Origin of the sequence: Reyranella sp. (genome assembly GCF_965279625.1) — a bacterium.
GTDB lineage: Bacteria > Pseudomonadota > Alphaproteobacteria > Reyranellales > Reyranellaceae > Reyranella.
Genome location: NZ_OZ257251.1, coordinates 1,571,823 through 1,797,313 on the forward strand (window position 1 = coordinate 1,571,823; position 225,491 = coordinate 1,797,313).

Consider the following 225,491-nt stretch of genomic DNA (forward strand, 5'->3'; position numbering starts at 1 on the left):
CCAGCGACAGCGTCATCGACACGATGGTGAAGCCCACTTCCTTGGAGCCCTTGAAGGCGGCGTCCAACGGCTTCTCGCCCGCCTCGATGTGGCGGACGATGTTCTCCAGCATGACGATCGCATCGTCGACCACGAAGCCGACCGCCAGGGTCAGCGCCAGCAGCGAGATGTTGTCGATCGAATGGCCGCACAGATACATGCCGGCAAAGGTGCCGATCACCGAGATCGGCAGCGCGATGGCCGGGATGATGGTCGCGCGGACGCTGCGCAGGAAGAAATAGATGGCGATGATGACCAGGATGCCGGCCAGAACGAGCGTGAACTCGACATCCTCGATGGCCTCCCGGATCGAGACAGAGCGGTCGTTCAGGATGCTGATCTCGACGCCGCTGATCATCTCCGCCTGGATAGCGGGCAGCATGGCCTTGACGCGATTGACCACCTCGACGGTGTTGGCGTCGGGCTGGCGGTAGACCGCCAGCAGGATGGCGCGCGTGCCGTCGAGCCAGCTCGCGACCTTGTCGTTCTCGACGCCGTCGATGGCGGTCGCCACGTCGGACAGGCGGACGGGGGCGCCGTTCTGCCAGCTCACGACGATCGGCATGTAGTCGGCCGCCTTGTTGATCGGACCGGTTGCGTCGAGGATCGAGCTCTGGCGGGAATCGGCGATGGCGCCGATCGGCTTGCTCGAATTGGCCGCGACGATGGCGTTCTGCAGCTCCTGCAAGGTCAGGCCGCGCACCGCGAGCTGGTCGAGGTCGGCGCGCACGCGCACGGCGTATTTCTGCGTGCCGAAGATCAGCACCTGGGCGATGCCCGGCAGGGTGGAGATGCGCGGCAGGATCGCGCGGTTGGCGAAGGCATCGACGTCGGACAGACGGACCTGGCTCGACTTCAGCGCCAGGAACATGATCGGGAAGTCGGCCGGGTTGACCTTGCGGAAGCTGGGCGGCGTCGGCAGCTCGACCGGCAGGCGGCGCATCGCCGAGGAGATCGCCGACTGAACGTCGAGCGCAGCGCCGTCGATGCTGCGGTTGAGGTCGAACTGGAGGACGATCGCGGTGTTGCCGAGCGACGAGGTCGAGGTCATCGACGTGACGCCGGCGATGGTCGCGAACTGGCGCTCGAGGATCGAGGCGACCGAGGCCGCCATCGTCTCGGGGCTGGCGCCCGGGAGCTGGGCCTGGACCTGGATGGTGGGGAAGTCGACGCGGGGGACGGCGGCGACGGGAAGCTGCTTGAAGCCGAAGATGCCCGCGATGACGATCATCGCCATCAGCAGGATGGTCATGACCGGACGGCGAATGCAGAGAGCCGAAAGTGACATATCCGCTCTCCGTCCGGGTTAGCCGCGGGGCTTCGAAGCGGCGGCGGCAGGCGCCGTGGGCGAGGCCGGCGCGGGCGCCGTCGGCGGCCGGATAATGACCGGCGCACCGCTGACCAGACGAAGCTGGCCGTCGATCACGACCGATTCACCGTCCTCGAGGCCGGTGCCGATCACAGATACGCCACCCTGCGTGCGCTTGATCACGACCGGGCGGACATCGGCGACGCCGTCTTTCACGACGAACACGTAGGGCCCCTGCGGCCCGAGCTGGACCGCCGCGGCCGAGACCGAGATCGCTTCCGGCTCGACGCCCAGGATGACCTCGACCTTGACGAACTGGCCGGGCCACAGGCCCTCGTTGCCATTGTCGATGCGCGCCTTGGCGGTGACGGTGCCGGTGTTGGGATCGACCGTGTTCTCGATGAACGCCATCGTGCCGGACTGGCGCTTGTCGTTCACGATCGCGTCGACGCGGGCCGGACCCTTGGCCATGGCGGCGCGGAGGTCGGGCAGCAGGACCTGCGGGATCGCGAAGCTGACGAAGATCGGATTGACCTGGTTGATGACGGCCAGCGTGGCGGTGGCGGTGTTGTCGGCGACGCGCACGACGGTACCGGCCTTGCTGCTGATCGAGCCGATGCGACCCGACACGGGCGCCCGGATTTCGGTGTAGCTGAGCTGGGTCAGCGTCGCCTGGCGGTTGGCCTCGTCGGATTCGAGCTGGGCTTCCAGCGACTTCAGATTGGTCGCGCTGGTATCGCGCTGCACGGCCGTGCCGGCGCCCTTGCTCAAGAGCCCGTCGGCGCGCTCATTGTCGCGCTTGGCCTGCTCGATCTGCGCCTTGGTCTTGCGGATCTGCGCCTCGAGCATGCCGAGCTGGGCCTTGAGGGTGCGGTTGTCGAGTTCGAAAAGCAGGTCGCCCTCCTTGACCAGGGCGCCCTCCTCGACGTTGACCTTCATGATCTGGCTGTCCATCCGCGGCTTGATCTGGATGGAGGCGATGGCCTGGACCGTGCCGACCGCCTCGATCACCACCGACATCGGCTTCTTGCCGATCGTGGTGACGACGACCGGGACGCCAGCTCCGGGGTTGGCGCGGCCGCGACGTCCCTGCGGCTGGGCGCCGGCAGCGGGACTGGCCTGGTTTTCGGCGGCCTTGGCTTCCTTGCCCATACCGAGATGCGGCCCGACCTGGCGCATGACGTCATCGCGATAGACGTAGGCTGCCCCGCCGATCGCAATGATCGAGGCGAAGACCGCCGCACGGACGATTCCCATTCCTTAGTCTCCCAAGACCCCAAGCCCCGCCGGGATTATAAGGCTCCCGTGTCCCGGCGGACAGCCGGAACGGCCACTCTAGCGGGGAAATTTGATGCAAAAAACCCGCCACAATCGGGCGGGTTTTTCGTTTCTTTCGGGAGTCGGCAGATTACCGGCTGTAATACTCGACGACCAGCGAGGGCTCCATCTGGACCGGGTACGGCACGTCCGCGAGCTTCGGCCCGCGCACGTAGGTGCCCTTCATGTCCTTGTGGTCGGCCGTCACGTATTCTGGAACGTCGCGCTCGGCGGTCTGCGTCGCCTCGAGGACCCGCTCCATCTGGCTGGCCTTGGAGGTCAGCTCGATGACGTCGTTGTCCTTCACCTGGTACGACGCGATGTTCACGCGGCGGCCGTTGACCTTGACGTGGCCGTGGCTGACGAGCTGGCGCGAGGCGAAGACGGTGATGGCGAACTTCATGCGGTAGATCACCGCGTCCAGGCGGCGCTCCAGCAGCTCGACCAGGTTCTCGCCGGTGTCGCCCTTGCGACGGACGGCTTCGGCGTAATAGCGGCGGAGCTGACGCTCGCTGACCGAGCCGTAGTAGCCCTTGAGGCGCTGCTTCGCCATGAGCTGGAGGCGGTAGTCGGTCGGCTTGGTGCGACCCTGGCCGTGCTGGCCGGGACCGTATTCACGCTTGTTGAGCGGGCTCTTGGGACGGCCCCACAGGTTCACCCTGAGGCGGCGGTCGATCTTGTACTTCGAATTTGCGCGCTTGCTCACGCTGCACTCCGTCATTATGCGCCCCGCTTCGCGGGTACGCCGTGTTGTCCGGATAGGCCTTGGTCCGACACGTAAGTCGGGGCGGGAGGAGAGCCCGAACGGCTCTCAACCACGTTCTCCGGAAGAAGCGGGGAACATACTGGCCGCTTCCGGCCAGTCAAGCAGGCGTTAATCCTGCAATATCAGATACTTAGATCTCCACCAGAACGATTTCATGGGTCACGGCGGCGGATTTCTTTACCATAGCGGTGGCCGAACAGTACTTTTCGTCGGACAGGCTGACCGCCCGCTCGACCAGCGCCTTGTTCAGCTTCCGCCCGCGCACCGTGTAGACCAGCTTCACCGAGGTGTAGACCTTGGGATGCTCTTCGGCCCGCTCGGCGACCAGCGAGACCTCGACGCCCTCGATGTCCTGACGCTGCTTCTTCAGCATCGAGACCACGTCGATGGCGGTGCAGCCGCCCATGCCCATCAGCAGGACCTCCATCGGCCGCGACGCGAGGTTGCGGCCGCCGATGTCGGGGGCGCCGTCCATGGTGATCGTGTGACCGCTGCCGCCTTCGGCGACCAGCAGCGCGCCGTCGACCCAGGAGATCTTGGCGGTGGTGGACATGGCTATTCCTCGTGCTGTTTCTTGGACAGGAACTTGATGACGCCGTGGAAGGTGCGGGCCTCCTGCTCGGTCATCTCGGCGCGCTGCAGCAGCGCCCGCAGATTGAGCACCATGGACGGCCGCATCTCCTTGTTCCGCAGGAAGCCCGACTGGTCGAGCGCACGCTCGAGATGGTCGAACAGGCTCTGCAGTTCCTCCTTGGTCGCGGGCCGGGTCGCATGGTCGGCCAGACGCACGGACGGCGTCGTATCCGCGGCGGCGGTCCATTCGTAGGCCACCAGCAGCACGGCCTGCGCCATGTTCAGCGAGGAGAATTGCGGATTGAGCGGGATCGAGAGGGCGGTGTCGGCATGCACCATGTCGTCGTTCTCGAGACCGGTCCGCTCGGGCCCGAACATGATGCCGACGCCTTCGCCCCGCCCGATCCAGCCGCGCATCTCGGACGCGGCCTGGCGCGGCGTCAGGATGCGCTGCACCAGCTCGCGGTTGCGCGCCGTGGTGGCGACCACATGCTCGAGGTCGGCGACTGCCTCGCCCACACTTTCGAACACCTCGGCCTTCTCCAGCACGATGTCGGCCCCCGAGGCGGCGCGCTGCGCCCGCTCGTTGGGCCAGCCATCGCGCGGCGCGACCAGCCTGAGCGTCGACAGGCCGCAATTCAGCATGGCGCGCGCGGCCATGCCGATATTCTCTCCAAGTTGCGGGCGTACGAGGATGACCGCCGGTGTGACGGCGGCGACGTCGCGGCCCTTCGATGCGCGTCCCATGCCGCCGTATAACGTGGTTAGCGGCCGCCGATAAGGGCCGGGCGTCGCATCAGGAAGAGCAGCGGGATCAGCACCAGCGAGCAGATCATCATGATGCGGAAGTCATTGAGGTAGCCGATCAGCGCGGCCTGGCGGGTGATCTCGCCGTCCCAGAGCGCCAGCTGCGTCGGGTCGAGACTGACCCCGGTGGGATTCATCGGCCAGCCCGGATGATAGGGCGTGAACTTCTCGACCATGTCGGCGCGGTTCTGCTGGGTGTTGCTGGCCAGCATCGAGACCAGCACGGCGATGCCGATGCTGGCGCCCAGGTTGCGCAGCAGCGCGTTCACCGCCGCCCCCTCGGTGCGCAGGCGCTGCGGCAGGGTGGCGAAAGTGAGAACGGTGAGCGGCGGAAATACCAGACCGAGCCCGAAGCCCAGCAGGATGCCGTTCCAGACGATGCGGCCCTCGCTGACATTGAGATTGAACAGCGTCATGTCGTAGAGCGACACCGCCGCCAGCGCGAAGCCGGTACCGATCAGCAGGCGCGCATCCATGCGGCCGATCAGGCGCGACACCATCATCATCGCCACCATCATCCCGGCGCCGCGCGGCGCCAGCACCACGCCGGTCGTGAACACCGGATAGCCCATGAGCTGCTGCAGGAACGGCGGCATCAGCGTCGCCGTCACGATCAGCACGAGGCCCGCGAGCGCCGTGAAGCAGAGCCCGACCGTGAGGTTGCGATCGCGGAACAGCTCGCGCGACAGGAACGGCTGCCGGTCGGTCAACATGTGGATCACGAACATGGCAAAGGCGACGGCCGCGACCAGCGTCTCGCCGATGATCTCGACCGAGTCGAACCAGTCGAGCATATGGCCGCGGTCGAGCATGAGCTGGAAGGAGCCGATGGCGACTGCCAGCAGGGTGAAGCCCATCAGGTCGAAGCGCCGCGGCGCGCCGTGCACGTTGTCGCGCACGAGGGCCAGGATACCGACGGCGCATAGGACGCCGACCGGCAGGTTGACGTAGAACACCCAGCGCCAGGAGAATTCGTCGGTCAGCCAGCCGCCCAGCGACGGTCCGGCGATCGGGCCCAGCATCGTGCCGACGCCCCACATGGCCATCGCCTTGCCCTGCTCCTCGCGCGGATAGGTATCCATCATGATGGCCTGCGACACCGGCACCAGGGCCGCGCCGAAGCCGCCCTGCAGGGCGCGGAACAGGACGAGCTGGTCGAGCGTCTGGGCGGCGCCGCACATCATCGACACGATGGTGAAGCCGATCACGCAGGTCGCCAGCGTCCGGCGCAGCCCGAAGCGCATGGCGCAGAAGCCGGCCAGCGGCGTCAGGATGGCGGAGGCCACGATATAAGAGGTGACGACCCAGGAGACCTGCTCCTGCGTCGCCGAGAGAGAGCCCTGGATCGACGGCAGCGCCACGTTGGCGATGGTGCCGTCGAGCGCGTGCATGATGGTGGCGGCCATCACCGTGAAGGTGATCAGGCGGCGGCGGCGCAGGACCGCCGGGTCGACGGCCGGCGCCATAGGCTAGGGCTTCGGCGAAGCGGGCGCGCCCGAGAGTCCGAGCGATTTGGACCAGCCCGCCCACAGGCTGGCCAGAGAGCGCGTGTGACCGGTTTCGACCGAAACGGTCGTGCTCATGCCGACGCGAAGCGGCGGGTCGCCCTCGCGGCAGGCGACCGAGAGGCGGACGGGAATGCGCTGGACCACCTTCACCCAGTTGCCGGTGGCGTTCTGCGGCGGCAGCACGGCGAACTCCGCGCCGGTCGACTGCGAGATGCTCGACACCGTGCCCCAGCATTCGGAGTCGGGATAGGTGTCGACATGGATCAGCACCTTCTGGCCCGCCCGCACGCGCGTGAGCTCGGTCTCCTTGAAGTTGGCCTCGATCCAGAGATCGCTGTCGGCCACGATCACCATCACCGGCACGCCCGCGGTGGCATAGCTGCCCGGCACCGGACGCTTGCTGACGATACCGTCGATCGGCGATTCGATCGTGGTGCGGCGGAGCTGCAGCAGCGCCTCCTCGCGCATCGCCATCATCTGGCGCACGCGCGGATGGTCGTCGGCGCGAATCTTGGGATCGCCCGCCAGAGCCGCCTCGATGCGCAGCAGATCTTCCTGGGCCGCCGAGATGCGCTGGCGCGCGATCTCGAGGCCCATGCGGGCCTCCTCGAGCTTGGCGGTGGAGGCGACCTTCTTCTCGGCGAGTTCCGACTGCCGGTCGAACTCGGCCTGGGCGAAGGTCTGCTGGCTGAGCGCCGCCTTGATCTCCTCGCGCTTGGTCCGCCATTGGGCGCGCAGGCCGCGGATTTCAGCGCGTACGGTCTCGGTCTCGGCTTCGATGCGGGTCAGCGCATGACGGTAGGACTGATCGTCGAGCCGGAACAGGAGCTGGCCGCGCGAGACCTTCTCGTTCTCGTGCACCGGCACGTCGACGATGAGGCCGGAAAGCTGGGTCGCGATCTGGGCGCGGTCGCCTTTCACATAGGCGTTGTCGGTGGTGACGCTGCCGCCCGACGATAGCCAGACGAACAGCGTGGCGGCCAGCACGATCGCCGGCAGCGCCCACATGAAGGCACGCGCGAGCACGCGGACGCCCAGCCGCGGACGGCGCAGGGCAGCCGCCGCGATGGGCGGTGTCTGGGTGTCCAGATGCTCTCCGTCTCGCACGCTTATATGGTCTGCCCCGCTCTACCGCAGGTCAACCGGCAGGTGCGGCATGGCTGCTACGCCGGCTGCGCCGGAGGTGCTGCTACGCGGGCTGCGCCGGAGGTGCTGCTACGCCGGCTGCGCCGGCCGGGCTCCATCGCGGAAGAGCTTGTAGGTCAGGGCGTCGTGGAGTGCGTTGTAGGAAGCGTCGACGATGTTGGGCGACACGCCGATCGTGCTCCAGCGTCGGCCCTTCGCATCCGCACTCTCGATCATGACGCGCGTCGTTGCCGCCGTACCGCCTGCCGAATCGAGGATGCGGACCTTGAAGTCGACCAGCCGCATGTCCTCGAGCTCCGGATAGACTGGCACGAGTGCCTTTCGCAGCGCAGCATCGAGCGCGTTCACGGGGCCGTTGCCTTCGCCCACCTCCATCGCGCGGCGGCCGGCGATGTCGAGCTTCACCGTCGCCTCCGAGAGCGCCACGGTCTGGCCGCGCGCATTGACCCGCCGCTCCGCCAGCACGCGGAAGCTCTGCAGAGCGAAGTAGTCGGGCACGGTCTGTAACTCGTGCCGCGCCAGCAGCTCGAAGCTCGCGTCCGCGCCGTCATAGGCATAGCCCTCGGACTCACGGTCCTTCACGATCTCGAGCAGGCGCGCGACGCCCGGATGCTTGGGATCGACTTCGAGGCCGATCTGGCGGAAGCGGGCCATGATGTTGGACCGGCCGGCCTGGTCGCTGACGACGATGATGCGCTGATTGCCGACGACTTCCGGGTCGACATGCTCGTAGGTCTTGGGGTCCTTCTCGACGGCCGATACATGCAGCCCGCCTTTGTGGGCGAAGGCGCGCGTGCCGACATAGGCCGCGCTGCGGTTGGCCGGCATGTTCAGCCGGTCATCGAGCAGGCGCGACAGGTGCGTGAGCCGCTGCAGCGCCCCGTCCTTCAGCCCGGTGTCGAAGCCCATCTTCAGCACGAGATTGGGGATCAGCGCGATCATGTTGGCATTGCCGCAGCGCTCGCCCAGCCCGTTGATCGTGCCCTGGACCTGGCGGACGCCGGCGCGTACCGCAGCCAGCGAATTGGCCACGGCGTTCTCGGTGTCGTTATGCGTGTGGATGCCGAGCCGGTCGCCCGGGATCTTCTTGGTGACCTCGCCCACGATGCGCTCGATCTCGTGCGGCAGGGTTCCGCCGTTGGTGTCGCAGAGCACCATCCAGCGCGCGCCCGCCTTCTCGGCGGCGGCGAGGCAGGCCATGGCATAATCGGGATTGGCCTTGTAGCCATCGAAGAAATGCTCGGCGTCGAACATCGTCTCTTCCATGCGCGTCTTCGCATAGGCGAGCGAGTCGGAGATCATCTCGAGATATTCGCCACGATCGACCTCGAGGGCGACATCGACATGGAAGTCCCAGGTCTTGCCGACCATGCAAACGTTGCGCGCCTTGGTCTGCAGGATCGCGGCCAGGCCGGGATCGTTGGCGGCGCTGCGGCCAGCCCGGCGGGTCATGCCGAAGGCCACGAACTTGGCGTTCTGGAACTCCGGCGGATCGGCGAAGAACCGGTCGTCGGTGGGATTGGCGCCCGGCCAGCCACCTTCAATATAGTCGATGCCCAACCGGTCGAGCTCGCGCGCGATCGCGGCCTTGTCGGCCACGGTGAAATCGACGCCTTGCGTCTGGGCCCCGTCCCGCAGGGTGGTATCGAAGAGATAGACTCGGTTGGATGACGTCATGACTCGGCCTTTTCGGAGGGCCGGGACCATACGCCTAACCAGGCCGGCGCGACACCTGTCAAAGGACGCGGTAGATTCCTGGCAATCGACGTATGCCGCAATGATCACTGCGGTCAGAAGACGACCGAAGCTGGAAGGAAAAGCCTTATGACCACCGCCACCACGATCACCGAACTGCGCACGACGCTCCTGCAGGTGCCATGGCGGTCGTCGCCGCCGGCCGCCGGCATCCTGGCGCCGGGGCCGCGCGAGATCTTCGTGCTGGAGATCGAGACGCAGGGTGGACTGATCGGCATGAGCTATCTGATGCCGCTGCATGGCGGGCTGCACACGCTGGACGCCTGCATGAAGGAGTTGGTCGCGCCCTATGTGATCGGCCGCGACGCCACCGAGATCGAAGGCATCTGGCAGACCCTCTACAAGAACAATTTCTGGCTGGGCCGCATGGGCGTCACCCTGGTCGCCCAGAGCGCGGTCGACATGGCGCTGTGGGACATCGTGGGCAAGCGCGCCAGCCTGCCGCTGTTCCGCCTGTGGGGCGCCGCGCGCACCAAGATCCCGGCCTACGGGTCGGGCTGCTTCCGAGGCCTCGGCCGCGACGGCATGATCCGGCGCGCCAAGGAATTCACCGCCCAGGGGCTGAAGGCCATCAAGATGCAGGTCGCCCACATCCGGCCGTGGCGCGAGGACGTCGAGAACGTGAAGGCGATGCGCGAGGCGATGGGCGACGGCATCGAGATCATGATCGACGTCAACATGGGTTGGGATGCCGACACCGCCATCCAGGCCGGCCACCGCATCGACGAGTTCGATCCCTACTGGCTGGAGGAGCCGGTCGTGGCAGAGGACTTCGCGGGCTACCGCCGCATCGCCGCTGCGCTGAAGACGCGCGTGGTCGGTGGCGAGAGTCACTTCATGCGGAACGACCTCAGACCCTTCTTCGAGCATCCGGGCACGCCGATCCTGCAGCCCGACCCGATGCGCGGTGGCTACTCGGAACTGCGCAAGATCGCGTCGATGGCCGAGCCCTACGGCATTCGCCTGGCGCCGCACCTGTTCCACGAGCAGATGGTCCATGTGCTCGCCTCGATCCCCAATGCCAGCTACCTCGAATATATGGACTGGAACGACGATCTCTGGATCGAGCCGGTCCTGCCCGCCCAGGACGGCACCATGTCGCCGCCGGAGCGGCCCGGTCACGGGCTGTCGTTCCGGCCGGAGATCCTGAAGGACCATCGCATCGGCGGTCAGCGCCTCACGGGATAAGCAGGCGCCGGCTCCGGCTCCGGCACCGGCACGCTTGGCGGATTAGGCCAATGAAGGGACGCTGAGGCGACGTGGGCGCTCGCGCCTGCGGCGCCGCCAGCCGAAATGACTGACGGAAAGGGTGCAGGCGTCCTGCCGCAGGCAAGTCGGTATCGATGCAGATGACGTATCGCCCGAACCGTTGTTACGCATCGATTATTGCCCGATCACCGGTGTCCCACGAGACGTTCACGTCCCGTCAGCCCGGACGATCGGAGTCACCATGAAATCAGTTGTCATTACCGCGTTGCTCTTCGGCATGACGGGGTCGGCCGTTTACGCCCAGGATGCACCCATCGAATTCCGCATGGCCGCCTCCGACGCGAATCTGGCGGGCTGCCGCAGTCTCGACGCCCAGCTTTCGCGCGTTCACTCGGTCACTCTCCAGGGCGACAAGGCCCTGCTCAAGCTGGCAGGCGGCATTAGCGATACGCTCAAGCAGACGAGCCCCGGCGTCTACACGAGCGTCTTCACCCTCTCGGGCGTGCGCCTCGATGTCGTTGCTGACGCCTCCAGATCGCCGAGGACACTGGTCGTCACCGAAAAGAATCGCGGCTGCCGCTGGGACGCCACCACGAAGTAGGTCCAACTCGGAAGAAGCAAAACCAGAAGCCGGTGCCGAAGCGCGTCGTCCTTCGCCTTGATCGGGACAAACACAGCGCCTATTTGAGTGTCCCGACAGCTGAAACGGATGCACTCGCAATGGATTTCCACCTGACCGCAACGCCCGCTCGCCTTGCCATCAGGGGACTCCATTTGCATGCCTTCCATCACGCTTACCGGCCTCACCGCGACCACGCCTGACGGCCGCGCCCTCTTCTCGAATCTGGATCTGAGTTTCGACGGCGGCCGCACCGGCCTCGTCGGCCGCAACGGCGTCGGCAAGTCGACGCTGCTCGGGATCATCGCCGGCATGCTTGCGCCGCAGGCGGGAACGGTATCGACCACCGGTACGCTGGGCGTCCTGCGGCAGAACGTGCAGGTCTCTGCCGACGAGACACTGGCCGACCTGATCGGCGTCACGGGCGCACTCGACGTGCTGCGCCGTGCCGAGGAAGGCCGCGCCACCGCCGACGAGCTGGCTTCGGCCGACTGGACGATCGAAACGCGTATCGCATCGGCGCTCCGTCGCGTCGAGCTCGACGCCGAGCCATCGACGTTGCTGTCGGCGCTTTCCGGCGGGCAGCGCACGCGCGCCGCCCTGTGCGCACTGGTCCTGGCCGAGCCGGACTTCATCCTGCTGGACGAGCCCACCAATAATCTCGATCGCGCGGGGCGCGCGTCCGTGATCGAGCTGCTATCGACATGGCGGGCGAGCGCGATCGTCGTCAGCCATGACCGCGCGCTGCTCGAGACGATGGACGCTATCGTCGAAATGACCTCGCTGGGCGTCGCCCGCTACGGCGGCAACTGGAGTCACTATCGCGAGCGCAAGGCGCTGGAGCTCGCCGCCGCACGGCACGACCTCGACGACGCCGAACGCCGGGTGGCCGAAGTGACGCGCTCGGCGCAGGCGACAGCAGAGAGCAAGGCGCGCAAGGACGGCGCTGGCCAGCGCAAGCGGGCCAAGGGCGACATGCCACGCATCCTGGCCGGTGCGCGCCAGAACCGCGCCGAGGGCACCTCGGGCGACAATGCACGTGTCGCCGAGCGGCGACGCACGCAGGCGCTAGACGATGCCGCCGCGGCGCGCCAACGCATCGAGGTCCTGCAGCCTTTGTCGATGACCTTGCCGTCGACCGGCCTGCCGGCCGGCAAGCTCGTGCTGCGTCTCGACGCCGTGAGCGCCGGCTACGGCATGGCGCGCCCGATTATCGACGGCCTGTCGTTCACCCTCACCGGCCCGGAGCGCGTGGCGATCACCGGACCGAACGGTTCAGGCAAGACGACGCTGCTCGCGCTCGTCACAGGCAAGCTCGCCGCCCGTTCTGGCAACGTGCGGATGACGACGGACTTCGCGATGCTCGACCAGCAGGTGAGCCTGCTCGATCCGTCGCTGTCGATCCGCGACAACTTCCTCGGCCTCAATCCAGGCGCCGACGAGAATGCCTGCCGCTCAGCCCTCGCCCGCTTCATCTTCCGCGCCGATGCCGCGTTGCAGATCGTATCGACGCTGAGCGGCGGCCAGATGCTGCGCGCCGGCCTCGCCTGCGTGCTGGGCGGAATCAGGCCGCCCCCGCTCCTGATTCTCGACGAGCCAACCAACCATCTCGACATCGCGTCGATCGAAGCGATCGAGGCCGGCCTGCGTGCCTATGACGGTGCGCTGCTGGTGGTGAGCCATGACGAGGCGTTCCTTGAGGCGATCGGCATTACACGCCGGCTGGAGCTTTCCCCTTCGCCGGAACCTCGTCCTCGTTAGACACCGGGAGAAACGCACTGCCGGATGAAACGCCGGCTCACCTGCTCGTAGATCGTGTCTCCGGTTCGCGTCGCCAGCAGTGCGGCCCGCGCGTCGGACACGACGATCGTCGCGCGGCCCGACGTGCCTCCGCAGGTCAGGCGCTTGGCGACCGGCGCCGAGGATGTCCCGCCGACACCGCGCAGCGGCTCCAGGAGGTCGTAGATTCTGGGCGTGTCGGGGGCCGGCGGCGAGCCGCAGATCTCGTGATCGGTCGACATCCAGAGATGGACGCTTCCGGCCGGTCCGCAGGTGATCTCCTCGACGACCTCGCTGTCGCGAAATCCCACTGTCAGGCGATCGGCGCAGAGCTGGTAGACCAGCACGTTCATGCCGCCCTCGCCACCGTCGAGGACGCCGCTCTCGCAGTCCGCCGCGAGCGCCGCTCCGCCGCCCTGCACCGTCGCCGACGCGGCGAGCAGGACAACGAAGAGGGCGCGGGTCCTGGGCATCCGCTTGCTTAGTTGCTCTCTTCGCCGCCAGGAGCCGCCGCCGTTTCGCGGGCCCGATCCGTTTCCGCGATCTGCTCCTTGAAGCGTTCGAGATCCTTGCCGGCGAGCCGCGTGCGCTGTGCGGTGCGCGCCATGGTGAGCGGATCGATGGGCCGGCCCCCGCGATGCAACTCGAAGTGCAGGTGGGGCCCGGTCGAGAGGCCGGTGCTGCCGACATAACCGATCACCTGGCCCTGGCGCACGCGGGCGCTGCGCTTCACGCCCGGCGCGATGCGCGACATGTGCGCGTAGCCGGTGGCGAGGCCCCCGTCGTGGCCGATCTTGACCCAGTTGCCATAGCCGCCGAACCGCCCGGCCTCGATCACGTGTCCTGAACCGGCAGCGAGGATCGGCGTGCCCGGCGGTGCGGCGAAGTCGATGCCCGCATGCAGCCGCGTGAACCGCAGGACCGGATGCTGGCGCAGGCCGAAGCGGGAGGAGATACGGCTCATGTTCAGCGGCGTGCGCAACAGCGCCTTGACCACGCTTTCGCCCTCGCGATTGTAGAAGAACTCTTCGCCGTCCTGCGGGTCGAACCGGTAGATGCTGTAGGTTTCGGCCCCACCGCCCGTGGTGATCTCGGCCCACAGCACGCGCCCGTCATCCGCGGGCCTGCCATCGCTGGTCCAGGAACGCTCGACCAGCACGTCGAACCGGTCGCCGGGCTTGATGTCGTGCTGGAAGTTAACGTCCCACGAGAAGGCGCGAAGCATCTCCGCCAGAGGTCCGTGCGGCACGCCGGCCGCTTCCGCGCTGCCAATCACCGATCCATCGACCTCGCCCGATGCGCGCATGAGCCTGGGCGCGACCTCGAAGACCTCCTCCTCCAGGCTGTAGCTGCCGTCATCGTCGCGCTCGACGTTGAACGCACGCTGCGGCTCGGGGCGGATCGACAGCCCGACCAGGACCGTCGCCTTCTCTTCATGGAGCTGCCGGAGCTTCACGATCAGAGCCTGACCGATCGGTAGCCGATCCAGACGCACGCGAGCGGCGAGGACCGCGACGATCTCGGCCACGTCGGCAGCCTCGATGCCCAGCCGCGCGAGAACACGGGCGACGGTATCGCCCTTCTGCAATTCGATCGCCGCTTCGACATGCGGTGGTGCGAAATCCGGCGGCGCTGGATCCGCCAGCTCGGGACCGGGAAGGACCGTCGCGATGTCGGTCACCGGCACTTCCGGCGCTTCCGGCGCAGCCATCAGCGCCACCGGCGTTCCCGATTCAGGGTAGAGGTCGAGTTCGCCGGCCACACGTTGCGAGGTCTTCTTCGCGGGCAACGCCAGCAGGCTGACCATCGCCAGGACGACCAGACTGCCGAAACACATTCCGACGGTCTTCCAAGGGCGGCCCGCCGAGGCGGCGGGGCGAATCTGCTCATAGGGGCGCTGTGCCATGAAAGCCTGCGGATGGGGCATTCCGGGGAGGTCCTCTGGGGACTGGGTTGGGAAGAAGCAGGACGCTGAGCTCGCGTCGGCGCGGGCGGAGAGTTGGTCGGAATGTTGGCAGCAATGTGGTTCCGCGTCGTCGCGACGCGGTGCTGTGCGATACCTGACACAGTGAAGACCATCGCCTTCGCGCGCAGCCGAGCGCCTTTGTTTTGGCGATATCGCACATCATCTGTCGCGGCATGGTGGAAGCGTTGCAGGCGTGGCTTTCCGACGGGACGCATCTCGCCTTTCTGGCCGGTGGCATCGTCCTGCTCTATCTGGCGCGCGACGCGGCCCACCGCCTGCTGCGTGCAGCCTTCCTTCTGGCCGCGCACACGCTTCGTCTCGTCGAGCGCTGGATCGGCTTCGGCGCCTCCTCGGCGAATGCGCGATACGAGAGGCTGACGGCGGGCATGAAGGAAGCGGAACTGCAGCCGCGCCTGCCGGCCGAAATCCGCGACGTCCATCGCCTCGTCGATCGCCAGCGCCCGGACGATCCCAAGGCGCAGGCCGCGCTCGAGCGCCTCGAGGCGAATGTCGCCGAACATCGGCAGGTGATCGAATCCTATGGCCTCCTGCTTCACGCCCGTCAGGCTTCGCCGGCGCCGCCCCGCGAGGTGAAGCTCGGCCATTCGACCGGCATCGGCTTCGTCTTCGCGATCGTGCTGATCCTGGCCGTGGGAATCGCGGGATGGCTCAACTTCGCGCTTCTCGAAAGGCCGATGGCCGAGGTGGTGGGCGATTCCTATCGCCTCATGGGCGTGCCGATCTACCGGCTGGCGGCCCTGGCGATCATCGTGCTCGAGGTCGCCGTCGGCATCGTGCTGCTGGAGGCGCTGGGCGTGACGACCATGTTCCCCCAGTTCGAACGGCTGGAACAGAAGAAGGGGCAACGGCTCGCCATCATCGTCGTCATGACTACGGCGCTGGTGGTGCTGGCGCTGATCGAGGCGGCGCTCGCCCTCACCCGCGACGAGATCTCCCGGCTCGAACGCGAACTGCTGGGGACCCTGGCCGGCACGGCGCCCTCCGAAGCCGGCGAAGCCGCCGGCGCCATGGCGCGCTATGCGCAAGCGGCGTTCGGCCTGATCATACCCTTTGCCCTCGCCTTCCTGGGATTCGCCATCGAAGCGCTGATCCGCAACGGTCGCGTCGTGCTCCAGCTCCTGGTGGGCTTCATCCTCGAGTCCCTGTCCTTCGCGGTGCGCCTGCTGCGCTTTCTCGTCGAAGGGCTGCTCGCCGTGGCGCTTGCCGCCTACGACCTGGTGATCTTCCTGCCGCTCGTGGTCGAGCGGCTTGTGCGGGCTCTGCTCTCCTCCCGCACGGTGCGCTCCTCATGACAGACTTCGGCCGCCGCTTCTTCAACGCCGGCCTGTTGGCCACGGCGACGGCCGGGTCCACCCTGGCTCTCGCCGCCTGCGAGGAGCGCAGCGCCACCGCCTCCGCGGTCTATGGCCTGCTCGACGTGTCGAAGAGCTACTTCCGCGAGGTCGATAAGGCGCTGCGCACTTTGCGCGTCACGATGGGCTTCATGCGGGCGCATGACAGTTTCGCGGTCGCGGAGATCGGGGCCTGCAGCTTCACCGACGACGCGGTCCTGCTGAGCTTCACCGCGCCCGACCGGCCGACCGAACGCCAGCGCCTCGTTGGCGCCTACGGGCAGAAGCTCGCGGACTATGGCAGCCGCGCGAAGCCGGCGGGTTACACCGACATACGCGGCGCCCTGCTGCAGGCCGCGCAGCATCTGGCAGCGCGACAGGCGGCCACGCGCACCATCGTGCTGTTCTCCGACCTCGAAGAAGACCTGCCGCCCACCTGTCGTCGCGATCCGGCACTGCCTGCCACCCTCCGCGACATGGACGTGATCGCGACCAACGTGACCCGCCTCCCCGACGACAATCGCGATCCCGCGCGCTACGCCCGCCGACTGGAGGGGTGGCGGCAGCTCGTGGAAGCTGCCGGCGCCCGCTGGAAGGTCGCGCCCGATCCGGCCGAGGTTACGTCGCTGTTCAGGGATAGCTAGACGAGACGCTTGAGCGTGGCCTCCGCGAAGCGTTCGGCCGAGGGCGGGTCGACGTCTAGGGCCAGCGCTGGCTCCAGCACCTCGACCTCGATCACGATCACCACGCCGTCGCGCACGACGCCGTCGACCCGGGCATAGAGCGGCATCTCGGGCAGGGTCGCGAGGCAGGCGGCGCCCTGGTGTCTAACCTCGGGCGGCGGCGCTTCGGCGGTGCGGGTCGGCTTATAGCGCGAGTTGGTGCGAAACTCGCCGGGCGGCGGCCGCTTGCGGATGGCGTGGCTGAAGACGCCGTCGAAATAGACCAGCGAGAGCTCGCCCTCGGCAATTTCCGGCAGGAACTCCTGCACCACGACGCCCGCCTGGCGCGCCTCGTCGGCAAGGCCCGCGATCTGCCCGGCCAGGGTCGCGCGCTCAAGCAACTCGACCGAATGGCCCGACGCGCCGCTGGCCGGCTTGACGACGGCCTGCGACCAGCCGGTTTCCCCGAAGACCCGGCCGATCGCCGACACCTCGCAGGGCACGACGAAGCTTCGCGGCACGCGCACGCCCGACGCCGCGAGCTTTTCCACGTAGTCCTTGCGCAGGTTCCAGCGCACCAGATCGAGGGAATTGAACAGCCGCGTCGAAGCGGCCATCGCCTCGGTCCATGCCCTGAAGTCATCGAGCGCGCGGTAATAGCCCCAGGTCGAGCGCAGCACGACGGCATCGGCGCCGGCGAACGCCTCGCGCGGCCCGTCCCACGGCGCGCCCGTGACGCGGCACCCGCGCCGCTCCAGCGCGTCGGCGTAGAGCCGGTCGGATGGGGTGATGGCGGAGTCATCGGCGGCGGTGGCGAGAACGATGTGCGGGCTCATGCCGCTTCATAGCCAAGCAGCCGGCGCGCGTCTTGCTAGGATGGATCCATGCCGCCGCCCTTCACCGTCACCTTCTCCGCCGGCGACGCCGGTCCCTGGCGCATCGAGCGTCTGTCGGCCGTTTCCGGTCCCGGCCTGGCCGCCGCGACGCATCTCGCCCCGACGGACATCCCCGGCGCCGCGTGGCGGCTGCGCGGTGTCGTCAGCCATCCACGCTATTCGACGGCGGCCGAACTGAAGGAACTGGCCGGCGTGCAGGCCGGGCTCGGCCGCAGCGAGGCCACATGCGCGGCGCTGATCCCGATCCGCAAGTCCGAAGCCTGGTGGTCGATGGCCCAGGACGAGCGCCGGGCGATCTTCGAGGACAGATCGCGCCACATCGCCCTGTCGATGAAGTACCTGCCGGCGGTGGCGCGCCGCCTCCACCACGCCCGCGACCTCGGCGAGCCCTTCGACTTCCTCACCTGGTTCGAGTTCGCGCCCGAGCACGAGGCGGCGTTCGACGCCCTCCTGGTCGAACTGCGCGCGAGCGAGGAATGGAAGTACGTGGAGCGCGAGGTGGAAATTCGACTGATCCGAACGGGCTGAGCGCGAACGATCTGCTATTTGCAGACGTTCCGGAGCGCCTGCCATTCGGCCGGCGTGAAGGGCAGCTTGCCGTTCGGCGGCCGCTTGGTCGCAGCGATGCGCTCCTGCGTCGGCGGATGGCTCGACCAGATGCCGGCGGCGCTGGCGGCATCGTCGGGTTTCTCCTTCATCATCTTCTCGAAGAACGTCGAGACGCCATCGGCGCGGAGGCCACGTTGCTCGAGCAGGTGCACGCCGGTCTCGTCGGCCTCCCGCTCGAAGGCGCGGCCGTTGCGCATGGCCAGCAATGTGGTGCCGCCGCTGCCGACCGTGGTCAAGACATCGGAGTAACCGCCGGTCAGCAGCTTGATCAGCATGTCGATGCCGAAGGCACGGATCACACCCTTGGTCGGATGAAAATGCACGACATGGCCAATTTCGTGCGCCAGCACGCCCGCGACCTGCGTGCTGCTCGCGTCGTCGATCAGCGCCGAATAGAAAACGAGTATCCCGCCCGGCAGGGTGAAAGCGTTGACCAACTTACCCTTCACCACGTGTACCGTGACCTCGTGCGGGTAGCCTGCTTCCTTTGCCAGATCGTTGGCCAGGCGGTTGATCGCGGCGAGGCCCGCGTTGCCGGTGCAGACTTCCTCATCGGCCGTGATCTCGTCGAGCACCGTCTCGCCCAGCTTCACCTGCCACGAGTAAGGCATCAGCGGTGCGGCATAGCCGGTGCCGTACTCGACCACGCTCCAGAACAGGCCGACCAGCGCGACGATCGCCAGCGAATAGGCGCCGAGGCGCGGCACGACCTTCACGGGTTCGAGCGCCAGCGGCTTCAGCGCGGGCACCAGCGAGACGAGCTGCGCCCGCCAGGCTGGATCCTCGACCACCAGACGCGCCTCGCTGCCGCGCAGCGCCAGCGGCGGCACGGCCTCATGGTGCGAATCGCCCAGCACGGACACGTCGGCGACCGGCCAGCGCGCCACGAGGCCGGAGTCTTCCGAACGGGAGATGAGCAGTTCCTGGCTGGTGACCTTCAAGGTCACTTCCTGCACGTCGGCGGTGACGCCGTCATAATAGCGGGCCGCCATCGTCAGACCCCGCTCACGTCGAACATGTCGAGCAGGCCCTCGCCATAGGTCGGGCCGAGATCGGTCGGCTGCCGGATTTCGCTGCCCTCGGGCGCGCCGTAGATCCAGAGTTGGCCTGCGATCAGCTTCATCGTGCGGTGCATCACCCACGGCCATCCGATGCCCAGGGTCAGCAGCACGATCAGGTAGTTAAGAACCAGGAACCCCCACATCTGCCAGGTCGAGATGGCGGTGGCGAACAGCACGTTGCCGGCGCGGGAGTGGGTCACGAGGTAGCGCATCAGATAGGCCTGCCACCAGCAGCGCAGCGGCAGGATGAGCAGGCCGAACAGGATATAGGCACCGAAGGCGATGAGCAGCACCACGGCCACGGTGCGCAGGCTGGGATGGGCGAACAGCTTCAGGAAGTCGTCGGCGGAGAAACCCAGACCCTCGAGCGTGCCGCCGACCGCCATGAAGGTGACGACGGCCGCGGCGACCCAGGCCACGATGTTCAGGAAATAGTAGCCGAGATAGCGGCCGTAAATGTCGCCCGCGCGGCCCGCGAAGGCGAAGCCCTGGGTGCCGACCCGCGTGTTGACGATGCGCGGGCGTGCCAGGTTCACCGACACGACGGGCGTCAGCAGGTAGCCCGTCATGGCATTGGCGAATTGCAGGAAGGTCGCGATGGCGCCGTAGGCCCAGGCCGAGCCCGCCATGCCGCAGCGGATGCCGCGCCAGCGCGTGCGCGAGAGCTTGTAGCGCAGACCGGCATAGTGGCCGACATAGGCCAAGGGAAAGCCGATCAGCACGACCGACAGCGAGAACAGGTCGAACAGCCCGAAAGTGGCGAACGGCTTCTGGTGGAAGACGTACAGCCACACCAGGTACATGAGGCCGGACCAGGCGGCGACCAGCAGCAGCGCCAGCAGGAAGCCGATCAGCAGCTCCCGGCCGCGGCCGCGATACTCGAACCGGTCGCCCAGCACCGAGAGATGGTTCCAGACATAGCGCCGGATACGGGTGCGGCCCCAGAAGCGCGACCAACCCAGAGTCACCAGCATCATCGCGAGATGGCGCAGGTAGATGGCGTAGAGTTCGCCCAGCCGCCCATCATAGACCGGCCGGCTGGGGGTCATATCGTGACTCCAGGGCGTACCGGGGACGGCTGTGGGGCTGGAGGGTCCCGGCGGCGTCTGGCCAGCCGTCTGACCCCAAGGGGAAGACGCGTCGCTCAAATCCCCTCTTTTCCCTTCCGCCGCGTTGCAAAATCTTCGATGCTGCGACGCAGCATGATCTGGTGTACCCAAGTCTACGTCAACAGCACTGCGAATCGCCACACATGACAATCCCGAACCGCGACAAGCCCTGGCTCATTCGCACCTATGCCGGCCACTCCACGGCCGAGAAGTCGAACGAGCTGTACCGCACCAACCTCGCGCGCGGCCAGACCGGCCTCAGCGTCGCCTTCGATCTGCCGACGCAGACCGGCTACGACAGCGACCATGTGCTGGCCAAGGGCGAGGTCGGCAAGGTGGGCGTGCCGATTTCGCATCTCGGCGACATGCGCACCCTGTTCGACGGCATCCCGCTCGACCGGATGAACACGTCGATGACCATCAACGCGCCGGCCGCCTGGCTGCTCTCGCTGTACATCGCGACCGCCGAGGCGCAGGGCGTCGACCGGTCGAAGCTGCAGGGCACGACCCAGAACGACATCATCAAGGAATATCTCTCGCGCGGGACCTACATCTTCCCGCCCGAGCCGTCGCTGAGACTGACGGCCGACACGATCGGCTTCACCTATCGCGAGGTTCCCAAGTGGAACCCGATGAACGTCTGCAGCTATCACCTGCAGGAGGCCGGCGCGACGCCGGTGCAGGAGCTGGCCTTCGCGCTGGTCAACGCCATCGCCGTGCTCGACGCGGTCAAGGCCCGCGGCCAGGTGCCCGACGCCGACTTCCCCAAGGTGGTGGGCCGCATCTCCTTCTTCGTGAATGCCGGCATCCGCTTCATCACCGAGATGTGCAAGATGCGGGCGTTCGCGGAGATGTGGGAAGACATCACGCTCAACCGCTATGGCATCGCCGATCCCAAGCAGCGCCTGTTCCGCTACGGCGTGCAGGTGAACTCGCTCGGCCTCACCGAGCAGCAGCCCGAGAACAACGTCTATCGCATCCTGCTCGAGATGCTGGCCGTGGTGATGAGCAAGAACGCCCGCGCCCGCTCGGTGCAGCTCCCCGCCTGGAACGAGGCGCTCGGCCTGCCGCGGCCCTGGGACCAGCAATGGTCGCTGCGCCTGCAGCAGATCGTGGCCTTCGAGACCGACCTGCTCGAATACGGCGACATCTTCGACGGCAGCAAGGAGATCGCGGCCCGCGTCGAGGCGCTGAAGCAGGAGGCGCTGGCCGAGATGGGCCGCATCGCCGACATGGGCGGCGCCGTGGCAGCCATCGAGGCCGCCTACATGAAGCAGCGCCTGGTCGAATCCAACCTGAAGCGGCTCGCCGCCATCGAATCGGGCGAGCAGACCGTGGTCGGCGTCAACGCCTACACCGAGGGCGCACCCTCGCCGCTCGGCGGTGGCCAGGAGTCGATCATGACGGTCGACGATTCGGTCGAGCGCGGCCAGATCGAGCGGCTGAACGCCTGGCGGGCGACGCGTGACGGTGCGGCGGTGAAGGCTGCGCTCGCCGAGCTGGTCGCCGCGACCAAGGAAGATCGCAACGTCATGCCGGCGTCGATCGACTGCGCCAAGGCCGGCGTCACCACCGGCGAATGGACCGAGGCGCTGCGCGGCGTGTTCGGCGAATATCGCGCTCCCACCGGCGTGGCGCGCGCCGCGGGCGTCACCGACGGCCGCCTCGAAGTAACGCGCCGCGAGGTCGATGCCGTCTCGCGCCGCCTCGGCCGCCGCATCAAGATGCTGGTCGGCAAGCCCGGCCTCGACGGCCATTCCAACGGCGCCGAGCAGATCGCCGTGCGCGCCCGCGACTGCGGCATGGAAGTCGTCTACGAGGGCATCCGCCTCACGCCCGAGCGCATCGTCAACGCCGCGCTCGAGGAGAGCGTGCACGTCGTGGGTCTGTCGATCCTGTCCGGGGGCCACGTCTCGCTGGTCGGCGACGTGCTGAAGGGAATGCGCGAAGCCGGCATCGGCGACGTGCCGGTCGTGGTCGGCGGCATCATCCCGCCCGCCGACGCCGAAGCCCTGATCGCCGCCGGCGTGTCGCGCGTCTACACGCCCAAGGACTTCGACCTCACGCAGATCATGCGCGACGTGGTGGCCGTGGTCGACAAGGCGTGGAAGGAAGCGGCGTAAAAATAGCGCGTCGTCCTCGTCTTAGCAAAAACGGCTAGCCTTTAGACGCTTCGCAAGGAGCGCGCGGGCCCGGATGGCCATCCGGGCCCGCGCGGCCGGTCGTCGGATCGACGTCGTCTGATCCCTTTGGGGGATGAGCTCAGCAAGATCGCGGCCGGCCTCTTCACCCGATCCGGATGGTTGCCCGAACTCCAGGTTCGAAGACGAGGCAGGATGGACGAAGATGAGCGATGTTAGCATGGTCGTAGCCGGGATCGACATCGGCAAGGCGCGGCTGGACGTGGCGCTGCACGGCGCGGCAGACCGCATGGCGTTCGACAACAGTGCGGCCGGCCATCACCAGCTGATCCAATGGCTCCGCGCGGCGCAGGTCGTGCGGGTCGGTCTGGAATCCACCGGTTCGTACTCGCAGGAAGTGACTGGCACGTTGCGCGAGGCCGGCTTCGAAGTAGCGGTATTGCAGCCCCTACAGGTCCGGGCGTTCGCGCAATACCGCCTGCGCCGGGCCAAGAGTGACCCACTGGATGCGGCGCTGATCGCCACCTGCGCGGCGTTGCTCGACAAGGTGCACGAGGCTTCGGATGCGCGGCTGGTTCCCCTTGCCGAGCATCTGCGGCTGATCGAGCAGCTGGAGGACGACGTGGTGCGGGCCAAGACGCGCCTGGAGGCCGCGCATCTGGCGCATGTGCGCCGCTTCCTGCGCCGGGAGGTCGAGCGGCTGGAACGGCGCGAGGCGGCAGAGCGGATCCTGCTGATGAAGAGCATCGCCGCCGAGCCTGACCTGCTGGCCCGGCTGCAACTGATCCAGAGCGTCGACGGGGTCGGCGAGCGCACCGCGCTCAGCCTGCTGCTGCTGCTGCCCGAACTCGGGCGTCTCGAGCGTGAACCGATTGTCTCCCTGGCGGGGCTGGCTCCCTTCGTGCGGCAGTCGGGCAAATGGAGAGGCCAGAGCCGCATCGGCGGCGGCCGCGATCGGGTGCGTCGCGCGCTCTATGCCGCCAGCCTCGCGGCAGCCTTCCGCTGGAATCCGTCCATCAAGGCGCTGTATCAACGCCTGAAGACCGCCGGCAAACCCCATCGTAAGATCATGATCGCCTGTGCGCGCAAGATGCTCATCCAGGTCAACGCCGTCGTCGCCCGCGGCACCCCGTGGATCTCATCTCGCCGCGTCCCCGCATAGTGCATTCTTAATGGTTGCTGAGCGAAGCGCCCCCTCGGAAGACCTCGGGGCAGGCTCCGTCGCGCAGTCGAAGGACCTCTTTTCGTTTCGAGACACCACGCGTCGGAAAAGAGGCCCTTCGACTGCGCCGCTCTTCGAGCGGCTTCGCTCAGGGCGACGGATTTCCTAGCGCCGTACCGAACGCCGCCGCATCAGGACCACGCCGACGTCGGCGAATTTGCCGCGCAACGGCGCTTCGGGCTTGTGGACCGTGATCCGCACCGCGTCGATCGGCCGGAAGCGCCGCAGCAGCTCCTCCACGATGGCAAGCGCCAGCGCCTCGATCAGGGACATGTGCGGACCGCCGACGACCTCGACAATCGTGTCGAGGATCGCGCCGTAGCAAACGGCCCGCCGGTAGTCGTCGCTGCGCGCGTAGTCATCGGCCTCAAGCCAGACCTCGGCGTCGATGACGAAGCGCTGCGGCCGCGTCCTCTCCTCCGGAAGCACGCCGTGGCACGCGCTGACTTCGATGCCACGGAGGAAGATGCAGTCGCCGGAGAGCGACATGAGCCTCAGGCCGTCGCGCGCAGTCTCTTCGCGGCCTCGACCATGTTGACCAGCGCGGGTTTCACCTCTTCCCAGCGGCGGGTCTTCAGGCCGCAGTCGGGATTGACCCAGATCTGGTCGGGCGACAGCCGCTCCCTCGCCTTGACGAGCAGCGCCGCCATCTCCTCGACCGGCGGCAGCCGCGGCGCATGGATGTCGTACACGCCCGGTCCGATCTCGTTGGGATAGCGGTAGCTCGTGAAGGCCTCGAGCAACTCCATCTTCGAGCGCGCCGTCTCGATCGAGATGACGTCGGCGTCCATGGCGCCGATCGAGTCGATGATGTCGTTGAACTCCGAGTAACACATGTGCGTGTGGATCTGCGTCCGGTCCCCCACTCCCGAGGCCGAGAGACGGAAGCACTCGACCGCCCAGTCGAGATAGGCCTTCCACTCGGCCTTGCGCAGCGGCAGGCCCTCGCGGATGGCGGGCTCGTCGATCTGGATCACGCGGATGCCAGCGGCTTCGAGATCGACGACTTCGTCGCGCAGGGCCAGCGCGATCTGCCGGCAGGTCTCCGAGCGGGGGATGTCGTCGCGCACGAACGACCATTGCAGCATCGTCACCGGGCCGGTCAGCATGCCCTTCATCGGCTTCTTCGTCAGGGACTGGGCATAGCTCGACCACTCGACCGTCATGGGTTCCGGGCGTGAAACATCACCGAAGATGATCGGCGGCCGGACATAGCGCGAGCCGTAGCTCTGCACCCAGCCGTGCCGAGTGAAGGCGTAGCCCGCGAGTTGTTCGCCGAAATACTGCACCATGTCGTTTCGCTCGAACTCGCCATGAACCAGCACGTCGATGCCGATCTCCTCCTGCCAGCGCACGGCGGTCTCGGTCTCCCGTCGCAGGTACTCCTGGTACTCGGTGTCGCCGAGAGCGCCCTTGGCATGAGCCGAGCGCGCCTTGCGCACACCCTCGGTCTGCGGAAAGGAGCCGATGGTCGTCGTCGGGAAGGCCGGCAGGTCGAGTTGCTGGCGCTGCAGCACGCGCCGCTCCCCGAACCCGCCCGGCCGGCGGGCCATGGCAGGCGTGACCGCGGCCAGGCGCATCCGCACGGCCGGATCGTGGATCTTGGTAGAGACCCGGCGCGCCCCGGCAGCCCAGCTCGACGCCACCAGCGCGTCCTGGACGGCGTCGCGGCCTTCGTTGAGCGCACGGCCCAGGATCGCGAGCTCGTCGACTTTCTGGGCAGCGAAGGCCAGCCAGTTCCTGAGATCGTCGTCCATGCCCTCTTCCTGCGCGAGGTCGACCGGCACATGCAGCAGCGAAGAGGACGGCGCGAGAATGATCCTGTCGGCGCCTCGCTGCCTGATCGCCGCTTCGCTCCGGGCCAGCAGCGGCTCGAGATCGGCGCGCCACACGTTGCGCCCGTCGATCAGGCCGAGCGACAGGACGAGGTCCTTCGGCGCAGCATCGAGCACGGGGGCAAGCTGCTCGGGGGCGCGCACCAGGTCGATGTGCAGGCCCGCGACCGGCAGCTTCACGGCGACGCCCAGATTGTCGCCCAGTGCGCCGAAATAGGTCGCAAGCATCAGCTTCAGGCCCGGCACCTCGGAGGCAAGGGTGGCGTAGGTCGTTTCGAAGGCCGTCCGAGTCGCGTCGTCGATGTCGAGGACGAGCGCGGGTTCGTCGATCTGCACCCAGTCGGCGCCAGCGCTGTGGAGCCTGTGCAGGACTTCGACATAGACCGGCAGGAGGTTGCGCAGCAGGGCCAGCGGATGGAGCGACGGGTCCTTGCTCTTGCCCAGCAGCAGGTAGGTGACGGGCCCGACCAGAACCGGGCGCGTATGGATGCCGAGTCTCTTCGCTTCGAGGAACTCGTCGACCGGCTTGGTCGAACCCAGGCTGAAGGTCTGGCCGCGACCGAACTCGGGCACCATGTAGTGATAGTTCGTATCGAACCACTTGGTCATTTCCAGCGCGGGCAGGCCGTGCGCAGCCGATCGATGACCGTGGGCGGCGCAGGCATCACCGGCCTTGCCGTGGCTGCCGCGCGCCATGGCGAAACAGGTCTCGAGCGGCACGGGGCCGCCCTTCCAGCCGTAGATCTCCGGAATCGCGCCGACCATCACGCTGGTGTCGAGCACGTGGTCATAGAGGGAAAAGTCGTTGCTCGGGATGTGATCGACGCCCGCCGCCTTCTGGCGCGACCAGGCAGCGGCCCGCAGCGACGCGGCGCTCTCCAGCAAGGCCGCCTCCGTCGTCTTGCCGGACCAGTGGCTTTCCAGCGCCTGCTTCAGCTCGCGGCGGGGACCGATACGGGGGAATCCAAGCGTGCTGACGAGGACGGACATTCGATTACTCCTTTTGGGGGTGGGCAAGCGCGGTCAGCGGCTCGCGTCGAGCGCGTTGCGGCCGTGCGCGGAAGGAAGGACGGTCTGGACGATCGAGGCGTCGAGCGCCTCGTAAGCCGCGAGGTCGATGGCGGCGTAGAGTTCGGCGCGGGTCTGCATGTCGCCCAGGGCCGCCTGCGTGCCGCCGTCGCGCCGGAGGACGGCGTACAGCCGCTCCTGCGCCTTGTTGGCGACGCGCAACGAGGACACCGGCCATATGACCATGGCGTAGCCCATCGCTTCGAACTCGGCCGCCGTGAAGAACGGCGTGCGGCCGAACTCCGTCATGTTCGCGAGCAGCTTCACGCCCGGCAGCGCCCTGGCAAAGTCGCGGCACATGTCGGCCGTGGTCAGCGCCTCGGGAAAGATCGCGTCGGCGCCGGCCTGGATGTAGAGCTTGGCCCGCGCAACGGCGCCCTCCATGCCTTCGCTGGCATGGGCGTCGGTGCGCGCGATCACCTGGAGATGCCGCCGGGCCTTGGCCGCCGCCGCGACCTTGGCCGCCATGTCGTGCGCGCTGACGAGCTTCTTGTCGTTGAGGTGGCCGCACTTCTTGGGCAGCACCTGGTCCTCGATATGGACCGCCGCGGCGCCCGCCTCCTCGAACGCCCGCACCATGTGCATCACGTTCAACGCCTCGCCGTAGCCCGTGTCGCCGTCGACCAGCAGAGGCAGCCCGCTCGATCGCGCGATCTGGCGGATGAAGAAGCACACGTCCTCGACCGTGAGGATGCCGAGATCCGGCAATCCCATCGACGCGGTCATGGCCGCCCCCGAGAGATAGAGCGCCTCGAACCCGGCGGCCTTGGCCTGCAGCGCGGCCATGCCGTTATGGGCGCCGGGCATCCGCAGGATCGCGGGGCGGTCGAGCAGAGTGCGAAAGCGGCTGCCCGCCGGTTCGGACGGCAGGTCCTTGGCAACGAGATACGGCATGGCGTTCAGGCCGCGCGCGCAGGCGCTTGCTTGCCGCGCTGGAGCAGCGGCACGAAGGCACGGTTCTCCGGTCCCGTATAGTGCGCCGCCGGGCGGATGATCTTGTTGTCGATGCGTTGTTCGATGATGTGCGCGCACCAGCCCGAGGTCCGCGCGATCACGAACAGCGGCGTGAACATCGCCGTCGGCACACCCATCAGGTGATAGGAGACGGCGCTGAACCAGTCGAGGTTGGCGAACATCTTCTTGGTCTCGCCCATCACCGCTTCGATGCGGTCGGCGATGTCGTACATGCGGCTGGTGCCGGCCTCGTCGCCGAGCTGCCGGGCGACCCGCTTGATCACCTCGTTGCGCGGATCGGCGATCGTATAGACCGGATGCCCGAAGCCGATCACGACCTCCCTCGCCGCCACGCGCCGCCGGATATCCGCCTCGGCCGCGTCGGGATCCTCGTAGCGTTGCTGGATCTCGAAGGCGACCTCGTTGGCGCCGCCATGCTTGGGGCCCCGCAGCGCGCCGATCGCACCGGTCACTGCGGAGTAGACATCAGCGCCCGTGCCGGCGATCGAGCGCGCGGTGAAGGTCGACGCATTGAACTCGTGCTCGGCGTAGAGGATCAGCGACGTGTCCATGGCCCGGACATGGCTCGCACTCGGCGCCTGGCCGTGAAGCAGGTGCAGGAAGTGCGCGGCGATGCCGTCGTCGTCGGTCTCGACGTCTATGCTGCGGCCGTTGTGGGCGTAGTGGTGCCAGTAGAGCAGCATCGAACCCAGGGACGCCATCAGCCGGTCGGCGATGTCGCGGGCCCCGGGATGATTGTGGTCGGCCGCCTCCGGCAATACGCAGCCCAGGGCCGACACGCCCGAGCGCATCACGTCCATTGGATGAGCCGCCGCGGGGATCGCTTCGAGCGTGCGCTTCACCGCCGCCGGCAGGCCGCGCAGCGACCGCAGCTTGGTCTTGTAGGATGCGAGCTGGACCTCGGTCGGCAGGGTGCCGTGCACGAGCAAGTGCGCGATCTCCTCGAAGGTGCAGCGCTCGGCGATGTCGAGAATGTCGTAGCCGCGATAATGCAGGTCGTTGCCGCTGCGGCCGACGGTGCAGAGCGCGGTCGAGCCCGCTTCGACACCGGACAGGGCGACGGACTTCTTGGGGCCTGGCTTGGCCGGCGTGGGATTGGACATTGTGGCCTCCTTATTCGCTGGCTTCGAAGAGACCGCGTGCGGTCGGCGCGGCGAGATGGTCGGGACTGACGACGAAGTTGAGCTGGCAGAGCTCGTCGGCTTTCAGTTCAGGCAGCCGCTCGACCGCCTGCAGAAATCGCTTCTGCTCGGCCTCGGCCACGATGCCTTCGGCCAGGGTGCGGAACTTCGTGACATAGTCGGGTCGACGCCACGGATGGGCACCCAGCGGATGGGCGTCGGCGACCGCGATCTCGTCGGCAATCACGCGGCCATCGTCGAGCGTCACCTGCACATGGCCGCCGAACGCCTTCCGCGCCGGATCGGTTGAGTGATAGCGCTCGGTCCACTCGGGACCTTCAACGGTGCTGATCCTGCGCCACAGCGCCACCGTGTCGGGCCGTTGCGCGCGCTCGGGCGCGTAGGAGCGCTCATGGTGCCAGCCGCCGTCCTGCAGGGCGACGGCGAAGATGTACATGATCGAGTGGTCGAGCGTTTCGCGGCTGGCCGTCGGGTCCATCTTCTGCGGATCGTTGGCGCCGGTGCCGATCACATGGTGCGTGTGATGACTGGTGCGGATGACGATGCTGCGGACCTTCGAGAGATCGCCGATCTTCGGACCCATGCGCCGCGCCAGATCGATGAGCGCCTGGCTCTGGTATTCGGCCGAGTGCTCCTTGGTGTAGGTGTCGAGGATCGCGCGCTTGGCCTCGCCCCTCTCGGGCAGTGGCACGAAGTATTCCGCCTTCGGACCGCCGAGCAGCCAGGCGATGAAGCCGTCCTCGCCCTCGTAGGCCGGCGACGGCGCGCCCTCGCCGCGCATCGCGCGATCTACGGCCTCGACCGCCATCTTGCCCGCGAAGGCCGGCGCATAGGCCTTCCAGCTCGAAATCTCGCCCTTGCGCGACTGGCGCGTCGTCGTCGTCACATGCAGCGCCTGCTGAACGGCCTGATAGACGATCTCCACCGGCAGGCCGAGTGCCGCGCCGATACCGGCGGCGGCCGACGGTCCAAGATGGGCGATGTGATCGATCTTGTGCTCGTGCAGGCAGATGCCCTTTACGAGGTCGACCTGGATCTCGTAGGCGGCGGCCAGGCCGCGCACGAGCGCCGCACCGTCGAGGCCACAATGCTGGGCGACGGCGAGCACCGGCGGGATGTTGTCGCCGGGGTGCGAATAGTCCGCCGCCAGGAACGTGTCGTGATAGTCGAGTTCGCGCACCGCCACACCGTTGGCCCAGGCGGCCCACTCCGGCGAAACGCGGCGCGACGGGAAGCTCGACACGCCGAACAGGGCGGCGCCCGGCTTGCCGGTATGGGCCCTGGCCTGCGCCCGCGCACTCACGATCGGCGGACGGTTGAGCGACGCCGCGGCGACCGCCGCATTGTCGATGATGCGGCTGCCGATCATCTCGACCACCTCATCCGCGATCGGCACCGGATCGACCGCGACCTCGGCGATCTTCCAGGCAAGCTGCCGTTCGCGCGGCAGGCTTTCGGCGGACTTGTAGGTGCGGACGCTGTGGAGCTTCACGAAGCGGCTTCCTCTGTCGAAGAGTGATCGGGGACTGGCGTCGCGACCGGACCCGCTGGAAACGCGGTGGGCCGGCCTTGCAATCGAGCTGGATGTCCGCAATATCTGCAAGATGAAGGGCCGCGGATATTGCTGAATTTGCGATCTTTTGCGGACGTCTGAGCGCTGACTTGCAAACCTTGCAAACACGACACGAGGCAGAATGCGCAAGACATTCATGGGGGTGCGGCTGCGGGCGCTGCGCGAGGAACGCCGCATGACGCAGGCGGCCCTTGCCGACGCGCTCGGCCTGTCGACCAGCTACCTCAGCCAGCTCGAGAAGAACCAGCGGCCGCTCACCGTGCCGGTGCTGCTCAAGATCAATTCGGTGTTCGGCATCGACGTGCAGCTCTTCTCGGACAATGACGAGGCGCGGCTGATCTCGGATCTGCGCGACGCGCTGTCCGAGGCCCAGCCCGGTGAAACCGTGCCATTGGCGGAGATCCGCGAACTGGCGGCCGGCATGCCCGCGATCGGACAGGCGCTGGTCAATCTCCACCGCCGCTACCGCAGCGAAGCAGAACGCGCCGACGCGATGGCCACGCGCCTCGGCGATGAGCGACCGGAGTCACAATCGATGCCGATGCCCTTCGAGCAGGTGCGCGACTTCTTCTATGCGCGACACAATCACGTCGCCGAACTCGATGACGCGGCCGAGCGCCTCTACGAAGCGGCCGGGCTTTCCGTCGGCAATTTCAACGCCGGGCTGATCGACTACATGGCGCGCCGCCACGGTGTGCGGATCGCCCGCGACTCCGGCGATGAGCCTTCGGGCGTCCAGCGCCGCTACGACAAGGCAGCGCGCGTGCTGCACCTGTCGGCGCATCTGCGACCGGGCCAGCAGGCCTTCCAGATGGCGACCCAGCTCGCCTTCCTGGAAGTCGACGAGCTGCTGCGCCGTCTGGTCGACGAGGCCGCCTTCGAGGGGAACGAGGCGAAGGCCCTCGCCCGCATCGGTCTCGCCAACTATTTCGCCGGTGCGCTGTTGCTGCCCTACGGTCCGTTTCTGCAGGCCGCCGAGACGGTGCGCTACGACATCGAACGGCTGGGTCGCTGGTTCGGCGTCGGCTACGAGACGATCTGCCACCGGCTCAGTACGCTGCAGCGTCCCTCGGCGCGCGGCGTGCCGTTCTTCTTCGTGAGGGTCGACCGGGCCGGCAACATCTCCAAGCGCCAGTCGGCGACCGACTTCCACTTTTCGCGCGTCGGCGGCTCATGCCCGCTATGGAACGTGCACGAGGCCTTCGCCCATCCCGGCCGCATCCTGACGCAGCTCGCGCAGATGCCCGACGGTCGCACCTATCTCTGGATCGCCCGCACGGTGCAACGCGGCCATGGCGAGTACGGCGCTCCCGGCAAGAGTTTCTCGATCGGCCTGGGCTGCGACCTGCGCCATGCCGCGCGCCTCGTCTACTCCAAGGGGCTCGATCTCGGTGATGCCGCCAGTGCCACGCCCATCGGCGCCGGCTGTCGCGTGTGCGAGCGGCCGTCCTGCCCGCAGCGCGCCTTTCCGCCGATCGGCCGCGCCCTGACGATCGACGAGAACCGCAGCCGCTTCGCGCCCTACCCGGCTGCCTAACGAAAAGCCTAGGCGTGAATGTGGTCGTGGCCGCCGCCACCGCGCCCGCCGTGGCTGTGGCGCTTGGTGTCGAGTTCCGCCGGCACGAGATGGAGCTGGCCATGGCGCACGCCGCGCTGGCTCACCGTCTCGTCGGCCATCGCCCGCACCGCCTTGACCGGGCCTCGCAGCACCGACACTTCCAGGCAGGAATCGTGATCGAGATGGACATGCAAGGTGGCCACCTGCAGATCATGATGCTTGTGCTGGGCCTGGGTCAGGCGCCGCCCGAGATCGCGCGTCTCGTGGTCGTAGACATAGGCGAGCGTCGCGATGCAGAAGCCCTCCTCCTTGCCCGCGGGACCGGCATCGAGCGCCTCGCGCGCCGCCGCGTCGCGCAGAATGTCGCGCAACGCCTCGGAGCGGCTGGCATAGCGGTGCTTCTTCATATGGCGATCGAGCGTCGCCAGGAGATCGTCGTCGACCGACAGGGTGACCCGCTGCATCTCACAAACCTCCGCTTCGCGACCTGTCGCACCGGAGGGGATGATATCAGGCAGGCTTCCCACGATGCACCAACAGACGTTCGAGCCCGAGCAGCAGCAGGACCGAAGCGCCGAAGATCGGCAGCAGGAGACACATCGCGGCCGCGGTGGCGATCAGCGCCCGCGGCCAGCGCAGTGCGACCTTTCGCGGAACGCCCAGGCTGCCCCGCGGCCGGCGCATCCACCACGAGGCGACACCGGAGACGGTGAGCCAGACGAGCGACAGGGCGAAGGCCGTGTTCATCCAGAGATTCCACAGGCCGAAGTCGCCCTGGTGGACATGGATGCCGAAGCCCACCATCCGCGGGATCACCGGCTGGTCGGCGCGCAACGCATCGCGCGTCACCTCGCCCGTCTTCGGGTTGCCCAGGATCACGCGGTCGGCGGAGGGCGGACCGTTGCGGTTGCTGACGTAGAGCGGCGCGCCCGGCCACGGCGCCAGTCGCACGCTGAGCGCCTGGCTGATGCCGCGGGCCCGCGCCTCGGTGACGAGATCGTCGATCGGCTTCTGCGCCGCCTCCATCTGTCGCGCCGAGGCGCCGCCCGGCGAGAAGCCGGCGGTGCCCTTCTGATTGAGCGCCGTCTGGACTCTCGACAGGACTTCGCCACCCCAGAAGGCAGTCCAGGGCAGGGCGCTGATCAGGAAGAAAAGGAACACGGCGGAGAAGAGGACGGCGACGATGGCATGCAGGTCGCGCACCGCCATGCGCGCGCCCCGGTCGAAGCGCGGCCGCAGGGCGGCGAGGAAGCCGCGCTGTCGCGGCCACCAGAGATAGAGGCCCGAGAGGATCATGAAGATCGCCCAGCCATCCGCCAGTTCGAGCAGCCAGCTCCCCGGCTTGCCCAGCGGCCAACCGCCATGCAGGGCTTTGGTCAAACCCGGCAGCCACTGGCTTCCCGTCAGCGAGCCCAGCACCCGCCCACTATAGGGGTCGACGAAGATCGGATACGGCAGTCCGCTCTCGTTCAGCAGCATGACCTGGGTGCTGCGGCGCGGATCGTCGGACAGGATGATCTCCTGCACCGGCGGCCCGCCCCGCTCCGTCATCGCGCCATGGTCATGGGCACCGCCGCCGCCATGGCCGTGCCCGCCGGTCACCTTGGCCGAGAATTCCTTGGGCGCGGCCTCCAGCGCCGCGGCGAGCTGCACGCTGGGCGGCAGCGGCGTCGTGCCCGGCTGGACGAAACGCAGTTCGGGGTGGGCCTGGTCCATCCACCATTCGGACCAGAGATAGATCGTGCCCGTCGTGCTCTGCCAGAGCACGAACGGGATCACGAGGAGCGCCGCCAGCAGATGCCAGCGCCAGAGCCTCACATACAGGCGGCCGGCGGGCTGCTCCGCCGAGGGACCGGCGGAAGCGATGCGCTTCGCCCCACCCGCAACATGGTCAGACATGGTTCCTCACTCGGGCATTGCGAGATGAAACAGACGATCGAGACGACACTTCAGCGCGCCGGTTCGCTGACGAAGGCGATCTTGGAGAGGCCGCCCTTGGAGGCGTCGGCCAGGGTCTCGGAGACGTAGCGGTAGGGCACGGTGGCGTCGGCGCGGAGATAGACTTCCGGCTGCGGCCGCTTGCGGCCGGCCTCGACGAACTTCTCCATCGCCTCCTCGCGCGTCACCCGCTCGCCGCCCCAGAACAGCGAGCCCTGGGCGTCGATCGCAAACTCGATCTTCTCCGGCTTCTGCAGGTCGGCGTTGGCCGTCGCCTTGGGCAGGTCGAGCTTCACCACGTTGGTGAGCAGCGGCGCCGTCACGATGAAGATGACCAGCAGCACCAGCACCACGTCGATCAGCGGCACCATGTTGATCTCGGCCATCGGCTGGGACGAGGTCTTGCGTTCGAAACTTCCGAATGCCATTGCCCGTCTCCCTCAGGTCACGGCCGCGAGCGGAACGCCCGGCTTGCGGCCGGCCTGCAGGGCGCGGCCCATCGACAGGAAGGTCAGCAGCTCGAAGGCGAAGGCATCGAGCTTGGCCGTCAGCACGCGGTTGGAGCGGGTCAGCCAGTTGTAGCCCATCACCGCCGGCAGGGCGACCGCGAGGCCGATGCCGGTCATGATCAGCGCCTCGCCCACCGGGCCCGCCACCTTGTCGAGCATGCCGGAGCCCGACATGCCGATCGCCACCAGCGCGTGATAGACGCCCCACACCGTGCCGAACAGGCCCACGAACGGCGCCGTGGCGCCGATCGTCGCCAACATGGTGAGGCCGTTCTCCAGCGAGGTCGTCTCCTCGTCGAGCACCTTCTTGATCGTGCGGGTCAGGAACTCGGTCTCGCTGCCCGCCTCCTCAAGCTTGGCCGCGCCGAACCTGGCGTGATGGGCCTGGGCATGCAGCGAATGCGCCGTCAGATGGCCGAACGGCTCGCGCACCCCGTGGACGCTGAGCTCGTTCTGCACCTGCTCGAGCGAGGTGGCGCTCCAGAAGAAATTCAGGAACCTGCGGCTGCGCCCCTGCCGGATGACCTGCCCGATGCCCTTGTAGATGATCAGGTACCAGGAGATCGCCGACATCACCGCCAGCACGCCCAGCAGGATCTTGGCGACGATGTCCGCCTGCGCGATGAAATGGCCGAAGCCCAGGGCCGTTGTGTCGCCCATGCGATACTCTCCTACTGCAACACGAATTTGATCGGAACGTGGACCAGGACCGCCTGCGCCAGGCCACCTTCCACATAGGGTCGGAACTGCGCCGCGCGGACGGCACTCAGCGCCGCCTGGTCGAGATCGGCATGGCCCGAGGAGGACACCAGCGACACCTGGGCCGGCCGGCCGGTCACGTCGACCAGCACGCGGATCGTCGCCGTGCCCTGATCGCCCGCCCGCCGCGCGCGCGCCGGATAGGCCGGATTGGGTTGCACCAGCCAGCCGAGCTGCGAGGCCTGCACGGTGCGCGGCGCCGCTGGCGCCGCGGGCGCGGCCTGCTGCGGGCCCGCCTCGACCGGAGCCGCCGGACGCGCCGGCTGCGGCTTGCGCTGCACCGGCTTCGGCTCGGGCGGCTTGGGTTTGGGCTCGACCTTTTCCGGCGGTTTGAATTCGGGCGGCGGCGGTTCGTCGGGTGGTGGCAGCTCGACCTTGGCCAGCGGGAACTCCGGCGGCGGCAGGTCGGGCGGCGGCGGCTCGACGATGGTCGCCAGCTTCGGCGGCGGCGGCTTCAGCTCGACCGGCGGCGGCGGTTCGGAGTCCTCGATCTCGGGCTGCGCCGGCTCCGCCGCCGGCACCATACGCACTTCCATCGGCGCGATGTCACCCACCACCAGCTTCACCGGCTCGACCTGCGTCAGCGCCCAGCCTCCTCCCACATGGAAGAAGATCACCAGCGCGAGAATCCCCCGTCGCGCCGCTGTCGACAGCGGCTCCGCGAGTTCGCCGGGTGATGCTGAACGGTCGAGCCGCACGACGGGCACCTATCGCATCTGGTGCCCGGTGCCGGCAGCGCCTACGGCCTCGACCTTGAAGTCCACGTCGATGCTTCCCGCCTTCTCGAAGACGAGCGTCACGGGAACCTTGGCGTCCTTCACGAGAGGAGCCTTCAGCTCCATGAACATGATGTGGAAGCCGCCGGGCTTCAGCGTCACCGTCGCCCCCGGCGGGATCTCGAGGCCATTTGCGAGCTCGCGCATGCGCATGACCTGCCCGTCCATCTTCATCTCGTGAATCTCGACCTTGAGAGATGCCGGGCTGCGGGCGGCAATGAGGCGGTCGGCCGTCGTGCCCTTGTTGGTGATCGTCACGAAGCCGCCGCCGCTCTTGGCGGTGGCCGCAGTGGCGCGGGTCCAAGGCGTCGCGATCTCCAGCGAACCCAGCTTGTAGTCCTGAGCCGATGCCGGAGCTGCCCAGGGCAGAACCAGCAGTGTGCAGATCGCAATTCGACGTCCAATCATGTGAATTCTCCTTTTGATGAGTTTGTGTACGAAGTGGCGGCGGATCGCTCTCCCGCCGCCACAAGAAGATCCGTGTCGGGGCCTTCGTTCAGGTCGTCGGCCGACTCAGAATCGCGCCTGGATTCCGGCGTAGACCGACGCTCCGCTGCCCGGGTTGTAGAGCTGGCTGGCCGCGTTGGCGGTGTTGGTCACACCGACATTCGACACGTACATCTGGTTCGTGAGGTTGCGGGCATCGACGAAGAATTCGAGCCCCTTGTAACCCGTGTATCCGGCCTTTACGCCGAGCAACGCATAAGGCGACGTCATGAAGGCGGGATTGTTGACGTTGTCGACGTAGTAGCCCTGCGGCACCCACTCAACGTTGGGACTGACATAGAAGCCGCCCGGCGTGGCGTAGCGCGCCTCCGCCTGGATGTAATAGGGCGGCGCTCCCGGCAGCTGGTTGTTGCCGTAGGTCGGATTGTTGTCGAAGCGGTAGTCGCCGACGGTCAGCGCCATGCGGCCTGTCAGCCGATCACCCTTTTCGCCCTGCCAGGCCGTGCCGTTCAACCCGAGTTCTATGCCCTGATGGATCGCGTTCGGGATGTTGATGGCGATGGCCGAACCGCCGAAGCCCGGCACGACGAGCAGCTGCAGCTCGTTCTTCACCCAGGACCGGTAGATGGAAAGATCCCAGCCGAACTGGCCACCGATCGTGCCGCGCGTGCCGATTTCCGCGGTCCAGGAGGTCTGCGGTGCGAGCGGTGCGAAACCGGGCGCGACGCTCGGGTTCAGTTCCGCCCAAGCCGGCGGTTCCGAGGCCCGCGAGACGTTTGCAAAGAACTGCAGGCCCGGGCGCGGCTCCCAGAGGGCGCCGATCTTCGGGTTTACTTCGAAATAGGCAGCCGATCCGGAGTCGTTGCCGTTTACCAGGTAGTTGTCGATCAGCACTCGGGTCTGCCAGTTGAGCTGCAGGCCGGTGACGACCGAGACTTCGGGGGTCACGTAGAACCAGTTCTCGCCGTAGACCTCGATGCTGGTCGAGTTCTCGGTGTTGTCGTTGGTCAAGGCGCCGGGCACGCCGAAGCTGTTGGCGAACTGCTTGTTGCGGTTGGTCCCGGCGAAGTAGTTCACGCCAAGGACGAAGTCGTTGCGGTGCCCCGCCACCGAGCGGCTGCCCTTGTACTGGCCCGTCACCCCCCAATCGAGAAGGTTGTTGTCGATCACCGCGAAGGTGAGCGGATGGAACAGGTACTTCGACTTCACGAAGCCCTGCAGGGTGAGCGCGTCCTCGCCGATGTCGATGACGGTGGTGTTGGCGAAGCGGAACGAATCGATGTCGCGCCGGGTATTCTGCAGCACGTTGGCGAGCGGGCCCTGCTGCGGGTCGGTCAGGTATTGCTGCTGGGTCAGCGAGCCGGGAATCTGGTTCCGGATCTGGTTGCCCGACAGGAAGAAGCGCGTCTCAGCGTTCGAGCCGATCTGCGCGCCGACATTGCCATTCACTCTCTGCAGGCTCTGGTTGGTCTGCTGACGAAAGCCGTTGCCGCTCAGGTTGGTGAAGGACAGCCAGGCATCCCACGGTCCCTCGCTGAAGCCGGCCGCGGCCTGCTCGCCGAAGGTCTGGTAGCTGCCGCCGTAGAAGCGCGCGGCGTAGCCCGGGTTGCTGCGGCCGGTGGGCGAAACGAAGTTGATCGCACCACCCAGGGTCGCGGCGCCGTAGCGCAGCGCATTGGCGCCCTTGTAGACCTCGATATACTGCTGGGCGAGCGGATCGATCTCCTGGAAATCCCCGCTGCCGTCGGCCTGGTTGATGGGCGATCCGTCCTGCAGGAGACGGATGCCGCGCAGGTGGAAGTTGCGCGACAGGCCGGACCCGCGGATGACGAGTTTGGAATCCTCCTGGCCATACTTGCTCTGCGCCCAGACGCCGGGCGTGTATTCGAGCATGTCCTTCATGGTGGTGGCACGACCGTCGAGATAGCGCGTCGCCGGCACGACCTCGACGCCGCCGGGCGTCTTGTTGATCTGCTCCTCCGCCTGTTTGGCAGACGGCACGGTGAGCGACGCAGTGGGCGCGGTGACGGTAATCGCCGGCATGGTGGGCGCCTGGCTCTGTGCCAATTCTTCGGCGCGAAGGATCGAGGGCACGAAGGCGAGCCCTATGGAGGCGACAACGGTCGCCCGAAGAGTCGAAGACATGATGCTTCCTTGAATGACTGACGTGAAACAGCGCGCACGCCACGGGCGTGCGCGGTGCAGGACGGAAGGTCAGACGTTCGGAAGCGGAGGAGCTCGGGGCTGGTTGGGCCCGTCGCGGATGGCGCCGGTCGAGGGATGATGATGCGCCGTGTGGACATACGCAGCCGCTTCGGTGACCTCGATCTCGATCGAGGCGCCCGATGGCAGCGCTTGCGCCGGTGCGTGCGCGAGGCCGAAGCAGCAATCGTGGACCCTGGCGTTCGCCCGTCCCTGCGACTCGCCCTCACCCGTGTCGGCATTGGGCTGGCACAGGGCTCCCCACATCGCGGTGGCGGCCTCGAGGCCGCCCATGCGCAGCATGACCGCGTGGGAGAGAGGCTGGAAGATGGCGAGCGTGACCGCGAACAGCGCCACCGTCAGCGCCATCGAGCGCAAACGTGATATTGGCTGCATTGCGGTCATGCTGCAGTTTAGCCGGGTTGTCCGGTGTCGCTCAAGCTGCTTGGCCGACAAGTGCCTGCGTCATCACAGCCTCCCGAACCTGGCGAATGCGGCGCGGCCCGCCTTCTCGGCTTCGGCGACGAAATCGATGAACATGCCTTCGATCATCGCCCTGACTTCTGCAGGGGCGCTTTCGGGCGTGCCTGCCGAATAGGGAGGTTTGGGATCGTACTCCGCCATGAGCTGGACGCCCTCGGCATACTGTCGATCCCGCAGATGCCCCACGAGAGTGAGGCCGAAATCGATGCCCGCCGTCACGCCCCCGCCCGTGATCCTGTTGCGATCGACCACGACCCTTTCGCCTGCGAGGCTGGCGCCGAAGATCGGCAGGATCCCTCTGGTTGCCCAATGCGACGTCGCCCTGTATCCGGCGAGCAGCCCGGCCGCCCCCAGGAGCAGCGAACCGGTGCAAACCGACGTGACGTACTTCGCCCGGCTGCCGCGGTCCTTCAGGAAGAGCATTGTCGCGTCGTCCGCCATCGCCGCGAGCGTACCGGTGGAACCACCCGGCACGCAGATGATGTCGAGGTCGCTCGGACATTCATCGAAGGTCATGGAAGGCATCACGGAAAGACCGGTGTCGCATTGCACCGGATCGCGCGTCCTGGCGACGAGATGCACCTTTGCGCCCATCAGGCTCGTCAGCATGTGATGCGGACCGACCATGTCGAGTGCCGTGAATTGCGGATAGATCAGGAAGGCGATCTGCTCCGATCCCATCCAATGGGCGGGCATGGACGACATGTCGTGAGGCGACCCGTTTGCGGCTCCGGGCGACGGCTCACCGCCGCCCGTCTGTTGCGCCAGGAGATCGCTGGGCGAATGAGCGACCGCCGCGGCAACGGCGGCCGCGGCGGAGAATTGACGGCGTGTCAAAGACATGGCGAGCCTCCCGTCAGAACTTGAAGGCCAGTTGGCCATAGACCGAGAGCGGCGCTCCCGGTGCAACCTGTCCACCGAGCCAGCTGTACGGAACGAAATACTGGTTGTTCGTCAGGTTCTTGGCCGAAAGAACGGCACGGAACTTCTCGTTCTCGTACCCGATCTTCGCATCGACCGTATAATAGCCGGCGGTCTGCCAGAGATTGGTCGCATCCACGTACTGGTTCGAGGCCGCATAGACGCCGGCGCCCAGGCTGAACCCCGGCGCGACGCTCTCGTCGAACTGGTAGTTCAGCCAGAAGCGACCCGAATGCTCCGGGACGAAGGGCAGCCGGTAGCCCGCCGGAATGCCGGCTCCGGCGGGGTCGGCGAAGAAGGCACTCGTGTAACCGTAGCTCGCCAGCACGCTCCAGTTGCGATTGGGCTGGTAGAGGAAGTCGGCTTCGAAGCCGCGCGAAGTCTGCTGGGTGAGGGCGGCGGAAACGGCGGTCAGCCGGACCGGGACGTTCGTGCGCTCGATCTGGAAGAGCGCCACCGTCCCGGTGAGGGTATCGTTGATGTTGAGCTTCACGCCAGCCTCGTACTGCGTGGAAAACTCGGGCGCCGGCTGGGCGAATGTCTGCGAGAACGGCACCCACTTCATACCCTGGGAATAGCTGCCGTACAGCGATAGCCCCTTGACCAGATCGACGACAATTCCGGCGCGGGGAAGCAGCCGGGTCGCCTGGGTCACGCGCGTCACCATGGCGCCGCTCGCAAACTCGTTATAGGTCATGTCGATCGACGCCAGACGGGCCCCGGCCAGAACATGGAAGCGCTCGTTGATCGTTGACTGCAGCTGCGCGTAGAAGCCCGTCGTCAAGTAGGTGTTGTTGAAGTTGAAGAACGAAGCACCTTCTCCCTTTCCCGGCACAGGGAAGGTATAGGGCGTCGTGAACGACGGATTCTGCAGGTTGGCGAGGGAGGGCGTGCAGCCGAACCCGATCAGAAAGCAGACGTTGCCATTCGTGTCGACGTTCATGTACCCCCAGTCGCGGACGCGGCTGAAGTCGCCACCGATCAGCAGCGTGTTCTTCGTCGACTCCGTCGCGAACTTCGCCTGAACCGTCGGGTTGATGCTGATCTCCTGCTGCTGGTCGTACACCTCGATGTTGTTGACATCGAAGGTCGACGGCGGAAACAACGGCGTGCCCCCGGTTCCCGTGGCGTCGAGGAAGGCGCTTTGGGAGTTCTGCTGCATCTCCGAGGCGCTCCACCGCGCCTTGACGTTGACCGACCAGACATCGTCGATGCGATGATCCAATGTTCCGGTCACGCCATACAACTTCGAGTAGCTCGGCATGATATTGGGATTGCCGAAATACAGGTTGCGGTTGACGGTGTAGTCTCCCGTGACCGTGCCGCTGACCGGCAGGCCGGGATAAGCCTGCTGGTAGGCCTGCGACACAAAACCCTGGAGCGTCAGGGTCGTGTCCGTCTTGTTGGTCAGCGTAAGCGTCGGATTGACGCTGAAGCGGCGGGAATTCAGAACGTCGATGTAGCTACTGCTCCCGGTATACTCGGAGGTGAAGCGGAACAGCACCGTCTTCTCGTCGTTCAGGGGTTGGTTCACGTCGATGTAGGGGTTGGCGTACCAGTAGCTGCCGAACGTCGTGCCCACCTGATACTTTGCCGTGTCGGTCGGCATCTTCGAGACGACGTTGAGCACGCCGCCGACCGGCGCACCGGCGCCGCCGCCATAGACGACGGCGCTGGGGCCCTTCAGGATCTCGACGCGCTCGACATTCACCAGCCCATCGCGGTCGCCCGCGCTGAACAGGTTGCCGGCAAAGCCGTCGGTCCAGAGTTCCGCGCCGAAACCCCTGATCCTCACCGGTGTCTGCTCGACATTGCCAATCATCCGTGTGTCGACGGGCTGCACGTTGCTGGCGTTCCGCACCGCGTCGCTGAGCGTTATCGAGAGCTGGCTGTCGATCAGGGACCGCGTAATGACGTTGATGTTCTGGGGCAGCTGCTCGATGGGGGTCGAGGTCCTGGTGGAAGACTTGGCCGTCAGAGCGCGAAATCCCTGGACCGGGCCGGCCGTCGTATTCTCCACGGGAATGCCGTTTCCCTGAACAAGCACGGGCGGAAATTCGACGGGCGTCCCCGAAGGCTTGTCGCTCGTCTGCGCAAGCGCCGGCATCGCGAGGATCATCAGTCCGGGAGCAAGAAGAGGACGGGCCGAGAGGCAGCGTCTCAGATAGCGGCGCATCGCGCTACGGGGCATGGGAGTTCACCTTGGATCGAATGGATGGATGAGCCCGCGCGGGCTTGCGCCTGCGGCTCGCGAGCATGATCGGAGTGGCTGGGTGGGTGACTGCCGAACAGACGGCAGGCCTCACCGGGACGATCATCGATCGCCCTGAGAATCGCCGGCATGGGCACTCACTCGAATGGCTGACGCGATGCATCACGCGCGCCAGCGGGCGCGCGTGATGCAAGGATTGAAGTCAGTCGTTCAGAAGTGGTGGAGCTCGAGGCTGGTTGGGCCCGTCACGAATGGCGCCGGTCGAGGGATGATGGTGCGCCGGGTGGACGCGCGGGGCCGCCTCGGTGACCTCGACCTCGATCGAGGCGCCGGACGGCAGCGCCTGCGCCGGTGCATGGGACAGTCCGAAGCAGCAATCGTGGACCTTGGCATTCGCCGGTCCCTGTGACTCGCCCTCGCCCGTGTCGGCACTAGGCTGGCAGAGAGCACCCCACAGGGCGGTGGCCGCCTCCAGGCCGCCCATCCGCAGCATGACCGCGTGGGAAAGGGGCTGGAAGATTGCGAGGGTGATCGCGAACAGCGCCACCGCCAGCGCCATCGAGCGCAAACGTGAAATCGGCTGTTTGGCAATCATGGCAAAGTTTAGGCAGGTCTTTGAACAAACTCAAGGCACCAAGCCGGCGGCCGCACTCAATCGCCTGCATTGCGGCACTGGCATGAAGTATGCAGAATATTATAATAATGCATACGAAATCCTCCGCGCTGTTGGCTATGCTCGTGTTCTGGCCGGCCATCGCGGTCGCACAGACCACGTCCGAGCCGCCGCCCCTGGCGCCTGGACAGGGACCCTCCGGTCCGGCGGCGCCAAATCCCACCGCGCAGGGCTATACCGGCGCCTCGACCGCGCTTCCGGCCATCACCGTCACCGCGCCCCGCGTGCTGGAAGCCGAGCCGACCGATTCGGCCAGCGAGCGCCGCGTCTCGGGCGAGACGCTGAACACGCGGCCGATCTCGCGGCCCGGCGAGATGCTGGAAGCGGTACCCGGCCTGATCGTCTCCCAGCACAGCGGCGAGGGCAAAGCCAACCAGTATTTCCTGCGCGGCATGAACCTCGACCACGGGACCGATCTCGCCATCTGGTTGGACGGCATGCCGGTCAACATGCGCACGCACGGGCACGGCCAGGGCTATGCCGACCTGAACTTCCTGATCCCCGAACTGGTCGACCAGATGGTCATCAAGAAGGGCCCCTACTATGCCGAGGAGAGCGACTTCGCCTCGGCGGGCTCACTGCGCCTGTCCTATGCCAACCGGCTGGAGAATGCCGTCGTGCTGTCGACCGGCGGCAGCTTCGGCTACTGGCGCGCTCTGGCCGCGGGCTCGATGGCGGCGGGCAACGGCACATTGACCGCGGCCGGCGAGATCGTGACCTACAACGGTCCCTGGCAGGTCGGAGACGACCTGAAGAAGTTCAACGGCTTCCTGCGCTATGCCGAGGGCGACACGGCCAACGGACTGGCCATCACCGCACTCGCCTACACCAACTCCTGGCACTCGACCGACCAGATTCCAGCGCGGGCGGTCGCCGACGGCAGCCTCGGACGCTATGGCGGCGTCGACCAGACCGATGGCGGCGATGCCCAGCGCTATTCGCTGTCGATGCGCTGGAGCCGCAGCGAAGAGCGCACCGCGTCGAAGGTCGAGGCCTACGGCATCTATTCGACGATGAACCTCTACAACAACTTCACCTACTTCCTCGACGATCCGGTGAACGGCGACCAGTTCCAGCAGAGCGACAAGCGCATGATCCTGGGCCTCAACGCCAGCCACCTGATGCGCCACTCGCTGGCAGGATTCGCCTCGGAGACCACGGTCGGCACGCAGGTCCGCTACGACAATATCGGCGTCGGCCTGTTCAACACCCAACAGCGCACGCCGTTCAATACGGTGCGCTACGACCAGGTGACCGAGACCAGCGTCGCCGTCTACGCCAGGAACACGCTGCAATGGACCGACTGGCTGCGCTCGATCCTCGGTGTCCGCGGCGACTGGTTCATGGGTTCCGTCGCCTCCGACACGGCGGCGAACTCCGGCAATGTCGCGGCCTTCCTGGCCAGCCCCAAGGCCAGCCTCATCTTCGGTCCGTTCGACAAGACCGAGTTCTTCGTGAATGCAGGCCTCGGCTATCACAGCAACGACCTGCGCGGCGCCACCATCACCGTCGATCCCGGCGACAAGACCACGCCGGTCGCCTCGGTGCCGCTGCTGGTGCGCTCGCGCGGCGCCGAGGTCGGTGTACGGACCCAGGCGATCAAGGGGCTCGACTCCGCGCTCGCGGTGTTCGTGCTCGACTTCGATTCCGAGCTGCTGTTCGTGGGCGATGCCGGCACGACCGAGGCCAGCCGCCCGAGCCGTCGCATCGGCGTCGAATGGACCAACCAGTACCGGCCGGTGCCGTGGGCGCTGCTCGACCTCGACCTCGCCTACACGCAGGCGCGCTTCACCAACCCCGATCCGGCGGGCGACTTCATCCCGGGCGCGCCCGCCTTCATCGCCTCGGCCGGCATCACGCTCGGTGGCGATACAGGCTGGTTCGGCGCGGTGCGCTGGCGCTACTTCGGAACGCGCCCGCTGGTCGAGGATGCGAGCGTCACGTCGGGCCCGACCTCGATCATCAATGCGCGCCTGGGCTACGTTTTCGAGAGCGGACTCAAGCTGCAGGTCGACGCCTTCAACCTGCTGAACACGCAGGCCAGCCAGATCGACTACTACTATAGCTCGCGTCTGCCGAACGAAGGGCCCGACGGCGTGGCCGACCGCCACTTCCATCCGGTCGAGCCGCTGGCCGTGCGCTTCACGATGGCCAAGGCGTTCTGACCAGCGTCGCCGTCGCGTGCAGCATGGGCTCGACGACGGCGTGGCTGAACAGCCAAGCCTCGGCGTGGGCCGCGTCGCCATCGCGACGGATCACCCGCGACAGGGAAATCACGTCGGCGACCTGGGCGGGCCGCAGCACCGTGACGTTGAGATGCGACACGCGCGCGTCGAGGCCCGCGGTGGCCCGCAGCGAGGTGTCGACCAGCGATAGAAGCGCCGCCGTCGTCCAGCCGGCCCCGGCCGCCGGCGAAAAGCGCAGCCGCACGTCCTGATCCTGGCATTCCTCGACGAACACGTCGTGGCGGTCGGCGGCGGGCAGCACGGCTTCGAGCCGCGCCTGAAGTTCGTCTTCGGTCATCGGCCGCACTCTATGCTATCTCCCCGCCTCATGTCCTTTCTCGATCACATCCGCCGCTGCAACAATGCCGACCTCACCCAGTTCGAGCCTTGGTCCATAGGCGGGCATCGGGTGGGCTTCATCCATCGCGACTTCGTCTCGGAGGTCGTGCAGGGTTCCGGCCTGTTCGAGCACCGAGACGGGACGTGGCATCTCGACCCTCGCCTCGATTCGCCGGCAAGGCGCACGGCGGAGGTCCGCGCGTTCCTGCTCGACTTGCGCGCGCGCGGCCACTTCAAGGGTCTGTGGCGCGAGGAGGAATACGCCGTGTGTCCGCAGGAGGGCGCGCCCGTCCTGATGGCGATGGAGCGGTCCGCGGTGCCATGGTTCGGCGTGCGCGCCGGCGGCCCCCACATGACGGGCTATGTCCGCCGCGCCGACGGGCTGCACATCTGGGTGCCGCGCCGCTCGTTCGAGAAGCCCACCTTCCCCGGCCAGCTCGACAATACGGTCGCCGGCGGCCAGCCCGCGGGGCTTGGCCTGCACGAGAACCTGGTCAAGGAATGCGGCGAGGAAGCCTCGATCCCGCCCGAGCTGGCGCTTCAGGCCAAGGCGGTCAGCGTCGTCGGCTACTGGAACCAGTCGGGGCGGCAGTTGAAGCCCGACGTGATGATCTGCTTCGATCTCGAGCTGCCGCAGGATTTCACACCGCGCGCCAACGACGGCGAGGTCCACTCCTTCGAGCTGTGGCCGGTGCAGCGGGTGTTCGAGACGGTGCGCGACACCACCGAGTTCAAATACAACTGCAATCTCGTGTTGATCGACTTCTTCGTGCGTCACGGCATGCTGTCGGCCGACGATCCGGCGTTCATCCCCATCGTCGCCGGTCTCAGGATGATGTAGACTCCGCGCAACGGTTCAGGCTGAGCGACGGCACGTCGCCTCGAATACGTTGCCGGCTCGGCCGACACTTTGATCAGGTGGCCGCCCTCATGCCACGACATTTGCTGATCGCCGCGACGATGGCGGCGTTCGTTGCTACCTCTGCCCTGGCGCAGGACGGACATCACGGCGAAGGCCACGCCCAGAGTCACGACTGGTACGAGAAGCTGAGACAACCGGGCACCGGCGCCTCGTGCTGCAACGGCACGTTCAACGGCGTCGAAGGCGACTGCCGCCCGACGCGGGCCTACCAGAAGGACGACGGGAACTGGTACGCGCTCCTCGACGGCCGCTGGGTGATGGTGCCGCCGAAGGTCGTATTGAGAGAACTCGCTCCCGACGGCCGCAGCCATATCTGCGCGAACAAGACCGGCAACATCTTTTGTTTTTTGGGTGGTTCGCCCAAGTCGTGAACGACTTGGGCGAGGCGGCCCGAATTGCGCACCGTGCTCACGCCGGCGGCGCGATCTTTGCCTCTTCGATGACCTTGCGCCACTTCACCGTCTCGGCGGCGAGGCGCTTGCCGTAGTCGGCGGCGCTGCCGCCCACCAGGACGAAGCCGAGGTCGACGAGCTTCTTGGCTGTCGCAGGGTCGGACAGCACCTCGTTGAAGGCGGCGTTGAGCTTCGCGACGATCGGCTCCGGCGTGCCGCCCGGCGCCATCACCCCGAAGAACACCGCGCCCGTCAGGTCGGCAGGCAGGCCGACCTCCGCGACCGTCGGCACGTCGGGGAGCATCGGCACGCGCTTGGCGGCCGCGACGACCAGGCCGCGCAGCCTTCCGTCCTTCACCGCGAGGCCGCCCGGCAGCAGCGTATCCGAGAACAGCATGACGTGGCCGCCCAGCACGTCCTTCAGCGCGTCAGCGCTGCCCTTGTAGCCGATATGCTCGAGCTTGATGCCGGTCTGCATCTTGAGCTGCTCGCCCCACAGATGCGGCATGCTGGCGTTGCCGGCCGAGGCGTAGGGGATCGGCGAGGTCTGCGCCTTCGCCCAGGCGATGAATTCGGCCATCGTCTTGTAGGGCGCATTGGGATTGCAGGCGAGCAGCAGCGGCATGTCGACATAGCTGCAGACCGGCGCGAGATCCTTCACCGGATCGTAGGGCAGCTTGAGGCCGAACGACGTGTTGGTGGCAACGGGAGCCGCCGCCATCAGGATCGTGTAGCCGTCGGGTTTCGCCTTGGCGACGATCTCGGTGGCGATGATCGTACCCCCGCCCGGCTTGTTTTCCACGAGTACCTGCTGGCCGAACTTGTTGGTCAGATACTCCGCAGCGACGCGCGCGGACGTATCGGTTGCACCGCCCGGTGCGTAGGGCACGATGAAGCGGATCGGCTTGTCGGGATACGCCTGGGCCCGCGCGATGGAGGGCCCGAGACCCGTTGTGAGCGTGAGCGCTGCGGCAGAGCCCAGCAGGTGGCGGCGTTTCATCTTTTACTCCCTTGGCATTTTCGTCTTGGTTGGTGCGGAGTATCCGCGACGCCCTGAAGAAGAGCTAGCCCCTCGACCAGCCGAGGTGCGGCATGCGAAGCTGATCCCGTGCAAATTCAAGGGGGCCGGGTGGCGAGGGACGGGCAAGGGTTGGAGTTGGGCAATGCCGACGAGGGTGCGGTCGCCGCGCTGGATTTCGTCAGGCAGGAATGGCTGGGCTTCGGCAAGCGGTTCGCCGACTTCATCGCCGCCGCGGACGCGGAAGAGAAATGCCCGATGCTGCCGCTGGTCGCGGCCAGCCTCTTCCTCTCGATGTACTCGCCCGAGGGTCACGCCGCCGCAACGCGCCATCTCTCGCGCGCGCAGAAGATGACGGCAAGCGCGAGCCCCCGCGAATTCGCGTGGCTAGGCGCCATCGAATTCTGGGTTGGAGGTGACACCGACCGCAGCCTGCAACAGTTCCGCAGGATCGTCGCCGAATGGCCGCGCGACCTGCTGGCCGGCAAGCTGGCGCAGCTGCTGGCCTTCAACCGCGGCGAGGCCGAGACGCTGCTCGAGGTCGGCGAGAAGCTCCTCGCCGCCAACCCGGATAATCGCTTCGTCTGGGGCATGTATGCGTTTGGCCTCGAAGAGTGCAATCGCCTCGACGAGGCCGAGGCCGCCGCACGCAGGGGACTGGCGCTCGACCGCAACGACCCGTGGGCCCATCACGCCATCGCCCACTGCCTGGAGGCGCGCGGCCGCATGCTGGAGGGCGTCGCCTTCCTCAGCTCGGTGTCCGACACCTGGAGCGACTGCAACTCCTTCATGCAGACGCACAACTGGTGGCACCTCGCGCTGTTCCTGATCGACCTCGATCGCACCGACGAGGCGCTGGCGCTCCATGACGAGCGCGTCTGGGGCGTGTGGAAGGAGTTCTGCGAGGACCAGGCCAACGCCGTCTCGCTGCTGGCACGGCTCGAACTGCGCGGCGTCGATGTCGGCGCGCGCTGGGCCGATCTTGCGACCTATCTGAAGCCCCGGGTTCGCGAGCATCTCTCCGCCTTCCATGACGTCCACTATCTCTACGGTCTGGCGCGCGCCGGCAAGCGCAGCGCCGTCACCGAGATGCTGGCGAGCCTCGAGGACCGCGCCGCCCGCGCGAAGCCCTTCGAGCGCGAGCTCTGGGCCGATTGCGTGGTGCCGCTGGCGCATGGTCTGGCCGCCCACGCCGTGGGCGACATGCCGGCGGCGGCGCGCCTGATGGGTCAGGCGATGCCCTACCTGCGCAGCCTCGGCGGCTCGATCGCGCAGCGCGCCTTGTTCGGCGCCCTCCATCTCGATGCGCTGAGCCGCGCCGGCTGGAACGACGCGGCGCTGGCGATCGTGCAGGCCGACGATCGCGAACGGCCCGGCGTGGCCGCGACCAAGCGCGCGCTGGCCGCGCTTTATCACCAGGTCGGCCGCACCGAACAGGCGCTCGCCGCCGAATACCAGGCCGAACAGCTCGCCCGCCAGTATCGCGAAGCGGCGACCCGAACGGGAGAAGCGGCATGACGACGGATCTCACGCAGGCGAGTGCCGCCGAACTCGGCAAACTCTACCGCAAGGGCAAGGCGTCCCCGGTCGAGACGATGAAGGCCGTGCTGGCGCGCGCCGACCGGCTCGCGACGACGATCAACGCGCTCTGCCATGTCGACGCGAAGGCGGCCTTGGCCGCGGCCCGCGCTTCGGAGAAGCGCTGGAAGAAGGGCGAGCCCTTCTCACCGCTCGACGGCGTGCCGGTGTCGATCAAGGAGCTGGTAAGGGTCAAGGGCTGGCCCGCCTCGATGGGCAGCAAGCTCACCGACAAGACACCCGTCGATGCCGATGCGCCGGCGGTGGCGCGGCTGCGCGAGGCCGGCGCGATCGTCTTCGCCCAGAGCACCAGCTCGGAATACGGGCACAAGGGCGTGACCGATTCGCCCCTGCACGGGATCACACGCAATCCCTGGAACACCGGCACGACGCCGGGCGGCTCCTCGGGCGGTGCCGGTGCCGCGGTCGCGGCGGGACTGGGTCCGATCGCCATCGGTACCGACGGCGGCGGCTCGGTGCGCATCCCCGCGAGCTTCAGCGGGCTGATCGGCCTCAAGGCCACGTTCGGCCGCGTGCCGGCCTGGCCGCCGTCGATGACCGGCGACCTGTCGAATACCGGCCCGATGGCACGGACCGCGCTCGACGCCGCGCTGATGATGAACGTCCTCGCCCGGCCCGATCCGCGCGACGGCTACGCCCTGCCCCCGGACGACACCGACTACACGAAGAAGCTCACGACCTTGCCGAAGAAGCTGAAGATCGGCTTCGCGCTGCGCTTCGGCGACCATCCGCTCGACATCGAGGTCGCGGCGATGGTGACCAAGGCCGCCCGCGAGTTCGAGGCGCTGGGCTGTACGGTCGAGGAGGTCGAGGCGCCCTTTTCTTTCGGCGAGGCGAGCCGCGCCTTCGTGATCCACTGGCTCTCGGCGCTGCAGCGCCTGCTGCAGGTCTTTCCCGAGGAGCGCCACGGCGAGTTCGACCCCGGCCTGCTGGCCGGCGCCAAGGCAGGCCTGCGCTACAGCCTGCAGGACGTGGTGAACGCGCAGGTGACACGGCGCGACCTCACCCTTGCCTGGAACCTGTTCTTCACGAAGTACGACCTGCTGCTCACCCCCACCGTCGCGGTGCAGCCCTTCGAGGCCGGCACCAATCTGCCTCCTGGTCCCGACGGCAAGCCGAACTTCCTTTGGTCGCCCTACACGCCGCAGTTCAACCTGACGCGCCATCCCGCGGCGACGGTGCCGTGCGGCCTGTCGCGGCTCGGACTGCCGGTCGGCCTGCAGATTGCTTCGGCCCACTACAACGACGCACTGGTCCTGCGCGCCGCCGCCGCTTTTGCCGAAGCCCATCCGTTGAAATTTCCCGTCCTCCCGGAGACCAAGTAGATGACTGCCGACCTTGCCATGATGCCGGCCCACGAGCTGGTGAAACTCTTCAAGACCCGCAAGGCCTCGCCGGTCGAGGCGACCAAGGCGGCACTCGCCCGCATCGATGCCTTCAACGGCCAGCTCAACGCCTTCCAGCATCTCGACCCCGACACTGCGATGCGCCAGGCGCGCGCCTCGGAGAAGCGCTGGAAGAAGGGCGGCAAGCGGCTTTCGGACATCGACGGCGTGCCGATCACCATCAAGGACATGGTGCTGACCAAGGGCATGCCGACCCGCATGGGCAGCCTCGCCACCGATCCCGACGGTCCCTTCAACGTCGACGCGCCGGTGGCGCAGCGGCTGCGCGAGGCCGGCACGGTGCTGCTCGGCAAGACGACCTCGCCGGAATATGGCTGGAAGGGCGTCACTGATTCGGGCCTCTACGGCGCCACGCACAATCCCTGGAAGATCGGCCGCACGCCCGGCGGTTCGTCCGGCGGCGGCACGGCGGCCGAGGCAGTCGGCATGGGCAACCTCGCCATCGGTACCGACGGCGCGGGCTCGGTCCGTATCCCCTGCTCCTTCTCCGGCATCTTTGGCCTGAAGCCCACGCAGGCGCGCGTGCCACTGTGGCCGGTCTCCGCGCAAGGCACGCTCTCGCACATCGGCCCGATGACGCGCACCGTGCGCGACGCGGCGATGATGATGAACGTCATCGCCCGCCCCGACGCCCGCGATCCCTATGGCCGTCCCGACGACGCCGAGGACTATCTCAAGGGCTTCGACAAGGGCGTGAAGGGCCTGCGCATCGCCTATTCGCCGAACCTGGGCTTCGTCGAGCGCGACAAGATCGACCGCGACGTGGCGGTGGCGGTCGAGCAGGCGGTCAAGGTGTTCAAGACCCTGGGCAGCAAGATCGTCGAGGACTCGCCCGACTTCATGGGCATGGACCCGCGCAAGGTGCTGAACGCCCACTGGCAGTCCAACGTCGCGCTGCTGCTCAAGAGCTTCAGCCCCGAGAAGCGCGAGCTGATGGACCCGGGCCTGGTGAAGGCCGCCGAATACGGCGCCCAGCTCGGCCAGGAAGCGGTCGTCACCGCGATCCACCAGCGCCAGGCGATCTCGGCGATCATGAACCAGTTCATGGCCAAGTACGACCTGCTGCTGACCCCGACGATGCCGATGACCGCCTTCGCGGTGAACGAGAACGCGGCCTGGGGCGGCGACGGCGTCGACATCGGCTGGACGCCCTTCACGCTGACCTTCAACCTGACGCGCCAGCCGGCCGCCACCATCCCCTGCGGCCTCGACCGCGAGGGCATGCCGATCGGCCTGCAGATCGTCGGCGGCCATGCCATGGACGCCCTGGTGCTGCGCGCCGCCGCCGCCTACGAGCGCGTCCGCCCGATCCCGGCACCTCCGATGGCGCACCAGATCTGACGGAGAGGCATGGACCGGCTCCTGATCTTCGATTGCGACGGCGTGCTCGTCGACAGCGAGATTCTCGAGCACACGGTCGACGCCGAAATGCTGGCGGTCCATGGTTATCATCGAACCGCGCAGGAACTCCTCGGCCGGTTCGTCGGCATCTCGCGCAAGGACATGTACGCGACTGTTTTCGACGAACTCGGTCGTCCGATTCCTGCGGATATTCTGGATGTCCGGGAACGTACGGTGTGGAGTCGCTGCGCCAGGGACCTGCGCATCGTCCCCGGCGTGGATGAAGCCCTTAGAATCCTGTCTGTACTGCCCAGATGTGTCGCCTCGTCCAGCACACCCGACAAGCTACAGATGAAGCTCGAGATCACGGGCCTGGCACCGTGGTTCGCGCCCAACATCTTCAGCACTGCGCTCGTACAGCGTGGCAAGCCCGCGCCCGATATCTACCTCCACGCCTCACAAGCAGTCGGCGTACCGCCCGAACGATGCACCGTGATCGAGGATTCTCCTCATGGCATCGCCGGCGCACGCGCTGCGGGGATGCATGCGATCGGTTTCGGGGGAGGCGCACATGCGACGGCGTCGTTGCGAACCCAGCTCGTTGATGCGGGAGCCGACGCCGTCGCCAACTCGATGGACGAGTTGTCCTCATTGTTGCTGGCCGCTCCGCCGAGCTGAGCTCGATGAAGCTCAGCCGCCAGACGCGCCTCTACATCGCGCTCGGCCTGGCGCAGGTCGCGGCGCTGGCGGTGCTCGCGTGGTTCGCCGAACGACAGGTGGCGCTGGGTCCGACCGACAAGCTCGGTTGGCGGCCTTTCACCTGGCCGCTCTCGACCGAGCGTGCGCCTGCGGGCCGCGCCTACAGCGGCGAGGATCACGATGTCTATGTCTGGCTGACCTTGAACGGTCTCGGCAGCAGCGGGGACTGCCCGGAAGGCATCGCGAGCGACGAAGCCTTGGAGCGTGCCGTCGACATCCGTCTCCTCGATCCGCGCTTCGCGCCGGTGGGGCCCGGCGAGCGGCTGCGTGTGACAGACCTCGTGGGCTGGACCCGCGTCTACGTCCATCGGCGCAACAACAAGTCCCTGCGCTACGGGGAGGCCGTCGCCGTTCCCTACAAATGCGACGTCATCACCGCGATCATAAACGGCGATTCGCGCGATCCGGCGAAGCGAAAGGCGGCGCACGAGTTCCTGGAATCGAACACCGTGCAGGTCTGGATCAACAAGCAGCTCGAGGGGCGGTAACCCTCCTGTCGTCCTGAGCGCAGCGAAGGACCTAGCGGAAAGAACAGACGACTCCCTAGCCAGCGTGAGATCCTTCGCTGCGCTCAGGAGGACAGCAATGTCGTTACAACTTCACCGGCACCTTGCGCGCAAAGAACGCCGCGATAACGGCAAAGACCATGCTCGCCAGCCACAGCCAGTAGCCTTCGCGCAGGCCGGTGATGGGGTTGGCCATGCCGGCTTCGTTGGTGATCACGCTGGTCTCGAAGATGAACGAGCCGGCGAGCGCCAGAGCTGCCAGGGACAGGATCAACGCCGGGATGCGGCGCGCGAACAAAGTGGCGATCCACGAGACGCCGAGCAACGGGTTGGCGAACCAGCTCGTGTGGCCTAGCGCGCCGAACAGCAGGATGCTCCAACCCTGCCAGTCCGAGCAGATGCCCGAGACGCAGAACGCGTCCTGCCTGAGGCTCGCGGCGAACAGGATGACGCTGAGCACCAGCGCCACGCGCGTGGTTCGGCTGACCGTCATCTCGAAAATCCCGTCGTCCTTCGACTGCGCCGCACTTCGCTCTGGACGACGGAGAAGATCAAGCCGCAACACCCAGCGCGCTGCGGATCGAGCGATGGAAATGGACGAGCGAGGGCTCGTTGCGGCCGTAAATCACCTCTTGCGTGGCGCCGGATTCGAAGCCGATCTGCATGCGTTCGCCCAGCGGGAAATCCTCGTCCAGCACGGTGCGGATGGCGATGTCGCGGTTCTTGGCCCAGTGCTTCTCCGGGCGGTCGCTGTCGGCGGGACGATAGAGCGAGAATTCGACGGAGCAGCTTCCGGGGTCTTTGCGATCGGGGAAGGCTCGCCAGACCTCGATATGATCGACCTGCCAGATGACGATGGTGTTGGGGAAGAGCTGGTAGATCGCGATGATGTGCGGGCTCAGGTTGCGTTCGTCGTCGGGCAGCGCGCGCAGCGCCTCGATCGAGGTGCGCGGCACGCACATGCGGCCGTGGCTGCCCGCGCCGTCGAAGGTGCCGCAGTTGCCGATGAAGTACGGCGCGATGGTTTTCCGGTGCAGGTGCGGGATGTGATAGCCCTCGAGGAACGTATCGATGGCGAACTTCCAGTTGATGCGCGGCGTGATGCGGTCGACCGAATAGAGCGGATAGGTCTCGGGCTGCAGCGCCGCGAAGTCCGCAACAAACGAGCCCAGCACCGCATCGACGTCGATCCCGGCACTCTCGCCCTCGCCCACGGGCGTCGCGCGGACAAAGATCATGCCGTGCTTCTCGCCGGCCGGGAGCCGCACCAGACCGTGCGCGCCGAGATCGAGGCCGGCGAAGCCCGCTTTGTCGGTGACGCCCAGCAGCTTGCCCTGCAAATCGTAGGTCCAGGCATGATAGGGGCAGACGAAGGCGCGGGCATTGCCGCAACCCTCGGCCACGGGCGCGCCGCGATGGCGGCAGATGTTGGCGAAGGCACGCACCTCGCCGTCGCCCCCACGCACCAGCAGCACCGGCATGCCGGCCACGTCCTCGGTGATGTAGTCGCCCGGTTTGGAGAGCCGGGACGACAGGCCCATGAACAGGGGCTGGCTGCGGAAAAGCGCGTCACGCTCGCGGGCGGCGCGCTCGCGGCAGGAATAGGCATCGACACGATTGCGAAACAGCGCGTCGGCGAGATCGGTGGTGCGGCCGTCGATATGGCCGAGCAGCCGCCTCCCGACGGCCAGTTGTTCTTTCCGGTCCATGACCGAAGTGTCAGCCCTTCACGGGGGTCGCGCAACTCCAACCGTCGATCATTTGGAAGACGTCCGCCGGCGTTCTCCCGGTCTCGCGCAATGCCCGGATGGTGAGGTCGCGGTCGCGCTTGGCGAAGCGGCGGCCGCTGGCGTCGGTCAGCAGCGGATGATGCGCATATTGCGGCGCAGCATAGCCCAGCAGCTTCTGCAGCAAGGCATGTACATGGGTTGAGGGCAGCAGGTCGATCCCGCGCGTCACCAGGGTGACACCCTGCAGATGGTCGTCGACCGTTACCGACAGATGGTAGCTGGTCGGCGTGTCCTTGCGCGCGATCACGAAGTCGCCCATCAGCAACGGCTGGCCCTCGATCCGGCCCAGCGTCTCGTCGAAGAAGGAATATGCCCCCGCCTGCTCCGCCGCGTGGGCGCAATCGAAGCGCATGCAGTGTTCCACGCCCGCCGCGATGCGGCGGCGGCGCTCGTCGTTCGAGAGGTGCCGGCAGGTGCCGGGATAGAGCGGCCCGTCGGGCCCGATCGCCGTCGGATGCGGCGCGCTCGTGGAAGCCGCGATGTCGGCGCGGGTGCAGAAGCAAGGATAGACCAGGCCGCGCGCGTCGAGCTGGTCCATCACCCGACCGTAATCCGCGAAGTGGTCCGACTGGCGCCGCACCTCGCCGTCCCAGGCCAGGCCGAGCCACTGCAGGTCCGCCAGCATCGCGGTTTCGTACTCGCGGCGGCAGCGGCGGGTGTCGATATCCTCGATGCGCACCAGGAAGGTGCCGCCCGCGTCGCGCGCGCGCCGCCAGGCGATGCGAGCCGAATAGGCGCTGCCGAGATGAAGTTCGCCCGTCGGACTGGGGGCAAAACGCGTGACGACGGTCATGATACGACGTTACAGCGCCCCCTCGCCGCGTGCTATGGCGAGAGCAACATGGCCAAAACGGCACCCAAGACAAAACCCAAGACGGCACCCTCTCCCGCCTCCAGCGTCATCCTCGACAAGACGACGCTGAAGCAGGCGCTGGCCGAGCTGGCGTCGGCCGATCCCGATATCGCCCGCGCCCTTGCAGAAGCGGGCCATCCGGAATTGCGCGACATGCCGACGGGCTTTGGCGGGCTGATGCGTTCGATCGTGGGCCAGCAGGTCTCGGTACATGCTGCGCGCAGCATCTGGCTGCGGCTCGAAGCGGCCGTGCCATCGATGGAGCCGGCGGATTTCCTGACGATGAACGACGAGCAGCTGCGCGCCGTCGGCCTCTCCGGCGCCAAGATGAAGTACGGCCGCAGCCTCGCCACCGACATCGTCGAAGGCCGCATCACTTTTGACGCGCTGCATGAACTCGACGACGCGGCGGCCATCGCCATGCTGACGCAGGCCAAGGGCATCGGACCGTGGACGGCGGAGATCTACCTGATGTTCGCGCACGGCCGGCCCGACATCATGCCGGGGCTCGATCTCGGCCTCGTCGTAGCGGCCCAGCATCTCAAGAAGCTGCGCACCCGCCCCGACGCAAAGCGGCTTCTCAAAATCGCCGAGGCGTGGCGGCCCTGGCGCAGCGCGGCCGCGCTCGTGCTCTGGCACTATCGCCGCAACATGCCGGACTGGGGCGCCCCCCGCTCCTCTTCCAAGACGGAGAAAGTAGCCAAATGACCACGAAGAAGATCGACGGCCCCAGCCACGGCCCGCACGCCGGCGGCAAGCCCGGCCATCTCGTGATCCTGCTGCACGGCTACGGGGCCGACGGCAACGACCTGATCGGCCTCGCGCCGGTGCTGGCGCCGCTGATGCCCGATGCAGTGTTCCTCGCGCCCAACGCGCCCTACCCCTGCGAGGGCAATCCGATGGGCTTCCAGTGGTTCGGTATCTCGCGCCTCGATCCCGAGGTCGCGGCGGCCGGCGTGCGCTCGGCCGCGCCCTTCGTCGAGCAGTTCCTCGACGACACGATGGCGAAGTACGGGCTCGATGAATCGAAGACCGTCCTGATCGGCTTCAGCCAGGGCACCATGATGGCTCTGCATGTCGGCCTGCGCCGCGCCACGTCGCTGGCCGGCATCGTCGGCTTCTCCGGCATGCTGGCCGCGCCGGATTCGCTGAAGGACGAGATCAAGTCCAAGCCGCCGGTTCTGCTGGTCCATGGCGACAGCGACGAGATGCTGCCGGCCGTCCTGACCCAGCGCGCCGCGCAGACGCTGCAGGAAAACGGCGTCGAGGTCGGCGTGCACATCGCCAAGGGCGTCGGCCACGGGATCGACCAGAGCGGACTATCCCACTGTGCGCGCTTCGTGCTCGACGCTTTCAAGATCCCGGTGCCGAAGCAATGAGCGCGGGCATGACCCAGGGCACCTGCCGGCCGGGCTTCGAGAGGGTCGCCGAGGCCTTCGAGCGGAACCTCGAGGAGAAGCGCGAGATCGGCGCCTCGGTGTGCCTGACGGTGGGCGGCGAGACGGTGGTCGACCTGTGGGGCGGTGTCGCCGATCCCAAGACGCAGGCGGCGTGGACGCGCGACACGGTGAGCATCGTCTTCTCCTGCACCAAGGGCGCCACGGCGCTCTGTGCGCATGTGCTGGCAAGCCGTGGTGACCTCGACCTCGACGCGCCGGTCGCCGAGCTGTGGCCGGAGTTCGCGCAACACGGCAAGGAGCGCGTGACCACGCGCATGATGCTCGACCATTCCTCGGCGGTGCCCGCCGTGCGCGCCAAGGTGAAGGACGACGGGCCCTACGACTGGGCCTACATGACCGAGCGGCTGGCGGCCGAGGTCCCGTTCTGGGAGCCCGGCACGCGCAACGGCTATCACGGCTTCACCTTCGGCTGGACCGTGGGCGAGATGGTGCGGCGTGCCAGCGGAAAATCGCTCGGCACCTTCTTCCGCGAGGAGATCGCTGGGCCGCTGGGTCTCGATTTCTGGATCGGCCTGCCCGAGGAGATCGAGCCGCGGGTCGCGCCGATCGTGGCCCATGTCTACAAGGCGGCCGACGCGGTGACGCCCTTCATGCGCGACCTCGCCACCAACAAGGAATCGGTAGCGGCGCTGTTCTATTTCAACAACGGCGCCTGGCGCTCGGGCGGCGCCAACACACGGGCCGGCCACGCCGCCGAGATCGGCGCCGCCAACGGCATCACCAACGCCCGCGGCCTGGCCGGCATGTATGCGCCGCTGGCCAACGGCGGCGGCGACCTGGTCGATGCCACGACGCTCGCCCGCATGGCCGAGGTCTCGATGGCGACACACGACGACGCCACCCTGCGCATCCCGACGCGCTTCGCGCTGGGCTTCATGAAGTCGATGGACAACCGCAAGCGCAGCCTCGCCGCGAAACTGTGGGGCGAGGATTGCGACAGCGTGATCCTGGGCAGCGCCGCCTTCGGCCATGTCGGCGCCGGCGGCTCGCTGGGCTTCGCCGACCCGGTCGCGGGCCTGTCGTTCGGCTACACGATGAACCGCATGGGCCCGGGCCTGCTCATGAACGAACGCGGCCAGTCGCTGGTCGACGCGGCGTATCTGTCGCTCGGCTATAAGAACAATGACGGCGGCGTTTGGGTTCGGTAGATGCAGCATCACACACCCACCTCACCCTGAGAGCTTGCCCAATACGCTCACAAGCTCTCAGGATGAGGTTGTGCGGGAGTTCTAGCGCCCGATGATCCCCGTCTTCCGTCCGCTCAAGGACCCCGCCGTGGCCACGATCTGGTCGGGCCTCGCCGCCTCGACCATCGGCGAGGACCTGTTCCGCGTGGCCGTCGTGTGGATCGCGGCCGCCCAGATCGGCAATGCCGCGGGTTACGTGAACGCCACGCAGTATGCCGCCATGCTGGTGGTCGGCCTGCTGGGCGCCTCGGCCTTCGACCGCTGGCGCGCCGACCGCGCCATGATCGGCGCCAAGTATGCGAGCGCGGTGCTGGCCATACTGCCGGTGATCGGCTTCTACATCTGGGGCATCTCGATCCCGCTCCTCATCCTCTCCGTCATGGGCCTCGCGGCCATGCGCATGGTGTTCACGCCGGCGCTGCAGTCGGCTGTGCCGGTGCTGGTCACCGATCGCGACGCGATGCAGGCGATCAACGGCCTGTTCGACGCGACGTGGCGGCTCGCCCGCCTGATCGGGCCGATGATGGCGGCGGTCCTGAACACGCTTCTGCCGGTGATCCACTTCCTGTCGATCACCGCCGTCGGCTTCGTGCTGTCGGCGCTGGCGGTCTGGGCGGTGCGCGACCGGCTGTACGACGCGGCCTACAAGCCGCGCCCCGGCCGGGGTGGCCTGCGCGGCGCCTGGGACGCCCTGCTCGACGGCGCGCGGCTGATGCTGCGGCAGCGCACGATGGGCGCGCTGCTGCTGATCAACGCCACCGCCAACGGACCATGGAGCGTGGCGCTGCAGCTCTGCATCGCGCTGATGGTAGTCGAGCACGATCCGCACCTGTTCGGCCTGCACGGCCTCGCCTCGCTCGGCATGATCGTCGGCGCCTGCGGCGTCGGCGACGTGGTCGGCAATCTGGTAGCGGGCAGCGTCCGCTTCCGCCGCGTGCTCTCGACCATGTTCCTGGGCTACGTGGCCATGGGCACCGGCTTCGCCCTGATCGCGCTGGCCGCCTGGGGCATCGAGAACCCCTACAAGCTGCCGGCGATGATGCTGGCGGGGCTGGTCGCGGGCTTCGGCGGGCCCTTCTTCTTCATCCCGATGATCACCCGCATGCAGACCGTGTTCCGCGGGCCCGAGATCGCCCGCGTCTTCCGGCTGCGGCTCGCCGTCATGGCGGGCTCGATGCTGCTGTTCAATCTCGCGGCCACGCCACTGTTCGACCTGATCGGCCCGACCCACACCGAGTTCTATTTCGGCCTACTCCTGCTGGCCCTGGGCGTCGCCGGCTGGTTCCACTACCGCAAGGTTGAGGACCGTGAGGCCGCAGGTGCCGCGGCGTCAGTCGAGCAACGGCACGTGCCGTGAGCAGTCGCGCGGCAGGGCGCCGGTGAGGCGCGGGTCGGGGAACACCTCGACCTGGAAGGCAAAGGGCACGAAACCGGAGCGCCGGTAAAAAGCGAGCGCCGCCGGATGGTCGAGCGTGCAGGTATGCACCCAGAACCGCCGGATGGGCCGCGCCCAGGCCCGCGCGATCGCCTCGTTCATCAGCGCACGGCCGACACCCGTCCCCACCAGTCCCGGCGCGACACCGAAGAACACCAGTTCGCACTCCCCCGCCTGGCTGAAGTCCAGTTCGAGAATCCCGGCATCCCGCCCGTCCTGGCGTAGCGCGAAGAACTCCACCTGCGGATTGTCGAGGATCGCCTGCAGCTTCTCGTCCGCCATCACCAGCCGCGAGAACCACAGCCACTCCGTCCCCACCGCGCGATAGAGATTGCGATAGGCCTCGATCATGCGCTCCAGAGGCTCCAGCGTGACACCCGCCGGAAAGGGCCGTGCCGGTCGCTGAGGCGGACGGCTCAACATTTCGAGGCTCGTCACGACGGCTGCGACATGTCCGGGAGGAACGGCCGAATAGCCGGGCGGAAGGATGGGATTGCTGTTGCTCATGGTGGTCCTTGATTAGCCATCTAGATCGAACCGGCCAAGCACCCGGAGGCGCGCAAGCGTGTCGCGCGCTGTTCTGATTGTCGTCGCAGCGTCACCAAAAATGTCTGATTTTCGCCCTTGCGGGAAACGCCGTGTATCTATAACGTCCCATAGATACACGGCGTTACCCAGAAGGAGACTTCCCGTGGCCAAGGCATTCCCGACCGATAATCCGTTCCTCAAAGGCTACTTCGCGCCCGTCAACACCGAGGCCGATGCCGGGCATCTCCACATCAGCGGCGAGATGCCAAAGGAACTCTGCGGCACGCTCTACCGCAACGGACCGAACCCGCAGTTCGCGCCGCGCGGGCCCTATCACTGGTTCGGCGGCGACGGCATGATCCACGCCTTCCACATCGAGAACGGCAACGTCTCCTACAAGAACCGCTGGGTGCGGACCCCGAAGTGGAAGATCGAGAACGAGGAGGGCGAAGGTCTATCCGGCACATTCGGCAATCCGCGCTACACCGACCCGCGCGTCTTCGCCCTGAATTCGACCATCGCCAACACCAACATCGTCTGGCATGGCGGCAAGCTGCTGGCGCTCGAAGAGGCGCACGCGCCCTTCTCGCTCGACCCCAAGAGCCTGATGCCGGTCGGTCCGAAGGACGGCGGCTACGAGACGTTCGGCGACAAACTGGTCGGGCCGTTCACGGCGCATCCCAAGTTCGATCCCGAGACCGGGGAGATGATCTTCTTCGGCTATTCGGCGACGGGCCGCTTCACCAAGGAAGTCAGCATCCAGACCGTGACCGAGGACGGCACCGTCACGCGCGCCGAGATCCTCGAGGGGCCCTTCCCGTCGATGATCCACGACTTCGCCGTGACGAAGAACTGGATCATCGTGCCGGTCTTTCCGCTCACCTCGTCGATGGAACGCGCGATGGGCGGCCTGCCGCCGTTCGCCTGGGAGCCGGACAAGGGCACGCACATCGCCTTCATCCCCCGCAAGGGCAGCGTGGCCGACGTGAAGTGGGTGACGGCGCCGCCGTCCTACGTCTTCCACCCGATGAACCATTTCGAGACAGCGGACGGCAAGGTCGTGATCGACGTCATGAAGTATGACGTGGCGCCGCTCTTCCCGCTGCCCGACGGCTCGCCCTCGACCAAGGAGCCGCCGGCGGCCCGCCTGTTCCGCTGGACTTTCGATCTCGGCGGCCACGGCAACACCTTCCGCGAGGAGCAGCTCGACGACCGCGCCGGCGAGTTCCCGCGCTTCGACGAGCGCTTCTGCATGAGCGACTACCGGCATGGCTGGATCGTGTCGGGCAACATCGCCCATGCCGGCGTCCGGCGCGGCGAGGGCATCACCCATTACGACCTGAAGAAGGGCACCAATGCGACCTGGAAGGCGGGCGAGGACGACCGCTTTGGCGAGCCGGTGTTCGTGCCGCGCCACGACAAGGCCCCGGAAGGCGACGGCTGGGTGCTGTCGGTGATCTACCGCTCCGGGGAAGGCCGCAGCGACCTCGCGGTCTTCGAGGCGACCGACATCGCCCGTGGCCCCGTGGCGCTGGCCCATCTCAGCAGCCGGGTCCCGGCGGGCTTCCACGGCAACTGGCGTCCCGGTACGCTGTGACGATGATCACCGTCCATCACCTGAACAATTCCCGCTCGCAGCGTATCCTCTGGATGCTCGAGGAGCTCGGCCTGCCCTACGAGGTGAAGCGCTACCAGCGCAAACCCTCGATGCAGGCGCCGGATGAACTGCGCAAGGTGCATCCGCTGGGCAAGTCGCCGGTGATCACCGACGGCGACAAGGTATTGGCCGAGTCGGGCGCCATCCTCGAATACCTGTCGGAGACCTATGGCGGCGGCCGGTTCACTCCGGCCCTCGGCACGCCGGAGCGGCTGAACTACACCTATTTCATGCACTACGCGGAGGGCTCGCTGATGCCGCTCCTCTTCATGAAGCTGGTGTTCGGGATGCTGCCCGCGCGCGTGCCCTTCCTGATGCGGCCGGTGGCGCGTGCCATTTCGGGCGGCGCCGACAAGACGTTGCTGATGCCGCAGATCGGCAATCACTTCATGTTTCTCGAAGGCGAGCTGATGCGCCGAGAGTGGTTTGCCGGCCCGGACTTCACCGCCGCCGACATCCAGATGAGCTTCCCGCTGGAGGCCGCCACGGCACGCTCGCCGATGATCAACAAGATGCCCAAGCTCAAGGGCTTCCTCGACCGAATCCATGCCCGCCCCGCCTACCAGCGGGCGCTGGAAAAGGGCGGCGCCTACGAGCTGGCGAAGTAGCTGCGCCGGCTGGCGATAGGGGCCGGGGCCGTGCTAGGCCCGTGGTCCGGACGATAACGAACGAATCCAAGGAGCGAAACGATGGCCCTTCCCGCCCTGCTGCGCGACAACCTCTCGATCCCGGTGGTCGGCGCGCCGCTGTTCATCGTGTCCAACCCCGACCTGGTCATCGAGCAGTGCAAGGCCGGCGTCGTCGGCTCCTTCCCGGCGCTGAACGCGCGGCCGAAGGAGATGCTCGAGGAGTGGCTGAAGCGCATCACCGGCGAGTTGGCCGAATACAAGGCCAAGCATCCGGACAAGAAGGTGGCGCCCTTCGCGGTCAACCAGATCGTGCACTCGTCGAACGACCGCCTGCAGCACGACATCGACATGTGCGAGAAGTACAAGGTGCCGATCCAGATCACCTCGCTGCGCGCGCCCGACGACGTCGTCGTCTCGGCGCATCGCTACGGCTGCCTGGTGTTCCATGACGTGACCAACGTGACCCACGCCAAGCGCGCTCTGAAGGCCGGCGTTGACGGCCTCATCCTGGTCTGCGCCGGCGCCGGCGGCCATGCCGGCCGCCTCTCGCCCTTCGCGCTGGTGCCGGAAGTGCGTCAGTTCTACGACGGCACCATCCTGCTCTCGGGCTCGATCTCCAACGGCGCCTCGGTGCTGGCCGCGCAGGCGCTGGGCGCCGACCTCGCCTATCTCGGCACGCGCTTCACCGCGAGCAAGGAAGGCAACGCCACCGACGCCAACAAGCAGTGCATCATCGAGTCGACCGGCGAGGAGATCGTCTACACCAACCTCTTCACCGGCGTGCACGGCAACTACATGAAGCGCAGCATCGCGGCCGCCGGCCTCGATCCCGACGCGCTGCCGGAAGCCGACAAGAGCAAGATGAACTTCGGTTCGGGCGGCAACATGAAGGTCAAGGCGTGGCGCGACATCTGGGGCGCCGGCCAGGGCGTCGGCCAGATCCACGACGCCCCGCCGGCCGCCGAGATCGTGGCCCGGCTCAAGGCCGAGTACGACGCCGCCCGCGCCGCGCTGTTCGCCGGCGAGACGGTGCCGACGAGGCTTCAGCAGGCCGCCGAGTAAGCCGGCCGGCCCCCGGATGAGAGTGCGTCTCCTGCGCCTCGCCCTCGTGGCGCTGCTGGTCGTCCCCGGCGCGGCGGCGGCGCAATCCGGCATCGACGGCCGCCTGAACGACCTGCAGCGCTCGCTCTCCGCGATCGCGAGCCAGGTCGAGCAGCTCAAGGTCCAGGACCGTCAGCTCGAGCAGCAGCTCACGAGGATGCAGACGAGCTTCGAGCAACGCATCGAGCGGCTGGAGAAAGCTCCGGCCGCCAAGCCCACGCCAAGGACGGGCCGCTCCAGGCACTGACCGCCGTCGAAGGCGGGGTTCCAGCGGATAACCGAAACAAACGAAGCCGGAGTCGCAGCCCCGAAATGACGCACTCACGCAACAATGTTGCTCGCCGTCGCTTCCATCAACACTGCCTGACGGCCCGCTGACGCGGACGCGTCACTTCATGTCGAGGACGTCGCGGATGCGGGCGGCGAGCTGCTCGAAGGTGAAGGGCTTGGTAATGAGCTGGACGCCGGCGTCGAGGCGACCTTGGTGGACGATGGCGTTGCGCGAATAGCCGGTCGTGAACAAGATCTTCAGACCCGGCCGAAGTTCGGAGGCCATGTCGGCCAGGACGCGACCGCTCCTGCCGGGGAGCACCACATCGGTGAACAGCAGGTCGATGCGCGTCGGGCCGCGCAGGACCGCGAGGGCCGATTCCGATTCGGAGGCTTCGAGGACACGATAGCCCAGTTCCTTCAGCACCATCGAGCTGTAGGTGCGCACGTCCTCGTTGTCCTCGACGACCAGGACGACTTCGCCGTCGCTGCTCGTCGGCACGGCAACAGCATTGCTTTCGTCGGCCTGCGCCGTCGCCCCGAGGAATCTCGGGAAGTACATCCTGACCGTCGTGCCGTGCCCTTCCTCGCTGTAGATCGTGACGTGTCCGCCCGACTGTTTCACGAAGCCGTACACCATGCTGAGGCCCAGGCCAGTGCCGCGGCCCACCTCCTTGGTGGTGAAGAACGGCTCGAAGACCCGCATCACCGTTTCCGGCGACATGCCGTGCCCTGAGTCGCTGACGCAGATCGCGACGTACTGGCCCGGCTTCACTTCCGTATCGACCGCAGCATAGGATTCGTCGAGGGCGGTGTTCACCGTCTCGATGGTGAGCTTGCCGCCCGCGGGCATGGCGTCACGCGCATTCACCGCGAGATTGAGCAGCGCGCTTTCGAGTTGGTTCTGATCGACCTCGATCGGCCACAGGCGCGGCGCCAGCACGCCCTCGAGCTCGATCTGCTCGCCCAGCGTCCGGTGCAGCAGCTCGGTCATGTCACGGACCAGCACGTTGAGGTCGACCGGCTTGGGCGCCAGGGGTTGCCGGCGCGAGAAGGCCAGCAGCCGCGCCGTCAGGCTGGCCGCGCGCTGGGCGCCCTGCAGGGCGATGTCGACGGCGCGCTGGACCCGCGCCGTGTCGCCCGGCTTGGCCCGCCGCACCGTCTCGAGGCCGCCGATGATGACGGTCAGCAGATTGTTGAAGTCGTGCGCGACGCCGCCGGTGAGCTGGCCGACGGCTTCCATCTTCTGCGCCTGGCGCAGCGCCGCCTCGGCCTTGCTGCGTTCCTCGACCTCGCTGGCGACACGCTGTTCCAGCGTCTCGTTCAGGGTCTTGAGCAGGGCCTCCGTCCTGCGCCGCTGCTCGAGCTCGCGCGCGTTCTCCTGGAACAGCCGCGCATTGTCCATGGCGACGGCGGCCTGGCTGGCGAGGCCCACCACGCGTTCCTTCGCCAGTTCGCCGAACACTCCGGCCCTGGAATGACCGAGCAGCAGCCCGCCCAGCACCTCCCCGGTACGCAACCGTACCGGCACCGCGAGGTAGCTGCGCACGGGCAGATGTCCCGGCGGCATCCCATGATAGGGTGCCGCGCGGCCGAAGCGCGGGTCCTGGGTGATGTCGTCAGAGAGAACGACCGCGGTGCCGCTGAAGGTCGGCTCGAAGATCGCGGTATTGCGCGGCATCGGGAACTTTGCGAAGGCCTCGCGCGGCGCGCCGGACAGCGAATAGAGCATATAGCCCTCACCCGCATCGTCGACGACGTTGTAGAAGAACGCGCCGAACTGGGCGCCCGTCACGGCCACGCAGGCATCGGTGATCGTCTGGACCAGGCGTTCGTGATCGAGATCGCCCGAGACGGCGGCCGAAGCCTGGCTGATCACCTCGAGAGCCGCGCGGCTTTCGCGGATCTCGTTCTCCGCCGCCTTGGCCTCTGTGATGTCGATGACGACGCCCACCATTCGCTTGGCGCCGTCGCTGCCGGTCTCGATGCGGCCGCGCGCTACCACCACGTGCGCGATGCCCGAGCCGGTAACGCGGTATTCCTCCTGGTAGGGCTCGCTCGTCGCGATCGAACGGGCGATGGCCTTCGTCACTCGGTCGCGATCTTCCGGGGCGATGCCGGCGATGAAGTCGCCGAGGGGCAACCCCTTCTCGGCGTCCTTCTGGGCGATGCCGAAAACCTCCGCGAGCGGCCCCGAGATCGCCAGCGTGTCGCTGTCGACCGTCCACTCGAAGACGGCCACGCGTCCTGTCGACAAGGCCAGCGCGAGGCGATCCTTGGTCATCAGGAAGCGCTGCTCGCTCTCGAAGATCGCGCGGCTCGCCTCGCGGCGCAGCTCCGCCATCTGGATGTTGGCGTTGACCCGCGCCAGCAATTCGCGCGCGGCGAACGGCTTCACGAGATAGTCGTCGGCGCCGGCTTCGAGACCCTCGACCTTCGCTTCCTCGCCGGCCCGCGCCGAGAGGAGCACGATCGGGATGCTGGCCGTCGCGGGGTCCATGCGAATCGCGCGCAGGACACCGAAGCCATCGAGACCGGGCATCATCACGTCGGTCAGCACAAGGTCGGGTGCTTCCCGCCGCACCGCCGCCACGGCGGCCTCGCCATCGGCCACCGGCTCGACCTGATAGCCCTGGGCGACGAGCAGGCGGCCGACATAGGAACGCATGTCGGCATTGTCGTCGGCGAGCACGATGCGCTTTCCCGTGCCGACCGGAACAATCCCCGACATGGAGGCGGAAAGATCGCCCGCGGCTTCCGCCGACCGGGCGTCCGGCAGCCAGCCCATCGCCTCCTCGACATATTCCTGGGCGCGCACCACATCGGTCGACAGGTCGACCTCGTCGATGACCTGCGCGGCAGGAAGATGCGCATGGCCGAACGGCAGGGTGATCGTGAAGCTCGTGCCCTGGCCGACGCCGCTGTCGACGCGGATCTCTCCACCTTGCAGCCGGACCAGCTCCTGCACCAGCGCCAGACCGATACCACTGCCCTCGAAGCTGCGGCTCTTCGCGCCCTGTACGCGATGGAACCGCTCGAACAGGCGCGGCAACTCGCTTTGGGCGATGCCGATGCCGGAGTCGCGCACCTCGATGCTCGCTCCCTTGCCGTCGGCACTCGCGACGACCGAAACCCTGATCTCGCCCGCGAAGGTGAACTTGAAGGCATTGGAAAGAAGGTTCAGCAGGACCTTCTCCCACATCTCGCGATCGACATAGACCGGTTGGGGCAGCGTCTCGCACTCGATGACCAGTTTGAGGTCGGCCTTCTCGATCGTCGGGCGGAAGCTCGAGGCGATGCCGGTGGTGAAGCGGGCAAGGTCGGTCGGCCTGTAGGCGGCCTGCATGCGGCCCGCCTCGATCCGCGAGAAGTCGAGCAGCGAATTGACGAGGCGCAGCAGCCTGTTACCGTTGCGATGCGCCAGCGCCACATGGCCGCGTGCATCTTCCACGGACAGCCCGCCGGCCAGCACCTCTTCAAGCGGCCCCAGCATCAGCGTCAGCGGGGTGCGGAATTCGTGGCTCACATTGGAGAAGAAAGTGGTCTTGGCACGGTCGAGTTCGGCCAATGCCTCGACCCGCCGGCGCTCCTCCTGGTAGGCGTCGGCGCTGGCAATACCGGTTGCGATCTGGCCCGCGATCAGGTTCACGAACTCTGCGTAGACGTCATCGAACAGCCGGTAGGGGCTGAGGCCGACCACGAGAAAGCCGGCGCGTCCGGTTTCGCGGGACGCCGGCACGGCCACGACCGCTGCCCATTGGGTCGCCCGGTCCCAAGCCCCGCCCGCCACGGTGGCGCCGAATGTGCGACCGAGATCGACCAGGCGCGGCGGCTCCTCTTTCGTCAGGCCCTCGATCGGCCAGGACGACGACCCGTTCGCGGGATGCAGGGCTTCGACCGCAGCCGGATGGCCGGGCGGCAGGCCGTGGCGCGCGGCCAGCACCGCCTCCTCGCTGCCCGGCTGCACGACATAGAGAAGCGCGAAGGTGATGTCGCGCGGGTTGATCGAGAGCGCCGCGACGCTCTGGCGGCTGGCATCCTCCCAGGTCCGCGCATCGACGGTGCGTGCGGCGAGTTCCCGAAGCGTCGCGACCTGCCGGTCGCCGATCACCCGCGCGGTATCGGCGGTGTTGGCGCAGATGATGCCGCCCGGCTTGCCGTCATCGTCAGGAATCGGACTGTAGGAGAAGGTGTAGTAGGTCTCTTCCGGATAGCCGTTGCGCTCCATCAGCAGGAGCTGCTCCTCGACGTAGATGCCCTCGATGCCGCCCATCGCGGTGTCGAGCAGCGGGCCGATATCCGTCCAGATCTCGGACCAGACAACTTTCGTCGGCTTGCCCACGGCGTCCGGGTGCTTCCCGCCGATGATCGACTTGTAGGCGTCGTTGTAGAGATAGATGAGCTCGGGTCCCCAGCCGATCCAGATGGGCTGGCGCGACGTCAGCATGATGCGGACGGCCGTTTTCAGGCTCTGCGGCCATGCGGCCGGCGGCCCCAGGGGATTGTTTCGCCAGTCGTACCCCCGGATCAGCGCCCCCAACTCGCCGCCACCGGCGAGAAAAAGGAGAGAGGAGTCGTCGGATGTCGTCAGGCGATCGTCGATATCCGGCATGGGCCTTCGGTGTGCTGAATACGGGGGCGCGAGAGCGGCGGGATAATGCGGTTTGCTGCAACAAATGTGAAGCCACTGCAGAAACACGGTTCCGGGAAGGCGTTTGCCCGGACAGCGAGCCTCCGGCCCGGCCCTCCAAAGTATGGTGAGCCCGTGATCTCGAGGTACACCACGTCTGGAAATCGTCCTCGATCAGCCTCAGCACGGCAACGAAACGGGCCCCGTAGCAGTTGTCTCGCCATGGTCGACACCCCCAAGCCACCTTCGGCATCCCGTCCTTCGCCCCCGCCGCCCTCAGCTCCGTCTGAACTGTCCCCCGAACGCGACTACGAACGGCTGAACCCGGGCGCCGGCGGACCGCCCGGCCAACAACAGGAGCGTGGTGTGAAAGAAAATCCCCGCACGACGCGCGACGATGGCGGTGCGGCCCTCCCCGGCAGCCAGAATGAGGATGTCAAAGGAAGGCCGCCCAAGGGACCTCGCGGAGGAAGTACTTGAGGGGAGCACCTGCTTCATGAACGACGTCGAGCTCAGTCGAGAACTGGATCTCGCTGCCCGCCAAGCCGGCGAGGCGCGGGCCCGCGTCGAGGAGATCTCCCCTCACTCCGCGGCCTATCAATCGGCCGTCATCGCCTCTCCAGGCGACGGTCCTTCACCTCTCCATCGTTACCGTGGCACAGGCGCGACAGCACGAATGGCTGGTCGCCGAAGTCGAGGACCTCAAGCAAGCCGTGGGGCTGCAACAGGGCTCGATGCATTGAGGCATGCCACCCCGTCCCCCGGATAGGGCCGGGACAATTCCACCGGGTCGGTCTTCCCGCGATGGTCAATACAAGACAGACCAGCGTCGCGCCTGCGGGTAAGATACTTCTCGATCCGGGTGCTCATTCGCCAGCGAATGTCGAGACTTCCCCGGAAACGCCAGCGGCCGGTCGGCCCCGCTCGCGACCTCAAGCTTTCCGTCGCCCCAGGACACGTCCGACGTCGGGCTGCTTTGAGATTGGACTCCCGCGCATGACACGAACGATGCACGCCGCTGTCGTCGAACAGTTTGGCAAGCCACTCGCTTTCCGTGAGATGAGCATCCCCACGCCTGGGCCGGGGCAAATCCTCGTCAAGACCGAAGCGTGCGGCGTCTGCCACACCGATCTTCACGCCGCCCAGGGCGACTGGCCGGTCAAGCCGACACTGCCCTTCATTCCCGGGCACGAAGGAATCGGGCGCGTCGCTGCGGTCGGTGCCGGCGTAACCTCTGCGAAGGAGGGCGATCGTGTGGGCGTTCCGTGGCTGTATTCAGCCTGCGGCCATTGTGAGTACTGCCTCTCCGCACAGGAAACAGTGTGCGGAAAAGCCGAGTTCGGCGGCTACACGAAGAACGGCGGCTTTGCCGAATACATCCTCGCCGATCCTGATTATGTGGCACACATCCCGAACGGACTTTCGCCGCGTGAGGCGGCCCCCCTGATCTGCGCCGGCATCACCAGCTACAAGGGCATCAAGGAGACGCAAGCCCGTCCCGGCGAATGGATCGCCATCTCCGGCGCCGGCGGGCTCGGTCATCTGGCGATCCAGTATGCCAAGGTCATGGGCCTGAAGGTCTGCGCCGTCGACATCGACGACGGCAAACTCGCGCATGCCACGAAGCTCGGCGCCGATCTCGTGATCAATGCCAGAGACGGCGATCCGGCGGCCGCGCTGAAGAAGGCGACCGATGGCGGTGCGCATGGCGTTCTGATCACCGCGCCTTCGCTCGGCGCCTTCCGCCAGGGCGTGGCGATGACGCGCAAGCGCGGCACATGCGTCCTGGTCGGTCTGCCGCCGGGCGAATTCCCGGTGCCGTTGTTCGACGTCGTGGCGAACTGCATCACCATCCGTGGTTCCTTCGTCGGCACACGCGCGGACATGGCCGAAGCGCTCGCTTTCGGTGCCGAGGGCAAGGTGAAGGCGGACATCGAGCTGCAGCCGCTGTCGGCCATCAATACGGTCTTCGACCGGCTGGGCCGGGGCGACGTGCCATCGCGCGTCGTGCTCGATTTCGAGAATCCGGGCCATGCATCGGCCAGAGAAGAATGACAGCGTGACACTGCACGGGCGACCAGCCCGGAGGTGACATTTGCCCTTCTCCTGCCGCCGGACGGCATCGTCATATCGAGCGATGCTCTCGCATGGACGAGACACGGTCGGCACGCACTGGTCGATCTTTGATGGATGTCAAAGCGTAGAGCTGCCGGGGGCAGTATCAGATCATTCCACAACGCACGGTCAAATATGACGGCCAAGACCGCGCTCGGCTTCCTTTGGATTTGGCGATGGCGGATCCTGGCCGGACTTGGCGTGCTCGCCATTCTGGTGACACTCGGTCCGCCCCTGGTGCTCGGTCCCGTGGTCACGGTCGAAACAGCAGCACGACGCGACATCGTCCAGACCGTGGTCGCGGTCGGACATGTCGAATCCCGGTATCGCGTCGACATCGGGGCGCAGTTGACCGGCGTGGTGGCCAGCGTTCCTGTCGAGGAAGGCCAGTCCGTGAAGGAAGGCGAGTTGCTGATCCTTTTGGACGACAAGGATCTTCGCGCGGTGGTCGACCAGGCCGAAGGCGCCCTTTCCTCCGCGCAGTCCCGCTTCCGGCAGATCGAACAGAGCACCCTGCCGACCGCGCAGGAAGCCCTCGGCCAGGCCGAAGCCAACCTGCTGAACGCCCAGAAGACGTTCGACCGCACGAACAAGCTCCAGGCGGAGCACTTCGCCACCACCTCCCAGCTCGACACCGATCAACGCGATCTCGACGTTGCGAAAACGCGCGTCCGCGCGGCGCGGCTGGTGGTCACCATCAACCAGCCCGGCGGCACGGAATACCAGTTCGCCCAGAACGAAGTGGCGCGGGCCGAAGCGAACCTGAGGTCCGCCCAGGCGCGGCTGTCATATGCCCGGATCCTGGCCCCGCGCGACGGCACGCTGATCTTCCGGGACGTCGAACGTGGCGACCTCGTCCAGCCGGGCCACATCCTGATGAACCTGTCGCCGGCCGGCGAGATTCAGCTGGTGGTGCAGATCGACGAGAAGAATCTCGGCCTGGTCGCCCTGGCGAACAAGGCGCTGGCCTCGGCGGAGGCCTATCCCGACAAGAGCTTTCCCGCCGAGGTCGTCTACGTCAGTCCCGCGGTAAACCTTCAGCGCGGCTCGATGGAGGTAAAGCTTCGCGTGGCACCGGCCGATGCGCCCCCCTACCTGCGCGAGGACATGACCGTATCGGTCGACATCGAGGTGGCCCGCAAGAAGGATGCCGTGGTCCTGCCGCTGCGCTTCGTGCGCGACCTCGAGGGCGCAGCGCCCTGGGTGCTCAAGGTCGAGGGTGGTCGTGCGCGGCGTCAGCCGGTGAAGATCGGCCTGCGCGGCGCCAGGGTGGTCGAAATCGCCGAGGGCCTCGCGCCCGGAGACCGCGCGGTCGCGCCCGATGCTGCCGTCGCCGACGGCCGGCGGATGCGGGCCGCGGCACATGAATAGGTGGATGCCGTTCGAATGGATCGCCGCCCTTCGCTTCCTGCGCGAAGGCCGCATGCAGACCCTGTTCATCATCGCCGGGGTGTCGGTCGGCATTGCCGTAATCGTCTTCATGTCGGCACTGCTGACCGGCTTGCAGGCCAATCTCACCAAGCGGGTGCTGAGCTCCCAGTCGCACATCACGCTGCAGCCACGCGACGAGATCGCGCGGCCCTTGAGGCTCGGCGGAGATGATCTCGAACTGCCGATCATGCAGATGCCCCTGCAGCGTGTCCGCTCGATCGACCAGTGGCAGGGGCTGGTGCGGGTGCTGCAGGACGATCCCGGCATCGTCGCGGTGTCGCCGGTCGCCACCGGATCGGCGCTGGCAGTACGCGGCGACGCCACCCGCGCGGTCAGCATCGTCGGCATCGAGCCCGACAGTTATTTTCGCATCGTCCGGCTGCCGGACAACATCGTCGCCGGCACGGTGCGGCTGAGCAGCCAGGACATCGTCATCGGCACCGAACTCGCCCGCTACCTCGGCATCGGCGTGGGCGACCGCCTCACCCTGACGGCCGGGGCGAGGACCAGCGGAGCCCTCACCGTCACCGCCATCTTCGATCTCGGCAGCCGGCCGGTGAACGAACGCTACGTCTACATCCCGCTGCGCACCGCCCAGAGCCTGCTCGACCTGATCGGCGGCGTGACCAGCATCGAACTCACCATCGCCGACGTCTATGCCGCCGAGACCGTGGCCCGCCGCCTGCAGCCGATGACCGGCGCCGCCGCTTACAGCTGGATCGCCACCAACGCCCAGTTCTTCTCCGCCGTGCAGGCACAAAGTCTGTCGAGCGGCGTCATCCGCCTTTTCGTGGCGCTGTCGGTGGCGCTCGGCATCGCCAGCGTCCTCGTCGTTTCGGTCATCCAGCGCTCCAAGGACATCGGTATCCTGCGGGCTATGGGGACGTCGCGCGGCCAGACGCTGCGTATTTTCCTCATCCAGGGCGCGCTGATCGGTCTGGTCGGCTCCGTGGTCGGCTCGATACTGGGCGCGGGCGGCCTGCTCCTCTTTCACGACCATGTGCGTCAGGCCGACGGCAGCGAACTGATCCCACTCGTCCTCGAACGCTCGCTGTTCGCCGCCGCCGCCCTGCTGGCGACGCTGACCGGCGTGCTGGCGGCGATGGCGCCGGCGCTGCGTGCCTCCCGGCTCGACCCGGTGGTGGCGATCCGTGGCTGACGACGTCCTGCGGCTCGAGCAGGTGCGGAAGTCCTACAACGTCGGCCGTCCGACCGAGACGGAGATCCTGCATGGCATCGACCTGACGTTGGGTCGCGGCGAGTTCGCGGCCCTGATCGGGCCCTCCGGCTCGGGCAAGAGCACGCTGCTGAACGTCATGGGCCTGCTCGACCGGCCGACCTCGGGCCGGCTGTTCGTCGACGGACAGGAGACCGGCGCGCTCGACGACCGGGAGCTCACCCGGCTGCGCGGGCGCAGCATCGGCTTTGTCTTCCAGCATCATCTCCTGATCACCGCCTTCACCGCGCTGGAGAACGTGATGATGCCCATGCTGGTCGAGCGCGGCTTCCCCGACGACGCCATGAAGAAACGGGCGCTCGAGCTGCTCACCGGACTCGGGCTGGGACAGTGGCAGCATCACCTCGCCAATGCCTTGTCGGGCGGCCAGCAGCAGCGCGTTGCCGTGGCGCGGGCGCTGGCGATGAAGCCGGCACTGGTGCTGGCCGACGAGCCGACCGGAAACCTCGACACGAGGTCGGCCGAGGGCGTGTTCGAAATGATGCGCGAGGTCAACCGCAAGAGCGGCACCAGCTTCCTGATCGTCACCCACAGCCTGGAGATCGCGCGCGGCTGCGACCGCATCATCGAACTGGTCGACGGCCAGATCGTAGCGTCAGGCACGGCGCCCACAGCCGCCTAGAACGTCAGACGACCGTCCCGAACAGGCGGCCGATGCCGGCGGTCAGCGCCATGGCGAGCGCGCCCCAGAAGGTGACGCGGACCGTGGCGCGCCAGATGTCGGCACCGCCGGCGCGCGCGCCGATGGCGCCGAGAAGGGCGAGGAAGACCAGCGAGGCGGCGCTCACCGCGACCACCAGCCACGCCGCGGGCGCCACCACGACCATGAGCAGCGGCATGGCCGCGCCAACGGAAAACGTCGCGGCCGAGGTGAAAGCGGCCTGGAGCGGGCGGGCCGTGGTGGTGGCGGAAATCCCGAGTTCGTCTTGGGCGTGGGCCGCCAGGGCGCCCTTGGCCATCAACTGCTCGGCCACCTGCCGCGCCAAGGCCGGTTCGACCCCGCGCTTGACGTAGATGTCGGTCAGTTCGTCGCGTTCAGAGCCAGGGTTGGCGGCAAGCTCCGCCCCCTCACGCGCCAGGTCGGCGTGCTCGGTATCAGCCTGGGAGCTCACCGAAACATACTCGCCGGCGGCCATCGACATGGCGCCGGCGACCAGAGCCGCCACGCCCGCGATCAGCACGTCACCCGGTGCGGCGGCGGCGGCCGCTACGCCCACGATCAGGCTCGCCGTGGAGACGATGCCGTCATTGGCGCCAAGCACGGCGGCGCGCAACCAGCCGATTCGTTGAACGAGATGGTTCTCCCGGTGCAGGCGCAGTCTTGTCATGCGGCGGACTGTCGAGCGCTCACAGGCGTCCCGTCAACATCAGAACGATGACAATGATCAGGATGGCCACCGAAACGGCGGTCGAAGCCACTTAGGAGGAAGACGAGCAAAAAGGTAGCGACCGACATGATGCTGTCTCCTCGGCAGACCGGGTGTTGCCCGCCGACATGTCCAGGCGAAGGCCATGGCGAACTCCGTGCCCCGAGGTGCTTCCTTAGCTCCGGCGTTATCCATACACACATTCGATGACGGGGATTGTTCGAATGCCATGAGGTCAACTTTCCAGACGAGCTCCAGACACCCGAAGCCGAATGACAGGAACAAGTCGGAAAAAAGGTGCCGTCAATCAGCGCCGGCATTCGGCCATCGGGATGCTCCCGCGGCGAGTCAGGTCATGAGGCCCATGGACACCTCCATGCATGTGCCTCTTGCAACGCAGAGCCGAGGTACAATGTCGGACACTGGAAATCCCACGAATGCGATCTCCGACGTATTCCACGGTTACCGCCGACTTCGGTGCGACGACTCGACATTGCCGGTCGGCAAGCGCAAGTTGCAAATGGCTGAATGCCCTTGGGTGTTGGAATGCAATCATTCATTCACCGCAGGAATCTCGAGACGATCTAGGGCTACACACCGGAGCAAATGACACGCTTGTGTCGGGCCCAGGATGTCGTTGTCCCAGGATCAAGCGAAAGAGCCAACGAGCATCCGGGAAGCGGGAAACCGATTGGCAGGAACTGTCGCCAGCGGGCGCTTCCATGACGAGGCGCATCAAGAGGTGACAACATGACAGGGCGCCAGCCGAACAAGACGGCTGACAACAGGTTGCTGGCATTGCTGCCGGCGAAGGATCGCAGGCGCCTCGAGAAACATCTCGAGCGCATTCCCCTCACCTACCGGCAGTCGCTCTACCGCGCGCGCCAGCCGCTCGATTTCGTCTACTTCATCGAAACCGGCGTCGGATCGCTCGTCAACACCATGTCCAACGGCGCGGCGGCCGAGGTCGGCACGATCGGAAACGAAGGCATTGTCGGCTTGCCGCTGTTGCTGGGCGACGACCGCGCGCCGACCAGCGTTTACGTCCAGGTGCCTGGCAAGGGCCTCCGCATGGGAGCCGCCCTGTTCAGCGCCAAACTGGCGCGCAGCGCCTCGATGCGGGTTGTAATGCTGCGTTACGCCCATGCGCTGTTCAACCAGGTCGCACAATCGGCGGCGTGCAATCACTTCCACTCCCTGGAGCAACGCTGCTGCCGCTGGATGCTGATGACGCACGACCGCATGAAGACCGATAGCTTCCTCCTGACCCAGGAGTTCCTGGCCATGATGCTCGGTGTCCAGCGCACCGGTGTCTCGGCAGCGGCAGGAAAGCTGAAGCAGGACGGCCTGATCCGCTACAGCCGCGGCATCGTCGACATTCTCGACCGACGTGGCCTGCGCGAGCGTTCGTGCGAATGCTATGGCGTCTCGAAGCGCGAGTTCGATCGCCTGCTTGGTGATCCCCCCGCTCAAGCGGCGCAGGCGCGCGAGGTCAAGCCCCGCCAGCGGCGCGTCGTCCGTGATTGATGCCAGCCTGTTGGACCTCGGGTCCCGTCACCCGCTTCGCCGCTTCTGGCACAGCGCGCGGCACTTCTGGCACGGTCCGACGGCCCGGCTCGCCTGGGGACTGATCGCCACGCTGGTCGTGATCACGGTGCTGCAGCTGCTCGTGCAGTACCGCCTCAACATCTGGAATCGCGACTTCTTCAATGCGCTCGAATTCCGGGACGCCGCAGAACTCTGGCACCAGACCCATCTTCTCGCGCTGTTCGCCGCGCTCAGTATCGGCCTCGCCGTGACCGCCGTGTGGGGCCGCATGACCTTCCAGCGCTCCTGGCGCGCATGGGTCAGCCGGCATCTCATCGACGCATGGCTGGGCGGCGGCCGCTACCTTCACATCGAAATGGGAAATGGCGAGCACCAGAATGCGGAATACCGGATCACCGAGGATGCACGGCTCGCGACCGACGCGCCGATCGACCTCGTGGTCGGGCTGCTCGCGGCAGTGCTGACGGCCGGGACGTTCGTGGTCGTGCTATGGCATGTCGGCGGTGCGTTGGACGCCACGGTTCTGGGGGTGAGCTTCACCATCCCGGGATATCTGGTCGTGGCCGCCGTCGCGTATGCGATCCTGACCACGGGTACGCTGATGATCGTCGGCCGGCACATGATCGGGGTCATCGAGTCCAAGAACCAGGCCGAGGCGGAACTGAAGTATGCCGTGGCCCACCTGCGCGAGCGTGCGACCCGGCGCATGGCGCCGGGCGACGTCCAGGAAGCGGCATCGGAGGTCGGTTCGGCATTGGGCGACGTCCTGCGCGAATGGCACCTCCTGGCCTGGCAGTATATGCGCACCACCTACATCTCCCATGGCAACACCCTGCTGGCGCCGTTGGTTGGCCTGATTCTGTGCGTTCCCCACTATGTGCAGGGTACGATGCTGCTGGGAGACGTGACGCAGGCGGCCGCGGCCTTCGTTGCCGTCCAGGGTGCCTTCAACTGGCTGATCGACAACTTCCCGCGCCTCGCCGAATGCCTTTCATCGGCCAATCGGGTCGGCAACCTGCTGCTGGCCTTCGATCAGCTCGAGGTGGCGGAAGTGGTGCCGCCCCTGGCTGCCGACAGCCACAGGAAAGGTCCCTCGCTTCGCCCGTAGCGACACGCTAAGAGCGGTCGCATGATCCGCCGCCTGTACGATTGGGTGATCCGACTCGCCCAGCATAAGAACGCAATCCCCGCGATGGGCGTGGTCTCCTTCATGGAGAGTTCGTTCTTTCCCATCCCGCCGGACGTCATGCTGGTACCGATGATCCTGGCCAACCGGGAAAAGGCGTTCCGGATCGCCCTGGTCTGCACCGTCTGCTCGGTGCTGGGCGGGCTGCTCGGCTACGCCATCGGTTACTACTTCTTCGAAACGCTGGGCGCCTGGGTGGTGAAGACATACGGGCTGCAGACGGGCCTCGCGACCTTTCGTGCAGGGTTCGAGCAATACGGGACCTGGATCATCCTCATCAAGGGCCTGACGCCGATCCCCTACAAGCTGGTGACCATCGCCTCCGGCGCGGCGCATTTCGACCTGTTCACGTTCGTGTGGGCGTCCATCGTGACGCGTGGCCTGCGCTTCTTCCTCGTGGCAGCCTTGCTCTGGAAGTTCGGGGAGCCGATCCGGGCCTTCATCGAAAAGCGCCTGACTTTGCTCACCTGGATTTTCCTGTTCGCCCTGATCGGCGGCTTCGTCGCCGTTCGTTTTCTCTTCTAGGACTTCTCCATGGCTGCCACGCTGCGCCTTCCCCTCCCCAGCCAGCTCGGTCTCATCGCCCTCCTCGGCAGCGGCCTGATGCTGGGGGCAGCCCTCTTCTTCCAGTACGTGATGGGCTTCCCGCCGTGCGAGATGTGCCACTGGCAGCGCTGGCCGCATATCGTCGCCATGGTCGCGGGCCTCGCGGCCTTCGCCTCGTCGGGCCAGCCGCGCCTCGCCAGCTGGTTCATGGTGCTCGCCATCGCCGCCATCGCGGTCACCTCGGCCATCGGCATCTTCCATGCCGGCGTCGAGTATCGCTGGTGGGCGGGACCGCAATCCTGCACCGGCACTGTCCCGACCGGCCTGTCGCCGGAAGAGCTGAAGAAGTACCTGTTCGGTGCCAAGATGGTTCGCTGCGACGCGATCGTGTGGTCGCTGTTCGGCATCTCGATGGCTGGCTGGAACGCGATCCTGTCGGCCATCCTGGCCGTCGGCCTGGCCTCCGGCCTGTCGCGCACGGCCAGGACACGCTGAGGTTCCCATGATGAAGACCGGCGCCAACCGCAATCCCGGCGACCCCGAGCCTCGCGAGGTGGTCGAACGCACGATCCGCGTCGACCAGGCGGGCGAGTTCGGCGCCGTACGCATCTACGAGGGTCAGCTGGCGGCGCTTCGCTGGACCGGCCGCTCCAACAGTGAGACCGGCCGCCGCATCCAGCACATGGCGGCCCAGGAGCGCGAGCACAACAAGGTGTTCGACCGCCTGCTGGTCGAGCGCCGCGTGCGGCCGACCGTCCTGTCGCCGCTGTGGAACGTGGCGGGCTTCGCTCTGGGCGCCGCCACGGCGCTGATGGGCGACAAGGCCGCCATGGCCTGCACCGTCGCCGTCGAGGAGACGATCGAGGAGCACTACGCCCATCAGGCCGCGAAGCTCGGCGACGACGAGGCGGATCTGCGCACGACCGTCGAGAAGTTTCGCGCCGAGGAGATCGAGCATCGCGACACCGCGCTGGCCGCCGGCGCCGAACAGGCGCCCGCCTACGAGGCGCTATCGGCGGTAATCAAGACCGGTTCCCGACTCGCGATCTGGCTGTCGACGCGGATTTAACTCACCCCGTCATCTCGGCCGGAGCCTGACGCAGCAGGGCTTTCTCACACGAAAGCCCTAGCCCTGGTCCAGCTCGGAATCCCAATACAGGAAGTCGCGCCAGCTCTCGTGCAGGTAGCCCGGCGGGAAGGCGCGCCCGTGTTCCTGCAGTATCTGCGTCGATGGCTCGACGGGCGCACAGCGCAGCATCAGCCCACTCTCCTTGAGCAGCATGTTGCCCTTCCGCAGGTTGCACGGACTGCAGGCGGTCACGACGTTCTGCCAGCTGGTGCGGCCGCCACGCGACTTCGGGATCACGTGATCGAAGGTGAGTTCGTTGGTTGCGAAGTCGCCGTTGCAATACTGGCAGGTGAAGTGGTCGCGCAGGAAGACGTTGAACCGCGTGAAGGCCGGACGGCGTGCCGCCGGAACATACTCTTTCAGCGCGATGACGCTGGGCAGCCGCATCTCGAAGGTCGGGCTGTGGATGATGCGCTCGTACTGGGATACGACGCTGACCCGATCGAGGAAGACCGCCTTCACGGCATCCTGCCAGGACCAGACGGACAGCGGAAAATACGACAGGGGCCGAAAATCGGCGTTGAGCACCAGCGCGTGGCAGGACTCAAGGCCGGGCGTCACGGCTAGGCCCGCCGCCGCAGCATGGGACTACTCGGAAAATCGATCCGGTCCAACATGCTGGGCATAGTGGCCGGACTCTCGGGAAAACACAATATGCGGGAGCCGCCGTCACCAACATGTCATCCGGCACGGCTTCCTAGCGGCTGAGACGCTCCCGTGCGCCGGCTTCGGATCCCAGGGTTGCGGCGGCAGTCGCCAGCGCCACCACGGAGAGCACCATGACGGCGGCATAGCCGCCGGTCAGGTCGTGCAGCACGCCACCGATCCAGGCGCCCAGAAAGCCGCCCAGTCCCATACCGATGGCGATCAGCCCGTAGATGCGCCCGAAGTGCGCGCCGCGATAACGCAGCGTCGCGAGCGTCGAGATCATCGGCCCGCGCGAGCCCATGCTGCCGCCGAACAACAGCACGAAGGTCCACAGCCAGAGATCGTCGCCGGGTCCCTGCACCATCGCCAGCGCACCGACACCGGCGATCGAGCAGGCATAAGCCAGGATCGCCGCCAGCCGGCGGCCGCCGCGGTCGGCCAGCCACGAGAAGCCGATCATGCCGAGCGGCGTCAGGAAGCCCGCGACAGCCATGGCGCGGGCTGCATACGAGCCGTCCATCCCCCGCTCGAGCAGATAGACCATGGTCTGAGGCATCAGCGCGAAGATGCCGATCGAGGTCAGCGCGAACGACGAGGTGAGCGCCCAGAACGGCCAATCGCGCAATGCCTCGCCCACCGTAAGGCCGGGTGCCGCCGTCTCGCGCAGTTTGGCGAGGCCGGGCGCGCCGCGCTCGATCTTCTTCCAGGGCAAGACCAGCAGCAGCGGGATGAAGACCGCGCTCACGCCGGAGAAGACGAGGTAGGCGTGGCGCCAGCCGTCTGTCTCGATGAGATATTGCGCCGCCGGAAACGTCGCCATCGCGCCGACGCCCGAGGCGGACCATGAGACGGCGAGCGGCACGCCGAGCCGATGGGCCGGGAACCAGCGACCGATCAGCGACGAGGACAGGATCCCCGACAGCGACGCCGCGCCGAATCCCATCATGAGGCCGAGCGACAGATAGAGGTGCCAGAGATGGCTGGCCTGCGACGCCACGGCGGTGCTGGCCGCGGCCGCAATCACACCGACCACGGTGAGGATGCGCAGGCCGAAACGGTCGAGGATCCAGCCGGTGATCGGGGCGGCGGTGCCGCCGACCAGCAGCGCGAAACTGTAGATCAGCGTGACCGAGCCGCGATTGGCATCGAAGGCATGCTGGAGCGCCGGCACGAAGACGAGGAAGGTGTCGCTGATCGAGCGACTGGCCACGCCGAGCGCAAAACACAGCGCCACGAGCGCCCACGGCAAAGCCGATCCCATCGTTTCCACCCTCGACGAGCACGAGCGGCGATGCAAGCCGGTTGGCGGCCCGGCAGGCTTGCATTCTCCGCATGCGCACGGCAGCTTCGGCGGCCGATTTCCACGCTACGAGGGCCAAGGTGGACGACACTCTCATCATCCCGGCCGGCTTCAACGGCCCGCGCCTCTCCGGCAATGGCGGCTATGTCGCCGGCGCGCTGGCCGAGCGTTACACCAGCGCGTTCGGCGGCAATGGCGCCGTGGAGATCACCTTGCGCGCACCGATCCCCATCGAGACGGAGATGCGCCTGGTGCGCGAGGACACCACGCTGATGATGCGCGATGGCGACACGCTGATCTGCGAGGCGCGCGCCGGAAAGGTCGACCATCTCGATCCGCCGAAACCGCCGTCCGACTGGAACGAGGTGCTGCAGCAGGACGCGGTTGGCGGCTGCGGCGAGGGCAGCGACTTCCAGTGGTGCCTCGTCTGTGGCCGCAGCCGCGGCGTCGGCGATGGCTTGCGTGTGTTCGGCAGCCACTCAGGCAGTGGGACGTCTCTTTCCTGCTACGTGCCGCACGCGAACCACGCCGACAGCGACGGACGCATCCGGCCGGAATTCCTCTGGGGCACGCTCGACTGCCCCGGCGCCTGGGCCGCCCAGGATCCCGAGGATGTGCGCCCCGCCCTCACCGGCCGCATGACCGCGAAAGTGTTTGAGCGCCCCAGGGTCGGCGAACGCTGTGCCGTCGTCGGCTGGCGCATCGGCGCCGAGGGCCGCAAGCTCTTTTCCGGCACGGCGCTCTACACCGAGTCGGGTCGCCTGTGTGCGATCGGGCATTGCACGTGGATCGTGCTGAAGGAATAGCGTGTGAGATGTCCCCGCTCCTCATCCTCCTCGGTGCAGCCGCCGTGTCCTTCATCCTCCTCCTGAGGTCCGGCACCGAAGGCCGACGAGACGCGACGGATATCGTCGCTGCCGGGCTCGCCGCGGTGAACAGCGCGGGTGTCCTCGGACTTGGATGGTTCGTGATCGAGATGCTCATCCATGACGGTGTGATGGCCCTGGAGATGCTGAGCTGTGTCGTTGCGATGTCGCTCCTGGCCGGGACCACCGCCGGCGCCCTCGCGCTCAAGCGCCGTGGCAGGAAGAGGACCGCGATCATCCTGTCGGGAGTCACGGCCCTGCCGACGATCTTCGTCTACGGGTTCCTGGTCTATCTCGAGTTGAACCCGATCGACTGGCGCTGACGCCCTCAGCGTTCCCGCACGAAGATCACGGCGGCCTCGTCGGCATAGGCCTGGCGCCAGCCCGGCAGGCGGGCCAGCAGGCGGTTGGCCGGCTGGTCGGGCGGCATGAAGGTCCAGTCGATGCGGTTCCGCTCGAGCAGCTGCTCCAGCGGTTCGCCGCCGCGCAGGCCGATCGTGTCGGCATAGCGCCGGATGAAATCGCGGCCGTAGAGCTCGCCGCGGCCGTCGATGAAGGTCGGCACACCGGCATGGATGAGATAGCCGCCGAAGACATAGTGGTTGAGCACGCGGCCGCCGATCCCCGCCTGCTTCACATAGGCCATCGCGGTCGAGGGCATGGTCGAGAGCGGCGGCACAATGCCGCCGTAGCGCACGAGGCCGAGCGAGATCAGCGCGCAACAGGCGATACCCATGACGGCCGCGGCGCGCCCGGCCGGCAGCGCCAGTGCGGCAGCCTGCCCGGAGAGCGAACCGTCGTGGCCGGCCGCGCGATCGGGCCGCAGCGCCGGCCACTGACGCGCCAGCAGGGGTGCCAACGCCAGCGGCGCGAGCATGGCCAGCAATTCGGCATTGAAGGCGTAGCGGAGATAGAGGTGCAGCAGGCCGAGCACGATCAGCAGACGCAGAAGCGGCAGCTTCAGGCCGCGCGACAGGGCGGCATAGAGCGCGATCAGGAGCACCAGCTCCTGAAGCGGCGCCTTCTGGAAGTCGGGCGACTTCCATTCCGCGATGAAGGCCAGCGTATCGTCGAGGGCGAAGATGCGCAGCGTCACCCAGATCGATTCGGGCCCGTAGGGTGTGATGCAGGCCGCGACGAACGAGGCGATGCCGAACTTGGCCCAGCCGGACAACAAGCTCTTGCGCTCGGCGGCGTCGCGCGCGCCGACCACCGCCTCGACCGCGAAGGCGACGCCCAGCAGCAGGCCCATGATGAAGCTGCCGTGCAGGTTGGCCCACAGCAGCATGACGAGCAGCAGCAGTGGCTGCGGCGCGCGGCGTTCCTCGACGGCGCGCACGAGACCCGCCATCCAGATCAGCATGAACGGGAAGGCAAGTACTGCCGGCCGCGCGAGGAAATGCGGCAGGGTCATCGCGATGGCGGCCAGCACGAACACCGCGGCCGGCAAGGGGCGCAGGTCCCGCAGCAGGAGCCGCAGCATCATTGCGAAGGACACGGCGAGCGCGCCCGCGGCCAGCACGGTGACGCCGCCCCAGCCGCCAAGCTTGAACGCAACCGACATCAGGAGCTGCGACAGCCACTCCTTGGCGATCCACGGCTGGCCCGCGAAAGAAAAGGAAAACGGATCGACCGTCGGCACCGCGCCCTTGGACAGCATCCAGTTGCCAACCGCGATGTGCCAGTGGGTATCGGGATCGGCCAGAAGCGGCAGGCCGCTGCCGTTGGCGAGACAGATGAAGAGGAGCAGCCCCAGCACCAGCGGCCAGGACAGCGACCACGCCGAACGAGGGTGCGCGGCGAACGCGGAGTCGTCTTCGGGAAAATCTGGGGAAACCGAGAGGCCGGAAGTGACGGCCATGCAGAGGTGCTCCGAAACCAGGGGAACAAGCACCCCTAATCAATTGATATACATTACAATTTCTTCAAACACTACTAATAGATTGCTGTGCGCGTGCGACGGCGGGACCGTACCTCTGGCGAATGCGCGAACAGGCCGTCGAAAAGTCGACGGCATGGCGAATAAACGAAACAAACGCAATAAACGAATCAAATGAAACGAATGTCGCAGCCCCTGAATTCTGTGTAGTGGTGACCGATGGCGCAACAATGTTGCGCGCCGGTACTTCTGAAAGGCTTGTTTCCGCAGCCTGCCAAAGGAAAGAGACTATGCAACCGACGCCGCTCCTCAAGGATCTCGTGCTCGTGGGCGGCGGCCATTCGCATGTCCATGTGGTGAAGAGCTTCGGCATGAAGCCCATGCCGGGGGTGCGGCTCACCCTGATCGGACGGGACATCGAGACACCCTATTCCGGCATGATCCCGGGCTTCGTGGCCGGCGCCTATACCTTCGACGAGTGCCACATCGACCTCGCACGGCTTTGCGCCTGGACGGGTGCGCGCCTCATGCATGCCGAAGCGATCGGGCTCGATCGCGCGAACCGGCAGGTGCTGCTGAAGGATCGCCCGCCCATCTCCTACGATCTCGTGTCGCTCGACGTCGGCTCTTCGCCCAGCATGGGCGCGATCGCCGGCGCAACCGAGCATGCGACGCCTGTGAAGCCCATCGCCGAACTGGGCCGCCGCTGGCTGGGCTTTCTCGAACGGGTCAAGGACTGGCAGGGCGCGCTGCGCATCGCCGTGATCGGCGGCGGCGCGGGCGGTGTCGAGCTGGCGCTGGCCATCGACCATCGCCTGCGTACCGTCGCCCGCAATGCGGAGGTCTCGGTGACACTCGCCACCAAGGGCGAGATCCTCTCGGGCCAGGCGGTCGGGGCGCGCCGGCGCATGCGCGCCGTCTTCGCACACCGCGGTGTGCGGTTGATCGAGAACGCCGCGACGACGCGCATCGATGCCGACGCGGTCCATCTGGAGAGCGGCGAGCGTCTGCCGGTCGACGACGTCTTCGTCGTGACGCAGGCCAGCGCCGCCGCCTGGTTCGCCAGTACCGGCCTGCCGCTCGACGAGCGCGGCTTCTTCGCGGTCGAGCCCACCCTGGCGTCGAGCGGCGATCCGCTGGTGTTCGCGGCCGGCGACTGTGCGAGCGTCGCCGCCCATCCACGTCCCAAAGCCGGCGTCTTCGCCGTGCGCCACGGGCCGCCGCTCGCCGCCAACCTGCGCCGTGCCTTGTTGGGGCAAGCGCTGGAGCCCTTCACGCCGCAGCGCCGATACCTCTCGATCCTCGGCACTGGCGACGGCAATGCCGTGGCGACGCGTGGCGGGTGGGCGTTAGAGGGCTCGTGGGTGTGGCGATGGAAGGACCATATCGATCGCAAGTGGATGCGTATGTATCGCGAGCCGCCCGCGAAGCCGATGGACAGCGCCGCCCGCACCGCGCCACCGGATCCGGCGCTCGCCGATGCCGAGGCGAAGCGCCTGCTGGCCGATATCGGCATGCGCTGCGGCGGCTGCGGCGCCAAGGTCGGCGCCGGCGTGCTCGACCGCGTGCTGGCGCGGCTCGGCCCCTCGCCCGGCTCTCCTGTCACGATCGGGCTCGAGGCGCCCGACGATGCGGCCATGATCGAGGTGCCGCCAGGGCAGGCGCTGGTGCAATCGGTCGATTTCTTCCGCACCTTCATCGACGATCCCTTCACATTCGGCGAAATCGCCGCCGTGCATGCGTTGGGCGACATCTGGGCGATGGGGGCCAGCCCCCACAGCGCACTCGCGTTGGCGGTCGTGCCGGCCGCAGCCGAACGCCTGATGGAGGAAGACCTCTTCCAGATGATGTCCGGCGCGCGGCGCATCCTCGACGGCGCGGGCTGCGCGCTGATCGGCGGCCATTCCGGCGAAGGGCCCGAGGCGGCGCTCGGCTTCTCGGTGAACGGACTCATCGTCGCCTCGCGGGCCTTACGCAAGGGCGGCCTGCAGCCGGGCGACAAACTCGTGCTGACGAAGCCCCTGGGCACCGGCGTGATCTTCGCCGCTGCGATGCGCGGCATGGCGAAGGCCCGCTGGATCGACGGCGCGCTCGCCTTCATGCGGACGCCATCGGGCGATGCTGCGCGCGCGCTCGTGGCGGCCGGCGCACATGCCTGCACCGACGTGACGGGATTCGGCCTCGCGGGTCATCTGAGCGAGATGATACGCGCCAGCGACAACGTCATGGTCGATCTGCATCTCGACTCGTTGCCCGTGCTTCCAGGCGCAATCGAACTGTTCGCGCAAGGCTTTGCGAGCTCTCTGCAGCCTGCGAATCTGCGCGCCCGCCATCTCATCGACGGCCTCGACCGCGCGCCCGGTCATGCGAAGATTCCATTGCTGTTCGATCCGCAAACCGCGGGTGGTTTACTCGCAGCACTCCCCGCCGATGCATCGCTCAGCGACCACATGACTCACATCGGCACGATAAAATCACGCGAAGAATGCGTGACAGGAATAAGAATCGTGATCTAGATGCAATCAGGAGCGGTGCGTCGTGTGCCGCTCCGTGATCCGAACAGGGAGATACGAATGGCTGCGAAGAAGAAGGTTGCGAAGAAGAAGGCGGTGAAGAAGGTCGTTGCGAAGGCGAAGACCAAGACTGCCGCCAAGAAGGTTGTGAAGAAGGCCGCCAAGAAGGCAGCTTCCAGCCGCAAGCGTCGCTAGACTGGTGCGAGGGCCCGGCAACGGGCCCTCCAGCATCAGGAGGCGACGACAGCGACATGGCACACGCAAAGGCAAGCATCGGCACGACCAACTACGTGACCGCCATCGCCACCGGCCATGGCGGACATCACAAGCTCACGGCCGACGAAGGGCCGGAACTGGGCGGCAAGGATGCCGGCCCCGCCCCCTACGACCTCCTCACTTCAGCGCTGGGCGCCTGTACGGTCATTACGCTTCGGATGTATGCCGAGCGCAAGCAGTGGCCTGTGACCGCGGTTCATGCCGACATCCATTTCAGCCGTGACGGTGACAAGCAGCACATCGACCGCATCCTCACGATCGAGGGCGCCGTCGACGACGAGCAGAAGAAGCGCATGGCCGACATCGCCGAACGGACCCCCGTTACGCTCACCCTGAAGAGCGGGCTGGAGATCAGAACGTCGCTGGCGTGAGAGGCGGCGTTCGCCGATACTCCCGCGAATGCGAGTCGAAATCCTCTGTACCGGCGACGAGATCCTCACCGGCAAGACCATCAACACCAATTACAGCCACATCGCCCGCCGCCTTGTCGAGCTCGGGTTGGGCGTGCACTGGGGCACAACCGTCGGCGACGACCGAGAGAGTCTGCTGAAGGCATTCCACGAGGCCGGCGCGCGCGCCGATGCGGTGATCGTGAACGGCGGGCTGGGGCCCACTGTCGACGATCTTTCACAGGAGGTCGCGGCCCAGGCCTGCGGCGTCGAGCTGGTTCTGAGCGACCACTGGATGACGCGTATGGAGGAGTCCTATGCGCGGCGCGGGCGGGTCATGCCGCCCAACAACAAGAAGCAGGCGATGCTGCCGGCCAATGCCGAGTTCATCGACAATCCGATCGGCACCGCCTGCGGCTTCGCCGTCACCATCGGCAAGGCGCGCTTCTTCTTCACCCCCGGCGTGCCGCGCGAGATGCGACGCATGCTCGACGAGCAGGTGCTGCCGCGCATCCTGGCGATGAGCGGCATCACGGGCGTCACCCGCCTGAAGCGCTTCCACACGTTCGGCATCGGCGAGTCGCGTGCCGACCAGATGCTGGGCGACATGGATGCCTTCAAGGAGGATGGCGGCATCAAGCTCGGCTTCCAGGCGCATTATCCGCAGTTGGAGACCAAGCTTGCCTTGCGCGCCGACAACGAGGAGGCATTGGCAGCCCTGCTCGACCCGGCCGAGTCCGAGGTGCGCCGGCGGCTCGGCAACTTCATCGTCGCTGAAGACGATCAGACGATCGAAGGCGTGATTCTGGGCAGGCTGCTCGCGGGCGGATCGACTCTCGCCATCGCCGAGACCTTGACCGGAGGCCATCTGGCCGCGCGCATCGCCCCACTCCCCGGCGCAGAACGGGCGTTCCGCCGCGCCACCATCGCGCGCGATCTTGCCGAACTTGGCGCCACCGCGGTCACACCCGACCAGGCCGCAGCGGTCGCCAAGGCGCTGCGCGCTTCGAGCGGCGCCAGCCATGCGCTGGTCGTGCTGCTCGAACTCGACGAGGGCGCTGACCGCCCCGACATGGGCGGCACGATCTGCATCGGTCTCGCGGACGGCGGCGGCGCGGTGACACGACAGGCGCGTCTGGTCGGCGGTCGCGACTGGGTGCGCGTCGGCGCGACCGAACTTGCACTCGACTGCCTGCGCCGTCACCTGCTCGGCCTGCCGGTCGACGAGCGCATCGACTTCGAACGTCGCTGACTGCACCGAACGTCCGCTCGCACCGGCCGCACCCGACCTGCTGGTTTCACTGAAGGGATAGGAACAACACATGGCTGTCGTCGAAACCGAGAAGCATGGGCAGATCTTCGTCGTGCGGATGAACCGGCCCGACCGGCTGAACGCGCTCAATCATGAGATGCGGACGGACCTGTCGGCGGCGTGGAATGAATTCCGCGCCAGCAAGGAACTCGAAGTCGCGATCTTCACCGGCGCCGGCCGCGGCTTCTGCGCCGGCGAGGACATGAAGGAATCGCTGAAGGACGGCGCGCCGGGCGGCCGCCGGCCCGAGATTGAGGATCCGTTCATGTCGGGCAAGCTCGAGAAGCCGGTGATCGCCGCGATCAACGGTTTCGCCATGGGCGGCGGCTTCATGCTGGTCGAACGCACCGATCTGCGCGTCGCCGTGCGCGAGGCGGTATTCGAGGTCTCGGAGGCCAAGCGCTGGCTGCTGGGCGGCTACAATCACGGCCACATCGCCAACCTGCCCTATCCGGTGGCGATGGAGATGGCGCTGGGATTCCGCTTCACCGCACAGCGCTTCTACGAGATCGGCTTCGTCAACCGTCTGGTCGATGCCGCCGAACTCATGCCGACGGCGATGTCGATGGCCGAGCACCTGCTGACCCTGCCGCCGGCCTCTCGCGTCAACACCGTGCACATGATGCGGCAGATGCGTCCCGCCCCTGGGCCCGACATGGAGCGCCTTGCCGACGCGCTGCACGATCACGGCGCCAAGAGCGATCTGATGGAATCACGCGCGGCCTTCGCCGAGAAGCGCAAGCCCAACTTCAAGGGCTGGAACGATCCGGAGGACCGCTACCGCCTGCCGACGCTCGAAAGCCTGAAGAAGGACTAAAGCGACCGGCCTTCGTCCGTCAGTAGGCCTGTCCCTCGCACTTCGCCGCGATCGTCTGGACGATCGCGCCGGCGGGATTGACATAATACAAAAGGGTGCCGCGCTCCCGACCGCGCCTTATCACGATCATGATCGAATCGCTCGGCACGATGTCGGTCAGCACCACCAGATGGCGATCGAAGAACTGCACCGAGGCCTGCACCGATTGCACGCCGTTGTAGGTCACCAGGGGCTCCCCGCCGCGATTAACGAGGGTGAACCTCGCGCCGTCGGCGGCGACGCAAACCGACTGGCCCTCCGTAACCTCGGCTGACGCGAGCCTGGGGGTCAGGGAGCGGCCGGCCGCCCCGCCGCCGATCGGCGCCGAAGTCGGCCGGGGCGAAGGGCCGAACTGGCTCGGTTGGGCGATCGGCGGCAGCGGCTTGGACTTCACTGCTCGCCGCGCCTCGTCCGGAGGCTCGGTCCCAGCCAGCATCGAGTCCGCTGGGCGCTCGCTCACCGACCGGGTGGCGAGATACCCCCCGAGACCGAGGAAAGTGAGCAACACGACCCCGGCGACCGTGAGTGAGCGGCGCCGCGCCGCCGCGTGAGCGTGCGGCAGGTAGGCGGGCGACGCGGCAACTCGGGCCTCCCGGCTGGACCTGGTGGCCCGCGCGGCGTCGAAGGCCGCCTGCACCTTGGAGTCGTAGAGCGTGCGACTCTCAGGGTCCGAAAGCGTATGGTAGGCGTCGGCGATCTGCCGAAAATTGTAGGCCGCGAGCTCTGGATTTCCCGCCGCAACGTCGGGATGATAGCGCTTGGCCAAGGCCACATAGGCGGCACGGACTGTCGCGGCGTCCGCCGTCCAGGGCACGCCCAGCACCAGATAGTGATCGACATCGATCCTCATCGTGTCCGCAGTCTAGACAGGCGTATCCTGCTTCTCAATGAAGGCATAATCCCGGAGGAAACCCAATGGCCTACCAGTCGATCGAGGTGCGCAAGCTGACCCCATCCATCGGGGCGGAAATCTTCGGCGTCGATCTCGGCAAGCCGCTCGGCAATCAGCAGTTCCAGGAGGTGCACGATGCGCTGATGGAGAACCTGGTAATCTTCTTCCGCGATCAGAAGATGTCGATCGAGCAGCACAAGGAATTCGGTCGTCGCTTCGGGCCGCTACACGTCCATCCCAACGCGCCCATCACCTTCCCCGAGCATCCCGAGATCCTGGTGATCAAGGCCGACGAGCACTCGAAGCATGTCGCGGGCGAGGAATGGCACAGCGACGTGTCGTGCGACCTCGAGCCGCCGATGGGATCGATCCTCCATCTCACAGAGGTGCCGCCCGAGGGCGGCGGCGACACGCTGTTCGCCAACATGTACCGCGCCTACGACGCGCTCTCCGAGCCGATCAAGCAGATGCTGCTGGGCCTGACCGCGCTGCACGATAGTTCCAAGGCACACTACTACAGGGTGAAGGCCACGGATCGCGACGACATAAAGTTTCCCAACGCCGAGCACCCGATCGTGCGCACCCACCCGGTAACCGGCCGGCAGAGCCTCTACGTCAATCGCGGCTTCACCCTGCGCATCCCGCAGCTCAAGCGCCATGAGAGCGACGCGCTGCTCGAGATGCTGTACCGCCACATCGAGACGCCGGAGTTCCAGTGCCGTTTCAAGTGGCAGCCCAATTCGGTGGCCTTCTGGGACAATCGCTGCGTCCAGCACCATGCGATGTTCGATTACTTCCCGCATCGCCGGTACGGCCACAGGGTCACGGTCTGCGGCGACAAGCCGTTCCTGCGCGTCAACTGACACGGGGCGGGGCGGCCTTTACAGCCGCCCGGCCTTCGCCCTATATCCCTGTCATCATGCTGCGTTTCGCGACCAAAACGACCACGACCACCAAAACGACCACCTTCGGTGGGCCGGCGAGGACGTGCGCGTAGAGTCGAACGTGACATAGGATGACCTCACAGGCCCCGCCGGTTCGGACGGGGCCTTTGTCATTCCAGGCGTCCGTCTCCCGGCCTCAACGAAGGAGACAGACATGAATTCGCCGCCCCTTACCATAGCCATCGTCGGTGCAACCGGCGCCGTCGGCGTGGAATTCCTGCGTTGCCTGGCAGAGCGCCGCTTCCCGGTGAAGGAGCTGCGCCTGCTGGCCTCCGCGCGCTCGGTAGGCCGCGAACTGTCGTTCGACGGAAAGGCACTCGTGGTCCAGGAACTGACAGAGAACAGCTTCGAGGGCGTCGACATTGCCCTCTTCTCGGCAGGGGGCTCCATCTCGAAGCGCTACGCCCCGATCGCCGTCGCGGCCGGCGCGATCGTGGTCGACAATTCCTCCGCCTTCCGGATGGATCCCGAAGTGCCGCTGGTAATTCCCGAGATCAATGCCGGCGCGATCGCCAGCCACAAGGGTATCGTCGCCAATCCCAATTGCGCGGCGATCATCGCCATCACGCCGCTCTGGCCGATCCATCAGCACAATCGCATTCGGCGGATGAGCATCGCCACCTACCAGGCCGCCTCGGGAGCCGGAGCCGCGGCAATGGACGAGCTGGCCGACTCGACGCGCGCCTATCTGGAAGGCCGCACCTTCAAGCCCAGGGTGCTCCCGCATCCCTACGCCTTCAACCTGTTCAGCCACAATACCGCGATCGACCCCGCAACCGGCTACAATGACGAAGAGACCAAGGTCATGCGCGAGACCCGCAAGATCTACGGCGACGAGGAACTGCGGCTATCGGCGACGTGCGTACGCGTGCCGGTGCTGCGCGCCCATGCCGCCGCCGTGGCCTTCGAATGCGAACGGCCGATCGACGAGGCCCGGGTCCGGGCGCTGCTTGCCAACGCACCGGGTGTCCGCGTCGTCGACGACCGCGAGCGCAACGTCTTCCCGATGCCGCGCGATGCCACCCAGCAAGATGACATTCTGGTCGGCCGCATCCGCCAGGATCTCGGCGATCCGACCGGCCACTCGATCTCGCTGTTCGTCGCGGGCGACCAGCTCCTGAAGGGGGCTGCGCTCAATGCCGTTCAGATTGCAGAGCATCTGCTGGCGGCATGAGGGAAAGTCGCACTCCTCTCCTCCGCCGGGGGAGAGGAGCATGAGCCAGGGGCGCCTACTTCTTCTTCACCGGGCGGCCGGCGTGGCTGGCGTCCCCCATGCTCTTGACCAACTCGTAGATGCGCCTGCGCACCGCCTCGTCCCGAATCTTGTAGTAACCGCGCACCAGCTGCAGCGTCTCGCGTTTGATCAGCGGATCCTTCTCGGTGGCGAACGGGGTACCCGCCTCGCCGAAGCCGCTCCCCTTCTTCACCTTCGCCGCCATCGGACGGCCGGACAGGGCGTTGCCTGGCATCTCGTCGAAGAAGTATGAGACCGGCACGTCAAGAGCCTTGGAGAATTCGTAAAGGCGACTCGAGCCCACGCGGTTTGCGCCGCGCTCGTATTTCTGGACCTGCTGGAAGGTAAGGCCGACGGCATCCCCCAGTTTGGTCTGACTCATGCCGAGCAACGTGCGCCGCTGTCGCATGCGGACACCGACATGCGCATCGACGGGATGTGATTTGGCCATCTATCTTCTCTTCCAAAATGTTCACGGAACCGTGAGACTCTGACCGGCGCCACCAGCCCGCTCTTGCTCAAGTTCTTGATACGCTTTGCAACGCGTGTCGGACCATGTCGGAAATCATGGTCCGTCGGACACCGCCGCTCGCAACCAACGGCGGCCTCTATTCGGCGAATCATCCTAACTGCAACCCGACGTTGCCCTCATTCAGACAATACGTCCAATATCGTTGGCGGTCTGCGTTGATACCATTATGGTATCAATGATGGACTTGAGAACGCTCCGCTATTTCAGCGCCGTCGTACGCGAAGGACATTTCGGGCGCGCCGCCGCTTCGCTGGGCATCGCCCAGCCTCCCCTTACCCGCCAGATCCAGAAACTGGAGCGCGAACTGGGGGTCGTCCTTCTCTACAGGAGTCAGAAGAAGTTCGAAGTCACGCAGGCGGGGCTGCTGCTTTACGAGCGGGCAAGGCGCCTTCTGGACGGCGTAGATCAGGCCGAGGCTGACGTGCGTCGCCTCGGGACCGGTGAAACCGGACGGCTCGTGATCGGTTTCGTGCGATCCACCCCCTTCACCATACTCCCGGGAATCGTCGTTCGGTTTCGCGCCGCCTATCCCGACGTCGAACTCGAATTGCGCGAGATGCGCAATCCGGACCAGGTGAAGTGTCTTGAGAACGGCAGCATCGATGTCGGCCTGCTGCGTCCGCCGATCAGCAGTCGCGCCCTTCAAATGGTGACGCTGATCCGCGAGCCGTTCCTGGCACTCGTCCCCGCGGATCACTCGCTCGCTCAGCGCCGGACAATCAGCACCCGGCAACTCATCGCCGAACCTTTCGTTATGTACTCCCGCGCCGGATCGCCGCTCATTCATGCTCGCGTGATGGAGATGTGCCGGCGGGCTGGGTTCGAACCTCGCATCGCGCAATATGCCGACCAGATTCATACCGTCGCGAGCTTCGTAGGCGCGGGCCTGGGTGTCGCCCTGGCGCCATCGACCGTCACCAGCTTCAATATGCCGGGCCTGCGCTGTCTGGCGATCGTCGAGAAGCCTGCGCCGCTGCCGGTGGTGGTCGTGTGGCGCACCGGCAATGGGTCTGTACTGGTGCGCAACTTCACCCGGATCGCTCGCGAAGCTGCTTCAGGCTGGCGGCCGGAAGACCTACCAGCCTGAGGTACGCGACGTCAGTCGGCCTTCTTGGACAGCATCTTGAAGTCCGGATCGAAGACGAGATCGTGCTTCAGGTTGCCGCACATTGCGTCGTCGACCTCGAACTTGCCGGCGGGATGCGCCGTTGCCTTGTCATCGTCGAACTCCATTTTTCCGCCGGTGCAGCCGGCCGCCTTTACGGCCTCCTCGAGCTTTGTCCGCTCCTGGTCGGTGACGGGACGATCCTTGGCCACGGCTGGAAATGCGAGGCCGGCCGCTGCGAGCAACATGGCGGGGACGGTGAAGATCGAGCGCATCAGGAACTCCTCGGGTTACATTGCAGAAACTATGCAATGCAACTCGAGGGGGTGGGGTTCCACCCTGTCGCTGCCGGAGCTCTTCAGCTCGAGGGCAGAAGGGCGGCGAGCGCGGCCGCAGACCGATGGATGCCGCACTCCGTCTTGACCTGTCCGCGCCATCGCCCGGCCCGAGGATCCTCGTCCGGCAACACCGGCGACGTGCAGGGCGCACAGCCGATCGAGGGATATCCGCGCTCCCCCAGAGGGTGGGCCGGCAGCCGGTGGCGGCTTGCGTAGGCATCGATCTCTGCCTGACGCCAATACGCCAGCGGGTTGATCTTGGTGTGCAGACCGTCGACCTCGAACACGGACAGACCATGTCGCGTCGTCGCCTGGAACCGCTTGCGCCCGGTGATCCAAGCATCGAAGCCCGCCAGCGCCCGTTCGAGCGGCGCAACCTTGCGGAAGGCGCAGCAGCCGTCTGGGTCCCAGCTCGCCCGGCTCAGATCGGCATCGAGTCGTGAGGCCTCTTCCGGCGAAGGGCCGACGCTGCGCACGTCGCGCAGCCCGAGATGGCGCACGAGACGGTCTCGATGCTCGATCGTCTCCGAGAAGTGACGGCCCGTGTCGACGAACAGCACAGGGGTCGACGGATCGATTTCCGCCACCTGGTGCAGCAGGACCGCGGAGTCCGCTCCGAACGAGGAAACGACGGCGATGCGGCCGGAGAAAACCTCGCCGAGCACGATCCGCAGGATGCGTCCCGGCGCGGCCCCCTCGAGGCGGCGCTCCAGATCGACGAGATGCTCGGCCGATCTCGTGACAGGGTAACCGCTCGTCCTCAAAGCCGCGGCGTCAGCCGGCGACGCCGCCGATGCGAGCCTCGTCATGTGTGCTCCTCGTATTGTACCGGGTGGTCGACTTCATGGATCAGCTCGCGCTCTACCCCCCATGTCAGGTCCTGGATCGAGTCGCTGACATGGGACATGGCGTCGTCCACGTCATGGCTCAGGACATCGAACTCATCGGCCAGCCGTTCGAGGGCCGCCCGAATGTCGGCCTCGGCCCGGCGTTGTGCCCGACGCAACGCGTCGAGTCGGTCGGGCGACTGTCGCTCACTCCAGACCAGCTTCGCCCACTCGCCCAGCAGAGGCAGATGAGACGCAGGCAGGGCCGTCAGCAGCGACGGTAACCTCCTGAGATGATCTCCCAGCGTCGACAGCAGCGCAGCCTTGGTGCCGCCAAACGAGACGCTCATGGCGCACCCCGCACGGCGACGATGGTGGACATGAGGGTGACGGCGATGGCCAGCGCCAGAAAGAAGCTCTGTCGGGTCGTCATGATGGTTGTGCCTCCTGGCTCAGCGGCGAGGGGACGCGCGGCTCGGACCGCGCTGCAACCGGGCGGCGGCGAGGCGGGCGTGGCCAGGTGTGGTAAACTGCGTGCCGTCGAGCTCGAAGAACGGACGGGCGGTCGCGTGGAAGCGAAAGGCATTGCCTTCGCGCAGGACGATGCCCGCAGGCTCGCCCCAGATTTCGACGATGAAGGGTTCGGACATGGCTCCGCTCCTCCGGCCCTTGAGGGGCCGGTCTGGTCTCACGAACAATTGTCTTGGACTTGGGCCCGGCTCAGGCGCGCCGGCAGCTCTTGCGGCACATGCCGCGTCGACAGGTCGTGTGGCGGGTCGGCAGAAGGGGCTGGGTCATCGCTGTCTCGTCCATCGTAGCGGAGCCCACGAACGTATCGTGACGCTTTAGCACTTGGTGACGCGGCGCAAGCTGCTCCTCAAATCCCGCGGTCTTTCGACACTCCAGAAATGCGCCCGATCGCACGAGGAGACAATGATCGGGATTTCCAAAGTTCGAACCCGGCGGGAAACGCCCGCCCCGGGACAGGCGCCCGCGAAAGAATTCCTTTCCCCTCGGGGGCGACCCCCTACCTCTGGTGAGATCAAAATCGGAACGCGCGCCACAGGTTGAAATCGTCGACGAGGCTTGCAAGCACTGCAACAACCGAGGCCGGCAGCAGTTGAATCGCCCGTACGTGAGGGGATCTGAAAATGGCTGTACGACCGAGCTGGGAAGGGCATCTCCGCCTTTCCCTGGTGACCTGTCCTGTCTCCCTGTGGTCGGCGACGACCGAGGCGGAGACGGTTCGTTTCAATCTGATCAATCCCAAGACGAATAATCGCATCCGCATGAAGACGGTGGACGCCGGCACCGGTGAGGAACTGTCGCGCGCGGACCTGGTAAAGGGGTTCGCGGTCGCCAAGGACGAGTATGTGCTCCTCGACAAGGAAGACTTCGAGAGCGTGAAGCTCGAATCGACGCGCATCATCGATATCGAGAAGTTCGTCGCGCGCGAGACCATCGACCGCCTCTACTGGGATACGCCCTATCACCTCGTCCCATCGGGCAAGACCGGCATCGAGGCCTTCGCGGTGATTCGCGAGGCGATGAAGCGCAAGGCGATGGTCGCGATCGGCCGCCTCGTCATGAGCACGCGCGAGCGGGTCTGCGCCATCGAGATCGAGGAGGACGGCTTGGTGCTCACCTCGTTGCGCACTGCCGAGGAAGTGCGCCAGCTCGACGAGATCGGCCATCCCGACCTGCCCAAGCCCAACGCACAGATGCTGGAGATCGCCGAGAAGATCGTGGCGCAGCAGTCGGGCGAGTTCGAGCCGGCCGATTTCACCGATCGCTATGAAGATGCTCTGCGGGCGCTGATCGAGGAAAAGAAGAAGGGCAAGCCGGTGAAGAGCAAGCCGGCGCGCGAGGAAGCGGAGTCCGGCGTCGTCGACCTGATGGCCGCCCTGAAGAAGAGCCTCCAGGGCACCGGGCCGGAGCGCAACCGCGCCGAGCGCTACGCCGCCGCTCAGGCCGCCAAGAAGAAGACTTCCGCGCGAGGACGCAAGGCGGCCTGATCAGGCCGGCGCCGCGCCGTTCAACACGAAGAGAACGCGGGCGATGTGGTGGCTGCGGTTGGCCCAGGCGTGGTTGGTGCCGCGCTGGATCAGCACGTCGCCCACCGTCATCAGCGTCTCACCGACATCCATCAGCGCCCAGATCTCGCCCTCGACCACGACGGCGTAGTCGACGCTGTGGGTCTTGTGGAATCCGGGATGGCGGGCGGCCTTATCGTGGGCCTGCGCCGCGCCATACTGGCCGAACACCTCTGCCTGGTTGCCGTAGTTGCGCTCCCGGTCGGGCGGGAACTCGACGATGCGCACGACATTACCGGCGGCCGGCGGCTCCAGCTTGAAGGGCTTGGCCGTCGGATCCGGCTCCCCTTTCCGGTTCGACGCGGGGATCGCCTCGAGCAGCCAGAGATTGGTCAGGCCGACATTGGGCGAGTGCGACGGCGAGAAAGGATGGGGCGCCGGCGCATCCTCGAGAAACACCGAGCGCCCCTCCTCGTCGTGGCCCGTCACGATCCTGCGCACCGGCTTCACCATGCGTCGTCCCTCCAAGATTTGGACGCACTATGCCCGGTTCGCTCAGGCGAAAACCACCGTCCTTACAGGCCGAGGTCCTTCTTCGCATCGTCGAGCGCCAGCTTGAAGCGCTTGCACATCTCGCCGATCTGCTCCTCGGTGATGATGAGCGGCGGCGTGAATGCGATGCGGTCGCCGATGGCGCGCACGATCAGGCCATGGCGCAGCGCGTGGTCCATCACCATCGTGCCGACCTTCTGTTCCGGCGCCCACGGCGTGCGCGCCCTGGCGTCCTTCATCAGCTCGACGCCGGCGAACAGGCCGACCCCGCGCACGTCGCCGACCAGTGGATGGTCGCGGAACTTCTCCAGCCCTTCCAGCATGACGGGACCGACTCGGCGCACCTGGCCCACGATGTCGCGCTCCTCGTAGATCTTCAGCGTCTCGAGCGCGACGGCACAGGCGACCGGGTGGGCACCGTAGGTGAAGCCGTGGCCGAAAGTTCCGTTGGTGGCACTGAGGCTTTCGACCGCGTCGTAGACCTTGTCAGAGATCATCAGCGCCGAGATCGGCTGGTAGGCCGCCGACAGCGCCTTGGCGCAGGAGATCATGTCGGGCTGCAGTTGGTAGGTCTCGGTGCCCCACATGTTGCCGGTGCGGCCGAACCCCGCGATGACCTCGTCGGCAATGAACAGCACGTCATACTTCTTCAGGACCTTCTGGATCTTCTCCCAGTAGGTGCGCGGCGGGGTGATGGCGCCGCCCCCGCCCTGCACCGGCTCGCCGAAGAAAGCGCCGACCGTGTCCGGCCCCTCGGCAAGGATCAGCGCCTCGAGATTGGCGGCCATGCGGTCGGAGAACTGCTCCTCGGTCTCGCCCTCATTGTGGAAGCGGTAGTAGTGGGGATTGTCGGTATGCTTGAACATCGGCAGCGGGATGTCGAAGCCGGCGCGCATGTGCGGCTGGCCCGAGACGCTGACCGAGGCGACGGTATTGCCGTGATAGCCGCGCTCGCGACCGATGATCTTCTTCTTCTCCGGCTTGCCGATGGCATTGTGATAGTACCAGACGAGCTTGATCGCCGCATCGTTGGCCTCGGAGCCCGAGCACTGGAACAGCACGCGGCTCATGGGCTTTGGCGCGATCGACAGCAGCTTCTCGGCGAGGTCGACGCTGGCCAGGTGCCCCTTGTCGAAGAACGTATGATAGTATGGCAGATCGAGGAGCTGCTTGTAGCCTGCCTCGGCCAGCCGCTTCTCCGAGAAGCCCAGCGATGCGCACCACAGGCCTGCCATCGCCTCGATGTATTCCTTGCCGGATTCGTCGATCACATGGATGCCGTTGCCGCGCGCCATGAGCGTGCCGCCCTGCTCGCGGTAGGTCTTCAGCTCCGTCTGCTGGTGCACCAGATAGCGCTGGTCCCGCGCGTGCGGCGAGTTGGCGTGCAGTCCGTCCATGATCATCCTCTCGGTTCAAAAACTGTCGGGAAACCCTTCGATCCGTGCTTGGCATGCAGGACGGGCGAAGAGAAGTCCTCCGGCAGGCCTGCCTTCTGCAAGAAGGCGGCCAATCCTCAACATCACGCCCGCGTCCGCCAGTAGCAAAGGGCGGGGCTCCGGATGCGATGCCAGGCCGGCCTGCGCATTCGGCTCCAGCGCACGGTCGGAAGGCTCGCCAGCATGAGTCCAGTTCGCGGCCAGACACCGGGTCGGCCAAAGAAGGATCAGGCCGACAGCTCGGCCCACTCTTCTTCGGTCATCGTCTGGATGCCCAGTTCGGCGGCCTTGCGGGCCTTCGAGCCGGCATTCTCGCCGACCACGACGAGGCTGGTCTTCTTCGAAACGGAGTCAGTGACCTTGGCGCCCAGCTCTTCGGCGCGCGCCTTGGCGGCGTCGCGGGTCATGGTCGACAGTTCACCCGTAAACACCACGGTCTTGTCCTTGAGCTTGGCATCGGCGGCGACGACGCGGCGCTCGACCGGCTGGACCGAGAGCTGCTTCAGCAGGTCCCGGATGATCTCGACATTGTGGCCCTCGCCGAAGAAGGCGCACATCGCGTCCGCCGTCGTGACGCCGATCTGCTCGACATTGCACAGCCGGCCGTAGCTCGGCCCGACGGTCTCCGCGGCCTTCTCCTTCTTCGCGGGTTCCGGATGCGCCTCGCGTTCCTTCGCCGCCGCCAACATCTCCGACAGCCAGGTATCGGCGTCGGAATATTCCTGGGCGAGAATCTTTGCCGTCGCCTCGCCGATCAGAGGAATGCCGATCGCGTTGATGAAGCGGTCGAGCGAGATGTTGCGGCGCGCGTCGATGGCGGCCAGCAGGTTGCGCACGGAGAGGTCGCCCCAGCCCTCACGCTTCTTGAGGCGGGCTTCGTGCTCGGCCAGGCGGAAGATGTCGCCCGGTATCTTGAGGAGCCCGTCATTGAAGAAATTCTCGATGTGCGTGCCGCCCAGCCCGTCGATGTCGAAGCAGTTGCGCGACACGAAGTAGCGCAGTCGCTCGACCTGCTGGAACGGGCATTCGAGTCCGCCGGAGCAGCGCCGGACCACGCCGCCCTCCTCGGCCTTCACCTCGGTTTCAAGCGGACAGGGGCAGTGCGTGGGAAAGTGGTACTTCCGGGCGTTCTTGGGTCGTTCGTCGGCGATGAAGCCCAGCACCTGCGGGATCACGTCGCCGGCCCGCTGGATCGTGACCATGTCCCCGACCCTCACGTCGAGGCGCTCGATCTCGTCGGCATTGTGCAGCGTGGCGCGCGCAACCATGACACCGCCGACATTCACCGGTTCGAGGTCCGCCACTGGCGTCAGCGCGCCGGTGCGGCCGACCTGGATGTTGATGCCGTTGAGGCGCGTGCGTGCCTGTTCGGCCGGGAACTTGTGCGCGGTTGCCCAGCGCGGCGCGCGGCTCACGAAGCCCAGCCGCTCCTGCCAGTCGATACGATCGACCTTGTAGACGACTCCGTCGATGTCATAGGGCAGAGACGGGCGCTCGACACCGATCTTCTCGTAGAAGGCGCGCACCTCGTCGGGCGTCCGGCAGAGCTTCGTCAGGGGATTGGTCTTGAAGCCCCACGCGCCCAGCAGCTTCAGGTATTCGCTGTGGGTCTTCCAGCTGCGCGGCTCGGCCTCGCCCCAGGCATAGGCGAAGAAGCGCAGGGGACGCTTCGCCGTGATGCCGGGATCGAGCTGGCGCAGCGAGCCCGCGGCGGCGTTGCGCGGATTGGCGAAGGTCTTCTCCCCCGCCTCTTCCTGGCGCTGGTTCATCTCCTGGAACGCCTTGCGCTCCATGTAGACCTCGCCCCGCACGTCGATCGACTTCGGGAATCCGTCTTTGCCGTGCGCCTTCAGCGTTTGCGGGATGTCCTTTACGGTGAGGAGGTTGGCCGTGACGTCCTCGCCGGTCGTGCCGTCGCCGCGCGTCGCGCCCTGCACGAACTCACCATTCTCGTAGCGCAGGCTGATCGACAGGCCATCAATCTTGGCCTCGCAACTGAACGCTATCTCGTCCTCGGGGCCGATGTTGGTTTCCCGCTCCAGACCGCGGCGTACACGATCGAGGAACTCCTGCAGCTCCTCGTCGGTGAAGCAATTGTCGAGCGACAGCATCGGCCGCGAATGTTTTACCTTGGCGAAGGCCGTGGTGGGCGTGGGCGCCACCCTCTGCGTCGGACTGAACATGTCGACGATCTGCGGGAAGCGCGCCTCGATCGCCTTCAGGCGCTGGCGCAGCTTGTCGTACTCGGCGTCCGAGATCTCCGGCGCGTCCTTCTCGTGGTAGAGCTTGTCGTGGTGGACGATCTCCTCGGCTAGCCGCTTGTGCTCGGAGCGCGCCTGCCGCTCGGTCAGCTTGTCCACGGCGAGCGCCGCCACGACCTTCGCCGCACGGGACATCGGGTCCTCCTAACCTGCCGTCGCCAGCAGCCGGTCGGCCGCAGCACGCGCCTCGACCGTCACTTCCGCGCCCGACAGCATGCGCGCGATCTCCTCGCGGCGGCCCTCGGCATCCAGCGCCACCACATCGGTACTGGCCGCCGTCCGGGTCGTGGTCTTGCGGATCAGCCAGTGCCGGTCGGCAACTGCGGCGACCTGCGGCGAGTGCGTGACGACCAGCACCTGCACGTCCCTCGCCAGCCGCTTCAGTCGCTCGCCGACGGCCGCAGCCGTGGCGCCGCCGATGCCGGAATCGACCTCGTCGAACACGATCGTCGGCGCGTCGCCCGCCTTGGCGAGACAGACCTTGAGCGCCAGCAGGAAGCGCGAAAGCTCGCCTCCCGACGCAATCCTGGCAATCGGCGACGGCGGCGCACCGGGATTGGTCGACACGGTGAACTGCACGCGGTCGGTGCCGGCGCCCGACCACTCCGCCTCGGGCAGCGCCGCCACATCCGTGACGAACTTCGCCCGTTCGAGCTTCAGCGGCGCCAGTTCGGCAGCCACCGCCTTGTCCAGTCGCGCGGCGCCCTTGCGGCGGGCCGCTGCCTGGACCTCAGCCGCCGTCACGTAGGTCGCACGGGCGGCCTTGGCCGCGGCCGCCAGCTTCTTCAGTCCAGCCTCGCCGTCGTCCAGCGCCGCGAGTTGGGCCGAGAACTTCTCGGCGAGTTCGGAGAGCCCCGCCACGGCGACATTGTGCTTGCGGGCCATGGCCCGGAGCGCAAACAGTCGCTCCTCGATCTTCTCCAGCCGGGCGGGATCAAATTCGAGCGCGTCGCGCGCCATCTCGAGCTGGGCCTGCGCTTCCGTGGCTTCGCTCAAGGCCCGATCGAGCGCCGCCAGCGGCACGTCGAGCCGGCCGTCGGCCTTGTCGGCATTCCGCTCGATCAGGCGATGCGCCGTGCGTAGGCTGGCGACCGCGCCGCGTCCCTCCTCCAGCTCCGCCAGCGCCTGGGCAACCGCTTCGCCCAAAGCTGTGCCGGCACGCAAGAGCGCCCGCTCGCTCGCCAGGGTTTCCTCGTCGTCGACCTTGGGCGCCAGGGCATCCAGTTCCTTCACCGCGTGGCGCAGGAACGCCTCGTCGCGCCGCGCGGCCTCGGCCGTTGCCAGGGCATCGGCATGCGCCTGCTCGGCCGATCGCCAGGTCGTCCAGGCGGAGACAACGGCGGCCGCCTGCTTCTCGAGGCCGGCAAAGGCGTCGAGCGAAGCGCGGTGCGTTCCCATGTCGAGCAGGCCGTGCTGGTCCATCTGGCCCTGGATTTCCACCAGCGTGTCGCCCAACCGGCGCAGCAGCGCGACCGAGGCCGGCTGGTCATTGACGAAGGCCCGGCCGCGCCCGTCGGCAGCGATCATGCGGCGCAAGGTCAGCACGTCCTCGCCATCGAGTCCCTGCTCGGCGAGGACCGATCGGGCCGGATGATCGCGCGGCAGGTCGAAGGAAGCGGCGATCGAGGCCTGTGTCGCGCCACGCCGCACCACGCCCGACTCTGCGCGAGCGCCGAGCGCGAGGCCCAGCGCGTCGATCAAGATCGACTTGCCGGCGCCGGTCTCTCCTGTCAGCGCACCGAGGCCGCCGCCATGGGCGAATTCGAGGTCGAGCTTCTCGATCAGCACGAAATCGCGGATCGAAAGCGTGGCGAGCATGCCGGCGTCAGAAGATGCTGGAGAACCAGCCGCGCTTCTCGTCGGGCGGCCTCGTCCCCTCGCCGGTCATCAGGAAGTAGCTGTCCTGATACCATTCGCTGCCGGGGAAATTATAACCGAGCACGGCCGCGGCCTCCTGCGCCTCGCTCTTCACGCCAAGCGCCAGGTAGGTTTCGACCAACCGGTGCAGCGCCTCCGGCACGTGTGTCGTCGTCTGGTAGCGTTCGATCACCACGCGGTAGCGGTTGATCGCGCCGACATACTGCTGGTTCGTTTGGTAATAGCGGCCAACCGCCATCTCCTTGCCGGCGAGATGGTCGATGCACAATTCCACCTTCAACCGCGCATCGCGGGCATAGGGTGATTCGGGGAAGCGCTTCACCACCTCGGCCAGGGCATCGAGCGCCTGCTGGGTGGTGCGCTGATCGCGGCCCACGTCGGAGATCTGCTCGTAGAAGCAGAGCGCCTTCAGATAATAGGCGTAGGGCAGATCGCGATGACCGGGATGGAGCTGGATGAAGCGATCCAGCGCGATGATGGCCTCGTCGTACTTGTTGGACTGGTAGTAGGCGAAGGCCGCCATGATCTGCGCCTTGGTCGCCCAGACCGAATAGGGATGCTGACGGTCGACCTCTTCGAAGCTCTTGGCGGCCGTCTTGTATTCCTGGTCGCCCAGCGCATCGAGACCACGATTGTATAAACGCTCGACGGGCTGCTCGACGTACTTGTCGTCGTCCGATCCGCCGCACGCGGTCAGCCCAAACGCCGCCAACGACAGCGCCAGTCCCGCCACGATGCGCCGGCCCTTACTCACAACCAACTTCGACATGTCCCATCCGCAAAAAACTTCGGTGCCGGCGGTTTATATCACGCGCCGTCGAAAAAAAGAGGGGCCGCGCGGCCCCTCCGAAGATGCGTGGAGAACAGAATTTCCTGCGTCAGTTCGCTTGCCGCCGCAGGAAAGCCGGAATTTGCAGATCGTCGTCATCGCGCGCGGGCTTCGCACGCTCCGTGACGTCGAGGCTGATCGAGGTCTGGACGGGCGCCGGACGCGCAACAGGCGCCTTCGGGGCCACTGCGACGACATTCTCCGGAGCTGCTGGTCGCGCGACGGCCGGCTCGGCCGGTGCCGCTCCCGTGGTGGGCTTGGGGGCCGAGAAAGCGCCGGTGATGCGCTGGAACAGGTTCGGCGCACGATTGTCGGTCGCCGGACGAGCGGCCATCGGTCGCGCGACGGGTTCGGCCCGTACCGGGGTCTTGGTCGTCGAGGGACGGCTGATACGCCAGTCGTTCTCGTCGACCAGCGGACGCTGCGGCGTCGCAGGCGCAGGTGCCGGTGCAACGGCGACGGGGGCCGGAGCGGGTGCGGGCGCCGGGGCGACCGGCGCTGCCTCGACCGGCGGCGCCACCATGACAGGAGCTTCGACCGGGGCCTCGTAGACGGGAGCCGGCGTCGGCATCGACGCCACGATGGGCGCAGACGGCGCCGCGGCGGCAACCGGCGCAGGTGCCGCGACCGGCGGGACCGGCGGCGCGACGGCGACAGGGGCGGCCGGCATCGCCGGAGCGGGCGCTGCTGTGGCAGCGGCCGGCATAGCGACACGGCCCACCGGCGGCGCGACCGGGCGGCTGAGCGCCGGCTGACCGGTCTGGACCGGCCGGTTCATGTCGAGCGACAGATAGTTCGGCGCGGGCTGCTGGGCGGCCATGGCAGCAATGCCGGTGGCGACCACCGAGACGCGCATGCGACCGTCCATCGTGGCATCGAAGGTCGAGCCGAAGATGATGTTGGCGTCGCCGTCGACTTCCTCGCGGATGCGATTGGCCGCTTCGTCGACTTCGTGCAACGTCATGTCGAGGCCGCCGGTGATGTTGATGAGAACGCCCTTGGCGCCCTTCATCGAATGATCTTCCAGCAGCGGGTTCGAGATAGCGGACTCGGCCGCGACGCGGCTGCGATCCGGACCTTCCGCCTCGCCCGTACCCATCATCGCCTTGCCCATCTCGCCCATGACGGTGCGGATGTCGGCGAAATCGAGGTTGATGAGGCCCGGCATGACCATCAGATCGGTGACGCCGCGCACGCCCATGTGAAGCACGTCATCGGCCATCTTGAAGGCGTCGGCGAATGTCGTCTTCTCGTTGGCGATCTTGAACAGGTTCTGGTTGGGGATGACGATCAGCGTGTCGACGACCTTCTCCAGCTCGGTGATGCCCTGCTCGGCCGACTGCATGCGGCGGCGGCCTTCGAAGTGGAAGGGCTTGGTCACGACGCCGATGGTGAGTATGCCCTGCTCGCGGGCTGCGGCGGCGATGACGGGCGCCGCACCGGTACCGGTGCCACCGCCCATGCCGGCAGTGACGAAGACCATGTTGGCGCCGTCGAGGAGCTGCAGAATCTCGGGCAGCGCTTCCTCGGCGGCCTGACGGCCGACCTCGGGCCGCGCACCGGCGCCCAGTCCCTGGGTGATGGTGATGCCGAGCTGGACGCGCCGGTCGGCGAGCGATTGGCTGAGCGCCTGCGAGTCGGTGTTCGCGACGATGAATTCCACGCCTTCCAGCGCGGCACTGATCATGTTGTTGACGGCGTTTCCACCCGCGCCACCGACACCAATGACGGTAATGCGCGGCTTAATCTCGGACTCCGTCTGAGGGAGACTGAGGTTGATTGTCATTCGGTTTTCTCCACGCAAACGAGGGGTAATCTGCCCGGAGCGACAGCGTGAGCCTCCTGTTACGCTAGAGACCCTTCACCGACACCGGTTTCTTCTTGTCTTTTTGTCTATAGCCTGTGGGATTTGCCTTATCCCGCACAACATATTGCCTAAAAGTTATCCCTAATCCAACTGCCAATCCGGCCGATCCGGCTGGCCGGAGCTTCGTTCGACGCCGGCTGATTCTGCACGACCGCGTGATTGTGGAGCGCGAAGCTGAGGAGCCCGGCTGCGGCAGAGAATGCCGGCCCACCGGTAGAATCAGCAAGACCTGCGAGCCTGAGCGGCGCACCGGTACGGACCTTCTTGTTGAGAATCGCGGCAGCGACCTCGGGCACCCCGTCAAGCTGACACCCGCCGCCGACCAGAACGGCGCGTCCGCCGGCCAACTTATCCACACCGCTCGCTTCGAGACGGCTGCGCACGAGCTCGAACGTCTCCTCAACCCGCGGACGAATGATGCCGACCAAGATCGAGCGCGGGATGTGGTTGGGCCGCGTGCGATCCTCTTCGCCGATCAGCGGCACGTCGATGATGTCGTACTCGTCGTTGGGCTTGATGACGGCGCGGCCGATCTGCGTCTTCATCCGCTCGGCATGCGCGACCGGCGTCGACAGGCCGCGCGCGATGTCACGCGTGACATGCTCGCCGCCCACCGGGATCGAATCGACGTGGACGAGATGGCCTTCGTAGAACACCGCGATCGAGGTCGTGCCGGCCCCCATGTCGATCAGGGTCACGCCGAGGTCACGCTCGTCGGAAACGAGGGAGCTCAGTCCCGCAGCGTGCGCGGCAACGACCCGGTCGGCGATCTCGAGATGGGCACGACGGACGCAGACCTGCAGATTGCGCATCGCGCCGCTGGCCGCGGTCACCAGATGGACATCGACGCCCAGTCGCTCGCCGAACATGCCGCGCGCGTCGCGGACCGGCGTGCCGTCGACCGTATAGCCGATCGCGGCGGAATGGATGATGTCGCGGTCGGCGGTCTCGGCGGGAAGCTGGATGTGCTGCTGGACGCGGCGGACGTCGCGCTCGCCGATCTCGTGATGCCCGATCGCGACTTCGAGGCTCTGATTGTGCGAGGCGGCCGACCCGCCGCTCACGCCGACGATGACGTCGCGCACCTGCTCGCCGCACATTTCCTCCGCGGTCGACACCGCCGAGGAGATCGCACGCGTCGCCGCTTCCATGTCGACGATGTTGCCCGAGCGCATGCCGAGCGCGGGCTGGTGGCCGATACCGACCACGCGAAGCCCCTGCCCGTCGACACGGGCAACAAAGCAAACGACCTTGTTCGTTCCGATGTCGAGCGCTGCAATGACGCCATTTCTCGCCTTCGCCACGATGTCCCCCGTCTTACGCGTACTCTCTCGAGTTTTTGATTCTACGCTGGCCCGGGCGTCGCGTCGCCCGGATTGCGCTTCCTGAGATAAAGTTTGTCGGGCAGTCGCAGATCGACCACACCGAATTCGCGCGACAGCAGCTTATGCTGCCCGTCGAGCTTCGCGAGGTGCTGGAGGGCCGCGACGGCGTCCTCCTCCGGCAGCCAGATCTCGACGCCGTTATTCAGGATCAGGTTCCAGCGCCGCTGCCCGACCCAGACGGCAGAGCGGAGCTGCCGCGCCACCGTGGGCTCATAGGTGAGCAACAGCAGCAGGTCGCCGACATGGTCGGGCGCGCCGGGGCCGCCCAGCAGAAGCAGCGTTTCGGCGCCCGGCGGCATGCGGCTCGCGCGCACCGTCCGCCCATTGGCATCGATCAGCGTGTATTGGCTTCCGTTCTGCCAGATCGCGACGGCGCGGCGTTCCTTCATGGTGACATAGAGCGTGTCCGGCAGCCGGCGCTCCACGGTCGCCCACTCGACCCAGTCGATCGCCTCGAGCCGCTTGCGCGAGGCCTGGAGGTCGATGCCGAGCAGCGAGTCGCCCCGGCTCACGTTCAGCGCCGCGAGGATGTCGCTGCGTTCGACATAGTCGCGGCCCTCGACCGTGACGTCCGCCAGCTTGAAGGGCGTAATGGCGCCGACGACGCTGCGCGAGACCGCGTCGAACTGGTTCTGCGCCTCGACGAGCCAGCCCTCGCGCCAGGCCCACCAGCCGCCACCGCCGCCGCAGCCCAGCAGCAGGACGATGGCGCCGAGCAGCACCGGCTGCTTCCAGAACGGGCGGCCCGCCTTGCGGATAGGGCCGCGCTTCTTGCGCCGGTCGTAGTCGCGGCGCGGCGCTGCGCCCGCCTTCGGAGTGGCCGTCTTCTTCGCCGCGCTCACGACGGATGCCTCGCATGCTCGACCATCCAGGTCATGAGCTGAGACCACGAGATGCCAGCCCATTTGGCCTGCTCCGGCGCGAGCGACAGTGGCGTCATACCGGGCTGGGTGTTCAGCTCCAGGATCACGAGCCCCGAGGTGCCGGGCTTCGAATCGTCCCAGCGAAAGTCGGCACGGGCGAGCCCGTTGCAGCCGAGCTCCTGGTACGCCGCAAACGCCCATTGCTTGGCGGCCTCGTAGACATCCTCGGGAACCGGGGCTGGCACGAGGTGCTCGGTGATGCCGTCCGTATACTTGGCCTCGTAGTCGTAGAAGCGGGTGCGCGGCCGGAGCTCCGTCACGGCGACCGGCTTGTCGCCCATCACGGCGACCGTGAGTTCGCGGCCCGGTACGAACTTCTCGATCAGCACGCGCTCGCCGAACGCGGCCTCCGCTGCCTCGACGGCGGCGAGATTGTCGCCGTCGCGCACGATGTGGACCCCGATGCTCGAGCCCTGGTCGATCGGCTTCACGACATAGGGGCGCGGCATGGGATCGCCGGAAGCAAGCGAGCGACGCTCGATCACCCTGCCTTCGGCAACGCGCAGGCCAAGTGACGCGAAGATGTGCCGGGCAAGCGGCTTGTCCATGGCGATCGCCGACGCCAGCACGCCCGAATGCGTATAGGGCACGCGCATGATCTCGAGGACGCCCTGGATGCAGCCGTCCTCGCCATAGCGGCCGTGCAGGGCGTTGAAGACCACGTCCGGACCGCCGCCTGCGGCAGGGCGCAGGAAATCGACCAGGGCGCGCAGGTCGCGCTGGACGTCGTACTCGATGACCTCGTGTCCGCCTTCGCGCAGGCCCTCGGCACAGGCCTTGCCACTCACCAGGGAGACCTCGCGCTCGGGCGACCAACCGCCCATCAGGACCGCAACGCGCTTCATTGGCCTGCTCTCCCCGCCGGTTCGCCGATGCGCCGGATTTCCCATTCGAGCTGCACGCCGGTCTTCTCCCGCACGTGCCGGCGCACTTCCTCGCCCAGCGCCTCGATGTCGCCCGCCGTCGCCTCGCCGAGATTGATCAGGAAGTTGCAGTGCTTTTCGGACACCTGGGCCGCGCCGATGCGCAGGCCACGGCAACCGGCCTGGTCGATCAACTGCCAGGCCTTCCGGCCCGGCGGATTGACGAAGGTCGAGCCGCCGGTGCGGCTGCGCGGCTGTGAGTCGGTGCGGGCGGCATCGATCTCGGCAATGCGGCGGGCGATGGCGAGCTGGTCGCCCGGCACCGCGCGCAGGCGCGCCGACGTGAAGATCCAGTCGGCCGGCGCTTCGCTGTGGCGATAGCTGAAATCCAACGCGGGCGCCGGGACCACATGGACCTTGCCCGAGCGATCCACGGCTTCGGCCGAAACGAGGACTTGCGCCAGGTCGCCTTCATAGGCGCCGGCATTCATGCGCAGCGCGCCGCCGATCGTGCCGGGGATGCCGCTCAGGAACTCCAGCCCCGCGAGCGCATGATCGCGTGCCGTCAGCGCGACGTTGAGGTCGAGCGCACCAGCCCCGGCCAGGATCTCGTGGCCCTCGACCGAAATGCCGGTGAAGCCGCGCAGCAGGCGGATCACCACGCCCCTGACGCCGCCGTCGCGCACCAGGATGTTGGAGCCGACGCCCAGCACCGTGACCGGCACGTCGGACGGCAAACCCGCCATGAACGTCGCCAGATCCTCGACATCGGCCGGCCTGAACAGGACTTCGGCCGGACCGCCTGCGCGAAACCAGGTCTGCGGACCCAGGGCTGCGTCGGCGGTCAGCCGTCCACGCGGCTGGGGCAGCCGGTCGATCAGGTGGGGTGTCGAGGTGGCGAGGGCCATCATGCGGCCGATCCGCCGTGCGGGCTCGAATCGTTGGCGATGGCGCGCGGGCCGGCATTCTCGGCCGCGAGCTGCAGGATCTGGCCCGGAAGCGCGTGGGCCCAGGCGGTGATATTGCCCGCGCCCAGGCAGACCACGACGTCGCCCGGACGTGCGATCTGCCAGATCATTTCAGGAAGCTCGCCGGGCCCAGCCAGTGCCATCACGTCGCGATGGCCGGCCCGCTGGACGAGGCCCACCAGCATGTCGCGGCCGACGCCCTCGATCGGCGCCTCGCCCGCGGCATACACGTCGGCGATGATCACGGCATCGGCATCGGAGAAGCAGGTGGCGAACTCGGTGCGCAGCGCGCCGAGACGCGAGTAACGGTGCGGCTGCATGACGGCGATGACCCGGCCCGAGCCGCCATAGGCCTGTCGGGCGGCGCGCAGCACCGCCGCGATCTCCACGGGATGATGCCCGTAATCGTCGATCACCGTGATGCCGTGCGCCTCGCCGGTCTTGGTGAACCGCCGCTTGACGCCGGCGAAGGAGCCGAGCGCACGACGGATCGTGTCGTCGGGCAGGCCCATCTCCTGGGCGACCGCGATGGCCGCCAGCGCGTTCTGCACGTTGTGCTGGCCGAACATCGGCAGCCGCATGCCGGTGATGGTACGCGATTCGTTGGTGACGCGATTCTCGACCATGACGTCGAAATCGGCGCCGCCGCGATCGAGCTTCAGGTTGATGGCGCGCACGTCGGCGCTGGCGCCGATTCCGTAGGTGATGATACGGCGGTCCGCGACCCGCGGGATCAGTGCCTGGACCTCGGGATGGTCGGAGCAGAGCACAGCGAAGCCGTAGAAGGGAATGTTCTCGACGAAGCGGACGAAGGCGTCGCGCAGCGCGTCGAAGGTGCCGTAATGGTCGAGATGCTCGGGATCGACGTTCGTCACCACCGCGATGGTGGCCGGCAGACGCAGGAAAGAGCCGTCCGATTCGTCGGATTCGACGACCATCCAGTCGCCTTCGCCCAGTCGGGCGTTGGTGCCATAGGCGTTGATGATGCCGCCGTTGATCACCGTCGGATCGAGGCCGCCGGCATCGAGCATGGCGGCGACCAGCGAGGTGGTCGTCGTCTTGCCGTGCGTGCCGCCGACCGCGATCGACCATTTCAGGCGCATCAGCTCGCCCAGCATCTCGGCGCGCCGCACCACCGGCACGTGGCGCGTGCGCGCGGCGAGCACCTCGGGATTGTCCTTCTTGACCGCGCTCGACACGACCATGACCTGGGCGTTGCCGACATTCTCGGCACGGTGGCCGATCATCACCTTCATGCCGAGCTCGGCGATGCGGCGGGTGTTGGCACTCTCGGCGACGTCGCTGCCCTGCACCTTGTAGCCGAGATTGTGCAGGACCTCGGCGATGCCGGACATGCCGATGCCGCCGATGCCGACGAAGTGGATGAGACCGAGATCGAGCGGCAACGCCCTCATGCGGCGACTCCCGTGGCTGAAGGCGAAAGGGGAAGAGAAACGAATTCACCGACGACATCCGCAAGGCGCGCGGCCGCATCAGGCCGGCCGGCCGCGTGGGCCGCTCCCGCCATCGCAGCGAGGCGCTCCGGTTCCGCGGTCAGCGACACGAGATGTCCGGCCAGTGTGGCGGCGGTGAAGGAGGCATGCGGCAGCACGATGCAGGCCCCCGTCGCCTCGAAGGCGCGCGCATTGGCGGTCTGGTGATCGTCGGCGGCGTAGGGATAAGGCACCAGGATGGACGGCCGGCCGATCACCGCCAGCTCGGCCACCGTCGAGGCGCCGGAGCGGCCGATCACGAGATGGGCGGCGGCCATGCGCTGCGGCAGATCGTTGAAGAACGGCGCGATCTCGGCGACGACGCCCGCCCGGACGTAGCTCGTACGCACCCGATCGATGCCCTCGGGCCGGCATTGCTGCACGATACGCAGCCGCGACCGCAGCGACTGCGGGAGGGAGAGAATGGCCTGCGGCACGACCTCGCCGAACGAGGCCGCGCCCTGGCTGCCGCCGAACACCAGCAGATCGATCACCCGCCCCTCGCCCGGCGCACGATAGGGCGAATCACGCAAGGCCCGCACGGGCTCGCGCACGGGATTGCCGACGAGCTGCGCGCGCGCATCGCCGTCGAGATAGCGGGTGTGGGCGAACGAGGTGGCGACGCGCCCGGCGCCGGCCAGCACGAGACGGTTGGCGCGGCCCAGCACGGCGTTCTGCTCGTGAAGCATCGCCGGCAGCCGGCGCAGGCGGGCGGCGATCATGGTCGGCACCGAGGCATATCCGCCGAAGCCCACGACGACCGACGGACCGATGCGGCCCAGCGCCCGCCAGGCGTCGAACAGGCCCCGCGCCAGCGAGAACAGCGCCAGCGCCTTCTTCACCGGCGACCCGGTCGGGCTCGCGGAATGGATGTAGTGGATCGGCCGCCGCGACAGCGCGCCCTGCCACTGCCGGCCGCGCGAATCGGTGACCAGGGTGAACGGCACGCCCCGCGCCTCGAGCTCGCCGGCCAGGGCCTCGGCCGGGAACACATGCCCGCCGGTACCGCCGGTCGCCAGAACCACGGGACGCGCGGCCTCCGTCATACGGCCTCCCTCAGGCCGGCATGTTCACGCGTCAGAGACAGCATCATGCCGACGCAGATCGCCATCGCGAGCGCGGAGGAACCACCGTAGGAAATGAACGGCAGGGTCATGCCCTTGGCGGGAATGAGCTGGATGGTCGAGGCCATGTTGATCGCCGCCTGCAGGCCGAATTGGACGGCCAGGCCGGTGGCCGCGAGGGTGATGAACAGGCTGGTCTCCTTCGACGCGCGCGACATCGAGCGCAAGGTCACGAAGGCGAACAGACAGAGGATCATCAGGCAGACGACGAGGCCGAATTCCTCGCCCGCCACCGCCATGACGAAGTCCGTATGGGCGTCGGGAAGCTGCGCCTTCACGGTGCCTTCGCCCGGCCCGCGGCCGAACAGCGAGCCGTTCATGAAGGCCTCGAGCGAGGTATTGACCTGGTAGTTGTCGCCCGACGACGGATCGAGGAAGCGATCGAACCGGCTGCGCACATGGCTGAAGAGGAAGTAGGCGCCGACCATTCCGCCGACGCCGGCCACCGCGCCGAAGCCCGCGACCCACATCGGCAGGCCGACGACGAAGAGCTGGACGGCCCAGACGGCCGCCACGACGACGCTCATGCCGAGGTCGGGCTGAAGAACCAACAGGGCCAGCACGCCACCGACCAGGAGAGTCGACAGGAGGTAGCCGGGCGCGCGCCGTTCGGTGCGGCTCTGCGCCAGCAGCCAGGCCGAGATCACGGCCAGACTGGGCTTCACGAACTCCGACGGCTGCAGACTGGACAGGCCGGGCACGGCGATCCAGCGCCGCGCGCCCTTGATCTCGACGCCGATTACAAAGGTCGCGGCCAGCAGCACGATGCTGCCGCAGAAGACGAGCAGCGCCAGGCGCCGCACATGCCGCGGCGAGGCGAGCGAGATCGACAGCATGACGAGCAGCGCCAGCGGCAGGAACAGGAACTGACGCTTGGCGAACACGAAGGAGTCGGCGCCGATGCGCTCGGCCGCCGGCGGCGAAGCCGCGAGGGTCAGCATCACGCCGAATGCCATGATTGCGAGGATTGCACCGAGCGACCAGCGGTCGACGGTCCACCACCACTGGCCGATCACACTGCGATCGTCGCGCGGAACCTGGATCAAGCCGCCCTCCCCAAACTCTCGGCTCCCGGCAATGCCCGCGCCATGGCGCGGAAGGCGTCGCCGCGATGTTCATAACTCTTCCACTGGTCCCACGAGGCGCAGGCGGGCGACAGCAGCACGACGGCCGGCCCTCCCGCCTCGCGCTGCGCCAGCGCGTGTGCTGCATTCAGCGCCGATTGCAGATCGCCGCAGCGGCTGTAGGGCAGCTTGCCGTCGAGCTGGCCGGCGAACAGGTCCGTGGCCTCACCGATCAGGAACGCGTGACGGATGCGCTCGAAGTAAGGGGCGAGCGGCGCCACGCCACCCTCCTTCGCCTGCCCGCCGAGGATCCAGTAGATGTCGTCGTAGCTCGAAAGTGCCCGCGCGGCCGCGTCGGCATTCGTAGCCTTGCTGTCGTTGATGTAGACCACGTGGCCGACGGCGGCGACGCGCTCCTGACGGTGCGGCAGGCCGGGATAGGTCCGCAGCCCCGCGACGATCGTCTCGCGCGGCACGTCGAGCCAGCGGCAAACGGCCCAGGCACAGGCAACGTTCTGCGCATTGTGGTCGCCCGGCAGGGTGAGCACGTCGGAGAAGTCGACCGTGTAGCCATCGGCATCGACCAGCATGCCGGCGCGGAAGGACACGCCGTTGGCAACGGGGCGGTCGAGTGCCACCGGCACGCAGGCGATGGCGGCGCGCGCCGCCATCTCGCGCTCGACTTCGCGCGACGGCTCGTCCTCGGTGCCGATCACGACGCAATCGCCGGCGTGCTGGCGCGCGAAGATGTTCTTCTTGGCCGCCACGTAACCCGCGAGATCGCCATGCCTGTCGATATGGTCGGGGGTGATGTTCAGCCACACCGCAACATCGGCATGGAAGGTCTGCAGCAGCTCGAGTTGGTAGGACGAAAGCTCCAGCACGTAGAGGCCGCCCTTGCCGAGCGGGCTGAGATCGAGCGCGCCGCGACCGATATTGCCGCCGACTTCGCAGCGTGCGCCGGCCTGCTGGAGAATGTGGCCTATCAGCGCCGTCGTCGTCGACTTGCCGTTGGTACCGGTGATGGCGACGTACTGCGCCTCGGGCTGCGCGCGGGCCAGCAACTCGACATCGCAGATGATCGGCTTGCCGGCAGCGCGCGCGGCCACGGCGACCGGATGGGGAACCGGGAGCGTGTTGGGAATGCCGGGGCTGATCACCAGCGCGTCGATACCTGCCCAGTCGATCGTCACCGGGTCGGCGATCCGGGCCCCGGCCGCTGCCGCCGCGTCGCGGGAGGCGGCGCTGTCGTCCCAGGCGATGCAGTCGATCCCGGCCGCCGTCAGGGCGCGCACGGTCGCCAGGCCAGAGCGCGCGAGCCCCAGCACGACGAACGACGAACCCTTGAGGACGGCGAGATCGATCATCCGTTACCTCAGCTTCAGGGTGGCGAGGCCGGCCATCGCCAGGATCGCGGCGATGATCCAGAAGCGAAAGACGATGGTGGGCTCGGCCCATCCCTTCTGTTCGAAATGATGGTGCAGCGGCGCCATGCGGAAGACGCGGCGGCCGGTCCACTTAAAGGACAGGACCTGAACGATCACCGAGATGGTCTCGAGCACGAACAAGCCGCCGACGATCGACAGGACGATCTCGTGCTTGGTCACGACCGCGACCGCGCCCAGCGCGCCGCCGATGGCGAGCGAGCCCGTGTCGCCCATGAACACCATGGCCGGCGGCGCATTGAACCACAGGAAGCCGAGACCGGCACCAACCAGCGCCGCCAGCAGAACCGCGAGTTCGCCCGACCGCGGCACATGGTGCAGGTAGAGATAGTTGGTAAGGATCGAATTGCCCACGACATAGGCGATCAATCCAAACACCGCAGAGGCCATGATGACCGGCCCGATGGCCAATCCGTCGAGCCCGTCGGTCAGGTTGACGGCGTTCGAGGTCCCCGCGATCACCAGCACACCGAAAGCGACGAAGCCCACGGCGCCGAGCGGGATGAGAACGTCCTTGAGGAAAGGCACGGCCAGAGCATAGCGCAGCGGCGGCGGCGAGGACTGCGCGATCAGATAGACAGCGACGCTGGAGGCAACGACCGCAAGAGCGAGCTTGAGCTTGCCCGGGACACCCTTGGGGTTGCGCTTGGTGACCTTGAGATAGTCGTCCATGAATCCCACGGCGCCGAAGGCGAGCGTGACAGCGAGCACGATCCAGACATAGCGGTTGGTGAGGTCGGCCCACAGCAACGTCGCCACCGACAGGGTGATCAGGATCAGAAGTCCGCCCATCGTCGGCGTGCCCTTCTTGGTCATCAGATGGCTGGCCGGGCCATCGTCGCGGATCGGCTGTCCCTGCTTCTGCTTGCTGCGCAGCCAGCGGATGAGCGCGCCGCCGATCAGGAAACTCAGCACCAGCGCCGTCAGGAAGGCGGCGATCGACCTGAACGTCAGGTACCGGAACAGGTTGAAGGGCGTGAACTGATCCGCCAGCGGATAGAGAAGATTATAGAACATCCTAGCGTCCCGCCCCGCCATCGCTGGCCGCCACGATGGCGTCCACGACAATTTTCATTTTCGAGCCCAGCGAACCCTTCACTGCGACCACGTCTCCTGCCCTGAGCGCGGCGGCAACGTCGCCGGCCAACGCCGCCGAACCCGGCCGATGCACGCCGCGTTGCGCCGGCGTCAGACGCCGCCACAGAGCCTCCATGTGCGGCCCGCACAGGAAGACCTGCGCTGCACCGCTCGCCGCCACGGCATCGGCGAGCTCCGCGTGGTAGGCATCGGCGCCTTCGCCCAGCTCGCGCATGTCGCCCAGCGCCAGGATCCGGCGTCCGCCACGTTGCGGCTCGGTCCGCGCCAGGACCGAAAGCATCGCCCGCACCGAAACCGGGTTGGCGTTATAGCTCTCGTCCAGCAGCTCGATCGTGCCGCCGCCGAACGCTAGCACGCGGCGGGCGCCGCGGCCCGGCGAGGCCTTCACGCCGGCCAAGGTCGCCGCCGCCTTCCCGACATCCCCGCCCAGCGCCTCGACGACGGCAAGCGCGCCGATGCTGTTCAACACCCAGTGCTCCCCCGCCGCGCCCAGCCGATACTCGATCCGGCGACCATGTATCAAGGCTGCAACATCACTGCCCGAATCCTGCAGGTCGCAGGAGATAAGACGGGCCTCCGCGGCTTCGCTGCGGCCGAAGCCGACGATGCGGGAAACGCCGAAATGACGGGCTTTTCCGACGAGGCGATCGAAGTGGCGGCTGTCCCGATTGAGCACGGCAACTGCGCCTTCCGCCATACCGGCGAACAGGCACCCCTTCTCGTCGGCGACCGCCTCCTCGCTGCCCATGTGGCCGATATGAACCGGACCGACATTGGTGACGATGCCGACATGCGCCGCCACCTGGCGGGCGAGCGGTTCGATCTCCCCGGGATGATTCATGCCGACCTCGAACACGCCGTAGTGCACGTCGCGCGGAAGACGCGCGAGGCTGACCGGCACTCCGACATGGTTGTTGTAGCTCGCGACGCTGGCCGAGGTCGGCGCCTGCGCCGACAGCATCGCGCGCAGAGCATCCTTGGTGCTGGTCTTGCCGACCGAGCCGGTGACGCTGGCGATGCGTGCCTTGCTGCGGCGACGCGCGGCAAGCCCGAGTTCGACCAGAGCCTTCATCGTATCGGGAACGCGGACGAGTGTGCCATGCGCACCCTCCACCGCGCGCGACACGACCGCCGCCGCGGCGCCGCGTGAAAGGGCGTCGGCGACGAAGCCGTGACCGTCGGTCGTCTCGCCGCTCAGCGCAAAGAACAGATCGCCGTGTCCGACCGCGCGGCTGTCGAAGGTCACGCCCTCGGCTTCGAACGGCGCGGCGATCGAGGCCGCCGTCAGGGCCGCCTGCACTTCATCGGAGGTCCACAGCGCGCTCACGCCACGCCTCCGGCCAGCCTGCGCGCCTCCTCGGCGTCGTCGAAATGATGCGTGACGCCCTTGATCGTCTGGCCGGTCTCGTGGCCCTTGCCGGCGATCAGCAGAAGATCGTCCGCGCTCGACAGCGCCTCCATGCCAGCCTCGATGGCGGCGTGCCGGCCATTGGCGATCTCGATCCAGTTGCGACGATCGTCGGCGATACCGCGCAGGATCTCGGCGCGGATCGCGGCCGGCTCCTCGCTGCGCGGATTGTCGTCGGTCACGATCGCGAGGTCGGCAAGGCGCGTGGCGATCTCGCCCATCACCGGGCGCTTGCCGCGGTCGCGATCGCCGCCGCAGCCAAACACGACGACCAGCTTGCCGCGCGCGAAAGGCCGCAGGGTCCGCAGCACCGTCTCCAAAGCCTCGGGCTTGTGAGCGTAGTCGACATAGACCGCAGCGCCGGAACGATGACGGGCGACGAGCTCCAGCCGGCCGGGCGCCCCCGTCAGATGGGCCAGCGCGGCGACGGCGCGTGTCGGGTCGCCGCCCGTGGCGACCACGAGGCCGAGGGCGGCCAGCGCATTCGACGCCTGGAAGCCGCCGACCAGCGGCAGATCGATCTCGTGACGCGTGCCCATCACGTCCAGCGAAAGACGCTGTCCGACCGGCGTCGGATCGTCGGCGAGCAGGCGGAATTCCCGGCCCTTGGCGCCATAGGTCCAGAAGCGGATGCCGCGCTGCGTGCAGATCGCCCGCAGGGCTTCGCCTCGATCGCTGTCGGCATTGACGATCGCCGTGCCGCCCGGCGGCAGGAGAACCTCGAACAGGCGCGCCTTGGCCGCGAAGTAGGCATCCATCGAGAGATGGTAGTCGAGATGCTCATGGGTGAGGTTGGTGAAGGCAGCCGCCGACAGGCGCAGCCCGTCGAGCCGGTGCTGGTCGATGCCGTGGCTCGACGCCTCGATGGCGAGATGCGAGACGCCCTCGCGCGCCAGCGCCGCGAGATCCTCGTGGAGCTGCACGGGATCTGGCGTGGTCAATCCGCCGTCGCGCACGAGGCCGGGCGAGACGATGCCCAGCGTGCCGACGCTCGCCGCCTTCAGTCCCATCCGCTGCCAGATCTGGCGCACGAAGTGCACCGTCGAGGACTTGCCGTTGGTGCCGGTGACGGCGGCGATGGTAGCGGGCTGCGCGCCGGCGAAGGCCGAGGCCATCAACGCCACGCGTCGCCGTGGATTTGCGTCCCGCATGACGAGGATGCCGGGATCGAGTGGCGGCAGCTCGGCATCTGGCGCGGCCAGGATCGCGACCGCCCCGCGCCTCACGGCATCGGCGACGAAGGCCGCGCCGTCCTGCCGGGTGCCCGCGAGGGCCGCGAAGAGATAGCCCGGTTGGACCTTGCGCGAATCGAGCGTCAGTCCGGCGAGAAGGGGATCGCGCGGCAGCGCGGAAGAGGTCGTGGTCGCGTCGGCGCTCCGGCGCATGAGCTCACTCAGACGCAACACGACGCACTCCCGAACCGGGGGGCGCCGCGGCCGTCTGACCGGGCGCCACAGCCGTCTGACCGGGGGCCGGACGGACCGGCAGGGCCCTGCGATGATCGCCGGGAGAGCGGCGCACGCTGGCCGGCACGATCTGCGACGGCGCGACGGAAGCCGGCACCGGCGTCGAGGCGATCTCGATCGGCGGCAGGCCATCCTTGAGATCGCCCGGCAGGATGCCGTAGAGCGACACCATCTGCTCGATGATGAGCTTGACCGAAGGTGCCGCCACCCAACCGGCCGTCGCGTAGCCGCCGGTCTCGGGAAGTCCCTTCGGCTCGTCGAGAGAGACGATGACGACGAATTTCGGATCGTTCATCGGGAAGGCGCCGACGAAGGAGCTGATCAGCGCCTTCTGGCGGTAGCCCCCGCGTCCCGGCTTCTCGGCCGTGCCGGTCTTGCCGCCCACCTCGTAGCCCGGGACATTGGCATTCTTGCCGGTGCCCTCGACGGCGTTCAGCCGCAGGAGCTGGCGCATGTTGACCGAGGTCTTCTGCTGGATGACCCGTCTGCCCTTGTCACTGGCAGCCGTACGCTTCACCAGCGAGGGCTGGTAGAGGATGCCGCCGTTGATCATCGCCGACGAGCCCATTGCCAGGTGCAACGGCGTCACCGAGATGCCGTGGCCGAAGGCGATGGTCATGGTGTTGATCTTCATCCAGTGGCGAGGCCAGAGCGGCGCCGCGACCTCCGGGAGCTGCGTCGTGACGGGCTTCAGGAATCCGATCTTGTCGAAGAAGGCGCGCTGACCTTCAGGACCCATGACCTCGACCGCCATCTTGGCCGAGGCGATGTTCGACGAATACTTGAAGATCTCCGGCACCGACAGCGGCCGGCGCTGGGCATGGTCGTCGTTGATCGTGAAACGGTCGATCTTGATCGGTGAGGTCGCGTCGAACACGCTGGTCATCGACGCCTTGCCAGAATCGAGCGCCATCGCCGTGTTGAAGATCTTGAAGGTCGAACCCTGTTCGTAGACGCCCAGGGTGGCGCGATTGAACAGCGCCTCGTTGGTGAGGGTGCGCGTGCTGTTGGGATTGTAGGTTGGCAGCGACGCCATCGCGAGGACCTCGCCGTTGGTCGCGTCCATGACGATCGCCGTGGCGCCGATCGCGGAGAACTTCTGGACCGCGCGCACAAGTTCGCGCTCGATGATCCGCTGCAGGCGAAGGTCGATCGAGAGCTGCAGGGTTTCGCCGCTCTGGAGCTGCTGGTCGAAGTAGCGCTCCACACCCGCCAGACCGGTATTGTCGATGCTGGCATAGCCTAGGATATGAGCGGCGGCCGTCCCCTGCGGATAGATGCGCCGTTCCTCGGCCTGGAACTCGAGACCAGGAATGCCGAGGCGATTGACGCGATCGTGCTCGCGCGGGCTGAGCCCCCGCTTGATCCAGACGAAGGTCCTGTCGCCTTCCAGCTTCTCGCGAACGTCGTCGTATTTCAGGTCGGGCAGCGCCGTCACGATCTTGCGCGCGGCTTCCTGAGGATCGATCAACAGGTGCGGATTGACGAAGGCCGACATCACGGGGACCGATGTCGCCAGCACGGCGCCGTTGCGGTCCACGATGTCGGCGCGTTCGGACTGGATCGAGCCGCCGCGCGCGGCGACGCGCTGCGTCGGCTCGGCGCCGTCCCGCAGCAGCGACACGTAGCCCATGCGCAGGCCGACCGCGGTGAACGCCAGACCGAAGATCACCGACGCGATCACCAGGCGCTGACGTGCCGTCTCCTGGACGTCGCCCTTCAGGCGATCCTTGGGCGTGGTGTAACGCGCGCCGGCCGCCGCGTTTACCGCGGCGGCCGGTTCGGGCGAGGCAGACCTGCGCCACAGCTTCACCGGGAACCCCCTTCTTTTCGCGAGAGGATATCATCGATGGAGGTTGCGGCGCTCTGGCCGTCGCCAACCGGACCCGATGTTGCCGGCTCTTGGATTTGGGCCGGTCGAGGGGGCGTCGTGGGTCCGGTGGATCTCTGGGAAAGGGGTGCGGAGGCCGGCGAGGGGCTGCCGGCCTCCGCTGCGACGCGGCCACCACCACCGGGCAAAGTCGACGAGGGGACGTCGTTGCCCGTTCGTGGGGGGGAAGGAGGTGGTGGATCGCGCCGCGGGGGGACAGATTCGGGTTTGAGCTGATCGAGTCGGACGACCTGCTTGATCGAGGCCGACTCGAGCTTGAGATGCTTCTGCGCGAGCGCTTCGATGCGCTCGGATTCGTTCAGGTGAGCCCATTCGACCCGCAAGATGTGCGTGGCCTGCTGGCTCTCGATGATCTTCTGGTTGGTGCGGTCGATACGCTCCTCGAGGTCCTGCACCTTGTACTTCACGGTGAACAGGCCCACGGCCGTCGCGACGGCGACGACCGACCAGAACAGGAGTCCGCGATGGATCATGCGGCACCCCCGGCGCCGAGCTTCTCGGCGACGCGCAGACGCGCCGAACGGGCCCGCGGATTGGCGGCCACCTCTTCGTCGGACGGCAGCACCGGCTTGCGCGAAAGATCGCGCAGGGTGGCGGTCCGCGCACCCATGCCCGGCGGCGCGTGGCGCGACGGGCCGGGCGTGCGACCGGCACGGGCCCGGACGAATTCCTTCACGGCGCGGTCTTCCAGAGAGTGGAACGACACGATCGCGAATCTGCCGCCCGGCGCCAGCACCTGCTCGGCGGCCGCGAGGCCGCGCTCGAGTTCGCCCAGCTCGTCGTTCACGGCGATGCGCAGGGCCTGGAAAGTCCGCGTTGCGGGATCGCTCTCGTCCCGGCCCTGCGGACCGACGGCACGGCGCACGATCTCGGCCAGTTCGCCCGTGGTCTCGATCCGCTTGGCGCGGCGCGCCTCGACGATGCTGCGCGCGACACGGCGGCTGCGACGCTCCTCGCCGTAGCGCCAGATGATGTCGGCGAGGTCCGTTTCGTTTGTTTCGTTTACGAGATCCGCTGCCGACGGACCGCTCTTCTCCATGCGCATGTCGAGCGGGCCGGAGGCGCGGAACGAGAAGCCACGATCAGCCTGATCGAACTGCATCGACGAGACGCCCAGATCGAGCGCCACGCCGTCGACATCCCCGACACCCTCGGCCGACAGGAGCTCGACCATGTCGCCGAAGCGACCTTCGATCAGACGCAGCCGCGGCGCGTAACGCTCGGCCAGCGCCCGGCCTGCGGCAATGGCGTCCGGATCCCGATCGATGGCGATGACCTGGCAATCGGCGCGATCGAGCATCGCGGTCGTGTAGCCGCCGGCACCGAAGGTGCCGTCGAGATAGCGGCCGCCGTCGCGCGGCTGCAACGCATTGACGACTTCGCGCGCCATCACCGGAACGTGGCGAACGCCGCTCATGCGTCGCCTCCCCCGAGATTGCGCACGAACGCCGCCATCTTCTCGCGCTCGGCCTCGCGGCGCGCCTGCCAGCGGGCGGGATTCCAGAGCTGGAACTTGTCGACCTTGCCGACCAGCATCACGCCTTCGGCGGCGTCGAGGGCATTGGCGAACTCGGACGGCATCGAGAAACGGCCATCGGGCTCCATGGCCACGGTGCGGGCGCCCGCCGACAGATAGCCCGCCGGATCGAAGGCCTCGTCATCGAGCGCGACTTTCAGCGACCCCTTCGGCCCGAGCGCCTCGGAGCGCAGCCGCTCGAGCATGGCATCGAAGCCCGTACGGGAATTGCCGTTCACGACACCGGGGATATTGGGCGAATGATAGAGCACGAAGGCGCTGCGGTCGTCCGCAGGCAGCTCGTCGCGAAAAGCCGCGGGCAACAGGACCCGGCCCTTCTTGTCCAGCTTGATCAGGATTTCGGACCGAAAGGCCACCGGCCCCTCTCCCCCTAGACCCGTTGCAGGTGCCCCACGCCCCTGCGCCGCCTGTTACACGGGATACATTGGGATATCATGGGAAAGTACGGGATGCAATTATCAACGACAGGAATCCACAAGGAATCTGAAAGACTTAGACACGACATCTATTGCCCGCTGGCCACCGGCAAGCACAAGGGGTTGTAGATTCAATTGCTCGTGCGGAATGAAATGGGTCAGACGGCCTGTAAGCCGGGTTCTGTCCTCGCCCGAAAGCGATGGATGGCCATTCCTCTGGGACGCCCGTTACCGAGCGCCTCGCGCGACCGACCCGGGCGACGACGCGGAAACACCGCTGCCGGTTACCCGGCGTGTCGCCCCTATTTGGTCTTGCTCCCGGTGGGGTTTGCCATGCCGCTTCCGTTGCCGGTCGCGCGGTGGGCTCTTACCCCACCGTTTCACCCTTGCCGTCCTGGCGAACCAGGCAGGCGGTCTGTTTTCTGTGGCACTTTCCCTGGGGTCGCCCCCGCCGGACGTTATCCGGCACCGTGTCTCCGTGGAGCCCGGACTTTCCTCACCCGTGCGGTTGCCCGCCCGAGTGCAGCCATCCAGCCGTCTGACCCGGCGCCTGACTAGGCTGCTCCCCCCATCGGGTCAAGCAGGCCCGCCAACTGCGAGCGCGTTTCGGGATCGATCATGCCGTCGACCTGTGCCGGCCGGTAATGGCGCTGGAAGGCCTTTACGATCTCTCTCGGCGGCACGGCGAGCGGGGCAGCGTAGCCAAATCGCTGAAGCGCCTTGTGGAAATCGCCGTCCAGCGGCCGTGTGCCGGCTCTTGGCCACAGGCCGATCCCCTGCTGCGCCAATCGCTTCCAAGGAAAACGCCGCCCCGGATCGATTTTGCGCTGGGGCGAGATGTCAGAATGGCCGACGACGTTGCGCGGCTCGATCGCCGGATGGCGCGCCAGGATTCCCCGGCAGAGTTCGATCAGCGCCTCGATCTGCGCCGCCGGATAATCGTGGCGATCGCCGTGGAGGTTCACGATCTCGATGCCGATCGAGGTCGCGTTCAGCGCCTCGCGACCGCGCCACCACGATTTGCCGGCGTGCCAGGCGGTGCGATCCTCAGGCACGAGGCGGTAGGCCGTGCCGTCGAGATCCAGCACGTAGTGTGAGCTGACACGCAGCTCGCGCGTGCTGTCCCGCAGGATGTCGAGCGACTCCTGCAGCGGAAGCTCCGTGTAGTGCAGCACGAGGATATCGACGACCGTGCCGTCCGGCCTGGGCGCGTGGTTGGGTGACGGAAGGTCGACCAGCTTCATGGTCAGGCCGGCACGAGGCCGCGCTGCCTGCGCAGCCGGTCATAGGCGTCATTGATCAGCGCGAGCTTGCGATTCGCGACCGCGATCGCCTCTTCCGGTAACCCCTGCGCCATGAGCCGGTCGGGATGGTTGGCGCGGACCTGCCGCAACCAGGCTTCGCGGATCTGCTCGTCGGTGGCCAGCGGATCGATGCCGAGCACGACGCAGGGCTCACACTCCACCGCGCCCAGAGCCGCCGCCTTTGCGCGCTCGAAACGCGAGCTGGGCAGGCCGAAAATGTTCGCGACCTTCGCGAGATAGTCAGCTTCCGCGACATCGATCTTGCCGTCGGCCTGCGCAATGCTGAACAGGCCCTCGATCACGTTCTCCAGGACTTCCGGCGCATCGGGAAACAGCGCGGCCACCTGGCGGGCATAGGTTTCGAAGCCGCCGACATCGCGCTTGGCCAGGTCGAAGAAACGCTCGACGTTCGCCTCCTCACCCGGCGGCACCTGGAAGAACTCACGGAACGCCGCTCTCTCGACCTCCGAGACCTGGCCATCGACGCGCGCCATCTTCGCGCCCAGGGCGATGACGCCGATAGTGAAGCCGATCTGCCGCAGGCCGGGATGGCCGCCATCGTCGGCCGGCGGCGAGGACAGGCCCAACAGCTCGGCGATGCCGAGACCGTTCATGCCTTCCACGATTTTGTCCCAGATCCTCATACCGTGCCTTTATACCAGCAAGGAGCCGATGGCGACGCAGACCAGGAGGCCGAGCGCGAGACGGCGATAGAAACTCTCGCTGGCCAGCGGGAACAGCCGCTCGCCCAAAACGCCGCCCAGCATCACCGCCGGAGCAAGAAACAGGCCTTGCACGCCGGTGTTCCAGCCGATCAGGTCGCGCGACGCGAAAGATGCCAGGGCGATCAGATCGACGAACACGAAATAGGTCGTGAGATTGGCCCGCACGCGCGCGGCCGGCTCGCTGCCCGCAAGATAGTAGAAGGCGATCGGCGGGCCGGCCATGCCCGAGAGCCCGTTCAGGAAGCCGCTGGTCGCACCGACCGCGACTGTGGCCGCGGCGTTCGGGCGCCCGGAATAGCGCCAGCCGCTGGCCAGCAGGATGACCGCCCCGAGAATGATGGCCGAGATCGCCCACCGCATCGGCTCGGGCTCAACCCCGGTCAGCGTGTGGGTGCCAAGGGGCACCGCGAGGGCCGCCGCCAGCAGCAGCAAGCCGATACGCCGCCAGTCGACCAGCCGCACGACGCCCGGCACGAGCGGCAGGGCGACCGCGATTTCCAGCAGGAGGCAGAGTGCAATGCCCACCGCGGGGCCGTAGAGGGCCGAGAACACCGGCGTCATCAGCATCGCGGCGCCGAATCCGGCGAAGCCTCGCACCATGCCTGCAATGCAGGCAACGAGGGCGGAAATAAGGAAGGGAGCGCTCAACAGATCGGGCATCGCGCGCGGACGCTAGCATTGCCGGAGCGCCGGGCGCGCATCATATAATGGAGGTCATGGCCTCAAAGAATCTCGCGGTTCCGGCTGCCCCCCTCCTGATGCCGTACATCCAGCGGCGCCCGGAGCTCGAAGGCGTAACGCCCAAGCCCTTCAAGCTCGTGTCCGACTATACGCCGGCCGGCGACCAGCCCGGGGCGATCAAGCAGCTCATCGCCGGGGTCGAAGGCGGCGAGCGAGACCAGGTCCTGCTGGGCGTCACCGGCTCGGGCAAGACCTTCACGATGGCCAACGTGATTGCGAGCCAGGGCCGGCCGGCGCTGGTGATGGCGCCCAACAAGACGCTGGCGGCGCAGCTCTATGCCGAGATGAAGGGGTTCTTCCCGGAAAACGCCGTCGAGTATTTCGTCTCGTACTACGACTACTACCAGCCTGAAGCCTACGTCCCCCGTACCGACACCTTCATCGAGAAGGATTCGTCGATCAACGAACAGATCGACCGGATGCGCCACTCCGCGACGCGCGCACTGATGGAGCGAGACGACGTCATCATCGTGGCCTCTGTTTCGTGCATCTACGGCATCGGTCCGCTGGAGAACTACCAGAAGATGACCTTCCGCCTGCACAAGGGCCAGAAGATCGACCGTTCCACCCTGCTGCGCCGCTTCGTCGAACAGCAGTACAAGCGCAACGACAACGCCTTCCAGCGCGGCGCCTTCCGGGTGCGCGGCGACACGATCGACCTGTTCCCGGCCCACTACGAGGATCGCGCCTGGCGCTTCGAGATGTTCGGCGACGAGATCGAATCGATTACCGAGTTCGATCCTTTGACCGGCGACAAGACCCTGTCGCTGAACGACATCATCGTCTACGCCAACAGCCACTACGTGACGCCCAAGCCGACGCTGCAGAAGGCGATCGAGCAGATAAAGGCCGACCTCAAGCAACGGCTGGAGGAGTTCAACCGCGCCGGCCGCCTGCTGGAGGCGCAGCGGCTCGAGCAGCGCACGCTGTTCGACATCGAGATGATGGAGACGACCGGCGCCTGCGCCGGCATCGAGAATTATTCGCGCTATCTGACCGGCCGCAAGGCCGGCGATCCGCCCCCTACGCTGTTTGAATACTTCCCTGAGAATTCCCTGCTGATCTGCGACGAGAGCCACGTCACGGTGCCGCAGATCGGCGGCATGTTCCGCGGCGACTTCAACCGCAAGAGCGTGCTGGCCGAGTTCGGCTTCCGCCTGCCCTCGGCGATCGACAACCGGCCGCTGAAGTTCGAGGAATGGGACGCGCTGCGGCCGCAGACGACCTATGTCAGCGCCACGCCCGGTGACTGGGAGATGGAGCGCACACAAGGCACCTTCATCGAACAGGTGATCCGTCCGACCGGCCTGATCGACCCGACCGTCCTGATCCGGCCGGTCGAGAAGCAGGTCGACGACCTGATCGCCGAGTGCAAGGACTGCGCGAAGAAGGGCGAGCGCGTGCTGGTCACCGTGCTCACCAAGCGCATGGCCGAGGATCTGGTCGAGTACATGCACGAAGCCGGCATCCGCTGCCGCTACCTGCATTCCGACATCGACACGCTGGAGCGCATCGAGATCATCCGCGACCTGCGGCTCGGCGCCTTCGACGTACTGGTCGGCATCAACCTGCTGCGCGAGGGCCTGGATATTCCAGAATGCGCACTGGTCGCGATTCTCGACGCCGACAAGGAAGGCTTCCTGCGTTCACCGACCTCGCTGGTGCAGACGATCGGACGTGCCGCGCGCAACGTCGATGGCCGGGTCATCCTCTATGCCGACAAGATGACGGACTCGATCAAGTACGCCATTTCGGAGACCGATCGTCGTCGCGCCAAGCAGACTGCCTACAACAAGGAGCACGGCATCACGCCGGCCTCGGTCAAACGCAACATCGCCGAGATCCTGCAGTCGACCGCCGAGCGCGACCACTACACGGTCGATACCGGTGTGTCGGGTGACGTGCATCTGGTCGGGCACAATCTGCGCACTCACATCGCCGAACTCGAAAAGCGGATGCGCGCCGCCGCCGCCGACCTCGAATTCGAGGAGGCCGGCCGCCTGCGCGACGAGATCCGCCGCCTCGAAGCGCACGAACTCGAGCTGCCGGGCCAGGCCGCCAGCGCCAATGTCGGCGTCCACCTCGGCAAGATGCAGCACTCCCGTGTCTTTCGCGGCGTGCGCACGGGTTCGGGTGGACGCGGCAAGCCCGCACGGCGCAGCGGCCGATAAGAGATATTCCATGCGCTTTGGTCCAATTGCAGTTCTTCTCTTCTTCATCTGCATCGGGCCACTGGCCGCACAGGATCGCCAGCAGGTAGTCCGCATCCCTGGTCCAGGTGGATCCACGCTGGTCGCGACGGTGATGCGCCCGCCGGGCGAGGCGAGAAGCCCACTGGTCGTCATCAACCACGGCTCGGCCGCGGACGGCTCGCAGCGCGCCAAGATGGAGCGCCCGCGCTACACGGCCCTATCGTCGTTCTTCCTGTCGCGCGGCTATGTCGTGGCCCTGCCGCTGCGCCGCGGCTACGGCGAAAGCGGTGCAAACTGGGCCGAAGGCTACGGTTCGTGCGACCTGCCCGACTATTTCAACGCCGGCCTCCAGGGCGCCGCCGACATCCAGGCCACCATCGATTTCATGCGCACGCAGCCCTATGTCGCGCCCGACCGGACCATCGTGGTCGGTCAGTCGGCCGGGGGTTGGGCGACGGTCGCCTTGTCGAGCCGCAATCCGTCCGGCGTTTCGGGCATGATCAGTTTCGCGGGCGGTCGCGGCGGACATCAACAATTGAAGGGCGGCGGCACGGGCAACTGTGCGCCGAGGTCGCTCGTCGAGGCCGCCGCGAAGTATGGCGCAACGGCCCGCGTGCCGATGCTGTGGATCTATGCGGAGAACGACAGCTTCTTCGAGCCGTCCCTCGCAAAGCAGATGGCCGGCGCCTACGACGCGGCAGGCGGCAAGGCGACGTACCGCCCGGTCGGCGCCTTCGGGCGCGACGGTCACAGTCTGGCCGGATCGGGCAACGGCAGTTCCGTTTGGTCGCCTCTCGTCGAGAACTTCCTCGCAGGGCTGAGATAGGGGTCAGGCCAAGATAGGCGCGGTGGGTCGGGGAGCAACGTGGTCGTAAGCAGGCAGGTAAGTGCCCCGAGCCCTGCGTTTCGCTATGGGCACCGCGAATGGAGAGTCTTCTCGCCCGCCTGAATCCGGTCGCTATAGTCCCGGCGCATGTCTGCCGCGCCGACCGACCTTCGTCGCTATCTCGTCGCCCTCGCCTCGCTGACCCTGATCCAGGTCATCTCGACGATGGTGTTCAATCAGGCCTCCGTGCTGGCGCCGGCCGCCGCCGCCGAGTTCGGCGTCGCGGCCGCCGACGTCGCCTACTATGTGTCGATCGTCTATCTCGCGGCGATGATCTCGACCGTCGGCGGCGGCACGATCACCCGCCGGCTGGGACCGATCCGTTTCATCCAGACCGGACTCACGATTGCGGCGATTGGCTCCTTCATCTTCGCCACGGGCGGCGTGGCGATGGCCGCGCTCTCGGCCTTCATCGTGGGCCTGGGCTCGGGCCCGCTCACCATTGCCAGCTCCCACATCCTGGCGCGCGTGTCTCCGCGGCGGCTGGCCAACGTCACCTTCTCGCTAAAACAGAGCGGCGTGCCGCTGGGCTTCGCGATCTGCGGCGCCGTGCTGCCAACCCTCGCGCTGGATTTCGGCTGGCGCTGGGCCGCCGCCTCGGTCGGCCTCCTCTCGATCGCCGCCGCCATCGCCATCCAGCCGCTGCGCGCCCTGTACGACGACGAACGCACCGGCGGTTCAGCGCGCCTGCCGACGCTGTCGGAGATTTTCGAGCCGCTGCAGCTCGCCTGGCGCGACCCGATCCTGCGGCCGATGTGCTTCATCGGCATGCTGTTCTCCGCCACGCAGGCGATCGTCGTGAACTTCACCGTCGTCTATGCCGTCGATGGGCTGCAGATGTCCTACGTGCTGGCCGGCGCGCTCCTGTCGGCGGCAACGGTCGCCGGCGCCTTCGGCCGTATCTTCTGGGGCGCACTCGCCGACCTGCTGCGCAGGCCGTCGGCGGTACTTGCGGGCATCGGCGCCATCATCGCGATGGCCGCCACGGTGATGTCCTTCTCGACGCCCGCCTGGCCGACCAGCGCCGTCTACATCGTCTGCACCATTCTGGGCGGCACCGCCGTGGGCTGGAACGGGGTGTTCATCGCCGAGAGCGCCTCGCGCGCCCCGCCGGGCCGCGCCGCGGAGTTTACCGGCGCGACCCAGCTCTTCGTCTTCTGCGGCGCGCTCCTGTCGCCGCTCCTGTTCCGCACCGTGCTCGCGATCACCGGCGTCTATGAGGCGGGCTATCTCCTGCTGGCCACTGGTGTGGCGACGGCTTCGTTCTTCCTCGGCCGGGCGGCGATGCGCCGACGCTGACTCACTCTTCGTTGAGCGCGCTTTCGTGCCAGCGGCGCAGCAGCAAGTGCGAGACCAGGGACAGCAGCAGGTAGATCGCGATGCCCGCCGCCGAGATCAGCACCAGGGCCGCGAACATGCGCGGGATCTTGAGCTGGTAGCCCGACTCGAGGATGCGATAGGCAAGACCTGACTCCCGCCCGCCTGAGCCCGCCACGAACTCGGCCACCACGGCGCCGATCAGCGCCAGCCCACCCGAGATTCGCAGTCCTCCCAGGAAGTACGGCAGCGCCGCGGGCAGGCGCAGATCGATCAGGCTGCGCCAGCGGCTCGAACCGTAGAGCTCGAACAGGTCGAGCAGGTTGCGGTCGACCGAGCGCAGGCCCAGCACCGTGTTCGACAGGATCGGGAAGAAGGCGACCAGCCAGGCGCAGATCAGCAGCGAGACATTGACGTCGTCGACCCAAGCGATGATCAGCGGCGCAATGGCCACGATCGGCGTCACCTGCAGGATGATGGCGTAGGGAAAGAGCGACAGCTCGATCCAGCGCGACAGCGAGAACAGCAGCGCCAGCAGGACGCCCACCACCACCGCGGCCAGCAAGGCCTGGAGGGTGATGCTGAGCGTGACCACCAGCGCCGGCCACAGCGTGCCCCAGTCCGCCCCCAGCGTCTTCGCCACCAGGATCGGCCCCGGCAGGATATAGGGCGGGATCGCCATCGCCCGAACGAGTCCTTCCCACAGGGCCAGCATGAACAGCCCCATCAGGACCGGAGCGACGATGCGTGCGCTCATGCCGCCATCGCCTCCGAAAGCTGCGTCGAGGTGAGGCGGCAGAGGGCGGCGTAGTCGGCGGAGGTGCCGAAGGCCTCGCTGCGCGGATAGGGTGCCGGGATGGCGAGCACGGAACGCACGCGGCCGGGGCGTTCGCTCATCACCACGATGCGTTGCGACAGGAACACCGATTCGAACACCGAGTGGGTCACGAACACGGCGGTGAACCGCGTGCGCTGCCACAGTTCCAGGAGATCCGTGTTGAGCCTGCGCCGCGTGATCTCGTCGAGCGCGGCAAAGGGTTCGTCCATCAGCAGGAGCCTAGGACCCGTCACCAGGGCCCGCGCGATCGAGACGCGCATCTTCATGCCTCCCGACAGTTCGCGCGGATAGCTCTTCTCGAAGCCCTGGAGCCCCACGCCGGCGAGCGCTTCGGCCGCGCGCGCCTCGCGCTCGGAGCGCGCCACCCCGCGCAGCTTGAGCGGAAGCGCCACGTTGGCCAGCGCCGTCGTCCACGGCATCAGGGTCGGCTCCTGGAAGACGAACCCCAGGTCGGGCTTGCCCTGCGGCCACTCGATCGTGCCGGCGGTCGGCTCGGCGAGGCCGGCGACCAGGCGCAACAGGGTCGATTTTCCGCAGCCCGAGGGGCCGAGCACGCTCAGGAATTCGCCAGCCTCGACGTCGAGCGAAGCGCCGCCCAGCGCCTGGACGCCGTTCGTGAAAACCCGGGAGACATCGCGGAGGCGAACGAGCGGCATCAACCCGCGGGTAGAGTCAGGTCGAGCCGCGTCGCCCAGACCGGCAAGGGCAGCGTGTCGCGGGCCGCGAGGTTGGCGGGTAGCGCGGCGCGGTCGGTCACCTTGGCGAAGGGCAGGACGAGGCCGGCGCGCACGCCGAACACCGCATCCGCGTCGAGATGCGCGTCATCCTCGGGAAAGAACTCGGTGATCAGTGGCTCGTGCCCGGGCGCCCGGATGATCATGTGGAGATGCGCCGGCCGCCAGGCGTGGCGGCCCAGGATACGCAGCATGTCACCGGCCGGGCCGTCATCTGGCACCTTGTAGGAAACCGGTCGGACCGTAGTGAAGGCGAAAGTGCCGTCGTCGGCAACGGCGAGCCGCGCATGATAATTGGTCGGTGACTGCGACGGGTCCTGCTGGGCATAGAGCGCGTTACCGGCGTTCTGCCAGATCGCCAGCACGGTACCCGTGGCCGGCGCCCCCTTACCGTCGAAGACGCGGCCGCTCACGACCAGCGGCTCGCCCACTTGGCCGCGCCACAGGTCGCCGCCATTCGCCAACTCGGGCGCACCTTCGATATGGAACGGACCGAGGACGGATGAAGGTGTGCCGTTGCCCGCGGCGTTCACCATGTCAACGAGCGACGACACGCCGATGAGGTCGGAGAACAGGATGTACTCGTTGCGCTTGTCGTCCGTGAACTTCGTGGCGCGGGTCAGCGCATCGATGGCGGCGCCCCATTCGGCCTGGGTCACTTTGTTCTCGCGCACGAAACTGTGCAGGTGCCCGGCCAGTGAGACGAGCAAGGTCCGGGCGCGTTCGGAGGGCGCGTTGCGGGCATAGTCGGCAAAGGCCTGGGTGATCGAGGTCGGGGTCAGATTGCGCATGGAGAGGTCTCCTGCCCGTTATCGCGGCGCCCGAAGCAGCGCGTCGTAGTCGGCGCGCAGCAACGCGAACAGCAGATGGTCGGCCCACTGCCCGTTGATGCGCAGATACTGCCGGGCGAGCCCCTCCTCGTGGAAGCCGACCTTCGTCAGGACGCCCTTGGAAGGCTCGTTGTGCGGCAGGCAGGCGGCCTCGAGCCGGTGCAGCCGCAGGTCGTCGAACACGAACGGCAGGGTGGCGCGCAGCCCGTCGGTCATCAGGCCCTGGCCGGCATAGGGCTGGCCCATCCAGTAGCCGACGGACGCCGTCTGGGCGACGCCGCGGCGAACATTGCTGAGGTTGATGCCGCCGACCAGCCGGCGACCTTCATTGGTGAAGACGAACAGGCCGTAGGCTTCCCCCGCCCGCCACTCCTTGGCCTGCTGGCGCAACCGGCGCCGGTAGTGGTCCCGCGCCAGCGAATCCTCCGGCCAAGTGGGCTCCCAGGGGGTCAGGAAGGCCCGGCTGCGAGCCCGCAATTCGGCCCATTCGGGCCAGTCGTCCATGCTCGGCGCACGCAGAAACACGCGTTTCCCGGTGATCCGGGTCATCCCTGACAGCGACAATGGGACGTCGGCAAAGCGGAACATATTGGGCTACACTCGTGGTTCTCTGGAATTCTTGCATGCTTTCCGGGGTTTGACGTAGGAAATTGAGACGGTCCGCCACGCCCGGTGCTGCCAGAGAAGCCGCCGCCTTTCGGCCAAACGGGCGTAGTACATCCACCCATCGCAAGTTCTCGGGACACATCGGTCATGGACTCGGCAAACAAGCCCGCTATCGGCGAAAAGGGCAGATTCTATCTCACCAAGCACATCTGGCTTCCCCAGCAGCCGCTGGAGGACTTCAACCTCAAGCTTTCGGACATGATCCTTCGCAACATGCCGAAGCTGCCGCTGGGCGGCGAGGATGCGATGAAGGTCTTCCCTGTGCTGGGCGAACTCAAGAACAGCCACGCCAAGATCAAGGCCGACCTCGAGTACCTCCTGAGCCATCATGAAGAGATCCCTGCCCTCCACGAGGTGCATCCGCGCGACCTCTACGTGCCGGGCCGCGCCTGGCGCACCTTTCTGCTGAAGCTGTGGGGCCACGAAGTTCCGGAGAACGCCGCAGCGGTGCCGGACACAATGGCAGCGATCGCACGAATCCCCGGCGTCCACACCGCGCTGTTCAGCATCCTCGCCGGCCGCGCCGAAATCGAGCCGCACCGGGGATCTGCCGCTGGCATCATCCGCTTCCACTATCCGCTGATCGTGCCGACCGAACCGGAGAAATGCTGGATCGAGATCGGCGGCCACCACTTCTTCTGGAAGGAAGGCGAGCCGCTGGTCTTTGACGACACGCGAGAGCATTGGGTGAAGAACCAGACAGACGAGACGCGGGTCGTGCTGATCATCGACTTCAACGCGCCGATGCCGTTCCCGATGAACCTCTACACCGGCCTGCGCTACAATCTGGTCCGCCGCAGCGCCGAGATTAAGACCGCCATCGAACGCGCCGCGATCGGCGTCCCTCCGCGCGCGGCACAGACCGAACTGCCGAAAGCTGCGTAACTGGAGCTGCACGCTCCACTGAGGCAGATCAGGCGGCGAGGCGCCCGGCGATCTTGTCGAGCGACTCCAGGCCGTCGATCGGGCCCAGGGCGGCGAGAGTGAGTTCGCCCTGCAGCAGGCGCCGCGCGACACGGCGGACGGCGTCCTGGTCGACCGCCTCGATGCGCGAGACGATCTCGGCATACGGAATCGTGCGGCCATGGACGATCAGATGGCGCGCCGCCTGCTCGCAGCGCGCGCCGCTGGACTCAAGGGCCATCAGCGTGCCGGCCTTGATCTGGTTGCGGGCGCGCACGAGCTCCTGCTCGTTCAGCGTATCGGCCACGGTGACGAATTCCTCGCACACCGCGGGTACCAGTTCGGCGAGATCGTCCTCGCCGGTGCCGGCATAGATGCCGAACAGGCCGCCATCGGCATAGGCGGTATTGAAACAGTGGATGCCGTAGACCAGCCCCCGCTCCTCGCGGATGCGCTGGAACAGACGCGAGGACATGCCGCCGCCGAACAGGGTCGAGTAAATCGCCAGCGCGAAATAGTCGGGGTCGCGATAGCCGATGCCCTCACAACCCAGCACCAGATGCGCCTGTTCGAGCACCCTTTGCTCGCGGCCGTCGCCACCGACATAGGCGAGCGGCACCGGCCGCTCGGCATTGGCCGGGGTGCGCGGCACTGAGCCGAAATGCTTCTCGGCGAGATCGACGATCTGGTCGTGCTCGACGCGACCCGCCGCCGACAGGACCATGTTGCCGGCCGTGTAGTGACGCGCGAGATAGGCAAAGAGATGGTCTCGGCCAATCGCCTCGACCGAGGTTGCGGTGCCGAGCACCGGCCGGCCGAGCGGCTGGCCTGGGAGAGCGGTCTCCTGGAACTGGTCGAAGATCAGGTCGTCGGGCGTGTCCAGCGCCTGGCCGATCTCCTGCAGGATGACGCCGCGCTCGCGCTGCAACTCGTCGGGATCAAACACCGAGTTGCGCAGGATGTCCGACACCATCTCGATGCCGAGCGCCACGTCTTCCTTCAGGACCGAGGCGTGATAGGCGGTGATCTCCCGCCCCGTATAGGCATTCAGGCTGCCGCCGACATTTTCGATCTCTTCGGCGATGGCGCGCGCGCTGCGGGTGCGCGTGCCCTTGAACGCCATGTGCTCAAGCATGTGGGCCATGCCGTTCAGCTCGGCGGTCTCGTGGCGCGTGCCGCAAGCGACCCAGATGCCGAGCGACGCCGATTCCACCTCGGGCATCGGGTCGACGGCGACGCGCAGGCCATTACCCAGCGTCGTAACCTTTACATTGCTCACGTGCGCACCTTGTTTCTGGCCGCGGGCGCGGCGGCCATTTCCCGTCGTTCGTCGATCATGGATTTCAGGGCCGCGACGTCGTTCGCGATCCCGTCGGCGCGCTCTGCCCGCTCCAGCAGGTCGGCGAGCCGCGCCGGCAGACGCGGCCGCTGTCCGGTCGCCTTCTCGACGGCGTCGGGGAACTTGGCGGGATGCGCCGTCGCCAGCACGACCATGGGAATGGCGGGATCGCGGCGATGCTGCTGGGCCAGCGCATAGCCCACCGCGGTATGCGGATCGATCGTCTCGCCGTAGCGCGTCAGGCAGTCCTTCATGGCAGCCAGGGTACCCGCATCATCCAGACGGCCCGCGTCGAAGAGCTCCCGCACGCCCGCCAGAACGTTGCCGCCGACCTTCAGGGTGCCGGTGCTGCGGAACGCCGTCATCGCATCCGCCAGGGTGGTCCCGTTGCGATCGTAGAGGTCGAACAGCAGACGCTCGAAGTTGCTCGAGATCTGGATGTCCATGCTGGGACTCAAGGTCGGCACGACCTCGGAGGTCGTCATCGTGCCGCTCTCGAAGAAGCGCGCGAGGATGTCGTTGCTGTTGGCGCCGACCACGAAGTGCGAGATCGGCAGCCCCATCTGCTTCGCGGCATAGCCCGCGTAGACGTTGCCGAAATTGCCGCTGGGCACACTGAACGCCACAGGGCGCTCCGGGGCGCCGAGCTTCAGCGCCGCCCAGAAATAGTAGACGATCTGCGCCATCACCCGGGCGAAGTTGATCGAGTTCACCGCCGTCAGCGCGTGCCTGTCGCGGAACGCGAGGTCGTTGAAGCAGGCCTTTGCGAGATCCTGGCAGTCGTCGAACGTGCCCTGCACGGCGATGTTGTGGACGTTGGGCGCCAGTACCGTCGTCATCTGCCGGCGCTGAACCTCGCTCACGCGGCCGTGCGGGAACAGCATGAAGATGTCGATGGTCTTGCGGTCGCGCACCGCCTCGATGGCAGCCGAGCCGGTGTCGCCCGAGGTGGCACCGACGATGGTGGCGTGCTGGCCGCGAGCCGTCAGCGTCTGGTCGAGCATGCGGCCGAGCAGCTGGAGCGCCACGTCCTTGAAGGCGAGTGTCGGTCCATGGAACAGCTCGAGCAGGTGCAGGCCCGAATCGCCCAGCTGCTTCAGCGGTGCGACCTCCGGCGTCTCGAACGAGGCATAGGCCTCGCCGATCAGGCGACGGAAGGTCGTGTCGCCGAAAGTGTCGCCGACGAACGGCTTCATGATGCGAAAGGCGAGGTCGGTATAGCTCAGCCCCTTCAGGGCCGCGATCTCGGCCTTGCTGAACTGCGGCCATTCGGCTGGCAGGTAGAGGCCGCCGTCACGGGCCAGGCCCGCCAGCATGATGTCTTCGAAGCCGAGCGGACCAGGATTGCCCTGAGAGCCGTGGCGGGTGCTGATGTAACGCAAGGTAAACTCCGACTAGGCGACCTGCCGACAAGCCTCGTGGTCCTTGCGGACCCGCTTGGTGGAGGCCGGGAATTTGGCCAGCGCTTTCTCGGGGCGGGTCGGGCGCTTGACCAGATCGCCGCCGCAGTTCGGGCAATGACCGCCCAGGCGGGTTTGTGCGCAGGCGGCGCAGAACGTGCACTCGAAGGTGCAGATCAGGGCGTCGGACGCGCCGTTGGGCAGGTCCTTGTCGCAGCATTCACAGTTCGGACGAAGGTCGAGCATGGGTCCCTCTTACGCCTGGAGGTAGCGGCTTTCCAGATGGGCTTTGAAGGCGGCGGCGCCCAGCGGCGCACCGGTGGCCTCCGACAGGATCTCGTCGGTCGTCGCGATCGAGCCCTTGCCGTGCACATTCGTGCGCAGCCAGCCGAGCAGCGGGGCGAAATCGCCCTTGCCGATGGCCTCCATCAGGCCGGGACGGGCGCGACGGGCGGCGGCGAAAAGCTGAGCCGCGGCCAGCGCCCCAAGCGTATAGGTCGGGAAATAGCCCCACCCGCCGTCCGGCCAATGGATGTCCTGCAGGCAGCCCAGCGAATCGTCGGGCGGCACGATGCCCAGAAGCTCGCGCATGCCGTCGTTCCAGGCACCCGGCAGATCGGCCAGCGCGAGGTCGCCCGCCAGCATCGCCCGCTCCAGCCGGTAGCGCAGCATGATGTGCAGCGGATAGGTGACCTCGTCGGCATCGACGCGGATGAAGCCCGGCGCCACCCGCGTGTAGATCCGGTGGATGTTTGCCTCGGTCCAGGCGGGGCCGTCCTTGGCGAAGGCGGCGCGCATGCGCGGGGCGGCAAAGGCCACGAAGGCGTCGCTGCGGCAGGCCTGCATCTCCATCAACAGCGACTGGCTCTCGTGCAGGGTCATGCCGCGCGCCGTGCCGACCGGCTGGCGGCGCCAGGCCTTGGGCAGGCCGGCCTCGTAGAGACCGTGACCGGTCTCGTGCAGCACCCCCATCAGGGCGCGGGCGAAATCGGCCTCGTCGTAGCGCGTGGTGATGCGCACATCGTCCGAGGTGCCGCCGGTGAAAGGATGGGCCGACACATCGAGGCGGCCGTGATGGAAGTCGAAGCCGATCCGGCGGATCAGCTCCTCACCCAGCCGGCGCTGGGCCTCGACGGGAAACGGACCTTCGAGCGGCAGAGGATCGGGCCGGCTCTTCTGACGCTCGAGCACGCGTCCCAGCAGGTCGGGCAGAAACCCACGCAGCTCGGCAAACAGCAGATCGATTCGCGCCGAACGGCCGCCGGGCTCGAACTCGTCGAGCAGCGCGTCGTAGAGCGAGGTGCCCAGTGCCGCGGCCTTGGCCTCGCCCACCCGCCGCGTGATGTTCAGGACCTCAGTCAGGGTCGGCAGCAAGGACTTGAAGTCGGCGTTCTTTTTCGCCGAGCGCCAGGCCAATTCGCAGGCCGAGCAGGCCCGCGTGCGCGCCTCGACGAGGTCGGACGGCAGTGCGCTCTCGTGCACCCACGACCGGCGCATCTCGCGCAGGTTGGCAGCCTGCCAGGGATCGAGCGAGGCGCTGTCCTGCTCGGCGCGCGACAGGAGAGCGGCCATCTCGGGGGCGGCAATGATCTCATGGGCGATGACGCCCAGCGTCGCCAGCTGATCTGCACGATCCTCGGTGGCCCCGTCCGGCATCATGGTCGAACGGTCCCAGTTCAGGATCGCCGAGGCGCGGCCGATGGCGCTCAGACGCGCGAAGCGGCGCTCCAGCTCGGCATAGGGATCGTTGGCGATCATGGGACCTTCTTGCGCCCGTTGATCACCAACAGGCCGTTCTCCCAATGATAGGCGAGATAGACGCCGGCCAGCGCCAGGGCAATCAGGAACCAGGTGATGGCGTACTGGAGATGGTCGTTGGGAATCTCGAGTCGCGTCTGGCCGCCCACCGGCACGCCACCCGGATTGGGCGTGGAGTCGGACTCCAGGAAGAACGTGTCCAGCTTGGGATCCGGCGGTGCGCCCGCCATCTTGCGCATCAGCGGCACGTCGGCCTGAAACCAGACGTTCTTCTCCGGCACGTTCTCAGGCGCAAAGCGTGCCCTGATCTGCGAGCGGCGTACCAGGCCGGTGAGCTCAACCCGCCCCGCCGGCTGCACCGCGGCCTGTGTCGCGGCAGCGCGGTCCGGCACCCAGCCGCGATCGAACAGGACGATGCGCCCGTCATCGGCCTTCAACGGCACGATGACCTGCAGCCCGACCTTGTTCTTCAGGCTGCGCGCGGCCAGGAAAAACTCGTGGCCATGCTCGAAGGTGCCGGTGACCTTCACGCGCCCGTATTCATGGCGCAGCGGATTGCCGGTCAGCAGCTCGTCGAGCGTCATCGGCGCCGCCGCCTGGTTGGTGGCGATGCGGTCGAGGATGTCGCGCTTCCATTCGCGGCGCTCCATCTGCCACAGGCCCAGTCCCAGCGAGAGGACCAGGATCGGCAGCGAGACGAGCGTGGGCCAGAGAGCGGGCCGCAGCCGGATCATCGTGTTTCCCCTATTCGTCGAGTTCGGTCGTGCGATGGGCGAATTGCTGGGCGACCAGCAGCGCCTTGAGGAAGCGCAGCATCCCGACGGCCAGTGCGAAGGTAAGCGGCAACCAGATCACGACGTGCAGCCACCACGGCGGCTCGTAGCGGAACTCCACCCAGAAGACGAGAATCATGATGATGGCGCCCAGTCCCAGGATGACGAACACCGCCGGCCCGTCGCCCGCATCGTTGCCGCGCAGGTCGAGACCGCATGAGACGCAGCGATCCACGACATTCAGCAGGCCGGCGAACAGCCGTCCCTTGCCGCAGCGCGGGCAGGCGCCGCGCAGGGCGACGTCGAGGGGCGATTGGCGGGGCCAGTCGGACAAGGGTGGTCTCCCAAAGACGAACCGCCGGGGAGCACCCGGCGGTTCCAAGATAGCCTGTATGCCTGCCTCAGTGCAGGGCGATCGGTGCCTTGCCGGCGCCCCACCAGTAGATGCAGAAGAACAGGAACAACCAGACCACGTCGACGAAGTGCCAGTACCAGGCAGCGGCCTCGAAGCCGAAATGCTGCTTGGGCTTGAACTGGCCCTTCGAGGCACGGATCAGGCAGACGATCAGGAAGATCGTGCCGACCAGCACGTGGAAGCCGTGGAAGCCCGTCGCCATGAAGAAGGTCGACGTATAGATGTCCTGGCTGAACGTGAACGGCGCGTGCAGGTACTCATAGGCCTGGACGCCGGTGAAGATCATGCCGAGCAGGACGGTGCACAGCAGGCCGCGGACGGCGTCCTTCTGGTTGCCCTCGATGATCGAGTGATGCGCCCAGGTCGCCGTGGTGCCCGACAGCAGCAGGATCAGCGTGTTCATCAACGGCAGGTCGAACGGCGCGATGATGTTGATGCCCTTGGGCGGCCAGATGCCGCCGGTGGCTTCGGCACGGACCGGCATGTTCGGCGCGCCGGGGTAAAGCGCGGCGTCGAAGAACGCCCAGAAGAAGGCTGCGAAGAACAGCACTTCCGAGGCGATGAACAGGATCATGCCGTAGCGCAGGCCGAGCTGGACCACGGCAGTATGATAGACGCGCGACTCGGCGATGACGTCCGACCACCACCAGTACATGACGCCCAGCACCAGAAGCAGGCCGGGGGCCAGCCCCCACCAGTGCACGGCCTTCATGAAGGTGCCGAAGCCCGGCCCCAGCATGTCCGGATGCAGCGCAAAGCCGAAGCCGAACGCCAGCAACAGGGCGGCGAACGAACCCAGCGCCGGCCACGGGCTGGGGTCGACCAGATGATAGGGATGCTTCGGAGTACCGCCGGCCATGTTCATCCACCCTTTCCGATATCGCTGCCGGGCAATCCGCCCAGCAAGGTCTTGGCCCGTTCCGTCTTCGCCTCGAAGAATGTGTACGAGAGCGTGATGGTCCGGATGTTGTCGTAGCGCCGATCCTTGTCCAACTCGGGATCGACGAAGAAGATCACGGGCATGTCCACGGACTGCCCGGGCAGCAGAAGCTGCTCCGTGAAGCAGAAGCACTGGAGCTTGTTGAACCACCCACCCGCCGTTTCGGGGGTGACGTTGTAGGTCGACGTGCCGACGGCCGGTCGCTGCGAGAGGTTGGTCACGCGATAGTGGGCGAGATACTCCTCGCCTAGGCGGACCGTGACCTCGCGCTGCAGCGGCTGGAAGCGCCACGGCAGGGACGTGTCGACGTTGGAATCGAAACGCACCTTCACCGTCCGGTCGAGGATCGGCCGGTCGCCGGACTGTGCCACGACAGGCGTACCGCCAAAGCCGGTGGTGCGGCAGAAGAGATCGTAGAGCGGCGCCGAAGCATAGGCGAAGCCGCCCATGCCGGCCGTCACGAGGAACAGTCGTCGCGCCAGCCGCTTGTTCTTGGCGGCGGTGTCGGGCGTGTCGTCCGTCATCCGTAGCCTCCCATGCGCACGATTGTCAGGGTGAAGAAAAGGACCGCGAGCAGGATGAGGAAACCCGCGATGAACAGGTTCTTGCCGCGCTGGCGGCGGTGCATGTCAGTATCGCCCGGTCGACGGTCCTGTGCCATGGCCGCGCTCATCCCGCGATCCGGCTCAGCACCAGATCGACCGGCAGGGCCGCGAACAGGGCGGCGAGATAGATCAGCGAATAGCGAAACATCTTTCGCGCGGCGCCGAAGGCCGTATCGTCGTCCGCGGTTCGCCACACGGCAATCGCGTGGCCGATGAAGCCGAGGCTGAGCGCCAGCGCGACCGAACCATAGAACCAGCCGACGGCACCCAGCAGCGTCGGCGCCAGGGCGACCGGCAGCAGCAGCAGCGTGTAGATCACCATCTGGCGCTTGGTCTCGCGCGGCCCGGCCACCACCGGCAGCATCGGCACGCCGGCCCGGCGATAGTCTTCGCTGCGATAGAGGGCAAGCGCCCAGAAATGCGGCGGGGTCCAGAGGAAGACCAGCAGGAAGAGCGCGATCCCGACGGCGGACACGTCGCCGGTCGCCGCGGCCCAGCCGATCATCGGCGGGAAGGCGCCGGCCGCACCACCGATCACGATGTTCTGCGGCGTCCGGCGCTTCAGCCAGATCGTGTAGACGAAAACGTAGAACAGGATCGCCGCCGTGAGCAGCGCCGCCGCCACGAGGTTCGTCGATACGGCCATCAGCAGCACCGAGAAGATCGACAGCAGCACGCCGAGGCCCAGCGCGTCGTCCGGCGCGACGCGCCCGGCCGGCAGCGGGCGGTTCCGCGTGCGCACCATCAGGGCATCGAGGTCGCGTTCGTACCACATGTTGATGGCACCAGCCGCGCCCGATCCCAGGGCGATCGCCAGAACCGCGAGCGCCGCCTTGAACGGGTGGATGTGGACCGGCGCGATCACTACGCCGATCCAGCCGGTGAAGACCACCAGCGACATCACGCGCGGCTTCAGCAGGTCGATGTAGTCGCGCACGCGCGCAGGCGTGGCGGTTCCATCGATGCTGCCCGTGAATGTGTGCGCGGTGTCGCTCATATGCCCTTCAAGGCGAAGGCGCCTTCTTGGGGCGCCTCCGCTCCGTTCCTAGTGGTTTGCCGTCGGAGAGATGTGCGGCAGTTCCTCGAACGTGTGGAACGGCGGCGGTGAAGAAACCGTCCATTCGAGGGTCGTTGCCCCTTCGCCCCAGTAGTTCGCACCGACCTTGCGGCCGAACATCAGCGTGCCGAAGACCACGAAGACGAGCCAGAACAGGGTCGCACCGAACGACATGAACGCGCCGATCGAGGAGAGGTAGTTCCAGTGCGACATCGCGTCGGGATAGTCGACGTAGTGGCGCGGCATGCCGGCCAGACCCGAGAAATGCATCGGGAAGAACGTCAGGTTGACGGCAATGAAGGTAACCCAGAAGTGGATCTGCGCCGCCCACTCCGGATACTGCCGGCCCGACATCTTGCCGATCCAGTAGTAGAAGCCGGCGAACATGCCGAACACCGCGCCGAGCGACAGCACATAGTGGAAGTGCGCGATCACGTAGTAGGTGTTGTGCAGCGAGTAGTCGACGCCGGCATTGGCCAGCACCACGCCCGTCACGCCGCCGACGGTGAACAGGAAGATAAAGCCGATCGCCCACAGCATCGGAATGGTGAGGCGGATCGAGCCGCCCCACATGGTGGCGATCCACGAGAAAATCTTCACGCCCGTCGGGACGGCGATCACCATGGTCGCGGCCACGAAATAGGCACGCGTGTCGACGTCCAGGCCGACCGTGTACATGTGGTGCGCCCACACGACGAAGCCGACGACGCCGATCGCCACCATCGCGTAGGCCATGCCGAGGTAGCCGAAGATCGGCTTGCGGGCGAAGGTCGAGATGATGTGACTGATGATGCCGAAGGCCGGCAGGATCATGATGTAGACTTCGGGGTGACCGAAGAACCAGAAGAGGTTCAGGAACAGGGTCGGATCACCGCCGCCCTCGGCCTTGAAGAACGAGGTGCCGAAGTTGCGGTCGGTCAGCAGCATCGTAATGGCGCCGGCGAGGACCGGCAGCGCCAGCAGCAGCAGGAATGCCGTGACCAGGACCGACCAGGCGAACAGTGGCATGCGGTGCAGAGTCATGCCCGGCGCGCGCATGTTCAGGATGGTCGTGATGAAATTGATGGCACCCAGGATCGACGAAGCACCCGCGATGTGCAGCGAGAAGATCGCCAGGTCCATGCCGGCGCCCTGGTTGAGCGTGAGCGGCGGATAGATCGTCCAGCCGGTGCCCACGCCACCGCCGATCAGGGCAGACATCAGGAGCAGGATGAAGGCCGGCGGCAGCAGCCAGAAGCTGATGTTGTTCATGCGCGGGAACGCCATGTCGGGCGCCCCGATCATGAGCGGCACGAACCAGTTGCCGAAACCGCCGATCAGTCCCGGCATGACCACAAAGAACACCATGATCAGGCCGTGCGCCGTCACGATCGTGTTCCAGAAGTGGCCGTCCGGCGTGCCGTCGGCACCGTTGAAGTACTGGACGCCCGGCTGCATCAGCTCGAGGCGCATGTAGACGGAGAAACCCGCCCCGATCAGCGCCGCGAAGATCGAGAACACAAGGTACATCGTGCCGATGTCCTTGTGGTTCGTGCTGTACAGCCACCGCTTGATGCCGGTCGGCGTGTGATGGTCGTCATGCCCGTGGGCATTGTGGTCGTGGGCGGCGCCGTGCGCGGTGGCCATTCTTGATCTCCTGCGGAGAAGCGCTTAGCGGGTGGCGGGAGTGGCGGCGGAGGCGACGTCGGTCGCGGGCGCGAGCCCAGCAGCCTTCTTCTTGTCCGCCACCCATTTGTCGAAGTCGGCCTGCGAGACCACGCGAATGCCGATCGGCATGAAGCTGTGGTTCTGGCCGCAGATCTGCGAGCACTGGCCGAAATACAGGCCCTCTTCCTTGACGCTGATCCAGCCCTCGTTGAGGCGGCCGGGGATCACCGTCTTCTTGATGCCGAAGCCCGGGACCGTCCAGCCGTGCATGCTGCCACCCTCGGCGGTGCCGATGATGCGCACCACGGTGTTGGCCGGGATCACCATTTCCTCGTCGACGGCCAGCAGGCGCGGCACCTGCGGCTTGGTTTTGGCGCGGTCGGCCTCGCTCAGCATGCGGCTCTCGACCGTGAAATCGCCCTGATCGGGGTAATTGTAGGACCAGTACCACTGGTGGCCGGTGATCTTGACGGTCATCGCCGCGTCGGCCGCCTTGTCACTATAGTAGAGCAGACGGAAGGACGGGATCGCGATGACCACGAGGACCAGGATCGGAAGGATCGTCCAAGCGATCTCGAGCCCCGTATGATGGGTCACGGCCGTCGGCGTCGGATTGCGACCGGCATGGAAGCGCCACACGGCGTAAACCAGCAGCAGCAGCACGAAGATACAAATCGCGATGATGATGACCAGCAGCAGGTCATGCAAAGATTCTACCCGCTCCATGACCGGCGTGTAGGGCGGCGGGAAGTTCAGCTGCCAATCATGTGGCACGCCGATGACTTTCTGCGCCTGGGCAGGCGCAGCCAAGCCGAACCCGGCCATTGCCGCCACCAGTCCCACGACGCCCAATACGCGCTTAACGACCATGCATCCGTCCCCTCGGCGGTTCAGATCCGGCGGTTTTTCCGACCCGCAAAATCCCCCGCATTTCAAACGGGTTAGTACCAGATATAGCCATGGGTGGTAACGGGTTTTCCGCCCTCGTCGGTATGTGGCGGCCGGTCGCAGCCGCCGGCGCGGTTGGGGAAATCCGGGCCGGCGGAGGCCCCGGCCGGTCTCCGGCGAACCGCCCCATCGCCCCGAAGTTGCCGCTTGTCTTTCGGGGATCGGCCATTAAGGTCCCGCCGGCCGCGGCAAGACCGCGGATTCGCCAAAGGAAAACGTCATGCGGCTCGCCATTCTGACGCCCGTCCTTGCCGTCATTCTCATGTTCGCAGGAGCAGCCTCCGCCATGGATAAGGAAAATACCCTCTACATCGACCTCAAGGACGGCCGGGTCGTCATCGAGATGCGCCCCGACCTCGCTCCCAACCACGTCGCCCAGATCAAGAAGCTGGCGCGCGAGGGCAAGTACGACGGCGTCGTGTTCCACCGCGTAATCGACGGCTTCATGGCCCAGACCGGCGACCCGACGGGCACCGGCACCGGCGGCATGGGCGAGACGCTCAAGGCCGAATTCTCGAAGGAGCCGCACACCCGCGGCTCGGTCTCGATGGCCCGCACCAACGATCCGAACAGCGCCCGCAGCCAGTTCTTCATCGTCTTCAAGGACTCGAACTTCCTCGACGGCCAGTACACTGTCTGGGGCAAGGTCACGTTCGGCATGGAGTTCGTGGACAAGATCAAGAAGGGCGCGCCGGGCTCGGGCGCGGTTTCCGCGCCGGCGGACAAGATGATCAAGGTCCAGGTCGCGGCGGACGCGAAGAGCTAGGCTCCTCGCGCCCTGTTCAGTCGTCTATTTGGTAACGGTGTGGAAGGCCTTGGCAATAACCTGCCAACGGCCTTCTACTTTTAGAAGCGTCAGATAGTCCGTGAAATAGCGCGGCGGGATCTGGCATTCGACCTTGGCGAAGGCCGTCGCCGGGCCGGAAAAGTCGATCGAAACGATGCGGTCACGCCGCTCGCTGCCGCTGTGCTTGGCCGATTTGCGGCTCTCGACCATCTTGAACCAGTCGGCGCGCGGCATGTCCGCCGCCTTGCCGTCGGGACCTGCGCTGTAGAGGTGCGAGGCGGGATGGAAGGCTTCGCCCAGCTTGTTCGTGTCGCCCTCGTACAGCCCGTCGAAATAGACCTGCAGGACCTTCTCGATTGCCGCTACGTCGGAATTCATTGGCCATCTCCCTCGTTCAAATCGCGCCGTTCGGTGCCACCAGGATCTTGCCGTTGCGCCCGCCTTTGTCGGCATGCGCCAGCGCCTCCTTGATCTTCTCGATCGGGTAGACCGTGTCCACCGGGGCGTAAAGCGTACCCGCCATGACCTGACCGGCCAGCTCCGCGTAGATGTCTCGAACCTTGGCCGCGTCACGCTTGGCGAGGCCGCGGCCCAGCATGAAGCCGGTCAGCTTGACGCCGCGATAGATGAAGTTGCTGCGCGTGACCTTCGGGTCCTCGCCGCTCATCGAGCCGTAGTGCACCACGGTGGCCTCGGTCGCGACGCAGTCGACGATGCGCCCGGTGGCAGCACCGCCAATCGCCTCGATACCCAGCCGGATCGCAGCCTTGCCGGTCGCCCCGGCGACGCGGTCGGCGAGGTCGTCGCCGTCGACCAGGACGACGTCGGCACCCAGCGCCTTCAGCTCGTCTGCGAGCTCGGCCCGGCGCACCACGTTGACGGTGCGCAGCCCCCGCTGATGCGCCTGCACGATCAGCAGCCGCCCGACCGCCGAATTGGCGACGTTCTGGATGACCCATTCGCCGGCGGCGAGATCGACGAAGTCGGACAGCATGAGCCGCGCCGTCGGCGGGTTGATGCGTACCATCGCGGCCTGCCGCAGGTCGATGCCGGCCGGCAGCGGAATTGCGTCATCCCCCTTCACCCGGCGCTTCTGCGTCCAGTTTTCGCGCTGCAGATTGATGACGAGGTCACCCGTCCTGACATGCTTCACGGCCGATCCGACCGCAGAGACCCGGCCTACGCATTCCGCGCCGGGCGTTGCGGGCAGCGGCGGCTTCAGCCGGTAGCTTCCCTTGCAGAACCACATGTCGGCCGGATTGATCGGGAAGGCCAGCACGTCGAAAACGACCTCGTCGGGCGCCGGCGGGCCCACGTCGGGAACGTCCGCACAGCGGGCTACGTCCCACGGCGTTCCGTACCGATCGATCAGCACCTGCTTCATGCCGCGCCTCCGTCCCATGGACACGGGCACTTTGTTGGCCCGTCGATTGCTTATATGGTGCTTTGACAGGGGGTGAAATGCCGGATGGCCGCCAAGGTATTCGATGAGATGAATTCGGGCACCGACGGTTCGATCCGTGTGCCCTACCGCGGTGTCGCCGACTGGCTCGCGCGGACCTCGCCCGAACGGTTGGAGGCGACGCGCACCGAGGTCGATCTCTTCTACCGCCGGCACGGAATCACCTTCGGCGCCTATGGGGCGGCCGAGGGGTCCGAAACGACGATCCCGTTCGACATCATCCCGCGCGTCATCGCGTATGACGAGTGGCAGTTCCTGCACAAGGGCCTGTCGCAGCGCGTGCGCGCCCTCAACGCCTTCCTGACCGACGCCTATGGCCAGCGCGAAATCTGCCGCGCCGGCATCATGCCCGAAGAACAGATCCTGATGAACGGCGAATTCGTCGCCATGGCGCAGGGACTGCAACTGCCCGGCGGCGTCCACGCCCATATTGCCGGCATCGATCTCGTCCGCGTGGGCGAGAAGGACTTCTATGTCCTGGAAGACAATGTGCGCACGCCGTCCGGCGTGTCCTACGTCCTCGAGAACCGCGAAGTGATGATGCGGCTGGCGCCCGAACTGTTCGCCGCGATGAGCGTCCTTCCCGTCGCCGACTATTCGGAGGAGCTGCTGGCAACGCTGCGGTCGGTCTCGTTCAGCGACGGCCACGAGCCCAACGTCGTGCTGCTCACCCCCGGCCACCACAACAGCGCCTATTTCGAGCACGCGTTTCTGGCCGACGAGATGGGCATCGAGCTGGTGAAAGGCTCAGACCTGTTCGTCGACGAAAGCCGCGTCTACATGCGCACGCCGCGCGGGCCGCAGAGAGTGGACGTGATCTACCGGCGCGTCGACGACGCGTATCTCGACCCGCTGGCGATGCGACCCGATTCGTTCCTGGGCGTCGCCGGCCTGCTGGGCGCCCTGCGCGCCGGCCGCGTCAACATCGTCAATGCGCTGGGCAACGGCGTGGCCGACGACAAATCCACCTACACCTACGTCCCCGAGATGGTGCGCTTCTATCTCGGCGAGGAGCCGATCCTGCAGAACGTGCCGACCTGGCGCTGCGACCGGGCCGACGACTACAAGTACGTGCTGGAGCATCTCTCCGAGATCGTGGTGAAGGAAGTCCACGGCTCGGGCGGCAAGGGCATGCTGGTCGGCCCCACTTCGAGCAAGGCCGAGATCGAGGAGTTTACGGCGCTGCTGAAGGCACGGCCGGACAACTACATCGCCCAGCCGACGCTGGCGCTATCGACCTGTCCCACCTTCGTGAGCCGGGGCGTCGCGCCGCGTCACGTCGACCTGCGCCCGTTCGTCCTCTCCGGCAAGAAGATCACCATCGTGCCGGGCGGCCTCACGCGCGTCGCCCTCAAGGAAGGCTCGCTGGTCGTCAATTCGAGCCAGGGCGGCGGCACCAAGGACACCTGGGTCCTGGCGCCCGACCAGGCGGACGACAGGTAGGCCCCACCAATGCTGAGCAGTACCGCCAAGAATCTCTACTGGATGGGTCGCTACCTGCAGCGCGCCAAGTCGACGGCGCGGCTGATCGAGGCCACCCAGCGCATGGCCCTGCAGTCGCGCGGCGAGGAGGCCGCCGGCGTGGCGGCGATCTTCGGCATGGAAGACGAATTCCGCCAGAGCCAGGCACAGGGCGAACGTCTCGCCAGCCTGATCGACTTCCTCGTGATCGACGAGAGCAACCCCTCTTCGATCGTGAACTCGATCGGTGCGGCGCGGCGCAATGCCCGCGAAGAGCGCAACAACATCACGGTCGATGTCTGGGAGAGCCTCAACGCGCTGTGGCTGGAACTCAGCGCCCGCCTGCGCGGCAAGCGGGCGAACCTCGATCGCGGTGCGCTGATCGAGTCGGTGAAGAAGCAGGCAGTGATGATCTTCGGCGCGGCGCAGGTGACGCTGCTGCGCGACGAGGCCAACAACTTCCTGCAGCTCGGCGCCTTCCTCGAGCGCGCCGACAATACCGGCCGCATCCTCGACGTGAAGTTCCACCTGCTGCGGCCGGACGGCAATCCCAGTGCCGAGGGGCTCGACTATTTCGCCTGGTCGGAGCTGCTGGCCTGTGTCGGTGCCGTGCGCACCTACCGGCGCATCTATCGCAGCTCGCTCAACCCCATGAAGGTGGCGGAACTGATGATGCTGCGGCGCGATGTGCCGCGATCGGTGCACCATTGCCTCTGGATGGTCGACCTCAATATGCGCGAGCTGGCCGACGCGTACGGCACGCGGGGCGAGGCGGACCGGCTGGCCGGCGAGCTGCACGCACGGTTGCGCTACGCACGCATCGACAAGGTTTTCGAGATCGGCCTCTCCAAGTTCCTGGGGGAACTGCGCGGCGACATCGGAACCCTGTCGGACGAAATCGGCCGACAGTTCCTCCTGGATTGAGCAAAGCCATGCGTTTCTCCGTCCACCACGCCACACGTTTCCAGTTCGACCAGCCGTCCGGACATTCGATCCACGACGTCCGCCTCACGCCCAAGCCCGCCGCGGCGCAACGTATCGTGTCGTGGCACATCGACGGCCCCGGCAAGAAGTCGGAATGGAAGGACGGCCACGGCAACCAGGTATCGACCTTCTCGGTCGCCCGGCAGCACGACAGCGTCGAGATCGTGGTGCAGGGCATCTACGAGTACAGCGGCACCGACCAGTGGCTGCGCTACGTCGAGGAACCCACCCTGCCGGCGCCCTTCTGGCTGCGCAACACGGGCCTTGCGCGCCACGATGCGAGTTTCGATCCGGTGATCCAGGGCCTCGGCGACCGCGCAGCGGATCCCGCTCGACGGGTCGCCGTCCTGCATGAGTTGATGGAGCGGATCTCGGCGCGGGTGGCCTACAAGGCGGGCGTCTCAACCGTGGACACCACGGCCGCCGAGGCACTGACCCGCGGCGCCGGCGTGGCGCAGGACGAGGCCCACATTTTCATCGCCTGCTGCCGCCGCCTCGGCGTGCCGGCGCGCTACGTCAGCGGCTATCTGCGCAACGACGACCCGGAAATGCATGTCGGCCGGACCAGCCATTCCTGGGCCGAAGCGTGGGTGCCGGGGCTGGAATGGGTGGGTTTCGACCCCGCCAATGGAATCAGCCCGCGCGGCGACAGCCTGCGTGTTGCGGTGGGCCTCGACTATCGCGATGCAGCTCCGGTCAGCGGACGCCGCGTCGGGTTCGGCGATGCCAAGATGACCGTCGACTGTTCCGTCCGCCTGATCGACTAGGCGGGCCTCTCCCGGACGTTCTTGCGGCGCCACAGCGAGGCGATCAGCACGAAGATGTGCCGAAGCTGAATGAGCGCGCCGATGGAGATGAGAATGACCGAAACGGTCAGAAGAGTGTGTTCGTAGCCGATCGTGTTCACGATGCGGTCCGGTAGGCTGATCATCGCCACCGCTATTTCGGCGAACAGGCCGAGGACGAGCTGGGCAACCCCGTATTCGTGGCACATCTCGTCGATCGCCACCTGCCAATCCTCGTCCGCGCGGCCGGCCACGCCGAACCGTTTGCGGATCACCCCTCGCTCCTCCAGCGCCACGCCCCAGCCAATCATGATGAGCGCGATCGTGGAGGCAATCGTGACCGGCTCATGGGTATCGATATGCCGGTTCACGCTCTGCACGATATCGGCGATGGACAGCACCATCGGAAACAGGATCATCAGGTTCACCGCCGCGAGGAAGACCGGTGAGATGAGGAACCGCAGTGGAACGAGCAGGAACTTCATCTCATCCTCTTTGCCCTAGCGCCGGTACGGCCCGCCCGACGATAAATACGGGTCGTCGCCTTGCGGAAACCCGGCGTCGCGACTAGCTTCGCGCCGCTCATAAAAATGCCTGAAGGAGGCATATTCGTCATGGCTTTCATCGCCGATCGTCTCAGCCGCATCAAGCCGTCTCCGACCAATGCCGCGCAGGGCAAGTTCCTGGAGATGAAAGCGGCGGGCAAAGACGTCATCGGTCTGGCCGCCGGCGAGCCGGACATGCCGACGCCGGATCATATCAAGGAAGCGGCGATCCAGGCGATCCGCAACAACGACACCAAGTATACCGCCGTGCCGGGAACGCCCGCGCTTCGCCAGGCGATCGTCGCCAAGATGAAGCGCGACCACGGCCTCGACTACAAGCCGAGCCAGACCGTCGTCACCTCGGGCGGCAAGCAGATCATCTTCAACGCCATGCTGGCGACTCTGAACCCGGGCGACGAGGTCATCGTGCCCGCGCCGTACTGGGTCTCGTACCCTGAGATGGTCATGTTCGGCGACGGCACGCCGGTCATCGTGCAGTGCAAGGAAGAGAACGGCTTCAAACTGACGCCGGAGGATCTCGACCGCGCCATCACGCCCAAGACCAAGTGGATCATCCTCAACTCGCCCAGCAACCCGACGGGTGCCGCCTACTCCAAGGCCGACCTGCGAGGCCTGTGCGACGTGCTGCTGAAGCATCCGCACGTCTACATCCTCACCGACGACATGTACGAGAAGCTCGTCTACGACGACTTCGAGTTCTTCACGCCGGCCCAGGTCGAGCCGAGGCTGTACGACCGCACGCTGACGATGAACGGCGTGTCGAAGGCCTACAGCATGACCGGCTGGCGCATCGGCTACGCGGCCGGGCCGCAGGACCTGATCAACGCCATGATCACGGTACAGTCGCAGAGCACGTCGAACGCCAGCTCGATCAGCCAGGCCGCTGCCGTGGCCGCGCTGAACGGCCCGACCGACTTCATCCCGAAGAACGTCGCGATCTTCAAGCAGCGCCGCGACCTGATCGTGTCGATGCTGAACCAGACCAAAGGCCTGAAGTGCCCGCGTCCCGAGGGCGCTTTCTACGTCTACCCGTCCTGCGCCGGCACGATCGGCAAGAAGACGCCCGACGGCAAGGTGATCAAGGACGACACCGACTTCGTGAACTACCTGCTCGAAGCCGAGGGTCTCTCGGTCGTGCAGGGTTCGGCCTTCGGCCAAGGTCCGGCCTTCCGCATCTCCTACGCCACGGCGACGGAACTGCTCGAAGAAGCCGGCCGCCGCATTCAGCGCGCCTGCGCGGCGCTTTCGTAAGCACCGCTGACCTAATTCATCCCCGCCCGGCGTTTGACTCAGCCAGGCGGGGATGAAACGATTTTCATGACAAGTGGGCTTCGCTCCGGCTGATCGTTCGGAAGCGTAACGTCTATTCCGCGACGATCGTCCGGAGCTTCTGCGCTTTTTGCGAAGAAGGAGGACGTTGTCATGGCCGAGTTCAAGACGGAGACAATCACCGGCGGCAGACCAGGCAGCGGCGCGCACCGCGTTGTGGCGCTGTGCGGGCCGTATCTGTCGGGCAAGACCAGCCTGCTCGAAAGCATTCTGTACGCAACCGGAGCCATCGGCCGGCGCGGCTCGACGCGCGCCGGCACATCCATCGGCGACGGCGCCGCCGAGTCGCGCAAGCGCAGCATGGGCACGGAAATCAACGTGGCCTCGGTCGACTATCTCGGCGACCAGTGGACGTTCCTCGACGTGCCCGGCTCGATCGAATTCCAGAATGACGCCTTCGCGGGCCTCGCGGTGTGCGATGCCGCCGTCGTGGTCTGCGAACCCTCGGTCGAGCGCGTGATGGCGCTGACGCCGCTCCTCAAATTCATCGAAGATCGGCACATCCCGCACATCATCTTCGTCAACAAGATCGACTCGGCCGAGGTCCGCGTGCGCGACATGCTGGCGGCGCTGCAATCGGTATCGCGGCGCAAGCTGCTGCTGCGCCAGGTGCCGATCCGCCGCGCCGCCGCCGACGGCAGCGACGAAACGGTGGGCTATGTCGATCTCGTGAGCGAGCGGGCCTATCGCTACAAGAGCAGCGGCGCGTCCGACCTGATCGAGATGCCGGCCGAAGTGCTGCCGCGCGAAGCCGAGGCTCGGCGCGAGATGCTGGAGACGCTCTCGGAGTTCGACGACACGCTCCTCGAACAGCTCATCGAGGATGTCGCGCCGGAAAAGTCACTGATCTACCGCGACCTGCACGACGAATTCGGTGCCGACCAGATCGTGCCAGTCCTGCTGGGTGCCGGCGATCGCGAGAACGGCGTGCGGCGTCTCCTGAAGGCACTGCGCCATGACACACCGACCGTCGGCGTGACGGCGCAGCGACGCTCATTGCACTCGAATGGGGTGTCGACCGCCGAATGCTTCAAGGTCCTGCATCAAAGCCATGCGGGCAAGCTTTCGCTCTGCCGAATCTGGGCCGGCACGCTGCTCGAAGGCCAGTCGGTCGCCGGGCATCGGATCGGCACGATCTTGCGGCCGTTCGGGCAGCGGCTCGACAAGACTCCGGAGGCACGCGCCGGTGAGATCGTGGCGTTGGCCAAGGTCGAGGCGCTGTCGTCGGGCCAGAGGCTCAGCCCTTCGGGCATCGCCGGATCGAGCGACTTTCCCGCCGCCGATCCGCCCGTGTTCGGACTGGCCGTGTCCGCGCGTAACAGGAACGACGAGGTGAAGCTCTCCGGCGCCCTGCACAAGATCGTCGAGGAGGATCCGTCGCTATCCTTTGAAGCGCGGGCCGAGACGCACGAACTGTTGCTCAAGGGCCAGGGCGAGATGCATCTCAAGGTCGCGGTCGACAAGCTCGCCGGCCGCTACAACGTCGCCGTCGAGACGGCTGCGACCCGCGTCGCCTATCGCGAGACCATCCAGGCGGGCACGCAGCAGCATGCCCGCTACAAACGGCAGACCGGAGGCCACGGCCAGTTCGCCGACATCAAGATCGAGATCAAGCCGCTGCCGCGCGGCTCGGGTTTCCGCTTCGTCGACCGGATCGTGGGCGGCGTGGTGCCCCGCAACTTCATCCCGGCCGTCGAAGAGGGCGTGATCGACTACCTCAGGGAAGGGCCACTCGGCCAACCCGTTGTCGATCTCGAAGTGACGCTGTTCGACGGCCAGTATCACGCCGTCGACAGTTCCGAGATGTCGTTCAAGATGGCCGCCCGCATCGCCATGAGCGAGGCCATGCCCAAGTGCAAGCCGGTCCTGCTCGAGCCCATCCTGAGAGTGACGGTGGCCGGCCCGTCCGAATCGACGCCGCGGCTGCAGCGGCTGATCTCGGGTCGGCGCGGGCAGCTGCTGGGCTATGACGCGCGGCCGGACTGGCCCGGATGGGACGAGGTCTCGGCCCTGATGCCCGAGGCCGAGATCGCCGACATGATCGTCGAGATCCGGTCTGTGACGCAGGGCATCGGCAGCTTCCGGACCGAGTTCGACCATCTGCAGGAGTTGGCTGGACGGACGGCCGAACGCATCGTCGAGGAGACGAAGAAGCATCAGGCTGCCTGACGGCGATCATCCGCCCGAGTCACAAGGTAGTGAGGCCGGGCCGGCAGCCCTTCTCCGCCGGGGCCCGGTCTCTCATATTCGCCCTGTGGAATGGTTCCACGGGAGTGTTGTTCATGTTCAACAGAAGGTCTCTGATGGTGGGTGGCCTGGTGATGGCCGCCGCATCGTCACTGACCCGCGTCGCGAATGCCCAGTCTGGGCGCCCGACGCTGGTGTTCGTCGGCCACGAACTTTGAGGCGGCTGCAAGATCTGGCGTGCCCAGTCCGAGCCTGATTTCCTCAAGTCGGCCGCTTTCAAGAAGATGGACTATCAGGTCGTACATCCGGCCAATGCAGACCTCGTGATGGTCGAAGACAGCTGGCCCGCGCCGGCAAGACCCATCCGGGCCGCGTTCCTCGCAAGCGACGAGGGCAAGAAGAGCCCCAGCGCCACGCCACGCTTCATCCTGTTCCAGGACGGCAAGATCGTCCTCACCGTCACCGGCAACGGTGGCTGGAAGGACAAGATGTGGCCGATGATCCAGGAAGTGACCGCCACCAAGGCGTAGTTTCCGGCCGGGCGACGATGCAGCATATTGCCCTCGTGGGAGCCATCCACGAGGGGGAGACGTACTGGATGTTCAAGAGACGTAGCGTGATCACGGGCGGACTGTCGTCGGCCGCCGCGGCGATCCTGTCGCGCACCGCGGCCGCCCAGGGAACGGCGCGGAGCGCCAAGCCCATCCTGATCTTCGCCGGCGACGAGACGTCGGAGGCCTGCAAGATCTGGCGGACGCAGTGGGAGCCCCTGTTCAAGCAAGCCCCGGTCTTCCAGAAAATCGACTATCGCGTAGTGTTCCCGAAGACGCCGGCCCTCCTGCTGAAGCCCGCGAGCTGGCCTTCGGATCTGCGCTGGGTCCTCGACGCCTTCCTGATGAGCCAGGTCGGCGTCGAACAGGGCGCCGAGACGCCTCGCTTCTTCCTCATTCAGGGGGGACAGATCACCTTCACCGCCGTCGGCAACAGTGCCTGGCGCGACGTCATGTGGCCGACCCTGCTCGATGTGACCAATTCGCAGCCATAAGCCCGAGGGTCGCGTCACGGCCCAGTGAGCAGGGTTGATTTGCCGGACCGTCGCCCGGGCGCCATCTAGAGGCCGGGCGTAACAGGAGTGGGATCATGCTGATCAAGCGCACACGAGGCTGGGAACTGCCGGAGTCCAAGGCGACGCCGGAGAGCCACTATCTCAACCGGCGCGAGATGGTGCGGTCCATGGGGCTCGCGGCAGGACTGGGTGCGGCATCGCTGGCGCTGCCCGGTCTGGCGATGGCGCAGGACAAGTCGGCCGATCCGTCCGCCGGCCTGTATCCGGCCAAGCGCAACGACAAATATGGCGTGCCGACGCCGATGACGGCCGAGAAACTCGCCACCACCTACAACAACTTCTACGAATTCGGCACCGACAAGAGCATCTGGCGCGACGCCCAGAAGCTCGAAGTGCGTCCGTGGACCATCAAGGTCGACGGCATGGTCGAAAAACCCTTCGAGATCGGCATCGACGACCTGCTGGCAAAGGTGCAGCTCGAGGAGCGCGTCTATCGCCACCGCTGCGTCGAGACCTGGTCGATGATCGTGCCGTGGACGGGCTTCCCGGTGCGCTCGCTGGTCGAACTGTGCAAGCCGTTGAGCAGCGCCAAGTTCATCGTGATGAAGACCCTTTCCAAGCCCTCGGTGATGCGCGAACAGCGCGACCTCCTCTATCCCTGGCCCTACACCGAGGGGCTGGCCATGGACGAGGCGATGAACGACCTGGCCTTCATCGCGACCGGTCTCTACGGCAAGCCGATGCCCAAGCAGAACGGCGCGCCGCTGCGGCTCGTGGCGCCGTGGAAGTACGGCTTCAAGAACGTCAAATCGATCGTCAGCGTCGAGTTCACCGACAAGAAGCCCAAGACCTTCTGGGAAGGGCTGCAATCCAGCGAATACGGATTCTGGGCCAACGTGAACCCCGAGGTGGCGCATCCACGCTGGAGCCAGGCCAGCGAGAAGCCCCTGGGTAGCGATCAGCGCATCCCGACCCTGCTCTACAACGGCTATGCCGAATTCGTGGCCGGGCTGTACGCCGACCGCAAGGCGGAAAAGCTCTTCATGTAGCCCGCCCTCCTTTGCCTCGCCGCGCCGGGCCGCTAAAACGGATCCCGGCCGAACGAGGCCTTGGGAGGAAACGTGAAGCTCAACCGTCGTACGACCCTGGCGGGCGCCGCCGCACTGGCCGCAGGTTCGCTGTCCAGGGCCGCCTTCGCCCAGGCCTACCCCAACAAGCCGATCAAGATCGTCGTGCCCTTCGCGGCCGGCAGCGCCACCGACCTGACGGCGCGCGGCCTCGGCGCCAAGCTGCAGGAGATCCTGAAGCAGCCGATCGTCATCGAGAACAAGCCGGGCGCCAGCGGGCAGCTCGGTGCCTCTGCCGTCGCCACCGCACCGGCCGACGGCTACACGCTGATGATGGGCACGAACACGACGAACGCCGCCAACGGCGCCCTGTTCAAGAAGCTGAGCTACGACATCGAGAAGGACTTCGCGCCGATCATGCGCTGCGTGATGGGCGTCAACGCGCTGGTCGTGAACAACGACCTGCCGGTGAAGACGACCGTCGAGCTGGTGGACTACGCCAAGAAGAACCCCGGCAAGCTCAACTACGCCGAAGCCAGTGCCTCGCAGCGCCTCTCGGGCGAAATGTTCAATCAGCTCGCCGGCACCAAGATCGAGCGCGTGCCCTACAAGGCCAGTCCGCAGGCGCTGGGCGACGTGGCGTCGGGCCAGGTCCAGGTGATGTTCCCCGACCTGCCGCAGGCGCTGACCCAGATCGAGGCCGGCCGCGTGCGCGGGCTCGCGACCACCGGTCCCAAGCGCACGACGGTCACGCCCGACCTGCCGGCGATCGCCGAAGCCGTGCCGGGCTATTCGCTGGTCTACTGGCTGGCCGTGTTCGCGCCGGCCGCGACGCCCAAGGACGTCCAGAAGGTCCTGGCCGACGCGATCGCCGAAGCGCTGAAGGATCCGGCCACCGCCAAGGCGATGACGCAGGGCCGTATGGAGATCGCCCCGCTCGCCCTCGACGAGTTCGCCGCCTACGTGAAGAGCGAGACGGCCTGGTGGACCAAGGAGATCAAGGCCGCCGGCATCGAGCCGGAGTGAGGGGCGCCATGAACAAGGTCATCATCGAAAAAAGCGGCCCGGTCAAAACCATCTGGATGAACCGGCCGGAGAAGCGCAACGCGCTCGACAGTGGCCTGATGCGCGAGATGATCGAGGCGTTGCAGGCGCCGGTCGCGGCCGACGACCGTGTCGTGGTGATCCGCGGCAAGGGCGACGTGTTCTGCGCCGGCCTCGACATGGCGGAGCGGCGCGAGACCATCGGCGGCGGCAGTGCCAGCGGCATCGAGGTCATGTTGCGCGCCGTCGAGCTCTGCCCGCTGCCCGTCGTCGCGGTCGTCCATGGAGACGCCATCGCCGGCGGCAACGAGCTGGCGCTCCATTGCGATATCGTGGTGGCGAGCCAGAAAGCGCGTTTCGGCATGTCGCTGGCCCAGGTCGGCCTCGCCCCCAACTGGTTCCTGGCCAAGAAGCTGATGGAAGTGCTGGGGCCGGTCACGACCCGCGAGATGCTGCTGCTGGGCGATCCGCTGCCGTCGACCAAGCTTCATGCGCTGGGCCTGATCGCCCGCTGCGTGCCGGCCGACCAGCTCGAGGCCGAGGCCTCGAAGGTCGTCGACCGGCTGGCGGCCAACGCGCCGCTGTCGCTCAAGGCCATGAAGGCGCTCACGGTGAAGCAGCTCGAGTTCCGTGACGGCATCAAGCACGACGATGTCGACGCGCTCGTGCAGGCGGCGATGAAGAGTCAGGACGCGCAGGAAGGCATGAAGGCGCGGCTGGAGAAGCGCACCGCGAAGTTCGAGGGACGCTAGGCGATGTCGATCAGGCTCCGCCTCGACAAGCCGTGGCGGCCCCTGACCGCCGAAGAGATTGCCCGCCTGCCGGGCCAGCTCGGTATCTACCAGATCGCCGACGCTGCGGGCACCATGCTCTACATCGGCCAGGCCGGTGCCCGCGCGCCGTTCGGGTTGCGCAGCGAACTGCAGCGCGAACTCGCCGAGCGTGGTCCGGACTACCAGTTCCGTGTCGAAGTGAACCAGCAGTACCGCACGCGCTGGTTCGAGCTGCTGATGGTGCACCAGGCCGACCATGGCAGCCTGCCACCCGACAACGCCAAGAACCCGCCCCCGCTGGGACGGTTGAGCCCGAATTAGTATCGCTCCCCATTCATATGGGGAGGTGGCCGAAGGCCGGAGGGGTCATAGGTCAACGTCCGCCGCTTCCTGACCCCTCCGCCCCTTTGGGGCACATCCCCATTTGAATGGGGAGGAGAAAGGATTGTGATGGATTTCGAGCCCTCCGCAGAACAGCAGATGCTGATCGACCAGGTCCGTCGGTTCGTGCGCGAAGAGATCATTCCGCTCGAAGCCAGGCTCGACCCCGACGCCTCTGAACTCGATCCCGCCGATCATGCCCGGCTGGTCGAGAAGACCAAGGCGATGGGCCTGTTCGGCATCGACATCCCCAAGGAGTATGGCGGCCCCGACATCGACATCGTGACCCGCGTGCTGCTGGCCATCGAGATGGCGCAGCATCGCGCCGGGCTCTACGTGCCCTGCTACGGCACCTTCGGCGGCGCGGGCCTGGCGCAGATTTTCGAGGCCAACGACGACCAGAAGGAGCGCTACCTCTACCCGACCCTGCGCGGCGAGAAGAAGGCGTTCTTCGGCCTGACCGAGCCGTCGGGCGGCAGCGATCCCGCGCGCGCCATCCAGACGAAAGCCGAACGCAAGGACAATGGCTGGGTGCTGAACGGCGCCAAGATCTTCATCTCCAATGCCGATCGCGCGCAGTACGGCATCGTGTTCGCGCGAACCGATTCGTCGAAGGGCCGTGCAGGCATCACCTGCTTCATCATCGACAGCGATACGCCGGGCTTCCACGTGCGGAGGGTCGTCCACACGCTGCGCTCCTCGCACTACGCAACCGAGCTCGAGTTCAAGGATTGCTGGGTCAGCGACCACCAGGTGCTGGGCGAGGTGAACAAGGGCTTCGCGGTCGCCAACGACCGGCTGACGCGCCAGCGCATCCCCTATGCCGCCGGCTGCATCGGCGTCGCGATCGCCGCGCATGAAATGGCGATCGAGTGGGCCAAGATGCGTTCGACCTTCGGCGAGAAGCTGTCGCATCGGCAGGCCGTGCAATGGATGCTGGTCGACAACGAGATCGACATCCGCACGGCGAGGCACTTCACGCTGGAAGCGGCCGAGAAGGCGCGGCGTGGCCTGCCCTTCAAGATCGAGGCCTCGATCGCCAAGCTCACCGCCTCGGAAGGTGGCGGCAGGGTCGTCGACCGCTCGATGCAGATCCATGGCGGCATGGGCATGACCAAGGACCTGCCGCTGGAGCGCTGGTACCGCGAGATGCGCATTCGCCGGGTCGGCGAAGGCCCGAGCGAGGTGCAGCGCATGGTGATCGCGCGCGAGATCCTGGGGAGCAACCTGCGATGAGCGCTCCTTCCGGCCCTCTCGCGGGCATCAAGGTCATTGAGTTCGGCCAGAACCTGGCAGGCCCCTATTGCGGCCAGATCCTGGCCTTCCTCGGCGCCGAAGTGATCAAGGTCGAGCGACCGGAGGGCGACGATGCCCGCAAATGGGGTCCTCCCTTCGTCGAGGGCGATGCGACGGGCTTCATCGCGCTCAACCGCGGCAAGAAGTCGATCACCTGCGACCTCGCCGATCCGGCACAGCGCGAGGCGCTGATCGAGCGCATCGGGGCGGCCGACATCTTCGTGCACAATTTGCGCGCCGACGTGCCGGCCAAGTTCGGCTTCGACGGGGCCACGCTCACCAGACGCTTCCCGCGCCTGATCTATGCCGACCTCGGGGCCTTCGGCCATGCCGGCCCCTGGAAGGACCGGCCGGGCTACGAGCCGATCATCCAGGCCGTCGCCGGCCTGATCTCCCTCAATGGCGACCCGACCGGACCGGAGGCGCGCATCGGCGTCTCGATCATCGATCTGTCGACCGGCATGTGGACGGCGATCGGCGTGCTGGCGGCGCTGGCCCGGCGCACGGCCACCGGCCAGGGCAGCCTGGTGAACACGTCGCTATTCGAGAGCGGCCTGATGTGGGCCTCAAATCATGTCGCGGGATGGTCGGTGACCGGCAGGATGCCGCCGCGCCAGGGGACCGGCCATCCGTCTCTGACCCCGTATCAGGCGTTCGAGTGCAGCGACGGGCCGCTGATGATCTGCCCCGGCAACGACCGGCTCTGGCGCAAGTTCGCCGAGGCGCTCGGCCATCCAGAATGGCCGGACGAGGAGCGTTTCAGGACCAACGTCCAGCGCGCCGAGCGCCGCGAGCTGCTGCTGGGCATGATCGCCGATATCATGAAGGAGCATCCCCGGGCCCATTGGGCGGCGAAGCTCGATGCGCTGGGCGTGCCCAATGGCCCGCTGAACACCGTGCCTCAGGTCATGGAGCTCGCGCAGGTCGCGGCGCTGGCGATGTTCATGCAGCCCTATGCCGGATCGAATGCGCTGTTTCACGGGCTGCCGCTCAGCCTCGACGGCCAGCGGGCCGGAGGCATGGAAACCGCGCCGAAGATCGGCGAACACAACGGGAAGATCTAACCGGCGAAGCTCAGGCAATAGTCGCGCACCTGCTGCAGCGGAATGCGCGCGTGACTCTGCACGATGATGAACTTGCCGCCGGGGTCGGTGCCGTTGGGCAGCCGGACCAGTCGTTCGAAATCATCGGCGCCCCAGACGCAGGAGCGTTCGGAGAACAGCTGGACGTCGGACGTATAACAGGTGTCCCACTCGGCGTGATAATCGTAGAGCGTGCCGTTGATCTCGGCCGTGCTGGTGTAGAGCGAATACTCGGTCCACGGCACCTGCAGGGGCTTGCGGGCCTTCCACAGCAGCAGGGCCGTCATCGCGCTCAGCCGGGAGCCGCGGAGCCGCTCCAGGGTCTGCCGCGCCAGGTCGCCGTGCAGGATGTTCGGCGTGACCGAGAGACCATGCGATCTCGCATCGTAGGGGATCCCGATCACCTCCGACGCGCTCTGCCACCAATCGTGATGCTGCTTGGGCTCCCACCGAGACAGGGCCCGGTCGTATTGCACGAAGGTGCGCGAATCGAAGTCGCCGACGCAGCAGACGTCTGAGTCCAGCGTGAAGAAGCCCCCGAAGCCCAATACCGCCGGTACGTGCAATTTCACGATCTGTTGCCGGTACCAACCGGTCAGCCAGTAGAACGAACTGAAGGCGGGGAAGAAGTCACCCTCGCAGCGCACGGTCACTTCGATGTTGGGAAAGCGCGGCAGGTTTGAACGCAACAGGCCGGCGTCGCGATCCGGGGCGATGATCAGCAGTTCGAAGGGCTTGCTGTCCCGCCAGTGCTTGGCCAACGACTCGATCAGAAGTCCGGCACGCTCCAGATCGCCCAGGCGCATGATCTTGCGCAGGGCGAGCGGAAGGATTCCTTGTCTGATCTCAGAAAACATATGGGGCTACACTCTCCAAACTATATATGGGCATCGCCAACTCCATATCAATCGATAGGTTAAGTCGTAACCCTAGCCTCTCAGCGGCACATCGACCCATATCCGGAGGGTTAAATTCTCCCGTGGAGCAAAAAAAACGCCGGGCCCAAGGGCCCGGCGAGTCAAACAGGGAGGCTTCACGTCTGGGAGACGTGGGATCATGAGGATCCCGAGTTTCGAATCGATCAGCCAAAACCGGTCGTATCGAAAACCTGTATTCAACCTATGCCTCGTGGAGAGGATTGGTAGTGGTGAAGTTTTGGACACTGGCATGCGGCCTGCGCATGCCTTTCACCGACTATGCAATCCTGCGGGTCCAAACATCAAAAGCGGGTTTCCGCGACCTTCCGCAGCAGGAAATCCCGGAACACGGCGATGCGCTTGGAATGCCGCAACTCTTCCGGATAGGTGAAATATACATCGGTCGTCCGGACATTGAGGTCGGGCAGCAGCATCTCGATCTTGGTCGATTCACGGGCCAGGTAATCCGGCAGCGAGGCGATCCCAAGCCCGGACTCCACGGCACGGAAGATGCCGTAGGTGTTGTTCACCCGGAGAACCACGAGCCTGGGGTTCTGATCGGGGTTTCCTTCGCGAAGCAGCCAGTTCACGTCCTGGACCGGCGCGCGTGCGTCCTCGCCGAAGATGATCAGACGGTGCTGGTCGAGTTCGTCGATCGTGGTGGGCTTGCCATACTTCTGCACATAGTCGTGCGAAGCATAGACGTGACTGCGGACGGTCAGCAGATGGCGCTGCACCAACCCGGGCTGGCGCGGCATGACCATGCGGATAGCAACGTCGGCCTCGCGCATGCCGAGGTCGAGTTCGTTGTCGGACAGGACGAGGCTGACGTCGATCTCGGGATAGAGCGCGATGAACTCGTGCATCTGGGCGGTGAGCCAGGTCGAGCCGAACCCGACCGTCGCGTGAATCTTGAGTCGTCCGGCCGGCTTGTCCTGGTTGGCGCGCAGCAGCGCCTCGGCGGTATTGACCTTGGCGGCCATGTCGCGCGCCGTGCGGTAGAGCAGCTCGCCCTGCTCCGTCAGGATGAGGCCACGGGCATGGCGATGGAACAGCATGACTCCAAGCTGCTCCTCAAGCGCGCCGATCTGGCGCGAGATCGCCGACTGGCTGAGCTTCAGCGACTCGCCCGCATGCGTGAAGCTGCCGGCATCCGCCACGGCCTGGAAAATCCGCAGCTTGTCCCAGTCCATTTCATTCCTCCCCTGTCCACGCCCGCCGACTACTCGGCCGCCTCTGCGTGGCGCGCCTCCTGTCCCGCCAGCCACTTCTCGGCCTCGAGCGCGGCCATGCAGCCCGTTCCCGCCGCCGTCACGGCCTGCCGGAAGACCTTGTCCTGTACGTCGCCCGCGGCGTAGATCCCCTCGATGTTGGTCGCCGTGGAATCCGGCCTTGTGATCAGGTAGCCCTCGCCGTCCATCTCGAGCTTGCCCTTGAACAGCTCTGTATTGGGCGAATGGCCGATCGCCACGAAGAACCCGTCGGCATTGAGGTCCTGCACCGCACCCGTCTTGACGTTGCGCAGGCGCGCGCCGGTGACGATCGGCGCCGGCGTCTTCTCACCGAGCACCTCGTCGACCACGTGGTCCCAGACGACGCTGACCTTGGGGTTCTTGAACAGGCGATCCTGAAGGATTCTCTCCGCGCGGAAACTGTCGCGGCGATGGACCAGCGTCACCTTGGACGCATGGTGGGTCAGGTAAAGCGCCTCCTCGACCGCGGTATTGCCGCCGCCGACCACGATCACTTCCTTGTTGCGGAAGAAGAAACCGTCGCAGGTCGCGCAGGCCGACACGCCGCCTCCGCGAAAGGTCTCCTCGCTGGGCAGGCCCAGCCACTTTGCCGTGGCGCCGGTGGCGATGATGAGGGAATCGGCCTCGTAGCGGTCTCCGGAATCGCCCAGGCAGACGAACGGCCGCCGCGTCACGTCGACCTCCACGATCGTGTCGAAGAACATCTGCGTGCCGACATGTTCGGCCTGTTTCTGCATCTGTTCCATGAGCCACGGACCCTGGATGACGTCCGCGAACCCCGGATAATTTTCGACATCGGTCGTGATCGTGAGCTGGCCGCCCGGCTGGATGCCCTGCACCAGCATGGGCTTCAGACTGGCGCGGGCGGCATAAATCGCCGCCGTGTAGCCCGCCGGGCCGGAGCCTAGGATCATTACCTTGCTTCGGTGAGTTTCTGCCATGTCCGCTCCGCATCCCGCCAACCGCATATCTTCGACATATATGCAAACCTCCTCTGAGTTGCACGGCCAGAAGTCGATTTCACACGCAATTGTTCACAGCCAATTGACGAATCCTCGCAACTTTATTGCTCGCTCGGCATGGTTCTGGCATAGACCGCGCCCAACGGAGGAATACTGATGGCTCGGGCCAAGCTCGATCGAATTGACCGGCGAATTCTCAGCGACCTGCAATCCAATGGACGCATGACCAACGTCGAACTCGCCGAGCGGGCCGGCATTTCGGCGCCGCCCTGTCTGCGCCGTGTGCGCGCGCTGGAGCGCGCCGGAATCATCAAGGGATACCATGCGGAACTGAGCCCCGAGGCGCTGGGCTACAGCGTGTCCGTGTTCGCCCTGGTGGGACTAAACAGCCAGGCCGAGGCCGACCTCAAGGCGTTCGAGGCGCTGATCGCCAATTGGGACGAGGTCCGCGAATGCCACATGCTGGCCGGCGAGGCCGACTTCCTGCTCAAGATCGTGGCCGAGACCTGGGACGACTATCAAAAGTTCCTGACCACGCGCCTCACCTCGGCCCCCAATGTCAGCCATGTGAAATCCATGATGGTGTTCCGGACCGCGAAGGAAGTGCCCGGAGTGCCGATCTCGACGGAAGCGTGAAACGATGACTGACGACGTCACCTTCGAAATCCTGCACCGCGTTGCCGACGCCTTTGCCCGGCGCGACGTCGACGGAATCGTCGAGTCGTTTGCCGAGGACGGCGAATTCCGCAACGCCAAGGGTCCCGACTATTGGGGCCAGAGTTTCAAGGGCAAGGCGGCGATCCGCAGCTATTTCGAGCCGCTGTTCGCCAATACCGGCGACGTGAAGTGGGTTCACACGAACGAATTCATCTGCGGCGACCGGGCGGTGACCGAATGGCACCGGACCGCGACGCTGGTCAGCGGCGAACGCCAGGAATGGCTGGGCTGCGACCTCGACACCTTCCGCCGCGGCCTCATCGTGATGAAGGACACCTACATCAAGGTGGTCGTCTAACGCGCAAGATGCCCTTGCGGGGAACACCGTGTATTGATAGCGTGCTTTAAATACACGGCGTTGTCGAAAAGACTGAAGGTCGCGAGCCATGAGGAATCTCTTCCAGGCTTCCAAGGTCCTGCTGCTCGACCTGGCGTCGACGCTGCTCTTCCTCGCCGTCTATGCGATCACCGGCAATCTCTTCCTCGCCGTGGGACTCGGCATGGCGCTGGGCATCGGCCAGATCGGCTGGCAGCTCGCCCGCAGGCAGCGCGTCGAGGCACTGCAGTGGCTCAGCCTGGTCATCATCTTCGCGTCGGGGACGGCGACGTTCCTGACCGACGATCCGCTCTTCATCATGATGAAGCCCAGCATCATCTACGTGATCGTCGGCATGGTCATGCTGAAGCGCGGCTGGATGACCCGCTACCTGCCGCCGATCGCGCAGGCGACCGTTCCCGACCTTGCCGTCACCTTCGGCTATGTCTGGGCAGGGCTGATGTTCTTCTCGGCCGTGCTCAACATCGCGCTTGCCCTGACGCTCGACGTCACGAGCTGGGCAGCCGTGAAGTCGATCTGGGCGATCGGCAGCAAGCTTGGCCTGTTCGGGATCCAGTACGCGGTCATGAAGTCGACCGGCATCCGCCGGGCACGCGCCATGATGGCGGCTAGTTGAACTGCACGCCCACCACTTCGTACGACTTGCCGCCGCGCGGCGTCTGGACTTCGACCCGGTCGCCGACCGTCTTGCCGATCAACGCCCGCCCGATCGGCGAGGTGACGGAGATGCGGCCCTTGGTGAGGTCGGCCTCGTAGGGACCGACGATCTGGTACTTCACCTTCTCGTCGGTATCCTCGTCGGCGAGGCGCACGATGGCGCCGAACTTCACGACCTTGCCGGTCAGCTTCGAGAAGTCGATCACCTCGGTGCGCGAGATGATGTCCTCGAGCTCGGCGATACGCCCCTCGATGAAGCTCTGCTTCTCGCGCGCGGACGTGTACTCGGCGTTCTCCGAGAGATCGCCATGCTCGCGCGCCGTTGCGATGGCCTTGATGATCGCCGGACGCTCGACGCTCTTCAGCACTTTCAGTTCGCCTTCGAGGCGCTGTAGCCCCTCGGCTGTCATGGGAATACGTTCCATCGCCAAATCGTCCTTGATCAGTCGTACGGCGTCAACGCCGAACGCACCCCGAAACGGGTTGCCGCACGGCAAGTTGCAGGAAAGACCGCCCGGTTAAAAGGCGGTCTTGAAGTAGGATTGCAGGGGCGCCACGTCGAGGCCACCTTGCTTGACTGCGGCAATGCCCTCGACCGCCGCCTTGGCACCGGCGACCGTCGTATAATAGGCGATCTTGTGCATCAGGGCGGTGCGCCGGAGCGTGAAGCTGTCGGTCAGGGCGCTCGCGCCTTCGACCGTATTGAAGACGAGCTGCACCTTGCCGTCCTTCATCAGGTCGACGATATGCGGCCTGCCTTCCAGCACCTTGTTGACCTGCTGCGCCTCGATCGAATGCTTGCGCAGGAACTCCGCCGTGCCGCGGGTCGCCACGACCTTGAAGCCCAGTTCGATCAGCCGCTTCAAGGGTTTCACCATCGCCGGCTTGTCCTGGTCCTTGACCGAGACGAACACCGCGCCCTCGACCGGCACTTTGCTGCCGGCGCCGAGCTGCGACTTGGCGAAGGCGCGCCCGAAATCCATGTCGAGGCCCATGACCTCGCCAGTCGAGCGCATTTCCGGACCGAGGATGATGTCGACACCGGGGAAGCGCGCGAAGGGGAATACCGCCTCCTTGACCGCGATGTGCTTACCCTTGGTCTTCTTGATGCCAAGCGACTTCAGCGCTTCGCCGGCCATCAGGCGGGCCGCGAACTTGGCGATCGGCTGGCCGGTCGCCTTGGCGACGAACGGCACCGTGCGGCTGGCGCGCGGATTGACCTCAAGGACGTAGACCTCGCCGTCCTTGACGGCGAACTGCACATTCATGAGGCCCACGACATGCAGCGCCTTGGCCATCGCCTCGGTCTGGCGCTCGATCTCGGCAAGGATCTTGGCCGACAGCGAATACGGTGGCAGCGAGCAGGCCGAGTCGCCGGAATGGATTCCCGCCTCCTCGATATGCTCCATGATGCCGGCAACGAACACGTTCTGGTCCTTGTCGGCCAGGGCGTCGACATCGACCTCGATGGCATCTCGCAGATAGGAGTCGATCAGCACCGGATTGCTGCCCGAGACCTTCACGGCATCGCGCATGTAGCGTTCGATGGCGGCGCGATCGTAGACGATCTGCATCGCGCGTCCGCCCAGCACGTAGGACGGGCGGATGACGACCGGATAGCCGATCTTCTCGGCAATCTCGATCGCCTTCTCCTGCGATGTCGCCGTGCCGTTGTCGGGCTGGCGCAGCTTGAGCTCGTGGATCAGCTTCTGGAAGCGCTCGCGGTCCTCGGCCAGATCGATAGCGTCGGGCGAGGTGCCCAGGATCGGAATCCCCGCGGCTTCGAGAGGCTTGGCGAGCTTGAGCGGCGTCTGGCCGCCGAACTGCACGATCAGGCCCATCAGCTCGCCGTTGCGGCGCTCGACCTCGACCAGCTCGATCACGTCCTCGGCGGTCAGCGGCTCGAAATAGAGCCGGTCGGCGGTGTCGTAGTCGGTCGACACCGTCTCGGGGTTGCAGTTGACCATGATGGTCTCGTAGCCGGCGTCCCGCAGCGCGTAGACGGCATGGACACAGCAATAGTCGAACTCGATGCCCTGGCCGATGCGGTTCGGACCACCGCCCAGGATGATGACCTTGCGCCGATCGGTCGGCTGCGCCTCGCATTCGGCGGGGCGCACGCCATCACCCTCGTAGCAGGAGTAGAGATAGGGCGTGCGCGACTCGAACTCGGCGGCGCAGGTGTCGATGCGTTTGAAGACCGGCCGCACGCCGAGAGCGCGGCGCTTCTTGGCCACGTCGCCGGCGTCCTGCTTCGTGAGTTCGCCCAGCCGCTCGTCGGAGAAGCCCTTCTTCTTGAGATCGAAGAACGCCTTGGCGTCCTTCGGCAGGCCGTCCTTGCGCACGCTCGCCTCGATCGCGACGAGCTGCTCGATCTGGCGCAGGAACCAGGGCTCGTACTTCGACGCCTGGGCGATCTCTTCCACGTTCAGGCCGTAACGGAACGCCTGGGCGATCACGAGGATGCGGTCGGGAGTCGGCCGCGCCAGCGCGCCCACGATGGCGGACTTGTCGGGCGCGCCCTTGATTTCGATCTCGTTCAGGCCGGTCAGGCCGGTCTCCATCGACCGCAGCGCCTTCTGCAGCGACTCCTGGAAGGTCCGGCCGATCGACATGGCCTCGCCGACGCTCTTCATCGACGTGTTAAGCAGCGGCTCCGCGCCGGGGAACTTCTCGAAGGCGAAGCGCGGCATCTTGGTCACGACATAGTCGATCGTCGGCTCGAACGACGCCGGCGTCTCGCCGGTGATGTCGTTCAGGAGCTCGTCGAGCGTGTAGCCAACGGCAAGCCGGGCGGCGACCTTGGCGATCGGGAAGCCCGTTGCCTTGGACGCCAGGGCCGACGATCTCGACACGCGCGGATTCATCTCGATCACGACCATGCGACCAGTCGCCGGATCGACGGCGAACTGCACGTTCGAGCCGCCGGTATCGACGCCGATCTCGCGCAGGCACGCGATCGAGGCGTCGCGCATGATCTGGTATTCCTTGTCGGTGAGCGTCAGTGCCGGGGCGACGGTGACGGAATCGCCGGTATGTACGCCCATCGGATCGACGTTCTCGATCGAGCATATGATGATGCAGTTGTCGTTGCGGTCGCGCACGACCTCCATCTCGTACTCTTTCCAGCCGAGCACGGATTCCTCGACCAGCACTTCGCCGACCGGCGAGGCATCGACGCCGCCCTGCACGATCTCGAAATACTCATCGCGATTGTAGGCGATGCCGCCGCCGGTGCCGCCCAGCGTGAAGGACGGGCGGATGATCGCCGGGAGGCCGACCCGGTCGAGCGCGCTCGCCGCCTCTTCGCGATTGTGCACGACCTCGCTCTTCGGGCATTCGAGCCCGATCTTGGTCATGGCGTCGCGGAACAGCAGCCGATCCTCGGCCTTGTCGATTGCCTCGGCATTGGCGCCGATCAGTTCGACGCCATACTTCTCGAGCCGCCCGTCGCGATGCAGCGACATCGCCGTGTTCAGCGCCGTCTGGCCACCCATGGTCGGCAGGATGGCGTCGGGCTTTTCCTTCTCGATGATGCGCGCCACGAAGTCGGGCGTGATCGGCTCGATATAGGTGGCGTCGACCAGGCCCGGATCGGTCATGATCGTGGCCGGGTTGGAGTTGATCAGGATGACGCGATAGCCCTCATCCTTCAGCGCCTTGCAGGCCTGGACGCCGGAATAGTCGAACTCGCAGGCCTGACCGATGACGATCGGGCCGGCGCCGATGACGAGGATGCTCTTGATGTCAGTGCGCTTGGGCATGATTACCTGTCACTTGCCCTTGCTCGCGTCGATCATCTCGACGAACCGGTCGAAGAGATAATGACTGTCGGTCGGGCCGGGCGAAGCTTCGGGGTGATACTGGACCGAGAAGGCCGGCTTGTCGGTGCAGCGCAGGCCTTCGTTGATGCCGTCGAACAGGGAGACATGCGTCACCTCGGTGTTCTCGGGCAGCGATTCGGGGATGACGCAGAAGCCGTGGTTCTGCGACGTGATCTCGACCTTGCCGGTGGTCAGGTCCTTGACCGGCTGGTTGGCGCCGCGGTGGCCGCGCTCCATCTTGCGCGTCTTGCCGCCGAGCGTGAGGGCCAGGATCTGGTGCCCGAGGCAGATGCCGAACAGCGGCACTTTCTTGTCGAGCACGGCCTGGATGGCGGGCGAGGCATAGACCGCCGTCGCCGCCGGGTCGCCCGGGCCGTTGGACAGGAAGACGCCGTCGGGCTTGTGGCGCAGGATGTCCTCGGCCGTGGCCGTCGCCGGCACGACCGTGACCTTGCACCCGGTATTGGCGAGGCAGCGCAGAATGTTGCGCTTGGCGCCGTAGTCGACCGCGACGACATGATACTTGGGGTTGGTGAGCTTGCCGTAGCCCTTGCCCAGGGCCCACTTGGTCTCATCCCAACTGTAGGTCTGCTTGGTGGTGACCTCGAGGGCCAGGTCCATGCCGTCGAGTCCCGGCCAGTCCAGCGCGATCTGGCGCATCTTCGGGATGTCGAACTTGCCGTCCGGCGCATGCACCACGACGCCGTTAGGCGGGCCGCCGTCGCGGATGCGCCGCGTGATGGCGCGCGTGTCGACGTCGCAGATACCCGGCAAATTGTGGCTCTTCAGCCAGTCGTTGAGCGGCTTCACGGAGCGCCAGTTGGCGGGCTCGGTGATGTCGCCGCGCAGGACCACCGCGCGGGCTGCCGGCGTGATCGTCTCGATATCCTCGAGATTGGTGCCGACATTGCCGATGTGCGGAAAGGTGAAAGTGATGATCTGGCCGGCATAGGAGGGATCGGTGATGATCTCCTGGTACCCGGTCATCGAGGTGTTGAAGCAGACCTCGCCCACGGCATGGCCGGCGGCGCCCACTCCCTTGCCCCAGAAGACCGTGCCGTCGGCCAGCACCAGCGCGGCCGTGGCCCAACGCGGCGCGGCGTCGTTGGCGCCGGCGGTCTTAGGTGAAGTCATGATAAATTAGTCCGTTCCGTGCCCGCACGGACTTGCCCCGGACCCGGTATGGGCGAGGCGATCGGCGAGCCGGGCGGTTTGTAACCAAGCCGCCGCAGAGGGTCAAGGCGCCGAAGGCAGCCAATTTCTAAGCTATTTCAATAACTTATTTGCTTTGCCAACAGCGGGCGAGACGATTAGTTTCCGCCGCTTGGGCATATGGCCAACCAGTAGGACTGAAGCGATGCTGCGCGAAAAGCTGACGGAAGCGATGAAAGACGCCATGCGCGCCAAGGATCAGGCCGCGCTGGGCACGATTCGGCTCATCCTGGCGAAGCTCAAGGACGCCGATATCGCCGCCCGCACAGAGGCCAGCCGCGACGGCGTAGCCGACGACAGGATTCTGTCGCTGATGCAGGGCATGATCAAGCAGCGCAACGAGTCGATTGCCCTCTACGAAAAAGGCAATCGCGCCGACCTGGCCGACAAGGAGAAGGCCGAGATCGCCGTGATCGAGCGCTTCCTGCCGCAGCAGATGGACGAGGCCGCGGTCGAGGCCGCCGTGCGCGAGGCGATTGCCGCCGCCGGTGCCACCTCGGTGAAAGACATGGGCGGCGTGATGGCTACCCTTAAGGGCAAGTACGCCGGCCAGATGGACTTCGCCAAGGCGTCAGCCGCCGTGAAGAAGGCTCTCGCCGGCTAGCGCTCCGCGCTAGACGGCGCGGGCGGCAGCGCCTTCTGAGGCGCGAGAGCCCGCACAGCGCAGAAAAGACAAGAACTCCTCGCTCCCAGCGTCCGCGCTTCGTAACGATCCCCGCTATCCCCTATGGCGTGGCATCGGTCCGGGGGCCATCTTAGGGGATGGCGTTCCCTCCCGGCTTCCTCGACGAATTGCGCGCGCGCCTCAGCCTGTCCGACATCGTCGGCCGGAAGGTGTCGCTAAAGCGCCGCTCGGGTGCCGAGTACGCAGGCCTCTGCCCCTTCCACAATGAGAAGACCCCGTCCTTCACGGTCAACGACAAGAAGGGCTTCTTCTATTGTTTCGGCTGCCACGAGAAGGGCAGCGCCATCGACTTCGTCATGAAGACGGAGGGACTCTCCTTCCCTGAAACGGTGGAGAAGCTCGCGCGAGAAGTGAACCTGCCGGTTCCCGTCGCCACCCCGGCCGAGCGTGAACGGGCCGACCGGGCTTCCACCCTTCAGCAGGTCGTGGAAATGGCGGCTCAGTGGTTCCAGAAGCAGCTTCGCCTGCCGGTCGGTCGCCAAGGACTGGACTATCTGCGCGGACGCGGCCTTTCCGACACGACGATCGACGACTTCCGCCTGGGGTTTGCGCCCGATTCGCGTGACGGGCTCCTCGCCGCCCTGAAACGCGAGAACGTCCCCATCGAGAAGATCGTCGAGGCTGGGCTCGCCATCCAGCCGGAGGACCGGCGCGATCCCTACGACCGGTTCAGGGGCCGCGTGATGTTCGTCATCAACGACCGCCGCGGCCGCGCCATCGCCTTCGGGGGACGCGTCATGGGCACCGGCGAGCCCAAGTACCTGAATTCCCCGGAGACGCCGCTCTTTCACAAGGGCGCCAATCTCTACTGCCTCGACCGGGCCCGGCAGGCCGTGACCAAGGACCAGCCGGTGATCGTGGCCGAAGGCTACATGGACGTGATCGCGCTGCACGGTGCGGGCTTCATCGGCGCCGTGGCGCCGCTCGGCACGGCCCTTACCGAAGGACAGCTGGGCGAACTCTGGAAACTGGCCGACGAGCCCTATCTCTGCTTCGATGGCGACAACGCCGGACGGCGGGCCATGTCCCGCGCGGCCGAACGGGCTCTGCCCCTGCTGCGTCCCGGCAAGAGCCTGCGCTTCCTTACCCTGCCGGCCGGCGAGGATCCCGACAGCCTGATCCGCAGCCGCGGTCCGGACGCGGTGCAGCGCACCCTCGACCTCGCCCGCCCCCTCTCGGACGTGGTGTGGGATCTGGAAATCGAAGGCAAGCCGGCCGACACGCCCGAGCGCCGGGCAAGCCTGCAACAGAGCGTCGAGCAGCGGGTGGCCGAGATCGCCGATCCGGTCGTGCGCGACTACTACCGCACCGAGATGCGAAACCGGTTGAACCGGATGCGCCGGCCCGAGGCCCCCGCCTGGCAGCCTGGAAAGTTCCGCAAGCCCTTCCGACGTCCCGGCGACCCCGAACCCGCGCCCTTCGCGGCCGGTTCGGCGGCCCGCCGCTCGGGCCAGGATCTCGATGCCTCCCGCCAGGAGTGGGGCTTGCTGGGGGCCCTGATCGAGCGGCCGGCTCTGCTCCACATCCTGGCCGAGGACCTGGCCTCCCTGCCGATCACCAGCCCCGACCTGAGCCGGCTGCGCAGCGGGCTTCTGGATGCTCTCTCGCTGGTGCCGTCCGGGGTGGACCCAGCGGCGGATGACGCGGCGGGCGATCCCTCCCTAGAGGCCGAACTGATCGGACAGCACCTCCAGAGGATGGGCCTCGCGCAGCTGGCAGCCTCGGCCCAGGCCAAGGCCCGGGAAGCCTTTCGCGACGATCCCACGGAGGCGGACGGCTGGGTCGGCCAGTGGCGCCGGGCCGCCCGTCACGCCAGCCATCTCCGGACCGACCCCGAGGAGCTCAAGCGGGCGGAGGAAGCCCTTGCAGAGGACATGTCCGAGGAGAATTTGCGGCGACTTCACGCCATTCTGGACCGAATGCGGCGGGAAAGCCTCGAATCCAATGCCCTGTAGCCGGAGCGCGCAGATTCAGGGTCTTGCCCCTATCGCTGCTTGCACTGAAGCCCCATATAGTAGAAGGGTAGTTTTTGCGGGGCCGCCCTCCCGCCTCCCCTTCTTGCAGCCAAATAACGGCCCTTTGGCCGTTTTATCTGTTTGTCGCACCCAAGGATTTGAGTAAATGGCGACCAAAACCGCGACCGTAGTGCAACCCGAAGCCGCCGACGCCCGGGAGGAGGGTCCGGATGCCCCCCTGCTCGACTCGCTCGGGGCCGAGCTCAAGAAGCTCGTCCAGAAGGGCAAGGAGCGCGGCTACGTCACCTATGACGAGCTGAACGCCGCCCTGCCGCCCGACGAAGTGTCCTCCGAGCAGATCGAGGACACGATGGCGATGCTGTCCGAGGCCGGGGTCAATGTCGTCGAGGCCGAGGAGCCGGAAGATACCGCCTCTGCCACGCAGGCCGAGCCCGCCAAGACGGCAGTCGTCGCGGCTGAGGCAACTGGTGAAGACGAAGAGCTGGGTCGTACGGACGATCCGGTCCGCATGTACCTGCGCGAGATGGGCAGCGTCGAGCTGCTGAGCCGCGAGGGCGAGATCGAGATCGCCAAGCGCATCGAGGCCGGCCAGGACAAGATGATCGGCGGCATCTGCGAAAGCCCGATGACGATCACGGCGCTGCTGCATTGGCGCGACGCGATCAACGAAGGCCGCATTCTGCTGCGCGACGTGATCGACCTTGAGGCGACGCAGGGCGGCGGCGCCCCCGGCGAAGGCAAGGGCGTGAATGCCGCCCCTCCCACTCCCGCCGCTCCCCCGATGCCGCGCCCGGCGTCGATGCCGAAGCTGGTGCGGCCGGCCGCGCCTGGGGTGAACGGAGAAGCGGCTGGCGAAGCCCCGGCGGCGGAAGCCGGTGAAGAGGACGACGAGAACGCGCTCTCGCTGTCGGCGCTCGAGGAGAAGCTGAAGCCCGAGGTCCTGCGCACCCTCACCAAGATCTACAAAGTCTACATCGAGATGTCGAAGGTGCAGAACCGGCGCCTGTCGACGCTCGCCCGCGGCCAGAAGCCCAGCGCCGAGTTCGAGAAGAGCTACGAGAAGCATCGCAAGAAGATCGTCGAGCTGGTGCGGACGGTGCACATCAATGCCGCCCGCATCGAGCAGCTCAAGCTCTCCCTCTACGACCTCAACCGCAAGCTGATGACGCTCGAGGGCAAGCTGCTGCGCACGGCGGAGAGCTTCCGCATCTCGCGGCAGGACTTCCTCGACAATTACTTCACGCACGAGATCGACCCCAACTGGCTCGAGAAGGTCGGCAAGCTGTCGGGCCGGGGCTGGAAGGACTTCGCCAAGAAGCGCGGCCCCGAGATCGAGAAGATCCGGTCCGAGATCAAAGACATCTCCGATCACTGCGGCGCGCCGATCTTCGAGTTCCGCCGCATGTGCAAGACCGTCCAGGACGGCGAGCGCGAGATGATGCGGGCGAAGAAGGAAATGATCGAGGCCAACCTGCGCCTCGTGATCTCCATCGCCAAGAAGTACACCAACCGCGGCCTGCAGTTCCTGGACCTCATCCAGGAAGGCAACATCGGCCTGATGAAGGCGGTCGACAAGTTCGAGTACCGCCGCGGCTACAAGTTCTCGACCTACGCCACGTGGTGGATCCGCCAGGCCATCACGCGCTCGATTGCCGATCAGGCGCGCACCATCCGTATCCCGGTGCACATGATCGAGACCATCAACAAGCTCGTCCGCACGAGCCGCCAGATGCTGCATGAGATCGGCCGCGAGCCGCAGCCCGAGGAGTTGGCCGAGAAGCTCGGCATGCCGCTCGAGAAGGTGCGCAAGGTCCTGAAGATCGCCAAGGAGCCGATCAGCCTCGAGACGCCGATCGGCGACGAGGAGGATAGCCATCTCGGAGACTTCATCGAGGACAAGAACGCCGTCATCCCGCTTGAGGCGGCGATCCAGGGCAATCTCCGCGAGAGCACGACGCGGGTGCTTGCGACGCTCACGCCGCGCGAGGAGCGCGTGCTGCGCATGCGCTTCGGCATCGGCATGAATACCGACCACACGCTCGAGGAAGTCGGCCAGCAGTTCTCGGTTACCCGCGAGCGTATCCGTCAGATCGAAGCCAAGGCGCTGCGTAAGCTGAAGCACCCGAGCCGCTCGCGCATGCTGCGCAGCTTCCTCGACGAGGGCTGAGCCAGACCGAGATCGGAGATTTAAAGCCGGGGCATGTCCCCGGCTTTTTCATGTCACTCGCGATCGGCGATCCGCACCAGAGACGGCAGCAGACCGCTCACCGTCATGTTGAGCTGGCGAACCTCCTCCAGCACGGCCGAGAGGTTCTCCTGAACGGACGCACAGTGGCGCGACGCTTCGTTGCGGGCGTCGTCCAGCCCCGGATCGATCGCATAGGGATGACCGAGGGCGCGCCCGCATTCCAAGAGCACACCCAGCAGCGCCGCCGGCGACTCCGCCGTCTGCCCGGGACGCACGAAATCGCGGGTCGCATGCTCGATCCGCTCCAACGCCGTGACAAGACCATCGACTTCCATGGGAGTCTCCTCGGCCGACAACGGGGACGCTGTGATCGGGCCGATGCTGTCACCGCTCTCCCCGGCGCACAAGCCGCCTGTCCCGGAAGATCAGCCGAACCGCAGCAAGGGGATTGCGGCCGCGGCCAGCAGGACGGCGGCAATGCGCGTGCGCGTAAAGGGCTCCTTGAGCCAGAAGACGGCGATGAGAATGGCGAAGACGGCGCTCGTGTCCCGGAGCGCCGCTGCCGGGGCGATCGGCGCGTGGCTCCAGACCCACAGGATGAGCAGGTATGACCCCATGGCGGCGACGGCGATCGGCAGGGCGAGGACCCAATGTGCCCGCACCTGCGCCCAGGGCGGCCCCGAGCGGCGCTGCCGCCAAGCCATGGCGGCCGCATTGGTGATCGATACGACGAAGCCATAGGCCCAGGGCGATCCCGAAAGCCTGACGCCCTGCGCATCGCACATGATGTAGGCCGCCGTGCCGACACCTGCTGCTGCCGTCCACATCATCGCTGCCGTCGTAATCCCCTGCCCTCGGGCCGCGTCCCAGGCGAGGACGACCAGCGCAAGGGAAATGACCAGGACACCGAGAAGCCCCGCCGTCCCCAGCCGCTCGCCTGTCACGACAGTCGCCAGCGGCACCACCAGCAGCACCGCGAGTGAGCGGACCACGGGATAGACAAGGCCGAACCCACCGAGCTCGTAGGCTCTCAGGAGAGCCGACACGGTGAGCACGTTCATCACGGTCGAGGCCGCGATCCATCCGAAGGAGGCCAGATCCGGAAGGCCTGAAAAGAAGATCGCCGGAACGACGAGCACAGCGCCCAGCACCATCTGGGCCGTCATCACTTGCGCGGGACTCCGGCTGACCTTCACGGCGGCATTCCAGCCAGCGTGCAGGACGGCGCTCAGCAGCGCCAGGGAGACGTCGGTGAGATCCATCGCTCAGGCAGGCGGCGACGCGACGATGACCACGCAGTAGCGCGCGGGCTTGGCTGCTGGATTGTGATAAGTGATCGGCCGGTCGAGCACCATCGCCAGGCAATCGCCGGCACCCAGTTCGAAGCGCTCTTCCCCCAGGACGACCTTGATCGTGCCTTCCAGGACCCACACCTGCTGGTGGGTGATGCCGGGCCGCGCCGCCGTCTCGTAGGCCACGCGCGCACCCGCGGGGAATACCACCTCGACGATCTGGATGGGGGACGGAAAGCCTCCCGGCGATACGTTGCGGCGCAAATATCCGGAGGCGGGATCGCGCCATTCGACCTGGTCGGGCCGCCGGGATACGGGATGCGGTGTTGCGGCCGGCGCCTCGAAAAGCGTGGCCAGGGAGACTCCAAGACCTGTCGCCAGCCTCTCAAGGACAACGGCGGTCGGGCTGCTTTCACCGCGCTCGATCAGGGAAATCATGGAGCGGCTCACCCCGCTGGCCTCCGCCAGCGCTTCCAGCGAAAGGCCTCGCCGGTCCCTCAGCTCCCGGACGCAGGCCGCAATTCGTTCGTTGATGCCGGGCGCCAGAGAAAACTCCTGAATACTGGATGTAATATCCATTATATTGGATGACACATCAAGCAAACACGAGCTGCGCTAGAAGAGCGGAGAAGGCGAGCGGGGGAGTTGAGATGACCGACATAGTCGACGAATTGCGCACTCAGTGCCGCGAGCAGCACGGCCCAACCGGCGGCGACCCGAACACCCTCGCAGGCGACATTCGCTGGCGAGCGGCGGCGGAAATCGAGTCGCTGAGGCAGACGACTTGGCAGCCGATTGAAACGGCGCCCAAAGACGAAGGCCCGGTGCTGCTTTTCTGCCCGGGGCTGGCCGGTCATGTCGCCAACGAGGTCGTGGTCGGGACCTGGAAGTTCGATCCCAATCGCCGCTCGCTCGGCTACTGGGTGAGCGACGTCGGCGCTCTCGATCCGGGCTTTGCCGAAACCGGGCCGTGGATCGAGTATCACGAACTCCAGCCCCGACAATGGGCTCGTCTGCCGGCGCGGCCCGCCAAGGCGAAGTAGAAACAAAAAAGGCGGCCACGAGGGCCGCCTTTCCTTTGTCGGTGTCAGATCTAGCTGCGCGGCGGCAGCGGAACCTTCGCGTCCGTCAGAGCCTTGACCAGCACGGGGATGCCCGTCGCATAGTCTCCGGCATCGCACTTGGCGACTGCCGTCGGGACTTCGCTGGCCACAGACTCCCTGCGATCAAGCGTACGCCACTTCGCAGCCAAGGCCTTGCAGTAGGCAGCGTCGTCCATCGGAGCGGCAGCGGCCATCTGCGCGATGACGATCTCGACGCGGCGGTTCTGCGGCTCACGGACGTTCGGACCAGTCTGCACGAGCAGACCCTGCTCGCCCCGACCGACGACCGAGATCGCGGTGGCCGGCACGCCCTGCTGCACCAGCGCATCCTTGACCGCATTCGCGCGACGCAGCGACAGCGCCATATTGTAGGCTTCCGTACCGGAGGTATCGGTATGTCCGGTCGCCGTGATGCGCGCCCCACCCTTCGTCTTGTAGGCAGCTGCGGCCTGACCGACGACGTTCGTGGCCTGCGGGTTCAGCTTGGCGCTGTCCCAATCGAAGAACACCATGAAGCTCTGAGGTGCCGGCGGCGGCGGCGGCGGCGGCGCAGTGGCCGGCGCGGGTTCGTCGCATGCAGCGATCATGAATGTGGCAGCAAGTAGAACAAACAACTTCTTGAGCATGAGCCCCTCTCCCCTATTGCCATTCAGGCTCGGTCATAATGCTCGATCATGCGTCGTGCAGGCAATCTCAAAAATTGCACATTCGGTGAAGCCTCATTTTGCGCCTAGCCATCACCCCACCTTCTTGATGATGCACGGCGCCCGCAACCACACGCTCAGTGTGCCGTTGACGGCAACAGAGCCCAACCAAGGAGCATTTTTCGTGAAGCAAGTCGCCATCCTCACTCTCGCCGCCTGCACCCTCGTGGCAGGCTGTGCCTCCTACAGCGAGCGCGTCGTGGAGAAGCCGGTGCCGGCGCGAAGCGCCGAGCGTACGGTCGTCTACAACACGACCCCGGCGCCGGCCCAGTCCACGACCGTCTACACGACCCGCTGACGCGTCGGAACTAGACCGCGAGCTTGTAAAGCTCGGCGACGTTGTCGCGCAGGATGCGCTTTCGGAGGCCGGGCGCGAGGTGCCCGGTTTGCTGGGCGATGACGTCCTGGCTCCACGGCCAGGTCGAGTCGCTGTGGGGGAAATCGTTCGCCCACATAAGTTGATTAGGACCAAGCTGCTCGGCGAACTGGAACGCCGTCCAGTCATCCTGGAATGTCAGCGTTATGTGCTCGCGAAAATACTCTGACGGAAGTCGCGCCAGTTCCTGGCCCTTCATCCAGTAGCGATGACGCTTGTACGCGTGATCCATGCGGTACATGAAATGGGGCGCCCAGCCAGCGTCGGCTTCCACGCAGACGACCCGAAGCTCAGGATGGCGCTCGAAGACGCCGCTGAATACCAACATGCCCATAATGTCCTGGCAGCCGCGGATGATCGACAGGAAGCCGTTGATCTTGGGCCCGCGAGGCTTGGACAAGGAATTGTCGCCCGAAGTCGTGAGGATGTGCCACGACAAAGGCAGTTCGAGTGCGACGGCGGCTTCCCAGAACGGGTCGTAGATCGGGTCGTCGTAGTCCTTCTCGCCGGGATTGCCCGGCATCATCACGCCGCGAAAGCCCATCGCCTTGATCCGCTCGAGATCAGCGATCCCTTCCTTGACCGTGCGCATCGCAGTCTGGCCCATGCCGACGAGACGGGCGGGCGCATGGGCGCAATACGCTTGGAGCCAGCGGTTATAGGCGTCAAAACAGGCCTTCTTGAAATCGAAGTCGGGATGGTTGCAGATCAGCATGCCGACGGTCGGATAGATGATCTCCGCGGCGATCCCGTCCCTGTCCTGATCCTGCAGGCGGGTGGAGGAATCCCAGCCACCGCGGTGCAAATCCTCGAACCTGGCACCCCCGATCCGGATGTCCTGGGGTGCAACCCCGGCCGCCGCGATCAGGCCCATGGGCACGGGCGTCTTCATGCCATCTATGACGTAGATATCCCCCATACTGTCGTGGCGCACGACGTGCGGCGCGCGATCACGGTACGCCGGGTCGATATGGTCGCGGTAACAGTCGGGCGGCTCGGTAATATGCGAATCTGCGGAAATCGGGCGCCAGTCCATCCGTTCCTCCATTTTCGTTGCAGGAGGGTAGGCAGACGCTGGAAGCCGCGGCAAGTCGCGGAACTGAGCCCGTTTCGGCCGGCGGGAGCGGTTGAACCGCTTCGAACCGTATGGCATACCCGCGCCGCGCGCTGCCGTAGCTCAGTGGTAGAGCACCCCCTTGGTAAGGGGGAGGTCCACAGTTCAATCCTGTGCGGCAGCACCAGCGCTTCCTCCTTGACGTCCGGGGAGATAGAGGCCCATCTCCGGTGGATGGTGAAAGCGGTCCGCGATGGCGCAAAGCGGTAAATTTGCATGGGTCGGTGTCATGTTCGGCGCAGTGGCGATCGTAGTGATCGCCGCGGCCGGCGTCTTTGGTCTGCCCGACTTCCAGGTCGGTAGCGCGCAGAACAAGAGCGAAGTTAACGGTCCGCTGATTTCGCGCGGCTATACTGACGCGCCCATGGGAACGGCCATCATCGCGGGCGATCCGGTCGGCGGGTCAGTCCTGACGGAATTGCGAATCAAGAATGGCCAGGCAGTCAAACGCGGCGAGGTCATTGCCGTCCTGAACAATTACGCCGCTGCCGACGTCGAAGTGCGCCGGATCGAGTCGGAAATCGCCAAAGCGCGCCGGCAACGCGAGACGATGATCTCGGGATACAGGACGGCCGAGATCGCGCTTCAGGAGGTATCGGTTAAGTCGGCGTCGGATGAGAGCCGCCTGAAGGACCTGGAACTGTCGCGCTCCAGCGTCCCGCCCGACCAGAAGCAGCTCCAATCGACCCTCTCGCAGCAGATGCTGGAGCGTGAGGAAGCCAAGCTCAAGTTCCAGAAGGAAGTCCTTCGTGCGGACCTCGCGCAGACCGAGGCCGACATCGCGATCTACGAAGCCAGACTCGACGGGGCCAAGATCGAGCGCGAACTGGCGATGGTACGGTCCCCGCTCGACGGCGTGGTCATCGACATCTACACGCGGCAGGGCGAGCGTATCTCGAGCCGGGGCATCGCCAAGGTCGTAGACCTCAGCCAGATCCGTATCTTCGCCGATGTCGACGAGATTCACCTGCGCAACCTCAAGCCGGGCGGCAAGGTCGAGTTCACGTTTCAGGGCAGCCGGACCGCCCATGTCGGCACGATCAGCCGGATGCCGCTTACGGTGAAGCGCACCAAGAGATCGGAGGCCGATCTCGGCGAATCGAACGCGCGGCTGATCGAGGTAGAAATCCGGCCCGACGATCCACAGAGCATTCCGCAGATGCTGGGCCGGGAAGCCCGGGTGGTCTTCCAGTAGCTGGGGTCGGCGTCAGGCCGCCTGACGCCGTGGGCTCCTGTACTCGTAGAGGAGGACCGCCCCCAGGACGACCAGTCCGATCACGCGTGCGGCCACGGTGCCGCCGACCCAATCGTCGATGATGCCGGGGAAGGTCAGCGCGACGCCGGCAAGACCACAAACGACGCGCGTGCCGACACCGAGCGGACGCCACAGGTGACCCTGCGCAGCCACCGCCAATGCGACGATGCCGCCCGCCGCGCCCAGCGTCACCCACGGAATCCAGAGCCAGCTCATGTCCTTGGGCGTCTCGAGGAGGAGGCCGATCCCGATCGGGTCGAGCACGAAGATGAACGGCACGAGGAAGGCCGGCAGCGCATATTTCCAGCTCTGCAGCGTGGTCACGTAGGGATCGGCGCGCGTGATCGTGGCGGCGGCGAAGGGTGCCAGCGCCGTCGGCGGCGACACTTCCGAAAGCACGGCGTAGTAGAAGATGAACATGTGCGCGGCATAGTCCGGGATACCGAGCTTGATCAGCGCGGGGGCCGCGATGACGGCGCACATGATGTAGGACGCCGTCACGGGCACGGCGAGGCCGACCACCCAGACGATCAGGGCCGTGTACATGGCCGTCCAGAAGACCGAGCCGCCGGCCAGGTCGATGACGATGGACGAGAACTTCAGCGCCAGCCCGGTCTTGGTGATGACACCGACGATGAGGCCGGCACAGGCGCAGGTCGCGGCAACGCCCAGCGCCTGGATCGAGCCGTCGGCCAGGGCCCGGAAGAGCCGGCCCGGCCAGAGGGCCGTGTCGGCGCGCAAGTAGCTCACCAGGATGGCGAGGAGGATCGACCAGAACACGGCATAGGTCGCGGAGAAGCCCCACACCATCAGCACGACGACCGAGATCAGCGACGTGAAGTGGAAGCCGTAACGCGTCATCAGCTGCTTCATCGTGAGATCGACCGACGGATCGACGGCGCGCAGGCCATACTTGCGCGAATCGATCTCGGTCATCATCAGCAGGCCGAAGTAGTAAAGGCAGGTGGGGATGAGGGCCATCCGCACGATGTCCAGGTAGGACATCTTCAGATATTCGGCGATCAGGAAGGCTGCGGCGCCCAGTACCGGCGGCGACAGAATGGCGCCGAGGCCGCCCGCGGCCAGCAGGCCGCCGGCCGCCGATTTGCCGTAGCCCGCCTCCTTCATGATCGGCCAGGCAACGGTTCCGATGGTCACGGTGGTGGCGACGCCCGAACCCGAAGGTCCGCCCAACAGGAACGATGACAGCACGACCGCACGACCGGCCGCATTGGGCTGGCCTTTCATGGCGCGCAGCGAGAAATCGATGAAGAATCGTCCGGCACCGGAAGCCTGCAGGATGGCGCCGAAGATCGTGAACAGGATGATCAGTGTGGCGGAAACGTCGATGGCCGAACCGAAGATGCCGTTCAGGGTCATATATTCTTCGGCGATCAGGTCGGACAGCGGGTAGCCCTTGTGCTTCCACGGCGACGGCAGGTAGTTGCCCCACATCGCGTAGGCCAGGAAGATCACCGACAGAATCGGCATGATCCAGCCCGTCGCCCGACGCGTCGATTCCAGCACCAGCAGGATCAGGATGCCGCCGATCACCAGATCGGTCTGGGTGGGCGAGACATAGCGATCGAGGAAGTCGTCGGAGTCGGCGAGGCTGGTCCAGCTACCGCCCGTCATCATGTACCAGATGACGACGATCACCAGCCCGGCGGCCGCGATGTCCCACGGGGCGACCCTGTTGCGCCAACTCTTCACCGCGGGGAAAAGGAGGAAGACCAGGGACAGCGCGTAAGCCACATGGATCTCGCGCAGTGACTGCGTGTCGACCGTCGACGCGGCGGCATAGAGATGGAAGATCGTCATGGTGAAGGCAATGAAGGTGAGGAACTTGCCCCACCAGCCCACGAACCTGTGGATGCCGCCCTCTTCCTGCTCGACGAGCTCCTCGATCTTGCGCTTTTCCTCGTCGCTCAGCAGTTCGGCTTGGACCGTCATTGTTCTTCCCATCCCCAAATGGAAAACGGGGCCCTCCTGGTGGAAGGCCCCGCCACTATTTCTTGTCGTTACGACAGCTTGATGCCCTTCTCGGCGAAGAACTTCATCGCGCCGGGATGGAAAGGCACCGACGAGTTCGCTGCCTTCTGGTTCTCGGCCGTCATGTCGGTCGACGCCTTGTGGGTGGCGACGAGGTCGCCGTGGTTTTCCCACAAGGTCTTGGTGATGGTGTAGGCCTGATCGTCGCTCATCGACGCCGGCACGACGAGGATGTTCCAGATGGCGATCACCGGCACCGCCGCATCCTGGTTCGGATAGGCCTTGGCCGGGATCTGGCTGGCGGCGAAGACGGGACCGTATTTCTTGTTCAGCGCCGGCACCAGCTCGGCCGTCGAGATCAGCTTGATCTTGACGCCCTGGGTCGCCGCCAGATCGGTGATCGCCGCGACCGGCGGGCCGCCGTTGAAGAAATAGCCGTCGAGCTTGCCGTCCTTCATGGCGTTCGTGCTCTCGGCCGGCGACAGGCGCTCGCGCTTGATGTCGCTGAGCTTCAGGCCGAGCTCGTCGATGATGCGCAGCGCCATGACCTCGGATCCGCTCACCGGCGCGCTGGTCGAGATGCGCTTGCCCTTGATGTCGGACAGCTTGTTGATTCCAGTGCCTTCCATCGTCACGAAATGCACCAGGTTGGGATAGATGACCGCCAGCGTACGCGAATCGACCGGCTTGCCGACGAACTTGTCGAGGCCCTTGATCGCATCATACGCCGTATCACACTGGGTCAGCGCCATCTGCGCCTTGCCGTCCCGGATCATGTGCATGTTGGCGACCGAGCCCGCCGTCGCCTCGGCGGTCACGGCCCAGTTGGGCACCTTCTTGCTCAGGATGTTGGCCATCGCGCCACCGAGCGGATAATAGACCGCTCCCGTGGTGCCCGTGGCGATCGAGAATTGGGCCTGCGCGGCGGTCGGCAACGACCAACCGGCGATCCCGAATGCGCCGGCGGCCGAGCCGGCGGCGATGAATTGTCGTCGATTCATGATGAAGCTCCCTATGGTTCGTTTTCACTCCCCGAACTCGCGCGGAACAAACCACGACTTCCCATGTCAGGCAACACGCACAATCCGGCGGGCTTTCGGAACTCTGCTTCGCTCACCGGAATCCGCTGCGAGGCTTGGCGACGCCCCGCTCCGCGGCAACGACCGGCCGCAAATGACACGCCCATACCACTGAAGCTTTCTGTGATATTCCTCCCGTGGTTAGACCGCGGCCGTACGATGGCCCCGCCGCGTTACCGCCCTTTTCCGGAACAAAGTTCACGCTACGGGCCGAGCCGCGCCGAAAACTCTGGCACGTGCACTCGACTGTAATGACTGAAATGGTAGCGTAGCGCGTGTTCCACCATCTAACCTCGGTCCACTTGCTGCTGGTCGCAGCAGCGGGCGCCTGCATCTACCTATCCCTTCGCGAGGTGCGCCGGCGCTACATTTCGATCTGGCGCCTGTTCGCACCTGCGCTGCTCGCGCTCTTCATCGGCAGCGTCCTGTCGCTTCTCCAGTTCGCCGAACGCGAACCGCCCTGGCTGTTCGGCGCGGCTCTCGCCGGCGGCTTCATCGGCGGTACCGTGCGCGGCATGACGATTGGCATCCGGCACGACATGTACCGGCCACAAGTCAATCTCTCGCACAGATCCAAGCTCCTTCTTGTGGGGGTGGCGATTGTCGTGGGAGCTGCCGTGGCCGTCGAATGCATTGGCGCCTTCCTCGCCCGCCGGGACCTCGAAATCCTTCGCCTCGGAGCCTCGCTCGTCGCCTTGCTCTGTGGCGGCGCCATGGTTGGCCGCGCGCTGCTTCTGACCATTCGTCTGTACCGTGCCGACCGGGTCCGTGCCTGAGAGACTACTTGCCGGCAAGAAGCCTTTGCTCACGCAGGCGGGCGCGGCACCAGACTGAAGGAATCGAAGAAGCGGCGGGTTGCGGGTGCCGTCTGGACACCCGCCCGTCCGACAACGATCAGCTGGTACAGCGTGTTGCCGGCATAAATTGCGCGCGTTGCCAGGATCCAGCCATCCTCCTCATGGACGTAGTCTCGCGCCGGAGCGCCGGAAACGCTCATCGGCCGGTCGGCCAAGAGGTGCCCTGGACGGCCGTCGCGGCCGTTCAGCAGCATTTGTGCAGCCGTGAGGTCCGACGGCATCCTTTGGTAAGCCGTGCGCGAACAGAAGTACTCAGTGGCGCCCAAGGTGACCGTCAGCTCGATCTGGTCGACGACCTCGCCCGTACCGTTGACTGTCAGTTCCTGAACCGAGCGCTCGGGCGTCCCGGGCATTTCGACCTTGAATCCGCTCTCTCGTATTTCGGTCCATTGCTGCGCCGAAGCTGCCGATACGATCGCCACTGCGACCGCCCATCCCGCAAGTACGCCACGGACGCAGCGTACGCCTCCCGATAGCCTCATTCCTTCCCCCGCTCTCCCCAGAGCTCGGGCGAGTTTCACACGATCGATCCGCCTGCGCAAAAAAGCCCCGCTTCCTTGCGGAAACGGGGCATCAGGTCTTTGGGGGATAGAGGACGGCCCAAAGGCAAAAGGCCATCTTCCGTCGAACGACGTCGCCACGCCGCTCTCGTTCCTACCGGTACGATCCTTCGATGTTGTGCGGACGGCCATCATTGGACAAGTTCGTACAATGGATGCTGAATTGAACCGTGATGCGGAACTCGTAGACGACTGGCTCGCCAAGCTGAACGCGGCGCTCGGCGCGCACGACGCGAAGCGGCTGGCGGCGCTGTTTCGACCGGATGCCGATTGGCGCGACATCGTTGCGCTGACGGACTCGATAGAAACCGTGAGCGATCGCCCCAAGATCGCCGCGCGACTGCTCGAAGCTGTGTGCGCAAACGGTGCCCGGGACTTTGCCATCGACGCCGATCGCTGTCCGCCGCGCGACGTCGAGCGAGCCGGCGAGGCTTGCGTCGAAGCGATCCTGACATTCACGACGGCAATCGGCGTCGGTGCCGGCATTGTCCGGCTGAAACGCAGCGACTGCCGCACTGGCGAAGCGGTGGCCTGGACACTACTGACCTCGCTCGAGTCGCTACACGGCCATGACGAAGAGACGGTCCTGAGCGGAGCGGAGGAGCCCGCCTTCGATCGTGACTTTCATGGGCCGAACTGGCTGGACCTCCGGCAGGAATCCTCTCGCTACGCCGAGCGCGATCCGGCCGTGCTGATCATTGGCGGTGGCCATGCCGGCATCACCGTAGCGGCTCGCCTCAAGGCACTGGGCGTCGAGGCGCTAGTCGTCGACCGAATGACAAGGATCGGGGACAACTGGCGCAAGCGCTACCACGGGCTGAAGCTGCACAATCAGAAGCACTCCAACCACTTTCCCTATCTGCCTTTCCCCAAGACGTGGCCTAAATACATTCCCAAGGACAAGATCGCGAACTGGCTCGAATCCTATGTCGAGACGATGGAGATCGACTTCTGGACGGGCACGACCTTCAAGAGTGCAACGTGGGACGCGAGCGAGAGGCGCTGGACAGCCGAGCTCGACATGGATGTGGCCGGCGGCGTTCACCGTACGCTGCATCCGCGCCACATCGTGATGGCGACGAGCGTGAGCGGCACGCCGAACATTCCCGAGATACCGACCCTCGACCGCTTCGAGGGTACCGTGGTCCATTCCAGCAAGTTCGCAAGCGGCGCGGACTGGAAGGGCCGTCCGGTCTATGTCTTCGGCACGGGCACCAGCGCGCACGACATCGCGCAAGACCTGCACGGCAACGGCGCGCACGTCACCCTCGTCCAGCGCAGCCCTACCCTGATCGTCAACATCGAGCCGGGCGCCCAGCTATATGACGGGATTTATTACGGCAAGGGCCCGACGCTGGAAGACCGCGACCTCATCAATGCCTCGGTACCGCTACGCGTGATGAAGAAGGCGCACTGCATCCTCACCGATCAGGCGCGGGCACATGATGCGCCCCTGCTCGACGCGCTGGAGCGGGTGGGCTTCCGGCTCGAATTCGGGGAGGATGGCACGGGCTGGCCGCTCAAGTATCGGAGCCGCGGCGGAGGCTATTATTTCAACGTGGGCGCCTCCGATCTCGTGGCGAAGGGCGAGATTGGGCTGATCCAGTACGACGACATCGCATCCTTCACCACGACCGGCCTCACGATGAAGGACGGCAGCGATCGCTCCGCCGACCTGATCGTCCTGGCCACCGGTTACAAGGGTCAGGATCACGTCGTGGAACAGGTCTTCGGGCTGGAAATCGCGCGCAAGGTCGGCCCCATCTGGGGATTCGACGACCGCACTCAGGAACTGCAGAACATGTGGATACCCACCGCTCAACCGGGCCTGTGGTTCCAGGGCGGTTCATTCGCCCAATGCCGCATTTACTCGAAGTACCTCGCTCTCCAGATAAAAGCCGCAGAACTCCACGGGCCTTGATTGCGGGCAGGCTTGAGCAATTAGATCCGGCGCCGGAACCCCCATCAAGGGGACCCGTTGCATGTCCAGCCGGTGCCTGAGGGGCCGGCGCCCCACCACCCCGGATCCAAGGAGCCGTGAGTCATGCCGACCGCCCAAGTGCGGATCAGCGCAGAGGAGCAGCGTCTTCTCAGGGCGCTGTCCGTCGGACAAGCCGTGTCGCTTCCCTCCTCCCATCGCTTACGTCTGGAACTCTTGGGCCTTTTGCACGATGGGCCGACCGGACCACGACTGACCCCGTTGGGCATGCGGCACGCCGAAGCTGCTGTCACTGAGGACGAGCCTAAGGTGCGCGGCGGCGAAAGCGAATCGGCGGTCAAACGCGATCGGCTTGGTCGGCGAATGCCCCATGGCCGGGCCTTGCCTTTCTAGACAGGTAATTCATGTCCACACGCCCTGCTTCCGCTTCTTCGTTCGTTACGGAACCGACCGACAAACAAACGCGTGGCTACAGTCGGGATCTTCCAAAGCCCGACGAACAGGCTGCTCGTGAGAGTCACCGCAGTGTCCTGGCGAATGAGGAAACTGAAGTGGCGTCTGTATTCGAGCCGAGGAATCTGTTTCTGTCCGCTCTTCCCGCTGCGGAGCAGAACCGGCTGAGGCCGTATCTTGCGTTTCACCGCATGTCCCAGGGTACTATCCTTCAGGAACCCGAGCAGCGAATCGAGCATGTCTACTTCATCGAAAGCGGCATGATCTCGCTGGTCGCGATGATGCAGGATGGCGCTGAGATCGAAACCGCGACGCTCGGCCGAGAGGCGATTCTCGGATCGCTCTCTGCTCTGGGCAATCATACGGCGGGCACGCGCGCGATCGTGCAGATCGACGCCACTTCGTGGCGCATGTCCGTAGCGGACTTCCGGACAGCCATCGGCCAGAGCCCCATGCTTCGCAAGATGGCTTTGCTAAGCAGCGAGGTGATGCTGGCTCAGATGCAGCAAACAGCAGCCTGCAACGCCCTGCACACGGCCGACCGGCGGCTCTGTCGCTGGATCGTGCAGGTGCGCGACCGCATCGACGATGACGTGATACGCCTGACGCATGACTTCCTCGCGCAGATGCTCGCTGTGCGGCGGCCGACGGTAAGCCTGATCGCTTACGGACTCCAGCAGGCGGGCTTGATCCGATACCAGCGCGGAAAGATCACCATAATCGACCGGGCGGGTCTTGAGCGCGGGGCCTGCGAATGCGTTGGCGCACTGCGAGAGAAGACGCAACGCATCATCGGCGAGATCATCTGAGAACCGTCAAGCGTGCGGACGGTTCGTGAACCGTGCATTTCCCAGACCCGTTCCGATCGTCAATACTCCCCAGCGGGCGACGTCCTTCATGCGAGGGACTTCGCTCAGCCCCTGCACAACCGCATCGTTGTGGATCACGACAGCAGGCACATGAGCGTCGATGCGCGGCAGCCGTTCGGCCAGGGTGGTGGCGAGATTGAAGCCGTCCTCCTGCCAGTTGCCCGGCAGATTTTGTCCGCCGTTGAGGATCGCGCCGCGCTCGTCGATGAGTCCTGGACATCCGATCCCCATGAACGGGGCAAGCGCGAGTTTTGCCTCGACCGATCGCTGAATGAGCTTGGTCGTCATTTCGGCGAGGTGCCGCACCGCCTCGTCGCGCGTTGGCTTATCATCGCGATGGCACCAGTGCTGCATCTTCCACACGGTAGCCTTCGAACCGGCGTTCTTTCCGTCGAGTTCAACGATACCTACTCTCAGGTTCGTGCCGCCGATGTCTGCGGCGAGGATGGCCTCGTGGTCGGCAAGTATCCCGGGAGGGGCGAGCTGGGCGGCACCGATCAGACCGGCTTCGTCCGGATGATTGCCGATCGGCACCAGCTCCAAGGACGCACCTTCACCGGCGAGCAGGACCTGGGCGCGCCCCGTGGCAAGCTGGCCGATATGACTCGAACTCAACCCGCCACCGATCACGATCCGCTCGGTGTGCCGCCATCCCTCGAGGCGAAGGAAACGGCGCACAACCGTCGCGAGTTCATGAGCAAACTCCTCGATGGCAGTATGTACGAGGCCTGCTGCAACCGTATCTGTCCCCGTCAGAACCTTGTCGAGAGTCGGTCTGGCGATGCGGCCAGTCGGTGTGTCGCCGAAAGGATCCTCATCCAAGGATGCCGCAACGCGCTCCCGCCAATCATCCAGAATTGCGCCGAACGCGCGACCGCTGGCGCGATCCCCCACAAACCCTTCCTCGTCGCGGAGTTCCTCGTTGTAGGTGTCGACGATGACTTGCGGGAGGACCCGCAGACCGTTCGCACCCGACGGGCTGCGCTCGGCCAAAGGCTCTCGCCTATCGGGCCTTCCGGCATGCTCGCCGCAAACGCCGATCTCCTTCATTACGTCTGTCCTCCGAGGCGCCGCCTTCAAACGCAGTTGCTCTGCAACGGTTTTCTGTTCCAAGAGTTGCTGCAACGATCGCGACTTCGATCCGTTTGGCGCGCATGCCTCAGGTTTCAGCGACGGCGCAGCTGATGCGCATACACGGATTGACGCGCGGCACTCCGGCGATGCTGCTTCTACGACGGCAGCGCTGCGGCAAGGGCTTTCGCTTCGTTGGGATCGACGGCGGAACAATCAAGGACGCTCCCACGGTCGCGCGGTTGAAGTCGCTCGCCATGCCGCCGGCATACGCCAACGTGCGTTACGCGCCGGACCCTACCTTTCATCTGCAAGCGGTCGGCGAGGATGCTGCCGGTCGCCTGCAATACCGGTACCATCCAGATTGGCTTCAGGTTCGCGAAGCACTGAAGGCGCACAAGCTCGTGAACATCGCCAAGTCCTTGCCCCTGATCAGCCGCGCGGTCCGGCGCCTTCTGCGCGCGGACAGGCCGGGCGTCCGGCAGGCCGCGGCTGCCGTCGTCTATCTCGTCTCGAAGACGGCGTTACGTGCCGGCAGCGACGCTTACGCGCGTGAGCGCGGGACACGGGGCGCGACGACGCTCCTCAAGTCCAACGTGCGGGTCGAGGGAGAAAGGGTTAGCCTCAATTTCCGAGGCAAAGGCGCGAAGATGGTGGCGCGCGAGGTCCACGACCGCATTCTTGCCGCCGCCTGCCAAAGCCTTCTAACCCTGCCCGGCCGGCGTCTGTTCCAGTATCGCGACGCGGACGGCGCCCTGCACGTGTTGAGAGCAGCGGATGTGAATGCCTTCCTTCGCGAGGTCTCCGGGGTGCGGATATCGCTTAAGGATTTCCGCACCCTCGTCGCTTCTGCGGGCGTCATGAAGGCCCTTGCGGCCGCATCCTCGGTGGAGAGCAAGCGCGCCCGCCGCGCCGTGTTGCACGACGCCATTGAAGCGGCGGCCAACCACTTGGCCAACACCCCAACCGTCTGTCGCAAGAGTTACGTACACGGATCAATAATCGCGGCCTTCGAGGAAGGCGGATTGCCACCGGCAGCAGGCCGTACTCTTGAGGGCGCCGCGCAGGCGCTCGTTCGGGTGGTCAGCCGGCATCGCTGAGCCCCGATCGCCTCTCGTCGACGCCGGCCGATGCCGCACCAGCCGTCTACGCTAGGTTGGGCCGCCGCCGCGACGGGGCAGGCCATTGCCCCGACGAAGCGACGCTTCAGGACCGGAGGCGCGGCGTGACCGACGATCCAGCCACCTTTGCCCGACCGGAAAGGCGAATTTCAGGATCAGCCCGTAGGCGACGGCGAAGGTCAGGGAACTGCCGAGAAGCTTGGGCAGGGACACTTCCAGGCCACTGGCACATATCGCATACACGTAAGCGAGTGCCGAACCCTGACGCACCATCCACGGCACGTCGAACGCGAAGAAGAACCGGATGACTAGGGCAACGAGCAGGCCGACCGCGAAGACGCCGCCAAGCATTCCGGGGAATCCCAGATCGACGTAGTTTTCGGCCATGTAGCCGACACTGATCGAGGTGCCGCCGCGCATATTCTCCAGAAGATCGGCCTTGGTCAGCCGAATGAAGACTTCGGTATCTGAGAGGGCTTCCTTGTCGGGAAACAGGAAGCGAGGACGGAGGACATGGCTGAAGGCATCTTTCCACTGCCGCATCGACGACTGCTCGGCACCCGCGAGGTCTACATTGATGACGAGGCCAGTTATGTCGACGTAGGCCAGCCTTTCGAGGAGCGCCTTAGAGGCCACGCCCCAATCCGTGTCTGCGACACCCGCCACCCGCCCCAGCATGTATTCGGCTCGATCGGACAGGGAGAGCTGTAGGGATTGCGACTCCGACCCGCCGGTGGCGTAGTCACGATATTCCGTCTTCACAGATGTCCAGAACAAGGCCAGAGCCACCAGCGCGAAGCTCGCCAGAAAGGCATAGCCGCTCGTCCGTCCCGTCCACTTGATGTGGGTGGCCAGCGCCGCCGTGCCGAGGAACACGAAAACGCCCCGAAAATCGCCTAACAGGCCGGTCATTCCCGAACCGATTTCGACCGCCACGACCGCGAACAGGAACCCCCAACCGCGGCCGGTTTGCATGACAGATGTGAACAGCAGGAACGCCGCGACGATCTTGAAGCGCGCGATGGCCTCGAAGAACTGGAACAGACCGCCGCCCAGCGTCAGTCCGGCCACTTGGGTGATCAGGTTCGACCCAAGGTAGATCAGGAAAATGTCGATGGGGCGCCAAGCCAGGTGCGCCGACCAGTTCTCCTGATCAGGAGGCGCGATCCTTCCCAGAACCAGCCTGCAGGCGACCGCCAAAGTTACCGTCGACGCAAGCATGTACCAGTAGGCGTTTACGACCCAAGGTCCGGAGATGCTCTGGGCCATGGGTTCGCCGTCGACCAGAGCAAGAAAGGCGCGAGCGAACACCTGCAGCCATTGAGACAGAAGATAGTAGACAATCGCGAGCGGCATCGTGGGCGTGCTCACGAGCCGAAGGATGAGCCAGGGCGTGAAGGCTCCGACACCCAGGGCCAGCGGATCCGGGGAGGCAGGGGAGATCAGGAGAAAGAGGAGTCCGAAGCCGAACGCAGCACGCCGCAGCAACGAATAGTCGAGGCGCGGGGTAGTGCGAAGGGGACGGGCGAACGTCGAGGCCATGGCCGGTGGATGTGCGGTTGGTCTGTTGGGTTTCTATCGCATCGACAAAGCAAATATCGCTCAGTTATCCGAAACGGTCCCACTACAGGGACTGACACCTTGTCGTCAGTGCCGAACCTATCCTGAATGCTGGAGGTGCAAAGACAAAGAAAAAGGCGGCCCATCGGGCCGCCTTTTCCTTGTTTCGGGTCGTCCAGCTTACTGGATGACGATTTCGACGCGGCGGTTCTGCGGCTCGCGGACGTTCGGGCCGGTCTGGACCAGCAGGCCCTGCTCGCCACGGCCAACCACCGCGATCGCGGTCGCCGGCACGCCTTCGCGAACCAGGGCGTCCTTGACGGCGTTCGCACGACGCAGCGACAGCGCCATGTTGTAGGCCTCGGTGCCCGACGTGTCGGTGTGACCCGTCGCCGTGATGCGGGCGTTACCCTTCGCCTTGTAGGCGCCGGCAGCCTGCTTGATCGTGTTCAGAGCCTGAGCCGACAGGTTCGAGCGATCCCAGTCGAAGAACACCATGAACGACGGCGGCGCAACGACCGGCGGCGGCGGCGGCGGGGCGGCCGGCGTCGAACCGAACTTGAGCTGCAGTCCCAGCATGACGCTGAAGTTGTTGTTCGTCCAACCCACGCCGTTCACGGTCGGGTTCGACGTGCCGTAGTAACGGCCGTCCAGGTTCACGCGGAAGTTCGTGTCGGCGTTCCAGCCGAGACCGATGATGCCCTGATAGGCGAACACCGTGCTCGACAGCGACGAGTTGCCGTCGACCAGGCCCAGACCGGCGCCAGCGCCGATGTACGGGGTGATGACCGAACCCGGCATGAAGTCGTACAGCAGGTTCGCCATGATGCCCAGCTGGCCGACCTGGTTGTTCACGGCCGTGCCCGGGACGCCGACGTTCGTCGGGTTCCAGCGATAGATGCCTTCCAACTCAACGCGCGGACCGACAAAGTCGTAGCCGATCACGCCACCGGCCATCCAGCCGAGCTGCGGGGTCACGTTCACCGTCGGGAACGCCGGGATGTTCGTGTTGGCCGTGAAGTTCGTCAGCCAGTTGATGCCGCCTTCGGCACCAATGTACAGACCCGGCTGCGGGGCCTGCGCCTGCGCCGCCACCGGCAGCGCGACAATGGCGGCGGCCGCCAGAAGAGCCTTCTTCATGAGATATCTCCCTTACTTGCACAGCCCCAACGCGAAAAGGCGGGGCGAAAAATTCGTCACGACAACGAGGAGAATGTACCTGACCTGCCCCTGAGCGCGCCACTCAGTAAGGCGTCATCGACTCATTGTTGCCCGGACTGTGGCACCCCAGCCACAGTGGAAAGGTTCCATCGCGACCGATTTTTAGGAAAATCCTTTCCAATCAAATACTTATATTTTCATCCGAAGGCTGCGCGCGAGCCGAGATCGCTTTGCATAGCGTCGGAGGACGTCGCACACTCCGCAGCGAATAAGGTACTCTGGATGAAATTCCTTTCGATCACTCTCCTCCTTGCCGTCTCTGGGGCGGCCGGTGCGGCTGCTCAACAGCGTTCGGAGACGGGCTTTCGGGTCTGCAATCCTTCGCTTAGAGAAATAGAAGTGGCGAAGGCTCTGGATACGGGCGCAAGTGACGCCATCGGCCAGATCGTCATTTCAGAAGGTTGGTACAAGCTACCGCCGAATGCCTGCACGCTCCTCTGGGCGGGTCCTCTCCAGTACGACCGCTATCTGGTCTACGCCCAAGACAAATCGACGGGGCGGGAGTGGACCGGCACCGTCCCAGTCTGCGTCAGTCCGCAGGCCTTCACGATCCGCACCAACAACTGCGGCTCCCAATATCAAAGGCGTCTGTTCACCCAGGTCGACACAAGGCGTCAGAACGGCTGGACCCACAACTTCACGCCTTGATCACAGGGCCGCGCCCCGATCTTTTGGGCCCCTCGGGAACGCGAAAGAACATGGCTCGTTGAGGACCCACCCCTCTCATGGAGCCACACAATGCGTAACCTTCTTGTCCCCGCCGCCCTTGCCGCCGCCTTCACCCTGTCGGTGCCGGTCCTCGTCTCAGCGCAGGGCGCCCCTCAGACCATCCAGCTCACCAAGGTCGACGTCGTCAAGGTCTCGACCGGCTACCGCGCCAGCAAGGTCATCGGCTCTTCGGTCGTCAACGACGCCGGCGACACTGTCGGCAAGGTGGATGAGATCATCGTCGGCCCCGACGGAAAGGCGCCGTTCGTGGTGCTTTCGGTCGGCGGATTTCTCGGCATCGGCGACAAGCTGATCGCTCTTCCGTATGAGCAGATGCGAACCGACGGCAAGAAGATCGTGTTGCCCGGCGCAACGAAGGATTCGCTCAAGGCTCTGCCCGAGTTCAAGTACGCCTCCTGAAGATGGGGGCGCTCGTAGACGAGATCGCCCACCCCACTTTCCTGCCCTTTCCCGTCATTGCAGCGCGGCTCCTTTTCGCCGCGCTGCTGGGTGCGCTCATCGGCTTCGAGCGAGAATGGCAGGCAAGGCCAGCGGGCCTGCGTACGCACATCCTGATCTGTGTTGCCGCCGCCACGTTCGGCATTCTCACCGTAGAGATTTCCCATTCCAACGCCTTCGAGGGCCGGCAGACCGCCAGCGATCCGCTTCGCGCGGTGGAAGCCGTGACGGCGGGCGTTGCATTCCTGGTCGCGGGCTCAATCCTCTTCACACGTGGTGAAGTGCAGGGCCTTACGACCGGCGCCGGCATGTGGCTGGCCGGAGCGGTCGGTCTGTCCTCCGGCTTCGGCCTTTGGCAGATCGCCGGCCTGGGCACATTCCTGATCCTGGTGGTCATGAGCCTCCTCTACGCTCTCGAGCGGAAGCTGGGGCTGAGCGCGAACAAGAAGTCGGCCGGGAACGATGATGCTTCGAAGAGAGCGGGCAAGGACGCCGAGAAAGACGATACCGACCGGGAGTGCTAAACTCCGGCCACATGCGTCGCTCGCTTCTAGCCCTCACTCTCCTTGCCACGTCGGTCGCCCTTCCCACGGCAGCCCAGACGTCACGGCCGGTGCCGGAGCTAGGCAGTATCGCGCCTCCCCGTCAGCTCCCCATCGCACCCACGCCCGGTCAGCCTCCGCCTGCCAGCGACGAGGTGAAGGATGCCAAGACGGGCTGCGGCGTCGTGATGATGAACGCGGCGCCCGACGTCGGCATCAGCTGGTCCGGCGCCTGCGAGTTCGGCCTGGCGCAGGGCAAGGGCACCCTGCAGTGGACTCGCAATGGCGTCCCCACGGATCGCTACGAAGGCGAGATGAAGGATGGCCTGTATGAGGGCCAGGGCAAGCTCACCTATGCCGACAAGGCCCGTTACGAAGGTGAGTTCAAGGCCGGAGAACGCGACGGAAAGGGAACCTATGTGTTTCCGAGCGGGGCCCGCCTGATCGCCGAGTTTCGCGAGGGGCGCCCACAAGGTCATGGCATGTACGTCTGGACCAACGGCGACCGCTACATCGGCGATTTTCGCGACAACCAGCGGACCGGCCGCGGCACGCTGTTCTTCGCCGACGGCGGCCGCTACGAGGGTGACTTCGTCAACGGCAAGATGCAGGGACGCGGTGTGCGCGTATGGGCCAATGGGTCGCGCTATGAAGGTGAATGGTCGAATGACCAGGCCAATGGCTGGGGCACCAAGTCCGGCGGGCCTGATGGCCAGGTCTTTACGGGCGTGTGGAGCAATGGCTGCTTCCGCGAAAACCAGCGCTGGGCGACGGTGGGCGCCACGGCGCAGGCCTGCGGTTTCCGGTAGCGGCGCCATGTCGGCCAGCCCCGACCTCATCATGATCCAGTTCCTCGAGTGGGTGGCGGCCCGGCCGCGCCGACGCGACGACGTGCTCGATGCCTGGCAGAGTTCCTGCCCGCGGTTCCCGATGTGGGAAGATGCACGCGCGGAAGGCTTGGTGCGTCAGTGCGGGGGCGACGTCGGCGAGCGCAGGGTCGAGCTGACCGAACGCGGTCGCGCGATGCTCGGTCGCGGCTCAGGCCTCAATCGCCGCTGACCCCGCCTCCCAAGTGCAAGCGACAGCCGCTATAGTATCGGCATGACGCTGCAACGCGCCGCTCTGTGGGCCATCGTGATCGCCGCGACGATTTCCCTGCTCGTCGCCGGCCGCGGGCTCCTGCTGCCGTTCGTGCTGGGCATCGTGCTCTGGTACATGATCGATTCGCTGGCAGACACCTTCAGCCAGCCGCGGTTCGGGGGGGTGCGCCTGCCGCAGCCGCTGGCGCTGGCCGTTGCTGTCCTGCTGATCGGTGGGCTGTTCTGGGTCGTGGGACGAACGATCGGCCTAAATGTGCAGGCTGTCGTGGCGGCGGTGCCGTCCTATGAAATCCGGCTGACGCATCTTATTGAGCAGGTCACCCCGCTGATCGGCATCGAGCAGGCACCGACCCTCTCGGAACTTGTCGCGCGCATCAGCCTCGCCGAGACGTTGGGCAGCGTCGCAACCGCTGCCGCCTCAGTGGTGAGCATCGCCGGGCTCATCCTGATCTACACGCTGTTCCTCTTCGTCGAGCAGGTTCACTTCAAGCGCAAGCTCGGCGCCATTTTTCACGGCGATGGCCAAGAGGCGCGCGTGCTGGCCGTGCTCGCCCGCATCGACCGCGAGATCCGCATCTATATCCGCATCAAGACCACGCTCGCGACGGCGACCTCGGCACTCGCCTATGTCGTCATGTCCTCGGTCGGTGTCGACTTCGCGGGCTTCTGGGCCGTCATGGTGTTCTTCTTCTATTACATCCCAACCGTGGGCTCGATAATGGCCATCATCGCACCGGCACTCCTCACCCTGATCCAGTTCGACAATCTCACGCCCTTCCTCATCGTCCTGCTGGTATTCGGCTCGATCCAGGTCGTGACGGCCAACGTCATCGAGCCGGCGATCATGGGGCGCTCTCTCAATCTCTCGCCGTTGGTCGTCATCGTCTCCTTGATCGTGTGGGGCACGATCTGGGGCGTCGTCGGCATGTTCCTGTGCGTGCCCATCATGGTAGTGGCGCTTATCGTGCTCGCTCAATTCGAGACGACCCGTCCGATCGCCGTGTTGCTGTCCGCCGACGGCCGCATCCCGGAGTCGACGCCATGAAGCGACTCTCCCTGCTCCTCCTCCTGCTGGCCGCGGCTCCGGCCGCCGCGCAGGTCTCGCCGTCGGATCCTAGGCCCGCACCGTTGCCGGTGCCCCAAGGCGATGTGATGTATTCCTGTCCGGGCGGCATGGACTTCGCGTCTTCCTTTTCGAGGGACGGCGAGCTTGCGACGCTGCGCATGCCCGGTCAGCCCGATATCGAACTGTCCCGGGTGCCCTCGGGATCCGGTTTCGCCTATTCGGATTCCTACTACGAACTGCGCGGCCGCGGCCGCGAGGTGACGCTCACTGCCGCCGGTCGCTCGATGCGCTGTCACGCCGCCGGCCGGCCCGGTGAACCGCCGCGGACCTATGCGGGCGGCGGGCTCACCGTCACCCTGTTTCCCGACGGAACGTTCCGGCTCCGCGAGAAGCGCGACGGAGCGGCGGAACCTCTTCTCGATCTCGGCGAGTGGGCGCAGGAGGTCGAAGGCGGTGTGCGGCTGGTTCTGCGCGGCGGCACAGGCAGCCGCCGGTCGTTCCGCGAGACCGGCGTGGACAAGTTGATCGCCGAGAATGGCACCGAGCTACTGCAGGCCGCTGCCACCGACCCGATCGACGGCCGATTCAAGCTCATCGGCATGTATCGCGACGCCCAGGACGGGGGCTTGTTCGCCCCGTGCCTGGTCGGCCGCATCTATGGCGTCGCCCCCGGCGGCGCCGAGCCGGATCTGGAAAAGGCGTGGGTGGACGCCACGCCCTCCCGTGAAACGTTCCTCTACGCCGAGATCATCGGCGGGTTCGACGGCAACAACTCCGTCACCGTGGATCGCTTCCTCGGTCTCAAGCGCAACGGCGCCTGTCCGGCGCTGGCAGCGCGCGGTTCGGCTTTGCGCGACACCGAGTGGCGGCTTGTCGAGCTCGACGGCGAGCGTCCCGCCTTCGACGACTGGCGCCGGCGGCCGCTGATGCGGCTGGACGATCTCGGCAAGTTCACCGCCTCGACGGGCTGCAACACACTGGAAGGCGAGTATGTTCTCGATCCGGCGGGTCTCCGCTTCACGCCTGGCCCGATGACCCTGATGGCCTGCGCTCCGGCGGAGACCGCGATCGAGAAGAGCTTCGTCGCGGCATTGGGGTCGGTCAGGACCGCGCAGGTCTCCGGCACGACGCTCGACCTCAATGACGAAACCGGCAAGAGACGCATGCGCCTCGAGGCCCGGGGCCGTTAGCGGAACCCCGTAGTGTCGGCCTCGAGCGTCAGGCTGACGTCGCCATCGATCGCGATGCGCAGGAACGACAGGCCGGACGGAACCTCCGCTCCACCAGCCTTGCCTTCGAACTCGCGATCGATCTCATCGAACAGGCGGACATAGAGTTTCCATTCGGCCATCCCCGGCTCGAATGGCAGCGGGACCGGCTCGTTCCAGCCGAGGGTGCGAATCCCGCTGCGCACCACGCGATCCACCGCAACGTCGCGCACCAGCGTCGCCTCGAAGCGGCCGATTGTGGCGCTGCTCGCCTCCTTCGTCGCCGCCTTCGCAACGACGGCGATACAGATCTGGCCGGGACGATCCTCGCGTACGAACTCGACCGAACCGCCGTTCATCGTTTCGTCCGGAATGTCGTCGAGCCAGCCGAGCCGCTCCACGATGACGATGCGCCGCTTGTTCTTGTCGAATCTCCACCCTGGAGGCGGATCGAAGCAACGTCTCACGGTCCGTGTCTGACCTGCCGGGGCGCGCGCCAGGATCTCCGGAGACACCAGCGTGTTCGACTCCGGCACGGCGGATTGCACCTTCTGATCCAGGGCGAATGCCCCCGGCTTTTCCGGAATCGAGGCGAAAAGCACCTGGAACACCAGGGTGCGGGAGGCATAACGCAGAAACAGCGATCCTGCCGCGAACCGTACGTGTGTGGCGTCGGCCGGCAAGGCACTGCGCGGCACGACGAACCGCAGCCGTTCGGGCGTCACCGTGGCCTCGCCGCGCCATGAGCCGATCGTCAGCACAGGCGGCGTCGGGCCCGACGCAAGGCGCAGACCCAGTATCTCGATCTCGACCGTGGGATCGTCGCCGTCCGGTGACGTCCCCGCTCCGCCCTTGCCCTCGCCGGGATCTCGCAAGGCGCCTTCGGGTGGCGGCGTGGACGACGCACCCAGCGAACGAACGGCCTCATCCGTCTGTTTGCGGGGCGCCAGGAACATCGGCGTGTAGGAAAGGATGACCGGCGAGAGCTCGACGGACGCCATCCGCTCGAGGTCGGCGGGTATGCCGCTCGCTGCCTGCGAGACGGCTTCCGCCCTTCCCGCAGCGCGGGGACGGTCGATTGCCAAGCGCAAGGCCGTATTAACGGCATCGAGCCGCGCGAAGACCTCCCGCCGCGCTTCCGGAAGCAGATCGAAGGGTTGCTCGCGCTCGGCTTCGTAACGGGCCGCCAGCGCGTCGAACAGCAGGCTCGAGACGCGGAACGACTGAAGCAACTCGAGCCGCGCCAGGCTGTCGGCGCGCGCCTGCAACTCTGCGCGCTCTGCACGCAAGAGGATGAGCTTCTCCGCGATCGTTGGCCGCGCCAGGGCAGTTCGGTCGGCATTCGGCAGGCCGAAAGCCAGCGCCGCAGCCACGGCGAGAAAGACCGCGACCAGCGCCAGCGTGCGGCCCCACAGCAATTCTCGGGAGTCGGTCGAGCGAGCCGTCATGCGGCGCGTTCTAGCACGGCCGCCGGCATATCACCGGCGGCGGATTGTCTGGCTCAGTAGGAGAAGAGTACCGGAATCGGCGACGTCAGGATGAGATCGCGGGTGACCCCGCCGAAGATCATCTGGCGCAGCCGGCTCTGCGTGTAGGCGCCCTTCACGATCAGGTCGGCACCCAGCGCCTGGGCCCGCTCGACGATGGTCTGGCCGGCCGACTTGGCGCCGGGCTTCACGTGCTGCCCCGTCACGTTGAGACCGTGGCTCTTCAGCGACTCGGCGATCTCAAGAGCGGTCGGGCCCGGAACCATCGCGCCTTCGACGCTGAGAACCTCGATCGCCTCGGCGCCGCTCAGGACCGGCATGGCGAGAGAAATCGCGCGCGCACTTTCGGTCGAGCCGTTCCACGCGAACAGGATGCGCTTTCCGACCATACCGCTGAAGCCGGGCGGCACAACGAGGACCGGGCGGCCCGAGTCGAACAGGGCGGTCTCGAAGACGCTTTCCGGCATCTTCGGCAGCGCGCCGGGCTGCGGTAGCACGATGAGATCATAGGCCCGGCCGATCGTGCCGATCGCCGTCGGCCCGCTGTCGTCGGACGAACGCCATTCGGCGACAAGACCGGCGGTGCGCTCGTCGAAGGCCTGCTTGACCGCCGACACACGCTGGCGCTCCTCGGCATCCTCGGCCAGGCCGCCGCCGATCGGGGCGCCCATGCCGGCATCGGCCCAGGCCATGCTCATGACCCCATAGGACGGTGGCTCGAGGCCGATCAGTCGCGCCCCGAATTTGTGCGCGATCTTGGCCGCCAGATCGAATGCGGACGGATCTTCCGACGTCCAAGCCATTGTCAGAATGGACTTCATGATCGCCCCCTCCTTGCTCGACTCAACGATAACACGAGGCTCGCCCCGGCGCGCGCCATGACGAACTTGATACAATTCTCACATTGTATCGGTGTGTCGGTCCAATACCTTGAGGACGATTTCTCTACCTATTTTCCGAACGCGGCTTCAGCAAGCCTCGGGCATTTTTTCAATCTGGAGATATCGATGCTGTCCTTTTTTCGCCGATTGATGGCGGACGACAAGGCCGCCACCGCCATCGAATACACACTGATCGCCTCCCTGATCGCCGTCGCGGCGATCACCGCCATCAGCACCGTCAGCGGCAAGAGCATCTGAACTCTTCCCTCCCACCGTCATCATCGACGGCGAACTTGATCAGGCGATCTGCCGGGCCGACGGCACGATCCAGGCGAAACGGTCGGACAGGGCCGCAAGCGTGATCCTGTTGATCACATCCGCGGCGATCGTGTCACCGCCCGTGGCATCGGGCAGGTCGCGCGTTGCGACCGTGTCGGCCGCAATGGTGCTCATGAAGCCCTGATCCGTTGCCGCCCGCACCGTCGCCGAAACGCACATATGGGTCATGAAGCCGCCGACGATCAGGTTCTTGCGTCCGATCGCGGCAAGTTGCGTGGCGAGGTCGGTCCCCGCGAAGGAGTTCGGCATGCCCTTGTCGATGATCGCTTCGCCGTCCCGCGGCGTCAGCTCCTTCACGATCTCATAGCCCGTCGAGCTGGAATTGAACGCCTTGCCCTTCGACTGGTGGCGCACATGGACCACAGGGGCTCCCGCCGCTCGGGCTTTCTCGAGCAGCACCGCCAGCGCGTCGATCGCGGGCTGCACCCCGGTCAGCGGCAGCAAGCCATCCGTGTATTCCCTCTGTGCATCGATGATCAGCAGGATACCGTCGGCCATGGTAGCGGGCGTCGGTTGCGCCCCGGCCATCTGCAGCATGGTCATTGCCATGTTCGTTCCTTCGACTAGTTCGCGGTTGTGGAAGTGCCGGCGGCATCAACGCGCATGGCGGCCGCATTTGCAACACCTTCCAGAGGGGGTCTAAATGCCCCTTAAAGCAGGGACGCGCATGAAAGCGATCATTGTCGGTGGCGGCATTATGGGGCTTGCGACAGCCTGGGCATTGGCGCGCCAAGGTCACGAGGTCGAACTGTTCGAGCAGGGCGCGCTGCCCAACATGCTGGCCTCCTCGATGGACGAGCATCGCCTGATCCGCCATCCCTACGGCACCCATGTCGGCTACGCCCGAATGATCGACGAGGCCTATGCCGCCTGGGACCTGCTGTGGGCCGACCTGGGAGAAACCCTTTACGAACCGACCGGGACGCTCGCCTTGAGCGGCAACGGCGCCGACTGGGCGGAACGGTCGGCTGCCGCCCTCGCCTCGATCGGCCGGCCGATGACCGAGCTTTCAATGGCCGACCTGCCACGCCGCTTTCCCCTGCTCGATACGAAGGGCCTCGAGCGCGCCTTCTGGATTGACACGGGCGGCGTGCTGCTGGCGCAGGACATCGTGGCCGCGCTCGTGCGCCATCTCGGCAGGCAGGCCAGTGTGCGGCTTCACACCAACACGCCTGTTCGGTCGGTCGATCTCGAAAGCGGCCGCATCGTCACGCAGGCTGGCGCGGTCCATGGCGCCGATGTCGTGGTGGTGGCGGCCGGCGCCTGGGCGCCCCGGCTCCTCCCCGCGCTCGGCGCCCGCGTCGTGCCCTCGCGCCAGGTGGTTGTCTATTTCGATCTGCCAGAGGACCAGCGCGCGGCCTGGGCGAAAGGCCCGATGATCATCGAGAAGACCGGCGATGTCGGCCTCTACCTGGTGCCGCCTGTCCGAGGGTGCGGCATGAAGGTCGGCGACCACGAATTCAGCCGCACCGGGGACCCAGCCGCAGGCCGCCATGCGCAGGAAAGTGAAATGAGCGCCCTGCTCGACCGCTGCCGCAGCCTGCTCGATGGTTTCGAGCGCTGGACCATCCGAAATCTCAAGGTCTGCTTCTACAGCGTCACTGATGACGAGCGTTTCATCGTGGAGAAGCCGGGTGCCAAGGGGTGGGCCATGTCGCCATGCTCGGGTCACGGCTTCAAGTTCGGGGCTCTGATGGGGCTCGAACTCGCGCGGACCATCGCCGATAGTCGCGACGCCGCGGCGCATGCGGGCTGGGCGGCCGGTCTGGTCGGCGATGGGCCGACCTGACAAAATGCAGCATTCCAGGGAGAGAAATTGAGATGGCAACTGCCAAGCGCCGGACGTCGAAGGCTGCACCGAAGAAGGAAACCGGGCTGCGTCAGGGTCTCGCCACCTACGGCGATGCGGGCTTCTCGCTGTTCCTGCGCAAGGCCTTCATCAAGGCCGGCGGCTATTCCGACGATGCGCTCGACCGGCCGATCGTGGGCATCACCAACACCTTCTCCGACTACAATCCCTGCCATGGCAACGTGCCCGACCTGATCGAGGCGGTGAAGCGCGGGGTCATGCTGGCTGGCGCGCTGCCGATGGTCTTCCCGACCATCTCGATCCACGAGAGCTTCTCCCATCCCACCAGCATGTTCCTGCGCAACCTCATGTCGATGGACACCGAGGAGATGATCCGCGCCCAGCCGATGGATTCCGTCGTACTGATCGGTGGTTGCGATAAGACCCTGCCGGCCCAGCTCATGGCCGCGGCCAGCGCCGACCGTCCGGCCGTCGTGTTGCCGGTGGGACCGATGCTGGTCGGCCATTTCAAGGGCGAGGTGCTGGGCGCCTGCACCGACTGCCGCCGCCTGTGGGGTCAGTATCGCGCCGGCACCTTCTCGGAGTCCGATATCGAGAAGGTGAGCGAGCGGCTCGCCCCGACCAAGGGCACCTGCATGGTGATGGGCACCGCCAGCACGATGGGGTGCATCGTCGAAGCGCTGGGCATGGGCCTGCCGAGCAGCGGGTCGATCCCCGCCACACATTCCGATCGGCTGCGCATCGCCGAGCAGACCGGCCGACTCGCGGCCGAAATGGCCGTGAAGCAGGGCCCGAAGCCCAGCGAGATCATGACCAAGGCCGCCTTCCGCAACGCCCTCACCGTGCTCCAGGCGATCGGCGGCTCGACCAACGCCCTGGTGCATCTCACCGCCGTGGCACGCCGGCTGGGCATCGAGATCGAGCTGGAGGAGTTCGACGAGATCGGCCGCAACGTGCCGGTGCTGGTCGACCTGAAGCCGTCCGGCGATCACTACATGGAGCACTTCCATTGGGCAGGCGGCAATTCGCGCCTGATGAAGGAGATCCGCAAGAACCTCGACGAGAAGTGCAGGACGGTCGCCGGCAAGACGCTGAAGCAGGTCATCGACGCCGCCGAGATCGTGCCGGGCCAGACGGTGATCCGCACATCGAAGGATCCGATCAAACCGACCGGCGGCATGGCCGTGCTGCGCGGCAATCTCGCGCCACGCGGCGCCGTCATCAAGCACGCGGCCGCCTCGCCCGCGCTGATGACCCATACCGGCCGCGCCGTGGTGTTCGATTCCCTGGAGGATCTCGCGGCGCGCGGCGACGATCCTGATCTCGATGTGAACGCCGAGGACATTCTCGTGCTGCGCAACGCCGGCCCCAAGGGCGCGCCCGGCATGCCCGAGGCGGGATCCTTTCCCATCCCGATGAAGCTTGCACGTGCGGGCGTGAAGGACATGATCCGCATCTCCGATGCGCGCATGAGCGGCACGGCGTTCGGCACCATCGTGCTGCATGTCGCGCCCGAGGCCGCCGTCGGTGGCCCGCTCGCGCTGGTCAAGACCGGCGACCGCATCACGCTCGATGTGCCCAAGCGCCGTCTCGAACTGCATGTCGATGCCAAGACCCTGGCGGCGCGCCGCAAGGACTGGAAGGCGCCGCCCCCCCATCCCGGCAGCGACCGCGGCTACACCGGCCTGTTCTTCAAGACCGTGCTGCAGGCCGACGAAGGCGTCGACTTCGACTTCCTCGGACCGGCGAAGTGACCGAAGCCAGGCTTCCGCGCATCTCGGTCGTCGTCACGTGCTACAACTGCCGTGACTACATCGCCGCCGCCATCCGCTCGGTCGCGCAGCAGACGTTGCGCGACTTCGAGTGTGTCATCGTCGACGACGCCTCGACCGACGATTCGGTCGCGGTCGTGGAGCAGGCGCTCGCAGAGCTTGCAGACTCCCGCTTTCGGCACATCCGTCTCGACAAGAATGTCGGACAGACCGGCGCCACGCGCCGCGGCCTCGCCGAGACGAGCGCGATGTTCGTCTGTTTCCTCGATTCCGACGATCTCTGGAACCCCGACTTCCTCGAACGCCATCTCGCCGCGCACCTGAACGAGAGTTACGCGGTGGGCTTCACCGCCTGCAACGCGCGCCTGATAAACGGACAGGACGAACTGATCGCCGGCGGCATGTACTGGTTCGGCAAGGACCGCGCCCGCGCCGATCGCGACCAGGCGTTCGTGCCACTCGACGCGAGCCGCGTTCCGAATCTCGATACGGCGCGCGGCACGGCCGCCTGGCAAGGCCACACGCCCTACCGCCTCTACACAAAACGCGTGGTGCACTGGGTCTGGGTCAGCACCTCGTCGATGATGTTCCGTCGCTCACTGGTCAATCTAGTCTTTCCCGAGGACGACGAAGCGTTCCGTCTGCACATGGATTTCTACCTGGTCGTCATGGCCCAGATGGTCGCGGGCTCCCTGCTGATCGACGACGCGCTCTATGCCTACCGTCTCCACGGCCGTAACGGCGCGGCGGACAATCCGGTGCTGGGGGGCAGGCTCCATCTGTCGAGCCGCAACTGGGGGAATACCTACTCGCTCATGCTTGACCGCATGCTCACTGCGATGATCCGCGAGCAAGAGCGGTTCGTGACGGCCCTTGGAGATCGTCAGTACCGCCGCATGGTCTTGCGGATGCGTGCCGCTCGCGCCGGCCCTTTAATCGCCTGGGCACTCGTCGCTCGGAGTTGGTTGATCTAGCACCCCTCCTGCTTCATTCTCTCTGAGCAGACGTTCCCGCACGAACGGGAAACGGGGGGAGAATCATCGTGAGTAGGTTCGGACGATGCGCGAGCCTCTTTGCTGTGCTCTTGGCCGGCAGCATCGGTGCTGTCGTGTCAGGCGCATCGACGGCCCTCGCGCAGACCGCAGCCGTTTCGGCGGCGGACGAGGCCGAGTACGACGCGGCCTTCCAGGAGATGCTGAAGAAGCCGTCCGATCTCGACGTGCTGTTCAAGTTCGCCATGATCGCGTCGAAGACGGGCGATCTCGAAGGCGCGATCTCGGCCCTCGAACGCATGCTGGTGGTGGACCCGGACCTGCCGCGCGTCCGCCTCGAGCTGGGCGTGCTCTATTATCGGTTGGGCTCGTTCGAAGTGGCCCGAACCTATTTCGAGATGACACTCAAGTCGGCGTCGCTTCCACCCGACGTCAAGGCTCGCGCCGAGCAATTCCTGGCCGAGTCGGAGAAGCGCCTGGCCAAGTCGCGGTTCAGCGGCGAGATCTTCGCCGGCATGCGTTATCAATCGAACGCAAATCTCGGCCCGCCGACTTCCAGCGTCCGCTTGTTCGGGCAGACCGCGAATCTCAACCAGGCGGGGCTCGGCACCGCTGACTGGGGGGCCGTGACCTCGGGCTTCGTGCGCCATACCTATGATCTCGGGCAGAACAACCGCGGCCAGCTCGAGACCCAGCTCTCGGGTTATCTCAACCGCCAGTTCCAGATCCAGGCGGCGAATGTGTCGATTCTAGACCTGACGTCCGGCCCGCGCTTCCAGGCCTTCCAGGGCATTTTCCAGGATGTCAGCCTGAAGCCGTTCGGCACGGTGGGCTACATCTGGGTCAACGACGTTCCCTACTACGGCAGCTTCGGGTCCGGTCTCGAAGTGGGCACCCTGCTGTCGGACAAGCTGCGCAACACCACGAACTTCGTCTGGCGGCGGCAGATGTACCAGAACAGCTGGTATATCCCGACCAACAACCAGTTCACCGGCGTCGAATACTCGGCGAATTCCACGTTCCAGTATCAAGTGAACGAGGCGCTGATGCTTTATGCCAACGGCAATCTGCAGCGCTACCAGACCGACAGCACGCCCTGGCAGAATTACACGCTCTACGGCGCTGGCGGCGGCATGTCCTTCTCCTTCGCCGACCCGCTGTTCAAGAGCGAGATGCCGTGGAGCATCAGCCTGTTTGCGAACGTGCAGTGGTGGTACTATGACCAGCCAGACGCCGTCGTGGATCCGTCCGTTACCAGACAGCAAACGGACACGATCCTGAATATAACTCTGTCCGTTCCCTTCGATCAGCGGACGATGTTCACGGTATCGGGCGGAAGGTTCGTGAGGTCGGCGGACATTCCCAACTACGCGTTCACGAACAACAGTGCGCTCATCGGAGTAACCTGGCGCTTCTAGCGCCGCTGAGGAGATCACAGTGTCCACCAGACTTGCCGGCGCGAACCTGTCCCTGCTGACCGCTGCGCTTGTTGCTGCGGGCACCGCTCTCCTGCCCGTCGCCGCCAGCGCCAAGGTCGGCGTCACCTCGGCGTCCGAAGGCGATCCCCGCGGCAAGCCGCCCAGCGAAGTCGAGCGTGTGCTGCGCGTGGGCGTCGACGTGCAGGCCAACGAACTGATCACGACCCAGGCCAATGACCGTGCCCATCTGATGTTCCTCGACGGCACGTCGCTGTCGGTAGGCCCGAACGCCCAGCTGACCATCGACAAGTTCGTTTACGATCCGGCCAGCAAGACCGGCGACCTCGCCATCAATGCCAGCAAGGGCGTGTTCCGCCTGGTCGGCGGCAAGATCAGCAAGACCAACGCCATCACCGTGACCACGCCGTCGAGCACGATCGGCATCCGCGGCGGCATCAGCATCTTCAACGTCGACCAGAAGGAGACGATGTCGATCTTCGTCTTCGGCATCAGCATGACTGTCGGCGCCGGCGGCAAGTTCGAGATCGTCACGCGTCCCGGCTTCCAGGTGACGACACTGTTCGGGGCCCTGCCAGGCCTGGCCAGCGCCGTGCCGCCCGGTGCCTTGGGCGCGTTTCTGGCCCAGCTCGAAGGCAGCAAGGGCGGCGGGCAGTCGGGCGGCGGTGATCAGGCCGCCAAGAATTCAGGTTTCTCCGATTCCAATTCGGGCCAGGGCTCGGGCAAGACACTGGGGGAGCGATTCGGCAGCGGTCCGGGACCGCGCAACACCAATCCCAGCAATATCCTGACTAACGCCCTGACCAATGCGTTCGAAACGGCGCCGTCCAACGCACCGACCCTGCCAACGAATGTCGTCAGCAACTCCGGACAGGCGACACAGACCATCACCTACAATGGCTCGATGACGGGTCTCGTGAGAAACAACGGCCAGTTCTCCCTCGGGACGGGCAACTATACGCAGGTCTGGTCGATGGGCTCGAACAGTGGCAATACCACCGCGAATTTCAACAACAGCAGCTATAGCGGCACCACAACCCGCAACGGCAACTACGGCTTCCAGGCAACGATGCCCACGACCAACCCCAGCACGCCCGGCCGCACGATGACCATGGACGGACTGTTCCTGGGCCAGGGACAGTATCCGAACAATCAGGCGGGCGTCTTCACGGTGAACGGACCCCGCTATCAGGCCGGTGGTGTCTTTACGGGACAGAAGGCGCCCTAACCCGTCCTGGCGGCAATGAAGTCGGCGATGGCGGCGATGTCGTCGCGCCGGAACCAGGGCAAGACAACATCAGTCGGCTCGAAATCCGCGGCGACCGCCACGATGGCAGGATCGTCCGGCGCCAGCGGCTTGGCCTCTGGCGAGGCGCGCACCTCGATCTTGAGATGCGCTTCGCGCTTGTAGCCTTCGATCAGGATCAGGTCTGCCGGCGAAAGGCGCGCCAGAACCTCCGAGATCGACGGCTCCGGCGTCTCACGCATGATCGCGTAGCGCAGCCCGCCGACGAGGGCGACCTCACCGGCGCCGGCGGCACGATGGCGCCAGGAATCCGTACCTGGCAGATCGATGTCGATGTCGTGATGGGCATGCTTGATGGTCGACACCCGCCAACCGCGCCGCACGAACTCCGTCACCAGGCGCTCCGTCAAGGTCGTCTTTCCGGCATTCTTCCAGCCGGTGACGCCGAAAAGGCGCTGGCTTGTCACGCCACGATCCGCTCGGGGTAGGCGTAGACAGTCAGGCGACCCTCACGCACGAATGCCACCAGCGCAACGCCCGCCTGCTTCGCCGTCTCGATGGCGAGCGACGTCGGGGCGGAAACCGCCGCGATGGCCGACGCGCCGATCGCCGCCGCCTTCTGCACCATCTCGTAGGAACAGCGGCTGGTCACGACCACGAAGCCGCCCGGCTCGGCACCGCCGCTCAAGGCCAGCGCGCCGGCCAGCTTGTCGAGCGCGTTGTGACGGCCGACATCCTCGCGCACGGCGACGAGCGTGCCATCGGCCGACGCCCAGCCTGCGGCATGCGTGGCCCCGTTCGTCCGGTTGATCTTCTGATGCTCCGGCAGGCCCGCCATGGCGCGCTCGATCGCCGACCGCGCCACCGGGTGCGGATCGGACACCGCCGGGACGGCGCGCAAGGCCGCGTCCAGGCTGTCGACCCCGCACAGGCCACAACCGGTGCGCCCGGCAAGGCTGCGCCGCCGTTCCTGCAGACCCGCCATACGTTGTGCCGCGACTTCGAGCCTGACCTCGATGCCGCGGCCGACCGGCTCGACCTCGATGTCGTAAATCTCCGACGGCCGCCCGACGATCCGTTCGGTCAGGGAAAAGCCGCGCGCGAAATCCTCGAGGTCGCACGGCGTCGCCATCATCACGGCGTGGCTGATGCCGTTGTAGACCAGCGCCACCGCGACCTCCTCGGCGACCGTCTCCTCCAGCGCCTCGCTGCCTTCAACCGTGAGACGGCGCGCCGATCGACGGACCGACCCATCGCGGCTCATGCCGCGGTCTCGTCGATCCGCAGATGCCGCCCCGCGCGATCGAAGAACAGGCCGCGGTTGAGCGTCAGCGGATCGGCCTTCACGTCGGCCTCGACCTCCTTCAGTTTGCGCGCAGCCACCGGGTCGGGGAGCGGACCGCCTTGGTGGCCCAGGCCGACGAAGAAGGCGACGCCGTCCCACGGCGCCCGTGCGCCATCGAGCAGCGTCCGCATCTCCCTCCACGTCATCTCGGCGCCGATCAGGTGGGCATAGCTCGATCGCAGCGGCACGGCGTTCGAGGACGTGATTTGCACCAGCAGGATGAAGATCGTGAACGGGCCGGTATCAGCGAACTGAGCCACCAGCCAGTGCTCGAAGTCGGTTTTCATCACGTGCCTAGAATTCCACCACGGGCGTCGGCGGCACGTAGCGATCGAAGACCTGCAAAAACGGCTCGCCGCGCTCGGCCTCGTACCAGGCTTCGAAGGCTCGGAAAGCCGCGATCGGATCGGCGATCACCGGCGGCTCGGCCGGCTGGCCGTCTTCCGGCTCCTGCGGATGCGCCTCGGCATGCAACGCCTCGGCGATCGGTCGCAGCCAGTCGAGCAGCGGCCGGGCTCCCTCGCCCAGTTCGGCCAGCCCGTTCTCGATCCAGCCGATGTCACGGAACAAGGCCTCGAGCTGGCGCTCCACCGCGAGATCGCAATCGGGCTCCAGCGCGGCGACCCGCGCCATGTCCGAAAGCGCACTGAGACGGCGCCACGCGAAGGTGCGCGCCCGCTCGGCCTCCCTGATCTGGACCTCGACGGCGGCTCGCACCTTGCGCTCGGCCGTCTCGGCCGCGGTGCAATCCGCCTGGAGGCGGGCGATCAGGGAGTCTACGGCAGACGGCATGCCGGGAGTTGACCCGACCGGCGGCGCCGCTGCAAGCCTCTCTACTTGGCGTACTTGAGTTCGACCTCGGCGACGCCGGCCGCGACGTTCAGGCCAACGCTGCCTTCGACGCTCACCGGCTGCAGGGTGACCTGGCCGCTACCGCCGCCCAGCAACACGTTGGCGCCGACACCGCCGCCCACCGTGGCCTGCGCCGTCGCACCGACGTAACCGCCCGCGAGGGCGCCAGGCGCAATGCTGCCGGGCGCGAAGACCAGCCAGACGATCTGCGATTCCTTGGTAAAACCGATATCGACGCCGTAGCGCTTGATGGCGCCGGTGTACTTCTCGCCGACACCGTCGGTACGGGCGAAGATGCAGTCGAGCTCCTTCGACGAGCCGAAGACGAAGCCCATGCCGCCCGCCACCTTGCAGGTGAGCGAGCCGACATTGGCGCCGGACTTGCCGGCCGCTTGCGGCGTACCGGGAGCAGCCGGCGTCTGCGCGTGGGCGCCGGCGCCGAGAGTGACCAGGAGAGCGGCAGCCGCAGTCATCGTCAGTATGGATCGAAGCATGTCGGCATCCTTTCAAGATGTGAGAATCAGTCTTCTTTCTTTGCTCGCTCGATGGCCTCGAGAATCTCGGTGAGGCCAACGTAGTAGACGACGCCCTGCTTGTGCATTTCGTGCCGGACGGTCCGGATGAGGCCGGCCTTCCGGATCATGAGGTTGGCCAGCGCGATCTTTGCGTCCTCGTTCGTCGCGTCGTCGTTCGTCACTTCCGCCTCGGTCGACATCCTAGTTGTACTGACCACGGGCCTTCAGGACGTAGCCCGTCGCCCTGAAATCGGTATCCTGCCGGATGGCGGCCGTCACGACCGGGTCATTGTGCCGGTTGCTGGTCGCGATCAGCGCGTTCGTCTCGGCCTCGCAGTTCGAACTGACGGTGCGTCCAACGCTCGATGCATCCGAACCGTCGACGGCATAGGAGGCCGCATGCTTCGCCAGGCAGGCATCCCGCGCATCGTACGACTGCTTGACCGATCGCACCGTCCAAGGCTCCGAATACTGGGAATTTGCCGAACATCCCGCCAGCGACAGCAGGGCGACAAAGATTAAGGTACGCATCGGTCGTCTGGACTCCGAAGAAACAAGCAAGATGGCGGAAGAGAGTGGGAGTCGAACCCACTAAGAACCGGCTAACGGCCCTCTCTGGCTTTGAAGGCCAGCCGCCCCACCGGGAGCGCTTCCCCTCCAAGGCAGATGATTCACCAGAACCAATCCCCTGTCACCTCCCGTGCTAGGATGAATCTCTCAAGGAATTCAAGATCATGACCGTCGAGCTCAAATACATCATCGCGAACGTCTCCGACCTCGCCGCAGCGGTTGCCTTCTGGCGCGACACTGTCGGCCTGAAACCCAAGTTCGAGACCCCGGAATGGGCCGAATTCGACACCGGCACCACCAGACTGGCTCTCCAGCCAGCATCGCCGGCAAATCCGGCAGGGACATGGCAGCCGGGACTGCGCGTTCCCGATCTGGCCACCAAACGAGCCGATCTCGCCGCACGAGGCGTGAATGTCGGCGGCGCCCCCCACGAGGAGCACGGCTTCCTGCTGTCCCTCTTCTCAGGCCCCGACTCCGCGCCCGTCAGCCTGAGCGGACCGGTTCCGAAGCCGTAGGGGGCGGCCCGTACTGTCCGGCCTTCTGCGGGACCGCCCGGCGCAGGTCGCCCCGGCGGATCGTGATGCCGTGCCGGTCGAAGAATTCGAGGATCAGGATGGCGAGCTTGCGCCCATTGTCGAGCTTGTCGCGGAATTCGGCCGCGCTGAATTCGTGACCGAAGCCGTTCACGATGGCGGCCATCTCAGCCACGACGGGGCGCAGGAAGAAATGGTCCGGCGCCACTTCGATCACACGTCCGAGCTTCGATAGCCGCTGCAGCAGCCGGCGCGTGTCGACCTCCGTGGCGCCGTAGGCCTGGGCGAAGTCGCGGACGCGCGGCGGCTTGAAACGATCGCGCGTCATGTCGGCCGCGATCTTGTTCCACAGCGCCTCGTCACGCGACCCGAGCTTCAGCGAATGACCGGGCAGGCGCAGGAACGCGCCGTCGACGACCACGGTCTTCGCGCGAATTTCGCGGTCGAGCAGCACCTTGAAGACGGCTGCCGGCCAGCGGCGCTTCAGCGTGACCCTCAGCCGCTCGGCCTGGAGACCGGGCGCATCGGCCTTGGTTTCGTGAAAAGCCTTGAGCGTCTCGACGATGTCCGTGCGCGCGGCCTCGAGCGTCTCGGCAAGAAAGCCGAAGCCTTCCAGCGTCTGCCCGCCCGCCGCCCCGACGAGCGTCTCGACCTCGGCGGGGCGGAGATTGCGCGCCAGACCGAAGCGGGCGGCATCGACATAGCCGCTTTCCAGGCGCAGCAGCCGCTGCAGGACCTCGTCATCGTTCACGGCAAGGGCTGCCAGCTCCGCCAGTCGCCGCTCGGCGCGCCGGTTGCGCGGCGGCCCGAACGGATCGATCACCGCGGCCCCAGCCATCGTGCGCGTCGCGGACGGATCGCGAAGGATGACCCTGTCGCCCGCAAGCGCGCCGACCTTTTCGTCCAGAACGATCTGCGCGAGGGCGGTGTCGCCCGGCGCCAGCTTCTCGCCTTCGAGCAGCGCCACGCGTCCCATGACATGCGCAGAACCCAGGTGAACATGCACCGGCGACCAGTGCTTCAGGGGTTGCGCTTCGGAGGCGAGCAGGCTGAGCCGGACGTCGATTCGGTCCGTCGGCGCATGCAGTTCCGGACTCACCACCCAATCGCCGCGCTTGATCGCTTCCTTGGAGAGCCTGGGTCCGGCGAGATTGAGCGCACAACGTTCGCCGGCGCGTCCCACCGCCGCGGCCCGGTTCTGGGCATGCAGCGACCGCACCCTCGCCTCGATGCCGGACGGCGTCAGCAGAAGCCGGTCGTCGACCCTGATCTCGCCGGCGTGCACGGTGCCGGTGACGACGACGCCCGCTCCGGACAGGACGAAGCAGCGATCCACCGCAAGGCGCGCGAAGCCCGCAGCGCCCTTGCCGCTCTCGCCCAGGATCAGAAGCTTTTCCTTCAGCTCGTCGATGCCCTGTCCCGTCACCGACGAGACGGGCACGATCTCCGCGCCGCGCAGCGAGGTCGTGGCGAGCAAGGTCTCGATCTCGGCCATACGCTCGAGCTGCTGGTCGTCGTTGGCGAGATCGGCCTTGGTGAGGGCAACGATGCCGCGATCGAGGCCCAGCAGGTCGAGGATCTGCAGATGCTCCACGGTCTGGGGCTTTATGCCTTCCGCCGCCGACACGACCAGCAGTGCCGCATCGATGCCGGTGGCGCCGGCCAGCATGTTGTGCACGAACCGCTCGTGACCGGGCACGTCGACGAAGCCGAGTTGGCGTCCATCGCCCAGATCGCTGTAGGCATAACCGAGATCGATGGTGATGCCGCGTGCCTTCTCCTCCTTGAGCCGATCGGCGTCGACGCCGGTCAGCGCCTTCACCAAAGCGGTCTTGCCGTGATCGATATGGCCCGCGGTTCCCACGATCATGACAAAGGCTCCTCGGCCCGACGCTCCGCTTCGGCACGCTGCGAGGGCCTGGCATGGGCCCGCGCCTCCTTGAGGAAGCCGGCGGCCAGCTCGCCCGCACCGCCCATCTCTGCTCGCCGCAACCAGTGCAGCGCTTCCACCACATCGCGATCGATGCCCTTGCCGGCGAGACAGGCCGCCCCCAGCATCGCCTGTGCCTCCGCATGGCCGAGCCGGGCGGCGCGTCCCCACCAGTCGGCGGCCGCGGCCGCGTCGCGCTCGACGCCCAGCGCGTTGTGATGGATGTCGCCCAGCCGGGCCATGGCCGCCGCGCTGCCATGTGCCGCCGCCTTCTCTGCCCACAGACGGGCGCCGGCATAGTCCTGCGGGCAGCCTCCGCCCAGCAGCTTCATCCACGACAGCATGTCCTGGGCCTCGACATCGCCTTGCTGCGCCGCCGCCTCATACAGCCGCGCGGCTTCGACGTGGTCCTGCGGCACGCCCCATCCTTCGTAATGACAAAGGGCGAGATTGCGCTGGCCGCCGGCGTCGCCCCGCTCGGCCGCGCGTCGAAGCCAGAGGGTTGCCTTGGCGTGATCCTGCTCGACCCCGCGCCCCTCGAGGAACGCGGCCCCCATGTTGCTCTGCGCCCGTGCGTTGCCCTCATGGGCGAGCGGCGCCCACAGGTCCAAGGCGACGCCATAGTTGCCGGATTTCCACGCCGCGAGCGCCTCTGCCATCCGCTGCTCTGGCGGTGGCGTGCGATCGAGAAGCCTAGCCAGCCACGACATGGAGCTTGTCCAGTTGGGCGACGAAAGCCGTCTCGTCGTCGAGCGTGCGAAGATCGAAGTAGAGCGTAGCGTCGCTGATCCGGCCGATCACAGGAATGGGCAGGCGACGAAAGCGATCGGCAATCCGGTCGAGGCCTTTCGCTTTGATGGCGATCGCGAACGACGGCAGCAGGTCGACCGGCAGCGCGCCCGAGCCGATCTGCCCGCGCACCTCGCCGACGCTTGCAGTCGCATGATCGCCAAGCGCCGCCTTCACTGCCGGCAGAAGCCGCTCCGCCACCGCGCGGATTTCCGCGGCCGGCCGCGCGAGAGCGCGTATGGTCGGAAGGCGCTCGGCCAATCGCGCCGGATCGGCATAGAGCCTCAGCGTCGCTTCGAGGGCCGCCAGCCGCACCTTGTCGAGGCGGAGCGCCCGCTTCATCGGGTTGCGGGCGATGCGCTGGATCAGCGGCTTGCGGCCGACCAGCAGGCCGGCCTGCGGGCCGCCCAGCAGCTTGTCGCCGGAGAAGGTCACGACATCGACGCCGGCGGCGATGGCCTCGCGCGCGGTCGGCTCGTGCGGCAGGCCCCAGGTTTCAAGATCGGCCAGGGTGCCGCTGCCGAGATCCTCGATCAGCGCCACGCCCTTTTCGCGCGCCAGCGGCACCAGCTCGGCCGCCGCAACCGACTTGGTGAAGCCCTGGATCGCGTAGTTCGAGGGATGGACCTTCATGATCGCGGCCGTGTCGGGCCCGATCGCCGCCGCGTAATCCTTGAGATGGGTGCGGTTGGTGGTGCCGACCTCGACGAGCCGGCAGCCGGCACGCGCCATGATGTCGGGAATTCGGAACGCACCACCGATCTCGATCAGCTCGCCGCGCGAGACGATGACTTCCCGGCCGGCGGCCAGCTCGCTCAGCACCAGCAGCACGGCGGCGGCATTGTTGTTGACCGCCGTCGCGGCCTCCGCGCCGGTCAACCGGCAGAGCCAGGGCGCGATGTGATCGTCGCGCTCGCCGCGCGCACCCCCCTCAAGGTCGTATTCGAGCGTCGTCGGCGACCGCATCGCCTCGACGGCGGCGGCAATGGCCTCCTCGGCGAGCACCGCCCGGCCGAGATTGGTGTGCAGGACGGTGCCGGTGAGGTTGAACACGCGGCGCTGAGAGGGCTGCAGGAATACACCCAGTCGCGCCGTGCACCAGGGAACGCAGGCGGCTTCGTTCGCGACCTCGGGAGTTCCCCGCCGCTCGTCGACCCAGGCCCGGAGCGCTTCGACGACGAGCGGGCGGCCGGCGCGCGCGATCAGCGGCGCGACGGTCGGCCAGGAGGCCATGCGATCGATCGACAGGGGACGGGTTTCGGGGGCGCCATCGGCGCGGTCGGCACGCGACACGGGATTTTTCCTACCAGAGAAAGGCCGGACGTCCGGTCCGCCGACACCCAACATGGCTCAGCCCCAACGGCCGATCAATCACTTCTCCGGCGGCTCCATCATGCCCAGTACGAACGGATTCGGTACGCGCGCGAAGCCCGCCTCGCCCACCAGCACATCGAGCCCGAGCGAGGCCAGGTCGTCCGCCAGCGGTTCCAGCGTGCGCACCTTCTCCAGATAGAAAACCTTGGAATAGCCCTGGCACACCTCGCAGCATTCCGCGCGGAGATAGGAGGTGCCTGCCAGATTGCGGAACGAGATCTTGTCGGTACTGCCGCAATGCACGCAGCGCACCCGCGTGTAGCGCCACGACGTGGCGCACAGCGAACAATGAAGGTGCCGGTGGCCGAACTTCGTGCCGCCCGGCGAGACGAGCCCGGAGACAGGCGGCGAACCGCAGGCCGGACAGTCGCCCCCCTCCTCGGCGCCCGAAAGATCGGCGGGATCGAGCAGGGCCGCCATGCGGGTCCACACGACCTGCAGGGCCGCCGCCACGAACACCGCCTGCGCCGCCTCGCCGGCCGCCACGTCGCCGCCGAGGAAACGATCGGCGAGCGCCTCGAGCGATGCGGGACTGGCCTGCAGAAGCGCCTCGCGGGCCGCGCGGGCCGCTTCGGGCAGCACCTTGTCGTCGATGCTGTCGAGAATGCGCGACAGCGCCACACGCCAGCTCTCGTCGCGTGGCCGGATCGAGGGATCAAGCGGTGCACGCTGCACGAGGCGAGCCTTGCCGATCTCCGCCGAACCCGGCAGCGAACCCGGTGGCAGGCCCGACAATGCCTGGTGCTGCGCCTGCACCAGCGCCGCGATCAGGTGAAGAAACCCCTCGAGATCGTGGCCCGGCGCCAGCGCCTGGAGACGGGCGGCGCGGCGTTGAAAGACCGTCGACAGGTCGGGCAGGCGAATGCGCTCACCCTCGGCGGCGGCGCCGAGGATGTTTTCGCCGTAGGCAGACGCGGGATTTTCGGGACTGGAGGTCAGGGTTTGCCGACTTCCTGGCGGAACCACTTGCGATGATGCTTCCACGCCCAGCCGCCGCTGACAGAACCACGTGTCATGGCGCTCATCGTGCCCTTGACCCAGATGGCGGCGTAGACGTGCACGATCCAGATCAGGATGGCGCCGATGGCGCACAGCGCGTGGACAACCGCCGACAGCCGCTTCTGGTCGATCGTCGTGTAGGAGAAGAAGTAGGTGTCCCACAGCACGAAGCCGCTGCCGAGCAGCAGGAGGATCAGGATCGACTGCCCCCAGAAGACGAGCTTCTGACCGGCATTGTACTTGCCGAGTTCGGGCAGCCCCTCTTCCTTGTTGTTGATCACCGATCCGAGGTTCTTCATCCAGACCGTGTCGTCACGGTTCCACAGGTTGAGCATGAAGAAGCGGAGGAACAGGCCGAGGAAGCTGACGGCGAGGACGACGCCGATCCACGGATGGATGGCACGCGTGATCTGCCCGCCGCCGAACAGGTAGGTGAGGAAGTAAAGCGAGGGATGGAACAGCGCCATCCCGCTGAGCGCGAGCAGGATCAGCGAGACCGCGGTGACCCAATGGTTGATGCGGGCCGCCGTGGTATAGCGGCTCACCGACTTGGCGTGTTCGCTCATGCCCGATCGCTCCCGGCCACTTCGGCCGCCTTCTCTTCGTCGTGCTCGGTGACCCTGTTCGGTCCCTTGGTGACGTAGTGCATGAAGCCGAAGGCGCCGGCGAACGCGATCGCGGCCAGCGAAAGCGGCTTCATCACGCCCTTCCAGATGCCGACCAGCGGGCTGATGCGGGGATTGTCGGGCAGCCCGGCATAGAGCGACGGCTTGTCGGCATGCTGCAGCACATACATGACATGCGTGCCGTTCACGCCCGGCGGATTGTAGAGCCCGGCATTCTGGTAGCCGCGCGACTTCAGGTCGGTGATGCGCTTGCCGGCATGGGCGATCATGTCTTCCTTCGTGCCGAAGTAGATCGCCTGTGTCGGGCAGGACTTGGCGCAGGCCGGAGCCTGGCCGACAACGACCCGGTCCGAGCACAGCGTGCACTTGTAGGCCTTACTCGTGGCCTGCGAGATACGCGGAATGTTGAAGGGGCAGCCCTTCACGCAGTAGCCGCAGCCGATGCAGTTGTCGGAGATGAAGTCGACGATACCGTTGGTGTACTGGACGATGGCGCCCGGCGCCGGACAGGCCTTGAGGCAGCCCGGATCGTCGCAATGCATGCAGCCGTCCTTGCGGATCAGCCATTCGAGATCGTCGCCGTGCTCGTACTCCGTGTAACGCATCACGGTCCACGAGGCCGTCGTGAGATCGGTCGGGTTGTTGTAGGTGCCGTCGGTGTAGCCGATCGGCTGGTCGAGCTGGTTCCACTCGAGGCAGGCGGTCTGGCAGGCCTTGCAGCCGATGCACTTGCTGACGTCGATCAGCTTGGCCACCGGGACGGCGGCTTTCGCGTCGGCGGCCGGCGGCGGCACGCTGGAGGCGGACCGGCGACGGAGGTCGAGGGCTTGCATCACGGACATCTCACCCTCCCCGATCAGGCCACGGCCGGCTGAGAAGCCGGCGGGGTGGTTTTCTTCACATCGACCAGGAACGCCTTGTATTCCGGCGTATTGGTGCTGGCATCACCAACCGGCGGCGTCAGCGTGTTCAGCGGGTAGGATTTCCGTGCAAGGCCCACGAAACCGAAATGGATCGGCAGGCCGATCACGTCGCAGGCCTTGCCGTCGACCATCATCGGCCGGAAGCGCTTGGAGACCGAGGCCTTGGCCTTGATCATGCCGCGCTGGCTCGACACCTCGACCCAGTCGCCGTTCTTGATGCCCTTTGCCTTGGCCAGTCGCTCGCCCATCTCGACAAACATCTCCGGCTGGACCACGGCGTTGTCGTGCACGTTCTTGGTCCAGTAGTGGAAGTGCTCGGCGAGGCGATACGAGGTGGCCACGATCGGGAACTTGTCCGGCGTGCCGAAGGACTTAGCATCGGCCGCGAACACCCGAACCACCGGATTTGTGGTGATCTTGGGATGCAGCGGATTGGCGATGTAGGCGTCCATCGGCTCGTAGTGCTCGGGGAAAGGCCCGTCGGGCATGGCGGTGCGGCTGAACAGCCTAGCCGTACCTTCCTGGTTCATGATGAACGGGCCGACCGCCTTGTCGGGCGCGACGGTGGGCGCATAATCCGGCACATCCGCACCGACCCAGCGCGAGCCGTTCCAGGTGATGTACTTCTTGCGCTCGCTCCACGCCTTGCCGTCCGGATCGGCCGAGGCGCGGTTATAGAGGATGCGCCGGTTGGCTGGCCAGGCGTAGCCCCAGTTTGGATGGACGCCAAGGCCGCTCGGGTCGCTGGCGTCGCGCCGCATCGACATGTTGCCGGCCTCGGTATAGACGCCGGTGTAGATCCAGCAGCCGCCCGAGGTCTTGCCGTCGTCGCGCATCACGGCGAAGCCCGGCAGCAACTGGCCCGCCTTCAGCATCACCTTGGTGGGATCGGCCGGATCAGGCAGGTCCTCCAGGGCGTAGCCGTTGATCTCCTTCAGGAGTTCGACCGGCTCGGGATGCGCGGGCTTGGCGTAGTTCCACGTCGTATTGACGATCGGATCAGGAAAGGCGCCGCCTTCCTTCGAGTAGAGCGCGCGCAGGCGGCTGTGCAGATCGGCGATGATCTGGATGTCGCCACGCGATTCGCCCGGCCCCTCCACGGACTTCCAGTGCCACTGGATCACCCGGCTGGAGTTGGTGAATGTCCCCTCGTCCTCGGCATAGGCCGTGGTCGGAAGCTGGAAGACCTCGGTCTGGATCGCCTTTGGATCGACGTTGTTGAACTCGCCGTGGTTTTCCCAGAAGCGCCCCGTCTCGGTCTCGAGCGGATCCATGATGACGAGCCACTTGAGCTTCGACAGCCCCGCCTGAACCTTGGCCTTGTTGGGCGCCGCCATCATGACGTTGAGCCCCTGGCAGAACAGGCCGTTCATCTGGCCGCCCGCCATCATGTCGACGATCTTGAGAACGTCGTAGGCGGTGTCGAACTTGGGCAGATAATCGTAAGCCCAGTCGTTTTCCCGGGTGGCCGCCTTGCCGAACAGGCTCTTCTGCTGGCTGACGAAGAACTTCCCGTAGTTCTGCCAGAAGCTGGTCTGGCCGGGGCGGATGGGCTTGAAGGCACGCGCCTTCATGTAGTCGGCGTAGGTCGCCTCCCGCTCGTTGGGCAGGACAAGGTAACCCGGCGTCGACGTCGTCAGCAGCCCGAAGTCGGTGATGCCCTGCACGTTGGAGTGGCCGCGCAGCGCGTTCACACCGCCGCCCGGGATGCCCATGTTGCCCAGCAGGAGCTGGATCATGGCCATGCTGCGGATGTTCTGCGCACCGGTCGTGTGCTGGGTCCAGCCGAGCGCATAGAGCGAGGTCATCGAGCGCTCGCCGTTGGCCGTCGTCGCGATCAGTTCGCAGACCTTCAGGAACTTGTCCTTCGGCGTGCCGCAGATCCGCTCCACCATCTCGGGCGTGTAGCGCTCGACATGGGCCTTCAGCAGGTTGATGGCACAGCGCGGGTTCTGCAGCGTCTCGTCGACCTTCGCCATGCCCTGGTCGTCGAATTCATAGTCCCAGGTAGAACGGTCGACATAGTTCTTCCGCGCCGCGTCATAGCCCGCGAACAGCCCGTCCTCGAACGTGAAGCCTTCCTTGACGATGTACGAGGCGTTGGTGAACGCCTTGACGTATTCCCGATGGATCTTGCCGTTGCCCAGCAGGTAACGCATCACGCCGGACAGGAAGGCGATGTCGGTCCCCGGCCGAATCGGCGCGTAGAGGTCCGACACCGCGGCCGACCGCGTGAATCGCGGATCGACCACGATCAGCTTGGCCGCGTTGTTGGCCTTCGCCTCCGTCACCCACTTGAAGCCGCAAGGATGGGCTTCGGCGGCGTTGCCGCCCATGATCAGGACGACATCGGCATTCTTGATGTCGTTCCACGAGTTCGTCATCGCACCGCGGCCGAAGGTTGGGGCCAGACTGGCCACCGTCGGTCCGTGTCATATTCGTGCTTGGTTCTCCAGCGCCAGTATGCCGGTCGACCGGATGGCCTTGTAGGTGAGGTAACCCGCCTCGTTGCTGCAGGCGGAGCCGGCGAGGAAACCGGTGCTCACCCAGCGGTTGACCGTGACGCCGTCGCGATTCTTCGCGATGAAGTTCTTGTCGCGGTCTTCCTTGGCGAGCTTGGCGATGCGCTCCATCGCAAATTCCCAGCTCACGCGCTCGAACTTGTCGGAGCCCGGCTTGCGGTGCATCGGATATTGGAGGCGGTTGACGCTGTTGGCGAAGCCCAGCGACGCCGCGCCGCGCGCGCAGAGTGTGCCGCGATTGATCGGGTTGTCCGAATCGCCCTCGATGTGGACGACCCGCGCCTTGGAGTCCTTCGCACCATCGGCCGACGAATAGACCAGGACACCGCAACCCACTGCACAGTAGGGGCAGGTATTGCGGGTCTCTGTGGCCTTCTCGAGCCGGAAGGGCCGGACACCGGCGGCGAGCCCTTCGCCCGCCCCCAGGAAGCCGAGCGCACCGACGGAAGAGGCGGCGAGGCCAGCGGCGCTCACCTTCATGAATTGCCGACGAGTAACGGCCATGTTTCGCTCCATCCCTAGCGACGCCCACGAGGCAGTTGACTGCCTCTTTTTCTGCGCGACGTCTCGGACAGTGAAACTCGGCACAGGCCGTGAATCAACAGTTATTTCGAGAGTGACTCAAAGTGGAGGGCCTACCCCTGCGTGCAGTCCGGGATCGCCGCCGCAAGCCCTCTCAGGGCTTGCGCTGGAACCCCCAGGCCTCCGCGAGGATCTCCGCCATCCGGGCGGCGATGATCCGGTTGCCCAGGCTCTCGTGCGCGGCATCCCGGGCATAGTGAATGTGGTCGGCGTAGATCGTCCCCTTTTCCCCGACGAATATCTGCGTCAGGTCGTAGACGGGCGCCCCGCCATCGCGCAGGCTCATGAGTCCAGCGGTGATGTTCTTGTAGATGTCGCGATAGGAGAGATCGCCGACGACGCGTTTCTCTTCCTCCGTTAGCTCCTTGCCGATCGCCGGGGCGGGCTGGATGAAGTAGGCCGACTTCACGTTGTTGTCGCGCGCGACGGCGAATGTGGCCCGCACATATTTCTTGTACAGGTCGAGCTGGACGTCGAAGGCGAGCTTGTGATTACGCTGAATGTCCTCCGGCAAATGGAAGATGCTGTTCAGCGTCGTCTTCTTGGTCGACTTGAAGATGTCCTTGCCCTTGGCGGCCTGCTCGATTCCCCTCACCACCATGTAGGCGGCGTGCGAATGGCCGAGGACAGGATTGAGCGCCAGGGTGCCGGCGATCCGGCCCATGACCCAGCCGATCGCCGCGTCGCCGAAATTCTCGTCGGCAACGAAGGGATTGACGTCGAGGAAGTTGCTGAGCGGTCGCTCCAGCCGTTCGCCGAAGCCCGGCCAGAAGAAATAATGCTCGTTGAATCCGCCGAGGACCGCGACCGCGTCGACCGACGACGCATAGAGAGTGAAGAGGATGAAGGGCTGCGGCTCCTTCCAGGCGCCGTCGCCGCCGTTCAGGACGAGGAACGGCTTGCCGTTCGGGCTGATGTACTTGTTGTTGAGTTCTTCCTCGAGGTAGCGCGGCGCGGGCGGCGGCGCATTCTGCCCGAGCTGCGACGCCACGGATCCGCCGGTCAGCATCACGACATAGCGGTCGGTGGGCTTCAGGACCGGATAGTCCGGCCCGAAAAGCCCGACATTGTTGACCCACGGCAGGCCGCACGGCGGGTTGGCGTGGTGGACGAAGCCGACATAGGGATGCGGAAAGAGCGTGTCGACATAGCGGCACGCCGTCCCTTTGGTGGCATCCCGCACGTAGGTGTTCTGCGTGCGGTCGAACAGCTCCTCAGCCGGCGTGTAGCGGCCGTCTTCAAGGTACATCCAGACGATCGCCGTGACTTCGAGTGCGGCGAGCGAGAGGACGATTCCAAAGAGGATGGAGATCCAGCCGAAGATACGCTGTTTCATCTCCCGCTCGTTACTTCCTCGTTTCCTGGATGGCCTGCCAGACGCGCTGCGGCGTCGCCGGCATCTGAATGTTGCGCACGCCGAGCGGCCACAGCGCGTCCATGATCGCGTTCATGACGGTCGGCGTGGAGCCCACCGTGCCGGACTCGCCTACGCCCTTGGCGCCGATCGGATTGCTCTTGGCCGGCACCGTGTCGTCGAGCTGGTTGTTGAAATTCGGGAAGTTCTCCGCCCGCGGCATCGCATAGTCCATGAACGAGCCGGTGACGAGCTGACCGCTCTCGCGGTCGTAGACGTTCTCCTCCAGCAGCGCCTGGCCGATGCCCTGCGCGCAGCCGCCATGGATCTGGCCGAATACGATTGGGCGGTGCAGCGGCTTGCCGACATCGTCGACCGTCGTATAGCGCTTGAGCTCGACCATGCCGGTGTCAGGATCGATCTCGACTTCGCCGACATGGGCGCCGTTGGGCCAGGCGATGCCGTCGACCGTGTTCACGTTCTCGATGAAGATGCGCTTGTCGGGCTGCTTCGCCGCCAGCTCGCCGAGGCCGATGCCGCGATCGGTGCCGGTGATCGTGAAGCGGCCGGCCGAATAGA

General features: G+C 66.3%; 216 protein-coding genes, 2 tRNA genes and 1 other RNA gene (2 of these 219 cut by a window edge). 92 read left to right on the forward strand and 127 right to left on the reverse strand.

Features of this window, described 5'->3' with window-relative positions; genetic code table 11:
* The 8 genes from ACQY78_RS07685 to cimA form a co-directional block, all read right to left on the reverse strand.
* Window positions 1–1,327, reverse strand: the 5' portion of a protein-coding gene (locus ACQY78_RS07685) for an efflux RND transporter permease subunit (RefSeq protein ID WP_428684289.1). It extends 1,823 nt beyond the left edge of the window; only the first 1,327 of its 3,150 coding nucleotides appear in the window; its start codon is at window positions 1,325–1,327; its stop codon lies beyond the left edge, outside the window.
* Window positions 1,328–1,345: 18 nt separating this feature from the next.
* Complete coding sequence (locus ACQY78_RS07690; RefSeq protein ID WP_428684291.1) at window positions 1,346–2,605, reverse strand: efflux RND transporter periplasmic adaptor subunit; 1,260 nt, start codon at window positions 2,603–2,605, stop codon at window positions 1,346–1,348.
* A gap of 151 nt (window positions 2,606–2,756) precedes the next feature.
* A complete protein-coding gene (rpsD, locus tag ACQY78_RS07695) occupies window positions 2,757–3,371 on the reverse strand; it encodes a 30S ribosomal protein S4 (RefSeq protein ID WP_298317368.1) in 615 nt (204 codons plus the stop codon).
* A 190-nt stretch (window positions 3,372–3,561) separates the two neighbouring features.
* The gene (locus ACQY78_RS07700; RefSeq protein ID WP_428684294.1) at window positions 3,562–3,984 is read right to left on the reverse strand and encodes an OsmC family protein; all 423 of its coding nucleotides are present in this window, start codon (window positions 3,982–3,984) and stop codon (window positions 3,562–3,564) included.
* 2 nt (window positions 3,985–3,986) lie between these two features.
* A complete protein-coding gene (locus ACQY78_RS07705) occupies window positions 3,987–4,751 on the reverse strand; it encodes an RNA methyltransferase (protein ID WP_428684296.1) in 765 nt (254 codons plus the stop codon).
* A 17-nt stretch (window positions 4,752–4,768) separates the two neighbouring features.
* Complete coding sequence (locus ACQY78_RS07710; protein WP_428684298.1) at window positions 4,769–6,277, reverse strand: DHA2 family efflux MFS transporter permease subunit; 1,509 nt, start codon at window positions 6,275–6,277, stop codon at window positions 4,769–4,771.
* A gap of 3 nt (window positions 6,278–6,280) precedes the next feature.
* The gene (locus tag ACQY78_RS07715) at window positions 6,281–7,426 is read right to left on the reverse strand and encodes an HlyD family secretion protein (protein WP_428684300.1); all 1,146 of its coding nucleotides are present in this window, start codon (window positions 7,424–7,426) and stop codon (window positions 6,281–6,283) included.
* A 108-nt stretch (window positions 7,427–7,534) separates the two neighbouring features.
* Entirely contained in the window at window positions 7,535–9,142 is a 1,608-nt protein-coding gene (gene cimA, locus ACQY78_RS07720) for a citramalate synthase (protein WP_428684302.1), read from the reverse strand.
* Window positions 9,143–9,289: 147 nt separating this feature from the next.
* Between cimA and ACQY78_RS07725 the strand changes: the two genes are divergently transcribed.
* The 3 genes from ACQY78_RS07725 to ACQY78_RS07735 all read left to right on the forward strand — a co-directional run bounded on the left by ACQY78_RS07725 (window position 9,290) and on the right by ACQY78_RS07735 (window position 12,809).
* Entirely contained in the window at window positions 9,290–10,408 is a 1,119-nt protein-coding gene (locus tag ACQY78_RS07725; RefSeq protein WP_428684304.1) for a mandelate racemase/muconate lactonizing enzyme family protein, read from the forward strand.
* Window positions 10,409–10,670: 262 nt separating this feature from the next.
* Window positions 10,671–11,030 (forward strand): hypothetical protein, encoded by a 360-nt coding sequence (locus ACQY78_RS07730; protein WP_428684306.1) that lies wholly within the window; start codon window positions 10,671–10,673, stop codon window positions 11,028–11,030.
* Window positions 11,031–11,207: 177 nt separating this feature from the next.
* Window positions 11,208–12,809: an ABC-F family ATP-binding cassette domain-containing protein gene (locus ACQY78_RS07735; RefSeq protein WP_428684308.1), complete on the forward strand. Its 1,602-nt coding sequence runs from the start codon at window positions 11,208–11,210 to the stop codon at window positions 12,807–12,809.
* Here ACQY78_RS07735 and ACQY78_RS07740 read toward each other — a convergent pair.
* Window positions 12,806–13,300: a hypothetical protein gene (locus ACQY78_RS07740; RefSeq protein WP_428684310.1), complete on the reverse strand. Its 495-nt coding sequence runs from the start codon at window positions 13,298–13,300 to the stop codon at window positions 12,806–12,808. The genes ACQY78_RS07735 and ACQY78_RS07740 overlap by 4 nt on opposite strands.
* 8 nt (window positions 13,301–13,308) lie before the next feature.
* Complete coding sequence (locus ACQY78_RS07745; RefSeq protein WP_428684312.1) at window positions 13,309–14,733, reverse strand: M23 family metallopeptidase; 1,425 nt, start codon at window positions 14,731–14,733, stop codon at window positions 13,309–13,311.
* A gap of 233 nt (window positions 14,734–14,966) precedes the next feature.
* On the opposite strand from ACQY78_RS07745, the gene ACQY78_RS07750 reads away from it, so the two are divergent.
* Both ACQY78_RS07750 and ACQY78_RS07755 read left to right on the forward strand, forming a co-directional pair.
* A complete protein-coding gene (locus ACQY78_RS07750; RefSeq protein WP_428684314.1) occupies window positions 14,967–16,106 on the forward strand; it encodes a hypothetical protein in 1,140 nt (379 codons plus the stop codon).
* Window positions 16,103–16,789 carry a vWA domain-containing protein gene (locus ACQY78_RS07755; RefSeq protein WP_428684316.1) on the forward strand — a complete coding sequence of 229 codons (687 nt, stop codon included), beginning with the start codon at window positions 16,103–16,105 and terminating at the stop codon, window positions 16,787–16,789. The genes ACQY78_RS07750 and ACQY78_RS07755 overlap by 4 nt, the downstream gene beginning before the upstream one ends.
* Here ACQY78_RS07755 and ACQY78_RS07760 read toward each other — a convergent pair.
* Complete coding sequence (locus tag ACQY78_RS07760; protein WP_428684318.1) at window positions 16,786–17,643, reverse strand: ATP-grasp domain-containing protein; 858 nt, start codon at window positions 17,641–17,643, stop codon at window positions 16,786–16,788. The genes ACQY78_RS07755 and ACQY78_RS07760 overlap by 4 nt on opposite strands.
* A 48-nt stretch (window positions 17,644–17,691) precedes the next feature.
* Here ACQY78_RS07760 and ACQY78_RS07765 point away from each other — a divergent pair, with 48 nt between their 5' ends.
* Window positions 17,692–18,231: a chlorite dismutase family protein gene (locus ACQY78_RS07765; protein WP_428684320.1), complete on the forward strand. Its 540-nt coding sequence runs from the start codon at window positions 17,692–17,694 to the stop codon at window positions 18,229–18,231.
* Between the two features lie 14 nt (window positions 18,232–18,245).
* Here ACQY78_RS07765 and ACQY78_RS07770 read toward each other — a convergent pair whose 3' ends face one another.
* Complete coding sequence (locus ACQY78_RS07770; RefSeq protein ID WP_428684322.1) at window positions 18,246–19,304, reverse strand: M48 family metallopeptidase; 1,059 nt, start codon at window positions 19,302–19,304, stop codon at window positions 18,246–18,248.
* A gap of 2 nt (window positions 19,305–19,306) precedes the next feature.
* The gene (locus ACQY78_RS07775; RefSeq protein WP_428684324.1) at window positions 19,307–20,422 is read right to left on the reverse strand and encodes a DUF898 family protein; all 1,116 of its coding nucleotides are present in this window, start codon (window positions 20,420–20,422) and stop codon (window positions 19,307–19,309) included.
* 203 nt (window positions 20,423–20,625) lie between these two features.
* On the opposite strand from ACQY78_RS07775, the gene ACQY78_RS07780 reads away from it, so the two are divergent.
* Both ACQY78_RS07780 and ACQY78_RS07785 read left to right on the forward strand, forming a co-directional pair.
* The gene (locus ACQY78_RS07780; RefSeq protein ID WP_428684326.1) at window positions 20,626–22,605 is read left to right on the forward strand and encodes a methylmalonyl-CoA mutase family protein; all 1,980 of its coding nucleotides are present in this window, start codon (window positions 20,626–20,628) and stop codon (window positions 22,603–22,605) included.
* Between the two features lie 223 nt (window positions 22,606–22,828).
* Window positions 22,829–23,785, forward strand: a complete 957-nt coding sequence (locus tag ACQY78_RS07785; RefSeq protein WP_428684328.1) for an IS110 family transposase — start codon at window positions 22,829–22,831, stop codon at window positions 23,783–23,785.
* Window positions 23,786–23,950: 165 nt separating this feature from the next.
* Here the strand turns inward: ACQY78_RS07785 and folB are convergent, their stop codons facing one another.
* The 5 genes from folB to ACQY78_RS07810 are packed head-to-tail and all read right to left on the reverse strand — an operon-like array spanning window position 23,951 to window position 30,357.
* Window positions 23,951–24,334, reverse strand: a complete 384-nt coding sequence (gene folB, locus ACQY78_RS07790) for a dihydroneopterin aldolase (RefSeq protein ID WP_428684330.1) — start codon at window positions 24,332–24,334, stop codon at window positions 23,951–23,953.
* A 5-nt stretch (window positions 24,335–24,339) separates the two neighbouring features.
* Window positions 24,340–26,670, reverse strand: a complete 2,331-nt coding sequence (gene metE, locus ACQY78_RS07795; RefSeq protein ID WP_428684332.1) for a 5-methyltetrahydropteroyltriglutamate--homocysteine S-methyltransferase — start codon at window positions 26,668–26,670, stop codon at window positions 24,340–24,342.
* 33 nt (window positions 26,671–26,703) lie between these two features.
* Window positions 26,704–27,642 (reverse strand): methylisocitrate lyase, encoded by a 939-nt coding sequence (gene prpB, locus ACQY78_RS07800; RefSeq protein ID WP_428684334.1) that lies wholly within the window; start codon window positions 27,640–27,642, stop codon window positions 26,704–26,706.
* A 5-nt stretch (window positions 27,643–27,647) separates the two neighbouring features.
* Window positions 27,648–28,826: a bifunctional 2-methylcitrate synthase/citrate synthase gene (gene prpC, locus ACQY78_RS07805; RefSeq protein ID WP_428684336.1), complete on the reverse strand. Its 1,179-nt coding sequence runs from the start codon at window positions 28,824–28,826 to the stop codon at window positions 27,648–27,650.
* Between the two features lie 10 nt (window positions 28,827–28,836).
* On the reverse strand, window positions 28,837–30,357 hold the full coding sequence (locus ACQY78_RS07810) for an MmgE/PrpD family protein (protein WP_428684338.1): 1,521 nt from the start codon (window positions 30,355–30,357) through the stop codon (window positions 28,837–28,839).
* 202 nt (window positions 30,358–30,559) lie between these two features.
* On the opposite strand from ACQY78_RS07810, the gene ACQY78_RS07815 reads away from it, so the two are divergent.
* The gene (locus tag ACQY78_RS07815; RefSeq protein ID WP_428684340.1) at window positions 30,560–31,975 is read left to right on the forward strand and encodes a short-chain fatty acyl-CoA regulator family protein; all 1,416 of its coding nucleotides are present in this window, start codon (window positions 30,560–30,562) and stop codon (window positions 31,973–31,975) included.
* 8 nt (window positions 31,976–31,983) lie between these two features.
* On the opposite strand, the gene nikR is transcribed toward ACQY78_RS07815, so the two are convergent.
* The 11 genes from nikR to ACQY78_RS07870 form a co-directional block, all read right to left on the reverse strand.
* Window positions 31,984–32,460 carry a nickel-responsive transcriptional regulator NikR gene (gene nikR / locus ACQY78_RS07820; protein WP_428684342.1) on the reverse strand — a complete coding sequence of 159 codons (477 nt, stop codon included), beginning with the start codon at window positions 32,458–32,460 and terminating at the stop codon, window positions 31,984–31,986.
* A 46-nt stretch (window positions 32,461–32,506) separates the two neighbouring features.
* Complete coding sequence (locus ACQY78_RS07825; RefSeq protein ID WP_428684344.1) at window positions 32,507–33,895, reverse strand: PepSY-associated TM helix domain-containing protein; 1,389 nt, start codon at window positions 33,893–33,895, stop codon at window positions 32,507–32,509.
* A 50-nt stretch (window positions 33,896–33,945) separates the two neighbouring features.
* The gene (locus ACQY78_RS07830; RefSeq protein WP_422012007.1) at window positions 33,946–34,362 is read right to left on the reverse strand and encodes an ExbD/TolR family protein; all 417 of its coding nucleotides are present in this window, start codon (window positions 34,360–34,362) and stop codon (window positions 33,946–33,948) included.
* Between the two features lie 12 nt (window positions 34,363–34,374).
* Window positions 34,375–35,103: a MotA/TolQ/ExbB proton channel family protein gene (locus ACQY78_RS07835; protein WP_428684346.1), complete on the reverse strand. Its 729-nt coding sequence runs from the start codon at window positions 35,101–35,103 to the stop codon at window positions 34,375–34,377.
* Window positions 35,104–35,114: 11 nt separating this feature from the next.
* Window positions 35,115–35,909 carry an energy transducer TonB gene (locus tag ACQY78_RS07840; RefSeq protein WP_428684348.1) on the reverse strand — a complete coding sequence of 265 codons (795 nt, stop codon included), beginning with the start codon at window positions 35,907–35,909 and terminating at the stop codon, window positions 35,115–35,117.
* The gene (locus ACQY78_RS07845; protein ID WP_428684350.1) at window positions 35,910–36,386 is read right to left on the reverse strand and encodes a copper chaperone PCu(A)C; all 477 of its coding nucleotides are present in this window, start codon (window positions 36,384–36,386) and stop codon (window positions 35,910–35,912) included.
* 105 nt (window positions 36,387–36,491) lie between these two features.
* Window positions 36,492–38,570, reverse strand: coding sequence for a TonB-dependent receptor family protein (locus ACQY78_RS07850; RefSeq protein ID WP_428684352.1), 2,079 nt, complete (start codon window positions 38,568–38,570; stop codon window positions 36,492–36,494).
* A gap of 69 nt (window positions 38,571–38,639) precedes the next feature.
* Complete coding sequence (locus ACQY78_RS07855; protein WP_428684354.1) at window positions 38,640–39,023, reverse strand: DUF2946 family protein; 384 nt, start codon at window positions 39,021–39,023, stop codon at window positions 38,640–38,642.
* A gap of 72 nt (window positions 39,024–39,095) precedes the next feature.
* Window positions 39,096–39,953 carry a DJ-1/PfpI family protein gene (locus ACQY78_RS07860; RefSeq protein WP_428684356.1) on the reverse strand — a complete coding sequence of 286 codons (858 nt, stop codon included), beginning with the start codon at window positions 39,951–39,953 and terminating at the stop codon, window positions 39,096–39,098.
* A 13-nt stretch (window positions 39,954–39,966) separates the two neighbouring features.
* The gene (locus ACQY78_RS07865; RefSeq protein ID WP_428684358.1) at window positions 39,967–42,222 is read right to left on the reverse strand and encodes a TonB-dependent siderophore receptor; all 2,256 of its coding nucleotides are present in this window, start codon (window positions 42,220–42,222) and stop codon (window positions 39,967–39,969) included.
* Between the two features lie 223 nt (window positions 42,223–42,445).
* Window positions 42,446–42,838, reverse strand: coding sequence for a DUF2946 family protein (locus ACQY78_RS07870; protein WP_428684360.1), 393 nt, complete (start codon window positions 42,836–42,838; stop codon window positions 42,446–42,448).
* 107 nt (window positions 42,839–42,945) lie between these two features.
* On the opposite strand from ACQY78_RS07870, the gene ACQY78_RS07875 reads away from it, so the two are divergent.
* Window positions 42,946–45,081, forward strand: a complete 2,136-nt coding sequence (locus ACQY78_RS07875; RefSeq protein ID WP_428684362.1) for a TonB-dependent receptor domain-containing protein — start codon at window positions 42,946–42,948, stop codon at window positions 45,079–45,081.
* On the opposite strand, the gene ACQY78_RS07880 is transcribed toward ACQY78_RS07875, so the two are convergent.
* The gene (locus tag ACQY78_RS07880; RefSeq protein WP_428684364.1) at window positions 45,059–45,439 is read right to left on the reverse strand and encodes a hypothetical protein; all 381 of its coding nucleotides are present in this window, start codon (window positions 45,437–45,439) and stop codon (window positions 45,059–45,061) included. The two genes, ACQY78_RS07875 and ACQY78_RS07880, sit on opposite strands and share 23 nt — an antisense overlap.
* A gap of 30 nt (window positions 45,440–45,469) precedes the next feature.
* Here ACQY78_RS07880 and ACQY78_RS07885 point away from each other — a divergent pair, with 30 nt between their 5' ends.
* Both ACQY78_RS07885 and ACQY78_RS07890 read left to right on the forward strand, forming a co-directional pair.
* Window positions 45,470–46,321, forward strand: a complete 852-nt coding sequence (locus ACQY78_RS07885; RefSeq protein ID WP_428684366.1) for a DUF4743 domain-containing protein — start codon at window positions 45,470–45,472, stop codon at window positions 46,319–46,321.
* 89 nt (window positions 46,322–46,410) lie between these two features.
* The gene (locus ACQY78_RS07890) at window positions 46,411–46,773 is read left to right on the forward strand and encodes a hypothetical protein (protein ID WP_428684368.1); all 363 of its coding nucleotides are present in this window, start codon (window positions 46,411–46,413) and stop codon (window positions 46,771–46,773) included.
* Window positions 46,774–46,810: 37 nt separating this feature from the next.
* On the opposite strand, the gene ACQY78_RS07895 is transcribed toward ACQY78_RS07890, so the two are convergent.
* On the reverse strand, window positions 46,811–47,794 hold the full coding sequence (locus ACQY78_RS07895; protein WP_428684370.1) for a Bug family tripartite tricarboxylate transporter substrate binding protein: 984 nt from the start codon (window positions 47,792–47,794) through the stop codon (window positions 46,811–46,813).
* A gap of 150 nt (window positions 47,795–47,944) precedes the next feature.
* Between ACQY78_RS07895 and ACQY78_RS07900 the strand changes: the two genes are divergently transcribed.
* The 5 genes from ACQY78_RS07900 to ACQY78_RS07920 are packed head-to-tail and all read left to right on the forward strand — an operon-like array spanning window position 47,945 to window position 53,405.
* On the forward strand, window positions 47,945–49,330 hold the full coding sequence (locus ACQY78_RS07900) for a tetratricopeptide repeat protein (protein ID WP_428684371.1): 1,386 nt from the start codon (window positions 47,945–47,947) through the stop codon (window positions 49,328–49,330).
* On the forward strand, window positions 49,327–50,736 hold the full coding sequence (locus tag ACQY78_RS07905) for an amidase (protein WP_428684373.1): 1,410 nt from the start codon (window positions 49,327–49,329) through the stop codon (window positions 50,734–50,736). Before ACQY78_RS07900 ends, ACQY78_RS07905 begins: the two co-directional genes overlap by 4 nt.
* Window positions 50,737–52,158, forward strand: coding sequence for an amidase (locus tag ACQY78_RS07910; RefSeq protein ID WP_428684375.1), 1,422 nt, complete (start codon window positions 50,737–50,739; stop codon window positions 52,156–52,158). It abuts the gene before it with no gap.
* 9 nt (window positions 52,159–52,167) lie between these two features.
* Complete coding sequence (locus ACQY78_RS07915) at window positions 52,168–52,836, forward strand: HAD family hydrolase (RefSeq protein ID WP_428684377.1); 669 nt, start codon at window positions 52,168–52,170, stop codon at window positions 52,834–52,836.
* A 5-nt stretch (window positions 52,837–52,841) separates the two neighbouring features.
* Window positions 52,842–53,405 (forward strand): hypothetical protein, encoded by a 564-nt coding sequence (locus ACQY78_RS07920; protein WP_428684379.1) that lies wholly within the window; start codon window positions 52,842–52,844, stop codon window positions 53,403–53,405.
* Between the two features lie 103 nt (window positions 53,406–53,508).
* Here ACQY78_RS07920 and ACQY78_RS07925 read toward each other — a convergent pair whose 3' ends face one another.
* The 3 genes from ACQY78_RS07925 to gluQRS are packed head-to-tail and all read right to left on the reverse strand — an operon-like array spanning window position 53,509 to window position 56,006.
* Complete coding sequence (locus ACQY78_RS07925) at window positions 53,509–53,916, reverse strand: hypothetical protein (protein WP_428684381.1); 408 nt, start codon at window positions 53,914–53,916, stop codon at window positions 53,509–53,511.
* A 58-nt stretch (window positions 53,917–53,974) separates the two neighbouring features.
* Window positions 53,975–55,132, reverse strand: a complete 1,158-nt coding sequence (locus ACQY78_RS07930) for an aromatic ring-hydroxylating oxygenase subunit alpha (protein ID WP_428684383.1) — start codon at window positions 55,130–55,132, stop codon at window positions 53,975–53,977.
* A 10-nt stretch (window positions 55,133–55,142) separates the two neighbouring features.
* Window positions 55,143–56,006, reverse strand: a complete 864-nt coding sequence (gene gluQRS / locus ACQY78_RS07935) for a tRNA glutamyl-Q(34) synthetase GluQRS (RefSeq protein ID WP_428684385.1) — start codon at window positions 56,004–56,006, stop codon at window positions 55,143–55,145.
* 48 nt (window positions 56,007–56,054) lie between these two features.
* Here gluQRS and ACQY78_RS07940 point away from each other — a divergent pair, with 48 nt between their 5' ends.
* The 4 genes from ACQY78_RS07940 (at window position 56,055) to ACQY78_RS07955 (ending at window position 60,070) form a co-directional block, all read left to right on the forward strand.
* Window positions 56,055–56,774, forward strand: coding sequence for a DNA-3-methyladenine glycosylase family protein (locus tag ACQY78_RS07940; RefSeq protein ID WP_428684387.1), 720 nt, complete (start codon window positions 56,055–56,057; stop codon window positions 56,772–56,774).
* On the forward strand, window positions 56,771–57,445 hold the full coding sequence (locus ACQY78_RS07945) for an alpha/beta hydrolase (RefSeq protein WP_428684389.1): 675 nt from the start codon (window positions 56,771–56,773) through the stop codon (window positions 57,443–57,445). Before ACQY78_RS07940 ends, ACQY78_RS07945 begins: the two co-directional genes overlap by 4 nt.
* An 8-nt stretch (window positions 57,446–57,453) precedes the next feature.
* Window positions 57,454–58,674: a serine hydrolase domain-containing protein gene (locus ACQY78_RS07950; protein WP_428684391.1), complete on the forward strand. Its 1,221-nt coding sequence runs from the start codon at window positions 57,454–57,456 to the stop codon at window positions 58,672–58,674.
* A 91-nt stretch (window positions 58,675–58,765) separates the two neighbouring features.
* Window positions 58,766–60,070: an MFS transporter gene (locus ACQY78_RS07955; protein ID WP_428684393.1), complete on the forward strand. Its 1,305-nt coding sequence runs from the start codon at window positions 58,766–58,768 to the stop codon at window positions 60,068–60,070.
* Here the strand turns inward: ACQY78_RS07955 and ACQY78_RS07960 are convergent.
* Window positions 60,044–60,655: a GNAT family N-acetyltransferase gene (locus ACQY78_RS07960; RefSeq protein WP_428684395.1), complete on the reverse strand. Its 612-nt coding sequence runs from the start codon at window positions 60,653–60,655 to the stop codon at window positions 60,044–60,046. The genes ACQY78_RS07955 and ACQY78_RS07960 overlap by 27 nt on opposite strands.
* A 184-nt stretch (window positions 60,656–60,839) precedes the next feature.
* On the opposite strand from ACQY78_RS07960, the gene ACQY78_RS07965 reads away from it, so the two are divergent.
* From ACQY78_RS07965 to ACQY78_RS07980, 4 genes are all read left to right on the forward strand, one after another.
* The gene (locus ACQY78_RS07965) at window positions 60,840–62,273 is read left to right on the forward strand and encodes a carotenoid oxygenase family protein (protein ID WP_428684397.1); all 1,434 of its coding nucleotides are present in this window, start codon (window positions 60,840–60,842) and stop codon (window positions 62,271–62,273) included.
* Between the two features lie 2 nt (window positions 62,274–62,275).
* Complete coding sequence (locus ACQY78_RS07970; protein ID WP_428684399.1) at window positions 62,276–62,941, forward strand: glutathione S-transferase family protein; 666 nt, start codon at window positions 62,276–62,278, stop codon at window positions 62,939–62,941.
* 81 nt (window positions 62,942–63,022) lie between these two features.
* Entirely contained in the window at window positions 63,023–64,024 is a 1,002-nt protein-coding gene (locus ACQY78_RS07975; RefSeq protein WP_428684401.1) for an NAD(P)H-dependent flavin oxidoreductase, read from the forward strand.
* 16 nt (window positions 64,025–64,040) lie between these two features.
* Window positions 64,041–64,310 (forward strand): hypothetical protein, encoded by a 270-nt coding sequence (locus tag ACQY78_RS07980; protein ID WP_428684403.1) that lies wholly within the window; start codon window positions 64,041–64,043, stop codon window positions 64,308–64,310.
* A gap of 141 nt (window positions 64,311–64,451) precedes the next feature.
* On the opposite strand, the gene ACQY78_RS07985 is transcribed toward ACQY78_RS07980, so the two are convergent.
* Window positions 64,452–68,945 (reverse strand): ATP-binding protein, encoded by a 4,494-nt coding sequence (locus tag ACQY78_RS07985; RefSeq protein ID WP_428684405.1) that lies wholly within the window; start codon window positions 68,943–68,945, stop codon window positions 64,452–64,454.
* A 1,014-nt stretch (window positions 68,946–69,959) separates the two neighbouring features.
* Between ACQY78_RS07985 and adhP the strand changes: the two genes are divergently transcribed.
* The 4 genes from adhP to ACQY78_RS08005 all read left to right on the forward strand — a co-directional run bounded on the left by adhP (window position 69,960) and on the right by ACQY78_RS08005 (window position 74,368).
* Complete coding sequence (gene adhP, locus ACQY78_RS07990; RefSeq protein WP_428684407.1) at window positions 69,960–71,018, forward strand: alcohol dehydrogenase AdhP; 1,059 nt, start codon at window positions 69,960–69,962, stop codon at window positions 71,016–71,018.
* A gap of 195 nt (window positions 71,019–71,213) precedes the next feature.
* Complete coding sequence (locus ACQY78_RS07995; protein ID WP_428684409.1) at window positions 71,214–72,449, forward strand: efflux RND transporter periplasmic adaptor subunit; 1,236 nt, start codon at window positions 71,214–71,216, stop codon at window positions 72,447–72,449.
* Window positions 72,442–73,668, forward strand: a complete 1,227-nt coding sequence (locus ACQY78_RS08000) for an FtsX-like permease family protein (RefSeq protein WP_428684411.1) — start codon at window positions 72,442–72,444, stop codon at window positions 73,666–73,668. The genes ACQY78_RS07995 and ACQY78_RS08000 overlap by 8 nt, the downstream gene beginning before the upstream one ends.
* On the forward strand, window positions 73,661–74,368 hold the full coding sequence (locus ACQY78_RS08005; RefSeq protein WP_428684413.1) for an ABC transporter ATP-binding protein: 708 nt from the start codon (window positions 73,661–73,663) through the stop codon (window positions 74,366–74,368). Before ACQY78_RS08000 ends, ACQY78_RS08005 begins: the two co-directional genes overlap by 8 nt.
* 4 nt (window positions 74,369–74,372) lie before the next feature.
* Here ACQY78_RS08005 and ACQY78_RS08010 read toward each other — a convergent pair whose 3' ends face one another.
* Window positions 74,373–75,074: a VIT1/CCC1 transporter family protein gene (locus tag ACQY78_RS08010; protein WP_428684415.1), complete on the reverse strand. Its 702-nt coding sequence runs from the start codon at window positions 75,072–75,074 to the stop codon at window positions 74,373–74,375.
* A gap of 789 nt (window positions 75,075–75,863) precedes the next feature.
* On the opposite strand from ACQY78_RS08010, the gene ACQY78_RS08015 reads away from it, so the two are divergent.
* Genes ACQY78_RS08015 through ACQY78_RS08035 form a run of 5 tightly spaced genes read left to right on the forward strand, consistent with a single transcriptional unit; the run spans window position 75,864 to window position 79,462 of the window.
* Window positions 75,864–76,640, forward strand: a complete 777-nt coding sequence (locus ACQY78_RS08015) for a Crp/Fnr family transcriptional regulator (protein ID WP_428684417.1) — start codon at window positions 75,864–75,866, stop codon at window positions 76,638–76,640.
* On the forward strand, window positions 76,633–77,769 hold the full coding sequence (locus tag ACQY78_RS08020) for an SbmA/BacA-like family transporter (protein ID WP_428684419.1): 1,137 nt from the start codon (window positions 76,633–76,635) through the stop codon (window positions 77,767–77,769). Before ACQY78_RS08015 ends, ACQY78_RS08020 begins: the two co-directional genes overlap by 8 nt.
* Before the next feature lie 21 nt (window positions 77,770–77,790).
* Window positions 77,791–78,372 (forward strand): YqaA family protein, encoded by a 582-nt coding sequence (locus ACQY78_RS08025; RefSeq protein WP_428684421.1) that lies wholly within the window; start codon window positions 77,791–77,793, stop codon window positions 78,370–78,372.
* Window positions 78,373–78,381: 9 nt separating this feature from the next.
* Complete coding sequence (locus tag ACQY78_RS08030; protein ID WP_428684423.1) at window positions 78,382–78,888, forward strand: disulfide bond formation protein B; 507 nt, start codon at window positions 78,382–78,384, stop codon at window positions 78,886–78,888.
* A gap of 7 nt (window positions 78,889–78,895) precedes the next feature.
* Window positions 78,896–79,462, forward strand: coding sequence for a demethoxyubiquinone hydroxylase family protein (locus ACQY78_RS08035; protein WP_428684425.1), 567 nt, complete (start codon window positions 78,896–78,898; stop codon window positions 79,460–79,462).
* Window positions 79,463–79,519: 57 nt separating this feature from the next.
* On the opposite strand, the gene ACQY78_RS08040 is transcribed toward ACQY78_RS08035, so the two are convergent.
* Together ACQY78_RS08040 and ACQY78_RS08045 are read right to left on the reverse strand one after the other, a co-directional pair.
* Window positions 79,520–80,083: an HNH endonuclease gene (locus ACQY78_RS08040; RefSeq protein ID WP_428684427.1), complete on the reverse strand. Its 564-nt coding sequence runs from the start codon at window positions 80,081–80,083 to the stop codon at window positions 79,520–79,522.
* Between the two features lie 136 nt (window positions 80,084–80,219).
* On the reverse strand, window positions 80,220–81,431 hold the full coding sequence (locus tag ACQY78_RS08045; RefSeq protein WP_428684429.1) for an MFS transporter: 1,212 nt from the start codon (window positions 81,429–81,431) through the stop codon (window positions 80,220–80,222).
* Window positions 81,432–81,550: 119 nt separating this feature from the next.
* Between ACQY78_RS08045 and ACQY78_RS08050 the strand changes: the two genes are divergently transcribed.
* Together ACQY78_RS08050 and ACQY78_RS08055 are read left to right on the forward strand one after the other, a co-directional pair.
* Complete coding sequence (locus tag ACQY78_RS08050) at window positions 81,551–82,276, forward strand: hypothetical protein (protein WP_428684431.1); 726 nt, start codon at window positions 81,551–81,553, stop codon at window positions 82,274–82,276.
* Between the two features lie 8 nt (window positions 82,277–82,284).
* Entirely contained in the window at window positions 82,285–82,659 is a 375-nt protein-coding gene (locus ACQY78_RS08055) for a hypothetical protein (RefSeq protein ID WP_428684433.1), read from the forward strand.
* A gap of 5 nt (window positions 82,660–82,664) precedes the next feature.
* Here the strand turns inward: ACQY78_RS08055 and ACQY78_RS08060 are convergent, their stop codons facing one another.
* Window positions 82,665–84,197, reverse strand: coding sequence for a hypothetical protein (locus ACQY78_RS08060; RefSeq protein ID WP_428684435.1), 1,533 nt, complete (start codon window positions 84,195–84,197; stop codon window positions 82,665–82,667).
* A 308-nt stretch (window positions 84,198–84,505) separates the two neighbouring features.
* Here ACQY78_RS08060 and selD point away from each other — a divergent pair, with 308 nt between their 5' ends.
* The 5 genes from selD (at window position 84,506) to ACQY78_RS08085 (ending at window position 89,522) form a co-directional block, all read left to right on the forward strand.
* On the forward strand, window positions 84,506–86,731 hold the full coding sequence (gene selD / locus ACQY78_RS08065; RefSeq protein WP_428684437.1) for a selenide, water dikinase SelD: 2,226 nt from the start codon (window positions 84,506–84,508) through the stop codon (window positions 86,729–86,731).
* Window positions 86,732–86,788: 57 nt separating this feature from the next.
* Window positions 86,789–86,923 carry a hypothetical protein gene (locus tag ACQY78_RS08070; RefSeq protein WP_298304601.1) on the forward strand — a complete coding sequence of 45 codons (135 nt, stop codon included), beginning with the start codon at window positions 86,789–86,791 and terminating at the stop codon, window positions 86,921–86,923.
* Between the two features lie 56 nt (window positions 86,924–86,979).
* The gene (locus ACQY78_RS08075; protein ID WP_428684439.1) at window positions 86,980–87,375 is read left to right on the forward strand and encodes an OsmC family protein; all 396 of its coding nucleotides are present in this window, start codon (window positions 86,980–86,982) and stop codon (window positions 87,373–87,375) included.
* A gap of 28 nt (window positions 87,376–87,403) precedes the next feature.
* Window positions 87,404–88,645 (forward strand): CinA family nicotinamide mononucleotide deamidase-related protein, encoded by a 1,242-nt coding sequence (locus tag ACQY78_RS08080; protein WP_428684441.1) that lies wholly within the window; start codon window positions 87,404–87,406, stop codon window positions 88,643–88,645.
* A gap of 70 nt (window positions 88,646–88,715) precedes the next feature.
* Window positions 88,716–89,522, forward strand: coding sequence for an enoyl-CoA hydratase/isomerase family protein (locus ACQY78_RS08085; RefSeq protein ID WP_428684443.1), 807 nt, complete (start codon window positions 88,716–88,718; stop codon window positions 89,520–89,522).
* A gap of 19 nt (window positions 89,523–89,541) precedes the next feature.
* Here the strand turns inward: ACQY78_RS08085 and ACQY78_RS08090 are convergent, their stop codons facing one another.
* Complete coding sequence (locus ACQY78_RS08090; protein ID WP_428684445.1) at window positions 89,542–90,411, reverse strand: J domain-containing protein; 870 nt, start codon at window positions 90,409–90,411, stop codon at window positions 89,542–89,544.
* Between the two features lie 65 nt (window positions 90,412–90,476).
* Between ACQY78_RS08090 and ACQY78_RS08095 the strand changes: the two genes are divergently transcribed.
* Complete coding sequence (locus tag ACQY78_RS08095; RefSeq protein WP_428684447.1) at window positions 90,477–91,316, forward strand: TauD/TfdA dioxygenase family protein; 840 nt, start codon at window positions 90,477–90,479, stop codon at window positions 91,314–91,316.
* Window positions 91,317–91,551: 235 nt separating this feature from the next.
* On the forward strand, window positions 91,552–92,571 hold the full coding sequence (locus ACQY78_RS08100) for an aspartate-semialdehyde dehydrogenase (RefSeq protein WP_428684449.1): 1,020 nt from the start codon (window positions 91,552–91,554) through the stop codon (window positions 92,569–92,571).
* Window positions 92,572–92,626: 55 nt separating this feature from the next.
* Here the strand turns inward: ACQY78_RS08100 and ACQY78_RS08105 are convergent, their stop codons facing one another.
* Window positions 92,627–93,082 carry a helix-turn-helix domain-containing protein gene (locus tag ACQY78_RS08105; protein WP_428684451.1) on the reverse strand — a complete coding sequence of 152 codons (456 nt, stop codon included), beginning with the start codon at window positions 93,080–93,082 and terminating at the stop codon, window positions 92,627–92,629.
* 256 nt (window positions 93,083–93,338) lie between these two features.
* Between ACQY78_RS08105 and ACQY78_RS08110 the strand changes: the two genes are divergently transcribed.
* Window positions 93,339–94,250, forward strand: coding sequence for a LysR family transcriptional regulator (locus tag ACQY78_RS08110; RefSeq protein ID WP_428684453.1), 912 nt, complete (start codon window positions 93,339–93,341; stop codon window positions 94,248–94,250).
* An 11-nt stretch (window positions 94,251–94,261) separates the two neighbouring features.
* Here the strand turns inward: ACQY78_RS08110 and ACQY78_RS08115 are convergent, their stop codons facing one another.
* From ACQY78_RS08115 to ACQY78_RS08130, 4 genes are all read right to left on the reverse strand, one after another.
* Window positions 94,262–94,543 (reverse strand): PepSY domain-containing protein, encoded by a 282-nt coding sequence (locus tag ACQY78_RS08115; protein WP_428684455.1) that lies wholly within the window; start codon window positions 94,541–94,543, stop codon window positions 94,262–94,264.
* Window positions 94,544–94,626: 83 nt separating this feature from the next.
* Complete coding sequence (locus ACQY78_RS08120) at window positions 94,627–95,415, reverse strand: phosphoadenylyl-sulfate reductase (protein WP_428684457.1); 789 nt, start codon at window positions 95,413–95,415, stop codon at window positions 94,627–94,629.
* Window positions 95,412–95,783, reverse strand: coding sequence for a hypothetical protein (locus ACQY78_RS08125; RefSeq protein WP_428684459.1), 372 nt, complete (start codon window positions 95,781–95,783; stop codon window positions 95,412–95,414). The genes ACQY78_RS08120 and ACQY78_RS08125 overlap by 4 nt, the downstream gene beginning before the upstream one ends.
* 102 nt (window positions 95,784–95,885) lie before the next feature.
* Window positions 95,886–96,083: a hypothetical protein gene (locus tag ACQY78_RS08130; RefSeq protein WP_428684461.1), complete on the reverse strand. Its 198-nt coding sequence runs from the start codon at window positions 96,081–96,083 to the stop codon at window positions 95,886–95,888.
* Between the two features lie 501 nt (window positions 96,084–96,584).
* Here ACQY78_RS08130 and ACQY78_RS08135 point away from each other — a divergent pair.
* On the forward strand, window positions 96,585–97,448 hold the full coding sequence (locus tag ACQY78_RS08135; RefSeq protein ID WP_428684463.1) for a Ku protein: 864 nt from the start codon (window positions 96,585–96,587) through the stop codon (window positions 97,446–97,448).
* Here ACQY78_RS08135 and ACQY78_RS08140 read toward each other — a convergent pair whose 3' ends face one another.
* From ACQY78_RS08140 to ACQY78_RS08260, 25 genes are all read right to left on the reverse strand, one after another.
* Window positions 97,449–97,979, reverse strand: coding sequence for a cupin domain-containing protein (locus ACQY78_RS08140; protein ID WP_428684465.1), 531 nt, complete (start codon window positions 97,977–97,979; stop codon window positions 97,449–97,451).
* A gap of 62 nt (window positions 97,980–98,041) precedes the next feature.
* On the reverse strand, window positions 98,042–99,415 hold the full coding sequence (locus ACQY78_RS08145) for an aminotransferase (RefSeq protein ID WP_428684467.1): 1,374 nt from the start codon (window positions 99,413–99,415) through the stop codon (window positions 98,042–98,044).
* Between the two features lie 266 nt (window positions 99,416–99,681).
* Window positions 99,682–101,850 carry an NAD-dependent DNA ligase LigA gene (gene ligA, locus ACQY78_RS08150; protein WP_428684469.1) on the reverse strand — a complete coding sequence of 723 codons (2,169 nt, stop codon included), beginning with the start codon at window positions 101,848–101,850 and terminating at the stop codon, window positions 99,682–99,684.
* A 9-nt stretch (window positions 101,851–101,859) separates the two neighbouring features.
* Window positions 101,860–103,533: a DNA repair protein RecN gene (gene recN / locus ACQY78_RS08155; RefSeq protein WP_428684471.1), complete on the reverse strand. Its 1,674-nt coding sequence runs from the start codon at window positions 103,531–103,533 to the stop codon at window positions 101,860–101,862.
* 7 nt (window positions 103,534–103,540) lie between these two features.
* Complete coding sequence (locus ACQY78_RS08160) at window positions 103,541–104,362, reverse strand: outer membrane protein assembly factor BamD (RefSeq protein WP_428684473.1); 822 nt, start codon at window positions 104,360–104,362, stop codon at window positions 103,541–103,543.
* 109 nt (window positions 104,363–104,471) lie between these two features.
* Entirely contained in the window at window positions 104,472–106,208 is a 1,737-nt protein-coding gene (gene ftsZ, locus ACQY78_RS08165; RefSeq protein WP_428684475.1) for a cell division protein FtsZ, read from the reverse strand.
* A gap of 149 nt (window positions 106,209–106,357) precedes the next feature.
* Window positions 106,358–107,593 carry a cell division protein FtsA gene (gene ftsA, locus ACQY78_RS08170; protein WP_298304494.1) on the reverse strand — a complete coding sequence of 412 codons (1,236 nt, stop codon included), beginning with the start codon at window positions 107,591–107,593 and terminating at the stop codon, window positions 106,358–106,360.
* A gap of 41 nt (window positions 107,594–107,634) precedes the next feature.
* Window positions 107,635–108,516: a cell division protein FtsQ/DivIB gene (locus tag ACQY78_RS08175; protein WP_428684477.1), complete on the reverse strand. Its 882-nt coding sequence runs from the start codon at window positions 108,514–108,516 to the stop codon at window positions 107,635–107,637.
* Window positions 108,513–109,442 (reverse strand): D-alanine--D-alanine ligase, encoded by a 930-nt coding sequence (locus ACQY78_RS08180; protein WP_428684479.1) that lies wholly within the window; start codon window positions 109,440–109,442, stop codon window positions 108,513–108,515. Before ACQY78_RS08180 ends, ACQY78_RS08175 begins: the two co-directional genes overlap by 4 nt.
* Window positions 109,439–110,368, reverse strand: a complete 930-nt coding sequence (murB, locus tag ACQY78_RS08185) for a UDP-N-acetylmuramate dehydrogenase (protein ID WP_428686340.1) — start codon at window positions 110,366–110,368, stop codon at window positions 109,439–109,441. The genes ACQY78_RS08180 and murB overlap by 4 nt, the downstream gene beginning before the upstream one ends.
* Window positions 110,368–111,843: a UDP-N-acetylmuramate--L-alanine ligase gene (gene murC / locus ACQY78_RS08190; protein WP_428684481.1), complete on the reverse strand. Its 1,476-nt coding sequence runs from the start codon at window positions 111,841–111,843 to the stop codon at window positions 110,368–110,370. Before murC ends, murB begins: the two co-directional genes overlap by 1 nt.
* Window positions 111,840–112,967, reverse strand: coding sequence for an undecaprenyldiphospho-muramoylpentapeptide beta-N-acetylglucosaminyltransferase (gene murG / locus ACQY78_RS08195; protein WP_428684483.1), 1,128 nt, complete (start codon window positions 112,965–112,967; stop codon window positions 111,840–111,842). The genes murC and murG overlap by 4 nt, the downstream gene beginning before the upstream one ends.
* On the reverse strand, window positions 112,964–114,091 hold the full coding sequence (locus ACQY78_RS08200; RefSeq protein WP_428684485.1) for an FtsW/RodA/SpoVE family cell cycle protein: 1,128 nt from the start codon (window positions 114,089–114,091) through the stop codon (window positions 112,964–112,966). The genes murG and ACQY78_RS08200 overlap by 4 nt, the downstream gene beginning before the upstream one ends.
* Entirely contained in the window at window positions 114,088–115,476 is a 1,389-nt protein-coding gene (gene murD / locus ACQY78_RS08205; protein ID WP_428684487.1) for a UDP-N-acetylmuramoyl-L-alanine--D-glutamate ligase, read from the reverse strand. The genes ACQY78_RS08200 and murD overlap by 4 nt, the downstream gene beginning before the upstream one ends.
* A 3-nt stretch (window positions 115,477–115,479) precedes the next feature.
* Window positions 115,480–116,571 (reverse strand): phospho-N-acetylmuramoyl-pentapeptide-transferase, encoded by a 1,092-nt coding sequence (gene mraY, locus ACQY78_RS08210; RefSeq protein WP_425064612.1) that lies wholly within the window; start codon window positions 116,569–116,571, stop codon window positions 115,480–115,482.
* Window position 116,572: 1 nt separating this feature from the next.
* Complete coding sequence (locus tag ACQY78_RS08215; RefSeq protein WP_428684490.1) at window positions 116,573–117,979, reverse strand: UDP-N-acetylmuramoyl-tripeptide--D-alanyl-D-alanine ligase; 1,407 nt, start codon at window positions 117,977–117,979, stop codon at window positions 116,573–116,575.
* Window positions 117,976–119,466, reverse strand: coding sequence for a UDP-N-acetylmuramoyl-L-alanyl-D-glutamate--2,6-diaminopimelate ligase (locus ACQY78_RS08220; RefSeq protein WP_428684492.1), 1,491 nt, complete (start codon window positions 119,464–119,466; stop codon window positions 117,976–117,978). Before ACQY78_RS08220 ends, ACQY78_RS08215 begins: the two co-directional genes overlap by 4 nt.
* Window positions 119,450–121,339 carry a peptidoglycan D,D-transpeptidase FtsI family protein gene (locus ACQY78_RS08225; RefSeq protein WP_428684494.1) on the reverse strand — a complete coding sequence of 630 codons (1,890 nt, stop codon included), beginning with the start codon at window positions 121,337–121,339 and terminating at the stop codon, window positions 119,450–119,452. Before ACQY78_RS08225 ends, ACQY78_RS08220 begins: the two co-directional genes overlap by 17 nt.
* Window positions 121,336–121,890: a cell division protein FtsL gene (gene ftsL / locus ACQY78_RS08230; RefSeq protein WP_425064608.1), complete on the reverse strand. Its 555-nt coding sequence runs from the start codon at window positions 121,888–121,890 to the stop codon at window positions 121,336–121,338. Before ftsL ends, ACQY78_RS08225 begins: the two co-directional genes overlap by 4 nt.
* The gene (rsmH, locus tag ACQY78_RS08235) at window positions 121,887–122,834 is read right to left on the reverse strand and encodes a 16S rRNA (cytosine(1402)-N(4))-methyltransferase RsmH (RefSeq protein WP_428684497.1); all 948 of its coding nucleotides are present in this window, start codon (window positions 122,832–122,834) and stop codon (window positions 121,887–121,889) included. Before rsmH ends, ftsL begins: the two co-directional genes overlap by 4 nt.
* Window positions 122,831–123,310, reverse strand: a complete 480-nt coding sequence (locus ACQY78_RS08240) for a division/cell wall cluster transcriptional repressor MraZ (protein WP_425064606.1) — start codon at window positions 123,308–123,310, stop codon at window positions 122,831–122,833. Before ACQY78_RS08240 ends, rsmH begins: the two co-directional genes overlap by 4 nt.
* A gap of 214 nt (window positions 123,311–123,524) precedes the next feature.
* Window positions 123,525–123,912, reverse strand: an RNA gene (gene rnpB, locus ACQY78_RS08245) — RNase P RNA component class A.
* A 12-nt stretch (window positions 123,913–123,924) separates the two neighbouring features.
* Window positions 123,925–124,614 (reverse strand): N-acetylmuramoyl-L-alanine amidase, encoded by a 690-nt coding sequence (locus ACQY78_RS08250; protein WP_428684500.1) that lies wholly within the window; start codon window positions 124,612–124,614, stop codon window positions 123,925–123,927.
* Window positions 124,615–124,616: 2 nt separating this feature from the next.
* Window positions 124,617–125,288, reverse strand: a complete 672-nt coding sequence (locus ACQY78_RS08255; protein WP_428686341.1) for a TerB family tellurite resistance protein — start codon at window positions 125,286–125,288, stop codon at window positions 124,617–124,619.
* 39 nt (window positions 125,289–125,327) lie between these two features.
* On the reverse strand, window positions 125,328–125,999 hold the full coding sequence (locus ACQY78_RS08260; protein WP_428684502.1) for a sulfite exporter TauE/SafE family protein: 672 nt from the start codon (window positions 125,997–125,999) through the stop codon (window positions 125,328–125,330).
* A gap of 116 nt (window positions 126,000–126,115) precedes the next feature.
* On the opposite strand from ACQY78_RS08260, the gene uvrB reads away from it, so the two are divergent.
* From uvrB to ACQY78_RS08275, 3 genes are all read left to right on the forward strand, one after another.
* Window positions 126,116–128,311 (forward strand): excinuclease ABC subunit UvrB, encoded by a 2,196-nt coding sequence (uvrB, locus tag ACQY78_RS08265; protein ID WP_428684504.1) that lies wholly within the window; start codon window positions 126,116–126,118, stop codon window positions 128,309–128,311.
* A gap of 10 nt (window positions 128,312–128,321) precedes the next feature.
* Complete coding sequence (locus tag ACQY78_RS08270) at window positions 128,322–129,158, forward strand: alpha/beta hydrolase family protein (RefSeq protein ID WP_428684506.1); 837 nt, start codon at window positions 128,322–128,324, stop codon at window positions 129,156–129,158.
* 147 nt (window positions 129,159–129,305) lie between these two features.
* Window positions 129,306–130,517 carry an MFS transporter gene (locus ACQY78_RS08275; protein WP_428684508.1) on the forward strand — a complete coding sequence of 404 codons (1,212 nt, stop codon included), beginning with the start codon at window positions 129,306–129,308 and terminating at the stop codon, window positions 130,515–130,517.
* Between the two features lies 1 nt (window position 130,518).
* On the opposite strand, the gene ACQY78_RS08280 is transcribed toward ACQY78_RS08275, so the two are convergent.
* From ACQY78_RS08280 to ACQY78_RS08295, 4 genes are read right to left on the reverse strand one after another with little or no spacing between them, the layout of a single operon-like run.
* Window positions 130,519–131,292 (reverse strand): ABC transporter permease, encoded by a 774-nt coding sequence (locus tag ACQY78_RS08280; protein ID WP_428684510.1) that lies wholly within the window; start codon window positions 131,290–131,292, stop codon window positions 130,519–130,521.
* Window positions 131,289–132,029 carry an ABC transporter ATP-binding protein gene (locus ACQY78_RS08285; RefSeq protein ID WP_428684512.1) on the reverse strand — a complete coding sequence of 247 codons (741 nt, stop codon included), beginning with the start codon at window positions 132,027–132,029 and terminating at the stop codon, window positions 131,289–131,291. Before ACQY78_RS08285 ends, ACQY78_RS08280 begins: the two co-directional genes overlap by 4 nt.
* Window positions 132,029–132,898 carry a dioxygenase gene (locus ACQY78_RS08290; RefSeq protein ID WP_428684514.1) on the reverse strand — a complete coding sequence of 290 codons (870 nt, stop codon included), beginning with the start codon at window positions 132,896–132,898 and terminating at the stop codon, window positions 132,029–132,031. The genes ACQY78_RS08285 and ACQY78_RS08290 overlap by 1 nt, the downstream gene beginning before the upstream one ends.
* A gap of 18 nt (window positions 132,899–132,916) precedes the next feature.
* Window positions 132,917–133,525, reverse strand: a complete 609-nt coding sequence (locus ACQY78_RS08295; protein ID WP_428684516.1) for a GNAT family N-acetyltransferase — start codon at window positions 133,523–133,525, stop codon at window positions 132,917–132,919.
* Between the two features lie 165 nt (window positions 133,526–133,690).
* Between ACQY78_RS08295 and ACQY78_RS08300 the strand changes: the two genes are divergently transcribed.
* Window positions 133,691–134,488 (forward strand): aspartyl/asparaginyl beta-hydroxylase domain-containing protein, encoded by a 798-nt coding sequence (locus ACQY78_RS08300; protein WP_428684518.1) that lies wholly within the window; start codon window positions 133,691–133,693, stop codon window positions 134,486–134,488.
* Window positions 134,489–134,516: 28 nt separating this feature from the next.
* Here the strand turns inward: ACQY78_RS08300 and ACQY78_RS08305 are convergent, their stop codons facing one another.
* From ACQY78_RS08305 to coxB, 12 genes are all read right to left on the reverse strand, one after another.
* Window positions 134,517–135,785 (reverse strand): M16 family metallopeptidase, encoded by a 1,269-nt coding sequence (locus ACQY78_RS08305; RefSeq protein WP_428684520.1) that lies wholly within the window; start codon window positions 135,783–135,785, stop codon window positions 134,517–134,519.
* The gene (gene thrC / locus ACQY78_RS08310; protein WP_428684522.1) at window positions 135,782–137,227 is read right to left on the reverse strand and encodes a threonine synthase; all 1,446 of its coding nucleotides are present in this window, start codon (window positions 137,225–137,227) and stop codon (window positions 135,782–135,784) included. Before thrC ends, ACQY78_RS08305 begins: the two co-directional genes overlap by 4 nt.
* Window positions 137,228–137,239: 12 nt before the next feature.
* Window positions 137,240–137,491: a DUF1272 domain-containing protein gene (locus tag ACQY78_RS08315; protein ID WP_428684524.1), complete on the reverse strand. Its 252-nt coding sequence runs from the start codon at window positions 137,489–137,491 to the stop codon at window positions 137,240–137,242.
* A 9-nt stretch (window positions 137,492–137,500) separates the two neighbouring features.
* Window positions 137,501–139,003 carry a carboxypeptidase M32 gene (locus tag ACQY78_RS08320; RefSeq protein ID WP_428684526.1) on the reverse strand — a complete coding sequence of 501 codons (1,503 nt, stop codon included), beginning with the start codon at window positions 139,001–139,003 and terminating at the stop codon, window positions 137,501–137,503.
* Entirely contained in the window at window positions 139,000–139,737 is a 738-nt protein-coding gene (locus ACQY78_RS08325; RefSeq protein WP_428684528.1) for an SURF1 family protein, read from the reverse strand. Before ACQY78_RS08325 ends, ACQY78_RS08320 begins: the two co-directional genes overlap by 4 nt.
* A gap of 10 nt (window positions 139,738–139,747) precedes the next feature.
* Window positions 139,748–140,110 (reverse strand): DUF983 domain-containing protein, encoded by a 363-nt coding sequence (locus tag ACQY78_RS08330; protein ID WP_428684530.1) that lies wholly within the window; start codon window positions 140,108–140,110, stop codon window positions 139,748–139,750.
* A gap of 67 nt (window positions 140,111–140,177) precedes the next feature.
* Window positions 140,178–141,050, reverse strand: a complete 873-nt coding sequence (locus tag ACQY78_RS08335; RefSeq protein WP_428684532.1) for a cytochrome c oxidase subunit 3 — start codon at window positions 141,048–141,050, stop codon at window positions 140,178–140,180.
* A 2-nt stretch (window positions 141,051–141,052) separates the two neighbouring features.
* Window positions 141,053–141,655 carry a cytochrome c oxidase assembly protein gene (locus tag ACQY78_RS08340; protein ID WP_428684534.1) on the reverse strand — a complete coding sequence of 201 codons (603 nt, stop codon included), beginning with the start codon at window positions 141,653–141,655 and terminating at the stop codon, window positions 141,053–141,055.
* Entirely contained in the window at window positions 141,652–141,792 is a 141-nt protein-coding gene (locus ACQY78_RS08345) for a hypothetical protein (protein WP_428684536.1), read from the reverse strand. Before ACQY78_RS08345 ends, ACQY78_RS08340 begins: the two co-directional genes overlap by 4 nt.
* A gap of 8 nt (window positions 141,793–141,800) precedes the next feature.
* Window positions 141,801–142,733: a heme o synthase gene (cyoE, locus tag ACQY78_RS08350; RefSeq protein ID WP_428684538.1), complete on the reverse strand. Its 933-nt coding sequence runs from the start codon at window positions 142,731–142,733 to the stop codon at window positions 141,801–141,803.
* A gap of 48 nt (window positions 142,734–142,781) precedes the next feature.
* Window positions 142,782–144,419, reverse strand: coding sequence for a cytochrome c oxidase subunit I (gene ctaD, locus ACQY78_RS08355; RefSeq protein ID WP_428684540.1), 1,638 nt, complete (start codon window positions 144,417–144,419; stop codon window positions 142,782–142,784).
* Between the two features lie 24 nt (window positions 144,420–144,443).
* Window positions 144,444–145,310, reverse strand: coding sequence for a cytochrome c oxidase subunit II (gene coxB, locus ACQY78_RS08360; RefSeq protein ID WP_428684542.1), 867 nt, complete (start codon window positions 145,308–145,310; stop codon window positions 144,444–144,446).
* Window positions 145,311–145,674: 364 nt separating this feature from the next.
* Here coxB and ACQY78_RS08365 point away from each other — a divergent pair, with 364 nt between their 5' ends.
* Window positions 145,675–146,154 (forward strand): peptidylprolyl isomerase, encoded by a 480-nt coding sequence (locus tag ACQY78_RS08365; RefSeq protein WP_428684545.1) that lies wholly within the window; start codon window positions 145,675–145,677, stop codon window positions 146,152–146,154.
* A gap of 24 nt (window positions 146,155–146,178) precedes the next feature.
* Here ACQY78_RS08365 and ACQY78_RS08370 read toward each other — a convergent pair whose 3' ends face one another.
* Both ACQY78_RS08370 and ACQY78_RS08375 read right to left on the reverse strand, forming a co-directional pair.
* Window positions 146,179–146,553: a nuclear transport factor 2 family protein gene (locus tag ACQY78_RS08370; protein ID WP_428684547.1), complete on the reverse strand. Its 375-nt coding sequence runs from the start codon at window positions 146,551–146,553 to the stop codon at window positions 146,179–146,181.
* A 16-nt stretch (window positions 146,554–146,569) separates the two neighbouring features.
* On the reverse strand, window positions 146,570–147,559 hold the full coding sequence (locus ACQY78_RS08375) for a zinc-dependent alcohol dehydrogenase family protein (RefSeq protein ID WP_428684549.1): 990 nt from the start codon (window positions 147,557–147,559) through the stop codon (window positions 146,570–146,572).
* Between the two features lie 84 nt (window positions 147,560–147,643).
* Between ACQY78_RS08375 and ACQY78_RS08380 the strand changes: the two genes are divergently transcribed.
* Genes ACQY78_RS08380 through ACQY78_RS08390 form a run of 3 tightly spaced genes read left to right on the forward strand, consistent with a single transcriptional unit; the run spans window position 147,644 to window position 150,849 of the window.
* On the forward strand, window positions 147,644–149,080 hold the full coding sequence (locus tag ACQY78_RS08380; RefSeq protein ID WP_428684551.1) for a circularly permuted type 2 ATP-grasp protein: 1,437 nt from the start codon (window positions 147,644–147,646) through the stop codon (window positions 149,078–149,080).
* Between the two features lie 9 nt (window positions 149,081–149,089).
* Window positions 149,090–150,022, forward strand: coding sequence for an alpha-E domain-containing protein (locus ACQY78_RS08385; protein ID WP_428684553.1), 933 nt, complete (start codon window positions 149,090–149,092; stop codon window positions 150,020–150,022).
* A gap of 8 nt (window positions 150,023–150,030) precedes the next feature.
* On the forward strand, window positions 150,031–150,849 hold the full coding sequence (locus tag ACQY78_RS08390; RefSeq protein WP_428684555.1) for a transglutaminase family protein: 819 nt from the start codon (window positions 150,031–150,033) through the stop codon (window positions 150,847–150,849).
* Here the strand turns inward: ACQY78_RS08390 and ACQY78_RS08395 are convergent.
* Window positions 150,846–151,352 (reverse strand): hypothetical protein, encoded by a 507-nt coding sequence (locus tag ACQY78_RS08395; RefSeq protein WP_428684557.1) that lies wholly within the window; start codon window positions 151,350–151,352, stop codon window positions 150,846–150,848. The two genes, ACQY78_RS08390 and ACQY78_RS08395, sit on opposite strands and share 4 nt — an antisense overlap.
* A gap of 129 nt (window positions 151,353–151,481) precedes the next feature.
* Here ACQY78_RS08395 and ACQY78_RS08400 point away from each other — a divergent pair, with 129 nt between their 5' ends.
* The 11 genes from ACQY78_RS08400 to ACQY78_RS08450 all read left to right on the forward strand — a co-directional run bounded on the left by ACQY78_RS08400 (window position 151,482) and on the right by ACQY78_RS08450 (window position 161,640).
* The gene (locus tag ACQY78_RS08400) at window positions 151,482–152,684 is read left to right on the forward strand and encodes a pyridoxal phosphate-dependent aminotransferase (RefSeq protein WP_428684559.1); all 1,203 of its coding nucleotides are present in this window, start codon (window positions 151,482–151,484) and stop codon (window positions 152,682–152,684) included.
* Window positions 152,685–152,855: 171 nt separating this feature from the next.
* Window positions 152,856–154,931 (forward strand): elongation factor G, encoded by a 2,076-nt coding sequence (locus ACQY78_RS08405; RefSeq protein WP_428684561.1) that lies wholly within the window; start codon window positions 152,856–152,858, stop codon window positions 154,929–154,931.
* A 113-nt stretch (window positions 154,932–155,044) separates the two neighbouring features.
* Window positions 155,045–155,167: a hypothetical protein gene (locus tag ACQY78_RS08410; protein ID WP_428684563.1), complete on the forward strand. Its 123-nt coding sequence runs from the start codon at window positions 155,045–155,047 to the stop codon at window positions 155,165–155,167.
* Window positions 155,168–155,233: 66 nt separating this feature from the next.
* A complete protein-coding gene (locus tag ACQY78_RS08415) occupies window positions 155,234–155,479 on the forward strand; it encodes a hypothetical protein (protein WP_428684565.1) in 246 nt (81 codons plus the stop codon).
* Between the two features lie 68 nt (window positions 155,480–155,547).
* Window positions 155,548–155,994 (forward strand): hypothetical protein, encoded by a 447-nt coding sequence (locus tag ACQY78_RS08420; RefSeq protein WP_428684567.1) that lies wholly within the window; start codon window positions 155,548–155,550, stop codon window positions 155,992–155,994.
* Window positions 155,995–156,089: 95 nt separating this feature from the next.
* Window positions 156,090–157,064: a protein-methionine-sulfoxide reductase catalytic subunit MsrP gene (gene msrP / locus ACQY78_RS08425; RefSeq protein WP_428684569.1), complete on the forward strand. Its 975-nt coding sequence runs from the start codon at window positions 156,090–156,092 to the stop codon at window positions 157,062–157,064.
* A 72-nt stretch (window positions 157,065–157,136) separates the two neighbouring features.
* Complete coding sequence (locus ACQY78_RS08430) at window positions 157,137–158,108, forward strand: Bug family tripartite tricarboxylate transporter substrate binding protein (protein ID WP_428684571.1); 972 nt, start codon at window positions 157,137–157,139, stop codon at window positions 158,106–158,108.
* 8 nt (window positions 158,109–158,116) lie between these two features.
* A complete protein-coding gene (locus ACQY78_RS08435) occupies window positions 158,117–158,878 on the forward strand; it encodes an enoyl-CoA hydratase/isomerase family protein (RefSeq protein ID WP_428684573.1) in 762 nt (253 codons plus the stop codon).
* A gap of 3 nt (window positions 158,879–158,881) precedes the next feature.
* Window positions 158,882–159,220 (forward strand): DUF7508 domain-containing protein, encoded by a 339-nt coding sequence (locus tag ACQY78_RS08440; RefSeq protein WP_428684575.1) that lies wholly within the window; start codon window positions 158,882–158,884, stop codon window positions 159,218–159,220.
* A gap of 129 nt (window positions 159,221–159,349) precedes the next feature.
* On the forward strand, window positions 159,350–160,516 hold the full coding sequence (locus tag ACQY78_RS08445; RefSeq protein WP_428684577.1) for an acyl-CoA dehydrogenase family protein: 1,167 nt from the start codon (window positions 159,350–159,352) through the stop codon (window positions 160,514–160,516).
* Window positions 160,513–161,640 carry a CaiB/BaiF CoA transferase family protein gene (locus ACQY78_RS08450; protein WP_428684579.1) on the forward strand — a complete coding sequence of 376 codons (1,128 nt, stop codon included), beginning with the start codon at window positions 160,513–160,515 and terminating at the stop codon, window positions 161,638–161,640. The genes ACQY78_RS08445 and ACQY78_RS08450 overlap by 4 nt, the downstream gene beginning before the upstream one ends.
* Here ACQY78_RS08450 and ACQY78_RS08455 read toward each other — a convergent pair.
* From ACQY78_RS08455 to trxB, 3 genes are all read right to left on the reverse strand, one after another.
* Window positions 161,637–162,515 carry a DUF6492 family protein gene (locus ACQY78_RS08455; RefSeq protein WP_428684581.1) on the reverse strand — a complete coding sequence of 293 codons (879 nt, stop codon included), beginning with the start codon at window positions 162,513–162,515 and terminating at the stop codon, window positions 161,637–161,639. The two genes, ACQY78_RS08450 and ACQY78_RS08455, sit on opposite strands and share 4 nt — an antisense overlap.
* A 362-nt stretch (window positions 162,516–162,877) precedes the next feature.
* Window positions 162,878–163,768, reverse strand: a complete 891-nt coding sequence (locus ACQY78_RS08460) for a LysR family transcriptional regulator (protein WP_425064563.1) — start codon at window positions 163,766–163,768, stop codon at window positions 162,878–162,880.
* A gap of 29 nt (window positions 163,769–163,797) precedes the next feature.
* Window positions 163,798–164,769, reverse strand: coding sequence for a thioredoxin-disulfide reductase (gene trxB / locus ACQY78_RS08465; protein ID WP_428684584.1), 972 nt, complete (start codon window positions 164,767–164,769; stop codon window positions 163,798–163,800).
* Window positions 164,770–164,946: 177 nt separating this feature from the next.
* Here trxB and ACQY78_RS08470 point away from each other — a divergent pair, with 177 nt between their 5' ends.
* The 3 genes from ACQY78_RS08470 (at window position 164,947) to ACQY78_RS08480 (ending at window position 166,460) form a co-directional block, all read left to right on the forward strand.
* Entirely contained in the window at window positions 164,947–165,426 is a 480-nt protein-coding gene (locus ACQY78_RS08470; protein ID WP_428684586.1) for an Lrp/AsnC family transcriptional regulator, read from the forward strand.
* Between the two features lie 4 nt (window positions 165,427–165,430).
* Window positions 165,431–165,805, forward strand: coding sequence for a nuclear transport factor 2 family protein (locus ACQY78_RS08475; RefSeq protein ID WP_428684588.1), 375 nt, complete (start codon window positions 165,431–165,433; stop codon window positions 165,803–165,805).
* An 88-nt stretch (window positions 165,806–165,893) separates the two neighbouring features.
* Window positions 165,894–166,460 carry an inner membrane-spanning protein YciB gene (locus ACQY78_RS08480; protein ID WP_428684590.1) on the forward strand — a complete coding sequence of 189 codons (567 nt, stop codon included), beginning with the start codon at window positions 165,894–165,896 and terminating at the stop codon, window positions 166,458–166,460.
* Here ACQY78_RS08480 and greA read toward each other — a convergent pair.
* The 3 genes from greA to carA form a co-directional block, all read right to left on the reverse strand.
* Window positions 166,453–166,926: a transcription elongation factor GreA gene (gene greA, locus ACQY78_RS08485; RefSeq protein ID WP_428684592.1), complete on the reverse strand. Its 474-nt coding sequence runs from the start codon at window positions 166,924–166,926 to the stop codon at window positions 166,453–166,455. The two genes, ACQY78_RS08480 and greA, sit on opposite strands and share 8 nt — an antisense overlap.
* 93 nt (window positions 166,927–167,019) lie before the next feature.
* Window positions 167,020–170,265: a carbamoyl-phosphate synthase large subunit gene (carB, locus tag ACQY78_RS08490; RefSeq protein ID WP_428684594.1), complete on the reverse strand. Its 3,246-nt coding sequence runs from the start codon at window positions 170,263–170,265 to the stop codon at window positions 167,020–167,022.
* A gap of 9 nt (window positions 170,266–170,274) precedes the next feature.
* Entirely contained in the window at window positions 170,275–171,459 is a 1,185-nt protein-coding gene (gene carA / locus ACQY78_RS08495; protein ID WP_428684597.1) for a glutamine-hydrolyzing carbamoyl-phosphate synthase small subunit, read from the reverse strand.
* Between the two features lie 223 nt (window positions 171,460–171,682).
* Here carA and ACQY78_RS08500 point away from each other — a divergent pair, with 223 nt between their 5' ends.
* From ACQY78_RS08500 to rpoD, 3 genes are all read left to right on the forward strand, one after another.
* The gene (locus tag ACQY78_RS08500) at window positions 171,683–172,141 is read left to right on the forward strand and encodes a GatB/YqeY domain-containing protein (RefSeq protein ID WP_428684599.1); all 459 of its coding nucleotides are present in this window, start codon (window positions 171,683–171,685) and stop codon (window positions 172,139–172,141) included.
* 158 nt (window positions 172,142–172,299) lie between these two features.
* Complete coding sequence (dnaG, locus tag ACQY78_RS08505; protein ID WP_428684601.1) at window positions 172,300–174,177, forward strand: DNA primase; 1,878 nt, start codon at window positions 172,300–172,302, stop codon at window positions 174,175–174,177.
* Window positions 174,178–174,343: 166 nt separating this feature from the next.
* On the forward strand, window positions 174,344–176,365 hold the full coding sequence (gene rpoD / locus ACQY78_RS08510) for an RNA polymerase sigma factor RpoD (protein WP_428684603.1): 2,022 nt from the start codon (window positions 174,344–174,346) through the stop codon (window positions 176,363–176,365).
* A gap of 53 nt (window positions 176,366–176,418) precedes the next feature.
* Here rpoD and ACQY78_RS08515 read toward each other — a convergent pair whose 3' ends face one another.
* From ACQY78_RS08515 to ACQY78_RS08525, 3 genes are all read right to left on the reverse strand, one after another.
* Window positions 176,419–176,721, reverse strand: coding sequence for a hypothetical protein (locus tag ACQY78_RS08515; protein ID WP_428684605.1), 303 nt, complete (start codon window positions 176,719–176,721; stop codon window positions 176,419–176,421).
* Window positions 176,722–176,811: 90 nt separating this feature from the next.
* Window positions 176,812–177,648, reverse strand: coding sequence for a hypothetical protein (locus ACQY78_RS08520; protein ID WP_428684607.1), 837 nt, complete (start codon window positions 177,646–177,648; stop codon window positions 176,812–176,814).
* A 3-nt stretch (window positions 177,649–177,651) separates the two neighbouring features.
* Complete coding sequence (locus tag ACQY78_RS08525) at window positions 177,652–178,257, reverse strand: helix-turn-helix domain-containing protein (RefSeq protein ID WP_428684609.1); 606 nt, start codon at window positions 178,255–178,257, stop codon at window positions 177,652–177,654.
* A gap of 71 nt (window positions 178,258–178,328) precedes the next feature.
* Between ACQY78_RS08525 and ACQY78_RS08530 the strand changes: the two genes are divergently transcribed.
* A complete protein-coding gene (locus ACQY78_RS08530; RefSeq protein WP_428684611.1) occupies window positions 178,329–178,721 on the forward strand; it encodes a hypothetical protein in 393 nt (130 codons plus the stop codon).
* A gap of 50 nt (window positions 178,722–178,771) precedes the next feature.
* On the opposite strand, the gene ACQY78_RS08535 is transcribed toward ACQY78_RS08530, so the two are convergent.
* Window positions 178,772–179,407 carry an OmpA family protein gene (locus tag ACQY78_RS08535; protein WP_428684613.1) on the reverse strand — a complete coding sequence of 212 codons (636 nt, stop codon included), beginning with the start codon at window positions 179,405–179,407 and terminating at the stop codon, window positions 178,772–178,774.
* Window positions 179,408–179,609: 202 nt separating this feature from the next.
* Between ACQY78_RS08535 and ACQY78_RS08540 the strand changes: the two genes are divergently transcribed.
* Window positions 179,610–179,783, forward strand: a complete 174-nt coding sequence (locus ACQY78_RS08540; RefSeq protein WP_428684615.1) for a hypothetical protein — start codon at window positions 179,610–179,612, stop codon at window positions 179,781–179,783.
* 10 nt (window positions 179,784–179,793) lie between these two features.
* On the opposite strand, the gene ACQY78_RS08545 is transcribed toward ACQY78_RS08540, so the two are convergent.
* Window positions 179,794–180,897 (reverse strand): amidohydrolase family protein, encoded by a 1,104-nt coding sequence (locus ACQY78_RS08545; RefSeq protein WP_428684617.1) that lies wholly within the window; start codon window positions 180,895–180,897, stop codon window positions 179,794–179,796.
* A gap of 130 nt (window positions 180,898–181,027) precedes the next feature.
* Between ACQY78_RS08545 and ACQY78_RS08550 the strand changes: the two genes are divergently transcribed.
* Window positions 181,028–181,102, forward strand: a tRNA-Thr gene (locus ACQY78_RS08550).
* Between the two features lie 102 nt (window positions 181,103–181,204).
* Window positions 181,205–182,170, forward strand: coding sequence for an HlyD family secretion protein (locus tag ACQY78_RS08555; protein WP_428684619.1), 966 nt, complete (start codon window positions 181,205–181,207; stop codon window positions 182,168–182,170).
* Between the two features lie 12 nt (window positions 182,171–182,182).
* Here ACQY78_RS08555 and ACQY78_RS08560 read toward each other — a convergent pair whose 3' ends face one another.
* Both ACQY78_RS08560 and ACQY78_RS08565 read right to left on the reverse strand, forming a co-directional pair.
* On the reverse strand, window positions 182,183–184,183 hold the full coding sequence (locus ACQY78_RS08560; RefSeq protein ID WP_428684621.1) for a TRAP transporter permease: 2,001 nt from the start codon (window positions 184,181–184,183) through the stop codon (window positions 182,183–182,185).
* A 68-nt stretch (window positions 184,184–184,251) separates the two neighbouring features.
* Entirely contained in the window at window positions 184,252–185,223 is a 972-nt protein-coding gene (locus tag ACQY78_RS08565) for a TAXI family TRAP transporter solute-binding subunit (protein ID WP_428684623.1), read from the reverse strand.
* A gap of 380 nt (window positions 185,224–185,603) precedes the next feature.
* Between ACQY78_RS08565 and ACQY78_RS08570 the strand changes: the two genes are divergently transcribed.
* Complete coding sequence (locus ACQY78_RS08570) at window positions 185,604–186,077, forward strand: hypothetical protein (RefSeq protein ID WP_428684625.1); 474 nt, start codon at window positions 185,604–185,606, stop codon at window positions 186,075–186,077.
* A 29-nt stretch (window positions 186,078–186,106) separates the two neighbouring features.
* Here ACQY78_RS08570 and ACQY78_RS08575 read toward each other — a convergent pair whose 3' ends face one another.
* Window positions 186,107–186,580 (reverse strand): hypothetical protein, encoded by a 474-nt coding sequence (locus tag ACQY78_RS08575; protein WP_428684627.1) that lies wholly within the window; start codon window positions 186,578–186,580, stop codon window positions 186,107–186,109.
* Window positions 186,581–186,869: 289 nt separating this feature from the next.
* Between ACQY78_RS08575 and ACQY78_RS08580 the strand changes: the two genes are divergently transcribed.
* Both ACQY78_RS08580 and ACQY78_RS08585 read left to right on the forward strand, forming a co-directional pair.
* A complete protein-coding gene (locus tag ACQY78_RS08580; protein ID WP_428684629.1) occupies window positions 186,870–188,639 on the forward strand; it encodes a flavin-containing monooxygenase in 1,770 nt (589 codons plus the stop codon).
* Between the two features lie 569 nt (window positions 188,640–189,208).
* Complete coding sequence (locus tag ACQY78_RS08585; RefSeq protein WP_428684631.1) at window positions 189,209–189,919, forward strand: Crp/Fnr family transcriptional regulator; 711 nt, start codon at window positions 189,209–189,211, stop codon at window positions 189,917–189,919.
* Window positions 189,920–189,925: 6 nt separating this feature from the next.
* Here ACQY78_RS08585 and ACQY78_RS08590 read toward each other — a convergent pair whose 3' ends face one another.
* A complete protein-coding gene (locus ACQY78_RS08590) occupies window positions 189,926–191,029 on the reverse strand; it encodes an ROK family protein (protein ID WP_428684633.1) in 1,104 nt (367 codons plus the stop codon).
* A gap of 104 nt (window positions 191,030–191,133) precedes the next feature.
* On the opposite strand from ACQY78_RS08590, the gene ACQY78_RS08595 reads away from it, so the two are divergent.
* Window positions 191,134–192,150 carry a DNA topoisomerase IB gene (locus ACQY78_RS08595; protein ID WP_428684635.1) on the forward strand — a complete coding sequence of 339 codons (1,017 nt, stop codon included), beginning with the start codon at window positions 191,134–191,136 and terminating at the stop codon, window positions 192,148–192,150.
* 51 nt (window positions 192,151–192,201) lie between these two features.
* Here ACQY78_RS08595 and ACQY78_RS08600 read toward each other — a convergent pair whose 3' ends face one another.
* Window positions 192,202–193,713, reverse strand: a complete 1,512-nt coding sequence (locus ACQY78_RS08600) for a hypothetical protein (protein ID WP_428684637.1) — start codon at window positions 193,711–193,713, stop codon at window positions 192,202–192,204.
* A gap of 198 nt (window positions 193,714–193,911) precedes the next feature.
* On the reverse strand, window positions 193,912–194,871 hold the full coding sequence (locus ACQY78_RS08605; RefSeq protein WP_428684639.1) for an OmpA family protein: 960 nt from the start codon (window positions 194,869–194,871) through the stop codon (window positions 193,912–193,914).
* A 303-nt stretch (window positions 194,872–195,174) separates the two neighbouring features.
* On the opposite strand from ACQY78_RS08605, the gene ACQY78_RS08610 reads away from it, so the two are divergent.
* The 7 genes from ACQY78_RS08610 (at window position 195,175) to ACQY78_RS08640 (ending at window position 200,017) form a co-directional block, all read left to right on the forward strand.
* Complete coding sequence (locus tag ACQY78_RS08610; RefSeq protein ID WP_428684641.1) at window positions 195,175–195,600, forward strand: DUF1036 domain-containing protein; 426 nt, start codon at window positions 195,175–195,177, stop codon at window positions 195,598–195,600.
* Between the two features lie 90 nt (window positions 195,601–195,690).
* On the forward strand, window positions 195,691–196,080 hold the full coding sequence (locus ACQY78_RS08615; RefSeq protein ID WP_428684643.1) for a PRC-barrel domain-containing protein: 390 nt from the start codon (window positions 195,691–195,693) through the stop codon (window positions 196,078–196,080).
* Window positions 196,081–196,082: 2 nt separating this feature from the next.
* Complete coding sequence (locus tag ACQY78_RS08620; protein ID WP_428684645.1) at window positions 196,083–196,643, forward strand: MgtC/SapB family protein; 561 nt, start codon at window positions 196,083–196,085, stop codon at window positions 196,641–196,643.
* A gap of 173 nt (window positions 196,644–196,816) precedes the next feature.
* A complete protein-coding gene (locus ACQY78_RS08625) occupies window positions 196,817–197,470 on the forward strand; it encodes an MORN repeat-containing protein (RefSeq protein WP_428684647.1) in 654 nt (217 codons plus the stop codon).
* 7 nt (window positions 197,471–197,477) lie between these two features.
* The gene (locus ACQY78_RS08630; RefSeq protein ID WP_428684649.1) at window positions 197,478–197,720 is read left to right on the forward strand and encodes a hypothetical protein; all 243 of its coding nucleotides are present in this window, start codon (window positions 197,478–197,480) and stop codon (window positions 197,718–197,720) included.
* Window positions 197,721–197,762: 42 nt separating this feature from the next.
* Entirely contained in the window at window positions 197,763–198,806 is a 1,044-nt protein-coding gene (locus ACQY78_RS08635) for an AI-2E family transporter (protein ID WP_428684651.1), read from the forward strand.
* Window positions 198,803–200,017, forward strand: a complete 1,215-nt coding sequence (locus ACQY78_RS08640; RefSeq protein WP_428684653.1) for an META domain-containing protein — start codon at window positions 198,803–198,805, stop codon at window positions 200,015–200,017. The genes ACQY78_RS08635 and ACQY78_RS08640 overlap by 4 nt, the downstream gene beginning before the upstream one ends.
* Here ACQY78_RS08640 and ACQY78_RS08645 read toward each other — a convergent pair.
* Window positions 200,014–201,483, reverse strand: coding sequence for a hypothetical protein (locus ACQY78_RS08645; RefSeq protein ID WP_428684655.1), 1,470 nt, complete (start codon window positions 201,481–201,483; stop codon window positions 200,014–200,016). The genes ACQY78_RS08640 and ACQY78_RS08645 overlap by 4 nt on opposite strands.
* A 53-nt stretch (window positions 201,484–201,536) precedes the next feature.
* Window positions 201,537–202,343: a universal stress protein gene (locus ACQY78_RS08650; RefSeq protein WP_428684657.1), complete on the reverse strand. Its 807-nt coding sequence runs from the start codon at window positions 202,341–202,343 to the stop codon at window positions 201,537–201,539.
* A gap of 186 nt (window positions 202,344–202,529) precedes the next feature.
* Between ACQY78_RS08650 and ACQY78_RS08655 the strand changes: the two genes are divergently transcribed.
* Window positions 202,530–202,661, forward strand: a complete 132-nt coding sequence (locus ACQY78_RS08655; RefSeq protein ID WP_428684659.1) for a Flp family type IVb pilin — start codon at window positions 202,530–202,532, stop codon at window positions 202,659–202,661.
* Window positions 202,662–202,700: 39 nt separating this feature from the next.
* Here ACQY78_RS08655 and ACQY78_RS08660 read toward each other — a convergent pair whose 3' ends face one another.
* The gene (locus ACQY78_RS08660) at window positions 202,701–203,291 is read right to left on the reverse strand and encodes a cysteine hydrolase family protein (protein ID WP_428684661.1); all 591 of its coding nucleotides are present in this window, start codon (window positions 203,289–203,291) and stop codon (window positions 202,701–202,703) included.
* Between the two features lie 118 nt (window positions 203,292–203,409).
* Here ACQY78_RS08660 and ACQY78_RS08665 point away from each other — a divergent pair, with 118 nt between their 5' ends.
* From ACQY78_RS08665 to ACQY78_RS08685, 5 genes are all read left to right on the forward strand, one after another.
* Complete coding sequence (locus ACQY78_RS08665; protein ID WP_428684663.1) at window positions 203,410–204,531, forward strand: FAD-dependent oxidoreductase; 1,122 nt, start codon at window positions 203,410–203,412, stop codon at window positions 204,529–204,531.
* 32 nt (window positions 204,532–204,563) lie between these two features.
* On the forward strand, window positions 204,564–206,306 hold the full coding sequence (locus ACQY78_RS08670) for an IlvD/Edd family dehydratase (protein ID WP_428684665.1): 1,743 nt from the start codon (window positions 204,564–204,566) through the stop codon (window positions 206,304–206,306).
* A complete protein-coding gene (locus ACQY78_RS08675) occupies window positions 206,303–207,298 on the forward strand; it encodes a glycosyltransferase family 2 protein (protein ID WP_428684667.1) in 996 nt (331 codons plus the stop codon). The genes ACQY78_RS08670 and ACQY78_RS08675 overlap by 4 nt, the downstream gene beginning before the upstream one ends.
* 134 nt (window positions 207,299–207,432) lie before the next feature.
* Window positions 207,433–208,734: a tetratricopeptide repeat protein gene (locus tag ACQY78_RS08680; protein ID WP_428684669.1), complete on the forward strand. Its 1,302-nt coding sequence runs from the start codon at window positions 207,433–207,435 to the stop codon at window positions 208,732–208,734.
* Window positions 208,735–208,753: 19 nt separating this feature from the next.
* Window positions 208,754–209,980, forward strand: a complete 1,227-nt coding sequence (locus tag ACQY78_RS08685; RefSeq protein ID WP_428684671.1) for a FecR family protein — start codon at window positions 208,754–208,756, stop codon at window positions 209,978–209,980.
* On the opposite strand, the gene mobB is transcribed toward ACQY78_RS08685, so the two are convergent.
* From mobB to ACQY78_RS08725, 8 genes are all read right to left on the reverse strand, one after another.
* Window positions 209,977–210,465, reverse strand: a complete 489-nt coding sequence (gene mobB, locus ACQY78_RS08690) for a molybdopterin-guanine dinucleotide biosynthesis protein B (protein ID WP_428684673.1) — start codon at window positions 210,463–210,465, stop codon at window positions 209,977–209,979. The genes ACQY78_RS08685 and mobB overlap by 4 nt on opposite strands.
* On the reverse strand, window positions 210,462–211,262 hold the full coding sequence (gene fdhD / locus ACQY78_RS08695) for a formate dehydrogenase accessory sulfurtransferase FdhD (protein WP_428684675.1): 801 nt from the start codon (window positions 211,260–211,262) through the stop codon (window positions 210,462–210,464). Before fdhD ends, mobB begins: the two co-directional genes overlap by 4 nt.
* Window positions 211,259–211,630, reverse strand: coding sequence for a hypothetical protein (locus ACQY78_RS08700; protein WP_428684677.1), 372 nt, complete (start codon window positions 211,628–211,630; stop codon window positions 211,259–211,261). The genes fdhD and ACQY78_RS08700 overlap by 4 nt, the downstream gene beginning before the upstream one ends.
* 7 nt (window positions 211,631–211,637) lie before the next feature.
* Window positions 211,638–212,135 carry a hypothetical protein gene (locus ACQY78_RS08705; protein ID WP_428684679.1) on the reverse strand — a complete coding sequence of 166 codons (498 nt, stop codon included), beginning with the start codon at window positions 212,133–212,135 and terminating at the stop codon, window positions 211,638–211,640.
* Window positions 212,136–212,176: 41 nt separating this feature from the next.
* Window positions 212,177–212,689, reverse strand: coding sequence for a DUF992 domain-containing protein (locus ACQY78_RS08710; protein WP_428684681.1), 513 nt, complete (start codon window positions 212,687–212,689; stop codon window positions 212,177–212,179).
* 26 nt (window positions 212,690–212,715) lie between these two features.
* Window positions 212,716–212,910 (reverse strand): hypothetical protein, encoded by a 195-nt coding sequence (locus ACQY78_RS08715; RefSeq protein WP_425064514.1) that lies wholly within the window; start codon window positions 212,908–212,910, stop codon window positions 212,716–212,718.
* Between the two features lies 1 nt (window position 212,911).
* On the reverse strand, window positions 212,912–213,241 hold the full coding sequence (locus tag ACQY78_RS08720; RefSeq protein ID WP_428684683.1) for a hypothetical protein: 330 nt from the start codon (window positions 213,239–213,241) through the stop codon (window positions 212,912–212,914).
* Between the two features lie 32 nt (window positions 213,242–213,273).
* A tRNA-Sec gene (locus ACQY78_RS08725) sits at window positions 213,274–213,369 on the reverse strand.
* A 75-nt stretch (window positions 213,370–213,444) separates the two neighbouring features.
* On the opposite strand from ACQY78_RS08725, the gene ACQY78_RS08730 reads away from it, so the two are divergent.
* The gene (locus tag ACQY78_RS08730) at window positions 213,445–213,795 is read left to right on the forward strand and encodes a VOC family protein (protein WP_428684685.1); all 351 of its coding nucleotides are present in this window, start codon (window positions 213,445–213,447) and stop codon (window positions 213,793–213,795) included.
* Here the strand turns inward: ACQY78_RS08730 and selB are convergent.
* The 9 genes from selB to ACQY78_RS08775 all read right to left on the reverse strand — a co-directional run.
* A complete protein-coding gene (gene selB, locus ACQY78_RS08735) occupies window positions 213,764–215,683 on the reverse strand; it encodes a selenocysteine-specific translation elongation factor (RefSeq protein WP_428684687.1) in 1,920 nt (639 codons plus the stop codon). The genes ACQY78_RS08730 and selB overlap by 32 nt on opposite strands.
* Complete coding sequence (locus ACQY78_RS08740; RefSeq protein ID WP_428684689.1) at window positions 215,680–216,402, reverse strand: tetratricopeptide repeat protein; 723 nt, start codon at window positions 216,400–216,402, stop codon at window positions 215,680–215,682. The genes selB and ACQY78_RS08740 overlap by 4 nt, the downstream gene beginning before the upstream one ends.
* A 34-nt stretch (window positions 216,403–216,436) precedes the next feature.
* Window positions 216,437–217,765, reverse strand: a complete 1,329-nt coding sequence (gene selA / locus ACQY78_RS08745) for an L-seryl-tRNA(Sec) selenium transferase (RefSeq protein ID WP_428686342.1) — start codon at window positions 217,763–217,765, stop codon at window positions 216,437–216,439.
* A 138-nt stretch (window positions 217,766–217,903) separates the two neighbouring features.
* Window positions 217,904–218,872 (reverse strand): formate dehydrogenase accessory protein FdhE, encoded by a 969-nt coding sequence (gene fdhE, locus ACQY78_RS08750; protein WP_428684691.1) that lies wholly within the window; start codon window positions 218,870–218,872, stop codon window positions 217,904–217,906.
* Window positions 218,842–219,471, reverse strand: a complete 630-nt coding sequence (locus ACQY78_RS08755; RefSeq protein WP_428684693.1) for a formate dehydrogenase subunit gamma — start codon at window positions 219,469–219,471, stop codon at window positions 218,842–218,844. The genes fdhE and ACQY78_RS08755 overlap by 31 nt, the downstream gene beginning before the upstream one ends.
* Entirely contained in the window at window positions 219,468–220,373 is a 906-nt protein-coding gene (gene fdxH / locus ACQY78_RS08760) for a formate dehydrogenase subunit beta (RefSeq protein ID WP_428684695.1), read from the reverse strand. The genes ACQY78_RS08755 and fdxH overlap by 4 nt, the downstream gene beginning before the upstream one ends.
* Before the next feature lie 14 nt (window positions 220,374–220,387).
* Window positions 220,388–223,480, reverse strand: a complete 3,093-nt coding sequence (gene fdnG, locus ACQY78_RS08765) for a formate dehydrogenase-N subunit alpha (protein ID WP_428684697.1) — start codon at window positions 223,478–223,480, stop codon at window positions 220,388–220,390.
* A 172-nt stretch (window positions 223,481–223,652) separates the two neighbouring features.
* Window positions 223,653–224,894, reverse strand: coding sequence for a hypothetical protein (locus ACQY78_RS08770; protein WP_428684699.1), 1,242 nt, complete (start codon window positions 224,892–224,894; stop codon window positions 223,653–223,655).
* Between the two features lie 10 nt (window positions 224,895–224,904).
* Window positions 224,905–225,491, reverse strand: the final stretch of a protein-coding gene (locus tag ACQY78_RS08775; protein ID WP_428684701.1) for a xanthine dehydrogenase family protein molybdopterin-binding subunit. It continues 1,711 nt past the right edge of the window; 587 of the gene's 2,298 nt are visible here — the last part of the coding sequence; the start codon falls outside the window, past its right edge — the gene reads right to left on this strand; its stop codon occupies window positions 224,905–224,907.

Coding starts and splice junctions, on each gene's coding strand:
- ACQY78_RS08455 (WP_428684581.1), bottom strand. CDS start 162,515: ATGTTTTCTGAGATCAGACAAGGAATCCTTCCGCTCGCCCTGCGCAAG.
- ACQY78_RS08320 (WP_428684526.1), bottom strand. CDS start 139,003: ATGATCGCCAACGATCCCTATGCCGAGCTGGAGCGCCGCTTCGCGCGT.
- ACQY78_RS07945 (WP_428684389.1), top strand. CDS start 56,771: ATGACCACGAAGAAGATCGACGGCCCCAGCCACGGCCCGCACGCCGGC.
- ACQY78_RS08500 (WP_428684599.1), top strand. CDS start 171,683: ATGCTGCGCGAAAAGCTGACGGAAGCGATGAAAGACGCCATGCGCGCC.
- ACQY78_RS07970 (WP_428684399.1), top strand. CDS start 62,276: ATGATCACCGTCCATCACCTGAACAATTCCCGCTCGCAGCGTATCCTC.
- ACQY78_RS08710 (WP_428684681.1), bottom strand. CDS start 212,689: ATGCTTCGATCCATACTGACGATGACTGCGGCTGCCGCTCTCCTGGTC.
- ACQY78_RS08125 (WP_428684459.1), bottom strand. CDS start 95,783: ATGAGCGTCTCGTTTGGCGGCACCAAGGCTGCGCTGCTGTCGACGCTG.
- ACQY78_RS08670 (WP_428684665.1), top strand. CDS start 204,564: ATGGCAACTGCCAAGCGCCGGACGTCGAAGGCTGCACCGAAGAAGGAA.
- ACQY78_RS08590 (WP_428684633.1), bottom strand. CDS start 191,029: ATGAAGGAGATCGGCGTTTGCGGCGAGCATGCCGGAAGGCCCGATAGG.
- ACQY78_RS08610 (WP_428684641.1), top strand. CDS start 195,175: ATGAAATTCCTTTCGATCACTCTCCTCCTTGCCGTCTCTGGGGCGGCC.
- ACQY78_RS08080 (WP_428684441.1), top strand. CDS start 87,404: ATGCGAGTCGAAATCCTCTGTACCGGCGACGAGATCCTCACCGGCAAG.
- ACQY78_RS08095 (WP_428684447.1), top strand. CDS start 90,477: ATGGCCTACCAGTCGATCGAGGTGCGCAAGCTGACCCCATCCATCGGG.
- ACQY78_RS07975 (WP_428684401.1), top strand. CDS start 63,023: ATGGCCCTTCCCGCCCTGCTGCGCGACAACCTCTCGATCCCGGTGGTC.
- ACQY78_RS07750 (WP_428684314.1), top strand. CDS start 14,967: ATGGTGGAAGCGTTGCAGGCGTGGCTTTCCGACGGGACGCATCTCGCC.
- ACQY78_RS08435 (WP_428684573.1), top strand. CDS start 158,117: ATGAACAAGGTCATCATCGAAAAAAGCGGCCCGGTCAAAACCATCTGG.
- ACQY78_RS08340 (WP_428684534.1), bottom strand. CDS start 141,655: ATGACGGACGACACGCCCGACACCGCCGCCAAGAACAAGCGGCTGGCG.
- ACQY78_RS08070 (WP_298304601.1), top strand. CDS start 86,789: ATGGCTGCGAAGAAGAAGGTTGCGAAGAAGAAGGCGGTGAAGAAGGTC.
- prpC (WP_428684336.1), bottom strand. CDS start 28,826: ATGTCCAATCCCACGCCGGCCAAGCCAGGCCCCAAGAAGTCCGTCGCC.
- ACQY78_RS07755 (WP_428684316.1), top strand. CDS start 16,103: ATGACAGACTTCGGCCGCCGCTTCTTCAACGCCGGCCTGTTGGCCACG.
- ACQY78_RS08335 (WP_428684532.1), bottom strand. CDS start 141,050: ATGGCCGGCGGTACTCCGAAGCATCCCTATCATCTGGTCGACCCCAGC.
- ACQY78_RS08075 (WP_428684439.1), top strand. CDS start 86,980: ATGGCACACGCAAAGGCAAGCATCGGCACGACCAACTACGTGACCGCC.
- ACQY78_RS08620 (WP_428684645.1), top strand. CDS start 196,083: ATGGGGGCGCTCGTAGACGAGATCGCCCACCCCACTTTCCTGCCCTTT.
- murD (WP_428684487.1), bottom strand. CDS start 115,476: ATGATCGATCTCGCCGTCCTCAAGGGTTCGTCGTTCGTCGTGCTGGGG.
- cyoE (WP_428684538.1), bottom strand. CDS start 142,733: ATGAGCGACACCGCGCACACATTCACGGGCAGCATCGATGGAACCGCC.
- ligA (WP_428684469.1), bottom strand. CDS start 101,850: ATGTCCCGTGCGGCGAAGGTCGTGGCGGCGCTCGCCGTGGACAAGCTG.
- ACQY78_RS08410 (WP_428684563.1), top strand. CDS start 155,045: ATGTTCAACAGAAGGTCTCTGATGGTGGGTGGCCTGGTGATGGCCGCC.
- ACQY78_RS07735 (WP_428684308.1), top strand. CDS start 11,208: ATGCCTTCCATCACGCTTACCGGCCTCACCGCGACCACGCCTGACGGC.
- ACQY78_RS08705 (WP_428684679.1), bottom strand. CDS start 212,135: ATGCCGTCTGCCGTAGACTCCCTGATCGCCCGCCTCCAGGCGGATTGC.
- selB (WP_428684687.1), bottom strand. CDS start 215,683: ATGATCGTGGGAACCGCGGGCCATATCGATCACGGCAAGACCGCTTTG.
- ACQY78_RS07980 (WP_428684403.1), top strand. CDS start 64,041: ATGAGAGTGCGTCTCCTGCGCCTCGCCCTCGTGGCGCTGCTGGTCGTC.
- ACQY78_RS07730 (WP_428684306.1), top strand. CDS start 10,671: ATGAAATCAGTTGTCATTACCGCGTTGCTCTTCGGCATGACGGGGTCG.
- ACQY78_RS08600 (WP_428684637.1), bottom strand. CDS start 193,713: ATGGCCTCGACGTTCGCCCGTCCCCTTCGCACTACCCCGCGCCTCGAC.
- ACQY78_RS07995 (WP_428684409.1), top strand. CDS start 71,214: ATGACGGCCAAGACCGCGCTCGGCTTCCTTTGGATTTGGCGATGGCGG.
- ACQY78_RS08445 (WP_428684577.1), top strand. CDS start 159,350: ATGGATTTCGAGCCCTCCGCAGAACAGCAGATGCTGATCGACCAGGTC.
- ACQY78_RS08120 (WP_428684457.1), bottom strand. CDS start 95,415: ATGACGAGGCTCGCATCGGCGGCGTCGCCGGCTGACGCCGCGGCTTTG.
- ACQY78_RS07815 (WP_428684340.1), top strand. CDS start 30,560: ATGCGCAAGACATTCATGGGGGTGCGGCTGCGGGCGCTGCGCGAGGAA.
- ACQY78_RS08385 (WP_428684553.1), top strand. CDS start 149,090: ATGCTGAGCAGTACCGCCAAGAATCTCTACTGGATGGGTCGCTACCTG.
- ACQY78_RS08010 (WP_428684415.1), bottom strand. CDS start 75,074: ATGACAAGACTGCGCCTGCACCGGGAGAACCATCTCGTTCAACGAATC.
- ACQY78_RS08130 (WP_428684461.1), bottom strand. CDS start 96,083: ATGTCCGAACCCTTCATCGTCGAAATCTGGGGCGAGCCTGCGGGCATC.
- ACQY78_RS08180 (WP_428684479.1), bottom strand. CDS start 109,442: ATGAAGCGCGTTGCGGTCCTGATGGGCGGTTGGTCGCCCGAGCGCGAG.
- ACQY78_RS07870 (WP_428684360.1), bottom strand. CDS start 42,838: ATGATTGCCAAACAGCCGATTTCACGTTTGCGCTCGATGGCGCTGGCG.
- ACQY78_RS08530 (WP_428684611.1), top strand. CDS start 178,329: ATGACCGACATAGTCGACGAATTGCGCACTCAGTGCCGCGAGCAGCAC.
- ACQY78_RS08250 (WP_428684500.1), bottom strand. CDS start 124,614: ATGAAGCTGGTCGACCTTCCGTCACCCAACCACGCGCCCAGGCCGGAC.
- ACQY78_RS08560 (WP_428684621.1), bottom strand. CDS start 184,183: ATGACGGTCCAAGCCGAACTGCTGAGCGACGAGGAAAAGCGCAAGATC.
- trxB (WP_428684584.1), bottom strand. CDS start 164,769: ATGGCAGAAACTCACCGAAGCAAGGTAATGATCCTAGGCTCCGGCCCG.
- ACQY78_RS08655 (WP_428684659.1), top strand. CDS start 202,530: ATGCTGTCCTTTTTTCGCCGATTGATGGCGGACGACAAGGCCGCCACC.
- metE (WP_428684332.1), bottom strand. CDS start 26,670: ATGTCCGTCCTCGTCAGCACGCTTGGATTCCCCCGTATCGGTCCCCGC.
- ACQY78_RS08650 (WP_428684657.1), bottom strand. CDS start 202,343: ATGAAGTCCATTCTGACAATGGCTTGGACGTCGGAAGATCCGTCCGCA.
- ACQY78_RS07950 (WP_428684391.1), top strand. CDS start 57,454: ATGACCCAGGGCACCTGCCGGCCGGGCTTCGAGAGGGTCGCCGAGGCC.
- ACQY78_RS08105 (WP_428684451.1), bottom strand. CDS start 93,082: ATGGCCAAATCACATCCCGTCGATGCGCATGTCGGTGTCCGCATGCGA.
- ACQY78_RS08290 (WP_428684514.1), bottom strand. CDS start 132,898: ATGCGCAATCTGACCCCGACCTCGATCACCCAGGCCTTTGCCGACTAT.
- ACQY78_RS08060 (WP_428684435.1), bottom strand. CDS start 84,197: ATGGCCGTCACTTCCGGCCTCTCGGTTTCCCCAGATTTTCCCGAAGAC.
- prpB (WP_428684334.1), bottom strand. CDS start 27,642: ATGCCGTATCTCGTTGCCAAGGACCTGCCGTCCGAACCGGCGGGCAGC.
- nikR (WP_428684342.1), bottom strand. CDS start 32,460: ATGCAGCGGGTCACCCTGTCGGTCGACGACGATCTCCTGGCGACGCTC.
- ACQY78_RS08285 (WP_428684512.1), bottom strand. CDS start 132,029: ATGCCGCTCGTTCGCCTCCGCGATGTCTCCCGGGTTTTCACGAACGGC.
- ACQY78_RS08015 (WP_428684417.1), top strand. CDS start 75,864: ATGACAGGGCGCCAGCCGAACAAGACGGCTGACAACAGGTTGCTGGCA.
- ACQY78_RS07960 (WP_428684395.1), bottom strand. CDS start 60,655: ATGAGCAACAGCAATCCCATCCTTCCGCCCGGCTATTCGGCCGTTCCT.
- ACQY78_RS08045 (WP_428684429.1), bottom strand. CDS start 81,431: ATGGGATCGGCTTTGCCGTGGGCGCTCGTGGCGCTGTGTTTTGCGCTC.
- folB (WP_428684330.1), bottom strand. CDS start 24,334: ATGTCGCTCTCCGGCGACTGCATCTTCCTCCGTGGCATCGAAGTCAGC.
- ACQY78_RS08085 (WP_428684443.1), top strand. CDS start 88,716: ATGGCTGTCGTCGAAACCGAGAAGCATGGGCAGATCTTCGTCGTGCGG.
- ACQY78_RS08280 (WP_428684510.1), bottom strand. CDS start 131,292: ATGAGCGCACGCATCGTCGCTCCGGTCCTGATGGGGCTGTTCATGCTG.
- carB (WP_428684594.1), bottom strand. CDS start 170,265: ATGCCCAAGCGCACTGACATCAAGAGCATCCTCGTCATCGGCGCCGGC.
- coxB (WP_428684542.1), bottom strand. CDS start 145,310: ATGGTCGTTAAGCGCGTATTGGGCGTCGTGGGACTGGTGGCGGCAATG.
- ACQY78_RS07865 (WP_428684358.1), bottom strand. CDS start 42,222: ATGCCCCGTAGCGCGATGCGCCGCTATCTGAGACGCTGCCTCTCGGCC.
- recN (WP_428684471.1), bottom strand. CDS start 103,533: ATGCTCGCCACGCTTTCGATCCGCGATTTCGTGCTGATCGAGAAGCTC.
- ACQY78_RS08630 (WP_428684649.1), top strand. CDS start 197,478: ATGTCGGCCAGCCCCGACCTCATCATGATCCAGTTCCTCGAGTGGGTG.
- ACQY78_RS08480 (WP_428684590.1), top strand. CDS start 165,894: ATGAGGAATCTCTTCCAGGCTTCCAAGGTCCTGCTGCTCGACCTGGCG.
- ACQY78_RS08420 (WP_428684567.1), top strand. CDS start 155,548: ATGTTCAAGAGACGTAGCGTGATCACGGGCGGACTGTCGTCGGCCGCC.
- ACQY78_RS08565 (WP_428684623.1), bottom strand. CDS start 185,223: ATGAATCGACGACAATTCATCGCCGCCGGCTCGGCCGCCGGCGCATTC.
- ACQY78_RS08030 (WP_428684423.1), top strand. CDS start 78,382: ATGGCTGCCACGCTGCGCCTTCCCCTCCCCAGCCAGCTCGGTCTCATC.
- ACQY78_RS08470 (WP_428684586.1), top strand. CDS start 164,947: ATGGCTCGGGCCAAGCTCGATCGAATTGACCGGCGAATTCTCAGCGAC.
- ACQY78_RS08100 (WP_428684449.1), top strand. CDS start 91,552: ATGAATTCGCCGCCCCTTACCATAGCCATCGTCGGTGCAACCGGCGCC.
- ACQY78_RS08555 (WP_428684619.1), top strand. CDS start 181,205: ATGTTCGGCGCAGTGGCGATCGTAGTGATCGCCGCGGCCGGCGTCTTT.
- ACQY78_RS08720 (WP_428684683.1), bottom strand. CDS start 213,241: ATGCGTACCTTAATCTTTGTCGCCCTGCTGTCGCTGGCGGGATGTTCG.
- selD (WP_428684437.1), top strand. CDS start 84,506: ATGCAACCGACGCCGCTCCTCAAGGATCTCGTGCTCGTGGGCGGCGGC.
- ACQY78_RS08055 (WP_428684433.1), top strand. CDS start 82,285: ATGTCCCCGCTCCTCATCCTCCTCGGTGCAGCCGCCGTGTCCTTCATC.
- ACQY78_RS08370 (WP_428684547.1), bottom strand. CDS start 146,553: ATGAATTCCGACGTAGCGGCAATCGAGAAGGTCCTGCAGGTCTATTTC.
- ACQY78_RS08295 (WP_428684516.1), bottom strand. CDS start 133,525: ATGTTCCGCTTTGCCGACGTCCCATTGTCGCTGTCAGGGATGACCCGG.
- ACQY78_RS08375 (WP_428684549.1), bottom strand. CDS start 147,559: ATGAAGCAGGTGCTGATCGATCGGTACGGAACGCCGTGGGACGTAGCC.
- ACQY78_RS08135 (WP_428684463.1), top strand. CDS start 96,585: ATGGCTGTACGACCGAGCTGGGAAGGGCATCTCCGCCTTTCCCTGGTG.
- ACQY78_RS08475 (WP_428684588.1), top strand. CDS start 165,431: ATGACTGACGACGTCACCTTCGAAATCCTGCACCGCGTTGCCGACGCC.
- ACQY78_RS07955 (WP_428684393.1), top strand. CDS start 58,766: ATGATCCCCGTCTTCCGTCCGCTCAAGGACCCCGCCGTGGCCACGATC.
- ACQY78_RS07855 (WP_428684354.1), bottom strand. CDS start 39,023: ATGCAGCCAATATCACGTTTGCGCTCGATGGCGCTGACGGTGGCGCTG.
- ftsZ (WP_428684475.1), bottom strand. CDS start 106,208: ATGACAATCAACCTCAGTCTCCCTCAGACGGAGTCCGAGATTAAGCCG.
- ACQY78_RS08460 (WP_425064563.1), bottom strand. CDS start 163,768: ATGGACTGGGACAAGCTGCGGATTTTCCAGGCCGTGGCGGATGCCGGC.
- ACQY78_RS08140 (WP_428684465.1), bottom strand. CDS start 97,979: ATGGTGAAGCCGGTGCGCAGGATCGTGACGGGCCACGACGAGGAGGGG.
- fdxH (WP_428684695.1), bottom strand. CDS start 220,373: ATGTCCGTGATGCAAGCCCTCGACCTCCGTCGCCGGTCCGCCTCCAGC.
- ACQY78_RS07875 (WP_428684362.1), top strand. CDS start 42,946: ATGCATACGAAATCCTCCGCGCTGTTGGCTATGCTCGTGTTCTGGCCG.
- ACQY78_RS08525 (WP_428684609.1), bottom strand. CDS start 178,257: ATGGATATTACATCCAGTATTCAGGAGTTTTCTCTGGCGCCCGGCATC.
- ACQY78_RS07740 (WP_428684310.1), bottom strand. CDS start 13,300: ATGCCCAGGACCCGCGCCCTCTTCGTTGTCCTGCTCGCCGCGTCGGCG.
- ACQY78_RS08740 (WP_428684689.1), bottom strand. CDS start 216,402: ATGGCAGAGGCGCTCGCGGCGTGGAAATCCGGCAACTATGGCGTCGCC.
- ACQY78_RS07770 (WP_428684322.1), bottom strand. CDS start 19,304: ATGGCGGCCCGCTATTATGACGGCGTCACCGCCGACGTGCAGGAAGTG.
- ACQY78_RS07940 (WP_428684387.1), top strand. CDS start 56,055: ATGGCCAAAACGGCACCCAAGACAAAACCCAAGACGGCACCCTCTCCC.
- ACQY78_RS08270 (WP_428684506.1), top strand. CDS start 128,322: ATGCGCTTTGGTCCAATTGCAGTTCTTCTCTTCTTCATCTGCATCGGG.
- ACQY78_RS08640 (WP_428684653.1), top strand. CDS start 198,803: ATGAAGCGACTCTCCCTGCTCCTCCTCCTGCTGGCCGCGGCTCCGGCC.
- msrP (WP_428684569.1), top strand. CDS start 156,090: ATGCTGATCAAGCGCACACGAGGCTGGGAACTGCCGGAGTCCAAGGCG.
- ACQY78_RS07690 (WP_428684291.1), bottom strand. CDS start 2,605: ATGGGAATCGTCCGTGCGGCGGTCTTCGCCTCGATCATTGCGATCGGC.
- selA (WP_428686342.1), bottom strand. CDS start 217,765: ATGGCCTCCTGGCCGACCGTCGCGCCGCTGATCGCGCGCGCCGGCCGC.
- ACQY78_RS08730 (WP_428684685.1), top strand. CDS start 213,445: ATGACCGTCGAGCTCAAATACATCATCGCGAACGTCTCCGACCTCGCC.
- ACQY78_RS08000 (WP_428684411.1), top strand. CDS start 72,442: ATGAATAGGTGGATGCCGTTCGAATGGATCGCCGCCCTTCGCTTCCTG.
- ACQY78_RS08025 (WP_428684421.1), top strand. CDS start 77,791: ATGATCCGCCGCCTGTACGATTGGGTGATCCGACTCGCCCAGCATAAG.
- adhP (WP_428684407.1), top strand. CDS start 69,960: ATGACACGAACGATGCACGCCGCTGTCGTCGAACAGTTTGGCAAGCCA.
- ACQY78_RS07775 (WP_428684324.1), bottom strand. CDS start 20,422: ATGACCCCCAGCCGGCCGGTCTATGATGGGCGGCTGGGCGAACTCTAC.
- ACQY78_RS08035 (WP_428684425.1), top strand. CDS start 78,896: ATGATGAAGACCGGCGCCAACCGCAATCCCGGCGACCCCGAGCCTCGC.
- cimA (WP_428684302.1), bottom strand. CDS start 9,142: ATGACGTCATCCAACCGAGTCTATCTCTTCGATACCACCCTGCGGGAC.
- ftsL (WP_425064608.1), bottom strand. CDS start 121,890: ATGATCCATCGCGGACTCCTGTTCTGGTCGGTCGTCGCCGTCGCGACG.
- ACQY78_RS08770 (WP_428684699.1), bottom strand. CDS start 224,894: ATGAAACAGCGTATCTTCGGCTGGATCTCCATCCTCTTTGGAATCGTC.
- ACQY78_RS08580 (WP_428684629.1), top strand. CDS start 186,870: ATGGATGCTGAATTGAACCGTGATGCGGAACTCGTAGACGACTGGCTC.
- ACQY78_RS08400 (WP_428684559.1), top strand. CDS start 151,482: ATGGCTTTCATCGCCGATCGTCTCAGCCGCATCAAGCCGTCTCCGACC.
- ACQY78_RS07890 (WP_428684368.1), top strand. CDS start 46,411: ATGCCACGACATTTGCTGATCGCCGCGACGATGGCGGCGTTCGTTGCT.
- murB (WP_428686340.1), bottom strand. CDS start 110,368: ATGGCCCTCGCCACCTCGACACCCCACCTGATCGACCGGCTGCCCCAG.
- ACQY78_RS08635 (WP_428684651.1), top strand. CDS start 197,763: ATGACGCTGCAACGCGCCGCTCTGTGGGCCATCGTGATCGCCGCGACG.
- ACQY78_RS08665 (WP_428684663.1), top strand. CDS start 203,410: ATGAAAGCGATCATTGTCGGTGGCGGCATTATGGGGCTTGCGACAGCC.
- ACQY78_RS08110 (WP_428684453.1), top strand. CDS start 93,339: ATGATGGACTTGAGAACGCTCCGCTATTTCAGCGCCGTCGTACGCGAA.
- ACQY78_RS08365 (WP_428684545.1), top strand. CDS start 145,675: ATGGATAAGGAAAATACCCTCTACATCGACCTCAAGGACGGCCGGGTC.
- ACQY78_RS08090 (WP_428684445.1), bottom strand. CDS start 90,411: ATGAGGATCGATGTCGATCACTATCTGGTGCTGGGCGTGCCCTGGACG.
- ACQY78_RS07745 (WP_428684312.1), bottom strand. CDS start 14,733: ATGGCACAGCGCCCCTATGAGCAGATTCGCCCCGCCGCCTCGGCGGGC.
- ACQY78_RS07925 (WP_428684381.1), bottom strand. CDS start 53,916: ATGACGGTCAGCCGAACCACGCGCGTGGCGCTGGTGCTCAGCGTCATC.
- ACQY78_RS07780 (WP_428684326.1), top strand. CDS start 20,626: ATGACAATCCCGAACCGCGACAAGCCCTGGCTCATTCGCACCTATGCC.
- ACQY78_RS08325 (WP_428684528.1), bottom strand. CDS start 139,737: ATGATCCGGCTGCGGCCCGCTCTCTGGCCCACGCTCGTCTCGCTGCCG.
- ACQY78_RS08645 (WP_428684655.1), bottom strand. CDS start 201,483: ATGACGGCTCGCTCGACCGACTCCCGAGAATTGCTGTGGGGCCGCACG.
- rpoD (WP_428684603.1), top strand. CDS start 174,344: ATGGCGACCAAAACCGCGACCGTAGTGCAACCCGAAGCCGCCGACGCC.
- ACQY78_RS07785 (WP_428684328.1), top strand. CDS start 22,829: ATGAGCGATGTTAGCATGGTCGTAGCCGGGATCGACATCGGCAAGGCG.
- ctaD (WP_428684540.1), bottom strand. CDS start 144,419: ATGGCCACCGCGCACGGCGCCGCCCACGACCACAATGCCCACGGGCAT.
- ACQY78_RS08450 (WP_428684579.1), top strand. CDS start 160,513: ATGAGCGCTCCTTCCGGCCCTCTCGCGGGCATCAAGGTCATTGAGTTC.
- uvrB (WP_428684504.1), top strand. CDS start 126,116: ATGGCCTCAAAGAATCTCGCGGTTCCGGCTGCCCCCCTCCTGATGCCG.
- ACQY78_RS07760 (WP_428684318.1), bottom strand. CDS start 17,643: ATGAGCCCGCACATCGTTCTCGCCACCGCCGCCGATGACTCCGCCATC.
- ACQY78_RS08520 (WP_428684607.1), bottom strand. CDS start 177,648: ATGGATCTCACCGACGTCTCCCTGGCGCTGCTGAGCGCCGTCCTGCAC.
- murC (WP_428684481.1), bottom strand. CDS start 111,843: ATGAGGGCGTTGCCGCTCGATCTCGGTCTCATCCACTTCGTCGGCATC.
- ACQY78_RS07825 (WP_428684344.1), bottom strand. CDS start 33,895: ATGTCTGACCATGTTGCGGGTGGGGCGAAGCGCATCGCTTCCGCCGGT.
- ACQY78_RS07830 (WP_422012007.1), bottom strand. CDS start 34,362: ATGGCATTCGGAAGTTTCGAACGCAAGACCTCGTCCCAGCCGATGGCC.
- ACQY78_RS07920 (WP_428684379.1), top strand. CDS start 52,842: ATGAAGCTCAGCCGCCAGACGCGCCTCTACATCGCGCTCGGCCTGGCG.
- ACQY78_RS08275 (WP_428684508.1), top strand. CDS start 129,306: ATGTCTGCCGCGCCGACCGACCTTCGTCGCTATCTCGTCGCCCTCGCC.
- murG (WP_428684483.1), bottom strand. CDS start 112,967: ATGACGGAGGCCGCGCGTCCCGTGGTTCTGGCGACCGGCGGTACCGGC.
- ACQY78_RS08115 (WP_428684455.1), bottom strand. CDS start 94,543: ATGCGCTCGATCTTCACCGTCCCCGCCATGTTGCTCGCAGCGGCCGGC.
- ACQY78_RS08595 (WP_428684635.1), top strand. CDS start 191,134: ATGCCTCAGGTTTCAGCGACGGCGCAGCTGATGCGCATACACGGATTG.
- ACQY78_RS08440 (WP_428684575.1), top strand. CDS start 158,882: ATGTCGATCAGGCTCCGCCTCGACAAGCCGTGGCGGCCCCTGACCGCC.
- ACQY78_RS08255 (WP_428686341.1), bottom strand. CDS start 125,288: ATGAACGGTCTCGGCATCGCCGAGCTGTTGGGCCTGTCCTCGCCGCCG.
- ACQY78_RS08535 (WP_428684613.1), bottom strand. CDS start 179,407: ATGCTCAAGAAGTTGTTTGTTCTACTTGCTGCCACATTCATGATCGCT.
- ACQY78_RS07710 (WP_428684298.1), bottom strand. CDS start 6,277: ATGGCGCCGGCCGTCGACCCGGCGGTCCTGCGCCGCCGCCGCCTGATC.
- carA (WP_428684597.1), bottom strand. CDS start 171,459: ATGACTTCACCTAAGACCGCCGGCGCCAACGACGCCGCGCCGCGTTGG.
- ACQY78_RS07850 (WP_428684352.1), bottom strand. CDS start 38,570: ATGTCTTCGACTCTTCGGGCGACCGTTGTCGCCTCCATAGGGCTCGCC.
- ACQY78_RS08515 (WP_428684605.1), bottom strand. CDS start 176,721: ATGGAAGTCGATGGTCTTGTCACGGCGTTGGAGCGGATCGAGCATGCG.
- ACQY78_RS07905 (WP_428684373.1), top strand. CDS start 49,327: ATGACGACGGATCTCACGCAGGCGAGTGCCGCCGAACTCGGCAAACTC.
- ACQY78_RS07860 (WP_428684356.1), bottom strand. CDS start 39,953: ATGTCTTTGACACGCCGTCAATTCTCCGCCGCGGCCGCCGTTGCCGCG.
- ACQY78_RS08415 (WP_428684565.1), top strand. CDS start 155,234: ATGGACTATCAGGTCGTACATCCGGCCAATGCAGACCTCGTGATGGTC.
- ACQY78_RS08145 (WP_428684467.1), bottom strand. CDS start 99,415: ATGGACGGACTGCACGCCAACTCGCCGCACGCGCGGGACCAGCGCTAT.
- ACQY78_RS08160 (WP_428684473.1), bottom strand. CDS start 104,362: ATGTCGAAGTTGGTTGTGAGTAAGGGCCGGCGCATCGTGGCGGGACTG.
- ACQY78_RS07985 (WP_428684405.1), bottom strand. CDS start 68,945: ATGCCGGATATCGACGATCGCCTGACGACATCCGACGACTCCTCTCTC.
- ACQY78_RS08755 (WP_428684693.1), bottom strand. CDS start 219,471: ATGAGCGAACACGCCAAGTCGGTGAGCCGCTATACCACGGCGGCCCGC.
- ACQY78_RS08405 (WP_428684561.1), top strand. CDS start 152,856: ATGGCCGAGTTCAAGACGGAGACAATCACCGGCGGCAGACCAGGCAGC.
- rsmH (WP_428684497.1), bottom strand. CDS start 122,834: ATGAGCGGCGTTCGCCACGTTCCGGTGATGGCGCGCGAAGTCGTCAAT.
- ACQY78_RS08545 (WP_428684617.1), bottom strand. CDS start 180,897: ATGGACTGGCGCCCGATTTCCGCAGATTCGCATATTACCGAGCCGCCC.
- dnaG (WP_428684601.1), top strand. CDS start 172,300: ATGGCGTTCCCTCCCGGCTTCCTCGACGAATTGCGCGCGCGCCTCAGC.
- ACQY78_RS07835 (WP_428684346.1), bottom strand. CDS start 35,103: ATGGGCGACACAACGGCCCTGGGCTTCGGCCATTTCATCGCGCAGGCG.
- ACQY78_RS08390 (WP_428684555.1), top strand. CDS start 150,031: ATGCGTTTCTCCGTCCACCACGCCACACGTTTCCAGTTCGACCAGCCG.
- ACQY78_RS08660 (WP_428684661.1), bottom strand. CDS start 203,291: ATGGCAATGACCATGCTGCAGATGGCCGGGGCGCAACCGACGCCCGCT.
- gluQRS (WP_428684385.1), bottom strand. CDS start 56,006: ATGACCGTCGTCACGCGTTTTGCCCCCAGTCCGACGGGCGAACTTCAT.
- ACQY78_RS07915 (WP_428684377.1), top strand. CDS start 52,168: ATGGACCGGCTCCTGATCTTCGATTGCGACGGCGTGCTCGTCGACAGC.
- ACQY78_RS07930 (WP_428684383.1), bottom strand. CDS start 55,132: ATGGACCGGAAAGAACAACTGGCCGTCGGGAGGCGGCTGCTCGGCCAT.
- ACQY78_RS08395 (WP_428684557.1), bottom strand. CDS start 151,352: ATGAAGTTCCTGCTCGTTCCACTGCGGTTCCTCATCTCACCGGTCTTC.
- greA (WP_428684592.1), bottom strand. CDS start 166,926: ATGGAACGTATTCCCATGACAGCCGAGGGGCTACAGCGCCTCGAAGGC.
- ACQY78_RS07845 (WP_428684350.1), bottom strand. CDS start 36,386: ATGATTGGACGTCGAATTGCGATCTGCACACTGCTGGTTCTGCCCTGG.
- mraY (WP_425064612.1), bottom strand. CDS start 116,571: ATGTTCTATAATCTTCTCTATCCGCTGGCGGATCAGTTCACGCCCTTC.
- ACQY78_RS07765 (WP_428684320.1), top strand. CDS start 17,692: ATGCCGCCGCCCTTCACCGTCACCTTCTCCGCCGGCGACGCCGGTCCC.
- ACQY78_RS08315 (WP_428684524.1), bottom strand. CDS start 137,491: ATGCTCGACCTTCGTCCGAACTGTGAATGCTGCGACAAGGACCTGCCC.
- ACQY78_RS08260 (WP_428684502.1), bottom strand. CDS start 125,999: ATGGTGCGAGGCTTCGCCGGATTCGGCGCCGCGATGCTGATGACGCCG.
- ACQY78_RS07885 (WP_428684366.1), top strand. CDS start 45,470: ATGTCCTTTCTCGATCACATCCGCCGCTGCAACAATGCCGACCTCACC.
- ACQY78_RS07895 (WP_428684370.1), bottom strand. CDS start 47,794: ATGAAACGCCGCCACCTGCTGGGCTCTGCCGCAGCGCTCACGCTCACA.
- ACQY78_RS07880 (WP_428684364.1), bottom strand. CDS start 45,439: ATGACCGAAGACGAACTTCAGGCGCGGCTCGAAGCCGTGCTGCCCGCC.
- ACQY78_RS07700 (WP_428684294.1), bottom strand. CDS start 3,984: ATGTCCACCACCGCCAAGATCTCCTGGGTCGACGGCGCGCTGCTGGTC.
- ACQY78_RS08715 (WP_425064514.1), bottom strand. CDS start 212,910: ATGTCGACCGAGGCGGAAGTGACGAACGACGACGCGACGAACGAGGAC.
- ACQY78_RS07725 (WP_428684304.1), top strand. CDS start 9,290: ATGACCACCGCCACCACGATCACCGAACTGCGCACGACGCTCCTGCAG.
- ACQY78_RS07705 (WP_428684296.1), bottom strand. CDS start 4,751: ATGGGACGCGCATCGAAGGGCCGCGACGTCGCCGCCGTCACACCGGCG.
- ACQY78_RS07910 (WP_428684375.1), top strand. CDS start 50,737: ATGACTGCCGACCTTGCCATGATGCCGGCCCACGAGCTGGTGAAACTC.
- ACQY78_RS08615 (WP_428684643.1), top strand. CDS start 195,691: ATGCGTAACCTTCTTGTCCCCGCCGCCCTTGCCGCCGCCTTCACCCTG.
- ACQY78_RS08345 (WP_428684536.1), bottom strand. CDS start 141,792: ATGGCACAGGACCGTCGACCGGGCGATACTGACATGCACCGCCGCCAG.
- ACQY78_RS08300 (WP_428684518.1), top strand. CDS start 133,691: ATGGACTCGGCAAACAAGCCCGCTATCGGCGAAAAGGGCAGATTCTAT.
- fdhD (WP_428684675.1), bottom strand. CDS start 211,262: ATGAGCCGCGATGGGTCGGTCCGTCGATCGGCGCGCCGTCTCACGGTT.
- ACQY78_RS08605 (WP_428684639.1), bottom strand. CDS start 194,871: ATGAAGAAGGCTCTTCTGGCGGCCGCCGCCATTGTCGCGCTGCCGGTG.
- ACQY78_RS08700 (WP_428684677.1), bottom strand. CDS start 211,630: ATGAAAACCGACTTCGAGCACTGGCTGGTGGCTCAGTTCGCTGATACC.
- ACQY78_RS08380 (WP_428684551.1), top strand. CDS start 147,644: ATGGCCGCCAAGGTATTCGATGAGATGAATTCGGGCACCGACGGTTCG.